We start from the raw sequence: 218,668 nt of genomic DNA, 5'->3' as shown, positions 1-218,668 counted from the left end.
CCTACGTCGCCATCAACGACCCCAAACAACGAACTCAACAAAACGTCAATCTCTCTCAAACAGGTTGACAGATACCGTATGTGAGCGGGCGTTGCTGGGAAAGGCCCCGGATGTGAGCGGGCGTCTAGAGGGGGTCTGGGTATTGGACTGGGGCGGTGAAGTCCCCGGAGGCCTGGCGGAAACGGGCCAGGATTTGGGTCATCTGCACAAGGTCGGCCTGCGGGATCCCGGGCTGGGTAAAAACCTCTGCATTCAGCGCCGCCGTGGCTTCCTCAACCCGCGTCCGCCCGGCGACTGTCAGGACCACCAAGGTTGCCCGGCCGTCGGTTGGATGGGCCTCGCGCCGCACCAGCAGGTCCTTTTCCAGCCTGTCCACAACGCTTGTCACGGAGGTTGGGTGGACCTGGAGCCGGGCGCTGGCACTTGCCATCGGCAGGGCGCCGTCGCGCGTGAAGGACAGCAGGCGCAGCAGCTCGAGCCGAGCGTAGGAAAGACCCAGCGGTTTCAGCACGGAATCAACCCGGCTGTACATGATCTGGTGGGCCCGCATCACGGAGGAAAAGGCCGCCATGGCGTCGGCCGCATCAGCCCAGCCGTGGGCAATCCACTGACGCTTAGCTTCGGCAATGGGATCCATGGGCAGCGGAGAGGCGGGGGACACTGGGTCCTTTCGGGCTGTCGGAACAAGTGGGGTGCGGCCACAATCAACCGTCACAACAATTTACTTGGGATACCTAGTAAATGCTAGTACTCCCTAGTACTCTGGGGATTGGCCGCACGTGGCTGGATCTACTGTTACAGCCAATAGCAACATCATTCCCTTCACCTGTTACAAATAGAGACTGTTGCAAACGCAGGATAGTGAAACCGCCCAAGAGGCGGTGGTCCCTTGGAAGTTCTTGAAAGAGGTTTTTTAGACCATGTCGACACCCATCAATAAGCAGGCCAACGGCATTTCGGCACGGTGGAAGGCCCTGGGTCTGTGGGCCAAGGCTGCCGTGGTGGCTGCCGTTTTGGTGCTGGCCCTGCTGGTGGTGGTCCTGGCTGCACGCTGGTTGACCGGCATGGATTCGGTGAAGTCGTTCATGACCACCTACCCGGGGCAATCGGTATTGCCTGAAACAGCACCCGTGGGTATCCCGGCATGGCTGGGCTGGCAGCACTTCTTGAACATGTTCTTCCTGCTGCTGATTATCCGCTCAGGCTGGCAGGTCCGCACCACCAAGCGCCCGGCCGCGCATTGGGTGCGCAACAACAAGGGCCTGATCAAAACCAAGAACGCCCCCACCAAAATCAGCCTCGATTTGTGGTTCCACCTGACACTTGATGCGCTGTGGGTGCTCAACGGCTTCATCTTCATTGTGGTGCTGTTTGCCACGGGCCAGTGGATGCGTATTGTGCCCACCAGCTGGGACATCTTCCCCAACGCCATCTCCGCAGCCTTGCAGTACATGTCCCTGGATTGGCCCACCGAGCACGGCTGGGTCAACTACAACGCCCTGCAGCTGCTCACGTACTTCGTCACGGTCTTCATCGCCGCCCCGCTCGCCATCGCCACCGGCATCCGCATGTCAGGGGCCTGGCCCAAGAATGCCCGCACGCTGAACAAGATCTACCCCATCCAGGCGGCACGGGCCATCCACTTCCCGGTCATGCTCTACTTTGTGGCCTTCATCATTGTTCACGTCACGCTGGTTTTGGCCACAGGCGCCTTGCGCAACCTGAACCACATGTACACCTCCAGCGACGTTGTGAACTGGTGGGGATTTGGCATCTTTGCCTTGTCCCTGCTCGTCATGGCGGGCGCCTGGTTTGCCGCACGCCCACTCTTCCTTCGCCCCATCGCATCCCTGATGGGCAAGGTCACCAAATAAGCCAAACCCCCACCGGGGCAACGCATCAGGAGGCACCATGTACCAGCTCACGTCCGATCAAGAGGCGGTGGTGGAAATGGTGCGCGATTTTGCCACCACGGCCCTGGCCCCGCACACGGCCGATTGGGATGAAAACAAACACTTCCCCGTGGACGTGCTGGCCGAGGCTGGTGCCTTGGGCATGGGCGGGATTTATGTGGGCGAGGAGCACGGGGGCTCGGCACTGAGCCGCGCCGACGCCGTGCTGATCTTTGAAGAGCTGGCAGCTGTGGACCCCACCATCGCCGCCTACATCTCCATCCACAACATGGTGGCCTGGATGATCGATGCCTTCGGCAATGACACCCAGCGGGCCACGTGGCTGCCGGGCATCACCGCCATGACGGAGCTGACCAGCTACTGCCTTTCCGAACCGGGGGTTGGCTCCGATGCCGCGGCCATCACCACCTCAGCCGTGCTCGACGGCGAAGATTACGTTCTCAACGGCACCAAACAGTTCATTTCCGGGGCCGGGGCTGCCGCGTGGTACCTGGTCATGGTTCGCACAGCAGATCGAGGCAGCCGCGGGATCACCGCCGTCGTTGTTCCCCATGACGCACCCGGTCTGTCCTTCGGGGCCAATGAAAAGAAGATGGGCTGGCGGGCGCAACCCACCCGTCAGGTGGTGTTTAAGGATGTGCGGATTCCCGTGGCGAACCGGCTGGGGGCCGAGGGCGACGGTTTCGGCATTGCCATGAAGGGCCTCAATGGAGGCCGGGTCAACATTGGGGCCTGCTCCCTGGGTGGTGGCCGGGCGGCGCTGGAAAAGTCCATCGCCTATTTGAAGGAACGGCAGGCATTTGGCGGTCCGCTCATCGAAAAGCAGCACCTGCTCTTTGAAATTGCCCAGATGGACACCGATCTGGAAGTCTCCCGCACCATGCTCATGCGGGCCGCAGACGCCCTGGACACCGGCGCACCGGACACCGTCAAACTGTGCGCCATGGCCAAATTGGTGGCCACCGATGCCGGCTTCCAGGTGGCCAACCAGGCCCTTCAACTCCACGGCGGGTACGGATACCTGAGCGAGTACGGGCTGGAGAAACTGGTCAGGGACTTGCGGGTCCACCAGATCCTTGAGGGCAGCAATGAAATCATGCGCTTGATCGTGGGTCGTCTGGCCGTGGAGCGCTAAGCAATGGAGGATAGGTACATGGAGCACAATGACGTTCTACACCAGCAAACTGGCCAGCTGGGGCACCTGATTCTCAACCGCCCCGACGCCATGAATGCGCTCAATCCGGCCATGATTTCCACCCTTGCCCAGTGCCTGGATGAGTGGGAGGCTGACGACGCCGTTTCAACAGTTCTCATTTCCGGTGCCGGTGAGCGGGGCTTGTGCGCCGGCGGGGACATCGTCTCCATCTATCACGACGCCCGTACCGGCGGGGACACCAGCGAAACGTTTTGGCGCGATGAATACCATCTCAATGCCCGCATCAAACGCTACCCAAAACCCATTGTGACGTTCATGGACGGGGTGGTGCTGGGCGGGGGTGTGGGTATTTCGGCCCACGCGTCCCACCGGATTGTCACCGAGCGCTCCCGAATTGGCATGCCGGAGACCGGGATCGGCTTCGTCCCCGATGTGGGCGGCACGTATCTGCTCTCCCGCGCCCCCGGCGAACTGGGCACCCACGCGGCCCTGACCGCTGCCATGGTCAACGGCGCCGACGCCATCGCGATGGGTCTGGCCAGCCACTTTGTGGAATCGGCGTCGCTGGCCACGCTGGTGGACGAGCTGGCCGAGCGTAACGCAAGCTCCGCCGTCGCACGCTGGGGCCAAGCCGCACCGGAGTCCGCTTTGGCGCAGCAGCGCTGGTGGATTGATGAGGCGTACGCCCCTGATCGCGTGGAGACCATCCTTGCGCGCTTGTCCCGCGTGGGCGATCCGGCGGCGGATGCAGCGGCTGCCGCGATTGCTGCGAAGTCGCCCACGGCCGTGAGTGTCGCCCTTGCGGCGCTGCGGCGGGCGCGGGCACTGGGGACTTTGGAGGAGGCGTTGAACCAGGAGTTCAGGGTCTCGTTGCGGGCACTGCGCTGGCCGGATTTTGCCGAGGGCATCCGGGCGCAGCTGGTGGACAAGGACAGGAACCCGGCCTGGTCCCCGGCAGCCCTGGCGGACGTGCCGGAAGACGTGGTGGCGGAGGCGTTTGCCAGCCTGGGTGAGCGGGAACTGGGCTTGCTGGCGCCCTAGCTGGTTTTGGCACTGAACTTTTGGCACTGATTTTTCGGCAGGGATGACAAGAAAGGAAACAACCATGAGCGAGGAATCGATGGCGGGACGTGATGCCAAGGTTGCCTTCATTGGGCTGGGGCACATGGGCGGGCCCATGGCGGCAAATTTGGTGGCTGCGGGCTATCCGGTGACCGGCTTTGATGTGGTGCCGGCAGCGCTTGCCGCGGCGCACACAGCCGGTGTCGTGGTGGCCTCATCCGCTTCCGGGGCGGCGCTCGGGGCCGATGTCATCATCACCATGCTGCCCGCCGGCAAGCATGTATTTGCCGCATTTGAGGGGGAGGGGCCCGGCGGTGGTTTGCTGGCGGCTGCCAAACCCGGGGCGTTGTTTTTGGAATGCTCCACCATCTCGGTGGAGGACGCCCGCACGGCCCACGAGATGGTGGTGGCCAGCGGGCACCGGGGCCTGGATGCGCCGGTTTCCGGCGGTGTTGTGGGGGCCGAGGCCGGGACACTGACGTTCATGGTGGGAGGTTCCGAGGAAGATTTCGCGGCCGCCGGCCCGATCCTCGAGGTCATGGGCAGGCGCATTGTGCTGTGCGGCGGGCCCGGCTCCGGCCAGGCTGCCAAGGTGTGCAACAACATGATCCTGGGCGTGTCCATGATCGCCGTGAGTGAAGCATTTGTGCTGGGCGAAAAGTTGGGCCTGAGCCACCAGGCGTTGTTCGATGTGGCGGCCAACGCCTCCGGCCAATGCTGGTCGCTGACCACCAACTGCCCCGTCCCCGGCCCCGTTCCAACAAGCCCCGCCAACCGCGACTATCAACCCGGGTTCGCCGGTGCCCTCATGGCTAAGGACCTGGGGCTGGCCGTTGAAGCGCTCAATGCCACGGGAGTGGACGCGGTGCTGGGCAGGGCTGCCGAGGAAATCTACCGTGAATTCGCCCTAGGTGGCGGGGCCGGAACCGACTTTTCCGGCATCATCAACACCATCAGGGACGCCACCGGCGGCGTTGACTGAGGTCCACGCCGGCCTGCTCTTTGCTTTTCAAACCATGTGAACTGAACGGAACCCCTCCACCATGACCCAGCACTCCTTGATCCTGACCGAACAACACGGCCGCGTGGGACTGATAATGCTCAACCGGCCCGAGGCCCTGAACGCCCTGAGCGATGCCATGGGCCATGAAATACTGGCCGCCGCCCGTGCGTTCGACGCCGATCCCGGCATTGGTGCCATGGTCATCACCGGCTCCTCCCGCGCCTTTGCTGCCGGGGCTGACATCAAGGAGATGGCAGAAAAGTCATCCGTGGAGATGTACCAGTCCAACTGGTTCTCCGTATGGGATGAGTTGGCACGGGTCCGCACCCCCATGATTGCCGCCGTGGCGGGCCACGCCCTGGGCGGCGGTTGTGAGCTCGCCATGATTGCTGATTTCATCATTGCCGCCGACAACGCCAAGTTTGGCCAACCCGAAATCAAGTTGGGCGTGATCCCCGGCATGGGCGGTTCGCAGCGGCTCACCCGCGCCATTGGCAAGGCCAAGGCTATGGAAATGGTGCTGACGGGCCGTGTCATGGGTGCTGTGGAGGCCGAACAGGCGGGCCTAGTGGCCCGGGTGGTGCCCGTGGACTCGCTGCTGGAGGATGCGCTGGCCACGGCCGCTGTCATCGCCGGCATGTCCAAGCCCGTAGCCATGATCGCCAAGGAAGCAGTCAATGCGGCTTTCGAGACCACCCTCGCCGAAGGCGTCGTGCGCGAGCGGCGGGGCATTTACGCCTGCTTCGCCACTGAGGACCAAAAGGAAGGCATGGCGGCGTTCACCGAGAAGCGCGCCGCCGAGTTCAAGCACCGCTAAGCCGGCGCCGGAACCGGCATTTTCCGGCGACTATCCGACGCGTCGGCCGCGGGCGGCCTTTGGCGTCTCCTTTACGTCGCCTACAAAAATACCGACTCCGGCGCCTCTCATGTGGGTCAGTAGCCTCTCGAGTTGGTGTTTGGGCCAAACACATGTACTGTTGAGGACGCAACGCGGGGTGGAGCAGTTCGGTAGCTCGCCGGGCTCATAACCCGGAGGTCACAGGTTCAAATCCTGTCCCCGCAACCAGATGAGGAAAACCCTCGGCCTAACGGCCGGGGGTTTTTCGTTTTCCCGCCGCAAAGAGGGCCAGCAAATCAGCAGCGGCCGGACACGCGCGGCCCGCGAGATGCCACATGAAATTCGCCATTGGTGGATGTCGAATCGACCATTTCCACAGGGGACAAAGCTATTTCGGATGCATTGACCACGAAGAAAACCTCCGAGCCTGTTCACGAGTTGAGTTCGGAGCCGGGCATGTCAAGGCCAAACGGCAGGCGCGTTCCCACACTGATCCCCTTGCGATTTCCGACGGTTCGCCGGCATTATTGAACAGTTGCTCCCACTTCGCCCTAGCGGTGCCAAGGACACGGACATCGGCGACCGTGGGAAAGCGCCTCGCTTTGCTGACTGTCCAGGGCCTGAGGAGTTTGTAATATTCGGCTGAAAGAGGCCCTGTCACTATCGGACTGTTCTATCAGCATTCCCACTGGCTACGGACGATTTGCTGTCTTTTTGCGAAGGGGCTATCGCGGCCCTGTCACACTATTCTCGAGGGAGAAACCACGACGCCGGTAAGCTTCAGCTACACAGGCTGAGGCAGGTGAATAGGAACTCGTACCAAGTAAGTGGGGATCCTATGGAAGTAGGCACCATGACAGAGCAGCTTCTTCCTGAACCTGGCGAGTTGTGGGCTTACCGAAAACGCGACGACGCGCCGTCTGAGCAAGTTCTTGTCCTCAGGGTCACGCAAGACAAACGCAAAGTCAGAATCGAGTTTGAGTTCGTTGACGGCGTTAATGCCGGTCAGACCCAGTCTGTGTCTGGAAGTCGACTGCCAACACTGTGACGTCGAAGCGTACGACCGCCTCATGGCCAACTGGCAGCGCCTCGATGCCGAGGGTATCGACGAGGTTGAGGAATACGCCTGCGATGTGGTCTATGAACACCTAGTCGCAAGCGACATCGCCGAGGTATTCACTGGAGGGCGCGCCAAGAACGGACTCGAGGTGAAAGTTATCCCGGCGCTTGGGCTGCTCCTAGGCCGCCCAATGTCCGACCTGTTGGAGCGCATCGCATGGTTCGAACTCAATGGCGTCCTCATTTTGTCTCCGACCGGTTGCCTTGACGTGGCAGCTGCCGTTAGTCAAGAGAATCCTGACCCGATCTTGGAATATGTCATGGCCGAGGAAACCAAGTTGCGGGAATATTGCAAAAATGGCCGCACATACGAAAGGAGCCGCGGCCAAGAAGACCGCTCGGCGTCACCTGAGTGGGAATACCACTACTATCTGAAACACATCAAGCCGGTCCATGAACTACTTCGCCAGTTGTGCGGGTATCGGGCGGTCTCGGCGCACGAACGCCTCGTTGCTGCCGAAGCTGAGGCGAGGCGGCTTGACCTTCTGCTGGCTCATGCCATCGACGTGTTGAGGGGGAGCGACAAGCGTGTTTTTGCTACTCACCTCGAGGAGGAACATGAGCGTAGACGTATTCTGCCGCACAGGGTCCGACCCGTTCCTGACCGGCCGCTGGAACCATGGGAAATACCAGTGATCGAAGTCCCTACCCGTCGACGATGGGGATGGTAGCTGGGGTAGTTTGGCTGACCCACGTAGGATGCTGCTAAACATAGATTCGCTGGAGGGACTCTCATGGCCGCTCAACCTGTCGCATTCGGAAGTTACAACTTTCCATCCGTCAACAAGGCAAAACTTGAATGCAATCGCATTCGCGACAAGTACATTCCCAACGGCCGAGTGCTCGGCTCGGACGACGATGCATTCTTTCGGGCTCTGGTCGAGGAGCATCGGCATCGCGACGAGAAGATCGGTAAGGGGATCGAGTATTTTCAGGTTGCCCCGACGAAGTCCTTGCGTGCCCGATCTGGCAACTTCGGCGTCTGGATTAAGCAAGTCGGTGTCGAGGAACTCGTTGACTTCGGCTACGGCGGTGTCATTGAGGGAATCCCTGACGCAGGTGGATCGCGACAGGAGATGAACCGCGTGGATCGGGCGCTTAGGGGCGCCATTAGGCCCGCGACCGACAGGTTCTTAGCTGAGCAGAAGGCGTCGGGCGCTCCGTTGCTGTCGTGTCTGAGCGGGGCTGTGCTCGATTCCAGTGGAAGCATCGACGTCGTGCACGACTCGCCGCGATGGGGTCAGTTAGTTCGGGACTTCACGGCACTGTCCGGTGGACTTTCGCAAATTGAGACCGATCGTCTGGACCGCTCCCTTGGTGAGGTTCTTGTCGACGAAAAAGTTCAAGAGTCTTGGACGAGCTTTCATGAAGAACATGCCGTTCTTGGATTGGCAACTCCTGAGGAGAACGCTGCGAGACCCCGCTTGGCTTAGCAGCACGGAAAAATAGTCGCGCGGGCACCTTTCGTACAGCACAGCCCCATTCGTCAGGGGTAGTTGATCGCGTCAGGGCAAACCATATGGACCTGCGCGAGCGGCTATCTCAGACACTTCATCCGCAGATCTAGACGGCGAATTGTTGGCCACAAATTAGGCAATGAACTGGGCCGAGATGGTCATCAGGAATCTTCAGCGGTTCCCACGGATGGCAGGGCGGCTGGACAATGAGCATGTCGTTTGGTTCGGTCAGGCTATCTGGTGTGGGCTCATCGTTCGGACCGGGCTTGTATGTCCAGCCTTTCATTCCTCGGAACGCATCCTTAAGGCCGTGTTCCACTTCTTCATGCAAGTGAGACATTATGAACTGCTCCTGAAATTCCACCTGTGTCTGTGTCCACCACTGATCGGGCAAGGCGGATTCCCCGCAAAGAGGGCAGAAATATACAGATGGATCAATCTCGCCCAGGGGACGGTCATCAGTTGGTCCGTCGTGCCATTTGAATTCATGTTCACAGTGCGGGCACTCGCGCCGTATGAATCCGTCATCGTCCAAGGGAACTTCTATCGAGTAGCTGCTCATCTCATCCCACCGTATCTACGAAGGCTTCCTCGCGGACTGCTTGGCCATCTGCTGTGCGACCGGTGATGACCACGTCGAATTGAGACTCAGACCCACCGAAAGTTCGGGCCACATACATGTGGAAACTCTTACCTGCTGGGAGGCGAGTTACCGGACCGTCCCCATGGACCATGAGACCTGGCATATCCGGCACCTCGACAGACACGTCAAATACCGGCTCCGTGCCACGGTTTATGATTTCAATTCGATCGCTGTCCCCGCTGCGTCGGTGATACCTAGCATCCAAACGGATCCCCGGCGTAGCGGTCGAGCTTGGCACACGTCGTCCGAGCGGCAGACCACCTCCGGCTGGAGGAGGCGGAGTGAAATCCCCAACCCGCAACCAATCTGCGCCCTCGAGATTCACTGCGCAGCCCGCCGTTTTGAGCCTTTGGGCCAGATCCTTACGCTTCGACGCGTCGTTGCTCATTCGAATTGCATGACGCCCGGCTACGTCGCTAAAAGGTCTTACAGAGCCCAGTTCCACCAGAACGGTGCGCTGAGCGTTTCGCCCGATAGCCATGCCAGCTTCAAAGAGGACGTTTGGTCGTGCCTGGGGCGCGGGCTGGGTTTCCGTATCTGTAGGGCCATGGCCGTATGCAGGCTGCAGGTATGCAACTTCGTCCGGCGTCATTAGGACGACAACGGCTTGGGCTTTGTTGAAGGCAACGTCGAGAACCTCGCCAATATAGGGCGAGGCATGCTCCGTCCATTGCAGGGCCTCTTCCCATTCGATGGGTTTGAGCCCTATCGAGCGGAGAAAATCAAACATTGCGTCACGTGCTTCGCTGTTTCGCCCGTGAACGACGAAAACGCGCTCAGCTTGCTGGCGGTCGCCGGGAGTGCCAGAACTTGGTGTGGTCAAAGGAATCTTCCTTATGGTCGGAGGCGGATGGAACCTGTATTGACCTGCAGGTAAGGATGCTCAGCCCTTTGGCGGGTTGGGATCGTTGCCATATGAATTCCGTTCACCAATCGTGCCATTGACCTTCTTTACGATGTGTTCCACCTTGCGATCTTGAGCCATCCGGCGACCCTCGGCTTGGGCCACTCGCTTGGTCTCGGCCGTGTTTGACGCGCGAGAATTGCCTTGCACACGGTTCTTCCACTGGCCGTTTTCGTAGTACGTTTCGACGTTTTCATTCGCCATGGTGTTGCCTCCTATGCCGTTGGCGGACGCGAGTCGTCCGTCAATCCACAAGCTAGCAGGAGCCACTGACAAACTGAGCCGGTAGTAGCGATATGGCGAGATTTGCCATTGAATGACAGGGTGTCTGGAAAATATGAACCCTTGAATCAGCAGCAACGTGAAGTCCTTCAATGGGTGGCCGACGGGTGCCCAGAGGATGCTTGGAGCGGCGATGCTCATAAGCTGGCAGCCCGTGCCCTGGCCAACCGCGACCTAATTGTCACCAAGCGTCAGCAGGGCCGTTGGTTCGCAGAGATGTTGCCAGGCGGCCTACATTACCTGGCCAATGGCACCTTCGATCCAGCCGTTGTCGCTCGCTATGAACAACTGTTCCCCGGGCGTAGTGGCCCCGAGCGGGCAAGAGGCTCGATAAATAGCGGGAAAGATTCAAAGGCCCGGCAGCCCGAGAGCCTGCCAAGACAGACTGCGTCCGCATCGTCACAAAGCACCATAAAGACTCGCCGAAAACCGTCGGCTGACACCGAGCGAGCATCACCTGAGATTGCACCAACGGATGCCGACGGCCCAGTTGGAAACGTCGTCGCATCGACTGCTACGCAGCAGGTGCGGCATCATATCCACAGTGCTGTCAGGCCGCTCCGCGATGCCAAGGTCTTGGCCCACATAACAAAAGACCACCAAGCCCGGGCGCTGACCTTACTGAGCGACCTTGCCCGAGGAGCGGAAGCCCGCGGCTTCACCGTCACCGGTCGCAAGACTCAAGTCACGACCGGATATGTACCGAGCTATCAACGGGAGAAGGTGCTCATCTATCTGGATGCTGGCGGCTGGCCAGTCGGCATCGATATCCTCCAACACCAAACCCGGACGAAGCACGTGCCGACCAAAGACGTGTGCCATACGCGATCCATTCGGATCCTCTTGCCGAAACCCATCGAATACTTCAGCGAGGCTTGGGTCGATGGGCTCTGCATTTGAATCCAAGGAAAAGGGCAACATGGCCTAACTCTATGTCCCAGATGGTAGCGGCCGGTAACTGTGCCCCAAATTTTTTTGCAACACTCTTTTCACGGGATACTGGTTCGAACGACGCTCTCGAAATCAAGGCAATTCAAGGGCATAGAGATGGCTAGTGACGGATTCATAACGTTTATTGTGCTGCCTGCGTTGCGTGACCGCAGTCGTCGATGGAAGCTGTAGATTTCGGATCATCGACGAGTTGATGAGCATGTTTCGATACCGCGACTCGGCTGATCGGGATGGCAAAAATCCTGGCATGGAGATGACTAGGTGAAAGATGGGGAAATGTCGGATGACACACCGGGCTCAGTTCTGAATGTAGTCGTGCACAACGTTGAGGATAAAATATCTCTACTAGGTGTATGCGCCGGGCATGAAGATAAAAAATGGCGATATGACGCTCTGTCACGAGACCTGATGGAATGGGCCGCCGATTGGGTACTAACCTATGAGGAAAAATCCAGTTTCACTTCGAGCAATGCTATGTCACTGATCTCCAAGACATTATCAAGAATCTACACTAGCGCCAAAAAAGATAGCCGAGGTGAAATTGGAGAACTTCTACTTCACATCATCCTGCGTAAGCATCTGAACAGCGAACAGGCTATTACGCGTATCTATTTCAAAGACGCTCCAAATATGACAGTCAACGGATTTGATGCAGTTCATATTGTTGAGCGAAAAGTAGTAGACGAAAATGAATCAGATCTTGAGCTGTGGCTCGGAGAATCAAAGTTTTACGTCGATAGCTATGATGCTGTAAGAGCTGTCATAGCTGAATTGAATGATCATTTAGATACGGACTACCTCCGCACCGAATTTGCCGCCATATCCGACAAGGTATCGCCGGCATGGAGTCATTCCACGCAGATCAAGGCACTCCTAGCAAGAGAAGTATCGCTCGATGCGGTTTTTGCAAGTGTTGTTATTCCAGTATTTATTACCTTTGATAGTGAAATTACGGCTGGTCACGATATCTCATCATCGGATTACATCGCAGAAATTAGAGATAATCTTGAAAGTGAGTGGAGTAAATTCAAGATTAAATTAGAAGGTCAAACACTTCCGCGAGAAGTCAGAATTTGCCTAATCTTGCTTCCGATGGCGACGAAGAGAGAACTTGTTTCCGCCTTCGATGAAAGGTTGAAAGCATGGCAGTTAGCATCGAAGTTCTGAAGACCGCCCTAGCCACCCCCAATCTAATGGGGAATGAATTTTCAATTTTGGCGGATATTGCTTCCCTAAAATCGATTCACGGCAATATTCCCGAAATTCAAGATCTTGTGATCCGGGCACTTGATAGGCATGTTGAATTCCATGCGGAGCTGCCACTTCTCATGTCATTAGCTCGAGACCAGGGCCTTTTCCCATACATCGACAGTATTGATTCAGACTTACTTTCTTTGCCAGATCTAATTGCCCTAGAGATGCATAGACCAGAAGGTCTGGAAAATGTCGTGTTTCACAGGGTTCAGGCGGAAGTCTATAGGAAGCTGATGAGCGGAGAGAATGTTATTCTTTCTGCGCCAACAAGTTTTGGTAAAACGCTCATCATTGATGCGCTAATAGCCTCCGGCAACTACAAGAATGTAGTGATTATAGTACCAACCATTGCTCTAATCGATGAGATTCGTCGCCGATTGTCTCAGAAATTCCATGACTTCAAAATCATCACCCATCCGGGTCAAGCACATGGGGAACGAAATCTCTTTGTTCTGACCCAGGAACGTTTTCTTGCATTGGAGGACGCGCCAAATCCCGATCTGTTCTTCGTCGATGAGTTTTATAAATCAAATGACCAGTCGGTTCGGGCTGACCTGCTCAATCAGGCGATATATCGCTTAATGAAGACAGGCGCTCAGTATTATTTTGCCGCTCCGACGATTCAAGAGCTTTCGGCCTTCTTGCCGCAAGACTTGAGGGCTGCTCTGATAGTAACCGACTACTCGACGGTTGCCGCGGACACGTATCGGATTAATCCTCGTTCCAATGAGGAGCGAAGGGCGGAAATTCAGCGAATTCTGAAGGAGATTGACGGCCCTACCCTCATTTACTGCAAGAGCCCCCACCGAGCTCGAGAGGTGTCTGAATGGCTTCGTGAAGACGCGCCTGACGGGGGTTACGGAGCCGGGATGCCTGATGCGGCAGATTGGCTTGAAGATAATTTTAGTGATCAATGGAGTCTGCCTAAGTCCCTCCGTCTAGGATTTGGACCTCATCATGGGAAACTACCGCGGTGGCTTGGACCATTGCTTGTGAGAGGTTTCGAAGAAGGTAGTTTGGGTGTATTGGTTTGCACGAGCACCCTTATCGAGGGTGTAAACACGCAGGCCAAGGGAATCATAATTCTGGACAAGAATATTGCGAAGAAGGCTTATGACTACTTCACATTTGCCAATATTCGCGGGCGAGGGGGGAGGATGTTGAAACATTTCATTGGAAAGATTTATCTTTTTAACGCTCCGCCATTATTCGAACTCCCAAGCATTGACATTCCGGGGCTCAGCCAAAGTGATTCTGCCTCTGACGGCCTGCTGCTATCTATAGATGACATTGATCGAACCGAGAGAGCGAAAGAAAGACTCCGTGAGGTACTGAGTCAGTCTTTTCTCAGCGAAAATACTATGAAGCTCAATCAGGGAGTAGACCCACATGCGCAGATTGAGCTGGCCAAGTATCTAGCTACTGCTTCGGTTACCAGCCTCGGGAAATTACTATGGAATAGTGCTGCTCCAAAATATCCTGAACTACTAGCAGTGGTCAATCTCGTCTGGGAATTCATTCCTCCCCTTGGACTGCAATCCCACGGTGTGACTTCGGCAAAGCAATTGACATTATTCACGCAGCGAATGGCTGGAGTGGACGGTGACACTAAAGATCTCATCGCCGTTCTGGCTGGTGAACCCGATGGTCAAAGGGCTTACGACAAGAAGATTGAGGAGACTTTTGATTTTATTCGTTTCTGGATCGAACATAACCTCCCGGCCCTGATTCGTGCTGTTGACAGGATCGCAAAAGAGGTCCTTACCTCGAGAGGAATCCAACCTGGCAGCTATGAGGCATTCGCTTCCAGAATGGGGCATGGTTTCCTGCCCCCGCTAGCTTTGACTGCTGAAGAATATGGAATTCCTTCCAAGGTAACGAAGAAGCTTGTGGCAGGATTACCTGCGTTTAAGAACCTTGATGGCCTGCTGCACTACTTCAAGAATCTGGATCAACGTAAAGTGGCCGTCCTAACGGATTTTGAGCGTCGGCTCATGGACAACGCCTTGTCAGACTTGTAACCAGTTTTAGCACACCCTTGTATGACCTCACAGGTATATTTTCCGAGGTGGAAACTACAATGGGGTCTGTTCAGCTGATCCTCGTAATGACGTATCGGTGTCACTGGTGCGAATACCCGTCAGTGCTCGAGTAGAAGTCGTTTGCTGCGATCCTCGGAGCTGATAGAGAGCAGATCTGGACGTTCTCTATAGAGCCTGCGCAGGCAGTCGATGGCAATGCTGATCGTTCGTTGACGGTATTCCCAGGATTTGCTAGCAGCGGGTTCCTTTGCGCCGTGGACGAGTCTGCTCCGGATGCCGTACAGATTCGCTAGTTCTTTCTGTAACTCGAGGCGCTTCTCCATGTCATCGGGCTCCAAGAGTTTAGCCAAGGCACCAGTTACTCTGAACGCTGTCTCAGTCGTGGTGCCGAAGGCATTTTCCCAGACAATGAGCGCATCGATGAAGGCGTCGTTGGAATCTGCACGTTGAGAGGCAGCGCTTAATAGCCGTTTCATTGCGATATTTAGCGAGTCAGGGTGTTTGGTACCAATTAGGCTATGCCATTCTTTGATCTCGTCGAACTTTGTTTGCGGGATAATGTAACTGGCCGGCTGGCGCTGGTCCATAGTCCACGTTGCAGATCCGCCCGGTTGTGTTGGATTAAAAATAAACCGGGACACTTCGACGGACCCAAGATACTCCTCCCCCTCAGAGCAGAGAAGGATAGCTAGTCGCACTTGATCGAGACTATGTTGAAAGGCTCGATGCGATTCTTCAAAGCGGGGTCCGTACTTTTGGTACGTCTTGTGCCACTTGTCATCGGTGGGGTCGAAGTTTGATATATCAAGGATCTGCAATGGAAATGTTGTCTCGAAGACGGTGGTAACTAAGTTGCTGCTGTTCAGTAGTAGATCACGCTCGAGATCGGAGATCTTGCGGATGATGCCTGAAGCGAGCTCGATTTGCTGGCCATCTTCAAGTTGAACACCGCTCAGACCAACGATCGCCGGAACGTGAACAGGCTTCTTGGTGGCTAGCTTGCGAAAGGCGTTGAGGGACACGGCCAGCTCACGCATCAAGCCATCATGGGTCAGTTCGCCGTCAGACAATCGAGTCCGGAGTACTGCATCGAGCAGGAGGCTGCCGAACACTCCCATCATCTGATGCGACCCGCCACTTCCAGCGTTGAGAGTCCATACAGCCTGGACGTCTATCCACTTTGTCCAGTCGGCTGCGTCTTCGGGCACGGTAAGGCTCGGGAAGAGCGGCCTTAGCGTTTCGTCGTTGGCAAAGTTACGGTGGAGGGTAGCCAATTCGGGATGTTGGTAGATGCCGACCGGTCCGCTTGACATCCAAAACGTCCTTGGCCCCTCGGCCGGTGGAGGGAGCAGGTACGTCGGCCACATGTCGTGAGCAATCGCGCGTAGTGACTGAAGGACCGGATCAGTGCTCGATGGCACATCGCCAAGGGAACCGCCGCATAGTGTGCGTATCTGATTCGCAAAGCCCATTTTCTGTTCCGGCAGATACTGCGAAAAGCGAGTCGCGGTATTGAATGATGCTTGGATATGGTTGCCATCGCCGCCCTCGTTAGGTCCAGGAGTTCCGATATCCGTCAGAAGGACCTGTAACTCCGGAGCGGTGGCGTTAAGGCCATCTGAGAGACTCACATTTTCTGAAATGGCAAGAACGTACCGCAGAAACGGTTCACCGTATGAAGAGACTAGGGTTTGGTGGCTTGGTTGCATAAAATTCCTCATCACTCGCTGCCGAATGCTGTCCGTAGTATGGCACACTGCGATTATTCTGTTAACTGCTGACGGTATCTGGTGGACGTGTTCATGCTCGTAAGATTCAATCGTTGGTGTCATGCTACGGCCAGAAAGCCGAGTACCAATGCATGCCACGCGACGCCGTCGATACATACTGCTCCCGCCACCATCAGCTGTATGAAATTTGGACTGAGAAGAAGTTACTGCTCTCCTGCATCAGCGCCATCAAGCAATGGGAGATTCACAACTACTGCCTCAGCGCTGACAATCTGTCGGATCTGGAATTGCGCCAACAATTCCAGGCCGTCCCGATCTACGACTTGTCCCAACCCAATCGGGCAGGCAAGGCGTACGCCGAGCTCCTGGAACAGATCGATATCCAGCAACGCCTTGCTGCTATGGCTCCAGTAGAGGTGACTCGCGCACAAAGGCGCCGGGGTGATGCCTCCAACGTGCGCACCAGGGTCGTAGCCAATCCCCACATCGACTGCGACAAGTTCAGCCGGATTTACTTCGAAATGGCCGACCGGATCGTGAGGGAAAGAAACGAAGCCAAAGACAAGTCAGAGCAGTACTAGGGGCGGGCACTCGACTATTCACGGGTCCGATCTTTAGCCCGCATCTCGACGCTAGCCACGATGAGCTGCCGCCGGATGCTTTCGCGGGGGAGTGACAGTTCCTTGGCAACGGCCGCGATAGACATACCTGACGTATATGAGGTCGCAGCCTTTTCAACTTCTCGTTCCGTCAATGGTTCACGTCCAACCCGGCCGCCAGCCCGTCGCGCCGCCCGGCTGACAGTCAGTCTGTGGACACCAAATTTTGCCGCCACATCCTTGGCGGTGACGCCGGCCAGGTACATGGCGACAACCTGTGTTTCCTCGTCAGCGTTCAGTAGATGCTGCCGAGGTGACGCTGTAGCGCCATCTTCCGCTAGATCTAGGGATAGTTCGTCAGCCGTCACTTTACAGAGGTCAGCCGACAGGCGCTGCATAGTTTTTAAGTCAGCACTCGAAAGGGCAACCAGATGAGGAAAACCCTCGGCCTAACGGCCGGGGGTTTTTCGTTTTCCCGGCCCAGAAACCCGCCCGCAAATCAGCAGCGGCCGGACACACGGATCCCGCGAGATGCCACACGAAACCGCCACGGACGTACCCTTGGAGTGAGTGATCCGCCACCCCATGAGGAGTTGCCATGTCCCGCCCGCTGACTTTCCGCCATCTGTTCGGCCCCGGCCCCAGCAATTGTTACCCGGAGGCCATTGAGGCGCTGGGCCATCCTGTGCTGGGGCACCTGGATCCGTTGTTCCTTGAGGTGCTGGACAACACCTGCGCCGGGCTGCGCCAAGTCTGGGGCACGAACAACGCCCGCACCCTGCCGCTGAGCGGGACCGGTTCGGCCGGCATGGAGGCGGCATTCGTGAACACAGTGGGTGCCGGGGATGTTGCCGTGGTGGCTGTCAACGGGCTCTTTGGCGAGCGCATGTGCGAGGTGGCGCGGCGCACCGGGGCCGAGGTGGTTCGGGTGGACCACGAATGGGGCCAGCCCATCGACCCCGAGCGTGTGGCCGCCGCTCACCCAAACCCCAAAGTCATTGCCGCAGTCCATGCCGAAACATCCACGGGCGTGCGCTCCGACATTGCCGCGCTGGGCCGTCTCAAGGGCGACGCCCTGCTCGTCACCGACGCCGTCACCTCCATCGGGGGCCTGGAACTGCTCGCCGACGACTGGGGCATCGACGTGGGCTACGCCGGCACGCAAAAATGCCTAGGCGTGGCGCCGGGCCTGTCCCCGTTCACCATTTCCGACGCCGCATTTGAGCGACGCGTCAAGGACCCGCAGTCCTGGTACCTGGATCTGGGCCTGCTCGGCGGCTACGTGGGGACTGCCGGCGGCAGCCAGCGAACGTACCACCACACGGCCCCGGTGCCCATGATTGCCAGCTTGCAGGCCGGCCTTGCCAGGGTGCTGGGGGAGGGGCTCGACGCCGTCCGGGCCCGGCACGCCACAGCAGGCCTGGCGCTCCAGGACGGTCTGGAGGAAATGGGCCTGGATCTGTTCGCTGCCGAGGGTTTCCGGCTGCCGTCGCTGACCACTGTCCGCGTGCCCGAGGGGGTTGATTCCGCCGCCGTGCGCGCCTACCTGCTGAAGAACTTCAGCATGGAAATCGGTGCCGGCGTGGGCCAATTCGCCTCTTCGGTGTGGCGCATTGGCATGATGGGCCCCAACGCCAACAACGCTTCAGTGGTGTTCGTCCTCGCGGCGCTCAAGGAAGCCATCGCGAAGGTGTAGCGGCTAAGAGCTAGGCCGGGTACAGGACTACTTCTGCGGCCTTGACCACGAAGAACACCTCGGAGCCCGGCTCGAGGGCCAGCTCGGCCGTGGCCGCGGCTGAAATGTCGGCGGACAAGCGAGCTGCCCTGACCCGGATGTGATCCCCGTGCGGCTCCAGCTCGGTCACACGGACCTTAAAAACATTACGCGGGCTCCCGTGGGGCGGGGTCAGGAACACTGACACGGACGACGGCGGGAACGCGGCCATGCCGTCCTGCCCGCCCACCGATGGGGGTACCGGGGGCACGGAGCTGGGGCGTCCGGTGACCAGCACGCCGTCGTCCATGAGGAGCGAGGGACCGTTGAGGGTTCCCTGCAGCACGTTCAGGCCGGCCAGGGACGCGGCAAAGGCGCTGCGGGGGTGGGCCAGGACCGTAGAGGTGGTGCCGGATTCAACGATGCGCCCGCCATCCATCACCACTATCCGGTCCGCGAGCAGAAGGGCATCCAGCACACTGTGGGTCACGATGATCGCGCGGCGGCCGGCCAGTACGCGCTTGAGCAGGCTGCGCAGGAACGGTGCGTGGTTGACATCCAGGGCCGCCATGGGCTCATCGAGCAGCAGCAGCTCGGGGTCGGTGGCCAGTGCCCTGGCCAGGGCCACCCGTTGCGCCTGCCCGCCGGAGAGCTGGGCGGGCAGCCGGGAGGACAGCTCCATGGCGCCCACTTCGCCAAGCCAATGCCGGGCGGCTTCCCGGCTTGCCACCTTGCCCAGGCCTTGGCTGCGCGGGCCAAAGGCGACGTTGTCCAAGACGCTTAGGTGTGGAAACAGCAGGGGATCCTGGGCCAGAACGCCCAGCCCGCGTGCATGCGGTGGCAGCCAGGTGGTGCCGGGGGAGAGCTCGAACAAGGACCGCCCGTCCAGTGTGGCGTGGCCGGAATCGGGCTTGAGCAGCCCCGCCAGAACCTGAAGCACGGAGGATTTCCCCGCACCATTGGGACCCATCACGGCAACGGTTTCCGTGGGCCCCACCGTGAGGGACACGTCCATGGTCCGGGCGGCGAGGGCGGCCCTGAACTCCAGCGTCATGACGCCGGCCCGGCCAGCAGCGCGCGAAGCGGTGATTTCGGCACGCGGTAGGTCACAGTCACCACAACGGCGGCCACGGCGATGAGCAGGAAGGACAGGGCCACAGCAGCCTCCGGATCCGTTTCTCGCTGCAGGTATATCTCCAAGGGAAGCGTGCGGGTGACGCCCTGCAAACTCCCCGCAAAGGTCAAGGTCGCACCAAATTCACCCAGGCTGCGGGCAAACGCCAACACCGCACCGGAGACCAGACCAGGCAGCACCAGGGGCAGTGTGATGCGGCGCAGGACAGTGCTGGGCCGTGCACCGAGGGTGGCGGCAACCGCCTCATACTTTTGCCCTGCCGTGCGCAGCGTGCCTTCCAGACTCAGCACCAGAAAGGGCAGGGCCACGAACGTCTGAGCCATGACAACGGCGGCCGTGGAAAACGCAATCTCAATGCCCAAAACCTGCAGGGACTGCCCCAGCAAGCCCTGCCGACCAAAGGTGTAGAGCAGCGCCAGTCCACCCACCACGGGCGGCACCACCAGGGGAAGCAAAATCAAGGCCCGCAAAACACGCTGCCCAACAAACTGCGCCCGCGCCAACACCAGAGCCAGGGGAACACCAAAAATAATGCACAGGGAAGTGCTGGCGGTGGCCGTCTTCAAGCTCAGAAGCAGCGCAGCCAGTGACGACTCCGAGCTGATAAGCGCCAGAAACTGGCCCCACTTGACTTGGGACACCATGCCCATCAGCGGCAGCAGAATGAACAAGGCACCGACTGCCGCCACCGCGTAGATCCAGCGCGGGACTGCCGTGTAGCCCCACGAACGCCGCCGCTGAGCGGCCGGCCTAGGGGGCGCCAAAGCCGGCATCCTGGAGCACCTTTTGCCCCTGCGCACCCGTCACCAGGGCGATAAATCCCTGTGCCAGCTGCCCTGCCTTGGAAGATTCGACGGCGGCAATGGGGTAATGGTTGACGGTGGGCTTGGGCAGGTCCAAGGGAATGCTCAGGACTTTTGCTCCGGCAGCCTTGGCGTCCGTGACATAGACCAGTCCGGCGTCGGCCTCCCCGGAGGTGACCTTGCCCAGGACACCTGTCACGGAAAGCTCCTCGCTGACAGGCTTGAGCATCAATCCGGCACTGGCGGCATCAGAGGTGCTGGCGGCGCCGCAGGGAACCTTGGGTGCGCAAACCACCAGTTTCACGCCCGGCTTGGCAACGTCGGCAAAGCTGTTGATGTTGGCCGGATTGCCCGGCGGCACCACAAGGGTCAGGACGTTGCTGGCAAAGTCCACAGGGGAGCCCTGGGCCAGTCCGGCATCGCTGAGCTTGGTCATGGTCGCCGTATCCGCCGAGGCGAAAACATCCGCCGGTGCGCCCTGGCTGATTTGCGTGACAAGGGTGGAGGAGCCGTCAAAGCTCAAAGAAACCTCGACCTTGGGATGCTGGGCCTGGAACTGGGCAGCCAATTCCGTGAAGGTTTCCTTCAAGGAAGCAGCGGCATAGACGTTCAGGGTGCCGGAAAGTTCCGAGACGACCGGAGTGCTGCCGGCCCCCGAGGTTGTGTCTGTCCCGGGCGGTCCTGCCGGGGCGCAGCCGGCCAGGCCCAGGGCCAGTGGGACAAGGGCCAGCAGGGCAGCCGCTGCCCCAAGGCGCAGCCTCATGCGCAGGCGGTTCGCACCCAGAACGTTCGGGCCAGCGGATTCCATGGCGAAAAGCTTCATGATTCGCTCCCTGGGTGAGGCACTTCAAGGATGACATTGGTGGATTTCACCACGGCCGTCGCCACTGAACCAGGCTCAAGTTTCAAGTCCCTGACAGCTTCGCTGCTCATGAGGGAGACCACCCGGAACGGGCCGCATTGAAGTTCCACCTGGGCCATGACCTTGTCCATGACAATGTTGGTCACCAGCCCCACAAAGCGGTTGCGGGCTGAGCTGCCGATCCCCGTGGGGTCCTGCGGCAGCTGGGACTGCTTCTTCGCCAGAGCCGCCAGCTCGACGCCGTCAATCACCATTTTGCCCTGCTGGTCCTGGCTGCCGTGCAGCGTGCCGTTCTCGAGCCAGCGGCGCACGGTGTCGTCACTGACGCCCAGGAACCGGGCTGCCTCGGAAACGCGTATGAGAGTCATGACCGCAGTCTATATCCTCATTTGCGGATTGAAAGGGGTAATGGCTCCGCAAATTCGTCTCATGCGTGGCCCGGATCCTGCTACAACCCTGCCAGCCTGTCCGAGAGCGCCATGAATTCCTGGCTAACCACACGGGCTTCAGGGTGCGCGTCATGCCATGCCAGGGTCGCCCGGACGGCATCGGCGAAGCGGGTCCGGGTGGTGAAAGACGGTACAAGGGACTTGATCCTGGCGTTGTCGAAGATGGCCGGATGGGACTTGTCGCCCAGCAGCCCCGGCCCCAGCTCCGGTGCGAGGCCGGCAATGCGGTCGCTGGCCACATGCACCAGCTGGGGTTCAGGCGCGCCGGCGGCCGCCGCCACACTGCGGTACACGGCGTCCCACAGCAGCACGTCGTCGGAGGTGATGGTGAATGCTTCGCCGGCCACGGGGAGGCCGAACAGCCCCACAAAGCCCACAGCGAAGTCCGCAGCATGCGTCAGGGTCCACGGAGTGGTGCCGTCACCGTGCACCACCACCGGCAAGCCTTCGCGCATGCGGTGCACATCCGTCCAGCCAAAAAGCAGCGGCAGCCTGGTGTGGTCGTAGGTGGAGGACGGCCGCACCATGGTGACCGGGAATCCGTCCTCCCGGTACGCCGCCGTGAAAACGTCCTCGCAGGCAATCTTGTCCCGTGAATACTGCCAGTAGGAGTTTCGCAGCGGCGTCGATTCGGTGATGGGAAGGCGGGCCGGCGGTTTCTGGTAGGCCGATGCGGTGCTGATGAACAAGTACTGCCCGGTCCGGCCACGGAACATTTCCACGGCAGCCCGTGCCTGCTCCGGCAGGTACGTAATGAAGTCGGCAACAACGTCGAAAGTCCGGGTGCCCAAGGCTGCGGCAACGGCCGCGGTGTCCCGGGCATCAGCCACCAGCAGCTCGACGCCGGCCGGCACCGGACGCACGGAACTCGCCGCCCGGTTGAGCACCGTCACCGTGAATCCCTGTGCCACGGCGAGGGCCACGGCGTGCGAGCTGATGATTCCCGTGCCGCCCATGAACAAGACACGGGGACCGGGCACTGCAGGGCCGCCGGCCAGGGTCACCACGCGTAGTCCTCCGGCGCCGTCTTGGGGCCGGGGAAGATTTCATCGAGCCGGGCCAGGGCTGCCGCGTCCAGGGAAACCTCCAGGGCCCGCAGGCCGGCATCCAGCTGGGCGGAGGTGCGTGGCCCAATGATGGGTGCCGTCACGGCCGGTTGGTGCAGCAGCCACGCGAGCGCCACGTCTCCTGGGGCATGGCCCAGTTCCGCCGCAAACGATTCAAAGGCGGCAATGGCGTCACGTGACTTCTCCAATGCCTCGGCGGCGCGGCCCGCTAACCTGCGTACGCCGTCGGACTCCTTTTGCAACACCCCGCCCAGCAATCCGCCGTGCAGGGGCGACCACGGGAGCAGGCCCAGCCCGTAGTGCTCGGCGGCCGGAATGACCTCCCGTTCCACGCTGCGCTGCAACAAGTTGTAGATGGACTGCTCGCTGACCAGGCCCGTGATGGGGCGGCGCGCCGCAGCCTCCTGCGCCGCGGCCAGGTGCCAGCCGGCAAAGTTGGAACTGCCCGCGTACAGGACTTTGCCCTGTTGGATGGCAACATCCATGGCCTGCCAAATCTCATCCCACGGTGTGTCCCTGTCCACGTGGTGAAATTGGTACAGGTCAATGTGGTCGGTTTGCATCCGCTTGAGACTTGCATCCAGGGCTCGGCGGATGTTCAGCGCGGACAGTTTTCCCTCATTGGGCCAATCGCCCATGTCGCCGTACAGTTTGGTGGCCAGCACCGTCCGTTCACGCCGCCCGCCGCCCTGGGCAAACCAGCGGCCAAGGATCTCCTCGGTCCAGCCGCGGCGCCCGGAGCCGCCGTAGGCGTTGGCCGTGTCAAAGAAGTTCAGCCCGGCCCCGTGCGCCTGATCCATGATGGCGTGGGCGTCGGCTTCCTCGGTGTGCGGACCAAAATTCATGGTGCCCAGGCACAGCTTGGATACTGACAGGCCGCTGCGGCCCAAATGTGAGTACAACATGCTCAGGTGGTTCCTTCGCTGGAGTTGGAAAGCGGATGGCTCAAGGGTGTGGAACTCTCGCCCCACGAGGAGAGCAGTTTGAGTGCGTCCAGGGTGGGGGAGCCGTTCTTGGCCGTGTAGATGCGCAGGCTCTGGTCGGGATCGTCGGGTAATAACAGGTGCTCAAAGTCAATGTCCACGTCCCCCACCACGCCGTGGTGCAGGCCCAGGGTGCCGGAGGATTTGCGGGTCACCGTGTGCCGCGCCCACCACTGGCGGAATTCCTCACTGTTGACGGCAAGTTCGCCCACGAGCGCCGTGGCCGCGGGGTCTCCCGGGTGCCGGCCAATGTCGGCACGCAACGTGGCCACGGCATCCGAGGCTGCCGCGTGCCAGTCCCGGAACAGGACCCGTGCGGCCGGGTCAAGCATGATCCACCGCGTGTAGTTGCGCTGCTCCCGCGCCATGGCGGGGAAGTCGGCAAAGAGCAGGCGGGCCATGCGGTTGCTCGCCAGCACGTCAGTTCGCCGTCCCAGCACGACGGCGGGCACGTCACCCACCGCGTCCAACAGCTGGCGCATCGAGGCGCGCACCCGCTGGGCCGGGGGCGGGTTGGTGGCCTGCCCTCCACAGTTCTCCAGGAGGTCGAACATGTGGGCGGATTCGGCGTCGTTCAATTGCAGGGCGCGGGCCACCGACGTCAGCACGGAGCGGGACGGGTGGATGTTGCGGCCCTGCTCAAGCCGCGTGTAGTAGTCGGTGGACACGTCCGCCAGCCGGGCCACCTCCTCGCGGCGCAACCCCGGAACACGGCGGCTTGTGAGGTTGGCCCCCGGCTCCGGCTGCAGCCGGGACCGCATGGCGGAGAGGAACCTGCCGAATTCAATGCTTTGACCCATGCACCCATTCTGCCCCGGCCAGCAGGCGCAATCTAGCACCAGGGTAGGCCTGCTGGTCCTAGGATGGTTTCACACACCCCCGGCGCCGCCTGCGCCGGGCATGCGGGCATAGGCTGTTAAAAACCGCACGGTTGAAGAAATGTGAAGGAAAGGAACCACTCTCGTGACTGAATATAAAAACATCGCCGCCATTCCGGAGCTGACCCTGAACAACGGGGTGACCATCCCGCAGCTCGGCTTCGGTGTCTTCCAAATACCGCCGGAAGAAACCCGGGTGGCCGTCACGCAAGCCCTGGACGCGGGCTACCGGCACATTGACACGGCCGCGGCGTACCGCAACGAGTCCGGTGTTGGTGCGGCCATTGCCCATTCAGGACTGGCCCGTGAAGATCTGTTCATCACCACCAAGCTGCGCAACGGGGAACAGGGCAGTCCGCGCGCAGCCTTCGAGGCCAGCCGGAAGGCGCTCGGCGTGGACTGGGTTGACCTGTACCTGATCCACTGGCCAGTGCCCTCGCAGGGTCTGTTCACCCAGGCTTGGAAGGAGCTTGAATCTCTCTATGCTCAGGGCCTCATCCGCGCGATTGGGGTTTCCAATTTCCTGCCGGAGCATCTTGATGAGCTGTTGTCCAAGTCAACGGTGATCCCGGCCGTGAACCAGATCGAGGCGCACCCCACCTTTCAACAGGCCGGGCTGGCGCAGAAGAGCCGCAGCCATGGCATGGCCGTTGAGGCTTACAGCCCGCTGGGCCAGGGTCGCGACCTTGAGAACCAGGTTGTTGCCGAGCTGGCGGCCCAGTACGGCGCTACGCCCGCTCAAGTGGTGCTGGCCTGGCACCTGGGTCTGGGCAATATTGTGATCCCCAAAACTGTCTCGCCGGAGCGCATGCGTGAAAACCTGGCTGCTGCACAGATCAAGCTCAGTGGCCCGGATTTGGCCCGGATCTCGGCGCTGGAGTCCGGCACGCGCATTGGCGCGGACCCGGCCCTGGCAGCATTCACCCAGCTCTAACAACAAAAAAGGGGGCCACATCGCCTAGCGATGCGGCCCCCTTCGCGCTGCCTAGAGGTTGTCGAACTCCGACTCGTCCAGTTTTGTGGGGGCCGCAATCGCGGCCGCCGTCGGTGTGCCGCCAGCCTTCAGGGCTGCCAGACGGGCTTCCACCTCTGTCTGCTCACCCAAGTCCTCCAGGGAGTTGAACTGGGCGTCCAGGCTGGAAGCGGCAAGCTCATTCTGTCCGCGGACTTTAGATTCTTCCCGACGAATCTTCTCTTCGAAGCGGCTGACTTCGCTGGTGGGATCCATGATGTCGATGCTCTTGAGCGCATCGTTGACCTGGGTCTGAGCGGCGGCAGTCTTGGACCGGGCAATGAGCTCGTTGCGCTTGTTGGCCAGCTCGTTGAGCTTGCCCTCCATTTGGGTCAGGCCGGTCTTGAGCTTGTCCACAACCTCGTTCTGGGCGGCGATGGTGGGCTCTGCGGAGCGGGCCTCGTTCTCGGCGGTGATTTGGCGCTGCAGGGCAACCTTTGCCAGATTGTCGAACTTCTGCGCGTCGGTTGCATTGCCGGCGCCACGGAATTCGTCGGCCTTTCGGCTGGCGGCGAGTGCCTTCGAGCCCCAGTCCTGGGAAGCCTTGACGTCCTCGTTGTAGTCGTCTTCGAGCATGCGCAGGTTGCCAATGGTCTGGGCAACAGCGCCTTGAGCTTCGGTGATGTTGGCCTTGTAGTCGCGCACCATCTGGTCAAGCATCTTCTGCGGATCTTCAGCCGAATCCAGCAACGCATTAATGTTGGCCTTGGCCAGCTGTGCGATCCGACCAAAAATTGACTGCTTTGCCATTCTTTTCCCCTTATTGTGCTGTTGTACATCCAATAAAACGTGAACAGGTCGTGCCAGAAGTGCCCGGTAAAGATTCGAGCCTATGGTGCCTTCCCTCATTCTTGCCACAAGTTACTCTCCAGTGCAATGCCATCATGGCACGACGCCGGATTCCCCAGCCGGTGCCGCCCGTAGTGTTGCGCGGTGGGCAAACCCTGCAAGGGGCGGGGGCAGGCTAGAAGTTGCCGCCGCTTCCACCGAAGCCGCCACCGCCGCCTCCACCGCCTCCACCGAACCCGCCGCCGCCTCCACCACCGAACCCGCCACCGCCAAAACCGCCGCCGCCTCCGCCGGAGAGCAAGCCACCAATGATGCCGCCAAGAATTGCCCCGCCCATGCCGCCGCCCATGGAACCACCGCCACCTCCACGACCGCCGCCACTAAAACTGTCAACGTCATTTTGGGCGTATTGGATGGCTTGTTTGGCCAGTTCCTGGGCCTGTTGTGCGTAGGTCAAGGCGTTGCTGGGGTCCGATTCAGAAATGGAGAGTGCGTAGTCAAAGTTTCGCTCAGCCTCGGACAATCGTGTCCGGGCAGCGGATCCAACACCTCCACGGCGGGCTGCAATAAAGTCCTTGGCTGTGGCGATCGTGGCTTGTGCGCCAGCCAGGGTTTGTTGCAGGGCTGCCTGGGCCCGCAAGGATTGCTGCTGTTGGTCGCGGATGCCAGTCAGCAACTCATCGAGCTGGCCGTGGGCAGATTCTACGGCAGTCATCATGGCGAGCGGATCGGGCTTCCCGCTTGCCTTTTGCCTGCGCACATCGTTGAGAACTCCCTCCGCCGCTTGGACGGTGGGGGCGTAGCGGGCAAATTCCTGGGTTCCCACCATGGCCCTGGCTTGCTCCAGGTCGCTTAGGGCTGCCGGAAGGGCCGTTTCCAGCGTCTTTGCGGCGTCCCTTATGGCTGCCTCAGTTTTGGTGATTGCCTCAAGCAAAACACCTGACTGCAACAGACTTTCCTCCGCAGCTTTCACGGAAACGGCTGCAGCAGCGCTCTGCCCGGCCGCAAGCTTGGCGTCAGCGTCGGTGGCCGCCGTGTCCACAAAATCAAGGCGCTCCTTGGCCTGTGCCACATTGTCCCGCACCGGGGCCACAGCCGAATCGGAATATTGCGCGGTCAGGGCGGCCAATTTTTGTTCAGCCGATGCCACAGCTGTTCTGGCCTCCCCGGCTTGGGTGCGGATGCTGCTCAGCACCGCTGGTGCAGTTCGCTCCAGCTCACGTAATTCGTCAAAGGCGGCCTTTTCGGCGTTCAAGGCCGCATTGGCATCTTCGCTGCGCCTGATGATTTCACCCAACCACTGCCGCTGCTGCTCTATGGTGTCGGGAATTTCATCATCGAGTTGCTGCTGGAGCTTGAAGGACTCGGAGAGGTGCGCCTTGGCGCTGTCCAAGGCAGCCTGGAAGGGTTTGACGGCCTCATCGCCGTACGATGCCTGGGCGAAACCAATTTCGTGCTCACTGGTGTTGATGGCGTCGTCGGCGGCAATCAACAGCGATCCGGCCTTTGACCTCAGCTCGGCAATGGACATGCCGGCATGGGGATCCAGGGGTTTCCCGTCGGGCCCGAAGCCTTGGGCAGTGGCCTCAGCGGCCGCCTTCTTGCGTTTGTTGCGAATGTACAGGGCCGTGCCCGCGCCGCCAACCACCACGACGCCGCCAATGCCCAGGGCCACCAGGCCGCCAGTGGGGTCCGGGACGTTGCCCTTGCCGCCGCCGGCGGCGTCGCCCAAGGCGCCCGCTGCATCAATGGCTGCCTGCGCCCAATTGCTGGCTGCCAGCTGGGGCTTGATGGCGCTGGCTTGAATGTTTTGGTTCTTGTCGTCAGGAATCACTGATTTGTCAGCCAGGAGTGCATATTTCCTGTCCTTGACGGCCACCACCAGCAGGGCGTCGTTGGCGCCCATCTGCTTGGTGTTGGCCACCTCGGTGCCCCAGGCCTCGCCGCTGAGGCTGTCAAAGGAGTCCACGTACACAACAAAGAACGTCAGTCCGTGGTCTTGGGCCAGCTTGTCAATGGCGGATTGGACCTTTGCCTTGTCATTGCCCAGCACATTGGCGTTGTCAACGATGAACGTGCCCGCCGGAATGCTCACAGGGGGTTCAGCCTGGGCAATCCCGGCGGGGACCAGCAGGAAAGCCAGCAATGCCAATGCTGCTAGAAATGGAGAAAATACCTTCAACCGTGAAAACATCGCTCACCTTTTGACGTTGGGCCTTGGTGTGGTTCGGCCTTAATACTTCACACGATACTATGGGGCCGTTTTGTTTGGCGTCCACGATCTTTCGCTCAACGGAAAACTCTGTGAGTCAAGGAGATTGAGCCATAATGGTGCTAGACGAACCTTCACAGCTACCTTCCAGCGAACGCTCGTCAAGACACCAGCCGCGGGCGAGATGATGAAACTCAAGCAAGGAATTAGTCATATGAGATTTCAACGAAGGGACAGCTGATGAACGAGAACAACGGCGAGACCACCAGCCACAACGACGGCCAGCACGAGGGATCGCCCCAGGGTTCACAGCAGTTTCCGGCCGCTGGCCAGCCGCAGGACGCCCACAGCGGGCAGAGTGAAACACCTGCATCTGCGCCCGATGCCGTAGCAGGCGATGCCCCGGCAGCTGCCACCGTGGAAACTTCGCAGCCGACAACCCCACAGCCACCAGCAGCGCAGCCGACTCAGCCCATCGCTGCCCAGCAAAGGGATGCTCAGCAAAGCGCTGCCGCGCCTGCGCAGCCGTACGGAGAATCTGCCGAGAACACGCTGTCTGCCGGAGCGCCGAACCACGACTACCCCGCATACAACGCCCCTGCACAGGGAGCCCACGCTGCAACCCCTGCAACCCCGGAAGCGCCGGCAACGCAGGGAGCCCAGGCCCCCTACAGAGCCCCGTCTGCGAGCGTCCATGCCAGCGCGTCGGCAGCGGAAAATCCCACGGAGCGCATTCCCGCTCCCACAGGCCAGCAGGGCACCGGCAACTGGGGAACGCCCAACGCCACTGAGCCCATCCCGATGAACTTTGCGGCAGCGGGAACCGGAACCCCCGGCGGCCATGAGCAGGGCAACAACAGCCACGGTGCGGGGCACGCGGGACCGGGGTACCCGGCGTCGAACGCGTACCCGCACACCTTGGCGCCGGCCGTCACCGCCACCCCCAAGGAACGCAAAAAGGTGGGCATGGGGTTGTTTGCCTCCAGCGTCTTGGCCGCAGCCTTGGTGGGCGGCCTGGTGGCAGGCGGCACCATGTTCCTGGTCGACCAGAGCGGCAACAACACGGTTGCCGGGTCCAACCAGCAGAGCTCCCCGCTAGTGATCAACAACCCCAACTCGGTCAATGAGGTCAGCGCTGCGGCCGCCAAGGCTATGCCCTCGGTGGTCACAATCTCCGCCACGAGCGGCACCTCCGGCGGAACGGGTTCTGGCATCATCTTGAGCACGGACGGGTACATTCTCACGAACACCCACGTGGTGACCCTTGACGGTGCCGCAGCCCATGCAGCCATTGAGGTTCAGACCAGCGACAACAAGGTTTACAAGGGCACCATTGTGGGCACCGACCCGCTCTCCGACCTGGCTGTCATCAAGATTGACGCCCCCAACCTGGTCCCGGCCGCTTTGGGCGATTCCAGCAAGATCAATGTTGGCGACTCAGTGATAGCCATCGGTTCCCCGCTGGGCCTGAACGGCACTGTCACGGACGGCATTGTGTCCACCCTCAACAGGACCATCCAGGTGGCTTCCTCGGCGGTTCCGGAAACGCCCAGTGACTCTTCCGAGGACCCGTCCGACGGCGGCAACGGCTTCCGTTTCTCCCCTCCGGGCGGCGAGCAGAGCAATACCGCAGCCCAGGGCACCGTGAACTTGAATGTCATCCAGACCGATGCTGCCATCAACCCCGGTAACTCCGGTGGTGCCCTGGTGAACACCGAGGGGCAGATCATCGGCGTCAACGTGGCTATCGCCTCAACAGGCAGCGCAGACAGCTCTAGCAGCCAGAGCGGCAACATCGGCGTGGGCTTCTCCATCCCGATCGATCACGCCAAGCGGGTGGCCGAGGAGATCATCAAATCGGGCAAGGCCTCACACGGCCAGTTGGGCGTCTCGGTGGCTGGTACATCCTCCACGGGCAGCAACAGTTCCTTCTCCACCGGGGCCACGGTGGCCGACGTGACTGCCGGCACCGCAGCAGCCAAGGCCGGATTGCAAAAGGGCGATGTCATTACAAAACTGGGAGAGCGCACCATCAGCGACCCAGCGGATCTGACAGCTGCCGTGCGTGAGCAGGCAGGCGGAGCAACCGTGAAGGTTGACTTCACCCGTGGCGGCAAGTCCCAGTCCGTGGACGTCACCTTGGACACCATGACTGCCAGCTAAGTCACGAGCACAGCAAAAAGTCCCCATCCGGACGCCTGAAGTTCCGGGCAGCACCGGGTGGGGACTTTTTGTTTGCACTGTTCTGCGTTGAATCCGCGGTTGGGTTTGCCGCAGAACAGGACGTTGACGCCGTCGTCCATGGTGCAGCCACAGTGGTTGTTCGCCACGAGTAAAGAATCGACCCAGGAAATTCCGGCTCCGGGCTGGCACGAACTATGCTGAGGGAGTAGGCCAAGGGCGAACTCGCGGCACCCACCCCACTGGGAAAGGGTGGCGCGCAACCATCCGTCCATGACACAAAGGACAGCAGTGGAAAACTCAGCACTGAACATTGTGGTACTGGTGAAGTATGTGCCAGATGCGCAATTTGACCGCCACCTCACAGGCGACTCACACACGATTGACCGCAACGAGAGCATCCTTTCCGAACTGGATGAATACGCCCTGGAAGCTGCGCTGGCATTGACCGATGCCCGCGGCGGCGCCAAGGGCGGCAATGTTGTCACGGCGCTGACACTGGGCCCGGCATCGGCCGCGGCAGCAGTGAAAAAGTCGCTGCAGATCGGCGCCACACAAGGGCTGCACGTCAGCGACGAGGCACTTGCCGGTTCCGATGCTTCAGCCACTTCATTGGCCCTGGCAGCAGCCATCAACAGCCTTGGCCCGGTGGATTTGGTCATCACCGGCATGGCCTCCACCGATGGTGAAACCTCCATTGTTCCGGCCCAGCTGGCTGCCCGCCTGGGCCTGGCCCAAATCACCTTCGCCTCTGCGCTGGAGGTTGACGGCAACACTGTCACCGCCCGCCGCGACGGCGATGACTTCTCCGAAGAGATTCAGGCCACACTGCCTGCACTGGTCTCGGTCACGGACCAGGCCAATGAACCGCGCTACCCCAACTTCAAGGGCATTATTGCCGCGAAGAAGAAGAAGGTGACAACCGTGTCCCTGGCGGATCTGGGCCTGGCTCCCTCCGCCGTCGGCCATGCCGGTTCGCTGACGCAGGTCACGGCCGCAGCCGAGCGCCCCGCGCGCACAGCTGGCACCATCATCACCGATTCAGGCGATGCCGGCATCCAATTAGTTGACTTCCTGGCCGCGCAGAAACTGATCTAAGGACCTCTTCATGACTGCAATTGTTGTTTATATTGATCAGCTCGCCGCCCCCGGCAAGCTCTCCAACACGGTGCACCAGCTGCTGACCTTGGCCCGTGGCGCAGGCGAGCCAGTGGCCGTTGTGGCCGGGCCGGTGAGTGCCGAGGTGCTGGCCGAGCTGGGTGCCTACGGCGTGGGCCGCGTGCTGCATTCGGAGCAGGCCGAGCTGGGGGACTATCTCGTGGCTCCCCAGGCCGACCTGGTGGCCCAGGCCGCTGCTGCCGTTTCCGCCAGCGCAGTTCTGGTGGACAACGGTGCCGCTGGCAAGGAAATCGCAGCCCGTGCAGGTGTCGCCCTGAACGCCGGCGTCATCACCGATGCCGTCTCCGTGACGTACGACGGCGGCGCTCTCGTTGCGCACAAATCCGTCCTCGCGGGGTCCTACACTGTGGAGGCACGGGCCACCTCGGCCGTTGCCGTCATCAGCGTCAAGGCCCACAGCGTGGAAGCCGCCGTGGCAGCGGCTCCCAGCGCTCCCGCGCTCGAGCTGGTGGACGTGGCCTTTGCGCCGGCAAGCCTGGCAGCCCGCGTGATCTCACGCACACCGCGTGCAGCATCCGGGCGGCCGGATCTGGAAGACGCCCGCATTGTTGTTGCAGGCGGCCGCGGCGTTGACGGCGACTTCACCCCCATTGAGGAGCTTGCCGACGTTTTGGGTGCGGCCGTGGGCGCATCACGCGCAGCAACCGATGCCGGCTGGATCTCGCACGCCTCGCAGGTGGGACAGACGGGCAAGAAGGTTTCCCCGCAGCTGTACATCTCGGTGGGCATTTCCGGTGCCATCCAGCAGAAGGCCGGCATGCAGACCTCAAAGCTCATTGTGGCTGTTAACAAGGACGCGGAATCGCCCATCTTTGAGATTGCCGACTTTGGCATTGTGGGAGACCTGTTCAAGGTACTGCCGCAGGCTGTGGAAGAAATCAAGAAGCGCCGAGGCTAGTCCCCACCGGCTCTCCGTAAAAAATGCCGCCGTTCCCGCATTTTGCCACCGCTATACCGGCGGCAAAATGAGGGAGCGACGGCATTTTTGGCGCAGCGGTCCGCGATGTTCGGTCGTCGGTTACCGGGGGACGGACGCGGTGGCGATCAGCGCATCAGAGTTCATCTCGATGCGCGGGCCCACTGATTGGATGAAGTCCCGGCGAACCCTGGCAATCGCCTCGGGGTCGCGGGGGAGCAGGGTGCGCCAGCCGCTGCCCATGACCAGGTTCCAGGCCATGGCGTCATCAACCGTCAGCGTCAGCGGATGTGTGGTGACGGAGACGTCTTCCAGACCGCGTTCACCCAACCAGGTGGTCAGTGATTCCACCGAGGCCACGCGTGCCATGTTCACGTTGGCTTCCGGAACCACGCCCGCCAGGCGGGGCCGTTCCTTGATGGCCGCCTCAAGGATGCGTCCGGCGAAGGGCTCCAAGGCGCCCTCAACCCAGGTGCTGGTCACGAGCCTGCCGCCGGGGCGGAGCATGGAGGCAAGGTGCTCAATGCCGGCCTCCATGTCGGCAAAGAAGAACATGCTGTAGGAGCAAAGCACCGCGTCGAAGGTGCGGTGTCCGCGCCAGGCGGTGACGTCGGCCTCTGTCAGCGTGGTGTTGAGAATGCCCCGCTCGGCCAGATTTGCTGCGGCCATGCGCAAGAGTCCGGTGGAAAGATCCACACCGTCAACAGTTCCGGTGGGGCCCACCGCGAGGGCAGCCGGGATGGTGGCAGCACCGGTTCCGCAGCAAGCATCCAGCACTTTTTCCCCTGGTTTCAAAACGGCTGCCGCAACAACGTCGCGACCCATGGGGTCCCAGAGTTTGTCCGACCACGCCTCGAATTGCAGCGCTCCGTCAGTGAACGCCAAGCCAGGATCGCGAGCGGACATGCATACCTCCAGTTGATGAAATAAGTCAGCCAGGAATCTGGCGGTGAGTCTCAGGCTTGGATTTGTGCCCCGGCAAAATCGTTCTGGCGCCACGCCTCGAAAATGGCAATGGAGGCGGCATTGGCCAGGTTCAAGGACCGCAGCGAGGGCATCATGGGCAAACGGACCCGCGAGGTCACCAGCGGATCGTGCTTCACGTCCTCGGGCAGCCCGTCAGATTCGCGGCCAAACATCAGCACATCCCCGGGCTGGTAGGCGATGTCTGTGTAGTTCACTTCGCCATCGGAGGTGAAAGCGTAGACCCGCTCCGGCGCCAGGGCCAGCCACGCGGCCTCCAAGGTTTTGTGCACCGTCACCACTGCCAGGTCATGATAATCCAGACCGGCCCGGCGCAACTTCGCGTCAGAGAAGTCAAAACCCAAGGGTTCAACAAGGTGCAGTTCGGCGCCGGTAATGGCCGCCAATCGGATGGCATTGCCAGTATTGCCGGGGATCTCTGGCGTCAGGAAAAGGATGCGAAACACGCTGTTCATCCTACAGCCAAACACTTGGACGGCCAGCTCGCCGTTGAACCCTTCAGGGTAGTGTTGCGTTGCCAGTGGGTCAGTACATGCCGCCCAGGAGCCTGGCCAGGACCTGCAGGTCAACCACATTGGGGTTTGGCCCAGATGCCAGGAACTGCTTCACTTCACGGACAAAACGGGCTGCGTTGGCAATGTTGAGGATGTTTGAGCCGTCTGGGTCGGTGCCTCGGGCATAGTCGATGACGGGTTCAAAGAGGCTTCCCGTGCTGCTGTGCACGCACACCCAGGCGGTGACGTTGCATTCCGGGAACAACTCCTGGAATTGGCGAGTGGCAGGAATCAGCTGCGGCGGTGCCGCCACCTTGTTGCCGTGCACCAGCGCCCCGCCATCCCAACGGAAGGCGCCGTCGGGCACCAGCATGGATCCTACAATGGCAATCCTGTAGCCGGAGATCAGCACATGGTCCAAGTAGCCGTTGCTAAAAGGCGCATTGAGACCATGGATCAGGCGCGCTGCAGGAATACCCGGCATTACCTGCTGCATGATCAGCTGCGCCGTGCGGGCTTCGCGGGCCAGCCGTGAAGCAGCGCCAAACACTCCGCGCTTTCGCGGCGCACCGTGGACGGGCTGCGCCGCCGTGGTGCGGGGCAGTAAGGGCATTTCACCGTCGGCGAGGCTTTCATAGGCGGGCACATACATGGCCGGATCTCCGGCTGTGCGGCGTTCGGCAGGTTTGCGCCGCGTATGGAAGCCGGGAGTTTCGCCGTCGGAAGCGGAAGCGGTGGGGCGGGCAGAGGATCCGCCGGGGTAGGTGGCGCCGGTGCCCCTGCGCCCCGGAGTACCTTGGCTTGCATAGGACCTGTCGTACGTTTGGCGGCGTACCGGATCCACCAGGACCTCGTAGGCTTCGGTGACTTGGCGGAACAACGCCGGATCCCCGCCCCTGTCGGGGTGCGAAATCCTGGCAGCCTTGCGGTAGGCGATTTTGATGTCGCGTTCGGTAGCTGTGGGCGCAAGTCCCAGGACTTGATAGTGCGTGAGGAATTTTGCGCTCACTTCTGGCCTTTCCCTTGCCTGGCTGTGCCGGAAGATCAGTCTATCCGCCAGCCAAGAAGCCAATTCCGTGCATCGGTGCGCGCACTGTCATAATTGCTCTTGCCATGAAGACTTCTCTCACGCCCCCGCAGCCCAGCGCCCCCGCAGCGCTGTCCATAGCCGTGGCCATCAATCCGCGCGCTGCCTTTGGCGGCCGGGGCAGGAATACCCCCGGCCAGGCGGGGGACATGGTGGTGGCGCGCCTGCGCAGCGCCGGCCATGTGGTGAGTGTGTTGCGCCGCCGCGACTACAAAGCATTGCAGGAAGCTGTCGACGCCGAGATCGCCACAGGTGCCCAGGCCCTGGTGGTGGTGGGTGGTGACGGCATGGTCCACCTCGGCGTGAACGCCCTGGCTGGCAAGACAATACCCCTGGGCATTGTCCCTGCAGGGACCGGCAACGATGCTGCCCGCGGACTGGGCCTTGACCCGAACGATCCCGAAGCCGCCGTCGAACGTTTCCTGAAAGCCTGCCAGAGTGCGCCCCGGAGTGTGGACCTGGGCCGGATTGAGCGTGCCGGCCAGGGGCCTGTCTGGTTCATGTGCGCCCTCTCGGCAGGCTTTGATGCGCTGGTCAATGAGCGCGCCAATGGCTGGCGGTGGCCGCGCGGGCCCATGCGCTACAACCTGGCGATCCTGCGCGAGCTGGCCACCTTGAAACCCCTGCACTATTCGCTGGTGGTGGACGGTGCGGTGCGCCAGCAAAAGGCTGTGCTGATCTCCGTTTCCAACGGTATTTCCATTGGCGGGGGCATGAAGATCACCCCCGATGCCAAGTACGACGACGGACTGCTGGATTTGTTTGTTGTCTCGCCGGTGTCGCGGCTGACGTTCCTGCGCATCTACCCGCTGGTCTTCTCCGGCCAGCACACGTCCCACCCCCTGGTGAGCATTGAGCGGGTCAAGGAGGTCAGCATGGCATCTGTGGGTTTGGTGGCGTATGCCGACGGTGAGCGGATTGGGCCGCTGCCGGCAACCATCAAGGTGGACGCCGGTGCCTTGCAACTCTGGGTTTAGCCGGGCCGCAGCCGGCACATAGGTACAGTTAAAGGTGTGAATCGAAGGAGCAGAAGTGTGAAGCAAGTGGTGGCTGCCGTGGGTGTTGCCGCAATGGCGCTCGCAGCGTTGAGCGGCTGCACCATTGCTGTGCCATCGCCAACTGCTCCCACCGTTGCCCAAAGCCCCGCTCCGCCCAGCTTCGCCCCGCCCACCATTGTTGCCGGACACGATGCCGCCGCAGTGGCAGCGGCGCCCATGACTTTTGCCGCCGGCACTGCACTCCGGGCGAGTGTGCCGGTTGAATTTAGTGACATTCTGGGCCAGCCGCCGCAGGACTATGCAGAGACGCCGGGTCCACCACAATGGAAACTGCTTCAGAAGAACATGGCAGGGCAGACGCAGTACAGCAACGCCGCCGGCTGCAAAGCCGCCTATTGGGTGACCACACATCAAGGCCCGCTCATCACCATGGGCGATGATAAAGGCTCCACATTTGAGCTGATGAAGTACCTGATTCCCTCGGTCCTGCCCGACTCGCTGACGGAGACCACGCTCCCTTGGGTTGCCGAAGCAGGCACCAAGGGACCCGGCATCACCTTCCTGCGGCACAACACCAAGGGCGCCGAAGGCGTCATGGCCAGCAGTGTGTGGGCGCGCATGCTGGGCACGGCCGATACTGCCCTCATGGTGACGCTGGCTTGCCCCAATGATGAGTTGCTGGCGTCCACCACACCGGAACTTATGGCGAAGTTGTCGGTGGCTCCGCCGTCGAACTAGCGCTGCGGATGTAGCGCAGGAACAGCATGGAATCGGCCTTGAGGATGCTGTCCAAGGTCATGCTCCGGGGAAGATGGCCGCCGATCCCGTGGGCAATGCGACCGGCCGGTCCGCCCACCAGCAGCGGTGACACCGTCAGGCGCAGCTCATCCACCTTGTCGGCGGCGGCAAAGGTGCCCAGCAGGGTTGGCCCGCCCTCGGAGTGGATTCGGTGGAGGCCGTGCGCGCCCAGTTCAGCAATCAAGAGCTCAACGTCCAGTGAGTCTTTGCCCACCGTGATGATGTCAGCCACCTGGGCAAGCGCCTGGCGTGGACCGTCCGGGGCGGACTCCAGGGTCAAAATCAGCGGCCTGACAGGAGCGTTGGTGAACACCTCCAACGCCGGATCCAGATTCAGGGTGCCGGAGACAATGGCCAGCGGCGGGTGGGCCGGTAGCCCGTTCATGGTGCGCCATTGCTGGGCTTGGGGGCTGAGCAACTCCCCGCCGTAGCCTTCAGCCCTGACGGTTTGCGCACCCACCAGGATTACGTGCGCGTTGTGGCGCAGCTGAGTGAAAATACGTTGGTCCACGCTATTGCCCAGCTGCCCCGAGAGTCCGTCCACCGTGGCTGCCCCGTCAAGGCTGGAAACAAAATTAAAGCTCACCCACGGGGTGGACCCGGCGCCGGCAGGAACGGCAAGAAGTTCAGCGTCCAAATCGTTCTCGGAGAGGACCGCAGCATCGGGAAAGATCCGCTCAATCATGGTGTTTTCCTCCTGGGACAGGCGTGGTCAGGACGTTGCCGGCGTGGAGGGGTGGGCCGGCACATTGACCTCGCCCATGTTGTGAACAAGGTAGGCAGGTTCCCGCCAGCCCAGCACCGCCTCCGTCATGCGGATGGCTGAATTGGCTGCAGCCACATTGTGCATGCGCAGGATCCGGGCGCCACCGAGTATGCAGATGACTCCCGTGGCCAGGGAGCCTTCCAGTCGTTCTGTTTTGCTTTGGTCAAGTGTCTCGCCAATGAAGTCCTTGTTGGACACCGCAGCCAGTGCCGGGAAGCCCAATGCGGCAATTTCGTTGAAACGCTTGGTGATTTCCAGCGTGTGCAGCGTGTTCTTGTTTAGGTCGTGCCCGGGGTCAATGATGATCTTCTCGGCGGGGACACCGAGTGAGATGGCCAACTCCACTTTCTGCGCCAGGAACGCCGCCACCTCGGCCACCACGTCGTCATAGTGCGGGCGCGGATAAGTGGTGCGTGGCTTGGCCAGTGAATGAGTGATGACCAGGTGGGCCCCGGACTCGGCAACCACGGAGGCGATTTCGGGGTTGGCCAGGCCTGTGGTGTCGTTGATGACTGTTGCTCCGGCGGCAATGCTGCGCGCAGCGACTTCAGGCAAAAACGTGTCAACGGAAATGATGACATCACTGGCCGCGGCAACGGCGGCTATCACCGGGACCACGCGGTCGCTTTCTTCTTCCACGCTCAGGGGCGGGCCGGGCGCAAAGGGCACGCCGCCAATGTCCACCCAGTCAGCACCCTGGGCCACGGCTGCCAGGGAAGCGGCCACCGCAGCGTCCAAGGCAAAGGTGGCTCCGCCGTCGTAAAAGGAATCAGGGGTGCGGTTGATGATGGCCATGAGCGCCACCTGCCGGCTGAAATCCAGCCTTCGCGTGCCAAAGTGGTGAACCGGGTGCAGGAGCGGGGGCGTGTAAAACGGGGTTGCTGTGGTCCGGTCCGAAGTCATCATACTCATCATCAAATATCCTCCAGCGGGGTTTGCGGGTCAGCCAGGGCCCGCGTGTCGATAATGCGCCGTGAGGCTATCAACGCCTTGATGGCATCTTGGACATCCCACACGTTGACGTTCATGCCCGCCACCACGCGTCCCTCAAGGACCCAGAAGGCAATGAATGCGCGCTTTTCCAGGCTTCCGCGGACCACCAGCTCGGCGTCCTTGGTGAGTGCGCCGAAGCCGGAGTACTCCATGCCCAGGTCAAATTGGTCGGTGTAAAAGTACGGGATGTCATCGAGCACAGCATCTTGGCCCAGCATGGACTGGGCCGCGACCTTGCCGCTGGCAATGGCGTTGGCCCAGTGCTCGGAGCGGGCATGGGCGCCCGTGAACGGGTGCAGGGAATTGGCCACGTCCCCTGCGGCGAACACATCGGGGTCGGAAGTTTGCAGGGCGGCGGAAACCTCAACGCCGTTGTTGATGGTGAGCCCGGCAGCCTGGGCCAGCTCAGTGTTGGGGACAACACCCACGGCCACAATCACCACATCCGCCGGCAGCGTCACACCTGTCGTGGTCAGCACCGAGCTGACGTGGCCGTGCGTGCCCTGAATCTCGGCGGCGCTGGCGGGCAGCAAAAACTGCACGCCGGCTTCCTGATGCCTGTCGGCGAACACAGTCCCCAGCTCATTGCCAATGGCCACCGAGAGTGGAACATCCTCCAGTCCGAGCAAGGCCACATGGTTGCCCAATTCGGTGGCCGTGGCGGCAATCTCCATGCCAATCCAGCCCGAGCCGACCATGACAACGTTTTTGCCGCCGCCGGTCAACAGGTCCTTGAGCGCCAGGCTGTCAGCCTTGGTCCGGAAGGTATGCACGCCCTTAAGGTCGACGCCGGGAAAGGAGATGTGGCGCGGCTCGGCACCTGTGGCGATGAGCGCCTTGGCATACGCCACAGTGGTGCCATTGCTCAAGGTGACCGTGTGGGCCTGCGGGTCCAGTGCCGTTGCGGTGGTGCCGGTGAGCAGTGTGATGTTGTGGTCCGGGTACCAGCTGGCGGGCAGGGGGAGCAAGGCGTCTCCTCCCTCCTTCCCGGCCAGGAATCCTTTGGACAAGGGAGGGCGCTGGTAGGGGATTTCCGTCTCCTGCGCCACGAGGGTGATTGTCCCGGCGTAGCCTTCCTTGCGCAGGGTTTCCGCGGCCGTGGCTCCCGCCAAACCACCCCCGATGATGACCATTCCGGGGACTCTGGGCGTGCCCGTCGTTTCAGTGCCTGCTGTGCTGTTTAGCTCACTCATGATCGAAACTCTTTCCAGTGGAAATCAATTCAATGGTTCGGGAACTGCCCACGCAAGGGACCGGCGTCGGCCAGGAGACCGGTAAAAACGGAGGTGCGGGTCATGGTTCCGGCCGTGTGCACGCCGCGCAGCGACATGCACAGGTGCTCGGCCTCCATGACAACTCCCACACCGCGCGGCGCCAGCGTGGCCTCAAGCCAGTTGGCCACTTGCTGCGTGAGTCGCTCCTGAACCTGAAGATCGCGGGAAAAAAGCTCCACGCCGCGCGCCAACTTGGAGAGCCCAAAGAGCCGCTCCCCGGGCAAATAGCCCACATGGGCCACGCCGCGGAAAGGCAGCAGGTGGTGCTGGCACAGCGAATGGAACGGGATGTCCTTGACCAGAACAAGGCCTTGGTAGCCGTCGTCGTTGGGGAAGGTGGTCCATGACGTCTCGCGAGGGGTCAGCATTTCCGCATACGCTGCAGCCACCCGCCGTGGAGTGTCCAGCAAATGCGGATCACTGTCATCACGGCCCAGCGCTCGCAGGAAGTCGGTAATGGCTGCCTGTGCCCGTGGCAGGTCCACGCCGGAGCCGGGTGTCAACGGTTCGGGGTCCTCAAAGGCGAGGATATCGGGAAGTGGCGCGTTGGAGATGGACATTTCCAACCCTTTCTAAAGCTTGTATTATTGACTTTAGAAGTGCAGACTCAAGGCGTCAAGTAGTGGCGAAACAATCCATAACGTACCTATTCATGGGAAGTCAGCAAGTCATGAATGAACCCGTGCGGAACCAGCCAAGGCAGCCCAGCTGTGTTGCCGCAAGCCCAACTGAGCTAAAACCGTCGAATCTCAACGCAGACCAGAGCTTGCGCGCCGTTGCCTCGTTGGGGGACCCCGTGCGCAAACGGTTGTTTCAGCTGGTGCGCGATTCTGCCCATGCCCTGAGCCGCGATGACTGTGCCGCCACCCTTGGACTGCCCAGGAGCACCATCAGGGCCCACCTTGACCGTCTGGTGGAAGAAAAGTTGCTCGTGGTGCAATTCCGAAAAATAGGTGAAAGGACGGGGCCCGGCTCCGGCCGCCCCACCAAGCTGTATACAGCTGACCAAAGGGAGGTTAGCGCGTCAGTCCCGCCGCGGCACTACGACCTCGCCGCGGGTCTCTTGGCGTCAGCGGTGCAGCGCTCCATCGACAACGGCTCTGACATTGCCCAGTCCCTGGCACAGGTGGCGTTCGAGGAAGGACATCGCCGGGGCGCAGCTGCCGGGAACATTCACCGGCTGCTCGCTGAGACCGGTTACAGTCCCGAACCCGACGGCGTGGGCGGCACCATCATGCGCAATTGTCCCTTCGACCGCCTGGCAAAAGACCACAACCAGGTGGTGTGCTCACTCAACGGTGCACTCCTTGGCGGCGCCCTGGCCGGTTGTGCCGACGCCGACCATGACCTGGCACCCGACGCCGAAGTCTCACATTGCTGCGCCCGGCTGGTTCCGAAGGGAAAGCGCTAAGGCGATCCGTTGAGGTGGGAGAGCCACGCCGTAGTGCGTGGAAATGGAGCAAACAAGCGGCGGTGAAGGGCAACGGATTGCCGATGCGCTGGAGCGATATCACACGCGGGACCTTTGGGATCAATGGTTCGGCACGGTGGCTACTACAGTGCCGGACCATTTTGAGTCTTATGTGAGGATCCTGCACCGGCTGGGCGGTCGTGGTGAGCCGGAGCGCCGCTGGGCTGATATTGCCCGGGCCAGGGGCACCACCGTTCACCCGGGAGTTCAATTCTGTCGTCTGGCACGCACCGGACTGAACCAAAACGTGGATCTCGACGGTTACTGGCAGGGGCCGCCTGCGGCCGGGGAGCTGGATGCGGGGCAACTGTCAGTGCTCGCCGGGCTGCTGACTATCCACACGGCCACCCCAGAAGACATTTTCCATGCAGTGTGGGTCGGTTGGGGAGGCTTCGAGCCCGGGGTTGGCTACGGAGTTCCCGTCTCAGGTGATGGGAATCTCGCAGTTGCAGGTGGGTTCCGCGAATACTTTGTGTTCCACGGGAACGGTGCCAATCTGGCCCAGCCACCTTGGTTTGGCGATGCAGGGCGGCTGAATGCCCAAAGCCCCAACTTGGCGTGGCCCCAAGACAAGTCATGGTGCATGGCTACCGAGATCGACTTTGATTCCACGGTGGTGGGCGGGAGCGCGGAACTCATTGCCGCCGTCGTCCATTCTCTGGAATTGGAGGCCGTTGAGGTGACCCCCGCTACCGATCTCAGCTCGGAAGGGGACACCGTTAATATGTCGTTTTGCTGATCCGGGCAGGGCCGAAGAACTGCGCTGGCCATGGGTGCCGGCGGCACGTGGCGGTTAAACAATTCCGGCGGCCACCGTGGAAGGTGGCCGCCGGAAGAGCAGGAGCTGAGGGCTTAGAGGACTGCCTGGAGGGCGTCCACAATCCCTTCACCGTAGTAACTGTTGTTGCGCACGTTGCCGGTGCACGTGGCACCGGTTGGTGTGGCAGATGGCATGCACACATGATCCTCGGCTTGCTTGCGCAATTCCGAAATCAACTGATTGGGCTTCCATCCGGGGTGCGCGGACTTCATCAGGGCCAGAACTCCGGCAACCTGCGGGGAAGCCATCGACGTGCCGCTGAGCAGTCCGTACGTGTTGTTCGGCAAGGTGGACAGGATGCGGGATCCCGGCGCGGCCACATCAATAACGTTCAGGCCGCGGTTGGAGAAGGATGACAACTTGCCGGCCTGATCAGTGGAGGCCACAGTCACTACCCCATCCAGCTCCGTGGGGATGTCCTTGCAGCCATTGTTGATTTGGCGCTCTATTCCGGCCACGTCATTGGGGCTGACGTTGTCGGTGGTCTTGTTGGCCAAGTCATAGGAGGCATTTCCTGCGGCAGCCGCATGAACCACGCCCTGCTTGGTGGACCATTTCACTGCGCGCTCAACGGCGTCGAGGACTGCTTTCTGATCGGTCTGATCGCCACACCAGAACTGCATGGGGTCAATGTAGTAGCTGTTGTTGGTGACATCCATACCCTTCATGCCAGCCCACATGAAACCGCAGATCGCGTATTCCGGGTAGATCGAACCGGCGTCGTTGACCACCTTGACCGAGGCCATGCGTGCATTTGGCGCCACCCCCACAATGCCAACACCGTTGCGGGCCGCGCCGATGATGCCGGCCACGTGGGTCCCGTGGGAAGAGTTGGTGGCAAACCAGCCTGTGGGGGACGTGTCGGGGCGTCCGGCATTAGTGCAATTGACCGAGTTGGCCACATCGATGTTGGCTGCCAGGTCCGGGTGGTTCGGGTCGATGCCGCTGTCCAAAACGCCGACCAGCACATCGGGTGAACCATCGGTGACCTGGTGTGCCTGGTCCGACTTGATCTGGACTTGGCTCCACTGCTCGGCTTCGCGGGGATCTGCCGCAACGCCGTCGAATGTGGCGTCACCGTAAAGTACTTCGGCGTCGGCCTGTTGCTTGTTGCGCAACTGGGGTGCCGTCTTCCATGGGGTCGCAATACCATCCGGAGTGCCCTCGGCAACCGTGATGGTGCGGGTGGCGCCCACCGATTCAACGGCGGACTTGCCGAGTTTGAGGATCTCGGAGCGGAAGTTGGCTCGATCGGATTGGACAATGACGACGCCGATCTCCGGCCACTGCTGGACAGCGACGCCGCCGGCGGACTCAATGGCCTGCACGGCATCGCGGGTCTTGTTGGCGTTGGCGGCCTTTGCGTTGACCACGTAGCTCATGAGTTGGCCGTCGGCTGCGGGAAAGTCAACAGGTGTGGACTGGTTGGTGGCCGGCGCAGCCATGGCGCTGCCGCCGAGCATTGTGGTTGCTGCCATGGCGACTGCGCATAGGGCGGCCGCCGTTGTACGGCGGAAGAGTGCTTTCTGCATGGATTTAATCCCCCCGGGATCATTATGTGATGTGGGACACGCCGATCCTGCCACCTGTTCCGTAGTCTTGACAAGGTTTGACAAGGTCCGCGCCGCAGGTCTGGCCAAAAGGCCAATGCGCCTCCCGGTGCAGCTGGGCTAAGCCCCGGGGATGGATGGCGCCAGTGGTCCAGAGGGCCCATTGATCGCCGTCGTGCATTCTCCCCAGCGTGGCGTTCGAGGTGACCCTGGCCAGGCACCCGAGGCCCGAGGGTGATGTTCTCAACAGCCCGCGGCAGTGAATCATCCCATGCCGTAGAATTGTCTGGTGCCCGTGTACCTTGATCACGCGGCGACCACGCCAATTTCGGCCCCGGCCCTCGCCGCACTCACCTCCGTTATTACCCGTAGCGGCAATCCGTCCTCACTCCACGGATCGGGCCGTCGTGCCCGCGCCACCGTGGAAGCGGCCCGTGAAACCGTTGCCCTGGCTGCCGGCGCCCACCCCACCGAAGTCATTTTCACCTCCGGCGGCACCGAGGCGGACAACCTTGCCGTCAAGGGCCTGTTCTGGGCCCGCCGCGACGCCGAACCTGGGCGTACCCGCATCCTCGTCTCCAGCGTGGAGCACGCGGCCGTGCAAGACACCGTCGAATGGCTGGAAAAGCACGAGGGCGCCGAAGCCGTGTGGCTGCCTGTCGACGAGCACGGCACCGTGAGCCTTGACGCCTTGAAAAAGGAATTGGACGACGGCGGCGCCAACACAGTTGCTCTGGTCACCTGCATGTGGGCGAACAATGAAGTGGGCACCGTGCAGCCCATCGCTGAGATCGTGGCGCTGGTTGAGCCGTACGGAATTCCCGTGCATTCGGATGCCGTCCAGGCCTTCGGGTCGATCCCGGTGAACTTCAAGGAATCCGGGCTTGCAGCCATGTCCATCAGCGCCCACAAAATTGGCGGCACCGTGGGTGTCGGGGCGCTCCTGCTGGGCCGGGCCGTGAAGTTGACCCCCGTGCAGCACGGTGGCGGCCAGGAACGCACAGTTCGCTCAGGAACCCTTGACACCGCAGGGCTTGCAGCTTTTGCCGCAGCGGCCACGGACGTCACCCAGAACCTTGCTAAAGAGAACCTGCGCATTGCCGGACTGCGTGATGCGATCATTGCAGCGGTCCGCCACGCTGTCCCCGAGGCCGTACTGCGCGGCGTGGATCCCGCGGAATACCCGGAAAAAAGGCTGCCCGGCAACGCCCACTTCACCTTCCCCGGCTGCGAGGGTGATTCCCTGTTGTTCCTGCTGGACATGGCAGGGGTGGAATCCTCCACCGGATCGGCCTGCACTGCCGGAGTGCCCCGCCCCTCCCATGTGCTTCTGGCCATGGGATTGGACGAGGACACCGCGCGTGGCGCACAACGCTTTAGTTTGGGGCATACATCCAGCCTGGCGGACGTTGAAGCCTTTGTGGCCGCACTGCCGCAAGCACACGCACGCGCAAAATTGGCAGGAATGGCCGCTCATCAATCGTCCATTCAAACCGCGAGTACGCAGTAGTTTCGGTCCGGAGGCGGCAGAGCCTCCGCCTGACAGGGGTCCCCGCCCGCTTCGCGGACGCCCGAAGCCGCTCCCGGGACCCTGTCAGGCCTCCGGCTCTGGCGCCCAGCGGACCGGCGTCGCCTGTCGCGGTTGGCAACGCACGACTTGATTTTTTGCACCAACTGAAAGGTACGTAATGCGAGTATTGGCCGCCATGAGTGGTGGAGTTGACTCCGCTGTTGCAGCAGCACGCGCAGTGGATGCCGGGCACGACGTCGTCGGCGTCCACCTGGCACTCTCCCGCATGCCCGGAACCCTGCGCACCGGCAGCCGCGGTTGCTGCACCGTGGAGGACTCCAATGATGCGTGGCGGGCCTGCGACAAGCTCGGCATTCCGTACTACGTGTGGGACTTCTCCGAACGGTTCAAGGAGGATGTGGTCCAAGACTTCATCGACGAATACGCGGCCGGGCGCACGCCCAACCCGTGCATGCGCTGCAATGAGCGCATCAAGTTCGCCGCCCTCCTGGAGAAGGCCATCGCCCTGGGCTTCGACGCCGTGTGCACCGGTCACTACGCCAAGGTCATCACGGACGCCGATGGCAACCCGGAATTGCACCGAGCCGCTGATTGGGCCAAGGACCAGAGCTACGTGCTGGGCGTGCTGACCCATGAGCAGCTCAAGCACTCCATGTTCCCGCTGGCGGACACCCCGTCCAAGGCTGAGGTCCGTGCCGAGGCGGAGGCCCGCGGCCTGTCCGTGGCCAAGAAGCCGGACAGCCACGACATCTGCTTCATCTCCGACGGCGACACCGCCGGCTGGTTGGCCGAGAAGATTGAGATGACCGACGGCGACATCGTGGATGAGACCGGCAGCAAGGTGGGCGGGCACACGGGCGCCAACCAGTTCACTGTGGGCCAGCGCCGCGGCCTGAAGCTTGGCACGCCGGCCGCCGACGGCAAGCCGCGCTTTGTGCTGGAAATCCGGCCCAAGGAAAACAAGGTGGTGGTTGGCCCGCACGCGTTGCTGGCCATCGACGAGCTCAAAGGCATCAAGGTTTCCTGGGCCGGGCTGCCCATCGCCGAGGTTGCTACGGGCGCCGAGTTCGATTGTTACGCTCAGGTCCGCGCCCACGGTGACCCCGTTCCGGCCCGTGCTTTTGTCACCGAAGTCATGGACGACGGCGTCTCCCGCCAAAGCCTGAATGTCACCTTGGAAGAGCCGCTGCGCGGCGTGGCGCCGGGCCAGACAGTGGTCTTGTACCAAGGCTCACGCGTGTTGGGGCAGGCAACCATCGATTCGGCACGGTCCTTGGCGCGGCCCGAAATTCCCTAACAAACACACGACGGTCAAAACGGCTCCTTCATGCGCAGCTTGGGTGGCGCCACGTGACCCCTTGCGGGGCTGGCGTAAACTTCCACTAAAGGTGACTTGGCTCACGGAAGGATTACATAATGCCCCCGCATACAATTCCCAACCCGCTCCAGCATTTAGAAGGCTCGCTGAACCAGTGCGCGGAAGTCATAGGCGCCATTTCGGCAAATCAGGCGGAGTGGCCAACGCCGTGCGGGGAGTGGACGGTCCAGGACCTGCTGCACCACTTGGTGGTGCATGACCTGCACAAGTACACGGTCATGGCCCGTGGCAACAATATTGACCCGCTGGGCTCCCACGCAACGGTGGGGGCCGACTGGTCCACGCGGTTTACCGACGGGGCAACGTTGCTGATGAGAACGTGGCACGCAGCCGACTTAAACGCCCAGGTGGCCCTGCCCGGCGGTGGTGAGGCGCCCCTGCGCAGTCGGATTGGTCTGCAGATCACCGAATTCACGGTCCATGCCTGGGACCTGGTCAAGGCCACGGGCGTGCCCATCATCTTGGACCCCGTCCTGGCGGAGCAATCCTTGGCCTGGGCGCAGCGGATGCTAAAACCTGAACATCGCGGGGCTGAACGCGGCATTGGCCCCGAGGTGCGAGTTTCCCTGACGGCAGATTCCTACACAAGGCTGGCGGGCTGGTTTGGGCGCAGTTCCCATTTCACGGCCGGCCCCCGGGTGGACGCCTTGCCGTAACCACCTGTCGCCGCCTTTTTCTTTGGCGACTCATTCCTTGGCAACTTCCTGTGAAGCACGAGAGAGAGTTTGCTGATGACCAGGAAAAAGTGGGGTTTGCGGTCGGTCATCGCCGTGGCTGGAGTATCCGTTGTGGCACTCACCGCTTGCACGGGCCCTCGCGGAGCGGGAACAGCCACAGAGGCAGGCCCAGCCGGCAGCCCGGTGGCTCTGGGAACCACGGACAAGGTCACCTTCCTTGACCCCGCGTTTTCTTATGACAGTGGATCGTTCTTGGTCATGAACCAGATTTACCCCTTCCTGCTGAACTCGGCGCCCGGCAGTGCAAACCCAAAACCCGACATTGCCGAATCGGCGTCGTTCACTGCCCCTACTGAGTACACGGTCAAACTCAAACCTGGGCTGAAGTGGGCCAACGGCACCGACCTTGACTCGAAGGATGTGAAGTTCACTTTTGACCGCCAAATGACTATCAACGATGCCAACGGTCCGGCCACTCTGCTGGCAAACCTGGGCAGCGTCAGCGCCCCCGATGCCACCACAGTGGTGTTCAAGCTCAAGTCGGCCAATGACCAGACCTTCGCCCGGGTGCTGACAAGCCCTGTTGGTCCCATCGTCGATGATTCGGTGTTCAGCCCCGACAAGGCGAGTGACGATGCTGCGATCATTGCCGGCAAGTCATTCGCCGGCCAGTTCACCATCGAGTTGTACAAAAAGAACGAGCTCATCGCGTTCAAGAAGAACCCTGACTACAAGGGCCTGCTGGGTCCGGCAAAGTCTGACTCGGTGACAGTGAAGTACTACACCGATTCCAACAGCCTCAAGCTGGACGTGCAGCAGGGCAACATCGATGTGGCGTGGCGCAGCATGACCGCCACAGACATTGACAGCCTGAAAAGGGATGACAACGTCCAGGTGGACATCGGCCCCCACGGAGAACTGCGCCACCTTGCTTTTAATCTCAACACCATGCCCTTTGGCGCCGCATCATCGGCCCCGGATGCCGCCAAGTCCTTGGCTGTGCGGCAGGCAGCTGCTGACCTGATCGACAGGGGAGCCCTTGCCAATCAGGTGTACAAGGGCATGTACTTGCCCGCCTTCTCGTGGGTGCCGCAGGGATTCGCCGGTGCCATCGAACCCCTCAAGGAATCCTCCGGCGACGGCAAGGGCGGTCCCGATGCGGAGAAGGCCAAGAAGACCCTGGCCGATGCCGTCATCCAGACACCTGTCACCCTTGACCTGGCGTACAACCCCGACCACTACGGGCCTTCATCTGCGGATGAATACGCGTTGGTCAAGTCGCAACTGGAAGAGGGTGGGCTGTTCAAGGTCAACCTGCAGTCCACCGACTGGGTGACTTACCAGAAGGAACGTGTCAAGGACACCTACCCGCTGTACCAGCTGGGCTGGTTCCCGGACTACTCCGACGCCGACAACTACCTGTCACCGCTATTTGGGGCCAACAACTTCCTGAAGAACCACTATGACAACAAGGATGTCCAGGTCATGATCGAGGAGCAGCGCACCACCACCGACGCGGCGGCACGGACCAAGCTGATCGAAGATATTCAGCGGGCCGTTGCGCAAGATGTGCCAACACTGCCGTTGCTCCAGGGCGCCCAGGTGGTCGTCTCCGGCAAGGGCGTCAAGGGTGTCAAAGACACACTCGATGCGTCCTTCAAGTTCCGTCTGGGAGTGCTGTCCAAGTAGCACGTGAAACGTGGCTAGATGTACTCGACGCAGTGCAGACGGGGCATAGCAAGGGTTTCGTCCCTTCACTGCTGACCAGCAACTTTGGCCGCACCATCTCCGAGGACCGCTTGGTAACGGGCGCAGGTGGTGTGCTGGGTGGACAGCGGTTTTGTCCCCGTTGCACACCACCTAAACTGTTTTTATGACCGAACCGATTCACGCCTCTGCGAACCTGTCCGTTGAAGCATTCGATCCCGGCGCCAGTTCCCTGACAGGCGCCGTTGACCCGGCCGTCATGGCCGAGCTGCTGTCCATCCGCTCCAGCATTGACAACTTCGATGCCACCTTGGTGTACCTGCTGGCCGAGCGGTTCAAAGCCACGCAGCGTGTTGGCGTGCTCAAGGCCAAGCACCAGCTGCCCGCTGGGGATCCCAACCGTGAGCTCGCCCAGATTCAGCGTCTGCGCGCCTTGGCCGAGTCTGCCCATCTGGACCCCGCCTTCGCCGAAAAGTTCCTGAACTTCATCATCAGCGAGGTCATTCACCACCACCAGGCCATCTCCGAGAGCCACTCAGCCGTGGCCGCCACGGGTGTCGTTCCGGTGGTCAGCGTTGACGGCCAGAGCTTTGTGGCTGCTCCCGCCGAGCCCACCAAGATTTCCCAGCCCAAGTCCGACGGCGGCACCCAGAGCCAGTGAGTCCCTCAGCTGAGCGTTTTGAACTTCCCGGAGGAGCGGCGCGCCAGAATCTGCCCGCCGCGGTAACAGCCACGGCCCTGGGACCTTGGCCCGGAACAGATCCGGTGGAGGCTGCCAAGGTGTCCCTGGGATTGTTCACCAGCCCCCATTTGCCGGTGCTTGTTGATCTGCCCGCGCGAGGTGTTGGTTCGGATCCGGTGGGCCGAACGGCCGCTTTGCTGGTGGAGCTCCCCGTTGACGTCCAGCCCTATGGTTGGCGGTTCGTTGACAGGCCCGGCCAGGACCTGCGCCGGGCCACGTCTGCCCTGTCCACGGATATCAACGTATTGGCTGATGTTGCCGGTGCCGGCGAGATCCACCCCGAGGATCTGAAAATCCACGTGATGGGTCCAGTTTCACTTGCTGCCTCCATCCACCTGCACTACGGCGAGAGGGCCTTGCGAGACTATGGTGCCCGGCGCGATATTGTCCAGTCGCTGGCCGCCGGGCTGGCCCTGCATGCGGAGAAACTCAAAGCCGCCGTGCCAGGCGCTGCCCTGACACTGCAGATCGATGAGCCGGAGATTGCCTCCGCCCTTGCCGGTACCATCCCCACGGCCTCCGGCTACAGGACGCTGCGGTCCATCCCCGCCACTGAGTTGCGCAACACGTGGACTGCCTTTGTGATGGCTGCGCGCGAGGCAGGTTTTTCCCAGGTAGCCATCAACCTGGCCCCGGCAGCCTCATCGCTTCCCGGCAACGGTGATCCCGAATCCCAAGCTGCTGAAACGGCATCGTGGCGCAAGGCTTTGGAGATTGCGCTTGAGTGCGGCGTGGACGCAGTGGCCTTGCCCTTGTCGGATTTGGATACCGGCCACTGGGAGCAGCTGGCCGGGGCCATTGAATCAGGCATGCGGGTGTGGGCTGGGACTGTCCCCGCCAGCTCAGGCCAGCTGCCGCCGTCGTACTCTGCTTTGATGGAGCGGATTACCCGGCCGTGGCAGGGACTGGGATTGGCCGTCAGCTCGCTTAATCAGCTGCGCATCACACCTGTTGGCGGCCTGGCGCAACTCACCCCGCCGGAAGCCCGGGCCGTGTTGAATCGGACGATGGAAGTGGCCGACGCGCTGAGCGAGATCCGCAACAGCTAGCTGCCGGACAACCCCAAGGTGAGGGAGCGGACAGCACCGAGACACTCGTTACCGTAGTGAGACCCCGCAAACAGCAGAAAAGGCAGTTCCGTTGGTTATGCTTGCCATTGTATTGGCAGATTCTTGGGGGTTTTTATACATGGTTCGAGGCTATTTGTCGAGGGGTGGGGTCGCCGTGCTGATCGCTGGCATGGCTGTGGCAGGCATTGGCCTGAGCGCCGCCACGGTGCAGCCCGCAACGGGTTCCCATCAGCTGGCCGGAGGCATGTCCAAGCCCACAGGCCCCGACCCTTCGGCTTCTGGGACGCCCGCCCCGTTGACGATATCTGAGGTGAACTCTGTTCCGGATGGCATCCGGGCCAAGGACCAGAGATCCGGGGAGGAAGTAGCGACACCCTGGGACCTGCCCGCCGGATCAATGATCTTCAATCCTGCCTCGGGCAGGGAAGAGGTTACCGACCCTGCCATTGCCCGATTGGCGGTTCTCTTTGGCGATTCGCAGGCAGCTGGTGCGGCAGGAGTCAATGAAGCTGACACCTGGGTTCAACTGGGGCTGGCAGAACGCGGCTACAAGGTGAAATTCCTTGGTGGTGGCGGTATTGGTTTTGCGGCAAAGACGCCCTCGACCTCGAACTATGCTGATTCTCTGGACACCGGCAGGAAGGTTCTTCCCTATGGCAATCCAGCCCTGGTGGTGGTCCAAGGTGGTGGCAACGATGCTTCACAGGGAATTGCCGACGCCAGAATCCTGTCCAACGCAGACCGGCTGTTGCATGACTTGAAGGCCAGCTACCCCAACTCCGAATTTCTGTTCATCGGCACACTCGCCAAGGGGCAGGGGTATGGTGGCGGCCGGCGCTCCCAGGTCGATGCGCTTTTGGCCGGGTTCGCCCAACGGAACGGAATTCGTTTCATCAGCGCCGGGGACTGGGTGACTCGCTATGGCGTAGGTGACAAGTTGGTCGACGGCGTGCACCTCAACAGAGGCGGGCACCAGGCTCTGGCCAAGGTTCTTGCCACCGACCTCAAAGCCATGGGCATTCGCGGTCCGGGCGCCAAATAACTCCGAGGCAATGCGCCTGGCCCTTCCCCCGTGCCAAAGCCTGACGTGGGGGCTGGGTTGGCAGCCTAGAGCCGCCCTGCGGCCTTGAGCCTGATGTACATGTCCGCCAGTTGTGGGGGCAGCTCTTGCGGCGGCGCATCCACCACCGAAGCCCCGGCCTGCTTCAACACGGCAGTGATGGCTGCACGGCGGTTCAACGCATGCTCGGCGGCTGCTGCACGATAGGTCAACGTGGTGGTACGCCGGTCTCGGCGGGCCGCATCGACGGCCGGGTCACGCACCGAAGCCACCACCACAACGTGCTTTTGGGACAGCGACGCAACCAGCGGGATGAGCCCTTCCTCGGCTGCCCCGGCGTCCAGGGACGTCACCAGTACTACCAGCGAGCGGTGGGACGTGACAGCGCGAACCGCTCCCGGGATGGCCTGGTTGTTCAGCTCAATCAGCTCCGGTTCAAGGGGAGCCAGGCCCTGCACCATGGCGTTGAGCATGTTGCCTTTGCCGGTGGAGGAAACTTGGGTGCGGACGCGGCGGTCGTACGCTATCAGGCTGACCCTGTCCCCGCCGCGTTCTGCCAAAACAGCCAGCAGCAGCGACGCCTCAATGCCGGTGTCCAGGGCCGTTTCATCCTCAATGCGGGCTGCCGAGGTGCGTGAGGTGTCCAAAACAATCACCACCCGGCGGTCGCGTTCAGGCCGCCACGTCCGGACCACCACATCACGACGCCGGGCCGTGGCGCGCCAATCGATGGAGCGGACATCGTCACCACGGACGTAGTCGCGCAGGGAATCAAACTCGGTTCCCGCGCCACGGATCTGCACTGCCGCCTTGCCATCCAACTCACGCAATTTGCGCAGCTTGGAGGGCAAGTGGCGCTTGGAATGGAAAGCCGGCAATACCCGCAAGGTCCCTGGCGCTTCGATGGTCTGTTGCCGTGCGGCCATGCCCAGAGGGCCAAAGGAGCGGATGGTCACGTGCCGGGTGAGGAGGTCACCACGGCGGGCCGGCAACAGGGCAACGCCCAGGGCCGCTCTCTCCCCGGGGCGAACCCGCACGGTTTGTAGGGCGTTGCTTGCCCCCGCTGACGGCTGCCAGCCGTCCTTGACTACAGCATTCAGCGGCCGGGTGGATTCGTTGGCAAGGCGCAGCACCGCAGTGGTCTGCTCGCCCAGGCGCACCCCTGACGGGATCACCCGCCGCACCACCACGTGGCGCGGAGATGCCGCAAGGGACAGATCAAGCACCACAATGAAGAGCAGAACGCCCAAAGCCAGGAGCCAGGTCGCGGGGCCGGGCACGGCAATGATCGGCACCACGGCTGCCAGTGCCACCAAGAAAAACCTGCCCGAAATCGCCATTTTCGCCAGCTCGGATCAGCGGGGTACAGGCACTGTGGCCAGAATGGAAAGCAGAATATCATCCACGGCAACGCCATCCATTTCGGCCTCGGGACGGAGGGCAACACGATGCCGCAAGGTGGGCAGCGCCAACGCCTTGACATCATCCGGGGTGACAAATCCGCGACCCGACAACCACGCGTAGGCGCGGGCAGACTTCAGAATGGCTGTTGCCCCGCGCGGCGAGACACCCAGCTGGAACGACGGAGCGGTGCGGGTTGCCCGGACCAGGTCCACCACATAGGACAAGACTTCCGCTGCCACGCTGACCTGGGACACCTCATCGCGGGCCTGCTTCAGCTCGGCGGCACCGGCCACGGCACGGACACCAGCGCCGTGCAGATCCTGCGGGTCAAAGCCCAAGCTGTGACGGCGGATGACTTCAATTTCATCGTCCCTGCTGGGCAGATCCATGGTGAGTTTGAGCAGGAACCTGTCCAACTGTGCTTCGGGCAGGGGATAGGTCCCCTCATACTCCACCGGGTTCTGGGTGGCGGCCACCATGAACGGTGCCGGCAGCTTGCGGGACACGCCATCCACGGAGACTTGGTGTTCCTCCATGGCTTCCAGGAGTGAGGCCTGGGTCTTAGGCGGTGTCCTGTTGATCTCGTCAGCCAGCAGAATGTTGGTGAAAACAGGGCCTTCGCGGAAAGTGAAAGCGGAGGTGCTGGCGTCGTAAATGAGTGAACCGGTCACATCGCCTGGCATGAGGTCGGGGGTGAACTGGACCCTTTTGGTGTCCAGGCTTAAGGCAGCGGAGAGTGCCCGCACCAGCAGCGTCTTTGCCACGCCCGGCACGCCTTCGAGCAACACATGGCCACCTGCCAGCAAGGCTATGAGCAGGCCCGTGACTGTGGATTCCTGGCCCACAACCGCCTTGGCCACTTCGCCGCGCACGGCCAACAGCGCCGCGGCTGCCGGGCTCATGGCCGGCTGCGCCGGCGCCCCCGGATACGCAGCGGCTTGCTGCTGTGGCTGATAAGGCTGTGGCTGATAAGGCTGCTGGCCGGCGTAGCCATGCTCCGTGTATTTTTGCTCTGGGTAGGGCATGCTCATCGCTGTGCCACTTCTTCCTCTAGTGCCGCCAGTTCTGCGGCCATGGACAACATGTCTTTTTCGGATGTGGGTGCAGCGCCCAGCAACAAGGCGTGCACGTCTAACTGCTTTCGGCCGGTGGCCGCTGCCGCGGCCTCCGCTACGGCGGCCGGAGGCGCGGCGTTTCCCAACCGCAGGGTGCGCGCCAAACGGGTTAGGGCGGCCTGGCGCAACGTTTGGATGGCCGTTTCAACAGCCCGGGCGTCCTGGTACAAGCGGGCCCGTCCCGTCAGCGTCTCGGATGATTTCACAATGACGGGCAGCGGTTCGGCCACCAAAGGCCCGTTACGGCGCCCCTTCCACAACATGCCAAGGACCGCCACCAGCAAAAGCCAGGCCGACGCCGGGAAGATCCACTCGGGCGTGAACTCGGCCAAGGTGGGTGGCTGGTCCGCGACTGGAATGTCCTTCACAGAGGCCGTGTACCAGATGAGGTTGGGTGAGTCACCCAAAAGCCTGAACGCCAGGGCTGCATTGCCGCGGTTGGCCAGATTCTGGTTGCTGATGATGCCAGCATTGCCGAGCACCACAACACTGCCTGTGCCGTTGCCGGCCAAGTATCCACCAGCCGTCCCTGCTGTTCCAGACGGCATGAAGCACGTTTGCACGCCCTTGTACAAGTGAAGTGGACCCTTGCCGTTGTTCCCTGCACTGCCGTCGATCATTCCCGCAGCCACCGCATCCGGCTGCGTGCATTGGGGCGCAACAGTGGGGGTGCCCGCGGTGGTTCCGCTGCTGGAAATTTCGGCGCTAAGGCCTTTCACTGCCAAGGGGGCCGGGGTGATGGCCACGATGGCGGCCCCGGCTTTCTCGGCCCGCAGTGACAAGGAAGCCACCTGGGCGGAAGACAGCAGATTCTTGGGGTCGTAAAACAACACCGTGCTGGTGCCGGGTCCATTGGCGTCCAAGGCAGCAGTGGCGGCTGCCAGCGAATCTGCTGCCGTGACAGTGACCCCTTGAGTGCGCAGCACCGATGCTGCGGCCTGGGCGCCTGCCGGGGCCGGGTTGGTGATGGAAAGGGCCCCTGCAGTTTGTCCAGAGCCGGTTCCCAGGAAGTATCCCAGCAGCGAAAGCGTGATGAAAGCGCCACTACAGATCAGCCAGAACCTGTACTTACCCCACCACCGTTTCATGGTGTGGGCTGGGCTTGCTGATTCGGCCCGGAATGCCTGCTCAGTGTTGCTCATAGGGAGATCGAATCCTGCGCATAGACGGGTTTTGCGCCTGCAACACTGCGGCAGGTGGCAACCAATTCCTCGTACATGGCAGCCGTGGGCGGAACATGTCCGTAGCGCACGGCATTGAACAAGTCAGCGGCGCTGCTCAGCTCGGACACCTGCCCGGGGAAGGCAAGCTGCAGTTCGGCGGCCACCTCCACCGCTGTCCGGCCGGGAGCCATGACGCTGATGTCTCTTTCTTCACCGGAGCGAACCAAAGCGCGGAATTGTTCACTGATGGCGGTGCCAAAATCCCCCACCGCTGCAGCGGCCGAGGCCAGTGTGCTGTGTTGCTCGCTGGTCAACACATGGTCGTTCTCAAACACCGCCGCGGCAACCGCTTTCTTGCGGTTCAATTGGGGTCTGACGATGAAGACAATGACAAGAATGGCTATGACGGCCAGCCCAATCACAATGCTCAAACCAAGGCCACCGTCGGCCACCTTCAAACCGTTGAGCAGATCGTCGAAGGCTTGCCTGAGAAAATCCACAACGCGCTCCGGCAAGCCTGGTTTGGCATCTTGATACGCCTTTTGGGCAAGTTCTTCCTGGGCCCAACGGCGTGCCTCCTCGGCATCCGGGACCACTGGGACGCTCACTGCGCGCAGGGCTGCTTGCATCAGCTGCAGTGCCATGGGGCGAACTACCTACTGTCCGTAGTTTCCCGGCGGCAAGTACGCTCCGCCGTCCTGGGGGCTTGCACCGGTGGCGCCCGTTGCGGAGGGTCCCGGGACCATGGTGGCGGGAACGGGAGCGCCGGGGATACCGCCGTCGTCCTTGCCTGACTCGGATTCCTTGAGCAGCGTAATGTCGAAACCGTCCCGGCGCATCCGCAAGTCAACGTAGATCAAGGCCATGACACCTGTTTGGAACGCCAGCGTCACGGCCCCTACCAGCGCACCAATGACACCGGAGATCGCCTGGGCTATGAGTGTTTGGGTCAACAATTGATCAGGGGTGGGATCCATGGTCATCAACGGCATCACCATGGAAGTAATCAGGCTTACCGGAGTGGTGATGACCCCGCTGATCACGGCTGCTATGACACCGGCCAGCAGCGAGGTGCCAAAGGTCCGCCACCAGTTCCCGTTGGTCAACACCCACGAACGTTTGATGCCCTGCAACACACCCACGTTCTCGACCACAATCGCGGCCGGGGCCAGCAACATTTTGGTGCCGATCCATACAGCGACTGCCACGAACGGCAGGATCGCCAACAAGGAGAAGCCCACCGCGGCGCCCGGGCTGTTGGCGCCGAACGCCATGACCAATCCCACAGCTATGGCCGTGTACAGCACAATGGCCACCAGAATGGCGGCGGCATACAGCAACGCCAGCAGCACCAGGGCGCCGATGCGTGGCTTGGCCAGGCGCCACATCTGCCCGAACGAGGTCCTGCGATTAAGCACGGCGCGGATCACCGGGATCACCAGGGCACCTTGCAAAATCATTTGAATCACGGTGGAGAGGAACGCCGTCAACAAGATGGAGACGGAGAAGGTGATCAGCGGACCCGTCATCGACTCGAACTCTGGCGGATTGTTTTCATCAAAGGTGAAGTTGCTGTCCGTGAACAATGTCATGAACTGGCCCAGGGCCAAGAACATGACCGCCAGCGTTACTCCCACTGTCACCAGTTGGAAGATCAGGGCAGAGCCAAACATGGCCTTGCCATTGCGGCGGGCAGCCTGAAAAGCGCCGTCGAGAATCTCGCCAACACCCAGGGGGCGCAGCGGAATAACGCCCGGCTTGGGAGGGGCCATGTAGTTGTTGTAGCCGCCGGGCTGCTGCGCGGGTTGGCCATATTGGCCCCACTGGGGCTGCTGCGGGCCGGGCTGTCCCGGATAGTAAGCCTGCTGTGGGCCGGGCTGTCCCGGATAGTGGGGTGGGCCGGGCTGCTGAGCGGGCTGGCCGTATTGGCCCCACTGGGGTTGCTGGCCGTAGGGGGGCTGCTGTGGGCCGGGCTGGCCGTACTGTCCCCACTGCGGCGGCTGGCTTTGCGGGTACTGTCCCTGAGGCTGAACAGGCTGAACAGGCTGAACAGGCTGAACAGGCTGCTGCCAAGGCTGGGCGGCGGGCTGCGAAGGAGCGACCGGGGGAGCCGGCTCGTGGCCGGGACCGGCATGTGGCCCGTCACCCTGTGGCTCCACGGGTGGCTGCTGCGGTTCGTGCGTCATTGTGCTCCCTGAAAGTTTCCCCAGTAAAAATCATCCACTGCTCCGGTGGCGGCTGTGCACCCGCTGGCAACGAGTGGTGCAGCCCAGGCACTTCAATGCTTCAGTGGCTATCTTCAAACCCTATCGGGAAGATAACCAATTACCGTGTGAATGGTGTGTGCAATGCCCAAAGAGTTGTTGCAATCTGCGCTTTCCCGCCCGGCACCTCACGGGCAATTGTGGGTGCACCGGCCCACAAATGGCCCGCAAACAGCCTGTCCGCAGCAAATTGGACCGAAAAACCACAGCTGGGGCACGTGCTGTGGAGCGTCGATAGGGACAATATGGAGGTAATAGGCAAATATAGAACTATGAAGGCACGCATTTTAGTTGTTGACGATGACGAGGCACTGGCCGAGATGATCGGCATCGTGCTGCGCAACGACGGTTTTGACCCCGTTTTTTGCGCTGATGGCGCCAAGGCACTTGAGGTATTCCAGTCCAACAAACCGGATTTGGTCCTCTTGGACTTGATGCTGCCCGGAATTGACGGGATTGAGATTTGCCGGCTGATCCGCGCCGAGTCGGATGTTCCCATTGTCATGCTCACGGCCAAGTCGGACACCTCGGATGTGGTCCGCGGGCTCGAATCGGGCGCTGATGACTACGTGGCCAAGCCGTTCAAGCCGGCGGAGCTGGTGGCCCGGGTTCGGGCCCGTCTGCGGCCTGGCGATGTCAAGGCTCCCGAGACGCTCTTTATTGGTGAGATCACCATTGACGTGGCCGGACATGCCGTCCGCCGCGCCGGTGAGCGGATACTGCTCACGCCACTGGAGTTTGACTTGCTGGTGGCGTTGGCCCGGAAGCCGTGGCAGGTATTTTCCCGCGAGCTCCTGCTGGAGCAGGTGTGGGGCTACCGCCATGCCGCTGACACCCGCCTGGTCAATGTGCACGTCCAGCGCCTGCGTTCGAAGATCGAACGCGACCCCGAAGCCCCCGAGGTTGTCTTGACTGTCCGCGGTGTTGGCTACAAGGCCGGGCAGTAAGCGCTGAATAGCGTACAACGCCGGTGAGAACGCAATGAGCCACCACAGCCACCACCACAACGGCGTCGGCAGCAGTTCAGTCGAGAGCGCCATGGATAACGCCAATTCCATGCCCGACGACGGAACTCAGCCCGCCGCTTCCACCCCGGCTTCCACCCCGGCCGACGCTGCGGTGGCGGCGGGTGAGAACACGGACACGGAGTCGTTGCCTGCCCGTGCCATGACCGCCGTCGTTCTGCACAAAGTGGGACAGGGCCTGCGTAGGGTCGTGACTCGGATCATTCGTGGTGCGGGAAACGTCCGGCGGTCCTTGGTCAGGCGATGGCGCACCTCGTTGCAGTTCCGCACGGTGGTGACGACCCTGTTGATTGCTTCTGTGGCAGTGGTGGGTGTGGGTGGCTATTTGGCCGGCCAGATTTCCAACGGCTTGTTCAAGGAACGCCTGATTCAGGCCCAACAGGAATCGGCCAGGGGCGCAACCCAGATCCAGGAAGATTTTTCCAACGCGAGCCTGAGTGATCAGCCGCGAGTGTCCACCTATGTGCGGGACACGTTGAAGTTGTTGGAAGTGGGCGGTGCAGACGACAACCGCAGGTACCTCATGGTCAAGATTCCGGGCCAAAGCAGCAAGCTTGCAGTCAGTTCCGCGGATTCCGGCGGCGTCACCACAGCCATCATTCCCAGTGAGCTGCGCAAAGCCGTCCAAGCGGATTCCGACGGCCAGTTTTGGCAGTCCATAGCCCTGCCCACAGGCAGTGCTGACGTTCATCCGGCGGTGGTGATTGGCAGCCAGGTTCAGTTGCTCAACACCAACTACGAGCTGTACATGATCTATGACCTCAACAGTGCGCAAGTAACACTGAACTATATTCAATCGGTGCTGTGGATTGCCGGCGGCATCTTGCTGCTGCTCATTGGTGCCATCGTTTGGTACGTCACCCGGACAGTGGTGAACCCCGTCAGCCAGGCGGCAGCCGTTTCCGAGAAATTGGCCGCCGGTGAGCTTGAGGAACGCATGCAGGTCACTGGCGAGGATGAGATGGCCAGGCTGGCTACCTCCTTCAACAAGATGGCAACCTCGCTCCAGGACCAGATCACGGCCCTGGCCGCCCTCTCGGACATGCAGCAGCGCTTCGTCTCGGATGTTTCCCACGAGCTTCGCACCCCACTGACCACTGTGCGCATGGCCGCCGAGGTCCTCTATGACGCCCGCGACGACTTTGACCCCATCAACAAGCGGTCCTCGGAGTTGCTCTTCCATCAGGTGGAGCGCTTTGAGCTTTTGCTGGCGGACTTGCTGGAAATCTCCCGTTTTGATGCAGGCGTGGCCGATCTGGACGCGGAATCGCTGGACATTTTCTCCGTGATCCATTCCGTGATCGACGGCGCAACTCCCGTGGCGCAGGCCAACTCAACCGAGTTGTCGGTGGTGACCCGGCTGCGCAACCACAAATGTGTTGTTGAGATGGATTCACGGCGGATCGATCGGATCTTGCGCAACCTGGTCCTCAACGCGGTGGAACACAGCGAAGGCAACCCCGTGAAGATCTTTGTATCAGCCGATGAAACTGCTGTGGCGGTGGCGGTGCGAGACTACGGCATTGGCATGTCGCCCTCGGCTTTGGGGCACGTCTTTGACAGATTCTGGCGGGCCGACTCTGCCCGGGCCCGTACAACAGGCGGCAGCGGGCTGGGTCTTTCCATTGCCATGGAAGACGCCCGATTGCATGACGGCTGGCTCGAAGCGTGGGGGGTCCCCGGCGAAGGATCCTGCTTCCGTCTGACCCTGCCACGTAAACGCGGTGGGGTGCTCACGCATTCACCCGTCCCGCTTCCGCCCGACGGCGGTGGGCAGGCAGGCACTTCGCCCTCGCTTTCCACGGGCCCCATCATGACGCACACCGGATCCATCGGCGTCGTGGGCGCCCTGGGCAGCTTCAAGTCGGTCCCCGGGCAGGATTCCGGCAATGCATCGGAGAGGGCGGAACAGTGAGCAGAACATCGACGGGCACAAAACGTCACCTGGCACGGGCACAGCGGCAGCGGGCGATGACCGTGTGGGCCATGGCCGTCGTCGTCCTACTCCTTGCCGTGGCAGGGTGCGCCACCATTCCCACCGATGGCCCCGTGGGAAAGAGCGATCCCTTGTCGCCGCGGGACAATTCGGTCAACATCGATTTTCAGCAGTTTGGACCTGTTGACGGGGCGGCACAGGAAAGCATCATTCGTGGATTCATTGAATCTGGCACAGGAATTTCAGACGATTTTCAGGTGGCCAGACAGTATTTGACGCCAGGATTGGCGCAGTCGTGGGCCCCTGACAAGCGAACAGTGATTTACAAGGACACGTTTTCCGCCAAGCCCGGAACGGAGAAGGACAGTTTCGTCTTGACCTTGGATGTGCTCTCAACCGTGGATGCCGACGGAGTTCGCACCCCTGCGGCAGAGGGCGCCACCACCAGCGTCGAGGTCAAAATGGTTCTGGTTGCCGGACAATGGCGCATTTCCGAAACACCCGACGGCCTGTTGCTGACTGAAGCGACGTTCCAAACACTCTTTAGCCCCGTCTCGCTGTACTTCTACGACCCCACCTTCACCTACGGTGTGCCGGATGTGCGGTGGTTGGCTTCGCGCACATCGCGAACGGCAACAGCCATTGTAAGGACCATGCTCAACGGGCCGGCCCCCTATTTGCAAGGGGCTGTTGTGAGTGCCTTCCCCAGCGGCATTGCCCTGGAACGGGACTCGGTGCCTGTCAACAACGGCGTTGCCAAGGTCGGTTTGACGGCGCAGCCCTTGCTGGAAACAAGTGTGGCGCAGCGCCAACAAATGCACACCCAACTGCTCATGACTTTTCAAAAGAGTTTGAACACCATCACCGAGCTGCAGCTGTTGGCTGACGACCGTGAAGTGGACATGGGCGGAGCAGATCAGGCTGTGTTGCCGATGATCATCGACAGGCCCGTTTCAGCGACCCAAATTGCGCTGGCCAAGAACGAGCTGGTTACCTACGACGGCACCAAAATTGCCCCCATTGCCAATATGCCCTCCGTGGCCGGTTTGCTGCCCTCGGCGCCTGCCATGTCCTACTCGGGAAACAACTTCGCTTTCCTCTCGGGAGCCGGCAACCAGATTTACAGTGTCAGTCCCGGCAAGCAGCCCACCGTGGCGGTGGCCGGGAATTCCCTCACCGCGCCGTCGTTTGCACCCAACGGGTGGGTTTGGACTGCCGCCGGTGACGGCTCGGGAGAGGTGGTCGCCATCAACCCGGACGACGGCGGAACCATGGGAAAGCCTGTGATTCTCACCGTGCCGTGGTTGGTGGGGCAGACTGTCACCACGCTGCGGATCTCGCGGGACGGTGCACGGGCTTTGGTGATTTCCCAGGCCAACGGTGTGAGTACCGTGAACATTACTGGCATCTTCAAATCCGGTGATGTGCCCAAGGAACTCACCGACCCCATCGCCATCGCCCACAGCGGAACAGCAACACTGGGCGTGTGGGCGGGGGAGTCAACCCTTGCTGTGATGGCACCCTCGGCCGCCGATTTGGTCACCGTGGAGTTTTTGGACCTGGTGCGCAGTCCCCTTCAATTGGATCCGCTCAAGGGGGTCCAATGGCTCAGCGCCGGATCCGGCGTGCGGAATGTGCATGCCCAAACAGCCACCGAGATTTTCAGCAACGTGGGCAATCATTGGGAAGTTGCGGCTAAAGAGCTTCGCCAAGCTTCCTTTTCCGGCTAGGGGAGTGTGCTGGCCGGGGCATCCAAGATTGGATCCGGCGCCGGCACATCAGTAATCCACAGCCACTGCCACGGCCGTGCGTGTCCACAAGCGGCCCCCTATCGGGGCGCGTGGCCGCCGCAAGGGTCCATGCTGGGTGCATGGAGAATCCGGGTGCGCCGATCGCCAGGGCGGGATTGCACAGGGCGCCAGCTGGCCGGCTGTGGATGCGGCTGTGGTTGTGGGGCGAATCTGCCTGGCGGGATTTCCTGTACCTGATCCTGCCGGCTGAATGCGTGGTGTGTGGTAGGGAGGATCAAGCGCTCTGCCCGGCGTGTTCCGCCGTGCTGCGCCAGCACACGGCTGAACCTTTTCGGGCAGAGCAACGCGCAGATGCGCTGGTGGGAGTAATGGGGCGTTCGCTTTTGCCCGTCGTGGCGGCGGGCGTGTACCGGGACGCCCTGGCTGAGACCATCCTTGCGTTCAAGAACCATGGGCGCACCGAGCTGGCGGCACCCTTGAGCCGCGCCATGTCCCGTGCCATGAGTGCCCTGCTCGACTCGGTGGATCCGCCCACCACCAGAATGCTCGTCGTGGTGCCCGTGCCCAGCACCGGCAGCGGATGGCGGCGCCGCGGATATGACCCTGTGGCGATGATTCTGCGGGCCATGGAGCACGAGGGCAGGTTGCCTGCCCAGACGGCAATAATGCCTCTTTTGGGCATCAAGGCAAAGCCGCCCTGGCGAAGGCGCCACCAGAAGGGTTTGGGCCGGGCGGAACGGCGGCGCAACGTACGTAACACTATGAAAATACGGCGCAGGAAGCTGCGCCATGTTTGGCTCAGAGCGAACCCTGACGAAGCTCTGGTGGTGGTGGTTGACGACGTGCTGACCACAGGCTCAACGTTGCAAGAAGCCGTCAAAACACTGGAGAATACGGGCCTGAGCGTGTATGCAGGGGTGGTGCTGGCGGCAGCACGGGCACCCGAGGGTGGGCACGAATTAGTCCCCCGAGAACGACTCGAATGAAAATTTACTTGAACAAAAGATGAATAAAGCCATGCAGTGAACTAACGTGAGTGAACGGGTACCTCTTCCGAGAGGAAACCGCCCGTCGGCGGTCTGGAATGTAGCGCCAAATGCTAGCCGGCCGCCGTGTCACCGAAGATATTTGGAGGGCACCATGGAGTTCATGATCACCGGTCGCAACTTGAGCGTTTCGGACCGATTCCGCGAATACGCTGGCGAGAAGCTCACAAAGATCGAACAGCTGGCCAACAAGGTCCAGCGGGTCGACGTGAAGGTTTCCAAGGAGAGCAAGGCCCGCACAGCAGACACTCCTCTAACAGTTGAGTTGACGGTTCTGGGCCGAGGCCCCGTGATCCGCGCCGAAGCCGCCGCATCCGACAAGTTCGCAGCTTTTGATCTGGCTTACGGGAAGCTGCTGGAACGACTCCGCCGCGCCAAGGACAAGAAGAAGGTCCACCACGGCCGGCACGCTCCCGTTGCAGTCAACGAGGCCACAGGTTCACTGACTCCCGTGAGCAGTACCGAGCCAATCTACGCACAGAGCGTCCCTGTTGCGGTTCCGGAAAAGCTGCCGTACGAGATCGAAAACGACATCCCCGCGGGTGATTCGCCCGTGCTGATCCGTCGCAAGGTTTTCCCCGCCACAGCATTGTCCCTCGATGATGCCGTGGACAACATGGAAATGGTGGGTCACGACTTCTACCTCTTCATCGATTCCGCAACCGGCATCCCCTCGGTGGTCTACCGCCGCAAGGGGTGGACCTACGGTGTCATCTCCCTCGATGACAACGCCGATGTTCTGGAAGAGATCTCGGCCTACCGGTCACCGGATGAGCCAGCCCGCGTCTAGGCAATTCCACCGGACTCATAGTGAGCCGAAGTCGGCACTGTAGTCCGCACAAAGTCAAGGAGCAGAATTTATGGGTGCAAGGCTGAGCCTCTCGCAGGCCAGGCGCATTGCACTCAAGGCTCAGGGACTTGCAAGCGTCCGGTCCGCCCAACCCGTCACAGCACGGGAGGTGGGCCGGACTTTTGCGCAACTCCAGCTGGTTCAAATTGACTCCGTCAACGTTCTCTCCCGCAGCCACTACCTGCCCTTCTTTTCGCGGCTGGGGCCCTACGACACCGCCGTGCTCAATTCTTTGGCGGGGAGGTCCCCAAGGAAGCTGATGGAGTACTGGGCCCATGAGGCAAGCTTCATCCGCCCGGAGCATTTTCATGATTTGCGGCCCTGGCAAAACCGGCGCTGGGTGGGCTCTGCCGCCATGGAGACAGGGCTTCGGGAAACTCTCGAAGCAAGCATCCTGCAGGTTCTGGCGCACAGCAACCCCCTGACGGCCCGGGAGATCAAGGCCAGAATTGGCCATGAAGAAACAGTGAGCAAGGATCACTGGGGCTGGAACTGGAGCGCGGTAAAACGAGCCCTTGAAGGACTCTTTGAGCGCGGCGTAGTGGGCGTTGCCTCGCGCAATGAACAATTCGAACGCCGGTACTCACTCATTGAAAAGATTTTGCCGCCGGCCCGGCGGGGCCAGTGGGCTCCGGGGGAGGCCGTGGACTCTGCAATCAAGGAGGAATCCCTCACACGCCTCATATCCGCAGCAGCCCAAGCCCACGGCATCGGCACCACCAGATGCTTTGCCGACTACTTCCGGCTCCCACCCAAGGCAGCCGAACACGCAGTGAAACAACTTGTGGCTGCGTCGGAGTTGACACCTGTCACGGTGGTTGGCTGGCCCGAGCCCACCTATGTGCATGCCACAGTCAGAACGCCGCGCAAGGCAACAGGCCAGGCCTTATTGAGTCCTTTTGATTCGCTGGTCTTTGAGCGCAGGCGGCTGGAGCGGCTCTTCAACTTTCACTACCGGCTGGAAATCTACACCCCCGAACACAAGCGAAAGTATGGATATTACGTCTTGCCGTTTCTGCTGGGCGAGAACATCGTGGCCCGGGTGGATCTCAAAGCAGACCGGCAAGCGGGTGTTCTCATGGTTCGTGGCGCCTTTGCCGAAGCCGATGCGCCCGCAGATACCGCCCATCACTTGGCCACCGAGCTGGAACTGATGGCCCAATGGCTGGGACTTGGCGCCGTCGTCGTCCTTGACCATGGGGACTTGGCCGCGACACTGAGGGCGGCCTTGCAATAACTGGCAGTGCGCTCTGCGTCTTCTCACGTAGACTGAACACGCCACTTTTAGGTGCAACAGATTGGGAGCAATTTCGTGCCATCACTTCTTGAACGGGTTCTTCGTACAGGCGATCGCAAAACGCTTAAACGACTCAATGTGCTTGCTGACGCCATTGATTCGCTGGAGGAGCCCTTCCAGACCTTCACCGACGCTGAGCTGCGCGAGGAAACAGACAAGCTCAAGCAACGCCACGAAGATGGTGAGACTCTCGATGACCTGCTGCCGGAGGCTTTTGCCGCCGTGCGCGAAGCATCCTCCCGCACCCTGGGCCTGCGCCACTTCCGTGTTCAGCTCATGGGTGGAGCAGCACTGCACCTGGGCAACATTGCCGAGATGAAAACTGGTGAAGGTAAAACCCTGGTGGCTACAGCCCCGGCCTACCTGAACTCGCTCACCGGCAAGGGCGTCCACGTGGTCACGGTCAACGACTACCTGGCGGAGTACCAGTCCGATCTTATGGGCCGCGTGTTTAGGTTCCTGGGTCAGAGCAGCGGTTGCATCATTTCCAACCAGGATCCCGCAGTACGCCGCGCCCAGTACGCCGCGGACATCACCTACGGCACCAACAACGAATTTGGCTTTGACTACCTGCGCGACAACATGGCGTGGAGCAAGGATGAGCTGGTCCAGCGCGGCCACAACTTCGCCATTGTGGATGAAGTTGACTCCATCCTCATCGATGAGGCCCGTACGCCGTTGATCATTTCCGGTCCGGCCTCCGGCGATGCCAACCGCTGGTATGGCGAGTTCGCCAAGGTGGTGCTGCGCCTGAACATCGACGAGGACTACGAAGTTGATGAGAAGAAGCGCACCGTGGGCGTCCTTGAGGAAGGCATCGAAAAGGTTGAGGACTACCTGGGCATTACCAACCTCTACGAATCTGCCAACACGCCGCTGATCGGTTTCCTGAACAACGCCATCAAGGCCAAGGAACTGTTCAAGCGCGACAAGGACTACGTCATCATGGACGGCGAAGTTCTCATTGTTGATGAGCACACCGGTCGTATTCTTGCTGGCCGCCGCTACAACGAGGGCATGCACCAGGCCATTGAAGCCAAGGAAGGTGTGGAGATCAAGGCTGAAAACCAGACCTTGGCCACAGTGACCTTGCAGAACTACTTCCGCTTGTACGAGAAGCTCTCCGGCATGACTGGTACTGCCGAGACTGAGGCGTCCGAGTTCATGGGAACCTACTCTCTGGGTGTTGTTCCCATCCCCACCAATAAGTCCATGCAGCGTGTTGACCAGCCCGACTTGGTTTACAAGAACGAGGTAGTGAAGTTCGACGCCGTTGTGGCTGACATTGTGGAACGCCACGAAACGGGCCAGCCGGTCCTGGTCGGCACCACAAGCGTTGAAAAGAGCGAGTACCTCTCCAAGAAACTGGCAAAAGCCGGCGTCAAGCACGAGGTCCTGAACGCTAAGAACCACGCCCGTGAAGCCGCCATTGTGGCTCAGGCTGGCCGCCGTGGAGCCGTCACCGTTGCCACCAACATGGCAGGCCGCGGAACTGACATCATGCTCGGTGGAAACGCCGAGTTCAACGCCGTTGCCGAATTGGCCGCGCGCGGACTTGACCCGGAGGAGACTCCGGAAGAGTACGAGGCAGCCTGGCACGACGCGTTCGAGGAAGCCAAGCTGGCCGTCAAGGACGAGCACGAGGCAGTGTTGGAAGCTGGTGGCCTGTACGTTTTGGGCACCGAGCGTCACGAATCACGCCGCATCGACAACCAGCTCCGAGGCCGGTCGGGCCGTCAGGGCGACCCGGGTGAGTCCCGTTTCTACCTGTCGCTGACAGATGACTTGATGCGTTTGTTCAACTCTGGTGCCGCCGAGCGTCTCATGTCGCGTTCCTCGATGCCCGATGATGTGGCATTGGAGTCCAAGCTGGTGTCCAAGGCGATTGCCTCGGCCCAGGGCCAGGTTGAGGGCCGCAACGCTGAGCAGCGCAAGAACGTGCTCAAGTACGACGACGTCCTGAACCGCCAGCGCGAAGCCATTTACAGCGACCGCCGCCGGATTTTGGAAGGTGGCGACCTGCACGAAAAGGTCCAGCACTTCCTTGAGGACACCGTCAACGAGATCATCGACGCGTCGTTGGGACAGGCCCAGGCAGGCGAATTGGACTTCCACGCACTGTGGACCAACCTGCGCACCATCTACCCCGTCACTGTGACCGTCGATGAGATCGGTGAAGAAGCCGGCGGAATAGGCCGCATCACCGCCGAGACGCTCAAGACCGAGCTGCTCTCGGATGCCCGCGTTGCCTACCAGGAACGTGAAGCTGCCCTGGGTGCGGAGACCATGCGTGAGCTGGAACGCCGCGTGGTGCTCTCCGTGGTGGGACGCAAGTGGCAAGAACACCTGTACGAGATGGATTACCTCAAGGAGGGCATTGGCTTGCGCGCCATGGCCCAGCGTGACCCCTTGGTGGAGTACCAGCGTGAGGGCTATGAGATGTTCCAGTCCATGATGGCTGCCATCCGTGAGGAAAGCGTTGGCTTCCTGTTCAACCTGGAAGTTCAGGTGGAGAACGCTCCGGCAACTGCTGTCGGCGTGGTCGCCGACCAGCCTTCGGCCTTGATGGACCGTGTTGCTGGCGCAGGATCCGAGGGTGCCGGCGGCGCTGTGGCTCCGCGCATCACCGCTCCCGGTTTGGAAGCCCCCGCAAAGCCTGCCCAGCTGCGATTCACGGCCCCTGACGAACAAGGTGGCGTGGAAACGCACGTTGAGCGCCGCAGCGCCGGTGGCTTGCCGCCGTCGGCCAAGCGTGCTGGCAACAAAAACAAGGGCAAGAAAAAGCGCTAACCGCATGAACTAGGTGTCTGCTTTCACTGCTTTAGATACAATGGCGGCTCGCGTGCGGGCCGCCATTGTTGTACCCAGACGTTGTCCCCAAACGCGGCGGCGCTTACCCGATGCGAAGTGCTGTGACCTTCCAGAGGCCGTGGCTGAGTTCGAAGCGCATTGCCATGGCACGGAATCGTGTCCTGTCGGCAATCACCACAGCTGTTTCAAAGATCCCGGGGGAGATGCAACTGCAGTGGACTGAATGAACCACGGGCTGGGGGTGCAGCAGGTGGACGTTGTTTTCCAGTGCTTCATGGCTGCCACGCCGTGCCACGGCCTTGCAGGCCTCCGCATGAAGCCGGGCCCGGGTTGTCAATGAACTCATGCAGCGTGCATCGAGCCATCGGGACAACTGGTGGACGCTTCTGACACCGTTGAGCACTTCCACAGCGGACTGGGCGATCCGCCCGGACATGGCCGCCACGGTGGCGCGCTCCGCAGCCTCCGGGTCCAGTGCCTGCACCTTTGTGGCTGGCACTGTTCCAGCCGGGGAGAGCTGGGCCGTTCCTTGCCGGATTCGGCTCGGCATCTTCACAACAGTCCCGCCCGGCTCGTCCAGGGGCTCCAACAACGGAACCGGTTTGACCACCAGGACTGTGGACTCGGCTGTGGTGCGGGGGATGGCTGCTGTACTCATGGGGTGCTCCTCTACTTGTGAACCCAACGTGCCGCGCCCTGCGTGGTTGGCAGGGTTGTGATGCCAAGTGCTAGTAACTGGACGGTGCATGCAGTACTTGTCCGGGAAGAATGTAATTGGGGTCGGATCCGATGGTGTCTCGATTGGCGCTGTACCAGCGCGGCCAGGCCTGGGCCACCTCCATGTCGGTCGAAAAAGGCCCCAGCGCAGCGGCCACTATGGACCACAGGCTGTCACCGCTCTTGACTACCACGTCCAAGTCACTGTTGTTGTGCGGTGCCTGGGCCGAGGGGGAGTTTTGCGTCGGGTCCTCGGCATCGATCCCTGCGCCAGCTGGTTCTGTGGCCGGCCGGGTTGACGGACGGATCAAAAGGTCGGGGGCGGTTTCCGGTGTGCGCGGGATCCATTGCGGTTCTATGGGTGGCGCCGAAACCGTCGGGAGAATGTCTGCACCGGGCCCGGCCGGGCTGGGGGTTGGAGCATCCGCCACCGTTTCGGTGCGCCAGAGCGGGTCAACCCCGGGCGCTTCTGCGGCCGCAAGTAATGGTGTGGCCAGAAGATTCAGTCCCACTACGGCGGTGACCACCCGTCGCATGAATGCCGGCGAGCAGCTTGCCGTAAAAGCTGCCACTTTAGTTTCTCCCCGGACGTGGGCCACGGCGGACACGCACGCGCACGTCATGGCAAGGAGCCACCAACACAGCAGCGCGATGCCCGCACCGGCTCCAGCCACGCCCAACAGTTCCGCCAGATCCAGCGGCTGCGTCCACCCGCCGTTCCTGTCGCGAAGCCGCACCAGTGAGACTCCACTAAACACCAGTGATGCGCCGAGAAACAGAATTGCCGCTGTCATGGCCAGGTCGGCTCGTGTCTGTCGTTTCAACGAAGCTCTCCTTTGAACTTGTTTGACCCTGTTTGACTACATATAAACACCTTGAACTCATTTTGAACTCATTAATGCCGCGTGTCCAGAGGTGGCGGGAAAATTGTGAACAACTCAACAACTGCCGCGACTGCACACGTCCCGTGGTGCGTCATCTCAAGTTGCTCGCGAATTCATTGCTGTGTGGCTTGTCGTGGCCGCTGCCCGGGCCTTCATCTGCGCATGATGCGCAGCGCCAGCACCGCGGCGTGCGCATGACCAAAGTTAACTTCGGCTATGCGTGGGCGGGGGTGCTGGCACTGCGCCAGTGTCATTCCTGCGCAAGCGAAGCAGCTGGCAACGCGCAGGCGCAAAGCCACCTGGGGCATGCACCCCAATTCGCGAGCACTTTAGATGAGTCGCGTCGACAACTTGACGGCATGGCGGCCCTGCGCCTAGCGTGACGCCATGCGGTGGGAACTACTTTTTGGCGACTTGGAAGCTCAGTGGCATGAGGCCAACCAGCTGGATCTGGAGCGGCACGTCAACGAGTTGGCCCGGGTGGAGGCGTCACAGCTGACGTTGGCCGAGGCATTGAGGGGTTCGGTGGGACAACAGATTTCGCTCGCCATGTGCAATGGGACTGCATTTCACGGCGAAGTGCAAAGAGTTGAGCCGCAATGGATATTGCTGAGTGAGGACAATCGCTCGGTTGTGCTCCCGCTGGCCAAGGTGTCGCGGGTTCAGGGGCTGGGAACCCAGCGTGCGCGGGCCGCAAGCAAAATCCAGTACTCGCTCGCTGCCGCGCTGCGGATGTTGGCAAGAAATCGCTCGGCAGTGGTTCTTGACCTGGATACGGCGCATCCCGCCAGTATTCGCGGGGTGCTTGATCAAGTGGGTGCCGACTATGTGCAGCTCATGCAATTGGCCGACGGCGTCAGCCGGGACCGTGGGAATCGGCAAGGCAATGTTGTGGTTCCCTTGGGCAGCCTAGTGTCCATCGTCTCGGCCGCCGACAACGAGTTTTAGCCGTGACCGAGGAACTAGCGGGAGCTTGACGCGGGGTTCTCCGAGGCGAGCATCGCCCGGGCTGCTGCGTGACGGTCGTCGATGAACTGTTCAAATTTTGCTTCGTCCACGCGCCATTGCCCACGGCCACCAATTTGAAATGCCGGCAGCTCGCCACTGTGGACCAGCGCGTAGCATGCGGCGGCGGAAATCTGCAGCTGTTCGGCAACATCAGCCAAAGTGAGGAATCGAGGCATGCACTCATTATCCATCCTTTGGTCTTGTTTGACGAGGTTTATTAAGGTTTTCCCATGGTTTCCAAGGTGTTGGTGCCATCCGCTGCCCAGTTGTCCACAGATTAGGGGCATTTTCGCGTAAGGGGGTTTCACCACGCGCCCATCGGTTGTAGAAATAGGTACACAACGCTCCCTACAGGGCATGGGTTCGCGCATCTTTTGAGGCGTACCTGGACTTTCCTGGTGGAACGTTCCGTTACGGGGAGGAACCATGGCTTTGGAAGCGCAGGGGCAGGCCGCACGGTTGAGCAAGCCCTCATGGAAGGATCCCCGGCTCTTGATAGGCATCCTCCTGGTTTTGGCCTCAGTGGCCGGTGTTGTGGCACTTGTTGGCAACGCCGGCAAAACGGTGCCAGTGTATGCCGCAAAGGACGCCCTGGTGGTGGGGCAGAAGATCACGCCCGAATCGTTCAACATTGTTCACGTTCAACTCGGTGATGTGGGCGGGAAGTACCTGAACCCGGAGGTGGTTCTGGGCGAAAATAGTGTGGCCGTGCGGATGGTGCCCAAGGGTGAACTTGTTGCCCGGTCCAGCATTGGGCAAACGGATGCCCTGGACCGCAAACCCGCACCCGTGACAGTCAGCGAACCCCTGCCCAAGGAGGTGGTGGTGGGCTCCTACGTTGATGTTTGGGTTGCTCTCCCGGATGAGCGCAACGGCTTTCAGGCCCCCGTCCTGATGTTGCCAGGGGCCGAAGTTGCCGCGCTCAATGTTGCCTCCGGGTCACTGGGTTCGGGCAAGTACATGCAGATCATGGTGTTGGTAAGCGATGCTCAAATGCCAAAATTCCTCAGTGCCGTGGCCAACAAAGCCAAAGTCTCCGTGGTGTGGAATCCCGGGGCCGCGCAATGAACGTTGTGAGCGTCGTATCAGTGGGCGACACCGCAACGGGCGTCATAGACCAGCTTGCAGCGCGCCGGGGATTGCTGAACATTGTCCGGCGATGCCCAGAACTGGCGCAGCTGCTGGCCGCCTGCCAGAGCGGGCTGGCCCAGGTGGCTGTGGTGGCCCAGTGCGCAGGCGACTTGACTGCGACGCTGGTGGACAGGCTCGCGGCAGTGGGCGTCAGTGTGGTGGCCGTTGCGGAAACGCCCGAAGACGCCCGCCGCCTGCACAGCATGGGAGCAGCCGTTGTGCCTGGAAACGTCACCGTAGAGTCATTGAGTGCGGCGGTGCTGGCGACCGTCGAGAGCACGCGTCACCACCTCTCCACGGGCTATGCTGTCCCGGCCACCCCTGACCTTGACGGTGGGCTCCTGGAGCTGCAGCCCACGTTCGACATCGGACCCCTTGCCACGGGCGGTACTGGGCCTGTTTTCGCCGGGGAAGCTCTGGAAGGGGCAGGAGAGCCCGCGGCCCCAACCGTTCCAAGATCAGAAATGACGGAGTCGGCACCAGGCGGCGATGCTGCGATGGGCCCGGATCAAAGGCCCCCACAGCAGAACCGGCCACTTTCCTCGCCCGAGCGCACAGCTCGGCCGCACCAGGCGGCGCCTCACGACGTGCCTTCACGCCTGGACGCGGAAAGCCTAGATGGGCAAGCCACACCGGCTGGCGGACCCCGACAGCTGCCAGCGGGACTGGCGGCCAAAGTTCGGGCCCGGCTGCACAGGGATGGAATCCCGTGGCAAAGCAGTCGGAGCCAAGCAAAAGTAGGCCCACTGGCAGTAAACGCCGGAGCTTCGCTTCCGCATGGCAGCGGCACGCTGGTGGCCGTGTGGGGCCCCATCGGATCGCCAGGACGCACCACTGTGGCCATCAACGTTGCCGCGGAGCAGGCAGCCGCCGGTCGCTCGGTCATGCTGATAGATGCTGACAGTTTTGGGGCAAGCGTTGCTGCGGCGCTGGGACTGCTGGATGAGTCTGCCTCCTTTGCCCAAGCCTGCAGGGCAGCAGATCAAGGTCAGCTAAGCAGTGCACAGTTGTCCAAAATTTCCACCCAGGTCGTCTTTTCTTCAGGAACCTTTTCACTCCTGACGGGGCTTACCCGCCCAGACAGGTGGCCGGAATTGCGGGCTGCTGCTGTGCAGCGTGTACTTCTGCGTGCCAAGGAGATGGCTGATCTTGTCGTTGTGGATTGTGGTTTTTCGCTGGAGAGCGATGAAGAACTGAGCTACGACACCGTGGCGCCGCGGCGCAATGCTGCGACCTTGATGGTCTTGAGCCAGGCGGACATCATCTACGCACTGGGCAATGCTGACCCGGTGGGGATTCCACGCCTCATTCGGGGCTTGGCCGAGCTGGCCCACCAATGCCCCGCGACAGATGTTCGCGTGGTGGTCAACAAGGTCCGCCGCAGGGCTGTGGGCGGAGCGCCGGAGAGGGCCCTTGCCCAGGCATGGGAACGCTTTGGGCCAACCCTGGCCATCAAGCATTTCCTGCCATGGGAGCCCGAACTGACGGACAAGGCCCTGTTGGAGGGGAGGCTGCTGCAAGAGATTGCTCCCGACGCGCCATTGCGCAAGGCCATTCTCGGCCTCAGTTGTGCAGCTGTCCAGCGAAACCCGGAAAGTGCTGTAAGAAACGCCACAGCGAAGCTTGAAGTTCAGGGCTAGGCTCAGGTGTACGGTCGCAAAGAAGCGATCTTTTCTCTTTGACGGAGGCGTTATTTTATGTCATCGCACTCATCCAACCCCGAGCCTTTCAAGGATTCACACCGGGTTGGCGGCCAGTCATTTATCGATGACTACTTTGTGCAACTTTCTGCCGAGGACGCTGCTCTCTATGAGCCGGCAGTCTTGGAGGCAAGGGCGCTCGCGCACCAGGCCTTGGCGGCTAAGCGGACCCCCAGCCAAGCCAATGTGGAAATTCTTGATGAGCATGATGCCAGCGTGGTGTATATCGTCACCGATGACATGCCGTTCCTTGTGGACTCCGTCACCGCAGAGCTGGTGCGGCAGAAGCTAGCCATCCATCTGGTCACCCACCCCGTATTTGTGGTGTCGCGCGATAAGAACAGCAACGCCATGACCTCCGTGACAAAGGTGCCCACCCATACCGGCATTGCCAGCGGCGACACCTCGGCCATGCCCAATATTTCCCATCTGCTCGGCGACGGGGACAATGCCTCATTCCTTGAGTCCTGGATAACCGTTGAAATTCCCAAGACGGACGACGCCGCCAAACAGGAATTGCTGGCTGGCCTGAACAAGGTCCTTGCCAATGTGCGCTCGGCTGTTGAGGACTGGCCAGCCATGCGGGAGAAGGCGCTGAGCCGCGCCGAAATCCTGGCAACTGTGCTGGCCGGGGAGTCCTTGGTGGACCTGCGCGAGGCCGAAGATCTTCTCCACTGGATGGAAGCCGACAACTTCACTTTCCTGGGCTACCGCGAATACGATCTGTCCAAGCAAGACGGCGAAGATGTCCTGGTCAACCGTGAAGGCAGCGGCTTGGGCTTGTTGCGGGAAGATGCCAACCACGTCTCCGTGCAACACCTGACCATCACCGGCCAGCGCAAGGCCCGCGAAAAGCGTGTCCTGGTCATCACCAAGGCCAACTCGCGCTCAACGGTGCACCGCGGCGCGTATCTGGACTACATCGGCATCAAGTCCTTTGATGCCCAGGGAAACGTCAACGGTGAGCAACGCTTCATCGGCCTGTTCTCCTCCGCTGTTTACACGGGTTCTGTGCGCAACATTCCCGTGGTCCGTGAAAAAGTCGATGCCGTTCTGCGCCATTTCGGCTTCCCTCCCAACTCGCACTCCGGCAAGGACCTCTTTGCCGTTCTGGAAACCTACCCGCGTGATGAACTGTTCCAGATCGAGATTCCTGACCTGATCGAGATCGCCAACGGCATCCTGCGTCTGGCCGAACGCCGTCGAACACGGCTGTTCCTGCGCCCCGACATCTACGGCAGATTCATGTCTGCATTGGTGTACATCCCGCGTGATCGGTACACCACGGCGGTGCGCCATCGCATCGAGCAGGAGCTCACGAGCACCTTTGGTGCCGTTGCCATTGACTTTGAGGCGCGGATGAGTGAATCGGCGCTGGCCCGCTTGTTCTTCCGCATCCGGCTGCCCAAGGAATACCTGGTGCCCGAGGATTTGCAGGTTGCCGAACTGGAACAGCGCCTGGTGCGCGCGGCCCGATCATGGCCCGAAGGTATTGCCCAGATACTGCGCGAAACGCAGCCACTGGAAGTTGCAGACCGTTTGGTGCCCAAGTGGTCGGAGGCGTTCCCGCCCAGCTACCGCATTGATTTCGAGGTCGAGGACGCCCTCGCCGATATTGCCAGCTTTGAGGAATTCGACGCCAGCTACAAGGAAGTCATTGCCGCTGGCTTGAGCCCCGCCCAATGCGCACCCGGCATGCAGGTCTACCTGCCGGCGGGGACCTCGGAAACGTTGGAGGAAGACGCCCGTGTCAAGCTCTTCATGGCCCATCCCCAGAGCCTCACCAAGATTCTGCCGTTCTTCCACAACCTTGGCCTGGAAGTTCTTGACGAGCGGCCCTTCGAGATTGAAACCGCCGACAAGCGTGACTTTTTCCTGTACGACCTTGGCCTGAAGTACCCGGCAGGTGTGGACCCGCTGGCAACGGCGGAACTGCTCACGGCGGCTTTTGGGGCAGCCATCACGGGCCAAAGCGAATCCGATCCCTTTGACCGTTTGGTGCTCAGCGAAGGCATGCAATGGCGGCAGATCGTGATTTTGCGCGCCTACGCCAAGTACATGCGCCAGATGGGCAATGCCAACTCCTACGGTTTCATTGCCGCCACCCTCCTGCAAAACGTTGACGTGACCCGCGGCCTGGTTGAGTTGTTTGAGGCCCGTTTCAACCCAGCCATCGAGGACGCGGCCCGCCCAGAGATGCTGGGCGAGATTCATGTCCGGCTCAATACGGCGCTGGAGAATGTGCCCACCTTGGATGCGGACCGTGTTCTGCGCACCTTCACCAACCTGCTGGATTCCACCCTGCGCACCAACTACTACCGGAACCGCGACTTCCTGAGCATGAAGCTCAACCCGGCAACCATTGAGGGTCTGCCAGCGCCGCGGCCCATGTTTGAAATCTGGGTTTACTCCCCACGCGTTGAAGGCACGCACCTGCGCTTTGGCAAGGTGGCTCGTGGCGGCCTGCGCTGGTCCGATCGCCGTGAGGACTTCCGCACGGAGGTGCTGGGCTTGGTCAAGGCTCAGACAGTTAAGAACGCGGTGATTGTGCCCACCGGAGCCAAGGGCGGGTTCTTCGCCAAGCAGCTGCCCAACCCTGCGGTTGACCGCGGCGCCTGGATCACTGAAGGCCAGGAGAGCTACAAAACGTTCATTCGCGGCTTGCTGGATGTCACGGACAACCTGGTGACATCCGACGCCGGTGAAGTTGTGGTCCCGCCGGTAAACGTTGTCCGCCACGACGGCGATGACACGTACCTGGTGGTGGCCGCGGACAAGGGCACCGCGTCCTTCTCCGACACGGCTAATGCGATCTCGGCTGAGTACAATTTCTGGCTGGGTGACGCCTTCGCCTCCGGCGGTTCGGTCGGTTACGACCACAAGGCCATGGGTATCACCGCCCGCGGTGCCTGGGAGTCGGTCAAGCGGCACTTTAGCGAGTTCGGCGTCGACACCCAAACCCAGGAGTTCACGGCAGTTGGGGTGGGCGATATGTCAGGTGACGTGTTCGGCAACGGACTGTTGCGCACCCGCCACGTGCGGCTGGTGGCGGCCTTTGACCACAGGGATATTTTCCTTGACCCCAACCCTGCTGCCGGCATTTCCTTTGATGAGCGCCAGCGGCTCTACGATCTGCCCCGTTCGTCATGGCAGGACTACAACCCGGAACTGATCAGCAAGGGCGGCGGAGTGTACTCACGCTTGCTGAAGTCCATCCCCGTCTCTGAAGAAGTTTGCTCAGCGCTCGGCCTGCCCGAGGGCACGGTCAAGCTCAGTCCGCCGGAATTGCTGCGCGCCATCTTGCTGGCGCCCACTGACCTGCTGTACAACGGCGGCATTGGCACCTACATCAAGGCCAGCACCGAAACCCATGCCGAAGTGGGGGACAAGGCCAACGATTCCATCCGTGTTGACGGCGCTGGCCTGCGAGTCAAGGTGATCGGTGAGGGTGGCAACCTGGGCATGACCCAGCGCGGTCGTGTGGAGGCTGCCTTGCACGGGGTCATCCTCAATTCCGATGCCATTGACAACTCCGCCGGTGTTGATTGCTCTGATCATGAGGTCAACATCAAAATCTTCGTTGACCGCATGGTGGCGGCAGGGAAATTGGATCCTGCCGAACGCACCGATTTCCTCATGTCCATGACGGATGAAATTGGGCACCTGGTGCTGGAAGACAATATTGAGCAAAACATTCTCCTGCTCAATGACCGCCAGCGTGTGGTGGAGTGGAGCCCCAGCTTTGAACGCTTCATGGATTGGCTTGACGAGCATGCAGAGCTGGACCGGGAACTGGAAGCATTGCCCAGCAACGCACAATTGCGCGAACGCCTGGCAACAGGGCAGGGCCTGACATCGCCTGAGCTCGCAGTTTTGCTGGCCTACGCCAAGATGGAATTGGCCAAGGCGCTGAGCAACAGCGACCTGGCCGAGGACCCCTGGTTCAAGAAGACGTTGCGCAGCTACTTCCCGGCCGAAGTGGCGGCACGCTTTGACGCTGAGCTGGACACCCACCCGCTGCGCAAGGAAATCATTGCCACAGTGGTGGCCAACGACATGGTTAATTTGGGTGGCATCACCTTTGCCTTCCGCGCCATGGAAGAATCCTCAGCCACTGAAGTAGTCATCGCCAAGGCGTTCGTTGCCTTGCATGAGATCTTTGATTTTGCTGCCATGAGCAGTGCGCTGCGCGAGTTGCCGCCAAGCTTCTCCACGGAGCAGTGGTCAGCGGTGCATCTGGACATGCGACGGCTCTTGGACCGTGCCGTCCGTTGGCTCGTCAATGAAGGCATCACCGCGCACAACATCGACGACGTGGTCAACCGCTTCAAGCCTGTGGTCAGCACCTTGGGCACCCACATGGAGGACTTCTTCCAAGGCGTTGATGTGGAGCGCGTCCAGACGTGGCGCAACAGAGCCGAAGCGTTTGACATGCCGGCAGACCTGGGCCGGCGCTGGGCTGAACTCTTTGAGACGTTCCCGCTCCTGGATGTGGCAAAGGTGAGCGAATTCCTGGCTGAACCAGAAGACGCCGTGGCCAGCGTGTACTACGCGCTGTACAACCGGTACGCCGTGGACGCCTTGCTCGAACGCATCACAGCGTTGCCGCGCAACGACAGGTGGCAGGCCTTGGCCCGTGCCGCGTTGCGCGATGACCTGTACGCCACAACGGCGGACATGACCAGCAACGTCATGGCCAGCACCGAGAGCGGCACCCCGTACATGGAGCGGATCCAGACCTGGGAGGCGCAAAACCAGGAACAGTTGGCCCGGGCCGTGCGCATGTTTGAAGAGGTCAATGAACTCGAACAAGACGATATGGCGTCATTGTCGGTAGCATTGAGGCTCTTGCGTTCGATCGTGCGGCGTTAGCAGCTGCGCAGATCCAACGGTCAGTGCTGTGCCCGCTGCATGAGCAGCGGGCACAGCCACCCATCTATAAGGAGCCCACATGGCAGTCTTTGCCGACATGATTAGGGACAGTTCAAAACTGGGCCCGGGCGACGCCGAATGGTTGCACCTGCTGGTGGGCGACTGGCAGATGATCGCCGATTTGTCCTTTGCCGACCTGGTCCTGTGGTTCCCGTCCGAGAACCAGGAGTACGTGGCCCTTGCCCATGTGCGCCCGTCTACCTCCCACACCATGTTTCATGCAGACTTTGTGGGTGATCCGATTCAGCCCGAGCTTGACCCCCTGGTGCGGGCAGCGTCGGCTAGTCAAAACATTGAGCGCTCCCATGAGACCAAAATTTGGAACTCTGACATGGCGATGCGTGTTGAAGCCATTCCCATGGTGCGCAATGGCCGGACACTTGCCGTCATTACCACCCACATGGATCTTTCCAGTTCGCGGATGCCGTCACGGCTGGAGCTGACCTACCGCCAGTGCGCCTATGACCTCTTGAAGATGGGAACCTTAGGCCTCTGGCCTGACTTTGCCTCACCCACGGGTTCACGCCGTGGTGCCCCGCGTGTGGGCGATGGGCTGCTGCGGCTGGATGTGGACGGTATTGTCCAGTACGCCAGCCCCAACGGCGTTTCGGCTTTCCGCAGGCTGGGAGATGGGGAGTCACTGGAGGGCCGTTCCCTGGCCGAAGTCACCACAGGGCTGCTCAAGGACCGCCGGATGGTCGATGAGTCCCTGCCGCTGGTTGTGACAGGGCGCATGCCGTGGCGGACGGAGATAGAATCCCGCGGGGTGAGCTTGTCCCTGCGCGCCATTCCCCTGCGCGACGGGACGGAACGTTTTGGGGCATTGGTGTTGTGCCGCGATGTTTCTGAACTTCGACGCCGGGAGCAGGAACTCGTCACCAAGGACGCCACCATTCGCGAGATCCACCATCGGGTGAAGAACAATCTGCAGACGGTGGCGGCGCTTTTGCGGATGCAGTCCAGGCGCATGCACAGCGAGGAAGGCAAGCAGGGCCTGGAGCAGGCCATGCGCCGGGTGGCAACCATTGCCCTGGTGCACGAAACCTTGTCCCAAGGGCTGGCACAGAATGTTGACTTTGACGAGCTGATCGACAGGCAGTTCAGACTTTCTGCCGAGGTGGCCTCGCCGTCGCAAAGGGTCCGCACCGAACGCGAAGGCGCCTTTGGTGAGTTGCCCAGCGATTTCGCCACCCCCCTGGCGTTGGTGATCAATGAACTCGTCACCAACGCTGTTGAACATGGCCTGCAGGACCGCGGGGGAACGGTGTGGCTGACAGCCCACCGCTACAAGAATGACTCAGATGACGACGCGCTGACAGTGGGCATAGCAGACGATGGCGTGGGTCTGCCGCAGGGCCACATCGCCGAAGGACTGGGGCTGCAGATTGTGCGGACCCTGGTGACCAGCGAACTCGGTGGCACCATCGAATGGTCACCGCGGGAGGGCGGCGGTACAGTGGTGACGCTGCAAATGGCCCTCTTCAGCCGCCATTAAACAACTGACCCGCAGAAAACGGCGAAAAAACACGTTTTCAACGTGATTTTCGCCGTTTTCTGCGGGTCAGTTGGAAAAAGCTGGGGCTAGCTGGCGCGACGGGCGCGAGCTGCGCGGCGCTTCATGGCGCGGCGCTCGTCCTCGCTCAAGCCACCCCAAACACCTGCATCTTGTCCAGATTCAATGGCCCACTTCAAGCAAGTGTCGACCACTGGACAGCGACGACATACGCTTTTTGCTTCCTCGATTTGCAACAAGGCAGGGCCCGTGTTTCCGACCGGGAAAAACAATTCCGGATCTTTGTCGAGGCAGGCTGCGCGACTACGCCAGTCCATGCTGATCACTCACTCCTTTTAGAACGGGAGGCATTTTGTGAAAGAATTCACGTAGGGCCACATAAGAAAGGGCCCGCTATGGGCCCTCTAGGTCATTGACTTAAGCCTGTCATGTTAACTCTGTGTAAACAAGGGGTAAGAGATGATTTATTAGCTCATATCTGTGAGCGATACGTCACAATGAATCATCGACACTGGGCCAGCTCTCGGCAAACTCCGATAGGGTGCTCTTGTGCAAAACGATCCTGCGACTCCCGCTGACCAGCCCCACCCCGAGTCCTCCGAGCCCCGCGCCAGCGGACTCCATGGCGACGGGCACTCCCGCCCTGCAGGAGTTGTTGTGGTTGCCGCCGTTGTTGCGCTCGAGGCCTTGGTTCTGGGTGTCCTTGGCGCTTGGTCCATCGTCCTGGCGGCGACGGCGCCAACACATTCCCTGGCCAGCGGTGTTTTTCTGATCGTCTTGCTTTTGGCGTTGTCCGCAGGTTTGGCCCTGGTGGCCGTGAACGTCTACAGGGGATTCAGGTGGACACGCTCCGCTGCCTTTGTGTGGCAGTTGTTGATGGTGGCCTTAGCCGTCTCAACATTGCTCGAGGGAAACATTCTGCTGGGGTTGGCCATGCTCCTGCCTCCCGTGGCCGCAGCATATTTCCTGTTTACCCCGAAAGTGGTGGCATTCTCATTACGCTCCGGGGCAGAAAACAACGTCTTGTAAATCCCTGCAACTGATTTTTGCCGGAGTGGCGGTCCCTATTTGTTGGCCTCTTTTGCCGGTCGTTCCGTAAACGGGAATTGAAACCACCGGCAAACGCCGCCATCAACCAAGACGCCGCGCCCCAGCGGCTCCGAGCCCGCCGTATCCAAGCGGACACCCAGCAGCTCGGCATCGGATGGGCGGTGGGGCGTCAGTACGATTCCTTGCTGCAGCGAACGGAGTCCCCACTCCGAGGGCAGCCGGGTCAATACCTGGCTGGACTGGGGGAGGGCAGCCACAATGGTTGCCCCTGCCGCGAGCAATGAACTGATCCGCAGCTGCTCCAAGGGTGCCAATCTGACTGCGTTGTCCACCAAGAAAATCCCGGCCGGATCATCCGCCGGCAATGCGCCAGGGGACAGTGTTTGGAGCAGCTGCGCGCCATTGAGCTGGCACAGTGCGCGCAGAAAAGTGGTCTTTCCGCTCCGGTTTCCGCCCAGGACTGGGATCAGCGCACCCGGACCGGGGATCACCGATAGCAGGTCATGGCCGTCGCCGCCCAGGCCCAAAAACAAGTGTCTTTGAGGCGGCTCCCCGCGTGCGGTGGTGCCGGGGAGCTCCGGGATGACGGTCTGCAGTTCTTCCATGGTGAGAGTGCGAGGCAGGGCAGCCACTGTAAGGGTTCGGGCCGCATGGCTCACACAGTGACGTTCGCGCACGCGAACCCCTTGCTCCGGCGCACCTGCCACGGTGCCAAGCTGTGCAATGTGCATGGTCTCGGGTTCAGACTGCGCCGCGGCGGCATTGATGGGACCGGAAATCCCGGCGCGTCCGGGCATGGCCGTGAAGCGTGGCAGGCGCGGCCACAGCATGGTGGATTCGACGCTGCTGCCGCAACTGAGGAAAATCCTATTGGGTATGGCGGCCAGACAGTGTGACGTCAGGAGTTCTCGACCGCCGCCCACTGCCACCACAAGGTGGCCATTGTTGAAACGGATCAGCTCAACCATGGTTTCCTCGGCCCACGGCCACACGCTGGAGCGAAACGCGCTCACCCAGCGTCCCCAGTCGGAGATACACAGGATCAGTGTTTGGGTGCTGGTCTTGGCAACGTCCAACAGCCGCTGCACCAAGCGGGCCGCCGTCCTGAGCTCGTCGGTGCCCAAGCAGCTTCCCACCCAAGGATTGCTCGCATGGGCAGCCAGCGACCCGTCGCCGTCGAGCAGGTACAACAAACGCCCCTCGGCGGTGGCGCCGGAGTCCAGCCGCGCGTTGGCAGCCAGAAGCTGGCTAACTGCCAGTGACACGGCCAGGGAGGATTCCGCCGTTGTGCCAAAGCAGGCCAGATGGGAGTGGTCTTCGGGGTGCCACAACAAGTGTTCCAGACACTGGCGATGGGGCACGTCCACCATCCCCAGCAGCACAGCGCCGGGGAGGCCCTCACTGTCACTGTGCCTGCCCCCAATGGCACCGGCCAGCGGAAAAGCTGCCGGCAATTCCGGGGCGATAACTGCCGGCGCACCACAAAGTTCCGGATCCGCAGCCTGCCCGTCCCGCCACGCATTCTTGAAAAGCTGCGTGACGGCATCAATGTCGCTCGCCGAAGAGAATGCCGCGTGGTCGACGGCGGAGCCGCTGAGCAGCCGCTCGGCAAAAAATTCCACGAGTGGCAATTGTCCACGGCTCAGATGAGGGAACCGCAAAGTCGCGCTTTGAAATTCTTCAGCTGGCGCCCCCGCCCTGCTGATGAAACCGCGGCCAGGCGTTGAAACGCTGATGGTGGCCGCAGCACCCGTACCGATCACATCGCTCGAGTCAAAAGTTGATTGCACGCGCAGGCAGATGGAGCTGGTGACATTGGCCCGGATATCGGCGTTCAACGCGCCCTGCGGCCGCTGGGTGGCCATGACCAAATGGATGCCCAGAGACCGGCCCACGGCGGCGATGCGCATCAACTCGGCCATGGCATCCGGATATTGGTCCACCAGAATGCGGAACTCGTCTATGACCACCACAAGATGGGCCATGGCATGACTGCCGGGTGCAAACTTCCTAGCGTGGGGACCTGCGGTGCCAGCGTGCCAGGAACCCACCCTCCCGCCATCACCCCGGGAAGTTTGGGCAAGGGCCGCTGCACGGTACTGGTCACTGTCAGTTGCCTCGGCCTCAGCCAGCGCTGCCTCACGGTGGTGGAGCTCGGCCCGCAAGGATGCAAGCGTGCGTTCCACCCCGTTCCCGCTCAAGTCCGTCAGCAGTGAGGTGGTGTGCGGAAGCTTGGTCAAGGAACCCAACCCGGCCCCGCCTTTGAAATCAATGAAGATGAACTGCAGATCTGCAGGGGAGTGGGCAGCAGCAAGGCTCCCCACCAAGGCCCTAAGGAACTCGGACTTCCCAGAGCCCGTGGTGCCTGCCACCAGCAGGTGCGGGCCATCGTGGCCGAAATCAAACATGGCCGGGCCGGCGCTGGACTGCCCCAAGGCCACGGGCTGCAGGGGGCCGCCGGCGGAGGAACGCCAAGAGTCCAGAAGGGTGTTGGTGCTGAGCTGCCCTGGCAGCGGAACAGAGTTGGCCGCCAAGGATGCAACTGGCGCGGAACCGGGTCCGGCGCCCGTGCTGGCCCGAGAACGTGCATAAGCGTCGAAGACCTTCGGCGAGACGCCGTCTGGCACAAATTCTGCACCCGCAAAATTGCCCACGACTCGGTTGCCGGCAGCCTTCAACTCTATGACGCCACTCCCGGCGTTCGGCTGGCGGCCCGACTCGGGGACAGGTGCGGCGCTCCCAGATTCGGGAGACGGTGCGGGGCCCGGTGTTGGGGCATCAGCGGGAGGATCAGCGGTACTGCTGAGTCGTGTCGGGCTGCTGGGTGGGCCTCCACTGCCATCGGGCACAAGATACAGGACACGCAGACCGGGCGGCATCTGCGGCGCGCGGAAAGCCGCTGCGGCCATGACCACGAGCACGCCAACTGGTCCACCCGCAGCATTCATGGCGCCCGGACCCATGCCGTTCAGTGCCTGCTGCGCCACCGTCACAGTCCCGGCCAACACAGTGTGCGCAAGAAACCTCGCAGTCAGGGGCAGTTGCCCCGCAGGACCCAGCAGCACCACCGGAACAGCCGCAGCGTCGAGCTGCATGAGGATAAAGTTCAGCATCGAGGTCACAGCGTGGGGTGGACCGAGCACCGTGAGCGGCCTCGGGCCCCAGCGAACGCAAAAGGGCTGGCGTTGCAGCAGGGGTGGCGAAAACGCGGGATCCATGGGTGCCAGCACCAGCCTGGCGGCTTGGGTGGCAGTGCCCAGGCGCAACGCCAACTCGCCAGTGGGCGAACAGGACGGAGTTGGGTCAACGCCCGAGTGTGCGGAGAGCATCAACGTTCCGGCATCGGGGAACGCCACGTTGACCTGCTCGGCGCCGTGCCGCGCGGCGTGATCCACGGCAGCCAGGAATGAACGACGGCGTTTACCACCGCCGAACGCTGGCACGAGAACCGCCACAGCTCCCATGGCAGCGAAAGCCAGAAACATCCACGAACCCGTGGCCAGCGCCAAGACGACGCCCATCAGCAAGGGCAGGCAGCCGGCAACAATCATGGCCCGCTGCCGCCGCGGGGAGCCGGCGTTGTGCTGGAGAATCTGGGGTTCCAGCGTGGCGGCATCAAGCAGGTGAGGCTCAGAATCGTTGGGAGCAAGAGTCTGGGACCCGGATCGTAGCCGTGGCCTGCCGGAAGTGCGGGTGCCCCGTGGCTCAGCACCACATCCCTGCGGGACGGTGGGATCCAGGAAACGGAGCTCGAGAACGCTGCTCCCGCAGCCAAGGGTGTCTCCCACTTCCAGGGCAATCCTTCCCTTGGCGGAAAGGGCATTTTCGGTGGGGCCGCACCCGGCGCGGTATAGGGTGAAGCCGCTTGACCGGCGCGTGGCCACCACTGTGATGCCGCGGGTATCCACAACAATTGTCCCGTGGTGCCTGGACAGTGCGGGGTCGGCCACAGCTATGCGGCATTGCCCGCGCCCCACGCTAAAGCTGCCCCGGCGCAAGGCAAAAAGGGCTCCGGCATCCGGCCCGGAGCGCACTGCGAGGACGGCAGCCACGCCCTCAACGCCGGAAACTGCGGCGGCGCTTGCCAGGATACCGGGGGGCTGCTCCAGGTGGCCTGGCCAGGCCACCACTACCGCCCCATTGACCAACGGCGACTGGCCGGCTTGCAGTGCTCCGAGCGGACGGCCGCCAACACTAAAGCAGCAGCCTGTCCACCGGCGGGCCAGGGCCTGCGCCAGAGACTGCCCCGAACACGACTCGGGTGCGGCGCCGGAGGGCCACGTGACACTGAGCTCCGTGGCCGCAAACGGTGCGCCAGCTTCGCCACCAACGGCTGTGCCCATGCCGGACACCAGCGTGACTTCCAGCAACATGGCACCTCCTCACCCAACACGCCCGCCCCGTCCCGCTGATCCCGAGCCTAGGCGAGGTCGAAGGCCGCGCGGGCACCGGCGTCGAACATTGTGCTTAAGTGCCAAGCCGGTGTGGGCTGTGGGGGAATGAATCAAGGCCGTCAAGGAGCCGGTGGCCTGTGAGTCGCGCCACGGAGAAGTTTGTCAAGGAAAAGGGTCAGGTAACCTAGGTAGGTAGATCGTGGCACTGCTGTGCCCATATATCGCTACCAAGCTACACAGGAGAGTTTGTGAACGCTGACCTAGTCGTCGTCGGTTCGGGTTTCTTTGGCCTAACCATTGCAGAACGTGCCGCCACCGAGTTGGGGCTGAAGGTAGCGGTCATCGACCGGCGCCACCACATTGGCGGCAATGCTTACAGCGAGAACGAGGCGCAGACAGGCATCGAGGTGCACCGTTACGGAGCGCACCTTTTCCACACCTCCAACGAGCGTGTGTGGGAGTACGTGAACCGCTTCACCGCGTTCACCAACTATCAGCACAAGGTGTACACCGCCCACAAGGGTGAGGTGTACCAGATGCCCATCAACCTGGGCACCATCAATCAATTCTTCCGCTCAGCCATGGGCCCGAGTGAGGCGCGTGCGCTGATCCAGGAGCAGGCTGGCGAGTTGGCCGGCACTGATCCGAGCAATCTGAACGACAAGGGCATCCAGCTCATTGGCCGCCCGCTCTACGAGGCGTTCATCAAGCACTACACCGGCAAGCAGTGGCAGACGGATCCCAAGGACCTGCCGGCGTCGATCATTTCCCGGCTGCCTGTACGTTACAACTATGACAACCGCTACTTCAACGACACTCATGAGGGCCTGCCGGTTGACGGCTACACCGCGTGGATCGAGCGGATGGCTGACCACCCGAACATTGAAGTGGTGCTGAACACTGACTTCTTCGACGACGGCGAATACTCCCGCAAGGCCGTCACCGGCCAGGTCCCGGTCATCTACACCGGAGCCGTTGACCGTTACTTTGACTACGCCGAAGGTGATCTGTCCTGGCGCACCATCGATCTGGAGCAGGAAGTGCTTCCGATCGAGGATTATCAGGGCTGTGCTGTCATGAACTACCCGGATGAGGAGCAGAAGTTTACTCGTATCCACGAGTTCCGCCACTTCCACCCGGAACGCGAGTACACCAAGGACGCCACGGTGATCATGCGCGAATTCTCGCGTTTCGCTGAAAAGGGTGATGAGCCGTATTACCCGGTCAACACCAGTGATGACCGCAGCAAGCTGTTGGCCTACCGCGATCTGGCCCGCGGCGAGAACAACGTGCTGTTTGGTGGCCGTTTGGGCACCTACAAGTACTTGGACATGCACATGGCCATCGGTTCAGCCTTGAACATGTATGACAACAAAATCAAGCCGCATTTCACCGGCGGAGCGAAGCTGCAAAGCGGAGGAGTTGACGCGTGAGTGTAGTTGAAGCGCAAACAAAGTTGGCAGTCCTGCAACGGGTCATTCTGCCCACAGAGGCACAGGTGGATACTCTTCCGCTGTACGTGGACGCCGGCTCAGCCAGCGGCATTCGCTTGCGGGAAAACGATGAGCTGGCCCGAAGCCCGAAACTCCCTGAAGACAAGCTGCAACTCTTCAGCTCCGGTGGCGCAGGCGTGCACTTTGATGACATCAATTCGCGCCGCTCCATGAACGTGCGTGCCGGTGAGCAGGTCTCCTTCGGTACCTACTTCAACGCTTTCCCCGCCAGCTACTGGCGGCGCTGGACTGATGTGCGCACCGTCCGCTTGGAGGTCACCACCACCGGCAGCGGTGCCATTGCCGTCAGCAAATCCAACGCCCGTGGTTCAATCCAGCACGTGGAAACCGTCAGCGTCAATGGCGCCGAGACCACCACATTTGACCTCACCTTGGTGCCCTTTGGCGACGGCGGATGGTACTGGTTTGACCTGGCAGCAGGCCATGAAGGGCTGACCCTGGTTGATGCCCAGTGGACTCTGCAGGAGGCCCCGCGAAGCTCCGGCCAGGTGACGCTGGAAATCACCACCATGAACAAGCCGGATTTTTGCCTCAATAACGCCCGCATTTTGGCGGCAAACCCGGATGCCTTGGAGAACGTTAAGGAAATCCTGATTGTCGACCAAGGCTCCAAGAAAGTGCGTGACGAGGAAGGCTTTGCCGAGGTCAGCGCCGCATTGGGCGGAAAACTTCGCATCATCGACCAGGGAAACCTGGGCGGTTCCGGCGGCTTTGCCCGCGGCATGTACGAAGCAGTGGAAAACGGCAGTGACTACGCGTTGCTGCTGGACGACGATGTCGTCGTAGAACCCGAAAGCATCTTGCGGATGCTGGCCTTTGCCGATCGTTGCAAGAAGCCCACCATTGTGGGCGGTCACATGTTTGACCTGCATAACCGCAGCGTTCTGCACACTTTTGGTGAAGTCGTGGATCCGCACCGCATAGTTCCAGCTGCCCCGCACGCTGACATGGAGATGCGCCATGACTTCAGTGTTGCCAACCTGCGTCAGACCTCTTGGCTGCACCGGCGGGTTGACGTGGATTACAACGGATGGTGGATGTGCATGATCCCCACAGCCGTCATCCGCGAGATTGGCTTGTCCCTTCCCCTGTTCATCAAGTGGGACGACGCCGAGTATGGCTTGCGTGCCCGTGCAGCCGGTTTTGCCACCGTCAGCCTGCCCGGCGCAGCCGTGTGGCATGTGTCCTGGCTGGACAAGGACGACATGGTGGGCTGGCAATCCTACTTCCACGAACGCAACCGCCTCATCACCACCTTGATCTATAGCCCCTATCCCAAGGGTGGCCGCGTCCTGCGCGAGTCCGTGCAGGCTGACGTGAAGCACCTGGTATCCATGCAGTACTTCACCGAGCACGGCAGGCTGGAAGCCCTCAAGGATATTTTCAAGGGTCCGGAGCAGCTGCATGCCACCTTGGCAACCAAGCTGCCGGAAATCAACGCCCTGCGGGCACAGTACGACGACGCCCAGCTGAAGGAAAACGTCGACGATTTCCCGGCACCAGTGCTCGGACGCGGCCCCATGGGTGGCACGCCCATGGGCCTGCCGCACAAGAAAGACCTGGTTTCCTGGGGGATCAAGACAGTGGCCCGCCAGCTCGTCAAAACGCCGGACCCGGATGCTGCGATCCGCCCTCAGGGTGTGCTGGCGCACCGGGACAGCCGCTGGTTCCGGCTTGCCCACTACGATTCCGTGGTGGTCACAAATGCCGAAGGCACAGGCATGTCCTGGTACCGCCGTGATCCCAAATTGCTGCGCTCCATGTTGGCAGAGTCGGCCCGCCTCCACCTTCGGCTGGCCAAGGAGTGGGACGAATTGGCCGAACGCTACCGCGGTGCCGTGGCGGAAATAACGTCAATGGAATCCTGGAAAAAGACCTTCGACGAGCATTCCGTGGATGGTCAGTAGATGCCGGCTGTCAAGAGTGAACTGACCACACCGGGTGCCGGGCGTGGGCTGTTGGATGTGTATTCGAACAGGTTCCTGCTCAAGTTGTTGGTGCGCAAGGAAATCAAGGTTCGCTACAGGGGCTCCGTGTTGGGCCTGCTGTGGTCCTATGTGAAGCCACTCATGCAGTTCATGATCTACTTCGTTGCCCTCGGCATTTTCCTGAACCTGCAAAAGGCGACGCCGAACTACGCCATCTACCTGTTCTCGGGCATTGTCTTGGTCAACTTCTTCACCGAGACCCTTGGAAACGCCACCCGTTCAATCGTGGACAACAGGGACTTGATTCGCAAGATCTACCTGCCACGGGAGCTCTTTCCCGTCTCCACAGTTTGGGTTTCGGCCGCACACTTCTTGCCACAGGTGGTGATTTTGGTAGGTGCCAGCCTGATTGTGGGTTGGCAGCCTTCGATCTACCAACTGCTCGCAGCCGTTGCCGCCTTCATCATTGTGGCGATTCTTGGTATGGGTCTAGGACTGCTATTCGGGGCCGTCAACGTGTACTTCCGTGACTCAGAAAACATTGTGGACATGATCCTCATGGTGGTCACCTGGGCATCCCCGGTGCTGTACCTGTGGACCATGGCCAGGGACGCACTGGGTTCCTGGTTCTTCCTCTACCAAGCCAACCCGATGACAGTGGCCGTGGAGATCTTCCACTGGGCTTTCTGGTACCCCACCTTGGGTGCGGATCAGATTGGATTGGTGGAGCTTCCGCCCAATCTGATTGCACTCTGGCTCCCTGTTTCCCTGCTGGTCTCACTGGCCGTACTCTTCGCGGGCCAGCTCGTCTTCCGGCGTCTTGCCGTTCACTTTGCCCAGGAGCTCTAGCATGCCGGTAGCTGAAACTGTCGCTGACAATGTCGCCATTACGTGCCGGAACCTGCGCAAGGTGTTTGTGCTGCGCAACACCCGGTCCATGAAGGAATCCATCGTGTGGCTTGCCAAGGGCCGCAAAGGTGATTTGTCCAAGCGCTTCGACGCCTTGAAGGACATCTCCTTGGATGTGGCCCAGGGTGAAACAGTTGCCTTGCTGGGCTTGAATGGGTCGGGCAAGTCGACCTTGCTGAAGTTGATTTCAGGTGTTCTCCAGCCCGACGCCGGAACGGTCCGGACCCGCGGAAGGGTGGCCGGGCTTATCGAGGTTGGTGCCGGATTCCACCATGACCTCAGCGGTCGCGATAACGTCTATCTCAACGGCGCCATTCTGGGCATGACCGAGAAGCAGATCGACACCATGTTCGATTCGATCGTGGAGTTCTCCGAAATTGGCGAGTTCATTGATACCGAAGTCAAGTTTTATTCTTCCGGCATGTACTTGAAGCTGGCGTTTTCCATTGCCGTCCACACTGATCCAGAAGTTTTTTTGATCGATGAGATCTTAGCTGTTGGGGACGAGCCGTTTCAGCGCAAGTGCATCAAGAAGATCAAGGAACTGGCGGCAGCGGGGAAAACACTTTTTGTTGTCAGCCATGACCTGGACCTGGTTTCCACCGTTTGTGAACGAGGCGTGCTGCTGGAGCATGGCAAAGTGGTCATGGATGGTGAAGTTCATGCCGTTGTGAAGGAACTGCGCAGGCGGTCTGAGCCCGCCTAGCCGCAGGCTTGGACTGGCCCCGTGTCCGACCCCTCAGCTGGGCCAACGCGCCGACGTGACCCAGCTGAACCTATGACTTCGCTCGTCTCAGCTGCAAGCGGTGATGCGGAACAGCCTGGCTTCGCCGACCTGGGCAACAAGTTCCGCCGCGGGTGAGTCCTGCAATTTATCCAATCCTGGGAAGTCGTGGCGTCCTCCATGAACTTCCTTGCTGCCAAAGTCAAGGGCGTACTTGACGCCTGCAGCCTCGACTGCCGGGCACACAGTCGGATCTGTCAGTGCATTGCGCAGGGAATTGTTGATGATCTCGATATCGGCTGGGTAGGTGCTCAGGACGTGGCGAGAGGTGGTGTCTCGGTTCGCCAAGGCAAAGGCAAGCGCCGCTCCCGTCCACGGATTCACGGCAATCGTGGCCCCGGCCGGCACCAAATCATCCAGCTGTTCAATCAAGGCCAGCTCATCTGAAGAGACAACCTCGGAATTGGGCGTTTCTGCATAGTTGCGTGCTGCTGAGGCAACGGCGAAATTGATGGGTGCACCTTGCATTCCGACTGCCAGCAGCGCGACCACCAGGAAGCCTGAAAGCACTCCCACGCGTGCACGCGCGTCCGGCGCCGGCAGCACCCGCCCCGGACGGTTCCAGAACCGGTCCAAGGCGCTTTGTCCGCAACGTAGAAGCCAGCCAAAACCAAGGGCTGCAAGCGGGAGTGCTGTGATGGGCAGGATGGCTGCCAGCCGGTAACTGTCGTTGTACCAAACACCGGTAATGACGCTGCGAAGATAGCTTGTGCCAACGCCTGCAATGACGACAAACAGGAATGACGTCAGCACGTAGCATCCCAGCAGCCACCATTGGTGCCGGTCGCGTACAGCAACGAACAGCCCCATGAGAACCAGTGCGGACACCACCCAGGCTTCGGGCCGGTTCATGGCGGAGTTGGTTGCAATTTCCCACGCAGCGCCTGCGGGGGAGTGGTACCGGTCCCAGAAGGCTGCGTCAGCCGGCGGTCGGATATACTTCCACAGCGTGGCTAGGAACACGAGCCCGAGGGCAAGCAGCGCACCCACCAGGAACTTCTCCCGTCGTTGTGTCTGGACATGGCCAGCCAAGATGTACCGCTGCATGTAGGCATACAAAACTACAGGGACGCTGATGGCCAGGAGAGTCATTGCACCATTTGGGTGGGCAATTGCTATGCCGGGCGAAATCATGGGAGCCAAGGCAAAACGGGCCAAGGGATTGCTTGGAGGTTGGCTGCCAACATTGAAAAAAGCTGCAACGGCTGCTAATCCCAGCGGGATCAAACAGATGGAGAGAAAGTTTGGATACAAGACCCCGAAGTCCAGCAAGAGCAAGGGGAAGGAGGAGAAGCTGGCAGCCAATACGGCGCCAAAAGCCACGACCCATGGCCTTGGGCCAGCAACAGTCCTGACCAGGAACATGCAGCCCAGCGTCCACACCAGGGCGGCCAAGACGAGGTTGAGCATATTAACGGCCACGGAAATGGGTGCGCCCGTGATCTGGACCAGAAGGGCGACGAGCCCATGCCACGCAGCTGGGTAGAAGTATGGGGGATTGTCTCCGTTGGTCATTGCTGACAATGTGAGAGACGAGGCGTTGCCAGTGTTGAGAACGTACCGGACAGCGTTGAGATGGAAGATGCCGTCGAAGGTTTGTGAAATGTTTCCCGGGCTTCCGAAGACTCGAACCAGCTGCCATATGAGCAGCCCGGCCCCAGCCGCAAATCCGAGGCATTGGACAACTATCGCCTCGATGGAAGGCCGGGCTGCCGTGGCGTGTGCGAATTTTCCGCGGCGTTCACACCAGCGGCGCAGAAGCCAGACGGCGCCTGCCACGGCAACGGCCGCCAGCACCATGGCGAAAGGGGACCAGTCGATGCCGAGTTTGCCAAAGGCAATGGCCGCGAGTGCGGAGATCGTTACAGTCAAAGCCGGCGCTGAGGCTGCGGCGGGGAGGCCACGCAGGCCCAAGGAAACGGCCACCAGGCCGCCGGGGACAAAGACTAGTGCCACACACGTCAGTACGACAGGGATCACGGCTGCCCAGCTCATTGAAGATTCCATTCAGGGTGTCTAGCCGTGCCTGACATGGGAATTTCAGGAATTTTGCAAACGGCGGTCGGAAGTTCTGGAGATTAACTGACGCCTAATCTTATCGCGTGGAGTCTTGGAATTGGCCCAGCTCCGGGCCCTAGGGAGCTGGCACCATCAGTGAACACGGAACTTTAACACCCCCGGCAAGCCAATGGGCGGGGGCAATAAATACGGGTTGAAAGGGTATGGACGGTTCAATAATGCACGCTGTTCGAGCCACGGCCACACCGTCGCTCCAGTCGGGGCCATGGTTTCGCAGGGAGCTTGCCGGGAAGAAGTACACGCATTGAAGGACCACAAAAGCGGACAAGATCGCAACAGAAATGGTTCGCCGTTTACTGGTGTCGCACAGCGCCGCCAACGGGATCAAGGCAAGCAGGAACATGGATGGAACAGTTGAATAGCGGGTGAGGAGGAATGATTTCCACTGCTCTGCGTCATAGGATGCATAGTCAAAGAATTTATAGAAGTTAAGGACCAGCGTCGCACCCCAAACGGCAGTCGAACCGAGCAGTAAAACGAGGGCCACGAGTCGTTTCTGTCGATTCCCCTTTAACAAGATGTAGGCCAATGCCGCAGCAAACGGGATGGCCGCCAAGAGCGGCGGCCAGAACCCGTAGTTGCCAATATTTGCTGAGATCTGGCTGGAACTTCCATAAATCAGGGCCGATGAACTATTCAGGAACCAGCCCATGGTGATGGAGGCAAAGTCCAGTGGATACGTGCTCGATGGTGCCCGCGGATGCGACATGGTCGTAAGGATTTGGGCGGCGAGCCCTACCAACAAGCCAATCCGCGCTGGCCACAGTCGGCGATCCTTGAAGCTGATGGCAAACATGGGGACAAAAAGAACCGCCACGATTTCCGTCAGTGACAGAAGGGTCGCTGTGAAGAAGAACAGCACGCCCTCCAGCTTTGACTTGGCGGGCTTGAGCAGCAACCAGGGGGTCAGCCATAGAAGGTAGGAATGGATGTTGGCAAAATTCCCCAAGGTCTCCCAAGGGGCTGGCGCCACCAGGATGGTGATGGATGCCCAGCCAAGCCTGGCATATACATTGGAAGTAATTGCCTTGGAGCAATGGAAAACCAGGTAGGCGACGACACCAACGACCACACAGCTTAGAAAGTTCAAAGCCAATGCGTAGTCGTCCACGGCGAAGAAGCGAACCACGGACTTCGCAGCGAACCTGGGCAGGACATGGAGATACCCCGCGTAGGGGGAAAAGATGTCCAAGATTCCCTTGCGGGCCATAGCATCCTGGAGGAAGATGGCGCCATCTTCGGCCCAGATGACGTCGCGCGAAGTGGGTGGCATTCGCCAGAAAGCCATGAGAGCAGCCAACAGCACGGCCGCCACTGTCGCTGTGGATCGTACTGGCCAGGACATTAGCGAGAACTTCGCAAACTTCGTGTTGACATCCGTCTGGACCAAATTCCTGCTGGTTAGAGACATCTTCGTTGGACTTTCTAGCTGGAATCGGGTTGCAATACTCGTGGCCGTCAGGCCGTGGGAAAGGTATTATTCGAACCCCAGCCCGGCGTAATATTGCCTCGGATTGCTGGGCGCCCTGCAGGACCTTCGATGCCAAGTCAGAGCCGAACAAACGATAGGCTAGGAGAGTCTATCGGTCGATTCGATTTGCGCCCAATTAGTTTTCGAAGGGAAATCTCTGTGAACCGTCAGTGGTCCGGACAATTAAAAGTCGCGGTGGCGCTGTGTTGCGTGGCCTTGCTGGGTGCTTGTTCCAGCCCTCCTCCGGCGGATCCGATCCGGGGTGCCTTGATTATTGTCGGCAGCGGCACGCAACAAAGCGCCATCAATGTCTGGCGTGACTCGTGGGTAAAAGAGAACAGGGGAGTATCCACCAATTTTTCCCCGGATGGACAAGATGTTGGTCTTCAGGCGCTTGTCTCAGGTAATACCTACGTTGCCACCAGTGATACACCATTGGATGAAACGAACAAGGCGGCGTCGATCGGTTCGTGCGGACCGGACGGTGCCTTTGCCGTGCCGACGACGATTTCCCCGGTTGGAGTTGCCTACAACCTCAGTGGTGTCCGCGGGCTGAAACTGGACGCGTCAACGCTCTTGGCGATCTTCAATGGCGCCGTAGTCTCGTGGAACGATCCCAAAATCCAGGCCCTGAATCCCGCCGTTGAATTGCCCAGTGCACCGATAGTGCCCGTGACCTCCAAAGCCAGCTCTTCGCTGTCCCTGGCTGGCAGCACATATTTCTCCCGGAATGCGCCTGCTTCGTGGACCGCCAAGCCTTCGAGTAGATGGCCTGACACAGTTGCCGGAACAAGGCTTGAACTGGACAAGGACATTCCCAACGAAGTTGACGACAATTTCGGCACCATAGCCTTTCTGAATCTGGCGGACATTGGGAATCGATTCAATACGGCTGCCTTGAAGTTCAACGCTGACTTCGTTGCGCCCAGCAATGATCAAATTGACGCTGCCATAGGCAGCAGTCAGGTGACCCTGAATTCTCGCGGTGTTGCCATTGACTTGGGTTCGAGTGAGGGAACGGGATACCAATTAGGTTCGGTCAGATATCAAGTTTTTTGTTCACAATATAGGCACGAAGCCATCGCCACGCTTGTCAGATCCTGGGCCAGCTATGTGGTCAGCGAGCCTGGCCAAACCAAAGTATGGATTGCCCTTGGCAGCTATGCCCCGAGCCAAAAAGCGCTGCAGGCCGCACAAGACCTTGTTGCAAACATTGACTACAGCCGATAACTGGCAGGATTAAATGTCTGTGAAAACTTTATTGAATCAAAAAACCATACGGAGAAGCATGTCCGAGAGCAATTACCAGGAGACTATTCCCCAGGGGGAAGGTTGGTTGGCGAGCCCCGTCCGCAGCAACGGGTTGTTTCTGCGGCTTTTTCTGGTCTTTGCTGTTCTCGGCACTCTGTGGGCCATTGCGACACCGCTGATGGCTTACCCGGATGAACCCTCACACACCATCAGGGCAGCCGCCGTCGTCAGGGGGCAGATAGCAGCAGAGCCGGGTCAGTCCTTTGGGAATGGGGTCCACTTCCAGATTCCGTCCTATATTGCGAACTTAGACGCCCAGACGTGCTTTACCTTTTCCAGAAACAGGACTGCCGACTGCGCACCTTCCATTCCCGCTGGAGACAATTTTGACGTTATCGGCGTCACATCGGCTGGCAGCTACAACCCCATGTACTACTGGGTGGTGGGTCTGCCAAGTCTGATCATGACCGGCGCACCGGCGATTTACGCCATGCGCATCGTCAGCGTCCTGTTTTCTGCTGTGTTCTACGGGGCGGCTTTTATGGCATTGAGCAAGCTTCGCAAGCCCAAATGGCCCTTGGTCACGGCGTCCATGGCAGTCACTCCGATGGTCTTGTTCTTGTCATCTGGAATCAACCCAAATTCCATCGAGATTGCAGCAACAATGGCTGCTTTCTGTGCGCTGCTGGCGGTCCTGGATCGTGCGCATTCGATCAGAAGCACGCTTCCTGCCATTGCTACAGTCGCCGCGGCCACGATGGTTCTGGCAAATACCCGCTCCGTGTCCCTGGTATGGCTCCTATGTGCAGTTGTCATTGCCTTCCTGCTTTTCAAGTGGGACGCTGTGAAGCGGGTTCTGGGCAATCGGCTTGTCTTGATCGGTGTTGGGCTTGCCGCCATAGGCGTTGTCTTAGGCCTCCTCTGGATGGTGGTGAGCATGAACGCGCCAGCGTCCAGTGGAACGGCACCGGAAGGGATCATCAATCCTGCGCCAGGGGTCGCTCCATACCAGGCATTTGTGACCATGTTGGACAGGACTTTCGACTTCATACCGCAGTACATCGGAGTTGTGGGGTGGCTCGACACCCCTGTTCCCCAGGGAGTAATTGCCTTCTGGAGCATGCTGTTCGTGGCAACCCTGCTCATGGCGCTGTTGGCCCGTCCCCGCAAGATTCTGTTCGCCCTTGTGCTGGCACTGCTGGCAGTCGCCGTGGTACCGGCTTTTCTGCAAGCGTCGCTGGTGACCACGGTCGGTTTCTTCTGGCAGGGCCGCTACAGCATGCCATTGGTCCTGGTCGCCTTCGTTTCAGCCGGCGTCACTTTGCGCTCCTTGGGCTTCTCCACCAGGAGGCGCAACCAGTCCATTGCCCGAATCCTGATTTTGACGGCACTATTTTCACATGTGATCGCCTTCCTCTACGTTTTGAGGCGCTACGTAGTCGGCATTACGGATATCAGTACCTGGCAGACCATGATCAGCCACCCATCGTGGCAGCCGCCTCTCGGCTGGCTGGTCCTCACCCTGATTTACGGGGTGGTCCTGCTGCTTGCAGGGCAGCGTTTCTACTTCTACCTCTTTCCAGGGAAGAAGCTGATCAATATTCCTGCCTTGGCTGCCATCCGCCGGCCCAAGCTTTAGCAGCCGCTGCCGCGCAGGAGGGACGAGGCGGAGTTCATAGGCGCTCTGGCTCCGTGCACGGGGCCAGAGCGGCGGATTGCGACCATCGGCGGGTCCATGCTCTTGGCGCGCTTGGGGTGGTGGCTCAGCGGCTTCACCCACATCGTGCCGCGCTGCTGGCTCTGTTCCTCGCTTGAGTGCGGAGGAAGGAACATTGTTGTGTGAGAGTCCACTGTCAAGCTGGCACGGGCAGGTATCAGTTCAAATCACGTTACTGAATGTGTACATCCTGTTACAGCCCACAGCCCACAGCCCACAGCCCACAGCCCACAGCCTGAAACCGAGCATGCATGCGCCACTCACGACTTAGGCCGGGCAGTTACCCACCATAGGACAGATCAGGTCCCAAAGAGCAGCAGGGATCGCGTTGAATTCATGAATGCGGCGTTGGAGGAAGCAGCGTTGCAGACCCGGTGATCTTACTTCCCGGGTGTGATGGGAGCCTCTACGCCGCCCTGCTGCGGGACGGCGTCCGGATCATTCTCCGTGCCCGCTTGGGTCGGCTGTCGATCGCTGCGAAAAATCCAGTACTTGTAGAGGTAGAAGTTCCACACCATCGTTAGCGCGGTGGCAACTACTTTTCCAGCGGTGTAGGTGAGTTCCAAATTGGCAAACGTATTTACAATAAGATCCGTGGCCAAAGTGTTGAAGGCCACCAGTATCGCGTAGCGAATAAAACTGGCATGACTGCGGTTTGTTGCCTTGAAAGTGAAGATGCGCTGGAGCAGGAAGTTGAAGATCAGGCTCGTCAGGAAGGCTACGGGCGTGGCAAGCCAAAGACCTACACCAAAGACTTCATGCAGCACCACCAAGAGAGCAAGATCGATGGCAAATGACAAGCCACCCACCAACAGGAATTTCAGCAGGTAGCTGTTGTCCAGTATGGCAACCAACGACCTGCGGCCGGTTGTGGGGGATTGCTGCGGCATATATCTTGGTCTCCAAAAGCGTTATTCCATCGCCAAAAGCGGCTGGATCGGCTGCGGTATGGATTTTTGACACCAACCGACGGTTCAAGTCTATCCTGTCGAATAACCGAGGCGATGCTGTGCCATTGCGTCCATGACCTTGAGATTGCTCGACGACCGCCCGCTTGGGCCGGCTTCACAACAGAAGCCCCGGGGCGACTCCGGGGATGACTGTGGAGATGCTTCGGTGGATGCCTGTCAGCCACAGGGCTGTGCTCAGAAGCCAAACGCCAATAGTCATGGACCTTTCGAGTCCATTGCCGCAATTCCGGCGAGTGACGTCAAAAAGAAACACCCCTATCCGCAGATAGGGGTGTAACTATTTTGCTCAAGTCAGTTGGAACTTTGTCTAGGACTCAGGGAACCTATCACCTAGAATCACAGTGTCGCTGGGCTAACCCTGGCCGGACTGCAGCAGGCCTAGCAAGTAAGCGCCGTAGCCACTCTTGACCAGTGGTTCTGCCCGTTGGCGGAGCTCGTCGTCGCTGAGGAATCCTTGGCGCCAGGCGACTTCTTCCGGAGCACCGATCTTGAGGTCTTGCCTATTTTCGACGGTGCGAACGAAGTTGGACGCGTCGTTGAGGTCGCTGAATGTTCCGGTGTCCAACCACGCCGTCCCGCGGGGGAGAATTTCTACCTGCAGCTTTCCGCGCTCCAGGTAGTTTTTGTTCACATCGGTGATCTCCAACTCACCGCGTGGTGACGGCTTGAGGTTCCTTGCTATCTCAATGACATCGTTGTCGTAGAAGTACAGTCCGGGAACTGCGTAGTGGCTTCTAGGTTTCTCCGGCTTTTCCTCCAAGGAAAGGGCCTTGCCGGCTGCGTCGAATTCGACCACGCCATAGGACTTCGGATCCCTTACCCAGTACCCAAATACGGCGCCGCCGTCGATGTTCGCGTGACGGCGAAGCTGTGAGCCCATACCCGGACCGTAGAAGATGTTGTCGCCGAGCACCAGCGCAACGGTGTCGTTGCCGATGTGGTCCGCGCCGAGGACGAACGCCTGTGCCAGGCCGTCCGGTGAAGGCTGCTGGACATAAGTCAGGTTGACGCCGAATTGTGACCCGTCACCCAAGAGCCGCTGGAACTGATCGGCGTCGTGCGGGGTAGTGACAATCAGGATGTCGCGGATGCCAGCCAGGATCAGGGTCGACAAAGGATAGTAGATCATGGGCTTGTCGTAGACAGGGACCAGCTGCTTGCTGATGCCCAAGGTGATTGGATGAAGCCGTGAACCGGTACCGCCGGCCAAGATTATTCCTCGCATGTCATAAATCATGACTCAGAAGACATACGACAGCAAACTGATTGGCCATAGGTGCTGGTTGTGATAGCACTTGACGCCTGTTATAGAATTGCACAATGCTCAATCGTGAAACCAGCGGGATAACCTTGCCCGGTACCGCCCAAGGTGCGAGGACTGATCCTGCCACGCGATTCGGCGCACCCCTTGATCCACGGAACAACAGCCTGAATTTCATCAGGCTAATACTCGCACTGATGGTTCTTTTTGCGCACAGTTTCTTCATCGTGGGAGCCGGGACCGGCCCAGGGTTCAAGGGTGAGAACCTTGGCGGCTGGGCTGTTGCGGGGTTCTTTGGTATCAGTGGCTACCTGATCACGGGAAGCCGCTTCAACAACCGGCTTGGCACCTTTCTGGTCCACCGCATAGCCCGAATTGTGCCGGCGTTCCTGGTCTGCCTGGTGGCGATGGCTGCAATCTTTGCTCCCATCGCGTACTACATACAACATTCCTCTTTGCATGGGTTCTTCCAGACGCCAACCACGCCTGCGAACTCGATTTTTGCGAACATGTTTTTAAAGATTTCCACCTATGACATTGCTGGTACACCGGCTGGGGTGCCCTACCCCGGTGCTTGGAACGGGTCGTTGTGGACGCTGTACTTTGAATTCCTTTGCTACCTGCTGGTCGCGTTTTTGGGTACGTTTGCCATCGTCAAGAAGACCCCTTGGCCCATGGTGGCCGCGTTCATCTTGAGTGTTCTGGTCTGGGCCAATCTGCAAAAGATTGATCCCTACATTCAAAATAACCTTGATTTCAATTTGTTGGCCCGTCTGGTCCCATTCTTCCTCGGGGGTGCGGTGGTCAAAGTGTTTTCGAAGCGGATTGGCTTGAGCTGGCAGGGTGCGGCGGTCGCGGCAGTTCTCGCAGCGGCGTCGATTCTTGGTCTTGAGGGCTTCGGTAACCAACTTGCGGCACCATTCCTGGCGTACGTGCTGTTGTGGATTTCAACCTGGCTCCCCAGTCCCAAGCTGGTGCTGAAGAATGATGTTTCCTACGGGGCCTACATCTACGCTTTCCCGGTTCAACAGCTACTCGCGGTCTTCGGTGCTTACCATTGGGGCGTTTGGTGGTTCACCCTAGCCGCCCTCCTGGCCACCATGCCACTGGCCATTGCCAGCTGGCTGTTGGTGGAGCAACCAATCATGCGCTCGGTAAGGCGTAGGTCTTGAGGATTCGTTAAACAATTGCAAAGAAAGACTTGCCGCTTTACTTTGGCGGTTTTCATTGCAATGAAGCGATAATACACACAATATTATTGCGAATAATGTCTACTTTTATCCCTGACCCAAGCGGGTCCATGTCCAAGTCAGGGGCGTCAGACTTGATGTAAGTTCCGGACGAACCTGCGCACACGATCGAGGCCGTTGCAGTGGCAAACGGACAGATTCGCGGCACCAGAGGCAACAACGAAGGCAAGCTGACGCTGGTTCAGGTGCCCCACTACGTTGCAGCTATTGGCCAACAAACATGCATGGCATAAAAGCGACTGTGACGGCTGACTGCGCACCGCCCATCGACGGGAATACATGGGACTTGGTCGACGCAGCCACGGGCGCTGGCAACTACAACCCCGTTTATTAGGCGCTGGCTGGATTGCCGTCCCGATTCATGACCGGTGAGTCGGCCGAGTACGCAGTACGGGCTGTGAGCGCCTTGATGGGTGCCACTTTTCTCGCTCTGGCAATTGGCACTGCATCCTGCATGCGTCGATCGTTTTGCCCGACTACAGCTGCGCTCGTGGCGGTAACGCCCATGGTGCTGTATCTCAACGGTTCCATCAATCCCAATGCACTTGAGATGGTCACCATGGCATCTCATTTTTCTAAGTGCATGTCTGGTGTTTCCGGCGCTGTTTTGGCCAACACGCGCGCCTTGTCGCTGATTTGGCTGACCGCAGCAGTTGTCGCGGCAGTCGTTCTGTACGGGTTCAAGCCCATGGTCGCAGTGGCTAGGAACCGTCTGGGCAGTCGATGATGGCAATAGAGGCACTAGGGTGTGCAGCTATTTTGGCGTGGCTTGCCGTCGCGAACAGTTTTAGGAGTCTGGGAGGGGTTCCCATTGACGTGAAACCGGGACAGGTGTTCGCGGCCATGCTTGATCAAACGTTTCTCTATTCGTCTGGCTACATTTGAATCATGGACTGGCTGGATGCCCCGGCCCTTGGCGCGGTCATGATTTTCTGGAACTGCGCATTTGCAGCCATCATTCTTGGAGGGCTTGCCGCAAGGCGCCTGCACAGCCGGATCGCCGTGTGGCTTGTCATGGTTGCAGTCATTGTCTTGCCACCGACTCTTCAGGGCCAGGTTGTTAGTGAACTCGGACACTTTTGGCAAGGCAGATACTAGCTTGCACTGTTTGCTCTGGTTTGCTCTGGTTTGCGTCGTGAGTTTGCAAGTTCGACCAGCTCCCAGTGGGGAGTGGGCCAAGTCCGTTGCTCGTTGGCTGGTCGCTGGCGTGCTGGTCTACAAGTTACTTTTCAAGCGGAGCCAAAGGCTGCAGTGACCCCAGCATCGCCGGGAAACGACACGGTAGTCGTTTAGCCAGGAATCGCCTGTAGCCCGTTTGGGCGGCGGCTGCCAGCCTTGATGCCCGCCGGCAAGAAGTGCATGGGTTGGGACAGTCTTGCGGGTTGCGGCGACTGTTTCCGCTGGCCGCCATGAGCTGACTGATGTGCTGGCCCGGCCGTCAATGGTGGGGCCACGGCACGTGCCAATGACCTTGGCCCTTTCGGCTTTGGGGCAGAAATTCCGGGACAAGGTGCACCAGTAAATCCCGATTCGAGCAGCGGTCCGCGGGCATGATGAGCTGAACCACCAACACGGCTGCCCCGTCCCATACGGTAATATTGTTGACAATGTCTACTTTGATTCCTGCCCCTAGCCAGTCCCGAGCCAGGTCAGGGGCGGCAGCTTTTCTGCGTCGATCCCTTGGTGTTTTCCCGATTGTTGCCGCGCTGTCCATGTTGTGGGTATTTGCCTCTCCACTTATGTCAGTTCCGGACGAGCCAGCACACACCATCAAGGCTGTTTCCGTTGCGCATGGGCAATTGAATGGCGTCTCCGGAGGCCAGCAGAGTGACCTCACGATCGTTCGGGTGCCTGGCTACATCGCCAATCTCGGCGGCCAGGCTTGCATGGCGTGGCGTGCCACCGTGACTGCGGATTGTGCGCCCCCGATTCAGGCGTCGGCACAGGAACTTGTCGACGCGGGAACCAGTGCAGGTAACTACAATCCGATGTACTACGCGGTTGTAGGACTTCCTTCCCAGTTTCTCAGCGGCGCCAAGGCACTCTACGCCATGCGGGGTGTCAGCGCCCTGATATGTGCAGTGTTCTTATCATTCGCGATTGGCGCGGCAGCCAGTTTGCGGAGACCGTTCTGGCCGAAGTCTGTGACGCTGGTTGCAGTGACACCCATGGTGCTGTATCTGAGCGGATCCATCAACCCCAACGCCCTGGAAATCGTGACGACGGCGGCACTGTTCATGAGTGCATGCTTGGTGTTTGAGAATTACAGAAACTTGGCGAATGTCCGATTGGCCATGGTTGTCGTCGGTGTATCCGGTGCAGTGCTGGCAAATACGCGAGCCATGTCTCTGTTGTGGCTGGCATGTGCCGTGGGTGCGGCTGTCCTGCTCTATGGATGGAAGCCACTGCTCGCGGTGTTTAAGAACCGGTTGGGGCTGGCCATGATGGCCCTGATTGTCCTTGGCTGTGCGCTGAGCTTGGCCTGGCTGGTGATGGCAAACAGCTTCCAAAGTCTCTTGGGCACCCCCACGGACATCCCACCAGCACAGGCATTTGCCAGGATGCTTGATGAAACGTTCAAGTACTCCGCTGGATATGTTGGTGTCATGGGGTGGCTTGACACGCCGCTGCCGGGTGCCATCATGGCATTTTGGAACTTTGCCTTCGCTGCTGTGATCCTCGGCGGACTGTCCGTGCGGAGGTTGAGAAGCCGAATTACGGTGTGGGCCGGCCTGGCCGCGGTGCTGCTGGTACCGGCGGTTGTCCAGGCGCAGGCAGTTCAGGAGATCGGGTACATCTGGCAGGGACGCTATTTGTTGGCATTGTTCGTCCTCTTCCTCTTGGCCTGTGGCGTTGCCCTGCGCACTGCCCCAGCGCCGCAGGGTGCAAGGGCAAAGGCTGTTGCCCGCTGGCTAATCGCCGGGGCAGTGGGGGTTCACATCTACGCTTTCCTCTATGTTCTCCGCCGTTACGTGGTTGGTTTGCAGGAGCACACAAACTGGACTGAAATGTTCAACCCGCTGTGGCAGCCACCATTTTCCTGGCAGGGCTTGTCATTGGCCTACTTGGCGGTTCTGACTATTGCGGCAGTCGTGGCCTACAAGTCACTTTTCCCTGCTGGACTAAAGCACACACCGAAGCGAAACTCGCCGAAAGAAGACATGCTCAGCGTCTAGGCGAGCATCTGGTGACGCCCGGTGGGCTCCCACTGCGGGGCCTGCCAATCGCGGACAGGCAGGGCAGTCCTTAAAGGATTTGGGGCCTTGTTCAGTTATCCGGTCAATCTGACCGGATAACTGAACAAGGCCCCATCCGATTTTGGATCAGCTTGTTGATGTGGCCAAGGCTATGTAGCCCTGCAAAATAAGGCGGACCATGCCTGCGGCATCAACGGGGTGTGCGTTGCCCCGAAATTCCGGCAAATCCGTCCCGGACACCGGCCAGCGCCGAGGCCAGTCTTTTGCCCCGACCAGGAGCCAGAGCTGTGACAATCGCCAAGTGCCGGTAGTCCGCCAAAACGCCCTTGAGTGCCCAAGCGGGTTGCGTGCGCCAATATTTACGCAGCAGCAGGAGACGGTTCCTGAAAATGTAGTAATACCTGTAACTGGCCGCTGTGCGAATGCGCAGTGGACGGCCACCAGGGGCGATCTTGATGCCGAAGAGCGAGGCAGCAACCATTGAACCCAGCGCATGCTCCAGACGGGCTTCTGGGGCCAGTACGGACTCCATGCCGGCGTCTCGTGCCCGTAGGTAAAACTCAGTGTCAACCCCGTCGATGAACAGTTCTTCCATCAGCAGGCCAATGGAGTCCAATGCCTCACACGGGATCAACAGGCCTGATTGGATCGGCTCGCCTCCAAGGAGAGTATCCTTGTGCGCCCCGCGCCTTCGGGTCGGCAGGCCACTGATCGATCCGGGAGCCACCATGCCAACAGTGACGCCGTTAGCCCGGGCAACCTCGTGGGCGGCAAGTAATTTGGCGGTGTACCCGGGATCAAGCAGTGAATCCTGGTCCATGGTGAGAATGAACACCGGGTTGCTGGCGTGTTCCCGAGCCGCCCGAATGCCAGCGTTGAGGGCACCGGCGATACCGCTGTTGCGCCGTAGACGTACAACCTGGGCTCCCATGGACTCCAGTTGGGCCAGGATTCCCTGACAGTCGTTGGGGCTTCCGTCATCGACGGCAACCACATGGCCCACCTGCTCCATCAGCGCCGCGCAATGTGCCACAACGCCAGCATCCGGGTTGTACAACGAAACTACTGCGGCGATGTTGTCCTCTGGAACCTTGCCCATTCGGCGCGACTAGGCTGGCTGGACGTCAGGCTGGGCGTCAATCCAGTTGGCCAACAGGTCGATGCCCTGGGCCAGATTGTATTGAGGTGTCCAGCCCAGTACCCGCTCGGCATCGGAGACGTCGGCCCACGCGTGACGCACATCGCCTTGGCGGTACTGTCCGGTGACATGAGGAGCTGGGGCGTTGTAATGCTTGGCGATCAATTCCGCAGCCGTTCCGATCGTTTGAAACTCACCGGAACCAACGTCCATGGGCTCATCCTGGACTGTAGCGGACAAGGCCCCGGCAACAATTGCTGAGGCAACGTCGTCAATCAGGATGAAGTCGCGACGGACGTCACCGTCTTCATAGAGCGGGATGGACTTTCCGCCCATGGCCATGCGGCAAAACAGGCTCATGATGCCGGTGTAGGGGTTGATGAGGGACTGACCGGGGCCGTATACGTTCTGCAGCCGCAGGATAACCGTCTCTATGCCGAAGGACTTCGCCCACGCCTGGATGATGTGTTCCTGTGCCAGCTTGGTGCCACCGTAGACGCTGACAGGTGCCGGGAAAGTTGTGGCGGCCTTCATCGCTACTGGGCTGGCGTCGGGGAAGTCCCACTGACCTTCATCCAAGGTTGTGCTGGTTCGTTGACCGGGATAGAACGTGCTGCCGTCCGCCCTTGTCCAAGCGCCTTCACCGTAAACAGCACGGCTGGATGAGAGCACAATGCGACGGGGGAGTTTTTGGTGTCTTGTGAGTCCGTCGAGCAGTTGCGTGGTGCCGACGACGTTCACATGCGCGTGGCGGGTCGACTCGTTCAGCGACTGGGCAGTTCCAGTCTCGGCCGCCAGGTGGATGACGACGTCGGGTGTCACAGTGGCCAAGACCGTGTCCCAAGTCTGGGCTTCCGTTACATCTCCGACGATGAGCTCAACTGCCTCAGCGAGTTCTGCCGGCCGCTCCCCGCTGGCATGAATTTGGGGGTGGAGGTTGTCCACCACCACGACGCGGTCGAATGCTTCCACGAGGGTGGCTGATATTGCGCAGCCGATGAAGCCGGCGCCGCCTGTGACCAGTACGGTCCCGCCGGAGTGGATCGTTGAAGAAGGATTAGTCACGAAAGACCTTTCGAAGATTTGAGTCAGCTGCCGAAGGCATGCCGGGCAAGTGCCTTCATGGCCACTGTATGACGGGTCATTGCTGCACGTGGAAGTAGAGCCAGGGCGTGGGCGCGCGATGTTAGCCGAAGCTTGGCGGCCCGTTTGGTTCTGGTCCAGCCAAGCTCCTCAGCTTGGCTGGCGGCAAAAGCGAAGTATTCACGCTCGCCAGCGAACCTGGATCCGTCAACGAGCTTGGCCGATGAGGCACTTGCCGAATGGCGGCGGTAGGAGAAACAGACTGTGGGTTCGACCAATATCTGTGCACCCTGGTAAATCATGTCCATGGTCAGGGCGACATCCTGAATGATGGGATAACCCTCGCGGAAGTCAACCTCACGGATCTTCTCCGTGCGGAAGGCCAACGACGGCCAGTATAGCCACACACCGTGCATGAGATTTGTAGCCAAGGATTCGCCGGAGAGCAGTTGACGGCTGTTGCTGCGAGGTTTTACACAACGCTGCTTGACAGTATCAACAAGCGTATTGACTGTCCGGCCATCCTCATCGATCACTATGACGCCCGGCTGGATGATCGAAGCTTCAGGGAAGCGTTCGTGACCGGCAAGAATCGTAGAAACGTAGTTCGGATGAATGATGTCATCGCACCCGAGGATCACTATCATTTCTTGTTTTGCCAGGGCAACACAGCTTCGGTAGTTCGCGGTGATCCCTTCGTTATGCTCTTTGCGGATGTAAGTAATCCGCGGATGAGCCAACTCAGCAACAAATCTTTCGATGGCACGGTCAGGATAGGCGTCGTCGATGATCGTCAACTCCCAATCATCGCAATCCTGGGCAACGACGCTGCGCACCGTTGCTTCCATGTATCCGGGATCTCCCCAATAGGGGATGAAGATATCCAATGGCATTTAGTCGCCGTCTCTTTTCTGAGTTTCGGTGGGGGAAATTCTTCCCGCGACTTCTTCGATTTGTGTACGAAGAATCGCCACTTCTTCGGCAAGTGTTCGGGTCTCGTCCTCCAGTACGGATAATTCCCAGGACAAATGCAGGCAAACACCCAAGAGCAGCAAAATACTCAAGATGAATAGGAGGTTGGATGGAAGCTGTACGCCCAAAAGCTCCGCGGCAATGTTTAGCAGCTGAGGGAATGCTGCCAGAACCACAGTGAGTGCGCCCACAACAAGCCACAAAGTTGCGTACTTTTCACGGAACTTCTTCCGTCGAAGCATTTCCAAGACAAGGCCCACGATGGCAAGGGCCAGCAGCAGTGCTGCAAGATTACTCATGGACTACTCTCCCGCCGGCACAGTGAGGCTCGGCTGGTTGGAGGGGACAACAGAACGCTTACGGGTAAATGCAAATAATAGGGCAAAGACCGACCTTCCCAGGTAGATGGCGGCCTTCATAGGATTATGGCTAGGGGTCCCACCCTGCCGTGGGCGCATCTCCACTGGCACCTGTGTCACGGTGCAGCCTGAGCGAAGAGCCACAACGAGGGAATCGATCGTGTCTCCCAAGTACTCGGCAGGGTAATGGTCAAGGTACTGGCTGATAGCACGGTCGTTGGCAGCACGAAATCCACTGGTCACATCCGTAAGCTTTGTTTTGGCCACGGCTGAAATCACCTTTGCCAGCACGAGCATGGCCCACTTGCGCGGGCCTCGGACAGTGTAGTCTCCCCGGTCGGCGAAACGCGCGCCAATGGAGATGTCAGCTACTTCGAGACCGGCCAGAACTTCAGCGATATTTCGCGGATCATGCTGGCCATCTGCATCAACCTGTATGACACGGGAATAGCCCATCCGGCGTGCATATTTGAAACCGGCACGCATGGCCCCGCCGACCCCAAGGTTGAACGGGAGGTTCAAGACGGTTGCACCCGCAGCTGCGGCAACAGCCGCCGTCGAGTCAGTCGAGCCGTCATTGACTACGAGGACATCGTAGCTTTCACTGGCGGCCAGAACTTCCGCTACCGTGGCGGCAACGGCTTCTTCTTCGTTCCAGGCAGGCATGATGATCAGCACGCGCTGGGTGGGTAAGGAATTCATATCATCCAAACTATATCAAGTAGTCAAAGTGTAATTATGTGCATCCGGCCGGCGGAGCGTCCTGCGCTAGAGCCGTGTTTCCAAGTCGGCGGGGATTCTGCCCATCCTTGACCGCAGAGCGTCTCGGAAACCGGCAGCTGCTGCGGTGAGCAGTTTCACTCTATTTGGGCTGAAAAGGAAACGGAGCAAGTGTGCCTTTGACTCCTCGATCAGACGGCGTGCCACCCACTTCGGATAGCGGCGCGCGTAGCGTTTGGTAAGCACAGTTCCATTGCGGCAAATGTAGTAGATGCGGCTGGGGGAGTGATAGTTGAAGGAAATTTCCCGGCCAAAAAGGCCAACGCTACGTCCAAGGACCACAGCTTTGCCGCGCTCACCCAAATCATGTTCGATGGCGCAGTCAGGACCAATGATTGTGGCCAGACCTGCTTCCCTGCACCGCATGGTGAAGTCGGAATCAACGCCGTCGATGAAGAAATCCGAAGCAAAAGGACCCACGGATTCAATGGTCTTCCGGGGGATGACGAATCCGGACTGCATGGGATCGAATGCCTGCCGGAATCCCTGAATCTCCCCCATCGCGGGGCTCGGATGGCCACTGTAGCTTGCGGCACACACAAAGCCAACGCCGACGCCGGCTGCTTGTGCCCGTGCCACGGTTTCCAAAGCGGTGGCAACGTAGTCTTCGGACAACACTGAATCTTGATCCAATGTGATGAAGTAGTCAGGCAGCCACTGTTCACGGGCATGGTTGACTCCGGTATTGAGGGCCACGGCGATGCCTTGGTTGGTGGGCAGCCGCAGCACAGTTGCCCCGGTGCCCTCCAATTCCGCTAAGACTCCGGCGGATCCTTCGGGCGAGCCGTCGTCAACAATGACGATGTGGTCTACTTGCATCGCCAAAGCACGGACCGTGCTGACCAGGGTGGGCGACGGCCGGTAGGCGGCAATGACAGCGGCAGTGGTCTGGTGGCCTTGACTATTCGCCATTTTCGGGGGAATTCCTTCCAAGGTTGAGAACCCTCAGCGAGGGGAAAAGGAGTGTGACGAAAAGCAGGGCTTCACTGAGGGCCATGCCCATGGCAATCCCGACGGCGTTGCCGGCAAAGCCGGAGACCAGCATGACGGCCACACCAAACACAGCCGACACAAGAGTCCAGCGAAGAATGAGGGCTCTTTCTCCGGCTGGAATGAGGAGGTTGCGGATGAACGGTGTGCTCGCCGACAGGAAAGCAAACGACACACCATAGTAGAAGCAGAGTTCGGTGCTGGCCTGAATCTGGCCGGCAAAGAGGATGGCGCTAGCCGTGGGTCCGGCTACTGTCAGTATCGCGGCGCCGATGACACCCAATATGACATGGGACCAGATGGCCATGACATGCCGCTGGCGTGTGTTGGAGATCCCTGATTCGATGGTCCAGCTTTGGAACGCGTTTCCCAAGGCCACAATGGTGAACAGGCCAAAACGATAGAGAGTGTCCGCTGTGGCGAGCGCCCCGGAGGCAGCCGCGGATGTGGTTGCCGTGGCAATCGGGGTTGGTGTCGAGGCGTAGGCGTTACCGGCTAGGTTTATGCTCGCAGTGTGTCCCTGCGCCTTGATTTCTCCGAGGGTGGCCCGCACATCTGTTGGAAGCCAAACACCGGTTGGTGCCAGTCTCCGGTGGAAAAGGACCAAGGCCAGCACAGTCGCCACAGCGAGAATGGCTGTGTAGTTCCAGAGCTGATGCGTCAGCATCAGCAATGGTGCCGATATGGCAGTGGCCAGGAACCGCGGGACTGTGTCAAAAATGGCCAGTAGCTTGGGCTGACCCATGCCAATGCAGAACCAGGCCGGGGACATGCCCGTCAGGACCGAAGCAAGAGCCATGTTGACCGCCTCGGCTCTGAACCCAGGAGCGGCAATCATGGCGGAGAGGACCACCACAACGGGAACGATCAGCAGCATCAGTAGGATGCGGGTCCTTATGCTGGCCAGATAGATGGCGCCTCGATCATGGCTGCCTGCAGCCCGGGCAATGGCGACCGGACCGTCAATGTTCCAACCCCATAGCAGGACAGTTGCGCCAAAAATTCCAATGGCCTGCCCCGAAATGACGCTTGATATTCCTTCGGCGCCGACAAATCCGGAAATGATAGGCAGCAGCAGCAGTGGTGTGACCAACGACAAGAGCGGCAGAAAGGTAAAACCTGAAAGTCGCAGCAGAACGGTCTTCATGTCGGGAATGGGATCCTTGGGCAGTCGATTGGTCTCTTCACTCTACTGGAGTTGGGCGTGCCCCGAGATCATCTAGAATGTCCGGGGGCGGTCTAGATTCGATTCCGGCGGCCTTGGCAGTGCAGCATCGAGCGAAGAGTGAGTCCAATGACCGAGAACCCATACGAAGAGCCTGGAACTGTGCGTGTAAGCGTCTGCATGGCTACATATCGTGGTGCCCGCTACGTGGGGGAGCAACTGGAATCCATCTTGGCGCAATTGGGTGCCAACGATGAAGTCGTCGTGGTGGACGATGCTTCGCCCGATGAAACCGTCGCTGTCATCAAGGGGCTGCAGGATCCCCGAATCCGGATTTTTGAAGTCGCAAAGAACCAAGGATATGTACGCTCCTTTGAGCAGGCAGTTCTTGCCAGTCACGGTGATTTCATCTTCCTGGCCGACCAGGACGATGTGTGGATGCCCGGCAGGCTGGAGGCGATGCTCAGTGCGCTGGAGGACACCGACGTCGTGGCGTCGAACTTCGCCGTCCTGGGTGGCGGTTCACGGAATGGTGTTCCTGAATTGGCATCGGCTGATTCCTCCCGCTATCTGAGAAACATCCTCGGGGTAGTCATTGGATACCGGCCCTACTACGGCTGTGCCATGGCGATGACCAGGCGGCAGGCGGAGATATTCACACCCATCCCGCACTATCTGGTGGAGTCTCATGATCTATGGATGGCCCTGTGCGGAAATATTGGCAAATCCATGACACACCTGCAAGAACCCACTCTCTGGCGCCGCTTGCACGCGGACAACGTCACACCTCGCGGGTGGCGCTCGCTTGGTGTCATTCTGCGGGCTCGGATCATGATCCTGCGGGCATTGGTGGAAGCCGCAAGGCGTACCAAGGCAGCCCGCACATAGGAACAGTCCGGGTTCCCCTGTCTCCAGCGGCCCTTTCCGGAACATCCCACAATTCTCGAGCTAAATGATCCGCAATTGGACGGCCCGGAATCCCCGGGAGATGGCACACTAGGACGAAGGCCAAATTCAATCCACGGATTCGACAGCATTCCTCGACCAGGCCTGCGCAGTCCCGTGGCTGCGGCCAGGGGTAACCCTGAATGCTAATCTGTTCTGGCCAACTGCCGTGATTGCGGTTGAAATCTGGTCTGCTAGTACTCCCGCACGACAAGAGGCAGTGTCCCAGACGTTCGGGGACGGAAACCGTGAAAGGTGCTATGTCAACGTATAAGCCCGCCCGAACAGCTGCTTGCTGGCATCCCAGTCGCAAAGTTGGATTGGGATCCATTGCCAGTGTTATCGCCTTGACGTCAGTGATCCTTGCCGGTGGAGCCGGACTTTGGCCATTGTCGGCACAGGCAGCACCGCAGGGTCCTGAGACCACATCACCGGAAAGCAGCGCTTCGCCTGCAGCGCCTTCCGCATCCGCCCAGCCCCTCCTCGAGACGCCCTCACCGGACGTCGCAGCCAGTCCAGACGCGGCTGAGCCGGGGATTTCCAATGGATACGCAAAACCAGAGGGTCCGGGGGCGGAGATGGGCTCTGCCGGCAAGTCGGCCGCCAATGGCGCACCCGGCCAAACGCGAAGTCTCCCAAGAGCCCAGGCGCTGGGTCTGGATGGCAGCAGTGCCCGGGCCATCCAGCCGGATGGAACGGAAGGCCTGCCCCTGGGCATGGATGTCAGCGGATGGCAGCCAACCGTCGACTGGGCTGGGGCATGGGCCAATGGTGCGCGGTTCGCCTACATCAAGGCCTCTGAAGGTCCTTGGACGATGAACGACTACTTCGCCCAGCAGTACAACGGTGCGGCGGCCGTGGGCATGGTGCGCGGCGCCTACCATTTTGCCCGCCCCCATATTTCCGGTGGGAAAAACCAGGCAGAAGTCTTCATTCAAAGTGGTGGGGGCTGGTCTGCTGACGGAAAAACCTTGCCCGGAGTTCTGGACCTGGAGGCGCATGTTCCCGTGAGTGCCGCGGATAAGGTCGGGTCATGCTACAACATGACGCCCGCCCAACTGGTGGCCTGGACACGGGATTTCACCTCGACATATAAGAACCTCACATCCCGCGACGCGGTCATATATTCCTCCTACAGTTTTTGGCAGAGTTGCATGGGCAACACCACGGCATTTTCTGCAATAAACCCGCTGTGGATTGCCGCCTACGGCCCGCCTTTGAGCGGAGTTCTCATGCCCGGAGGATGGCCGGCATTCACCTTTTGGCAGTATGCAGATGCTGGTACATTCCCCGGAGATCAAAACGTTTTCAACGGTTCCTACGATCAGCTCAAGACCTTTGTCGGCGGTCGGGAGGCGCCCATTGCCGTGACAGTTAGAGATGTGGTTGCGGGCAAGGATTTTGATGGTGATGGGGTTCCTGATGTTATTGCCACGAAGTCGGATGGGACGTTGTGGTTTTATCCGGGAAGTGGCACCGGGGCTGTTGGGGCTGCTCGGAAGATTGGTTCCGGGTGGAATATTTATGATGTCGTTGCCGGTGTTGGGGATTTCAACAAGGATGGCAAGAATGATCTTGTGGCACGGAAAACTGACGGTTCGCTGTGGTTTTATGCCGGTACTGGGGTTGTTAACAACACCAGCGAGGGTTACCGTGGCGGGGTCAAGGTGGGCGAGTTTGGCTGGGGTGCCTTCACCCAAATTCTTGGTGTTGGCGACTTCGACACCGATGGAAACGCCGACCTGCTAACTACTCGTGCGGACGGCACTTTGTGGTTCTATCCTGGCAGTGGCACGGGCACGCCCGGTGCTGGGCGCCAGATCGGGAGCGGCTGGAACATGTATGACCAGTTGGTTGCTCCGGGTGATTTCGATCTCGACGGCAAGGCGGACATTATTGCCCGCAAACCTGATGGCAGCCTCTGGCACTACGCCGGCACCGGTACTGTCAGCGGGTCCAGTGAAGGCTACAGGGGGGCCACCAAGATTGGTGATTTTGGCTGGAGTGCATTCAGCCAGATCGTCGGAGCCGGCGATGCGAACAAGGACGGCAAGAATGACCTGATGACCCGGACTCCTGACGGCGCCCTCTCCTTCTACCCCGGCACCGGTATGAAGAATTACGGGGTGCGCGGCGGCAGCAAAATAGGGCTCTTCGGTTGGGACGCCTTCAACAATGTGGTTGCGGGCAAGGATTTTGATGGTGATGGGGTTCCTGATGTTATTGCCACGAAGTCGGATGGGACGTTGTGGTTTTATCCGGGAAGTGGCACCGGGGCTGTTGGGGCTGCTCGGAAGATTGGTTCCGGGTGGAATATTTATGATGTCGTTGCCGGTGTTGGGGATTTCAACAAGGATGGCAAGAATGATCTTGTGGCACGGAAAACTGACGGTTCGCTGTGGTTTTATGCCGGTACTGGGGTTGTTAACAACACCAGCGAGGGTTACCGTGGCGGGGTCAAGGTGGGCGAGTTTGGCTGGGGTGCCTTCACCCAAATTCTTGGTGTTGGCGACTTCGACACCGATGGAAACGCCGACCTGCTAACTACTCGTGCGGACGGCACTTTGTGGTTCTATCCTGGCAGTGGCACGGGCACGCCCGGTGCTGGGCGCCAGATCGGGAGCGGCTGGAACATGTATGACCAGTTGGTTGCTCCGGGTGATTTCGATCTCGACGGCAAGGCGGACATTATTGCCCGCAAACCTGATGGCAGCCTCTGGCACTACGCCGGCACCGGCGTCGCCAACGGGGCCAGTGAGAGTTTTCGGGGGGCCACCAAGATTGGTGATTTTGGCTGGAATGCATTCAGCCAGATCGTCGGAGCCGGCGATGCGAACAAGGACGGCAAGAATGACCTGATGACCCGGACGCCTGACGGCGCCCTCTCCTTCTACCCCGGCTTTGTGGAGCGAAACAACGGATATGCCTCCGCAACAAAGGTGGGAACACTGTAACCTGCCCGAGCGGCAGTGCATCCCAGGATTGGGTGGCCTGGTTGTTGTCGCTGATCACAACAGCCAGGGCGTGACGCGGGCCTCGAGGATGTGTCGGACGTGCCCCAAGGCCCGCCAGCCGTGTCGGCCGGGATTAAACGAATGCGCCGCCCCGTGTATCGGAGCCGAAATGAATCATGGAGTCCGGCTAAGCTGGAACAATGCGAAATCTCATTGTGACCGGCGGCGCCGGCTTCATCGGCTCGAACTTTGTCCACTACGTCCTTGAAAACACTGACATGAACGTGACTGTTTTGGACAAGCTCACCTACGCGGGCAACCTGGCCTCACTGGACGGGCTGGACGCGGATCGTTTCACGTTCGTGCAGGGCGACATTTGTGATGCGGAACTGGTCGATGGTCTGGTGGCAGCCGCTGACGCAGTGGTTCACTACGCGGCTGAATCTCACAACGATAATTCGCTCCACGATCCCCGCCCGTTCCTGGACACCAACATCATCGGCACCTACACGTTGATTGAGGCGGCCCGCAAGCACAACAAGCGCTTCCACCACATCTCCACCGACGAGGTCTACGGTGATCTTGAGCTCGACGATCCCCAGCGTTTCACGGAATCCACGCCATACGCCCCCTCGAGCCCGTACTCCTCCACCAAAGCAGGTTCGGATCTGTTGGTTCGAGCCTGGGTGCGTTCCTTCGGCTTGCAGGCCACCATCAGCAACTGCTCCAACAACTATGGCCCCTACCAGCACGTGGAAAAGTTCATTCCCCGCCAAATCACGAATGTGATCGATGGAATCCGCCCCAAGCTCTACGGCAAGGGAGAGAACGTGCGTGACTGGATCCACGCCAATGACCACTCCTCGGCCGTCCTGGCAATACTGGAAAAGGGACGTATCGGCGAGACGTACTTGATCGGTGCCGACGGCGAGAAGAACAACAAGGAAGTTGTCGAACTGATCCTCACCCACATGGGCTTGCCTGCCGATGCCTACGACCACGTGATCGACCGCCCGGGGCACGACCTGCGGTACGCGATCGAATCCGAGAAGCTGCGCACCGAGCTGGGCTGGACGCCGTCGTTCGCCAACTTTGATGCCGGCATCGAGGACACCATCAAGTGGTACCGGGACAACGAGTCATGGTGGCGCCCCCAGAAGGCCGCCACTGAAGCCAAGTACAAGGAACAGGGCCAGTAAGAATGACTTTTGAGTTCTCCAAGACGCTGACCGCCACCGCCACCACCATTCCCGGGGTTGTCCTCTACGATCTCCCCGTCCATGGGGACAACAGGGGATGGTTCAAGGAAAACTGGCAGCGCGAGAAAATGATGGCGCTGGGCTTGCCGGACTTTTCCCCGGTCCAGAACAACATTTCCTTCAATGAGAAAGCTGGAACCACTCGCGGGATCCATGCCGAACCGTGGGACAAGTTCATTTCCGTGGCCACCGGCAAGATCTTCGGTGCCTGGGTTGACCTGCGTGAAGGCGACTCCTTCGGTGCTGTGTTCACTGCGGAGCTGGACCCCTCACAAGCTATCTTCATTCCCCGCGGCGTGGGCAATGCCTTCCAAACCCTGGAAGACAACACGGCCTACACGTACCTGGTCAATGACCACTGGTCAGCCGACGCCCAAGGCCAGTACACCTTCTTGAATCTGGCGGATGAGACAGCCGCCATTGAATGGCCCATTCCTTTGGCTGAGGCTGAGCTCTCCGACAAAGACAAGGCGCATCCGCGCCTCGCCGATGTGGCGCCCATGCCGCCGAAGAAGACACTTGTTGTGGGTGCCGATGGACAACTGGGCAAGGCATTGCGTGCTGCCTACGACGGCGACAACAATGTGGAGTTTGCCGCCCGGGCTGACTTTGACCTCGCCTCCGAGGCGTCCTACAGCGCCCGGAACTGGAAGAACTACTCCACCATCATCAACGCCGCCGCCTACACGGCAGTGGACACCGCCGAAGCACCCGAGGGACGCCAAGCGGCCTGGGCTATCAACGTCACCGCTGTGGCGAACCTGGCCAAGGTGGCCACAAGCCACGGCATCACCTTGGTGCATGTTTCCAGTGACTATGTCTTTGATGGCACAGCCCAAACCCACGGCGAAGACGAGGCTCTCTCACCATTGGGTGTCTATGGCCAAAGCAAGGCTGCCGGCGATGCCGTCGTCTCGGTCGTCCCGCGGCACTACATTGTGCGCACCAGCTGGGTCATCGGCGAAGGAAATAACTTTGTTCGCACCATGGCATCCCTGGCCGCCCGCGGCATCGATCCCGGCGTCGTCAATGACCAGATTGGCCGGTTGAGCTTCACCGAAGACATCGCCGCCGGCATCATCCACCTGCTCGAATCCGGTGCGGACTACGGCGTCTACAATCTCAGCAACGACGGCGAACCCCAGTCATGGGCCGACATCGCCGCCGACGTGTATGAACTCACCGGGCACAGCCGCAACGCTGTCTCGGGAGTCAGCACGGAAGACTACTTCAAGGGCAAACCGGCAGCACCCCGGCCCCTGAACAGCACGCTGGACCTGAATAAAATCAAAGCCACAGGGTTCGCCCCGGCAGCCGCGAAGCAACGCCTCACCGAGTATTTGGCCAAGTAGAAATGGAAACCATGAAAGTTTTGGTCACAGGTGGTGCCGGCTACATTGGTTCACACATGGTCCTGTGCCTGCTGGAAGCCGGCCATGACGTGGTTGTCCTGGACAATCTGGCGAATTCATCGGCTGAGTCGCTGCGCAGGGTGGAAGAGCTGACAGGCAAGCACCCGGAATTCATTGAGCTGGACCTGCTCGACGCGCTCGGGGTGGACAATTTGTTTGCCTCAGGCGCCTTTGATTCAGTCATCCACTTTGCCGGGTTTAAAGCTGTGGGGGAATCTGTTGCCCAGCCGCTGAAGTACTACCACAACAATATTGTGGGAACCCTGAACCTGTTGGCCTCCATGGACAAGCACGGCGTGCGCTCACTGGTGTTCAGCTCCTCCGCCACTGTCTACGGCGCCAGCGAAGAAGTCCCCCTCATCGAAAAGATGCCGTTGGATGCCACCAATCCTTATGGGCGCACGAAGGAACAGATCGAGGATATTCTCAGCGATTTGGGTGCCTCAGATCCCACCTGGCGGGTAGCGCTGCTGCGCTACTTCAACCCTGTGGGCGCGCACGAATCCGGGCGGATTGGTGAAGATCCCTCGGGTATTCCCAACAACCTCCTGCCGTTTGTTGCACAGGTTGCCGTGGGCCGCCGCGAAAAAGTCATGGTTTTCGGTAATGACTATCCCACTCCGGACGGCACAGGTGTGCGCGACTACATCCACGTCATGGACCTTGCTGCCGGCCACCTGGCCGCCCTTGGATACTTGGGCAGCCACGCAGGAGTTTTCACCTGGAATTTGGGTACGGGGAACGGTTCCTCGGTGCTGGAAGTTATCCAGGCATTCGGTGATGCCGCAGGCAAACCGATCCCGTTTGAATTCGCTCCTCGCCGTCCCGGTGATGCCGCTGTCAGCTACGCGGATCCGTCGGCGGCACTGGCAGATCTGGGCTGGTCGGCACACCGCAGCCTGGCCCAGATGTGCGCAGATCACTGGCGCTGGCAAGAAAGCAATCCAAACGGGTACGCCGCTTCCTAGCGGAGCCGGTGATCGAAAGTGGACCGGGACCGCAATGGACGAGCAGCCCCGGTTCACCAGCTATCTTGCAAATTCAAAAGAAAAGGCTACATCAACGTGAAGATTGCTGTCATTGCACTGGGAAAGATTGGTCTGCCCTTGGCTGTACAGTTCGCCTCCAAGGGGCACGAGGTTGTTGGCGTCGACGTCAACCAAGCCGTGGTTGACTTGGTCAACGAGGCCAAAGAACCGTTCCCCGGTGAAGCGCACTTGCAGGAAATGCTCTCGGCGCTGGTACCTGCAGGAAAGTTGCGTGCGACGACGAACTACGCCGACGCTGTTCCCGGGGCTGACGCCGTGGTTTTAGTGGTCCCATTGTTTGTTGACAAGGATGCCAACCCAGACTTTGGCTGGATGGACACGGCAACCGCCGAGCTGGCTTCGCACCTGACACCGAACACCTTGGTTGCCTACGAAACCACCTTGCCCGTGGGCACCACCCGAACGCGCTGGAAGCCGGCCCTGGAAGCCGGCTCGGGCCTGGTTGAGGGCAAGGATTTTCACCTCGTGTTCTCGCCCGAGCGTGTGTTGACAGGCCGCGTCTTTGAAGACCTGCGCAAGTACCCCAAGCTGGTGGGTGGCCTCTCCGATGCCGGCGCCGCCAAAGCGGTGGAGTTCTACGAGGCAGTGCTTGACTTTGACGAGCGCCCGGATCTGGTGCGCGGCAACGGCGTGTGGGACCTTGGCTCGGCCGAGGCGTCCGAGCTCGCCAAGCTCGCGGAAACCACCTACCGGGACGTCAACATTGGCTTGGCCAACCAGTTTGCCCGCTTCGCAGCCACAACCGGCATTGACATTTACCAGGTCATCGCCGCCTCCAACTCACAGCCATACAGCCACATCCACCAGCCCGGCATTGCCGTGGGCGGGCACTGCATCCCCGTCTACCCACGCCTCTACCTGTGGAATGACCCGGAAGCAACAGTGGTTCGCGCAGCACGCGCGGCCAACGCTGACATGCCGGAATACACTATTGGCCTGCTGGAAGGTGCGTTTGGTGACCTGACCGGGGCACGCGTCGTCGTCCTCGGGGCCGCCTACCGCGGAGGGGTCAAGGAAACGGCATTCTCGGGTGTCTTTGACGCGGTCGAGTCGATCACACGCCGTGGCGGCACGGCATTGGTGCACGATCCCCTGTACACGGACGCGGAACTGGAAAAGCTCGGGTTCCTGCCCTACCATTTCGGCGAAGCCGTGGATGCAGCCGTGGTCCAGGCAGACCACAGCGAATACCGTGAGCTGACACCGGCAGATTTGCCCGGGGTGAAGGCGTTCATCGATGGCCGGCGCGTCAGCACGGCAGAGAAGTGGGACGGCGTTACCTACCGTGTCATTGGCAAGGCGTAACTAAAAACGTGCGTGTTCTTGTCTTCACCACCTGGTTTCCGGACTCCGAGAACCAGGCCACGGCGCCCTTCAATCTCAAACACGTTCAAGCCATTGCGGCCCAGCACGATGTGCGGGTTATTCACGTCCGCCTGGGCGGTTCAGGCGATGTGATTTCGGAGAACTACGGCGCGGTGCCCGTCACCCGGATTCCGCTGTCCCCGCGCAGGCCGCTGGGATATCTGGCGATGGCGCGGCAGTTGTGGGCTGCGCTGTGGCAGACGGACGTGCTGCACACCATGGCTTTCAGCTCCGCCGTGATTGCGGCCCCTGTTCAGGCGTTCAAGCGGACCCGCTGGGTGCACACCGAACACTGGAGTGGAATGGCCAATCCAGCCAGCGTTTCCAAGCTGTGGGTGGTTTTTTCGCCACTGAGGTATGTCTTGAAACTACCCGATGCGGTGACAGCCGTGAGCGCCGCCCAGGCCGATCAACTGAGCCGTTTTGCACGCGGCGGGAGGGTGGAAGTTGTCCCCAATGTGGTCCAGGGTCCGGATGCGCTGGCCACCCGCCAAGGAATGCCCGACGGCGCCCCTCGCCTCGTCGGAGTCGGTGGGCTTATCGCGCGCAAACGCCCCATGCTGGCGTTGGAAGCGCTGCGACTTGTGCGAGCAGGCGGATTGGATGCCACACTGACCTTGGTGGGTGATGGGCCGTTGCGAGCGGAACTTGAGTCAGCTGCGGCAGCTGCCAATCTGGGCGGAAAATTCACCATTACCGGTCTCGTGGCACCCGACCAGGTCAGTGCGGCGCTGCGGGCCGCGGATCTATTTATTTTGCCCAGCAGCCACGAAACGTTTTGTGTCTCGGCTGCCGAGGCCGTCGCTGCCGGACTGCCCGCGATCGTCACGGATCTGCCAGCCGTGCGTGATTTTCTCACTGTACGCAACAGCGTCCTGGTCGCAGGGGATTCGGCAGAAGACTTTGCTGCAGGCATCCACGACGCGCTGGCAAAGTTCTCGCAGGTTTCTCCGGCGACCATCTCGGGCACCATTGCGAGCCGATATGCGCCACGGGTGATCGCGGACAAGTTCTCTGCCGTGTATGCCCGTGTCCGGGGTGCGGGCGGTTAGCTGGGATAATGGCAAACAAGCCACTTCAGAGGGATCTAGTGCGCAGCGAGAGGAAACAACGGCATGACATACGTAGCAGCTAGCGCCGACGTGGCGGAACAGGCCGGCCTGGGTGACGGAACCAAGGTTTGGCATCTGGCCCAGGTCCGTGAGGGTGCCGTGCTGGGGGCGAACTGCATTGTTGGCAGGGGTGCGTATGTGGGACCCGGCGTGCACATAGGCGAAAATTCGAAGATCCAAAATTATGCCTTGGTTTATGAGCCAGCGGTTTTGGGCAAGGGTGTTTTCATTGGCCCCGCGGTAGTCCTCACCAACGACACCTACCCGCGGGCCGTCACCCCCGAAGGAGCGCCGAAGGGTGCCGACGATTGGACAGCTGTTGGGGTCACCATTGAGGACGGTGCATCCATCGGTGCCCGGGCAGTCTGTGTTGCCCCGCTGACCATTGGCCGTTGGGCCACCATCGCAGCTGGTTCCGTGGTGACTCGTGACGTCCCGGCATTTGCCTTGATGGTTGGCGTTCCGGCACGGCGGCTGGGCTGGGTGGGCAAGGCCGGCTTCCCGCTGAATGCCGAAGGCGGTTTCTGGGTGTGCCCGGAAACCGGAGCCAAGTATGTTGAAGATTCAAACTCCCTGAAAGAGGCTGAGGACAGCGCATGAGCCAGGACTTTATTCCGGCAGCAAAACCCATTATTGGTGACCAGGAGCGGGCAGCGGTTGATGCTGTCATGGCCTCAGGCATGTTGGCTCAGGGCCAGCAGGTGGCCAGCTTTGAGAGTGAATTCTCCGAGGTCCTCCTCGACGGCCGCGCCAGCGTCGCCGTCAACTCCGGCACCTCCGGCCTGCACCTGGGTTTGCTGGCTTGTGGGGTTGGTCCAGGGGATGAGGTCATTGTGCCGTCATTCACCTTTGCCGCAACAGGCAATTCGGTTGCGCTCACGGGGGCCACCCCGGTGTTTGCCGACATTGAGTTGGATTACTACGCACTGGACGTGGCCCATGTGGAATCGCTGATAACTGAGAAGACCAAGGGCATCATGCCGGTCCACCTATACGGGCACCCTTTCGCAGCCGAGGCTTTTGCGGCATTGGCGGACAAGCACGGAATCGACCTGTACGAGGACGCTGCCCAGGCCCATGGTGCCGCCGTCAACGGCAAAAAGGTTGGAACGTTCGGCAAATTCGGCATGTTCAGCCTGTACCCCACCAAGAACATGACCTCTGGCGAAGGTGGCATGGTTTCGACGTCGGACGCCCTGGTGGAGCGAAACCTTCGCCTGCTGCGCAACCAAGGCATGGAAACGCAGTACGAAAACGAGCTGGTTGGTTTCAACAACCGCATGACTGACCTGCATGCCTCCATCGGCAGGGTCCAGTTGACCAAGGTCATGGGCTGGACCAAGCAACGCCAGGACAACGCCGCGTTCCTGACGGCCAACCTTGAGGGTGTAGGTACACCCAAAGTTGCCCAGGGTGCCGAGCACGTCTACCACCAGTACACCATTCGCGTGGCTGAGGGCCGGGATGAGATGCACGCCCGTCTGCGGTCGGAGTTCAACATTGGTTCCGGTGTGTACTATCCGGTACCCAACCACCGGCTGCCCTCGTTCAACCGCACCGAGGACCTGCCCAACACGGAGATCGCCGCCAAGGAAGTACTTTCCTTGCCAGTTCATCCGTCATTGACCCGCAATGACCTTGAACGAATTGTCACAGCAGTGAACACCATCACCAAGGCGGGTGCCTGAGCATGGCCAATCTTAGGGTAGGACTCATCGGCCTGGGCATGATGGGCCGCCACCACGGGCGCGTCATTCGTGAAGTGGAAGGCTTGGACTTGGTCGCCGTGGCTGACGCGCATGGTGATCCCCACGGCGTGGCCAGGGACCTGACCGTCTTGGGCGGCGTCGAGGAGCTCATCGCAGCCGGCATAGACATGGCGGTTGCGGCCGTTCCCACGGGCATGCATGAGGAAGTTGGCCTGGCCTTGGCCGAGGCCGGCATACATACTCTGGTGGAGAAGCCCATCGCTGCCAGTGCACCGGCCGGCCGGCGCCTCGTTGAAGCGTTTGCCGCCAAGGGACTCGTGGGCGCAGTGGGACATATTGAACGGTTCAACCCCGCCTTGCAGTCGTTGCGTCAGCGAATTGCCGACGGCGATCTCGGGGAGGTCTACCAGATCGCCACCCGCAGGCAGGGCCCCTTCCCGGCCCGGATTGCCGACGTCGGAGTGGTCAAGGACCTTGGCACACACGACATCGACCTGACGGCCTGGCTGGCCCAAAGCCGCTATGAATCAGTATTTGCCCAGACCTCAACCCGGAGCGGGCGGCCGGATGAAGACATGGTGTCCGTAACGGGCAAATTGGCCAATGGTGTCATCACCAACCACCTGGTCAACTGGCTGTCCCCGATGAAAGAACGCCTGACAATAGTCACCGGTGAAAAGGGCGCCTTCGTGGCCAATACACTCACGGCAGACCTCACCTTCTATGAGAACGGCACCGTAGCCACCGAATGGGACTCCATTGGGGCGTTCCGGGGCGTTTCGGAAGGCAATGTCACCAGATTGGCCATCGCCAAACCCGAACCTCTGCGCACCGAACACGAGGCCTTCCGTGATGCAGTCCTGGGGTTGCGCAATGACATCGTGACCATGGCGCAGGGGCAGGACACGCTGATCGTGGCCGAGGCTGTGCTGAAGTCTGCCCGCACCGGACAAGCCGAAAGGATCCAGAGCTAGTGGCACAAGCAAAACCGCTTCGAGTTATTGTCACCACACGGCTCTTTGTGCCCGAAGTGGGGGCGGCGGCGTTCCGGTTGAGGGCCCTCGTGGACGGCCTCGTGGAGCAAGGCGCCGAGGTCACAGTGCTGACCACCAGGCTTCCGGCCGGGGGCCCCATCTTCAAACCCTCCTATAAGCTCAGCCGATGGCCTGTGCTACGTGATCCGGGCGGGTATGTGCGTGGCTATGTGCAGTATCTGAGCTTCGACATCCCCGTTTTCTTCCGCTTGCTCCTGGCCCGCGCCGACGTGATTGTCTCCGAGCCGCCTCCCACCACCGGGGTGGCTGTAGCGGTGTCCGCGGCGTTGCGCCGTCGACCGTTCGTTTACTATGCAGCAGACGTCTGGAGCGAGGCGATGTCCGCCATGGACGTGCCAAACGCCGTCAAAAAAGCCATGGGCATGGTGGAAGGATCCGTGCTCCGAAGGGCCGCCACTGTCCTGGCCGTCTCAGACCCCGTGGCTGTGCAGGTAGCCAAGTTCAAAGTGCCCGCGCAGCGCATCAAGGTGGTGGGCAACGGCGTGGACACCTCTGTCTTTGGTCCGCAGGGCAGCCGCGCCACGGCGAGCAATCCTTATTTTGTCTACACAGGAACCATGAGCGAGTGGCAGGGGGCAGGCATTTTCATCGAGGCCCTCCGCGAAATTCGCAGCACGCACCCGAATGCTCAGATCCGCTTCTTTGGGCAGGGCACCGACGAAGAGAACCTCAAGGGGCTGGCCGAGCGACTGGTCCCGGGAGCCGTCCATTTTGGTGGGGTGGTGCCACCGACGGAAGCCGCCGCGTGGATTCGCGGGGCTGCGGGCGCGCTGGTCAGCATCAAACCCGGCCAAGGCTATGACTTTGCCAAGCCCACCAAAATCTACGCGGCTGCCGGGTGTGGCACCCCGGTGATCTTTGCAGGCCAGGGCGACGGGGCCGCCCTGGTGGCGGAGCAGCGGCTTGGCATTGCCGCGCCCTACACGGTGGCAGACGTTGCCGAGGCCATGAATGCACTCCTGCAGACCCCCGATGCTGATAGCGGGCATCGAAGCAACTGGGTCCTGGACAATGCATCATTGCAGGCCTCCGGACGACTGGCAGCCACCGAAGTGTTGCGCGTTGCTGCGGTGTCGACGTCCACGTGAGCGGCATTGATGGGGGCAGGGTTGCTCGATGGCGCAGAAGCGAATTTCTGCGCCACATACTCACGCTCCTAAGCGGAACAGCCGCAGCGCAGCTTCTGATGCTCGCGCTGACTCCGGTGCTGTCAAGGCTCTACTCGCCGGAGGCCTACGGGCTGTTCTCCCTGTACTCGTCCCTGGTGGCCACCGTCACGGTTGTTGCGGCCCTCCGCTACGACATGGCCATCATGCTGCCCAAGCACGACGCCGATGCCAAGGTCCTCAAGAGGGGAGTCACCCGGCTGATCGTTGCCGTCAGCATTGGGGCAACCCTGGTATGTGGGATTGCTTCACCCCTGATAGCGGACTCCATGGGCAAGCCTGAGCTGGCACCGTGGTTGTGGCTTGTGGGATTGAGTATTTTTACCCTCGCCGAGATCTCAGCCTTGACGTACTGGCTCAACCGCCGCAGCGACTACAAGGCCATCGGCATCAACAGGGTCTTGCAAAGTGGCGGGACCGCCCTGGCTCAGCTGGCGTTTGCCCTGGGCAAGTTCGGAGGAGTCGGCGGTCTCATTGGCGGCACCCTGGTAGGTCAGGGCGCTGCCCTGTTGACGCTGCGGCACAAGGGCCGAGACGTTCGCAGCGGATTGGACGAATCCCAGGAGAGCATTGCTTCACTCTTCAGCCGCTACCGCAAGATGCCCCTGCTCAACGGCCCCAATGCCCTGGTGGACGCCCTTCGAACCAACGGCATCAACCTGATTATTGGCGTCGTGTATTCACAGTCCCTGTTGGGACAGTTTTACATGGCCTGGAAACTTTTGGAAGTGCCGCTGGGACTGATCAACGGTGCACTTGCCCAGGTATTCTTTCAAAGACTGGCAGTCATGGAACGCGGATCAATGTTTGCATTCGCCAAATCCTCCGTGTTCCGTTCTGCCATCCTGGGGGTAGTTCCGTTCGCACTGATTTACTGGCTGTCCCCGTGGGCGTTCCCCGTTGTGCTGGGGGAGCAGTGGACTGATGCGGGACTCATCGCCCAGGCACTGGTGCCATGGCTTTTCATGAGCCTCATTACCTCCCCGATCTCCACAATATTTGTTGTTACCGAAACGCAGCACCTGATGCTTGCCCATGCCCTGGTCTACACTGCCGTGCCGTTGTCGCTGCTGTTTTTCCTCAAGGGCGACATCGTCACCAATCTTTCGATTGTTTCTTTGGCCATGGCCGCAATTTTGGTGGTCTTCACAGCAATGGCGCTTTGGGTGGGACACCGCTTTGACCATCAAGCCGATTCGAAGCAAACAGCCGTGGGTGGCTGACCCTGCAATTCCCCGACTCTCACACCGTGGTGGAGCCCCGCCACCACCATCAGTTTCAGAAAGTTCAATCCATGGCCAGCATGATCTATCACGTACCGTACCCGTTGAATCCCCACGCCAAGACAGGAAGCGGGCTGCGCCCTGTGCGCATGCTTGAGGCGTTCAAGGCTGTTGGCTACAACGTGGAGCTGGTCTCCGGTGAATCGGGGGAGAGGCGTGCACTGATCAGGGCACTGAAGCGGCGCATTGCCGCGGGGGAGCGTTTTGACTTCCTGTACTCGGAGAGCCACACCATGCCCACAGCGCTGACGGATGCCGACCATTTGCCGCGCCGCCCGCTCATGGATGTTGGATTCTTACGGTACGCTCGCAAGCACGGCATCAAAGTTGGTTTGTTTTACCGGGATGTTTACTGGCGCTTCCCCGAGTACAAGGAACGGCTTAACCCGCTGGTTCACACTGCCACCCGTGCCCTCTACAATCTGGACCTTTTGGCCTATAAGTTCGCCGTTGACAAGCTTTATCTGCCGTCGCTGGACATGGGCAAATTTGTTCCGCACGTCCCGGCAGGGCGGCACGCCGCCCTGCCGCCAGGCGGGGAGATTGTTGACGTGCCGGCGACACCCAAGGATGGCATCCACTTGTTTTACGTGGGAGGGGTTGGCAATTACTACAACATGCACGACTGCGTGCGTGCCGTCGCGGCGTCCAAGAATGCCTGCCTGACCATTTGTACCAGGGAAGAGGAATGGGAAGAAAACGCGGCGGGCTACCGGGAATTGCTCAATGATCGGATCCAGGTGGTCCACAAGAACGGCGAAGACCTCATACCGTATTACCAGCAGGCGGATATCTGCATGCTCTTCATTGAACCCAGCATTTACCGTTCCTTTGCCGCACCGATCAAGTTTGCTGAGTACATTGGATTCGGCAAACCCGTCATCGTCAACCAAGGAACCAATGTGGCCCAGTTCGTGGCCAGTCATGGCAACGGTTGGGCCGTCCCGTTCGATGCGCCGTCGCTGACGCGGCTCCTTGATGATCTCGCCGAGCACCCGGAGAAAATTGCCACCGTGACACAGACAGCCATGGGCCTTCGTGCGGACAACACGTGGCAGGCCCGCGCCCGCCAAGTGGCGGCCGAGCTCACCACCCACCCCTAAACGGAGTCTCGCCAGCGCTGACGCAGAAGGAACAAAGTGGCCATTTACCGTTTCAACGCCCGGTTCGTGCCGGGACTGCTCATTGGCGCCCTGGGTGTTGTGGCGTTTCTCACCCGGCTGCTGCCGCTGCTTGAATCGGGCACCTTGGGTGGGTTCAGGGGTTACGACGACGGCGTTCACTATGCTGCTGGTGTGCACCTGCTGGCAGGATCCCTGCCATATCGGGACTACGTCTTGGTACACCCTCCGGGCATTGCGGTGCTCATGCTGCCCTTCGCGCTGATAGGCCAGTTGGCCACAGACCCGGCTGGCGTTGCCGCAGCCAGGGTGTTCTTTGCCTTGCTAGGAACCTTGAACACCCTGATGCTGGGTATCCTCTTGCGACGATGGGGGTACCCGGCAGTCATAGCCGGGGCGGGCATATATGCCGTGAGTTCGATTGCCACGATTGCCGAGCGTTCCATCATGCTTTCGCCGGTTCTTGGTGCGTGTGTTTTGGCGGCGTTGCTTGCCCTGCGAGATTATCGCCAAGCGCCTCGCCGGGCCGTCACGGTTGCCGCAATATTTCTGGGCCTGGCCTTGTGCTTCAAGCTGTGGGCGATCCTGCCCATCCTCGTCGTGGCCGTCATGGTGGCTGTACGTTGCGGACCACGGCTGTTGCAGCGCTTCCTGGTGGCGGGAGCTGCGACGTGCCTTGTTGTCATGGGGCCGTTCTTCATTCTGGCCCCTGGTGCAATGTTCACCGATGTGATTCTGGCGCAAGTGGCACGAACGGATGGCACGGCCAAGGGCCTGGTGCATCGGCTCGGCGACTTTGCCGGCAATCACGGCGCACCATGGGTGCTGTTCCTGTTGGGCGCTGTGGCTGTTCTGTGCATAGTTGCCGCGGCTGCTGTGGGACTCTCCGGGGGCCGCAAGCCCCGAGAATGGGGGGAGGAATTCTGGTGGGCCATGCTGGCTTCGGTAGTTGTTTGTGCTCTGCTTGCTTCAGCCAGCTTCTTTGACCACTACCCTAATTTTGCTGCCCCGTACCTGGCACTCTGCCTCGGTGTGTCGGTGGGTGCCTGTGCCGAGGCCCTGTCGCGGCGGCAAGCGTCACAGGGCCGCAGGTCCGGGTGGAAGGCCCGCGCGCCCGGTGCCGTGATGGCGGCACTCGGGTTGGCCGTGCTGGTTCCGGTGGGAGTGCGCGGTTTCGTGTTGGAACCGCAACCCCTGCCGGGGGTTGTTGGGGCAGACTTGGTGGCAGCCGCGGCGCCCTACGACTGCGTGTTCTCCACCTATGCGTACATGGGTATTGTGAGCGATTCATTGTCCCGGTCGATGCGCCATGGTTGTGGTTCCATTGTGGATGTTTTCGGCACCAGGATGGTCGAAGAACTCTCCACGAATGGGGCGCGACCCGCCATGGGCGCCGGCGTCTCAGCCCAAGAGCTGCAGGAAAGTCAACTCAACAACGCCCAGGCGGCGGTGGTCGGCGCACCCCAGGCCGACTACGGGCTCTCGGAGAAGGCCATTGAGACGCTGCGAACCAAGTTTGTGCTGGCAGCTGGCTCGGGGAACTATCAGGTGTGGATCAGGCGGTAGGTGCTGCGCCAGTCTGGACGCCGGTTACGATTCGTCCTGTTTGCTCAGCCACGGCTTCTCGGCTTCTTCGAGAGCCACATGGCGGGAAAGCCTGGTGATTGATTTTTCCGCCTGCCGGAACCGGTGGTTGTTGGTGGCCACGAACACCAGAAAACTCACAATCAGGGCATAGAGAACTAAGTCTGTTCCACGCCCGATGCCCAGGAATTGTGCAAGTCTGGTGAGGGCCACCGGAAAGAAGACGGAAAACGCCGCGACGCAGGCAAACAGGACCAGCATCATCCGCCGGATGGCCAGATTGCGGGCATTGGAACCGCCGCGCATCAGGGCCACGGAAACGATGATGACAGCCAGAACGAGCGCTATCTGAACGATGATCTGCATGGTGTTACCTAAAAAGAAGGTCCGCGAGGATGTTGACCGAATTGAGCAGTGACTGGCCCTTGGCCTTGGAATAGTCGGTGTAGATAATCTTCACAGGATGTTCCACCCAGCGTGGCTTGATGTCGGACAACTGGTGAATGAGTTCGGAAGCATGCGCCATGCGGTTTTGGGTTAGGTTGATCTTTGCTGCGGTCCCGGCGTCAAACGCGCGCAAACCATTGTGAGCGTCGGTGAGCGCCATGCCCGTGGCCATCCGTGATTGCAGTGCGGCCACTCGCAGCACCAATCTCTTCAGGGCGGAGACCTGGGTGCGGTCATCCAAGAATCGAGAGCCCAAGACAACTTGTGCTTCGCCGGACCGAATTCTGGAAACCATGTCCTTCGCATCCGACACCTGATGCTGTCCATCGGCGTCGAAGGTGACAATCTCGGTGGTCCCCGGATCGAGCAGGGCATAGTGCAAGCCTGTTTGCAGGGCGGCCCCCTGTCCCAGGTTCACGGGATGCTCCACCACCACAGCCCCGGCAGCACGGGCAACAGCTGGCGATCCGTCAGTGCTGCCGTCGTCGATGCAGACTATGTGGCTGAATTCGGAATGAAGACCCTTGATGACGTCGGCGACCACAGTTGCCTCGTTGTACATCGGGATAACAATCCAAGTTCGACTCACCCAACCAGTATCCCACGGATAAATTTAGCAATAGACGTGGATCAGGCGTCCGGCTGCTGTGATGTCAGCCGCCAAAGGCGGTCAGGATTGCGGCCACAGAACGACCGGCCGCCTGACCATCGCCATAGGGTGAGGCATCGCTTGGGGCAGGAGCAGGCCGCCGAACAGTGCTGGCCAAGCGTGTCAGATCGTCGCTGACCAGGGCATTCCAGCCGAGTTCAACGGTTTCAACCCATTCGGTCTCCGGGCGGATGGTGGTGCACGGCACACGCAGCAGGAACGCTTCTTTTTGCAGGCCTCCCGAGTCGGTGACCACTCCGGCGGAGTTCCTTGCCGCATTGATGAGGTGGGGATAGGACAGCGGGGGGCTCGGAATTATGCTCCCGCGGCCCAAGGTGATGCCATGCTGTTCGGCCAGGCTGCGCAGCCGTGGATGCGCCAAAAGGAGCACGGGTTTGTCCAGGGAAGCCAATTCATCAATGATCGCAGCCAGCCTGGCAGGGGAATCAGTGTTGTCCGGGCGGTGGATGGTGGCGACATAGTATTCTCCCGGGACCAGGCCCGCTGGGAGCGGCGCAGCGGAATCGCCCAGGGAGTCCCGCACCGCGAAAAGCACATCCGTCATGACGTCGCCAACAAGCACGGATCGGGCGGCGAGGCCCTCGTGGGCCAGATGGTCCATGGCCACTTGGGTGGGAGCCAGTAACAGGTCTGCACTGTGGTCTGTCAGGACACGGTTGTGTTCCTCCGGCATCCGGCGGTTAAAGGAACGCAAGCCTGCCTCCAAATGTGCCACGGGCACATGAAGCTTGGTTGCCGCAATGGCCGCAGCCAGAGTGGAATTGGTATCACCGTAGACCAAGACGCAATCCGGTGCGGATCCTTCGATAATCTCTTCCAATCCGGCCAACATGGCACCTGTCTGAGCTCCATGTTTGCCCGAACCCACACCAAGGTTGAAATCCGGGGCTGGAATGCCCAGGTCCTGAAAGAAGACATCGCTCATGAGCTCGTCATAGTGCTGTCCGGTGTGCGCGATCAGGTGTTCCGCCCGGCCCCGCATGGCGGTGGCGATGGGGGCTAGTTTGATGAATTGGGGACGCGCGCCAACAACACTGAGAATTCGCATGATTCCAGCTTAGTGAAAAGTATCTTCCGGAGTGAAAAGCCGGCTATGACTGTTCCAGGTGTCTGTTAGAAATTCATCGGCGTAAGCGCCCAGCAGATTTCCGCCGCTGCGTGTGTATGCGAAGAGTTCGGCGGGGCTCATGCCCTGAACAAACCAATTGAATCCCATGGGGTGATTCTGCACGGCCCGTGCCGTGATAAACCCTTCGACGACCCGGAGCAGCCCAACGCGACCCAAGATGCGCTTAACGGCATCCCGACGGCTTTTCGGGACGTCGGTGGGGGCAAAAGTTCCCAAGTCCTGACCGGTTGTGGCCCCGTACCGCCGGTTGACATAGCCTTCATACCAGTCCCGGTTGCGCGTGATGTTGGGGTGCAAGTCCCCCCATGCCAGGTAGACTTCCCTGTCCAACATGGGCAGGGCCCAGTCATAGCCAAAGAACTCGTAGTTTCGCACGGAGTTATTGATGTACTTGGTTTGGCGCTCACGGACATTCCAGTACTCCAACGCTGTCAGCCGTGACACTGCTGAGCCGTCGTAGCCAATCTGGTCCAAAAAGGCGTCAATGGTTCTTGTCAGGCGCACGTTCCTGTGGGCTGCGCCATTGTCCGGCTGCAGTGTGTAGTGGTGCTTCAGTATCAGTTCCTTGATGTCGTCCCTGGATGTGCTTTCAGCCTCAAGGATGGCGTCGTCATGCATATTGCCCACAATGGTGTGCCCCGGCAAGAAAATGGCGTCGTCGTCAATCATGCCCTCCTCCTTGAGCCAACGAACTGCGTACCAGTCTTGAATATGGGGCAGTGAGGCTCCGGCATGGGTGAACTCAATGAAGTCGGCGGTTTCCGGGGTATCCCAGGCATCGCGGATTGTTGCCTCGTCGTAGCGGCAGAAAAGCCATTTTTGGTCCAGGGCAGCGGCCACTTGCTCGCTGATCAGCACCTCGCGTGTTTTGCCGGTGCCGTAGGTGAAATTCACAACATTGGTGTAGCCGGCGTCCTTGAGATAGACACTCAACAGCCGTGAATCCAGGCCGCCGCTGAGGGGCACCACCAGCTGGCGCCCCTTGGCGTGGGCCAGGAGCCTGGACATGGAGGCATCCAGGGCGGCGGTGAAGTGTGCGTCAACGGCGGCCGCTTCTTCCAGACGCAAAGCAGAATACTGGATTTGACGGTAAAAATTCTGTGAAATGTCGCCTGTGGCGCTGATGGTCACGAGTTCACCGGCTTGAACTTGACGCACGTCTGCATGGACAGTGTTGCTTCCCGCTACGTAGGCCCCATGACGGAATTCGATCCGTGAGTCGTAGTCAGCCACATAGTCGGAGCCCGAGCCGGCCAAGGCTGAAACGCCGTCGGAAACTCGGGCAACATTGCCCGCCACGGTGTAAAAGATCGGGAAACTGCGAATGGGGTCCTCAATGAGGAGAATCCTTTCCGGGCCAACAACCACTGCCGCAAAATGCCCGGCAACCGTTCGGAGGCCTTCGGTGAGGGAGTCGACGTCGTCCATCAGCCGGCACAGCTGGGCGTCACAGGATGCATCACCCATGACCCAGAGGGTTGTTGTAGCGGAAATGGTGTGGGTTCGCCATTGACTGCGGGCAAGGATGGGAGACTCGAGAGGCATTCCGCTATTCTCTCACCGCCCATGTGGGCACCCGTGCAGTGGAGGCCTCCGCGCCCACACGTAGAATGTCACAGACCGCCACCAAAAAATTTAGGGGACCACAGGAAATGCACGTTCTGTTTTTACCGTCTTGGTACCCAGCAGACGAGACTGACTTTTCCGGCAGTTTCTTCATCGAACAGGCTCAAGCGGTGGCGCTTGCCGGTCACGATGTTGGTGTTGTCAGTGTCAAGGGCATCCCCATCTATTCGCCGGCGCAACTGCGTGGCCGGGCGCCCGGTATTCGCCGCAGCGTTGAATCAGGGATCTCCACGTACCGGCTGGACAAGGTGCTGCCCTTTCCCAAAGTTCCTGGCGGAAACGAACGGGTCCTCCTGCACGCATGGCGTGTGCTGCTCACCCGGTACATCAGCGAAAATGGGTTGCCGGATGTCCTGCATGCCCACGCCATGTTCCCGGCGGGAATCGTGGCGCACGCGCTGTCTGACGAATTTGGGATTCCCTTCATTGTCACTGAGCACAGGCCTTCATCCGTGGGGCGGCTCCAAGAAAAATGGAGTGGTGTGCATGGGCGCCGGGCGGCGTATGCCGCCTCGGCGCTTGTCGCCGTTGCCCGGGGGTTTGTGCCAGTGCTCAATGAGGCTTACGGAATTGCTCCGGACAAGTGGCAATACATACCGGGCCTTCTCAGCCCTCAATTTCAGGATATTGCCACTCGTGATGTTCCCCCAGGCCCTTTCGTCTTTGGCCACGTTTCACATCTGGATCCGGGCAAGCGCGTGGACCTGCTCATTGAGGCTTTTGCAGAGCAATTCAGCAATGTTGACAACGTCCGGCTGAGGATCGCCGGGGATTCGGTTCACAAGGCGGCCTTGGAAGCCCTTGCTGGCAGGCTGGGAATCGAAAAAAAAGTGGACTTCATCGGGCCAGTTCCACGGAATGGGATTGTGGCGGAGTTCAGCTCTGCCCATGTTTTTGTGCTGCCCAGTGCTGCCGAAGCCTTTGGTACCGTCCTCTGGGAAGCCATGGCTTGTGGGCTGCCGTTGGTCTCAACAGCTACGTGGGCCGGCACGAACGCGGTTGTTGAAAGCAACGGCTTATTGGCTGGCATTGACAGCCTGGCAGAACTTGGCGAGGCCATGGTGCGGATCCGGAAGGACTTTGATTCCTATGATCCGGCGACGATCCGAACTATTTGCGTGGACCATTGTGGACGTGCTGCCTTTGTCTCTCAATATGAGGCTACCTATGCCAAGGCGATTGCCGGGTAGCAGGCCACAGGAGTGAGGTGCGTTGCACTTGTTTGTTGCGCATGGATCCGAGGGCGGGGTGGATGCTCACAACCTTGTGGCTGTCGGCCAGGGGCAAAAACCCGAGTGCGCTGAATGTGGTTCGGCTGAGAGAGGCCGAAGCCAAAACACATTTCGGCAACGGCCAGCAAGTGCCACGCTGACGCCTGATCAGGCCGTCAGGCATGGCCAAACAAGGGATTCCAGGGGCTGGGGCGGCGCCTGTGAGTAGCATGTGAACTTGATCCCTTTATGTGAACGGTTGGTAACGAATTGGTATACTAGACGGGGGGATCGATGCTGCAGGTTTGGCAGCAAAATCATCTAGGGGTATCAATTTATGACGCAGGGCACCATCCAGAAGCTGGGAGCCAAGGGGAGAAGAGCAGCATCTAAGCGTGCTCCAATGTCGGAGACGACGGGCCGGAAGTTTCTTCCAGAAGTCCAAGGCTTGCGAGCCTTGGCAGTGCTTATGGTGGTTGCCTACCATGTCTGGTTTGGCCGTATTTCCGGCGGAGTCGATATCTTTCTTCTGGTGTCAGCATTCTTGTTGACAGGCCAGTTCACGCGAAAGCTTGAATCAGGCAACGCGTTGGAACTACTCAAATACTGGGTTCACCTATTCAAACGCCTCCTGCCAATGATCGCCGTGACGTTGTTGGCCACCCTCGGCGCCACCTACTTGTTTCTGCCCGAATCCAGGTGGAGCAGTATTTTTGGCCAAACGTGGGCGTCCTTGTTCTACTATCAAAACTGGTTTCTCGCCTCTGAAGCTGTGGATTACTACGCAGCTGACCACAGTGTAGCCAGCCCCCTGCAACACTTCTGGTCCCTGTCGATCCAGGGACAAATTTTCATCCTTTGGCCGCTCATTTTTGCTGGCGCAGCAATCCTTGCACGTGTTTTCCGCTTGCGAGTACGGGTGCTATTGCTCTACATGTTCGGCGCGGTCTTCGCCAGCTCCCTCATATTCTCGATCATCACGACAAATACCAACCAGACATTTGCCTACTTTGATACCAGGGCCCGGCTCTGGGAATTCGCTTTGGGTTCCCTTCTCGCCTTGGTTTTGCCGTATCTTCAATTCAGCCGAGGAACACGAGTAGTCCTGGGCTGGCTGGGTGTCGTCGCGATGTTGGCTTGCGGACTTGTCCTGCAGGTGGGTCAACAGTTCCCAGGCTATATGGCCCTGTGGCCCACGTTGGCGGCAGCATGCATCATTGTTGCCGGATTTACTGATAGTAAATTTGGCGCCGACAGATTCCTCAGCATGAAACCCCTCGTCAAACTTGGCGACAGTTCCTACGCCCTGTACCTTTTCCATTGGCCCATTCTTGTCGTCTTCCTCGTTGCGTCAGGACGAGACCAGGCCGGACCCAAGGCAGGACTGGCCATCATTGTGGCCTCAATCCTTGCGGCATGGGCAATGACAAAGTGGGTTGACACGCCCTTGCGCCGCAATAAATGGATTGAACAAAAACGCCGCCGTGCACTCACTGTGATTGTTGTGTGTGTCTCTATTGTGGCTCTGCCTCTGACCGCTTGGCAGGTGCACGTCACCAATGTCAACAATTCACTGTTGGCTGGGTCCAGTAAGAATAATCCCGGTGCAGCATCTCTCTGGTCTGGATACGTGGATCAGTCTGAACCGGGTTCGCCCCTCCTTCCGACATTTACGGCTGTCGCGGGTGATTGGCCCACATTCTCAGGGTCGTGCGAGTCCGACGCTGAAGAACTCATCAACCGTTGCACGAATGAGGTGACTAACGGGTCAAAGAGCGTCTTTGTGATTGGAAGTTCACACGCGCACGTGCTCAATACGCCCATTCTGGCCATGGCGGAGAAGAATAATTGGAGCGTCACTTCCATAACCAAGGGGTATTGCCCCCTTGGAACGGACACTACAGCAGGAATCTCAGATAGCTGCGTGGATTTCAATAAGGAAACCATGGCAGAAGTTCTTGCTGCCAAGCCCGATTTGGTGGTGACGACCAGCACTCGAACCGACACTGCCGTAGGGGTTGCAGAACGCCTTGATCCAACGTGGGTTGATGAAGTATCGGCACTCAATGCGGCTGGCATTAAGGTTGTTGCCTTGCGGGACACGCCGCGCTTTGCGCAAAGCGTCCCTGCTTGCCTAGAGCAAAACCCCAACGACTTCACGGCATGCGACGCGCCAAGAGCCGAGCTATACCAGCCCGCTTCGCCTACCGATGCTGTGGCAGGGTCGCTGCCAAATACGACGTTCCTGGATTTGACTGAGAACTTCTGCAATAGCACCATGTGTCCGGCGGTCATTGGAAACGTCATCGTCTACAAGGACGACAACCATGTCACGGCAACCTATATGAAAACGCTTGACCCAGTGTTCGACCGCGATTTTCGGGCTGCCACCGGCTGGTCCATGAATTAACTTTCCAAGACGAGATCCATGGTGGTGCGGCTTGAAGCGGTTGTGACGGCCGGTGATTGTTTCCGTCGTAAGAGTCAAAACAGGCACCAGCACGACACAGTCAGGCAAGAGTTGTCCACAGATTGCTTTTTGCCACTGGTGCTACCCATATCCGGGGGCTAGGCTCCTGAACACAGGGTAGGGGAGCGCCGCGAAGGGGCGGGAGTGGTTTGAGTGGATGCACTGGCACTGGTTGAGGATGAAGTCCGTGAACTCATCCGCCGCAAAGGCCTTGATCCGCTCCGGCAGGGCCCCGAGGTGCGCGAGCTGGTGGATGCAGCCGTCAACGACTATGGTGAACGGTCACTGCTGGGCGCTGTCCCAGCCCTCGCCCAGGGCGAGGATGCCAGACGGCACGTGTTTAACGCCGTCGCCGGTTTCGGTGCACTCCAGCCCTTCCTCGATGATCCTGACATAGAAGAAATATGGATTAACGCCCCGAACCAGGTATTTGTGGCACGGCACGGGGAGTCGGAACTGACAGGCGTCACCTTCACCGCACAGCAAGTGCGGGACCTGGTGGAACGGATGTTGAAAAGTTCCGGCCGGCGGCTGGATCTCAGCTCGCCGTTTGTGGATGCCGCCCTCCCGGATGGCAGCCGTTTGCATGTGGTGATTCCCGACATCACCCAGAACCACTGGGCCGTGAACATCCGCAAATTTACGGCCCGGGCCAGCCGGCTTGACCACCTGGTTGAGCTGGGTTCCCTGACCCCGCAGGCCGCCCGGTTTCTGGGTGCCGCCGTCAGCAGTGGATTGAACATTCTGGTCTCCGGCGCCACCCAAGCCGGCAAAACCACCATGCTGAACTGCCTTGCCGCAGGGATTGGTTCACGCGAGCGGGTGGTCACCGTGGAGGAAATCTTTGAGCTGAGACTGCCCCTGCGGGATGTGGTGGGGCTGCAATGCCGCCAGCCCAATTTAGAGGGTGCCGGTGAAATCCCGCTGCGGCGTCTGGTCAAGGAGGCGTTGCGCATGCGCCCGGACAGGCTCATTGTGGGTGAGGTGCGTGAGGCGGAGAGCCTGGACATGTTAATTGCCCTGAATAGTGGCCTTCCCGGGATGGCTAGCGTTCATGCCAATTCGGCCCACGATGCCGTTGTGAAAATTTGCACCCTGCCACTGTTGGCCGGCGAGAACATTACAGCAGCCTTTGTGGTGCCAACTGTGGCCGCTTGCATCGATCTGGTGGTGCACTGTGTCAGGGCGCCCAATGGCAAACGCAGCGTGGGCCAAATTCTGGCCTTGGGCCGCCGGGTGGAGAACGGCATTATCGAGTCGGCGATGGTGTTTAGCACCGTCAACGGCATCCTGAGCGCCTCAGAGACTGCCATGCCGGCACCGGAGAAATTCGCCGCCGCCGGCTACAGCGTGGCCACGCTCATGGGGGATTCCTAGTGTCAGCCCTGGTGGGGCTGCTGGCCGGGATGGGGTTGTTCCTGATCTGGAGCGCCTGTTGGAGTGCGCCGGCGCGGCAGATGTCTCCGGGGCATGCCAGCAAAGTGGCGCAACTGCTGGCGCAGGCAGGGCTGCCCCAAGTCACCCCGGCTTCCCTGGTGGCCAGTGCGGCCGGGCTCGCTGCGCTGGTGGCGCTGCTGGTCCTTGTGCTCACGGGGGCGCCCGCCATCGCCGCGTGTTTGGCGCTGCTGAGCGGCTATGTGCCCTTCGCCCTGTTGCGTGCCAGGGCACGACGCCGGAGCGCAGTCATGCGCGAACTCTGGCCCGAGGTTGTGGACCACCTGCGCTCAGCCATCAGGGCGGGCCTGTCCTTGCCCGAGGCTTTGGTCCAGCTGGGTGCCAAGGGCCCCGAGCAGTTGCGTGCAGAATTTCAGTCCTTTGGGGCGGACTACCGGGCGACGGGTCAATTTGAGGGTGCCCTGCAAAAACTCAAGGCCAGGCTGTCAGACCCCGTGGCAGACAGAATCATTGAGGCTCTGCGGCTGACCCGGGATGTTGGCGGATCGGATCTGGGCAAGCTGTTGGGGACGCTCTCTGAATTTCTGCGTGACCACGCCAGGACACGGAGCGAACTCGAAGCCAGGCAATCCTGGACGGTCAATGCCGCCCGGTTGGCCGTGGCAGCACCGTGGCTGGTCCTGATGCTGATGGCCACCAGACCCGAGGCCATCGCCGCGTACAACTCCCCAGCAGGGTGGGCTGTGCTGGGTGGCGGACTGCTGATCTCGGTGATCTGTTACCGGGTCATGCTGCGCATCGGTGCACTGCCGCAAGAACAGCGGGTGTTGCAATGAACGGTCATTTGCTGGTTGTCATCGCCGCCGGGCTGAGCCTGGGCGTGGGCTTGTGGCTGACCCTTGTCAGGCTCCCTGCCATGCGCAAACCCAGCTTTGCCCAGCGCGTCGAACCACAACTTCGCTCGGTGGCCAGCCGGTCCAAACTCCTGGACAACGACGATGACCGCACGCTGTTTGGCCCGCTTGAGCGGATCCTTCGGCTGCTCCTCTCCGATGCCGCGCACAGGCTGGGGCGCTTCAACGTCAGCGTCCACGGGCTCAGCGCCCGGCTGGACCAGGCCGGACGCAGCGAGACCGCCTTGGAATTCCGGGCCAAGCAACTCCTATTTGCCGGAGTGTGGCTCATCGCCGGAATTCTCCTCTCGCTTGTGCTTTTGTGGCAGGGCAACATCAACGCCATGGGAGCAGTGACGTTGACCATCGGCCCCATGGTGGGCGGTTACCTGCTCTACGACTACCTGCTCGGCTCCGCGATCCGACGCCGGCAAACACGAATGCTGGCCGAATTCCCGGCACTGGCAGAACTCCTGGCCTTGGCTGTGGGGGCGGGGGAAAGCGCAGCCAGTGCACTGGAGCGGGTGGCGCGCACCTCCAACGGGGTCCTCGCTGGCGAGTTTGGCAAGGTCCTAGCCCAAACACGCACCGGCATGCCGTTGGTGGAAGCCCTGAACCAGTTTTCCGAGCGCGTGAATGTTGGGGCCCTGGCGCGCTTTGTCGACGGGATCACTGTGGCCGTCAACAGGGGTACGCCACTGGCAGAGGTACTTCGCGCCCAAGCCCAGGACGTCCGTGATGTGGCCAAGCGGGAGCTGATGGAATCGGCGGGGCGCAAAGAGATTGCCATGATGGTTCCACTCATTTTTGGCGTGCTCCCGCTGACGGTGGTTTTTGCCGTTTTCCCGGGCCTGGCACTCTTGCAACTTGGCTTCTAATGAACATGCCCACAAACCTAGCTAGACCAGCACCACAGGAACTCACGCAGCACTATTCGGAGAGGAATCATCATGAACAAAATACTGGGGCTGGGGGTGGCGGCGCTCATCGTGGGAAAACACTTGCTCAAGACGTTGACACGGCGCCTGAGCCAGCAATTTCCCCAATTTTCCTTGCGTCCGGCAGTGCAGCGAACACGTGGCGATGTGCCAGGTTGGGTGCTCATCACCTTGATGAGCGCGGTGCTGGTGGCCGGGCTGCTGGCCATCGCGGGACCGGCACTGGAAAGACTCTTCAACCAGGCCATGGACCAGGTCCAGCCCTAAGAGCATCGACGGTCCGCTCTGGCCTGCGGGAGACGGGTGCGGCAGTGGTGGACTTTGTTCTGGTGGGCGCACTGGTCACAGTGATATTCGTGGCCCTGCTCCAACTGGCATTGGCCCTGCACGTTCGCAACACCGTGGCCGACGCCGCATCCTCGGCTGCCAGATATGGTGCGTTGGGGGATAGGACGGCAGCTGACGCCCAGGAACGGGCCGCCCATCTGGTGGGTACCGCGCTGGGACCGAACTTTGTTCAGGACGTCTCGGTCAGCGTGGAAACCCAGAACGGGCTGGACGTTTTGCGGGTGTCCATTACCGCCCCGCTGCCGTTGATAGGGCTCTTTGGTCCGGCCCGTTCCCTGGAGATGAGCGGCCATGCAGTCATTGCGAAGTAGCACCCTGCCAGCTTCGAGGGCAGAAGAGGGCAGTGCCATTGTCGAGTTCATCTTTTTGGCAGTGCTTCTGATGGTGCCAGTGGCGTACCTGATCTTGACCGTGGGCCAGATCCAGGGCGGGGCCTACGCCGTGGTGGGTGCGGCAGATCAAGCAGCCAAAGTGTTTGTCATGGAGCCCGACCTCCCCGCCGCGCAGCTGGCTGCGGAACAAGCAGTCCGGCTGGCCGTCCAAGACATGGGCTTTGACGCGGGCGCTGCCGAACTGACCATTAGCTGCAGTGCCGGCTGCCTCACGCCGGGCACAACCGTCAGTGCGCATGTGCAGTTGCGGGTGGAACTGCCCGTGGTGGGGGCAGTGCCCGGCGTTAACGCCAACGCCGCCACAGTGGACTCGACTGCCACCCAGAAAGTAGGCCGGTTTAGATGACGGCGCCAAACAAAACGCCCACACCGGCCAGCACGCCCGCGGCACCCGCGGCGGACAGGGCGGCGGCGCAAGCCGGCAACACGGAAGGCCAGGTCATGGTGCTCCTGATTGGCTACGTCCTGCTGGCGCTGCTGATAGTCACGGTGGTGTCCGCCGCCGGCAGCCTGTACCTCGGCCAGAAAAAATTGCTCTCCATGGCTGACAGTGCCGCGCTCGCAGCCGCTGACACCTTTGAGCTCAACGGCGGCAGCGCCAGCAGCGACCCGGGCACGCTGCTCACCAACCAGGGTGTGCTTGCCGCGGCCCAAAACTACCTGGGCAGCATCCCGGAGCCGGAGCAGATCAGCAACGTTGTCCTTGAATCGGCCACGGGGGCCGATGACGGGCGAACCGCGCAGGTGAGCATCACCGGCGTCGTGCATCCCCTGTTCATCAACTTTCTGGTGCCTGAGGGCATCTCCATCACGGTGACAAGCACGGCCCGCGCCAATCTGTTGCTGTGACACCGGCACAGGGGATCGCCGCCCAGACCGCCGCGTATGCCGTAGGCTTGAATACCATGGCAGAGATCGATTTTCCCGCAGAGATCCGCGCGTTACGCGCAACCTATACCTCCATCGAGCAAGTCTCCGAGGTGGAGAAGCTCCTGGAGGATATTGAGGATCTGTCCGACCAGGCTGGCTCACCCAATCTGTGGGATGACCCCGCCGCGGCGCAGAAGGTCACCTCCAAGCTCAGCCATGCCCAGTCAAAACTTGAAAAGTTGCGCACCCTGGAAGCCCGGATCGATGACCTTGAGGTCTTGGTTGAGCTGGCCCAGGACGAGGGCGACGCCGATTCTCTCGCCGAAGCGGCCAAAGACCTCCCGGGGCTACAAAAGTCCCTGCAGGATTTGGAAATTGTCACCCTGTTGGCGGGGGAGTACGACGAGCGCGAAGCCGTTATCACCATCCGCTCCGGCGCCGGTGGCGTGGACGCCGCAGACTTTGCCCAAATGTTGCTGCGCATGTACCTGCGCTGGGCCGAACGCCACGGCTACCCCACGGCCGTTCTGGACACCTCCTATGCCGAAGAGGCCGGGCTCAAATCCGCCACCTTTGAAGTCAAGGCGCCCTACGCCTTTGGCACCTTGAGCGTTGAAGCCGGCACGCACCGTCTGGTCCGGATCAGCCCCTTCGACAACCAGGGCCGGCGCCAAACCTCCTTTGCCGCCGTTGAAGTTATTCCGCTCATTGAGACGACGGACAGCATCGAGATTCCCGACAACGACATTCGCGTAGACGTGTTCCGGTCCTCGGGCCCCGGCGGGCAGTCCGTGAACACCACCGACTCTGCCGTGCGCCTGACTCACCTCCCCACGGGCACTGTGGTGTCCATGCAGAATGAGAAGTCGCAGATCCAAAACCGTGCCGCCGCCATGCGTGTGCTGCAATCGCGCCTGCTGCTGCTGAAAAAGGCTGAGGAAGACGCCACGAAGAAGGCCATGGCCGGGGATGTGAAGGCGTCGTGGGGGGACCAGATGCGCTCCTACGTGCTCAACCCCTACCAAATGGTCAAGGACCTGCGCACGGAACACGAAGTTGGCAACGCTGCCGCCGTGCTCGACGGCGAGATCGACGACTTCATCGACGCCGGCATCCGCTGGCGTGCCGACAACCGCAACGCCGAGAAGGCATAGGTGCTTCAGGATGGGCCCTGCACCGCAGGGCCAGGCGGGTAACAGTAACGATCCAGTCTCGACACACCGGCTAGGAAACAGCAATCATCGGACATGGAGCCTATAGTCGTTATGCTGGCGGTTTCTTCCCCCAAACCTCTGCCCGGCCGTCAGCATGCCAGCGATTCGTCGCTGGGCGGGCAACGAAAAAGTCATGATTCGTTTTGAAAATGTGAGCATTGCTTACGATCGCAAGTCCAAGCCTGCGCTCGACGACGTCTCCTTGGATGTGGATCGCGGCGAGTTTGTGTTCCTCGTTGGCTCCTCGGGATCCGGCAAGTCAACGCTGCTGCGCCTGGTGCTCCGCGAGTACAAGACTCCGCACGGGCAGGTCTATGTGGCCGGCCAGAACGTGGCGAACGTGCCCAGCTGGCGTGTACCCAAGTTCCGGCGCGGCATTGGCGTGGTGTTCCAGGACTTCCGCCTCATTCAAACCAAGACAGTCTTCGCCAACGTGGCCTACGCCATGCAGGTGCTTGGCAAGTCCCGCGCCGCCATCCGCACCGAAGTGCCACGTGTGCTTGAACTGGTGGGTCTGGCGGACAAGGGCCACCGCAAGCCCACGGAGCTCTCCGGTGGTGAGCAGCAGCGCGTGGCCATTGCCCGCGCCATTGTGAACCAGCCCGGCATTCTGTTGGCCGATGAGCCCACAGGCAACCTGGACCCCATCACCAGCGCCGGCATCATGGACATCCTGGACAAGATCAACCAAAACGGCACCACCGTCGTCATGGCCACCCACGATGATGACATCGTGAACTCCATGCGCAAGCGCGTCATCGAGCTGCGGCACGGCAAAGTGGTTCGAGATGAACATGCAGCCTTGTACACCTCCATGATCCCGGTTGTCCCGGTGGCAGGTGCGGCTCCGGCCCCGGAGCCCGTGAAGAAGGACGACGCCGAACCCCAGACCCGCCGCCAGCGCGCAGTCAGTGCGGCGGCCGCAGGTGACGGGGCCTCCGCCGCGGACTCCATGCCGCCGCGGCTGGAACGCAGGCGTGAGCGGGAATTCCCGCTGGGGGATGAGCCGAAGACAAGCACTGCAAACATTATGATTGAGGACCAACTGTGAGACTTGCTTTCATCATGAGCGAGTTGGGCAGCGGCCTGCGCCGCAACCTGACAATGGTCATTTCGGTGATCCTGGTGACATTTGTGTCGCTGACCTTTGTGGGCGCCGCCGGGCTGTTGCAAATGCAGATCGGCCAGCTCAAGGGCTTCTGGTATGACAAGGTTCAGGTCACCATCTACCTCTGCACTGACATACCGGCCAACTCCAACTGCGTGTCCGGGCCAGTCACACCGGATCAAAAAGCCACCATCGAGGGCATGCTCGAATCACCGGCTGTGAAGCCGTACATCGAGAACTGGACCTTTGAAACTCAGGAGGAGGCACTGGCCCACTTCCGTGAGCAGTTTGCCAACTCGCCCATGGTGGATTCGGTGGAAGCAGGAAACCTGCCCTCCTCGTTCCGCATCAAGTTGGACGATCCGGAAAAGTACCAGATCATCAACGAGACCTTCTCGGCCACGCCGGGAGTGGATTCGGTGGTGGATCAGCGCAAGGTCCTGGAGAAACTTTTCTCATGGATGAACATTGCCACCTATGTGGCCATGGGCGTGGCAGGGCTGATGATCATCTGTGCCGCCTTGCTGATTGCCACCACGATTCGGCTTTCGGCCCAGTCGCGCATGCGAGAGATCGACATCATGCGCCTGGTGGGGGCATCCAAGACGGTGATCCAGCTGCCCTTTGTGCTTGAAGGCGTCATCGCCGCCACGATTGGTGCCTTGTTGGCATCCGGGGCTGTGTGGTCCATTGTGGTGTTCTTTATGGGCGGCTACCTTGCCGACGCCAACACCGGGACCCCGTTCATTTCCGCCCGTGAGGCGTTGGTGATCTACCCGGTCCTGATCCTGCTGGGTGTGGTGTTGGCCGGCGTAGCCTCGGCTGTTTCCCTGCGGAAGAACCTGAAAGTGTAGGGTGGGTGGGGGCCTTGTTACTCAAGGTGCTCGTGTGACTGGTGTTTCTAGTGGCAAAATTCGAGGAGCTATACGGCATGAATTCGAAATCAAGCGGGGGAATTGGATCAGTGGAATCCTCCCCACTTGGGTCTAAACTCCCCCGCTCACGCCCTCTTTTCCGCCGTGTCAGCGGTGCAGTCGCAGTCCTGCTGGCTGTGGGACTGCTCGGACTGGTGCCGCCGGCACAGGCCGAGGATCTCAACGACAAGGCTGCCGCCCTGGAGCAGCAAGCCCAGGATGTGCAGTCATCCTTGGAGTTTGTTGATTCGGGCATTGCCCAGTCGGCTGCCGACCTGGTCACGTACCAGGGCCAACTGCCGGGTGCCCAAGCAGCACTGACGGAAGCACAGAATCGTGTCAGCGCTGCTGCTGCCGAGTCCAGTTCCTTGGCGGCCCGCATTGACCTGGCCCAGCAAAGCAAGGACAAGATCACGGCACAAATTGCTGCCGATGCCGAAAAGGCCACCGCCACCAAGGCATTGATCGGGCAAATTGCCGCCCAGTCCTACAAGGCTGGCGGCCTCCCGGCCAACCTCACCCTGATTCTGGGTGCCGGATCCACCACTGACCTTGCCAACTCGATTGACCTAGCGGAGCAGGCCCTGCGCAGCCAGACGGCTGCCCTGGAGCAGCTGAGCGCACAAAAGGCCACCAATCAAAACGCCCAGGCGCGCTTGGTTGCCGTTGAAGCTGAGATCAAGGACCTGAAGCAGAAGGCTGACGCTGCGTTGGCCGCGGAGCAGGTGGCACGAGATGCCGCCGCCGCCCAAAAGGCAACAGTGGATAAGCTGATCGCCGATTCTGCCGTGTTGAATGCCAAGTTGGCCGCCGAAAAGCCGCGCATCCAGGCCAAGCTCAAGGCTGTTGAATCTGAGAAATACGCCGTGGCTGCCCAAATTGCCGAGATGCAGCGCAAGGAACTTGAGGCCGCGCAAGCAGCCGCCAAGGCCGAAGCCGAACGCCTAGCCCGCGAACAGGCAGCCAACCAGGGCAACGGCGGTGGCGGCTATGTGCCCCCGCCCTACGTTCCCCCGGCACCCGGGAACCCATCAGCTTTTGGGCTCCGCCACCCATTTGCCGGCAACATCCCCATCACCTCACCCTTTGCCAGAAATCGCCCGGTTCCCCCGGGATCCGCTGACTTCAATGGCACCGGGTACTACGATCACACGGGTGTTGATTTTGGTGCCCAGTGTGGCACTCCGGTTTATGCCCCAGCCGACGGAACAGTTAAGATTGCCGGACAAACAACTGTTGTTTACGGTGGCGGAAATGTTTTGTACATCAGCCACGGCGTGGTCCAGGGCAATGCCTTGATGACTGTTTTCTACCACAACGCTTCGGTGGTTGTTTCAGCCGGACAGCGGGTCAGTGCGGGTCAGCTGGTGGCTTACTCCGGAAACACCGGAAACTCCACCGGCTGCCACGCCCACTTCGAAACATGGCTCAACGGAGTTCCCGTTGATCCCATGGGGCTGCTCTAAACGCTGTTGCCCGCACTGCCCCGGCAGGTAGTTGCTACACTGGGGTTTCGCGCCAGCAAGAAGTTGCCGGCGACAGAGCACGAACCATTCGTTTTAACCTAAGTCTGAGGAGTCAGCTGTGCCCAAAGAAAGTGGCCGTAAGGTTGTGGCCACCAACCGCAAGGCCCAGCACGATTACCACATCATGGACACCTACGAGGCCGGCCTGGTCTTGATGGGCACCGAGGTGAAGTCGTTGCGCGAGGGCAGGGCATCGCTGGTTGACGGATTTGGCACCTTCTACAATGACGAATTGTGGATTGAGGCCGTCTACATCCCTGAGTACCTCAACGGGAGCTGGACCAACCACACGGCCCGGCGACGGCGCAAGCTGCTGTTGCATCGTGAGGAGCTGGATAAGATTGCCTCCAAAACTCGCGAATCCGGCTACACCATCGTGCCGTTGCAGCTGTACTTTTTGGACGGCCGCGCCAAGATTGAAATTGCCATTGCCCGCGGTAAGAAAGAGTACGACAAACGCCACGCGCTCCGCGAAAAGCAGGACAACCGTGAAGCCCAGCGGGTCATGCGGGAGAAGAACCGCAGCTAGTTCCCGCGCCACTTACTTGCCCGGGCCGGGCCCCAGATCAGGGCAGCTGCACTAGGGTAAAGGCAACATCCTCTGTTACGAAAGGCAGATTGTGATGGCGCTGCGAGGAAAACGCTGGTGGATACTCGGAACCAGCCTGGTGGTGGTGGCCCTAGTGGCGACCTTTGCCCTGCTGTATGGCGGCACACAAAACCGCGGACCCACAGGGAACCCCGGCGCAACGGATACGGCCGTTGCCTCGCCCACCGCAAGCACTGCCGAAACCCCAACGCAGCGCCCAAGCCAGGCTCCGGCGTCGAACACTCCATCCGGCGCAGCGGCCAGTGCCACGTTGGCGGCCATGAGCCTGGAACAAAAAGTGGGCCAAGTTCTGATGGTGTCCTCGCCCGTGACAGGAGCCGACGCCGATTCGCGCTACGCCGTGGAAACCTTGTATGTGGGCAATGTGTTCATGAAGGGGCGCAGCACGGCCGGACAAGCCGGGATTGCTGCCCAAGTGGCTGACATTGCGGGCCATATTTCCGGGGAGCGCACGGCAGGGGCCAGACCATTCGTGGCCACTGACCAAGAGGGCGGCCTGGTGCAGATCATGCGCGGCCCCGGTTTTGCGGACATGCCCCAAGCCATTGAGCAGGGGCAGTTGCCTGCGGCGGACTTGCTGGCCGAGGCGACCACGTGGGGGCAGCAACTGGCCGCTGTGGGTGTCAACGTGAACTTGGCTCCAGTCATGGACACAGTGCCCAGCGCTGCATTTGCCCCTCAGAACGCCCCCATCGGCGCGTTTGGGCGCGAATTTGGCTACACCCCGGACCTCGTGGCGAGCCATGGCGTGGCCTTCGCCCAGGGCATGGCTGCGGCGGGGGTTCAAGCAACCGTCAAGCATTTCCCCGGGCTGGGCCGGGTCACCCTGAACACCGACGTTTCTGCCGGCGTGAGCGATGACATCACGGTGCGCAACGACGCCTACATTGAGCCGTTCCGTGCCGCTGTGAACGCCGGAGTGCCGTGGCTGATGGTATCCAACGCTCTCTATCCCAAGATTGATGCCGCAAATTTGGCGCCGTTCTCAAGCGTCATTGTCACCGACATGGTGCGCGGTGACTTGGGCTTTGCGGGGATCATCGTCAGCGATGACATTTGCGACGCCGTTCAGGTCTCCGCAGTGCCCGTGGCCCAACGCGGCGTTGACTTCCTTGCAGCAGGGGGCACCATGGCGTTGTGCACCAATCAGTCCCTGCTGCCGCAGATGTACGCCGGGCTGCTCACGGCGGCACAGGGCGATCCCGCCTTTGCCGCCAAGGTGGACGCAGCGGCGCTGGTGGTCCTGACGGCGAAAGCGGACAAGGGGCTTCTTAACTAGCACGGTTTAACTAGCACTGTGGGAATAAAACCCCCGGGCAATGCGCTAGCATGGATAGACCACGGTGAATTTCGCAAGGATGCAACCGCGGGTTGAAAAAACAATAGGGGATGATCGGTTTCGACGGTGTTAGTCGAGACAGGTGAAGCGGGTCGAGGATACAGGGTTAACTCGTAAACGATCTCTGTAAAACATAAGTGCTGAATCAAATCGCACTGACTTCGCTCTTGCTGCCTAAGCAGTAAGACAGTCCGTCAGCCCGGGAATGCTCTCGTCCCGGATCCTGGCGTCATTTAGAGGGCCACTGCTCTAAGTTCTTGTTGTAGGCACTTAGGGGACTCTTATACAACTGGGCCTGGCAGCTACTTGTTTGCGAGATAGCTGGGGCCGAGAAAAACCGATGCAAACTGCACCCGGAGAAGCCCTGACAAAGCAACATCGGACGGGAGTTCAATTCTCCCCATCTCCACATCCCTATTGGGACCTGTTCCCCGCCCTCGTGGCGGGGGCGGGTCCTTTTTTGTGCCCGACGCCGGTTGCCGCGGGTTTGTGAACTTATGCGTTGGACTCGTGTTGGGTTTGGCGCATGCGTGTTTATGCGTTGGACTCGTGCTGGGTTTGGCGCATATGTTCATGGTTTCGCCGTGTTGGGATACCAGCGTCCATCAGTTCCTGCACAAAGGGTGCCGCTGGCAAGCCCTTCCATAGACCGCTGCACCCATCAAATGCCATGGGAGGGCCTACCTGCTCCATGGGGTCGGGATCCCGGCCTAGTCGATGTTGGTGGCCGTGGTGGGGGCCAGGGGGGCCTACAGACTGCCGCCAGTGGAGTGATCAACAGCGTCCGCGGGATTGTTTGCAATCGCAATCTCCGATGCCCGTACGTCCTTAAATACTAAGTGGTGGCCCGGTAACTAAACCGAACCACCACCTACCCCCAAAGATTTGGTGAGCTAGACATTGGCATGCTTTGTTCACACATTCATTAGTATGCCAGAAACTAATGGAAAAGTGCACATTTATCATTTCGAGTGGCAAACCCCAGCAGGCTAGGCCCGCGGTCCGCCGCGGACCCGCCGTCGGCCGAAGGAGATCCACACCAGCACCAGGCCGACGGCGACAAACAAGATGGCGGCAAAGGTCATGATGTCAACGGCCGGCCAGTTTTTCCACAGTGGAAGTCGCAGCGGCACGGTGGCACAGACAAGGGCGAAGCCGACGAGCATGGAAAAAGCCGCGGTCCGGTCTATGGCGGGTCTGCGGGAGAAGGCAGCCTTGGCTGTCGCCACCACCACGCAGGCAGAGGCGTAGGTGGTGTACGCAACGCCGAACCACATGTACGCAGCTATCTCAGGCTGGCTGGTGAAGGCAACCAGACCCGTACTTGAGCCGTCCACATCGGCGAGGAAGTAAGCGACACAAATGCCCAGCGAACACACCGCTAAAACAGCGACGCCCAGGGGACCCCGGATGAGTGCCCGAGCCAAGGGGGAATTATAGGCGGCGGCTACCCGGGACGTCAGGAGAAAGAAAACCCCAAAAATACTCAACCGCAACAGGACATTTGCCAGGTTTATGCCCCCAAGCAAGGCATCAACTGGCAGGTAAATTGCTGGCAGGCTCAGGGCAACGCTGACAGTGGCCAAGGCGAAGGCCCATGAGAGCCCACGGTTGCGCCCCCCGAACAGGGAGGGGGAACGCCAGATGGTGCAGGCCAAGCAGACGGCCAGGGCAGTCCACTGCAGAATTACTGTCATCCCAAGTACTCCCAAACGTTGCGTGCGGCAGCCGTGTCATCTTCCGAGCGGCGCAAGACTCGGCTCAGTGCTTCCAATCGTTCCGCTGCCAATGAAGCCAGGACACTGTTGGCTGTTCCCCTTAGCGCGGAGGCGCAGGCGCCAGCAGCCCAGCCGGCCTCGGCTGGGGACAAGAAGCCGGTGGCCACCAGGCCGTTGGTCAGGCCCACACCGGCTATCCGGGCGCTGTCGATGGCCAACTCGGCGCTCAACCTGTTGGCGCTGATCTGAGCTGACAAATTCTGCGGTGCCATGGCTGCGTTCCTAGCAACTTTTTGCCTCAAGTCTGTTGGATCGATGGCGTCCAGCCATGCCCGCACCGAAGATCGATGGGGGATGGGGGAAAGCTCCACCGGTATGGGATCGTTCCCTGTCTCAGCCGCTACATTGCGATTGAGAATTTCCTGCAGTAGGTCGGCGTCGGAAATCTGGCTGAGCAGTTCCGCAGTAGTAGGCGCCTTGATACCGGAGACCAAGTCTTCGAGGTCCGGGAAGACGGACAACGAGGCCACCACCGGCAGGTCCAGGGAGCGGCTGACAGCTGCAATGGTGGCCAGTGAGACTCGCCCGCGAACCAGCTGCTGTGCCAGCGTGGAGCGCTTTATGCCAGCTGCGCGGCACACAGCCGCCTGACTTGTGGAGCCGGCAACATGGCTGAGCCACATTTGGAAATTCTTTGCTGCAACAGTCATTTTTTCATTCCCCCTGGCCCCAATCTAGAGCCAGTTTCACATGAGGACCAAGTTATTGCGGGTCTTGCGTGTCCACGATGCCACGGAAGCGGCTGCCCACGCCGTCGTATTCGCTGCGGCGCATGCCGGCACCTGGTGCGGGCAGCTCGGAGTCGTCGTGAAAATCGCAGATGACGTAGGTGAAATCTGGCCACCACTTTTTGGGCCGCGCCACCTCAAGGAAGTCGCAGAGATAACACCGCAAATCAACCCAAACGGGGCGTTTGCCCGTGGCATTGGCCCGGGATTGTGCGAGCCACGCCGGAGGGTTTGTATCCATCGAGGCTACGTCGGCCGCGCTCATTCGTGAAGGAATGCCGTTCCGTGCAGCCATTTCCGGCGGAATGTTCAATGCCTGGGCCACCTGGCGGCGATTCAGGGAAGAGTGTGAGGAATAGTTGTTTGCCATGTTCTCTTAAGGATAAGGCGCAGCCGGGCTGCTGGCGATTCAACCCCGCCTGCAGCCCGGCTGGCTCGGCGTTGTGGGCTTGTTCGCAGGCTCCAGTCCGGTCGTCAAAACCGCCGCCTTCGTTGGTGAGAATGCTCACAGGACGCCACTGTTGCCCGTCAAAGAGTGCGTAGTTTCGGCTTGAAGAGAGCAAAATTGCCTCCCGTACTCTATGCTGTGGGAAAACAGTGGGCAATTAAGGGCGCAATTCCAGCTTTCAGGGGCTATGATGAGGCGCTGAAACACCCAGCCGAAACCACGAACACCTCAGGAGTTTGAAAACCGCATGGCAACGGATTACGACGCACCCCGCAACAAGGACGAAGACCACGAGACAGAGTCGCTTCAGGCGCTCCAGGTTCAGCGTGGCGGTGCTCAGACGGCTCATATTGACGTCGAAGATTCAGACACGGCCGAGGGCATGGATCTGCCCGGAGCTGACCTCTCCAACGAGGAATTGGTAGTTCAGGTCATTCCGGCACAGGACGACGAATTCACATGCTCCTCCTGCTTCCTGGTCCGCCACCGCAGCCAGGTAGCGCGTGAAAAGAATGGCCTGCTGTTCTGCAAGGACTGCGAAGGCTAAACAGCCCCGCCGAAACACAGCGCGCAACAGCGTTGTGTGCAACAAGGGTTGGGAGCAACAAGGGTTGCGCGCAACACGACTCAGGAGCGGATCATGCAGGCACGTGTGCAGGAACTGTTGGACACCTTCGCCGTGCCCGGGGCATGTGCAGCTGAGCTGTTGTGCGATCGGCACCCCGCCAGCGCCACGGCCTTTACGGTCATTGCCGCCGACCAAAGTTTTGTTGATATTAGTTACGGCGAGCTGCGGGAGAAGTCCACGCAGTTCGCCGCTGCTTTAAGCTCTTTGGGAGTGCACCGTGGCGATCACGTGGCCACCTTGATGGCAAAATCGGCAGAACTTGTCATAGCCCTGCTGGGCATTTGGCGTCTGGGCGCCGTGGACGTTCCCTTGTTCACGGCCTTCGCCTACGATGCCATTGACTTCCGGCTGCAAGCCAGTGGTGCCCGCATAGTCATCTGCGACGCGGATCAGCGCAGCAAGCTGGTACCCCCGGGCGACGTTCCCACTGACGCCTCCCGCCTGGTTATTGTGGCCCGTGGTGAGGCCTATGGCTACGATGTCTCCCTGGCCGAAATGGTTGCCGGCAAAGGCGCCTTCGCCCAGCTTGAGAATTCTGCGGAGTACGACGGCGGGGCGGTTGCCGTTGGCGGCGACGGCCAGCTGGTGCAGCTGTTCACCTCAGGCACCACCGGCTCACCCAAAGGCGTGCCCATCCCACTGCGGGCCGTAGCCTCCTTTGTGGGCTACCAGGAATTTGGCCTGGATGTCCGTGTCGAGGACGTCTTTTGGAACATGGCTGACCCCGGTTGGGCGTATGGACTGTACTTTGCGTTGCTGGCGCCGCTGGCCACAGGAACCCGGTCGCTGCTGCTGACTGCCGGCTTCAACCCTGCGTTAACGTGGACTGTTATGGAGAAGTTCGGCGTTACCAACTTTGCTGCTGCACCCACCATCTACAGGTCGCTGCGCGCCGGCTCCACCCCCGGGCAACAACACTCCTTGCGCCGCGCATCCAGTGCCGGCGAGCCGCTGACCCCCGACGTCATCGCCTGGGGCCGCGACGTTTTTGGCTTGGAAGTCCGGGACCACTATGGCCAAACTGAACTGGGAATGGTGGCGGGAAATGCTTGGGCCGACGGCCTCCTGGCACCCCTGCGGTCAGGCTCCATGGGTGTTTCCCTGCCCGGCTGGAGGGTGAATGTGCTGGCTGAGCTCAAGGACGAACTGGCCGCCGACGGCGAACCCGGCCGGGTTGCCGTCAACGTGCAGGAAAGTCCCTTCATGTGGTTTGCCGGCTACGTCGATGCCGCCGGGAAAACTGCGCTGAGGTACAGTCCCGACGGTGCGTGGTACCTGACGGGCGACTCCGGACGGCGCGACAGCGACGGGTTCATTTACTTCTCCTCGCGCGACGACGACGTGATCATCATGGCCGGCTACCGCATTGGCCCCTTCGAGGTGGAATCTGTTTTGGTCAACCACCCCGGCGTCTCGGAAGCCGCGGTGGTTGGCACCCCGGATGAGATCCGCGGCGAAGTACTGGAAGCATTTGTGGTGCTGCGCGATCCGTCCGCCGCTGGCGACGCCATGGTGGCTGAACTGCAACAGTTGGTGAAAGACCGCTTTGCCGCCCACGCCTATCCGCGGCGCATTCACTTTGTGCCCGAACTTCCCAAAACTCCCAGCGGCAAGGTTCAGCGCTATGTGCTGCGCAAAGCCCGTGCAGCCATGAGGGACCTGCCCTAGGACCTTGGTGGGCAGGTCAGTAGACGCTAGCTGTTTGTTGCGCCGGAGTGCGGATTCATGAGGGAACCGCCGGTGAGGTCCTGTACTGAGCAGTCGGAGTGCGTCCCCGACGATGTCAGCCACAGCGAAATCGCAACCTCGTGTGCAAGAGCCAAGGGTCCGGCGTCGTGCGGGGCACTGAGCCTTTGCACCTCAATGCCGGCACCGAAGGGCAGCAGCCGCAACACCATCAAGGCCGTATCCAGACCAATGCCGTGCTTCTCCAGGTACCGCAACAATTCCGGATCATGATCGCTGATGCGGCTGACACGCCCGCTGTGGCCGGCGTCGAGCTCGTCGAGCCGGTGCGAGGGGGCCATGATGATCCGGCCTTCCGGGTCCGGGATGGGATCACCGTGCGGGTCACGGGTGGGATGGCCCAACTTGGCACTCATGCGCTCAATGAAGTGCTCGGACACGGCATGCTCCAGCTGTTCGGCCTCGTCGTGCACCTCATCCCAGGTGTAGCCAAGCTCGCTGACAAGGTAGGTTTCCAGCAGCCGATGCCTGCGCACCATGGACAGCGCCAGAGTTAGACCTCGCGCGGTCAGGTGGATGGGGCTGTACGGCTGGTGGTCCACCAAGCCCTGGTCCTTGAGTTTGCGGACCATTTCCGAAACCGAGGAATTGGCAACCCCAAGGCGGGTGGCTAAGGCGGTGGAGGTGATGGGTTTGTCCTGCCACTCCGTGTAGGCATAGATGACCTTGACATAGTCCTCGATGCTGGAGGAGGTGGCAGTTTGTTTCACAGAATCCAGCCTACCGCTAGGCTCAGAGTTTGTGCGTGCGCCAGGTCTGGGCCACGTAAGGCAGCTGGAGCTCTTCATCAGGAGAGTGACCCAGATGGTCAAGCAGGTACCACTGAAGATTTGCCATGACCTTGGCGCGGATGGGGTCCGAGGCCTTGAGGTAGTAGCTGCGGGATTTGGCCAGTTCCATGATGGCCTCTGGCGTCAAGGACTGGCTCCAGCGGGTGTTGTGCACGTGCGGAGCGGCGAATTCCTTACCAATGGTGGGGTGGAAGTCTGCCTTGTGGACGTCACCGGCATGCATGATGCGTGCCAGCCGGTGAACCCAAGGGATGCCGACGTCGAGCTGGTTCCAGATCAAGCCCAAGGTGCCGCCGGGGCGAAGTACGCGGGCAATCTCGGTACTGGCGGCGAGGGGATCGCACCAGTGCCACGCCTGCGCCACCACTGCCAGATCCATGGAGTTCACTGGCAGCTCAAGGTGTTCGGCCGTGCCCACAATGGTTGTGGTCCGGGGCAGCTCTGCGGCCAACTGGGTGAGCATGTCTGCCGAAGGGTCCACCGCCGTCAGATTCCAGCCGTGCCGGGCCAAGAGTTGAGTGTACTTTCCCGTTCCCGCACCCACATCAAGGGCGTCCTTGATGGGGTGCGGGGAACCAGCGATTAGCCAGTCCAGGGAATCGCGGGGGTAGCTGGGACGGACCTGATGATAGTGCTCCCCGCCTTCCAGAAATGCCGCAGCCATGTGCTTGCGCCGTTCCCCGTCGAAGACCGGTCCGCCTACCCCTGCCATAGTGCTCCCCTAAAGTTGTGCCGTTTTGCCCGTTCAACTTTACCGCGGGGGAGAGGGTGTGTTGTTTAAGTGTTGCAGGGGGCTGCGCCAGCGGTTCCGGGCGTGTTCGGGGCCCAGTGCGGGTACGCACGGTTGTCATCGGCGGGCACCCAGCGGCCGGCGTCAACCACGTAATCCCAGCCCAGCCCGTCACGCAACAGGGCACTGACACCCTCGATCAGGCGCTGTGCGTCCTCAAGCCGGGAACCCACACCAAAGCTGGCACGCAATGAACCCGACGGCAGGCCCAAACGGTTCAGCAGCGGGTGGGCGCAGAACTTGCCATCACGCACGCCCACGCCATGCTCGGCCGACAAGTAGGCGGCAACCAATCCGGCGTCGTACCCGGTGATGGAGAAGTTCACCACGCCGATGCTGCCGCACTCGGGGTAGTCTGCGGAGTCGGAGAACAGCGAATGGACGTTGACGCCCTCAATCGCGGCGAAGCCCGCCACCAGATACTCACGCAGCTGCTGTTCGTGGCTGTGCCAGTCCTGCGCGTCGAGTGCTGCCAGGGTGGCGGCGGCCTTGGCGAGAGTGGCGGCGCCCAAAACGTTGGGGGAGCCGGCTTCGTGGCGTGCGGGGCCGTCACTCCAGCGGGTTGATTCCAGTCGCACTTCTGTCACGGCGCCACCGCCGGCCAAATGCGGCTTGCCCGTGTCCAGCCAATCAGAGCGGCCCACCAAAACGCCCGCACCAAAGGGCGCGTACAGCTTGTGGCCGGAGAACGCCAGGTAGTCGATTCCGCTGGCGCTCAAGTCGATACGGCGGTGCGGGGCCAGTTGGGCCGCGTCAACCACAATGCGGGCGCCGTAGCGGTGGGCCAAGGCGGCCAGTTCATTGACGGGCAGCACCTCGCCCGTCACATTGGAGGCACCAGTGACGGCCAACAGGAGCACGTTGCCGGCCCGCAGCTGTGTTTCAACGCGGGCCAGGGTCGCTGCGATGGAATCCGCAGCCACCACTGAGCGGTGCGGCAGCGCCTGCCACGGAAGCAGATTGGCGTGGTGCTCAATATCCAGATACAGCACTTCGCCGTGAACGTTGGAGCGGCCCTCGGTGAACCCCTTTTGGGTCAGGATGCTTTGCACGCACCCGGCCAAGAGGTTCAAGGAATCTGTTGTGTGGCGCGTGAAGATGACGGTGTCATCGGGGCGGGCGCCCACAAAGTTGGCCACAATCTTGCGGGCATTCTCATACACGGACGTGCTGACCTGGGAGGCAAACCCTGCACCGCGGTGCACACTGGCGTAGTACGGCAAAACCTCGTTCAGGTGGGCGGCCACGTCCTCAAGTGCCGGGGCCGACGCCGCATAGTCAAGGTTGGCGTACCGCACCTGTCCGCCGTGGATCAAGGGGGCGTTTAAATCCTGGCCCACCACCGGCAACAAGGGAGATTTGGATAGGGATGTTTTTTCCAAAAGGGCGTAGCTCATGGGTAAATCCTTCGACACAAAGGACCCTTGGAAGGAGCCAAGAAGTCCGCGCTTGCCATGACCGCTCCGGCCTGACCTGGTCGTCACCCGGGGCACCCCGCCGCGAAAGGAGGGTTGCCGGCCAGCAAACCGGGGTTTAGCGCTGGCACTCGTGACCTATGCCAAAAAGATTAGCCCAAGAATAGAGTTCTCGCATTTGTTACGTCATGAAACGCACGCCGCCGTTGGGCCGGGGGCAGGCGGGCAAAAAGAACGACGGCGGAAGCCGCCGTCGTTCTTAATACGATTGAGCTAAATGCCGTGGATTAGCCCAGCAGATCGTCCCAGTTGGGGTTCAAACGCTGCAGGACTTCCGTGTGCAGGATGGAGTTGGTGGCCAAGGCGTTGCCGCCGAAGGGGCCGTCTGCTCCCTCCAGAGATGTGAATCGGCCGCCAGCCTCGGTCACGATCGGCACCAGCGCGGCCATGTCGTAGAGGTTTAGTTCGGGCTCGCAGGCGATGTCCACGCTGCCCTCGGCAACCATGCAGTAGGACCAGAAATCGCCGTACGCACGGGTGCGCCAGACGTCGTCGGTGAGGGCAATGAACTCATCACGGTTGCCCCGTTCAGCCCAGCCGCTCAGGGACGAGTAGGACAGTGAGGCGTCCTTGAGCTCTGCAACATTGGAGACGCGAATGCGGGTGGCGGCGGCCAGAGACTTGCCCATGTATGCGCCGGTGCCCTCGGCAGCCCACCACCGCTTGCCCAGGGCTGGGGCGCTGACCAAACCAACCACGGGGCGGCCCTCATCCACCAGGGCAATCAGGGTGGCCCAGACAGGAACTCCGCGCACAAAGTTCTTGGTGCCGTCAATGGGATCGATGATCCAGCGGCGTGTTCCGTGACCAGTGCTGCCAAACTCCTCGCCCAACACCGCATCGCGGGGACGTACCCGGGACAGCTGGCTGCGGATTGACTCCTCGGCGGCCTTGTCAGCATCCGTCACCGGAGTCAGATCCGGCTTGGTCTCAACCTCCAGATCAAGGGCCTTGAAACGGGCCATGGTCAGCGAATCCACGCTGTCCGCCAATACATGGGCCAAGCGGAGGTCGTCGTTGTACGTCTGGGGTTCAATCGTCATGTACATCACGCTATCGCGATTTGTCCCAAACGCCCGTTACGACGCCCTCCGGCGCCTGAATGCCAAATAAACCCGTGGCAGTTGGGGTTGGCGGCGCTATTAGTGAACTTATGCGCTGAACCGGAGCCGGGTAGTGCGCATATCTAAATTCTTGTGAAGTTATGCGCAGAACCCGCCGCGAGTCCAGCGCATAAGTGTTTATGCACAGGACTCGCCATGGGTTCAGCGCATAAGTTCACTGCGCCCCGAGCCCGGCCAGCACAGCTACTCGATGATGCCCAGTTCCTTTTCCGCGGCGCGGCCCTCTGTCCTGTCGCTGGTGCCCAGCAGGCGGCGCAGCGAGGCAAGGCGGGCCGGTCCGGCGTCGCCGGCGAGCCCTGCAGCCACATAGGGGTCCAGGCCGCAGTTCACCGCGACACTGTCATGCTTGCAACCGCGTTCACAGTCGTCCGTGCCGGGCTGCAGATCGGGGAAGGCTTGGAGGATCCTGTCCGGGTTCACATGGGCCAGTCCGAAGGAGCGGATGCCCGGGGTGTCAATGATCCAGGAGCCGGGTTTGCCGTCTTCGATTCGCAGGGCAAGCGCCGATGAGGAGGTGTGGCGCCCGCGGCCCGTGACGGCATTGACGCCGCCGGTTGCCCGCCGCGAACCCGTCAAGGCGTTGACCATGGTGGACTTGCCCACGCCGGAGTGGCCCACCATGACGCTGACCTTGCCGTCGAGGTAGCTGTGCAATTGCTCCACGGCACCGCCTGCCAAGAGGGCCGAATCGCCGTCGTCGCTGCGGGCGTCGATGCCTGATGCGCCGTCGGCAGCGGTCCGGCTGATGATGACAGTCATGTCGAGGTGTTCGTAATTGGCAAGAAGCTCCGAAGGGTCCTTGATGTCCGTTTTGGTGATCAACAGCAGCGGTGCAATGCCGGCGTCGTATGCGGCCACCAGGGCCCTGTCGATGAAGCCGGTACGGGGCTCGGGGTTGGCAGCGGCCACCACGATGACCAGTTGGTCGGCATTGGCCACCACCGCCCGCTCCACGGGATCGGTGTCGTCGGCACTGCGGCGCAGCAGCGTTCGGCGTTCCTCGATGCGAACCAGCCGGGCCAAGGTATCCGGCTTGCCCGTGACATCACCCACCAGTGCCACAAAGTCACCAGCGACCACTGGATTGCGCCGCAGTTCCCTGGCCCTGGCGGCGATCAGGGTGCGTTCGGTGGACTGATTCTCATCGATAATGGCTGTGTAGCGTCCGCGGTCAACCGTAACAATGCGGCCAATGATGGCTTCCTCGTAAGCGGGCCTGTCCTTGGTGCGCGGCCGGCTGCCCTTCTTGTTGGCCCTGACCCGGACGTCGGATTCGTCCCAGTTGCTGTAGTCCTTTGCCATGCCCTTACGCTCTGGCCGCTGTTGTGTCGGCCGCTGCAGTCTGTGACACCATGGCCGCCCACATGGCCGGGAAATCGGGCATTGTTTTGGCGGTGGTGCCAATATTTTCAACCTCGACGCCGGGCACGGCCAAGCCGATGATGGCGCCAGCCGTGGCCATGCGGTGGTCGTGGTAGCTGTGAAAAACGCCGCCGCGAAGGGGGGCCGGGGTGATGATGAGCCCATCCTCGGTTTCTTCGGCATTGCCGCCTAGGGCGTTGATTTCAGCAACCAAGGCCGCCAAGCGGTCAGTTTCGTGCCCGCGCAAGTGGGAAATGCCGCGCAGGCGCGACGGGGTTGAGGCCAGAGCGCAGATGGCTGCCGTTGACGGTGCCAGCTCACTGGTGTCGGCAATGTCCACGCCGTGGATCTCAGGGCCGCCGGTCACTGTCAAAACACCGTCTTCGAGGGTCACCGTGGCGCCGAACTGGGGCAGGATTTCACGCCATTTGTCACCCACCTGGGTGGTGTTGGCGGGCCAGTTGGGGATACGCACGGTGCCACGGGTGGCCAGTGCGGCAGCCAGGAACGGGCCGGCGTTGGAGAGGTCTTGTTCCAGCACCACGTCAAAGGCGGCGACGGGGCCGGGCGCGACGATCCAGTGGTTCGGGGTGGAATCGTCAACAACAACACCCACGGACCGCAGGATTTCCACTGTCATGGAAATGTGGTCAACGCTAGGTACGGAATCGCCGGTGTGCTCCAGGTGCAGGCCCTGGACAAAACGCGAGGCGACCAGCAACATGGCAGAAATAAACTGCGAAGACCCGCCGGCGTCAATACGCACGTGGCCGCCCTCAACAGCTCCGGTGCCGTGCACGGTGAAGGGCAGGAAACCGTCCCCGCCGTCTTCGACCAGCACTCCAAGTCCCTCCAACGCAGCCACAAGGGGAGCCATGGGGCGAACAAGGGCCGCGGGATCGCCGTCGAACCTTACCGGGCCGTTGACTAGGGCAGCCAGCGGGGGGACAAAGCGCATCACCGTGCCGGCCAGGCCGCAGTCCACCAGGATGCCGCCGTCGGGTGCTGCAAAACCGGCAGGAATGGGTGTGACCACAAGATCAGGGACGCCGCCGCTGCCGGGAACTTCGGCAATGCCCGCACCCATGGCACGCAGGGCGCCGATCATCAGATCAGAGTCGCGGGACTGCAGGGGTGCGCGCAAGCGCGATTGGCCGTCGGCAATGGCGGCGAGGACAAGATACCTGTTGGTCAGCGACTTGGAGGCCGGAATGGTGACTGTGGCATCCAAGGGTTTTGTGGAGAAGGGTGCGGGCCAATGGGCTGCGGTCATGGGTAATTACTGTCCTGTCACATCGTGAGCTAGCGCGCGAACTGTCTTGTCCGCATTCTTCAATTGCTTGTGGGTGGTCTTCTTGCCGGATGCGATCAGCTTTTCCGCACGCCAAGCCAAGCCGGGGCGTCCAGCCGTGTCCACGCTTGCCAGCAGTGCCCCGCCGATCAGGCCAATGTTCTTGGCCAGCTGGTTGCGGCGGTGGGAACGATTTTCCTTGCTGGTGGGCTCGGCGTTGCGATATTCCACCACAGTGGTCAGGCCAGCCGTCACGGCGAGCACCACAGCTGCTGCGCGGGAGGATTTCCCCGTGGCCAGCAAAATGCCTGCACCTACCTGGGTCCCGGCCAGCACGCGTGCCAGGGTCTTCTCGCTCGCCTCCATGGGCAAAGCGGCGCTGAGCGGTCGCAGAACGGGGCTCAATTGCGCAGCCGTCTGGTCTGCATGGCGCAACCGGTCAAGGCCGGCGAGGATGAACGATGATGCCAACATGGGGCGGGCAAGTGCGCGAACAATGGACAAGTAGGCCTCCTTGGATGTGCTCTAATCTTCCCGCTGACTTTTCTACTGGCCAAACGGAAAGCTGGTGCTGTATCTAAGTCTCCCACGTCTCTTTCGCTGATGCCGTGTTTGCGGAATATCCGACGTCGTTCCCGGGTTTAGTAGGTATGTGACAGTTCCCGTGGGGGTTGGCTGCACGGACAAATCATTCGAAGGAAAGGCGGCAATGCAGACACTGAGCCATCCGGCACCCCTGAAGCTGAGTCTGAGCATAGACTCAACAGTGATGAACATTTCCGAGCCTGAGCAAACCATCGAGTCAGCCGTTGCGAGCCCCGACGCCGAGCAACCCACTGCGAAGGAGCCAGCCGTCGTGCGGGCCACTGACGTGGAGGGGGTGGACGTTGTCACCGAAACCACCGATCAGAGGCGTGCGCGCTTTGAACGTGATGCCATGGTCTATGTTGATCAGCTGTATTCTGCAGCCATGCGTATGGCACGCAATCCCAGTGATGCCGAAGATCTGGTGCAGGAGGCCTACACCAAGGCGTTCTCGGCTTTCCACCAGTACAAGCCTGGCACCAATCTAAAGGCGTGGCTGTACAGGATTCTGACCAACACGTACATCAACCTGTACCGCAAGCGCCAGCGTGAGCCGCTGCAGTCGAATTCCGACAGCGTTGAGGACTGGCAGCTGGCCCGGGCAGAATCGCACACCTCGCGCGGCCTGCGCTCGGCCGAGGCAGACGCCCTGGACCACTTGCCGGATTCAGATGTGAAGAACGCTTTGCAGGCCATTCCGGAAGAGTTCCGGCTCGCGGTGTATTTTGCCGACGTGGAAGGTTTTGCGTACAAAGAAATTTCAGAGATCATGAACACCCCCATTGGCACCGTGATGTCGCGGTTGCACAGGGGACGGAAGCTTTTACGAGATATGTTGGCCGACTACGCCGTGGATCGCGGCTATGTCAAGGACGCCACTCAAATGACGGAAACGGAGAAATAATCATGGGCGACTGCCAAAGCCTCGGAGATTGCGACGACGAACGGGTCGGACGGATCTACGAGTACCTCGACGGGGCGCTGTCCCTCGATGACCTTGCCGAGATCAAGGCCCACCTGGACGGCTGCGAGGACTGCGCGCACCAGTATGACCTGGAATGCGTGATTCGCACGGTTGTTAAGCGTTCCTGCAAGGAAGCGGCTCCGGAAACACTCAAGGCAGCTATTTTGGCCCGCCTGCACGAGAGCAAGCCTGCGGCAGTCTAGGCCAGCTCAGCCGCCGCGTGGCTCACTGCCTGCCCCGGCAGCACCGGAACCGGGTTCCGGCCGCAGGGTGATGGTGCTGTAGGCGCTGGCCGGACGGCCGCTCACGCGGCGGTGCATGGAGCCTGCGATCACATGGGCTTGGGCTTTTGCCAGTTCGGCTTTTTCGCCGGCAAAGAGACTGTCCACGGTGCGGCTCCACAGCCGCAACCACCTGTTGAAGTGCTCCAGGGTCAGCGGTTCCTTGGCAGATATATCAAAGTGGATCTTCAGCGCATTGCGTTGGTAGAGCCCGGCCTTGAACAGTACAGTTTGCCAGAAGTCGGCCATGATGGGCAGATGTTCTGCCAGGTCCATCTGCACCACCTCGGTGAAGATGGGCCCAATGAGATCATCGGCAAAAGCCTCACTATAGAAGGCCTCCACCAATCGCAGGATGTCCGCGCGGTTGTCAATGTCAGCCAGCTGCGACTCCGGCTCAGGTGCCCCTGCAGGGGCGTAGGCGAGAAGGTGCGACGCCGTTCTTCCGGACTTGGTCGGTGAGATGTCCATGACTCCAGCCTAACCTTGGCCTGATCTTCTCGTGTCTTGGCAAAAGTACAAAAGCCCGCCCCGCCACATGGCGGAGCGGGCTTTTGCTTTTTACGTCAAGATTTACGTGTTGGGACGCTTACCGTGGTTAGCGCCGCCCTTTTTACGATCCCGACGCTTACGTGAACGCTTCGACATAGCTGTCTCCAATCATCTAGAAAGACCTTTAAAAACGATCCTTACCCATTTTGGCATAAATGACTCTTGCGTGCCTAACCGAGGGCCCCGGTCACTTCCTCAACGAGGCGCGGATGGCAATGGCCGACTGATTCAGAACTGTTCGCATCGTCTCAAGCGCCAACTCGTCCATTCCGTTCCGGGCGGCGTGCAGGCGCAAATCCAAACGAAGGTCGTCGCGGAATTTTTGCAGCAGAAACTCGGCCTCCTTGAGTTGCCTGCCGGTGACTGCCGTTTCGCTGTGCGGGGTTCGTGCTGCCTGGCGGGCTTGGGTTTTGGCGTTTTCGGCGGTGGCTGCCAGATCTGCCCGCAGGCTGCGCATGTTCTCCTGGAGATCCACACGGATATCGTCGGCGAGCCTGCGCACGGAGGCGGAAATGCTTGCCTGCACTTCCGTCAGCTCATGGCGGCGCTGTTCAAGCTCGACCCGTCCGGCTGGCGTCAGGGAGTAGACGGTGCGCCGCCCCTCCATTGTGGTTGCCAGCAGCCCCTCCTCCTGAAGTTTGGCCAGCCTCGGGTACACGGTGCCGGCGCTGGGGGAGTAGGTGCCGCCGAAGCGGTCTGTCAAGGCCCGGATGATCTCATAACCGTGTTGGGGCCCCTCCTCGAGAACGGCGAGCAGGTACAGGCGCAGGGCGCCGTGGGCGAAGACGGGAGGCATTAGTTCTCCTCCTTGGTCAAGGAGATGTCCAGATGCGGTTCTTCCGGGGCGTACACCATTGAGACAGCTCCGGACACTGTCGAGGTGTGGGCAATGAGCAGTGGGGTGGCCGGGCCCGTGGAGACCGTGGTGCTCTGGCCCAGGTTGCTGTGCCGCTCCCCGTCCACTAGCAGGGTCCCCGAGGCGCTGGTTGATGTCACGTGGACGCCAACGGTCCTGGGCAGCCGGACCGTGACGTCACCAGAGACAGATTTGGCCTTCAAGGTTAGGGGTGTGCCGTGCAGGTCGAAGCTGACGTTGCCGGAAACTGTGCTGGCCCGGACGTTGTTCAGTTCCCCCGAGGCCATGACGTCCCCTGAGACGCTTTTGGCCACCAAGTCGCCGCGGTGGTCACGGGCAATGATTTCCCCGCTCACGGTGTCCAGGGTGAGAAGCCCCTCGGTGGCGTCGGCCATCAAGGAACCAGTGACTGTGCGCAGGGTCGTCTTCGCGCTGCCGCTGACCATGCCATCGGCGTTGACGGTGCTTGCAGAGACAAATGTTCCTGGCGGAACCGCAATGCTGATGACGGCACTTGCGCCCTGTTGAAAGTTGATCAGCCGCTGCAACCAGTTGGAGGCATTGAAATGTTCCACTTTCAACGTTCCGTTGCTGAAGCGCACCTCCAGGGGTTGGCCCTCCACTTCGGAGATTTCCAGCGTTGCTTTTGGCCCTTCCGTCACCACAATGTCAAAGCGCCCCTTGACCAGGGCCACCTTAACTTCGGCAACTCCGGCAAATTCAAGTGTTTGCGGGTCGCTAATGGACCACAAATCCTGATTCATTGCTACTCCTTCATTCGCGTTATATCGCGTCCATGTGAAACACGATATAACGCGTTGCGCCACAAAACAAGATATATCGCGAAATAAAAAATGCCGAACGGGCAGTAGTTGTTGATGTTCCGGGGAAACATCAACAACTACTGCCCGTTCGGCGGAGAGGGGGGCGGGCTAGGCGGACTCGGGCAGGTCCAGCCACTGGTACCAGCCGCGGTGCAGCACCAGCCACGCCATGAGGCCGTAGCCGGCCTGGCCGGGGGTGCCCGCGTTGGCCGCCACGTCATTGCGCCACTGCTCGTGGTTCTGCAGCGGTGCAAAGGTGTCAACGTAGTGGTGCTTGCGCCGCGTGGTGACATCGGCAAAGGCTGCGTTGAGCTCGGCCAGTTTCCGGTTCAGCGCAGGATCCAACGACGGCGGCGGGCCCACCACAAACACGGGAATGTTCAGCTGGGTGGCGCCATCTAAGATGTTGGCAAGATTCAGCCGGCTTCGGGCGGTGGAGAGACCGTACTCGATGTCTCGGCCGGAGAGACCTATGACCAGCCGGTTCTCGTGGAAATCATCAAATCGGCGCCCGGCCTCGTGCAGCCAGCGTCCCGCCAGCGCCTCGGTGCCCTCGCGCGGGCACGCCAGGACAAACGGCTCAACCGTGATGGTGTCCTGTGGAGTCCTTGCCAAAACCCTGCCCAGCCAGCCCAGTGCGCGGGGATCGCCCACACCTGCAACCAACTCGTCCCCCACAGCCACAATGCGCAGTTCCCGCTTGTCCACGGCGCCCCTTTCATTCCTACAAATTTTGAAGTCCAAAGAAAAGATGCCCGACCTGATAATGCAGACCGGGCATCCATGGTGTTCTAGCTACGCTCGAACGCCTGCTTGATCAGCAAGGTCTGTTCGACGGCGTGGTTCTTTGCAGAACCTGTTGCTGTTGCCGCTGACGCCGGGCGTGAAACCCGGCTCAGCTTCTGATCCAGCTCGGGTGCCAGGTTCAGGCCCATGAACGGCCACGGCCCCTGGTTGGCAGGTTCGTCCTGAGCCCAGACCAGCTCGGCATTGGGGTACTTTGCCAGCTCAGCCTTGATCTCCTCCAGCGGCAGCGGGTACAGCTGCTCCACACGGATGATGGCAGCCTTGTTGTCCCCGGCCTTCTCGCGTGCCGCGAGCAGGTCGTAGTACAAGCGGCCGGAGACCAGAATGACGCGGTCCACAGCGTTGTTCTCCAACGCAGCATGCTCGCCGATGACCGGGCGGAAGCCGCCGGTGGTGAAGTCCTCCACCGAGGAAGCAGCAGCCTTCAGGCGCAGCAACTGCTTCGGGGTGAAAATGATCAACGGCTTGCGCGGGCGGCGGTAAGCCTGGCGGCGCAGCAGGTGGAAGTGCGACGCCGGTGTGGTCGGGTTGGCCACGATCATGTTCTCTTCGGCACACATCTGCATGAAGCGCTCGATGCGTGCTGAGGAGTGGTCGGGGCCCTGGCCTTCGTAGCCGTGCGGAAGCATCAGCACCAGTGAGGAACGCTGGCCCCACTTCTGCTCGGCGGAGGAGATGAACTCATCGATGATGGTTTGCGCACCATTGACGAAGTCACCAAACTGGGCCTCCCACACCACCAAGGCGTCGGGACGTTCCACGGAGTAGCCGTACTCGAAGCCCATGGCAGCGTATTCGCTGAGCAGGGAGTCATAGATCCACAGTTTGGCCTGGTCTTCGCTCAGGTCGCGCAGCGGGGTCCAGTTCTTGCCGTTGGCACGGTCGTGGAATACTGCGTGGCGCTGCACGAAGGTGCCGCGGCGTGAGTCCTGGCCGGCCATGCGGACCGGGACGCCTTCAAGCAGCAAGGAGCCAAAGGCGCTCAGTTCGCCAAAGCCCCAGTCAATGTTGCCCTCGCGGGACATGGCCTCACGCTTTTCCAGCAAGGGCTTGAGCTTCTGGTGAACCTCAAAGCCTTCCGGGATCGCCATGTGGACGGAGCCGATCTTGGCCAGCATTTCGGCGCTGATGGCCGTCACCTGGGGATCGTTCACGCCGGAATCGCTTTGCTGCGCAATGGGGCGTTCCAGATCGGAAACCGCCGCAGCATCCTTGGTGACGATCGGGATGGGGGAGGTCTGGGCTGCGTGCGTTTCAGCAAACACGCGTTCCAGGCGTTCCTGGTAGTCACGCAGCAGCTGCGTGGCTTCCTCTTCGGTGATGTCGCCGCGACCAATCAAGGCCTCGGTGTACAGGCGGCGCACTGAACGCTTGGCCTCGATCAGGTTGTACATCAGCGGCTGGGTCATCGAGGGGTCATCACCCTCGTTGTGACCGCGACGGCGGTAGCAGACCATGTCGATGACAACGTCCTTGCGGAAGCGCTGCTGGAACTGGTAAGCCAGCTGGGCCGTGCGCACCACAGCTTCGGGGTCGTCACCGTTCACATGGAACACGGGGGCCTGGATCATCTTGGCCACGTCGGTGGAGTACACCGAGGAACGCGAGGACGACGGCGCCGTGGTGAAGCCAACCTGGTTGTTGACAACGATGTGAATGGTTCCACCTGTGCGGTAGCCGCGCAGCTGGGAAAGGTTCAGGGTCTCTGCAACAACACCCTGGCCGGCAAAGGCGGCGTCACCGTGAACCATGATGGGCAGCACGGGGAAGTTCTCGCCCTGGTCCAGGCGGTCCTGCTTGGCGCGGACAATGCCCTCAAGGACGCCGTCAACGGCTTCTAGGTGGGACGGGTTTGCGGCGAGGTAGACCTTGGTCTCGTTGCCGGCGTCGGAAGTGAAAGTGCCCTCAGTACCCAAGTGGTACTTCACATCGCCGGAGCCCTGCACGCTGCGAACGTCCTGGGTGCCCTCAAATTCGCGGAACACCTGTGCGTAGGTCTTGCCAGCAATGTTGGTGAGCACGTTCAGGCGGCCACGGTGCGCCATGCCAATGGCAACCTCGTCCAGGCCGTCGTCGGCTGCGTCGGAGATGATGGAGTCCAGCAGCGGAATCAAGGATTCGCCGCCCTCCAGGGAGAAACGCTTCTGGCCAACAAACTTGGTCTGCAGGAACGTCTCAAACGCTTCGGCAGAGTTGAGCTTGGAGACAATGCGCAGCTGCTCTTCGCGGCTCGGCTTGGAGTAGGGGTGCTCCAGCTCATTCTGGAACCATTCACGCTGCTCGGGTTCCTGAATGTGCATGTACTCCACACCCGTGGTGCGGCAGTACGCGTCACGCAGTACGCCCAGGATGTCGCGCAGCAGCAGTTTCGCTTTGCCGCCGAAGCCGCCCGTGGGCCACTCGCGGTCAAGATCCCACAATGTCAGGCCGTAGGTGAGCACGTCCAGGTCGGGGTGCTTGCGCTGGACATACTCCAGCGGATCGGTGTCAGCCATCAGGTGGCCGCGCACTCGGTAGGAGTGGATCATCTGCTGGATGCGGGCAACCTTGTTGATCTCATCTGCCGGGTCAACCTGCAGGTCAAGGCTCCACCGCACGGGCTCGTACGGGATGCGCAGGGACTCAAAGATGTCATCGTAGAAGTTTTCCGCACCAAGCAACAGCTGGTGAACCTTCTTCAAGAATTCGCCCGAGCCAGCACCCTGGATGACGCGGTGGTCATAGGTGGAGGTCAGCGTCAGGATCTTGGAGACTGCGTTGTGGGCGATGATCTTGGGGCTGGCGCCCTGGTATTCGGCCGGGTAGTCAAGTGCGCCAACACCAATGATGGCGGCCTGGCCCTTGGACAGGCGCGGAACAGAGTGAACCGTGCCGATGCCGCCGGGGTTGGTCAGTGAAACGGTGGTCCCGGAGTGGTCATCCGCCGTGAGCTTGCCGGCGCGGGCGCGCTTGATCAGGTCCTCGTAGGTGCGCCAGAACTCGGCGAAATTCAGTGTTTCGGCGCGCTTGATGTTCGGCACCATGAGCAGGCGCGTGCCATCAGGCTTGGGCATGTCAATGGCAATGCCGAAGTTCACGTGCGGCGGCTGGACGGCAACGGGCTTGCCGTCGATCTCGTCGTAGTACACGTTCATGGAGGGGAACTGCCCCAGCGCCTTGATGACGGCGTAGCCGATCAGGTGCGTAAAGGAGACCTTGCCGCCGCGTGCACGGGCAAGGTTGGAGTTGATGACAACACGGTTGTCAATGAGCAGCTTGGCCGGGATGGCCCGGACGCTGGTGGCCGTAGGGACTTCCAGGCTGCTGATCATGTTCACGGCGATGGCCTTGGCCGGGCCGCGCAGCACAGTCTGGACAGCCTCTTCAGGAACGGCATTGTTCTTGGCAGACTTGGGCAGCTGGGCCGGGATGGGGGTGGTGCCGGTGCGGGCCGCATCCTTGGCGGGTGCCGGCGGCCGCGGGGCTGCCGGTGCCTTCGCCGCGGCAGGAGCAGCAGCGACCGGCTGGGCCGTCTCGGCAGGAACCTCAGCGGCAGGTGCCCGAACAGCGGCGGCGGGTGCCGGCGTCGTACTGGCAACTGGTGTTGCGGCTTGAACTACCGGGATCTGGGCCGTGATGGGCGTGGCGTGACTAGCCGTGTGGCGTCCGTTGCCCGCTGCGTCATCGGCAGCGAAACCCTCAAAGAGTGGCCACCATTTGGCATCTACGGAACTTTTGTCGCCCTTGTAGCGCTCATACAGTTCATCGACGAGCCACTCGTTGCCGCCAAATTCTTCGGGTAGACGGTGGATGGATTGCTCTGGCACGTGTATTACGCCTCTTCCATGAGATCTTGTTGCCCGCTGTGCAACCTTGCGCATGGAGACGGCACCCGAATCTGGCGGATGCTGACGGCGCAAACTTGCGTAGCCTATTCGAAAGTTGGTTGGGGTCCAACAAACCCGTTCCGCAGTAAGTCTAGTAAGCAATTTAGCTTGTAGGCCAATCTGTGATGTGGCGCGCCCTGATCAACGCTCAAAAGTGCGTCATTTTTGCGGTGAATGGACGGATTAGCTGGTTAGACTCAAACCCGGGCGGCCCTTGGATCCGACTGGCGGCCGCCGACTGTCCAACAGTTGCAAGGAGTGCCATGCGTTTTCTTAACCAACCAGCCACCGATCTGACATATTCAGATGTATTCCTTGTCCCGTCGCGTTCCACCGTGACCTCACGGCTGGACGTTGACCTGTCCAGCGGTGACGGCACCGGCACCACCATTCCCCTGGTGGTTTCGAACATGACCGCCGTTTCGGGCAAACGCATGGCCGAAACCGTTGCCAGGCGTGGCGGCATGGCCATACTGCCGCAGGACATTCCCCTGGACGTGCTAAAAACCGTCACAGAGTGGGTCAAACAGCGCGACTCCCTCTATGAGACACCGTTGTTGATGGGGGCCGGGGACATTGTCATTGATGCCGTGCACTTGATGAGCAAGCGTTCACACAACGCCGTGGTGGTGGTTGATGGCAACGACTTTGTGGGGGTGGTGCGGGGGGCCGACTGCGAAGGCGTGGACAGGTTTTCCTCCCTTGCCTCGGTGATGCGTTCCAATGTGGTGACACTTGATGCGGCACCCTTTGATGGGATTCGCGCCCAGGCCGATGCCGGCGTGCTGGACTACGCCGCGGCCAAGACGCTCACGGATGAGGCCCTGCGCCACGCCTTTGCCGTGCTGGATGCCGCCGGAACCGACTACGCGCCTGTTTTGCGCGGGGGTGAGGTGGTGGGTGTGCTGACCCGCACCGGCGCCCTGCGCTCCACCATCTACCAGCCTGCCCTGGACGATTCCGGCCGGCTCCGCGTGGGTGTTGCCGTGGGCATCAACGGCGATGTGGCGGCCAAGGCGGCTGCCCTGCTGGACTACGGGGTTGACGCCCTGGTGGTGGACACCGCCCACGGCCACCAGGCAAAGATGCTCGATGCCCTGCGCGCCGTGCGTGCCTTGGCCCCCGCGGTGCCGGTGGCCGCCGGCAACGTTGTCAGTGCCGCCGGCGTGCAGGATCTGGTGGAGGCCGGTGCAGACATTCTCAAAGTGGGGGTCGGCCCCGGCGCCATGTGCACCACCCGCATGATGACGGCTGTTGGCAGGCCACAATTTTCAGCCGTTTTGGAATGTTCGACGGCGGCTGCGCCGTTGGGTGCGCACGTCTGGGCCGACGGTGGCGTGCGCTACCCGCGCGATGTGGCCCTGGCCCTGGCCGCCGGCGCCAGCCAGGTCATGATTGGTTCCTGGTTTGCCGGCACCTACGAAAGTCCCGGAGACTTGCAGACCGATGCCGGCGGGCGCCTGTACAAGGAGAGCTTTGGCATGGCCTCGGCCCGGGCAGTGCAAAACCGGACCTCGGGGGACCAGGCGTTTGAGCGTGCCCGCAAGGGACTCTTCGAGGAGGGTATTTCCACCTCCAAGATGTACCTTGATCCGGCCCGGCCGGGGGTTGAGGATCTCCTGGACATGATCACGGCCGGGCTGCGCAGTTCCTTCACGTACGCGGGTGCCGCGTCGCTGGCACAGTTCCGTGACCGGGCCATTGTGGGGGTGCAGTCGGCCGCCGGCTATGAGGAAGGCCGGCCGCTGCCGCAAAGCTGGTAACCACGCTGCCTCTTTGCCTGCCGAACGGGCAGTAGTTGTTGATGTTTTGGTAAAACATCAACAACTACTGCCCGTTCGGCAGGCACGGCAGGGGTGGGAGGCTAGGTCCGGACAGGGCCTGTGGACCCCCGGATGGTGAGGTGGGTTGGCAGGACGGACAGGCTGCGCGGGAGCAGCCCCCGGCCCGGCTCAATCTGGCTCAGAAGCATGGTGACCGCCACCCGTCCGGCCTGTTCCACCGGAGCAGTGACGGTGGTCAGCGGTGGGCTGCAGAAGTCGGCGCCGAAGATGTCATCGCACCCAACAATGCTGATGTCCTCGGGCACCTTGACACCACGGGCCTGGAGCCGTTGGAGCATGCCGATGGCCAGCAGGTCGTTGAAGGCTATGCCAGCGGTGGCACCGGAGTGGACCAAGGCGTCCGCCGCGGCAGCACCGGCGTAGGTCCGCGGGGCGAAGGGGCCCAGCCGGACAACATCCACGCTGCGTACCTTCGCGGCCGCGGTCAGCGCCTCCCAGCGGCGAATATTGGAACTTGAGGTTTCCGGACCCCCCAGATAGGCGATGTGCGAATGGCCCAGGGAGATCAGGTGGTCAAGTGCCTGGTTGGTTGCCGTGGGCGTGTCTAGAACAACTGATGGAACGCCGGGGACGCTCCGGTTGATGGTGACCAGCGGCATCTTTGCGGCAACCTGCGCCAGGGCATCGTCGGAGAGCCGGGATGCTGTCAGGATGACGCCGTCAGCCGTGTTCTGCAGCTGCTCAATCGTATTCACCTCAACCTCGTCGGACTCTTCCGTGTCCACCAGCAACTGGGTGTAGCCGGCGGCCTTGAGCTGGAGTTGGGTGCCGCGGATGATGTCAAAGTAGAACGGGTTGGTGATGTCGGCAACCAGCACGGCAACGGCCTTGGTTCGGCCCGAGCTCAGCGCCTTGGCTTGGGCATTGGGAACGTAGTTCAGCTGCGCGGCGGCTGCCTCGATGCGGGCGCGGGTGCGGAAGTTGACCCGGGCAGGGGTGGACAAGGCCCGCGAGACGGTTGAGGCTGCGACTCCGGAAAGCGCTGCGACATCGTGAATCGTTGCAGGCTTCCGGGGCAGGGCTCCTGAGCTGGCATCCGGGGTAGTGCTGGGGGGAGCACTCATGGGGCACGTCCTTGTGGGGGAGGGTCGTGGCGCTGCGTTGCACCAACGGTCAAAATGTGATGGACAGCACTGTCCTAATCGCAAGAATACGGATAATGGCCAGAAATGGCAATCGGTTGTCATTGAGTTGTATCGGCGCTAAACTTCACAGCATAAGGGCGGCGTGTGAAATGAGTCACCGGCACCATCAAGGAGAATGCGGCATCTGCCGCAGGTCAGCCCGGATGGTGCGGCGCACACCGCACGGCAACAAGTGACACACCCACCCAACCTGGAGGCACCCTTGACCAGCACCTCAAATCCCACCTGGGCTCTTTCCGGCTTCGGCGACGAAATTGACCCCGATCCCAAGATTCAGGCGGCAGTCATGCTCGCCTTGGGCGCATCGCACATTGAGGTGCGCAGCGCCTGGGGCGTCAACGTTGTTGAACTATCTGAGGCCCAAGTGGCGGAACTGAAAGCGATCCTGGACGAGTCGGGACTGAAGGTTTCCGCCGTGGCCAGCCCCATCGGCAAGGTCGATGCCAGCCTTCCGGCAGCCCACGAGGTGGAGCGCCTGCGCCGCATCATTGACGTTGCCAAGGCCCTGGACACCCGCTACATCCGCATGTTCTCCTTCTTCCGGGCCGAGGACAAGAGCCCCGAGGACATTCGCGACGCCGTCATGGAACGCCTCACGCTGCTGGCCGCCGAAGCCGAGAAGGCCGGCGTGGTGCTCATCCACGAAAACGAAAAGGACATCTACGGTGACACTCCCGAGCGCGTCCTGGACCTCCTTCAGACTGTGAATTCCCCGGCGCTGCGCGCCGCCTGGGACAACGCCAACTTTGTCCAGGTCGGCGTCAAGCCCTACACGGACGCCTACGCCATGCTCCGCCCGTACCTGGAATACCTTCAGGTCAAGGACGCCATCGCAGGCAGCGGCGAAGTGGTCCCCACGGGCCGTGGCGACGGCCAGCTGGTGGAGACGCTGACCGCCCTGAGCCAGGACGGCTACAGCGGATTTGCCTCGCTCGAACCGCACCTTGCAGCTCAGCACGAATTGGGCGGATTCTCCGGCCCCGCAGCATTCGGCGAGGCAGCTCGGGCCTTCCGCACCGCCACGGACGCGATCGGCGTAACGCTCGCCTAAACGGCCCGCCATCCCCTGCTGCGCCCCATCAGTTTGCCGCACCCACCACCAGACAAAGGAGTCACCATGCCCAGAATTGCCGTCATCGGAGCCGGAGACGTTGCCACAGTTCACTTCGAGGCGATTTCCGCCATCGACGGCGTCGCGCTGGTGGCGGTGTGTGACACCGATCCGGGCCGTTTGGCCACTGCCGCAGCGACCTATGGCGTGCCGGGGTATAGCGATCTGGCGGCCATGCTGGATCAGGTGCGCCCCGACGTGGTCCATGTCTGCACGCCCCACAACCAGCACGCCGACCCGGCCATCGCGGCGCTGGAGCGCGGCATCAACGTGATCAGCGAGAAGCCGTTGGCCAGCACCCTGGCCGACGGCGAACGGCTGGCTGCCGCTGCCGCCGCCAGTACGGCACGGATCGGCATCTGCTTTCAAAACCGCTACAACCAGGCGGTGCAGGCCATGGCGGAGCGGCTCGCCAGCGGCGAATTTGGTGCCCTCCAGGGTGGTTCGGGAACCGTGATGTGGTTCCGGGACGCCGCCTATTACCAGAACCGGCCATGGCGCGGGAGCTGGTCCGGTGGTGGCGGGGGCCTGCTCATGAACCAGGCCATCCACACCCTGGACCTGCTCCAGTGGATGATGGGAGGGGTCACGGCGGTGTCGGGCCACGCAGCCACGCATGCGCTGGGCGAGACCATTGATGTCGAAGACACCGCGGAACTGGTGCTCTCGCACGGCAACGGGGTCCGCAGCGTCTTTTACGCAACCCTTGCCAACTCTGTCAATGCGCCCGTCACGGTGGACATAGTCGCGGAGAAAGCCACCCTGCACCTGCGCGGGGACCTGACCATCACCCACGACGACGGCCGGGTGGAAGTGGTTGAAGAGCGGCGTGCCGCGTCCGGCGGGCGCGACTACTGGGGTGTCTCACACCAGCTGTTGATTGCCGACTTCTATGCCCAGCTTGGCCAGGACGGACCTTTTTGGATCGACCCCGCCGAAGCCCTCAAGACTCTGCGCATCATCAAGAACGTCTACGCCCAAAGCTACCCGGACAAGCTGGCAGAGGTCTCCTAGCAATGACCGCCAGGACGGCATTTGACGCACCTGGAATTGTCATGGATAACAACCGATTGCCGTTATATGGTGCCCAAAAATACCTAGAATCCTGAACTTTCGATTCGTGCATGTAACAATTTTCGCCATTTCATGACAATCGGTTGCCAAAATGTTGCATCGGCAGTAGCGTGTTCCCTACAACATCAAATGTGGCGCAAGACACATTGAGTTTAGACAGACCCCCAACCCTTTTGAACAAGATCTTTATGAACAAGGAGCCAACAATGAAGTTTGGTCCAAAATCCACAGTCGTGGCAGTTCTTACTGCTTCTGCGCTTGCCCTGACCGCCTGCGGCGGCGGCAGCAATAACGGCGGCGGCGCCGACGCAGCTGCCACGGCACTCACCCTCGGCACGCTTAATGATGTCCGTTCCTGGGATCCTGCCCAGGCACACGTGGGACACCTGCTTCAGCCCTATCAGGCCGTCTACGACTCCTTGCTGCTGCGTGAACCTGACGGCAAGCTGAGCCCCATGCTGGCTACGGCGTGGAAGTATAACGACACCAACACTGTGCTGACAGTGGACCTGCGTACGGACGTCACGTTCAGCGACGGCGCCAAGTTCGACGCAGCGGCGGCCAAGGCCAATCTTGATCACTTCAAGAAAGCCAACGGCCCGCAGATGCCCCAGCTCACGGCCGTTTCGGAGGTGAAGGTCGTTGACGCTGACACCGTCGAACTCAACCTCGCTTCCCCGGATCCGTCTTTGGAGTACTACCTCAGCCAGGCGGCCGGCCTGATGGGAAGCCCCAAGGCGCTGGAAACTGAAGGCATCAAGACGGAGCCCGTTGGCAGCGGTCCGTACGTCATGGACAAAGCATCTTCCGTCAAGGATTCGCAGACCGTTTTCAATGCCCGCGAAGGCTACTGGAACAAGGACCTGCAGAAGTACACCAAACTGACTTTCAAGATCCTCGCCGACCTGACGGCCCGTACGAACGCCCTGGTCTCCGGGCAGGTGGATGCCACCCTCCTGGACCCCAAGACGGGAAAGCAGGCTGAGGGTGCCAAAATGATCTTGGCCTCGAACGAGGTTGACTGGCAGGGGTTCCTGCTCCTGGACCGCGATGGCACCAAGAATCCGGCCTTGAAGGATGTTCGTGTCCGCCAAGCCATCAACTACGCGTTTGACCGCAAGACCATTCTTGACCAGGTGCTTTTGGGCCAGGGTACGCCCACCTCGCAGCCCTTCGGCAAGGCAAGTGGAGCATGGGTTGAGGATCTTGAGAACAAGTACCCTTACGACCCGGCTAAGGCCAAGGCTTTGCTGAAAGAAGCCGGATTCGAATCCGGAGTGACACTGGATGTGCCGACGTACTCGGGCATCGAGTCACTTCTGGCGGTACTGAAGCAACAGCTGGCTGATGTTGGCATTACTTTGAACATTGGTGCGGCCCTGGCGAATACCTTCACCAGCGATGTCGCCTCACAGAAGTACACCAGCCTCTACTTCCAGTTGTTCCAAGGTGAGCCGTGGGTTGCCATTAACCAGATGGTTTCCACTAAGGCGCTGTACAACCCGTTCAAGAACACCACCCCTGAGCTGCAGGCCAAGATCGATGCCGTCCAAACAGCTGGGACGGAGGCCGGAAAGGCCGCGCAGGAAGTCAACAAGTACGTCGTCGACCAGGCTTGGTTCGCCCCGCTGTTCAGGATCAATCAGATGTACTACCACAACGACAAGGTCAATGTTGAGCCCCAGGTTCAGCAAGCAGTCCCGTCGATCTACAACTACTCCCCGGCCAAGTAATCCCAGCCAAGTAGCCTTCCAGTTCCGGCGCCCCGCCCTGTTAGGGGGAGAGGCGCCGGAACGAGGTAGCCAAACATGCCAGTTCAACGGAGCCAGCAATGATCACATTCATCCTCAAGCGCCTCGGTAGCGGACTTGTAGTCCTGCTCACTGTCTCGGTCCTTACCTTCGTCCTACTTTATGCTTCCAGCGGCAGCATTGCCCGCAACATTCTCGGAGACCAGGCAACGCCGGAGCAGCTGTTGGTCAAGGAAGCTGAACTTGGGCTAGACCAGCCACTCTTCGTCCGCTACTTTAGTTGGCTGACCCACGCACTGCGCGGTGATCTTGGTGCTTCCTGGTTTAGTTCAGAACCGGTCACCAACTCACTTGCCACCCGCATTCCGGTCACGATGACCATGGTGATCACCGCCATGATCCTGATTGCCGTCATAGCCACCCTCATTGGCGTCGCTGCTGCCGTCAAACGTGGCTGGGTGGACCGGGTGGTTCAAGTCGGTGCGATCATTGGTGACTCCATTCCCGGGTTCGTCATCGGCGTTATCCTGGTGACGGTATTGGCCATTCAGGCGGGGCTATTCCCCGCCACCAGCACCATTTCGCCAGGGGCTCCGCTCAACGCATGGGTGATGTCCATGACGCTTCCGGTGATCGCGTTGTTGATCAATGGTGTGACAGGCGGTGCACAGCAAATCCGCAGCGCCGTCATCAAACAGCTCGAACGCGATTACGTCCGCACGCTCCGAAGCCGCGGCATTGGCGAACGCGAGATCCTCTTCAAGCACGTACTGCGCAGTGCCGCGCCGGCCGGGCTAACAGTGCTCAGCCTCCAACTGATCGGCATGCTTGGCGGTGTGGTCATTCTCGAATCGATCTTTGCCTTGCCAGGCATGGGCCCGCTCGCCGTCACCGCAACAGCTCAGAGTGACCTGCCCGTGGTGATGGGCATCGTTATGTACACCGTCGTCGTTGTGATTGTGGTCAACCTGCTGGTGGACCTGCTCAACGGCTGGCTCAACCCGAAGGTGCGTGTCTCGTGACCGAGTCCGTCAATACCTCAGCCCTGACTCCTGCCCCCGGAACGCCAGGCCAGTCGGGGACCGTCGTTCGTTCAACGGTTCTCAAGCGACTGTTCAAGAATCCTCTCGGCATCGTTGCCATCGTCATTTTGTTGGGGATTGCTCTGCTAGCCGCTTTCGCCGACGTCCTGGCGCCCTTCGAGGAGAACTACGCCAATATCGCCAAGACCCTCGCGAGTCCGGATAGCGTCAATATTCTGGGCACCGACAGCGCCGGACGGGATATCTGGTCCCGGCTGCTCTTTGGTGCGCGGCTGACTTTGCTGTCCGCACTGCTTTGTGCAGGCGTGGCCGTGGCCATTGGCCTGCCTGCGGGCCTGATAGCGGGCTACTATGCCGGAAGATTTGAAGCAGTCTCCAACTGGGTGGTAAGCATCCTCATGAGCCTGCCTGGACTGATCGTCCTGCTCACGATCCGAGCTGCTTTCGGACCGTCGGTGTGGGTTTCCATGATCGCCTTCGGCGTTCTGATCAGCCCGGCCTATTTTCGCCTCACCAGGACGGCTGTCCAATCGGTGCGCAACGAACTTTACGTGGACGCTGCCCGAGTTTCGGGGCTTTCGGACCGCAGCATCATCGTCCGGCACATCTTCTCCGTGGTTCGAGCGCCTGTCATCATCCAGACGGCCGCCATTGCCGGGGTGGCCATCGCCATCCAGTCCGGACTCGAATTTCTTGGCCTGGGCGATCCCAGCAAGGCAACCTGGGGCGTCATGCTGAGCGAAGGCTTCAAGAATGTTTATCTCAAGCCCGAGTTGCTGTTCTGGCCATCCTTTGCAATGTCGCTCACCATTGGGGCGCTGGTCCTGCTCGGCAATGCCATCCGCGATGCCATGGAAGACGGCGAGAAGATCAAGCACCGCAAGAAGCCGGCCGACAAGGCCGCGACAGCGACATCCGGCCCAAGCCCCACTGTTACGCGGGCATCCCGCAAGGCTGTTGCCGCCGTCGAATCTGGAACAGAGCACCATCTGGTCAAGGTCACCAATCTCGGCGTTGGCTACCCTCAAGCTGATGGATCCATTAAGAAGGTGGTGGATGACGTTTCCTTCCACGTTGACCGTGGAGAAATTCTCGGGATCGTGGGGGAGTCCGGCTCCGGGAAGTCGCAGACTGCCTTCTCCATCCTGGGTTTGCTGCCGGACACTGCACGCATTGTGGGTGGGGCCATTCAATTTGATGGCGACTACACCGTGGCTCCGGGCGACGATACCGTTAATCAGGATCGGCTCTCCAAGCTGCGCGGCAAGCGGATCTCTTACATTCCGCAGGAACCCATGAGCAACCTGGACCCGGCCTTCACCATCGGCTACCAGCTGGTCACGCCCATGGTGCGCGTGCTGGGCATTTCCAAGGCTGAAGCAACCAATCGGGCGATGAAGTTGCTCTCCGATGTGGGAATCACCTACCCGGACCGGACCTTCAAGGCGTACCCCCATGAGGTGTCCGGTGGTATGGCCCAGAGGGTGCTTATCGCCGGTGCCATCAGTTGTGAGCCCGATTTGATCATCGCCGATGAGCCGACCACAGCACTTGACGTGACGGTGCAGGCGGACGTGTTGGATTTGATCCGGGACCTACAAAAGCGCCTGGGCGTCGGTGTCATCCTGGTTACCCACAACTTCGGCGTGGTGGCCGACCTGTGCGACCGCGTTGTGGTCATGCAGAACGGCCGACTGGTTGAAGAAGGCCCTGTGCGGGAGATCCTGCGCAATCCGGCCGACCCCTATACCCAGAAACTCCTGGGGTCCATGCTTGAAGGCAAGGAACCCATGACTATGCTCGTCGCGGCGGGCACGGAGGCAGCACAGTGAGCACTTTCCAGAACAGCGGCACGCTGGCAACGCCGGGGCAGAACCTGGACGGCAATCTGCTGAGCGTTGACTCACTGGTGGTCGAGTACCCCACCAAGCATTTCCGGGCCAAACCCTTCCGCGCCCTGACGGACATCAACATTTCCATCAAGGCGGGAGAGACCTTGGGCCTGGTGGGGGAGTCCGGTTCCGGCAAGACCACCTTGGGTCGAGCCGTGCTGGGGTTGGCGCCTGTTACCCAGGGCACCATCACGTTTGAGGGAAAAGACATCAGCCACGCCAGCCGCAAGGACCGCCGGGCCCTCAGCAGGGACCTGCAGGTTGTTTTCCAGGACCCCTACACGTCCCTGAACCCGGCCTTGGAAATCGGCGACATCCTCGCAGAACCGCTGAGCGTGCAGGGGAAATCGCCCACCGAGGCCAAACGTCGAGTTCGTGAACTGCTGGATCAGGTGGGCCTGCCGTCGGACGCCATCCACAGGCTTCCCCGGGAATTCAGTGGCGGCCAGCGCCAGCGCGTGGCGATCGCCCGTGCGCTGGCGCTGTCTCCGAAACTCATTGTGTGTGATGAGCCGGTCAGTGCCTTGGATCTTTCCACCCAGGCGGTGGTCCTTGACCTGTTCCTGCAGATCCAGCGGGACACGGGCGTCTCCTACCTGTTCGTCTCCCATGATCTGGACGTTGTGCGGCACATCAGCCACCGCGTTGCTGTCATGTACCGCGGGGAGATCGTTGAACAGGGAACTGCCGAGGTGGTCACCCGAACACCGGAACACCCCTACACGCAGCGACTTCTCCTGGCCTCACCCGTGCCGGATCCTGACCGGCAGGAAAAACGCCGGAAAGACAGGCACGAGCTGCTGAAAGCACAGCGGATCGAAGCCGCCGCCTCTGTGCCGGCCTAGCCGTCACGCAAGATTTTAAACGTCAAGTAAGTGCCGGACGGGGCATTCATGCCCCGTCCAACGAAAGGAATATCGTGGCAAAAATCGGTGTACAGGCAATGATGCTCAAGGACAGCTTTGCGGAAGCGGGCGCCTTTGAGACGCTCCGCAAAGTTAGCGAACTGGGCTACAACGCCGTCGAGATTTCCCAGATCCCCATGGACGAAAAAAACGTCGGCGAACTGGAAAAGGCGCAGACGGAGCTGGGCATGGATGTGGCTTCGCTGTCGGTCATGATGGAAAAGCCCGTGGGCCGCCCAGGGGAATCCCTCCAAGAAGACTTCGAGAAGATCGTCAACGATGCCAAGCGTCTTGACACAAACCTCGTACGGATCGGCATGTTGCCATTCGGAGCAATGACGTCGATCGACGCAGTCATTGAATTTGCCAAGGAAACCAACGGCTACGCCGAACGCCTGGCAGAGCACGGCATCAGCCTGTACTACCACAATCACCACATTGAGTTCGCGAAGTTTGATGGCAAGTACATGCTGGACATCATTAATGAAAACTCGCCCGCCATGGGCTTGGAAATCGATGTCCACTGGGTGCAGCGCGGCGGACTTGACCCCGTGCGGACACTTCAGAAGTATTCCGGCCGCACCGCCATGGTTCACCTGAAGGACTACCGGATTGGGCAAATGCCGGAGTCGGCCCTTGGCTACTTGGAAAGCGGTGACTTCGTGAACTTCATGACTGAGTTCAAGAACGTGGTCCAGTTCGCCGAGGTGGGCGAGGGCAACCTCGATTTCCCGTCCATCATTCCCGCAGCAGAAGCTGCTGGCGCCCAGTATCTGCTCGTTGAACAGGACGAACTGTACGGGCGCACCGTGTGGGAAGCCCTGGAAACCTCGCACCGCAACCTCACCACCATGGGCTTTGGCGATCTCTTCTGACGCTTAAGTCTCGATCAAGAAATTCACCCTGAATTACTGCAACGAAATGGAGCAACACCAGTGAGTAACAAAGTACGCCTGGGCATTATTGGCCTCGGCCAGCAGGGCGGCGCCTACGCCAAGTTCATCACCTCCGGGCTGGTCCCGAACATGGTTATTGGTGCCATCACGGACATCGACCCGGCCAAGCGTGAACTTGCCACGGAGACCTACCCCGACGTCAAGGTTTACGACGATTACTTGACCATGCTGGACAGTGGCGACGTGGACGCCGTCGTCACCTGTGTCCCGCACTACCTCCACCCCGAGATGGGCATGGAAACGCTCAAGCGCAACATCCACGCGCTCGTCGAAAAGCCTGCAGGCGTCTACACCAAACAGGTTGCCGAACTCAACGCATTTGCCGCGAGTAAGCCGGAACTGTCCTTTGCCATCATGTTCAACCAGCGCAACAACCCGCTGTACCAGCGCTTGAAGGAGATCGTCGACAACGGCGAGATCGGGAACATCTTGCGCACCAACTGGATCATCACCAACTGGTGGCGTCCCCAGGGCTACTACAACTCCAGCGAATGGCGTGCAACCTGGGGCGGCGAGGGCGGCGGCGTTCTGGTCAACCAGGCTCCGCACCAGTTGGACCTGTGGCAGTGGATCTGCGGCGTGCCGAAGTCTGTCTTTGCCAAGGTCTCGTACGGCTTCCGCCGCGACATTGCGGTTGAGGATGAGGTCACCGCGTTGGTTGATTACGGCAACGGCGCCACGGGCACGTTTGTCACGGCAACGCACGACATGATCGGCACCGACCGCTTCGAAATCTTGGGAGACCAGGGAAAGATCGTCGTGGAAGGCAGCAAGACCGCCACCGTGACGCGCCTGAAGAAGAAGGAACGCGAGATCAGCGAAAGCATGGGCCTGGACGATGTCCGCAAGTTGTTCATGGGCCAGCTGGACATGGACGAATACCGATCCACCGAGATCGTAGAGTTTGAGTCCGTCTGGGGCGCCCAGCACGCAGGGGTTCTGGAAAATTTCGCCGCCAACATCCTCGATGGAACACCGCTGCTGGCACCGGGTTCCGACGGTATCAAAGGCGTGCGCTTGGCCAACGCCATCCATCTCTCCAGTTGGAAGGGCGAAGAAGTGGGTCTCGACTTTGACGAAGACGAGTTCTTGAGGCTGCTCAATGACCGCATTCGTGAAGAAGGCAAGTACGCCGAACGCGCATAAGCGCCTTCACGGCGTCTAGCTTTCTCAACTGGCCAGTTCCGTCCCCTTCGACGGTGCTGGCCAGTTGTGCGTTAAGCTGGCAAGTGGCAACCAATTGCGGAGGAATGACTTGACTGACATAGACCAGACCGGCAACACGCCTCGGAGCGCTGTTCCCACCCTACGAGCAGGCAAGTCCTCGCCCACGATCTATGACATTGCTGAGCTTGCCGGCGTCAACCCGTCAACGGTGTCACGTGCCCTCAGCAAACCCGGCCGTGTCAGTGCCAAGACCGCGCAAAAGATCATGGATGCCGCTGAGCAACTGAACTATCAAGTCAACGTCTTTGCCCGCGCCTTGCCCACCGGGCGCACGCAAACCATAGGCCTGATCGTCTCCGACATCACCAACCCCGCGTTCTTTGACGTCATCCGCGGCGCTGAATCTGCCGCTTCCGCCAGGGACTACACCCTGATGCTGGCCGAGTCCGCGGAGTCTGCTGACTTGGAGCTGACAGCTGCCCGGCGCATGCTGGCCACTGTGGACGGTCTTATCCTTGCGAGCCCGCGTCTCTCCGATGAGGAAATTGCTTCATTGGCTGCAAAAAAGCCGGTGGTGGTCATCAACCGCAATGTTGACGGCGTACCCAGCGTCATTGCAGATGCCGATGCCGGGGTGAGTGACGCTGTTCGGCACTTGGCTGACATGGGTCACACAGAAATCTCATACGTAGCTGGGCCGGAACGGTCGTGGATGTCGGCTCGACGCTGGGAGAGCATCAAGGCGCGGTGTGACTGGCATGGCATAATGGCCGCAGTGGTGGCTTCCAGCCAGCCAACGGTCGACGGCGGCCGCCGCGCCGCTGCTACGGTGCGGGCTGGCACGGCCACGGCCGTCATTTGCTACAACGATCTGATGGCCATTGGTCTCATGCGGGAGCTTCAGGCTGCCGGCCTGGAGATTCCCAATGACTTGAGCATCATGGGCTTCGACAATATTTTTGGTTCTGATTTCACGACCCCGCCACTATCCACCATTAAATCGCCCCTCGGTGAGCTGGGTGCGGCGGCCCTCCAGCACGTCTTGGCTGCACTTGATCACGCAGACGCGGCCCCAACGCTTCCGGCCCTGCCAACCGAGCTGGTTTTGCGTGGCTCCACGGGACGTGTCAAGGGCTCCTGAACGTCCAGGGAACTGTTGTGGCAATATTTGGCAACCGGTTGACAAAGTGGGTAAATTACATGGACGATTGACCTATGTCACATTTCCCTTCATCAACAGAGACCACTTCCGAGGCGCCTGCCGCGACATCGTTGTCACCGGCCGCCGATCCCGACCGGCTGCTGCCCGCCGATCCCGGCACCCGCGCCATCGCCCGGGAGCTGCTGGCCCGCGTTGAAGACCTCCCCATCATTTCCCCGCATGGCCACGTTGACGCCGCCATGCTGGAACTGGACACCCCATTCCCTGATCCGGCAACGTTGCTGGTTAGCCCGGACCACTACGTCACCAGGCTCATTCACGCCAGCGGGGTCCCCCTGGAAAACTTGCGTGTGGGCGGCACTTCGGCCGTGGAACCCAGGGAGACCTGGCGCGAGTTCGCCAAGGCCTGGCCGCTCTTTGACGGTACGGCCTCAGGCTACTGGATGCGCGATTCCTTTGAGCACGTCTTTGGCCTGAGCCGCGAGGTCAATGCCGAGAATGCCGACGCGCTCTTTGATGAGCTCGATGCCAAGCTCAAGAGCCCGGCATTCCGGCCCCGCCAGCTGTTCAAGGACTTCAATATTGAGGTACTGGCCACCACCGATGACCCGCTGGATGACTTGGCTGCCCACGCCGCGATCGCCAAGGACCCCAGTTTCACGGGCAGGGTTCTGCCCACGTTCCGTCCCGACGCCTACATCAAGTTTGCCGCCGCCGGCTGGGCCGAGCGCGTGGAGAAGCTCATCAGTGTCGCCGGCGACGGCCTCACCGGCTATGCCGGCTACATCCGCGCCCTGGAAAACCGCCGACAATATTTTGTGGAGCACGGTGCCGTCTCCGCAGACCATGGGGTTCGCACGGCACGGACCTTGCGCCTGGACACCACCACCGCTGAGGCCTTGTTTGAAAAGGCCCGCCGCGGCGAAGCAACGGCCGTTGACGCCGACGTTTTCGAAGCCCACATGACCTACCAGATGGCCCGCATGTCAGTGGCCGACGGCCTGGTCATGACCATCCACCCCGGTGTCTTCCGCAACCACCACACCGAATCGTTCAACAAGTTCGGCGCCGACACCGGCCATGACATCCCCTTTGCCGTCAGCTACACCGAGGCGCTGCGCCCCATGCTGGAGGACTTCGGCACGGCGCCGGGGTTCCACTTCATCCCCTTCACGATCGATGAGACTGCCTTCTCCCGTGAAATCGCCCCGCTGGCAGGGTTCTACCCGTCGGTCTTCATAGGCGCCCCGTGGTGGTTCCTTGATGCACCCGACGCCATGCTGCGCTTCCGCGGCGCCGTCACCGAGACCGCAGGTTTCTCGCGTTCTTCGGGGTTCATTGACGACACCCGCGCCTTCTGCTCCATCCCGGCCCGCCACAACACCTCACGCCGCATTGAGGCTGCCTTCCTGGCCCGCCTGGTGGCTGAAAGCCGGGTTGGCGAAGCCCGCGCCCATCAGATCATCGTCGACATTGTTGACGCCGCCCCCCGCCGCGCGTTCAAGCTGTGAGCACCTCAATGACCACCAGCCAGGAAACGGAAACCAGTCCCGCCATGACAGCAGTCAAGCCCCTGAACCGCAGCAACGCCGCCGCGGCACCGCCCGCCCCCGTGCGTATTGTCCATTTGGGTCTCGGTGCCTTCCATCGCGCCCACCAGGCGTGGTACACCCAGCATGCAAGCGACGGTGCGCAATGGGGAATTGCGGCGTTCACCGGCCGCCGCCCCGACGCGGCCACTGCACTGTCCGCCCAGGACGGTCTCTACACCTTGATCGAACGCGGTGGCAGTGGCGACAAGTTTGAGCTCATGACCTCCATCGTGGAAGCTCACGACGGCGCCGATGTAGCAGCGCTTTCCCGTCTGGTTGCAGCTCAGGCCACGGCCTTGGTCACCCTGACCATCACCGAGGCAGCCTACAACTTGGCGGCCGACGGCTCCTTGGACCTGTCAAACCCGGCAGTCCAGGACGACATTGATGTCCTGCGCACACTCACGGCCGGTGGCCAGGGCGACGCCGCCACCGTGACAGCTGCCGGCCGTCTCGTCCAGGCCCTGGCAGCGCGCCGCAGCGCCGGCACGGGCCCCATCGCCGTGGTCTCGTGCGACAACCTGGCCAACAATGCGATTGCCGCGCGCGCCGCCATTGGTGGCCTGGCCGACGTCGTAGATCCCGGCTTGGGTGCATGGATTGCCGAAAATGTCAGTTTTGTGGGCACCTCGATTGACAGGATCACCCCGCGCACCACCGACGCCGAAATCGCGTTGGTTGCGGCGGAGTGTGGCTACGTGGACTCCTCGCCCGTGGTGACCGAACCCTTCAGCGACTGGGTTCTCAGCGGTGATTTCCCCGCCGGGCGCCCGGATTGGGCCAGCGCAGGAGCTGTGTTTGTGGACGAGATTGAGCACTTTGAGAACCGCAAGCTGTGGTTGCTCAATGGCTCACACTCCCTCATGGCCTACGCCGGTCAGCTCAAGGGACACACCACCGTGGCGGAAGCCTTGGCTGACCCTGTGTGCGCTGCCTGGATCACCGAATTCTGGGACGAGGCCCAGGCGAACCTGCCAGCCGAGGGCCTGGCCATTCCTGCCTACCGTGCTGCACTGTTGGAGCGGTTCGGCAATGCCCGGATAGCCCACCACCTGGCCCAGATCGCCATGGACGGATCCAGCAAGCTGCGCATGCGTGCCGTGCCGGTGTTGAAGGCCGAGCTGGCTGCCGGGCATTCCGGCACCGGTGCTGCCAGGATGATCGCCGCATGGGTGGCTTTCCTGCGACGAGCTCACCAAAGTGCAGCGACCATTGCGGATTCTGCCGCAACCGAGCTGGTGGCGGCGTTGAAGCTGGACTCCGGGGCGGATCTCGTGGCCCTGATGGCCATTCTGGATGCGCAGCTGGCAGGCGATGCAGCGGCTGTTGCTGCCGTGACGGTCCTGGCGGATGGCTTTGCCGCTGAGGATGGCGCGGCGCAGGGATAGCTTCCAGCAAGCCGCTTCAAGCCACCGTGAACGGGCAGTAGTTGTTGATGTTCTCGCCCAACATCAACAACTACTGCCCGTTCGGCTTAAGGGGATGGGGTGGTGGCGGCGCGGAGGGGATATGAGAAATTAAAGAAAATGTTGGCAAGCGGTTGCCATTTGTTGTCTTAGCTGGTTAACTGGTGGGTAATACAGCTCACACGCCGGCGTACAAGCTGCGGCAGGCACCCCCGCGGGGATGGCCCCGCAGCGGTCCACCGAAGGGCCATCTGGGACCGGCGAAATGGGAATTGTCCGGCGCAGCACACCTGCGCAGGATTTGGGTAAAGGAGCCCGCATTGACCATGACACAAAAGCAATCCAGCCAGAGCGCGGAAGCGCCGGCCACGGGCGTGCTGTCCAAGATCAGCGTTTTGGGGTACGGCGCCGGTGACGCCGCCAACAACCTCGCCTTCACCACGGCCACCATGTTCTTGTTGCTCTACTACACAGACGTAGCAGGCATCAGCGCAGCCGCAGCCGGCACCCTGCTGCTCGTGGTGCGAATCTTTGACGCCTTCGCGGACATCTTCGCCGGACGCATGGTGGACAAGACTTATCACAAGAAGCTCGGCAAGTTCCGCCCCTACATCATGTTCGGGTCCGTGCCGCTGCTGCTGCTCAGCGTTGCCACCTTCTCCATCCCCCAGATCGGGGAATCGGGCATGTTGCTGTGGGCCTACCTCAGCTACGCACTGCTTGGCCTGGCTTACAGCTTCGTCAACATCCCCTACGGATCTCTCGCCGGGGCCATGACCCAAAATTCCGGTGAACGCGCCAAGTTGGCCAGCGCCCGCACCATCGGCGCCGTCGCGGTCGGCTCCTTCCTGGGCATCTTCATCGCCCCGCTGATGAAGGGCGGGGAGAACTTGCAGCCGCTGTTCACCACCTTGACCATCATCTTCGCCGTCGTGGGCACCGGGCTGTACATGTTCACTGTTTTCACCACCAAGGAACGCGTGGTCCGAGAGGTCTCCAAGGTTTCGATGAAGCAGAGCATCGCCACGCTCAAGGGCAACAAGCCCCTGTTGCTGCTGTGCATCAGCTCCTTCCTGTTCCTGACCGGCCAGCTGGCTCTTGGTACTGTCCAGATCTACTACTTCCGCGACGTTCTGCACAATCTGGGCCTCTATGCTGTGATGTCCATCATCAACATCTTCCTCACCTTTGGCATGGCAGCCATCCTGCCGCGACTGGTGCGGGCCGCCGGCAAGAAGAACATCTACATGGGTGGCGCACTGTTCATGGCCATCGGTGGAATCACCGTGTTCCTCGCACCCAGCTCCATGGTCTGGCTTGCCTTCACCGGCGTCATCATCACGCAGGTGGGCCTGCTGCTGGTCAGCATGCTGGTATGGGCCCTCGAAGCTGACACCGTTGAATACGGCGAGTGGAAGACAGGCATCCGCACCGAAGGAATCACGTATGCGTTGTTCTCCTTCACCCGCAAGACCGGCCAGGCCGTTGGTGGCGCGCTAGCCGCCTTCGCTCTCGCCTGGGGTGGTTACACCGCCGGTGCCGCCCAGCAAACAGAGCAGGCAATCCTGGGCATCCGCGCCGGTGCCGGCCTGCTGCCGATGGTATTCGCGCTCCTGGCGCTGCTCGTCATGGTTATCTACCCCCTGACGGATGCCAAGCACAAGGAAATCGTCGCCGACATTTCAGCTCGCAGGGCTGCGCGCCTCGCAGCCGCCCTTGATCAGCGGGATACCGACGAAAACTCGTAGCGACAAAGAAATTCTCCTCCTGCAACACCCGCAATTCGCCCTTATCAATCCATTTTGGAAGGACTCCTTTCGTGAAAATCATCTCCGCAGAAGTATTTGTCACCAGCCCCAGCCGCAACTTTGTCACCTTGAAGGTCACCACCGATGAGGGTGTTGTGGGCATTGGTGATGCCACCCTCAACGGCCGCGAACTGGCCGTTGCAGCATACCTGAAGGAGCACGTTGCCCAGCTGCTGATTGGCAAGGACCCGCACCGGATTGAGGACACCTGGCAGTTCCTGTACCGCAGCTCCTACTGGCGCCGCGGCCCGGTCACCATGGCCGCGATTGCCGCCGTGGACATGGCACTGTGGGACATCAAGGGCAAGCTTGCCGGCATGCCGGTCTACCAGCTGCTCGGCGGTGCTTCACGCAACGGCCTGCGTGCCTACGGCCACGCCTCCGGTGCCGACATTCCCCAGCTCTTCGACTCCGTGCGTGAGCACCTGGAACTGGGCTACAAGTCCATCCGCATCCAGACAGCCATCCCCGGCATCAAGGCCGTGTACGGCGTTGCGGCTCAGGCGCAGGCTTCCGGTGAACGCTACGACTACGAGCCCGCCGGCCGCGGCGCCCACCCGCAGGAAGAGGACTGGGACACCCGCGCCTACCTGCGCCACCTGCCCACAGTCTTTGAGGCGGTCCGCAACGAGTTTGGCCCGGAAATCCCGCTGCTGCATGACGGACACCACCGCATGACCCCCATCCAGGCAGCCAAGCTGGGCAAGTCCCTGGAACCGTATGACCTGTACTGGTTGGAGGACTGCACCCCGGCGGAAAACCAGGAGGCACTGCGCCTGGTGCGCCAGCACACCACCACCCCGCTGGCCATTGGTGAAATCTTCAACACGGTCTATGACTACCAGACCATCATCAAGGAACAGCTCATTGACTACGTGCGCGCCGCCTCCACCCACTTCGGCGGTATCTCGCCGTTGAAGAAGGTCATGGACTTCGCCGCCCAGTACCAGATCAAGTCCGGCTTCCACGGTCCCACCGACATTTCCCCGATCGGTTTCGCCGCCCAGCTGCACGTGGGCCTGGCCATCCACAACTACGGCATCCAGGAGTACATGCAGCACTCGGATGCGACCAACGAAGTCTTCTCGCAGTCCATGACCTTCAAGGACGGCTACCTGCACCCCGGCGACGCCCCCGGCATCGGCGTCGAATTCAACGAGGAAGCCGCTGCGGCGTTCCCGTACCAGCAGGCCTACTTGCCGTACAACCGCCTGGTTGACGGAACGGTCCACGACTGGTGACCGACGCCTCAACAACAGCAGCACCGCAGCACATCGTGGTGATGGGAGTCTCCGGCTGCGGCAAGACGACGATCGGCGCCCTGGTGGCGCACGAGCTCGGCCTGCCGTTCATGGACGGGGACTCCCTGCACCCGGTGGAGAACATCGCCAAGATGGCTGCCGGCACACCCCTGAACGACGGCGACCGCGCACCCTGGTTGGAGATCGTCGGTGCGGAGCTGGCTGGCTCCGCCAACGGACTGGTGGTGGCCTGCTCGGCACTGAAGCGCAGTTACCGGGACACGATCAGGAGCCAGGCGCCCGGGGCGGTGTTTCTGCATCTGGACGGCACTCGGGAGGTGCTGGGTTCCCGCCTTGAGGGCCGTTCGGGCCATTTCATGCCGGCGGCGCTGCTGGAATCGCAGCTGGCTACGCTGGAACCGCTGGAAGCAGACGAGCGTGCCGTGGTGATTGACATTTCGGCGCCGGTCCCGGCCTTGGTGAGTGACGCCGTCGTACGTCTGCAACAAACTACCTAAAGACACAGAATTCAAAGCACGACGTCAGGAGAAGCAATGACCTACGCAGTGGATATGCGCAGCGCCCCGTTCAATTTGGACGACGCCGGCGTGGCATGGGTGGAGTCGACGATTGGGTCGATGACGCTCGAGGAAAAGATCGGCCAGCTGTTCATCAACCACAACAACAGTTACGCCCCCGAGTACCTCGATGAGGTGCTGGAGAACTTCCACGTGGGCGGCATGCGCTACCGGCCGGGGCCCTCCGGTGCTGTGCAGGAACATATCCGCCACGCACAGTCGAAGTCGAAAATCCCGCTGCTGATCGCCTCCAACCCGGAAATGGGCGGCGCCGGCAGCTGCGATGACGGCACCTTCGTGTCCACCCACCTGCAGGCAGGCTCGCACCCGGACAAGACCATTGCCCGCCAGATGGGCCAGGTGGCCGGTGTTGAAACGGCCGCCTTGGGCTGCAACTGGGCGTTCGCGCCGATCGTGGACATCCACTACAACTGGCGCAACACAGTTATCTCAACCCGCTCCTTCGGCAACACGCCCGAGGTGGTGGTTGAGCGGGCCAAGGAGTACTTCGACGGCATCAGCGAGTCAGCCACCGCGTGCGCCATGAAGCACTTCCCGGGCGACGGCATCGACGAGCGCGACCAGCATGTGGTCACCTCCTACAACACCCTCGGCTATGAGGAGTGGAACAAAACGTACGGGCACGTGTACCGCGAGATGATCGGGCACGGCGTGCAGTCGATCATGATCGGTCACATTGGTGCGCCGGAACTCTCCCGGCGCTTCCTGCCCGGCCTGGCCGACGCGGACATCCTGCCCGCCACGCTGGCCCCGGAATTGCTCGGTGGCCTGCTGCGCGGCGAGCTGGGCTTCAACGGCCTGATCCTCACCGACGCCTCCCAGATGATCGGCATGACGCAGGCCATGAAGCGCCGCGATCAGGTGCCTGCGGCCATCGCCGCAGGTTGCGACATGTTCTTGTTCTTCCGCAACCCGGAAGAAGACTTTGGCTTCATGCTCGATGGCTACCGCAACGGCGTCATCACCGAGGAACGGCTGACGGACGCGCTGCGCCGCATCCTGGCCCTGAAGGCGTCCCTGGGTTTGCATGTCAAGGACCGTGGATCCCTGGTCCCGCCGGTGGAGGCGCTGTCCGTGATCGGTTCCGCCGAGCACCGGGCCATAGCCGCCGAGATCGCCGACAAGACAGTCACCTTGGTCAAGGACACTCAAAGCAACCTGCCGCTGACCCCGGACACGCACAAGAAGATCCGCCTGTACGGGATTTCCGGCGGTTCGGACTTCACCATGGCGGACCCGCTGGGCTACCTGGATGTGGTGGCCGAGGAACTGGAGCGGGTGGGTTTTGAAGTTCACATCTTCAAGACCGCCGACCAGCGCAAGGCGGCCGGGGAGGAGGGCGTGAACTTCATGTCAGTCATCTCCGAGGAGGGCACTGCGGATTACCCGGAGAAGTACGACGCCGCCTTCGTGTTCGCCAATGTGAAGGGATTTGCCCAGGAAGCGGCCATTCGGATCAAGTGGTCCACCCCGATGGCCGCGGAGATCCCGTGGTACGTCACCGAGGTGCCCACCGTGTTTGTCTCGCTCAACCAGCCCAACCACCTGATCGACGTGCCGATGGTCAAGACCGCCATCCACGCCCACGCCGACACCCGCGAAGCCATCCGGGTGACAGTGGAGAAGATCCAGGGCCTCTCCGAGTTCCAGGGCACGTTCAACGAGAACGTGTTCTGCAATTCCTTCGACACCCGGCTCTAGAACCCTGCACGACGGCGCCGGCCCACCGCCGTCGTGCAGGCTCGCCCAGGCGTGAGAAAAAGCAGGCCGCCTGCCATCCGGTTTCCCGAGTGGCAGGCGGCCTGCTTTTTTGCCTGTTACCAGTCGTGGACTGTTCCGTCCAGCAAACGGTTGACGGGCAAGTACGCCGGTGTGTAATCGAACGTGTTGGCCAATTCGTCGTTGTAGTCAACGCCGAGTCCCGGGTTGTTGCCAGGGTGCAGCAGGCCGTCGGTGAAGGTGTAGCTGGTCTGGAACACTTCCAGGGTTTCGGCGGAGTGCTTCATGTACTCCTGGATGCCAAAGTTGTGGATGGCCATGCCCAAGTGGAGCTGGGCAGCCTGGCCCACAGGGGAAATGTCGGTGGGGCCGTGGAAGCCTGACTTGATCTGGTAGATCGCGGCGAAGTCCATGATCTTGCGCAGTGCGCTGATCCCGCCGGTGTGGGTCACCGCCGAGCGAACGTAGTCGATGAGCTGTTCGGTGATCAGCGTCTGGTAGTCGTGGACGGTGTTGAAGACCTCGCCAATGGCCAGCGGCGTTGTGGTTTGGGAGCGAACCCGGCGCAACCCCTCCTGGTTCTCGCCGGGTGTGCAGTCCTCCAGCCAGAACAAGTCATACGGTTCCAACGACTTGCCCAATGAGGCCGCCTGGTTGGGGGTCATGCGGTGGTGTCCGTCATGGAGCAGGATTAGTTCCGGCCCAAACTCTTTACGCACTGCAGCGAACACCGTGGGGACGTGGCGCAGGTACGCGCGGGTGTCCCAGGTTTCCTCCGCCGGCAGCGGAAGGCGTTTGGCCGGTTCGTAGTCATAGCGTTCCCCCGGACGCTGGTCGCCGGCGACGCCATAGATCTGGCCCAGGCCCGGGACGCCGGTCTGGACGCGAATGGCCTTGAATCCCTGGTCCAGGTGGTTGCGGATGGAGGTGAACAAGGACTCGGTGTCTGAGCCGGAGGCATGGCCATAAGCCAGGGCCCCGATGCGGGACGCGCCGCCGAGGAGCTGGTAGAGGGGGAGGCTGGCGATCTTGGCCTTGATGTCCCACAATGCCACGTCGACGGCGGCAATCGCGGCCATGGTGATGGGGCCGCGGCGCCAGTACGCGCCGCGGTAGAGGAACTGCCACATGTCCTCGATGTTGTGTTCGTCCTTGCCAATGAGCAGCGGCACAACGTGCTCCTTGAGATAGGCCACGGTGGCGAGTTCGCGCCCGTTCACTGTGGCATCGCCAAGTCCCACCACACCGTCGTCGGTGGTGATGCGCAAGGTGACAAAGTTGCGTCCGGGACTGGTAACCAGCACCTCGGCTGTACGAATGGTCAAAACAAACTCCTTTGGGTTAAGAGTGGCGAGGAGCCGGCCAAAAGGCTGACCCCTCGCCGTGGGATTGCTGGAACTAGCCCTTGAAGGCGCCCTCTGCTGCGCCCTGAACAACCCAGCGCTGGGAAATGTAGTAGACAACCAACACGGGGATGGCCGAAAGTACGGCTCCGGCCATGATGGGCCCGTATTGCTGGACGTCGCCGGTGCTCATATGCTGCAGTGCAACCGGGGCCGTCATGACGCCCTGGCCTTTGACAAATGTCAGCGCCAGGAAGAGCTCGCCCCACGCCATCATGAAGGCCAACGATGCTGCCGTGGCCAGGGCCGGTGCGGAGACAGGCAGCAGGATGCTGACAAGTGTGCGCATTTTGGATGCCCCGTCCAGCGACGCGGCTTCCTCCAGGTCCTGCGGGAAGTCCCTGAAGTGGCCCAGAATCAGCCACGTGCACAGTGGAACGGCAAACGTCAGGTAAACCAGCACCAAACCGGACAAGGTGTCGGCCAGACCCAAGTTGCCCACCACCACGCTGAGCGGGATGAACAGCAGAACCATGGGGGTCAGGTAGCTCATCAAGATCAGCTGGCTGGCCGCATTTCGGCCCGGAAACTTGAACCGGGCAATGGCATAGGCAGCCAGCACACCGAGAATCATGGCCAGCAAAGTGGTGGCCAGGGCAACGATGAGGCTGTTGCCAATGTTCACCAGGAACTTGTCGTTGACCAGCACCTTGACGTAGTTGTCCAGGCTCGTGCGATCGGGCAGCCACGACGGCGTCCGGTAGATCGCCGAGCGCGGCTTCAGCGAGACGATGATCATGTAGTAGACAGGCGGCACCACCAGGAGGGCAAGAAACGCCATGCCAAGAATGGTTGTCAGTCGGCCCTGCTTTTGCATCAGATCTCCTTCTTTCGGCGGCTGAGCAACATGATGAACAACGCCATGACCGGGAGTATCACCACGGCGTAGGCTGCGGCTTGTCCCAGTTGGCGGCTCTGCAGGCTCAGGAATGACAGGACCGGGAAGGTCATGGTGGTGGTGGACGGTCCGCCCTGGGTCATGAGCCAAATGTTTTCAAAGCCGTTGGCAGTCCAGATGGCGGAGATGACCGCCACCACGGCAACTGTGGAGCGAATTTGCGGGACCGTGATGTGGACGAACTGCTGCCAGGCTGAGGCGCCATCCATGCGGGCTGCTTCATACAGTTCCTTGGGAATGGTTTGCAGGGCGGCCAGGATGGAGATGGCCCAGAACGGGAAGCCGCGCCATACCGTTGCCAGTACCACTGAAACACGTGCCCATTCGGGGTCGCTGAGGAACGGGATGGGGCTGGTAAAGGTTTCCAGGGCCACGTTGATGGCACCGTACGGTGATTCAAACATCAGGCGCAGGCCCATGAAGGCGACGAATCCGGGCATCGCCCACGGCAGCATGACCAGCAGGCGCCACAGATTGCGCCCCGGCATGGGCCGGTTCAGGATCACTGCCACCACTGTGCCCAAGACCAGCTTGAGAATCAGTGACACGCCAACAATGAGGACAAGGTTTGCCGCTGCTGAGAGGAATCCGGAGTCGGTGACGAGCCGGGTGTAGTTGGCCAGCCCGATGAAAGTGCCGGGGGAGCCAACCATTCGGTCGGTGAAGCTGTACCAGATCGAAGAAATGGTGGGGTATCCGATGAGGATGACGATGACGGCTACTGCAGGCAGGACCAGCAGCAAACCCAGCCGGGCTTCCTTGCCAATAGCTGACGGCCGCCGGCCCTTGCTCCGTCGTGACGCGCCCGCAGGCCCTGCCGGAGCGTGTGCTCCGGCAGCGGCCGCTGCTTGTTCTATCTTAGCTTGCATGCTGGTTGTAAATTGTCTGGCAGGAAGCCTGCGCTTCGGCCATGGCTTTGTCGATGGAGATCTTATCCACCACTACCCGCTGGACCATCCTCGGGGTGGAGAAGGCGTTCTGGTAGTCGGAGTAGGAGGCGTTGGCGGTGTCCGGGAATGCCGGTGCGGTGCCCTTTTCTGCCTGTTCGAGCAAGCCAGCGTGGACAGGACTGTCGGTGAAAACGGGGTATTCCAGCTGCGATTTCAGCACGGGACCGTAGGTGGCATTTTCCATGAATCCGGCCATGTAGGTGTCATCGGCCAGGGTCGTGAACAGGTCTTGGGCGAGGGTCTTGCCGGCGTCGGAGGTGCTGGTGGGAACTACCCGGTAGCGCGGATCAACCGGGGCAACCTGGCCCTTGGGCCCGGCGGGAAGGGCTGAATAGGCGCTGGACTCGGCGAGGTCGGGATCGTCCTTCTTCATCGACTGGTAGACGCTGCCGGTGTTGACAATGAACAGCGATTCCCCGGAGGTGAAGGAGTTGTTGTCCCCTGCGCCATCCCAGGTGACGGACGACGGCGGGAACTGCCCGTCGTCGAAGGCGCCCTTGATCCAGCCCAGGAAGTTTGCCGTCTCGGGGCTGTTGATGGTGCACTGCTTGCCGGCGTCATCGGCGACGCGGCCGCCGAAGGACTGCATCATGGAGGTGGTCAGGTTTCCGTCAAGGACATTGGAGAGGGCAAAACCCATGCCGAAGGTCTTGGGCGGGTCCTGGGCGGCCTTTGACTGGGAGAGCAGCTCGTCCCAGGTCTTGGGCGGGGCGTCAAAGCCCTTTTCCTTGAGCACGTCGGCGCGGCTGAAGAGCACATTGCCGAAGAATCCGAAGGGAACGCCATAAATCTTATCGCCAAAGCTCGTGGCCTTGGTGGCGGCATCTATCGAGTCCAGCCAGCCGCCGTGGGCGTCGCCCACAGCTGTGTAGGCGTCCGGGACGGGTGAGAGCTGACCGCCCGTGGACATGGTTGACATCAAGTCATAGGGGACAGTCATGGCGCTGGGCAGTGACTTGGCTTCGATGGCTCCGGACGTCTGTTGGACAACCTCGTTTTGGTTGACCTTGACGATCTCGGTCTCGATGCCCAGGTTGTCACCCCAGGCCTTGATGCGGGCTGCTTCGAGGTCGTTGCTGGATTCCGGAAAGGTCAAGCCTATCCAGTAGGTAAACGGTCCCTTGAAGTCCTTCGCGGCCTGGGCCAGTTCGGGCGACGGTGTGCCGAGGCCCTCAGCGGCAACTGCGTCGTTGCCGCCCGTCTCGGCGGAACAACCCGTGGCCAACATTGCTAATACGGCGAGGACGCCGAGTCCTTTGATTTTCATGGAGTGACGCATCATTGTGTCCTTTTGCTCGTTGTGATCTAAAGAATGTTTTGCTTGGTGAAGTGAATGTGGACTTTCAGGGGCGGTCCGCCTTGGGTGGGCGGCTCAAACACCTCCCGGATCCGGTGGAAGGGAACGCGCTGTTCCACCAGCCAGGAGATGTCCGTTTTGTTCTCGCGCAGAAAGTCAAGGGCCGGCTTCAGTCCGCCGGCAAAACGCATCGTGGAGGTGACCCACGACTCCGCCTGGGAAATGTACTTGTAGGGAATTCCGGCTCCGGCGGGAAGATTGCCCACCAGCACCACCCGTCCCGTGCCGGGGCGGGCGGCCCGAAGCGCCAGTTCCACTCCGGCCGGGTGGCCGGAGGCATCGAAGACCACGTCGTAGTGGCTGCCGCCGTTGATGCCGGATTCTGCTTCTTCGATGGTGAGGGCAAGGTCCGCACCGTGTTCGACGGCGGCGCCGGCGCGGCGCTCGCTGACATCTGTGACAGTGACGGATGCGGCGCCCAGGCTCTTGGCCGCCAGGGCCGTCAATTGCCCAATGGCCCCTCCGCCAACAATGAGCACTGTTGCCCCCGCAACGGGGGTCTTCCTGACTGCGTGCAAGGCAACGGCCAGGGGTTCAAGCAGCGCCCCCTCCTCCAGGCTGACTCCATCAGGGAGGGGCAGCACATGTGTGGCCGGAACAGCGAGGTATTCCTGCAGGGCGCCGTCGCGGTGCGGGGTGACTGCTGCCGAGCCAAGGTATCGGGTGTGCGGGCACAGGTTGTCGAAGCCGCTGCGGCATTGCTCGCATGCTCCGCAGGCCAGGCTCGGGACCACTGCCACGGCTGTTCCCAGCGGGAGCCCGGCGACGCCGTCGCCCAATTCGGCAATGGTGCCGCTTGCCTCGTGACCCATGATGAAGGGCGCCTTGATGGTGTACGCCGCCGTGCCCTGAAAGTAGGCGGTGTCGGATCCACAAATGCCCACGGTGTGGATTTTCACCAGGACTTCGCCGGGCTCGGGGACGGGGCGGGGGTGGATCTTCAGGTGCAGCTCGCCGGGTGCGGTGAGCACTGCTGCGGTCTGGGTTTCGGTGGAGATGATAAGTGGCATGTGTCACAAGCTATACGACACCTATCTGCCTGTCAACCTATGTGACAGGTTGGATTTGCGTGGCTATGATTGGGTAGTGGAAGCAGTCCACACTCAATCAGCGCCGTTGCCACGGTGAGAAAATCCTAGGGGGATGCGTGCATACGCCATTGACTCGCACCAAGCTCAGCCTGCAGATTTTCGACGCCATGATTGCGCACATTGTGGACAATGACTTGCAGCCGGGCAGTGCCCTGCCGTCCACGGCGGCCCTGTGCGAGCAATTTGCCACGAGCCGACCAGTGGTTCGCGAAGCCCTCAGTGCCCTGGAGGCAGTGGGGCTGGTTGAGGTCCACAACGGGCGCAATGCCGTGGTCAAGGAACTTGACGGGCATTTGATCAAGCTTTTCCTCTCACGTGTACTCCACAACAACAAGCGCCCCCTGACGGACATGATGGATGTGCGGGTGCCGCTGGAGGTTCAGGCGGCACGGTTGGCGGCCGAACGCGCCACGGTTGAGGACTGCAGGATTCTGGAGGATCTGCTGCTGCAAATGGACGCGGCGCTTCTTGATACGGCAAACTACCCGGTCCTTGACATTGCCTTCCACCTTGCGATCGCACGGTCCACCGGAAACGGCGCACTGGAATGGTTCAGCGATGCCTTGCGGCATGAGCTGACAACCGTGATGGTGGAGGTGCGCCGCTACCGTGAAGTCAACGATTTGGTGGGCGACGAGCAGCAGCAGCACCGCAGGATCGCCGCGGCGATCCGCGCCGGTGATGTTGAGGGGGCGGAACTGGCCATGCGTGAACACATGAAATCATCCGAAGGCTACGTCCGCATGATCGAGGAATCCCTGCTTGAAGTGGGGGACGGGACCTTGCGGGACATTCTCGCGGCCCGGGCATCCGGGGCAAAGGGCCGCTAGTCAGGTGCCCCGGCCGCCAAAGCTATTTTCCGGGCACGACGGCTTTGGCTATGCGTCGCGCCAGGAGCCAGTGCGGCGCAGCTGTGACACTGGCGCCATGCCCGGTATCAGTAGCGCGCATGCCCAAAGTGGCCCAACTCCCAGGCTGGCGCATAAGGTGCCCAACCCACCCTATTCACGTATCAACGGGCCGCCGGCGCCTGAGCCTCACAAGGCGTCAAACCGACCGGCAGGTGAAGATGTGGTGGCATTATTGACCATGCTGGGTCAGCCCTGGCCGATGACTCAAGGATGGTTGCCAGCTTGAGGCGTGCATCGCCAGCCTGCAAGGCCAGCCACAAGTCACCTTTTAGGCAATGCCCTTGATGGGTGAAACGCCTCCGGGAACCGATAAATGCGGTATCAGGCCCGCCCTTCACAATTCCCGTCGTTGCCCGCTACGACAGAGCTTTTGGGACTATCCGCACACATGTTTGATATACAGGAAACTATGACTACATTCGATTCCGCGTCCGAATCTACCCCGTTGAACGCCGCTGCCCCGCAAGTGGTGGTTATGGGTGTGTCCGGCTCCGGCAAGAGCACCATTGGGGCCTTGGTGGCCGACGCCATGAATATCCCGTTCCTCGATGGTGATTCCCTGCACCCCCTGGCCAACATTCACAAGATGGCCGAGGGCACCCCGCTGACAGATGAGGACAGGTGGCCGTGGCTGGGGATTGTTGGTGATGAATTGGCCAGCGCCTCCGCCAAGGGCATGGTGATTGCGTGTTCGGCCCTTAAGCGCCGATACCGCGACGTCATCAGGGCCAAGGCGCCGGGGACGATTTTCCTGCATTTGGACGGTTCGATCGAGGTTCTCAGCGCGCGTTTGGAAGGGCGGTCGGGCCACTTCATGCCGCCGTCGCTGCTCGCGTCCCAGCTGGCTTCCTTGGAGCCGCTTGATACTGACGAGCGGGCAGTGGTCATTGATGTTGCCGCGGGCATTACGGCCATCCTGGTGGAGGCTGAGGCCGGCATCTTGCATGTCCTGGCCAGCTGATCCGGTCGCTTCTGTGCCCGTTGGCCCACTGACGGACGACGCCGGCCACCCCCTCGGTGCCGACGAAGAGCTAAGCGTTGGCCAGGTCGCCCAACGAGCCGGAGTCAACGTCTCGGCCCTGCATTTCTATGAGCGGCAAGGGCTGATCTTTTGCACCCGCACCGCGGGCAACCAGCGCCGCTACCAACGCTCGGTGCTGCGCCGGGTGGCAGTCATCAGGGCTGCCCAGCGGGCAGGGATTCCACTGGCGTTGATCGGCCAGGCCTTTGCTGAACTGCCGCGCAACGGTGTTCCCACTAGAACCGACTGGCAGCGGCTCTCCGCAGCTTGGCAGCACGAACTGGACGCCCGCATACTGGCTCTCGAGAAGCTGCGGGGCAGCCTAGGAGGCTGCATTGGGTGCGGTTGCTTGTCCTTGGCTGAATGCAGCTTCGTCAACCCGGGAGACCAAGTGGGCGGAGAAGGTCCCGGTGCCCGCGCTTTCGATGGCTAAACGGTCCGGCCACCGGGCAGCCAGGCGGCCACACGCCGTTGTCCACTCACAGCAGGCCCCTCACAACACGATGGTGCATGTGAGTGGGATCATGGCGGCCTGACTTGACCTCAACTAAGGTTGAGGTTTTAGAGTCAATGGTGGTTGGCCGAGGTGGCCGAACCGTTGCGAGAGGAATTCCTTGACAATGACTGTGCGTCCGGAAACGGTTCCGGCCCGTAATATGACGAGCGACTTTAAGAGTGCTTTTGGCGGACACCCCGCGGGCGTTGCCATTATTACCGCCGACTCCGGCACGGGACCCGTTGGCATCACAGCCTCGTCGGTGGCATCGGTGTCTGCTGAACCGGCCATTTTTGCCTTCTCGCTGGCCGCACAAACCGGATCCGCGGCCGCCATCGCCGTGGCGGATTCTGTCATGGTTCACCTGCTGAGCGCTGACGATCTGCACTTGGCCAAGATATTCGCCAGCCCCGTCACCGAGCGGTTCACCAACACCATGGACTGGACTGCCCTGGAAACCGGTGAACCCCTGCTGCGTCATGGCGGTTACGCTTTGAGAGCAAAAATCCTGACCCGCACCCAGGCCGGCAACTCCTTGTTGCTGGCTGCGCAAGTGCTCGAAGTTATTGCCCCCGCCAGCCCGGGCGCGCCGTTGGTGTACCACCAACGCAACTATCACGGCCTGGCCGGGCACACCATTTTGCCCAGTCAGTAGACGGCTGCCTGTAGGTACAACCCACAGGGCTGTCCGGGAGCGCTCATGTACACTGAAGAGCCTATGGAAAGTAAATCTAGGGGCCGGCGCAACGGCTTGATGGGCGCTTCATTACGCTCACGCAAGCCGCTTGGCAATGCCGGCAAATCCCTCACACGTGACCACAGTTCCTCTTCCTCGACAGCCCCTTGCGGAGCCACATTCTCCTGCGGAGCCACAGACTCCGGCGGAGCAACAGCGGCCGGCCCCGGCGCCGACCACCCTCCGCCGGCGAGCAACCCCCGCCTCAGCGCAGCTTTTGCGCTTGATGCCTTGGAACGGGGGATTCGCTAAATGGAATGGATTCTCCTGGCAGCAGGATTACTGCTGATCTTAGGTACCGGCTTCTTCGTAGCCGTTGAATTTTCCCTCGTTGCCCTTGACCAGTCTTCGGTCCAGCGGGCAGTGGACAATGGCGATAAAGCCGCCCAACCCTTGTTGCGCTGCTTGAAATCGCTCTCCACCCAACTCTCCAGTTGCCAGCTCGGCATCACCTTGACCACCCTGCTGACGGGTTTCTTGATGGAACCCTCGCTCGGTGCGTTGTTGACCGGGCCCTTGGGTGCTGTGGGAGTGCCGGAAGCTGCCGCGTCAGGCATTGCGCTGGCCCTGGCCATGCTGATCGCCACCCTCTTGTCGATGCTGATTGGCGAGCTGGTGCCCAAGAACATGGCAATCGCCAAGTCCTTTGAAATTGGCAAGGTAGTGGCCCGCCCCCAGTTGGTGTTCACGGCCATTTTCAAGCCAGCCATTGTGGTGTTGAACGGCTTCTCCAACAAGGTGTTGAACCTCTTCGGCATGGAGGCCAAGGAAGAGATTTCCGGCGCCCGTTCGCCGGCGGAACTTGCCTCCCTGGTGCGCCGTTCGGCAGCCATGGGCACACTGGATCTAGGCACCGCCACGTTTGTGGCGCGTACCCTGAGCTTCTCCAAGCGCACTGCCGCCGATGTCATGACGCCGCGCATGCAGGTGGAAACTGTGGAAAGCACCCAGTCGGTGGCGGCAGTGGTTGACCTTGCCCGGCGCACCGGTTTCTCCCGTTTTCCCGTCATTGGTGAGTCGCCGGACCATATCTTGGGTGTTGTCCACCTGAAGAAGGCCGTGGCCGTCCCCTTTCACAAGCGTCCCTCGATTGAGGTTGGCGCCATCATGACTGATGTGCTGTTTGTGCCCGAGACGGTACATCTGGACGCCTTGATCCTGGAACTGCGAGAAGGCAATCTGCAGATGGCAGTTGTCCAGGACGAATACGGCGGCACGGCCGGGGTCACCACCTTGGAAGACCTGGTGGAGGAGATTGTTGGCGAGGTTTCCGATGAGCACGACAGGGTCAAACCCGGCCTTTTGCTGGCAGCGGATGGCACCTGGTTCTTCCCGGGCCTGATGCGCCCTGACGAGGTCAGCGAACGCATTGGCCCGCTCAACGTTCCCGATGAGGCCGGCTATGAGACAGTGGGCGGATTCATGATGGCCGAGCTTGGCCGCATTGCAGTAGTGGGGGACACGGTGGCCGTTGAAGGCGGATTGTTGGTTGTGGACAGACTTGAACGACGCCGGATAGACCGGATCCGCTTCATCCCGGCGCCTTCGCCCGATGGTGCGGCAACAGACGCCACCACTGCAGCCGGTGATTCCCGATGAGCCCCTGGGCCGGAATTGCCTGGTTGGTGGTGCTGCTTGCCGGCAACGCCTTCTTTGTTGCCGCCGAGTTTGCCATCATGACTGCCCGCCGCAGCCAGATAGAACCCTTGGCCGACGCGGGCTCCAAGCGCGCCAAGATCACTCTTGGTGCCATGGAAAACGTGTCTCTCATGCTTGCCTGCGCGCAGCTGGGCATCACGGTATGTTCCTTGTTGATCTTGAATGTTTCCGAACCTGCCATCCACCACCTTTTGGCCGAACCCCTGCACGCGCTGGGTGTCCAGGACAATGTGGCGTCTCCGCTCGCCTTTGTGGTGACCTTGGCCCTGGTGACCTTCCTGCATGTGACCTTTGGCGAAATGGTGCCCAAGAACATGAGCGTGTCAGCCGCTGACAAGGCTGCCTTGTTGCTGGCCCCGCCGCTGGTGCTGGTCAGCAAGGTGGTGCGCCCGCTCATTGTGGCGCTCAACTGGGCCGCCAACCACATGGTGCGCCTCTTTGGCATTGAACCGGCGGACGAGGTCGTCTCCAGCTTCACCTTGGAACAGGTGCAGTCCATTGTTGCCGAATCCACCCGCAGTGGCTTGGTGAATGACCAAACAGGCCTCATTACGGGCGCCCTGGAATTCTCCTCGCAAACGGCGCAGGGAATCATGGTTCCCCTGGGGCAACTTATCACCCTGCCCGCCCACGCCACTCCCGTGGACTTTGAACACGCGGTGGGCAAGACGGGGTTCTCCCGGTTTGTGGTGGCCGACGGAACAGGAACGCTGCTGGGCTATCTGCACCTCAAGGACGTTCTGCGTATTCCCCTGGAACGCTACCAAAAGCCCATTGGCGAGGGGCGCGTGCGCTCCATGGTGAACCTGGCCGCCACTGAGGAAATCGAGGACGTGCTCTCCACCATGCAGCGCACGGGCTCACACATGGCACGAGTCATCGATGCGAGTGGCCAAACCATGGGTGTTTTGTTCCTCGAGGATGTGATTGAGCAGCTGGTGGGCGAGATCCGCGACGCCACTCAAACGCACATCCAGGAGCGCAGAAGGAGCTAGTCGCACGGCTTGATGCGAACGATTCCTAATATGGGCTATGCTGGACTTATTGGTAATTGTTCTCATTAGCACTCTCAAAGGACCAGCATGTCTTTTCGCCGCCGCTCACTTCTGTTCATGGGTGCAACCCTGGGCGCCACTCTCACGTTGGCTGCCTGCGGTGGCGGGGGAGAGCCGAGCCAGGTCCCGGAAGGCACAGTGTCGGTGGTTGCCTCCACCAATGTCTATGCAGATATTGCACAAGCCGTTGGTGGAGAGCAGGTCACCGTACACTCCATCATCAGCAAGGCCGGTGCCGATCCGCACGGCTATGAGGCCAACGCCCAAGACAAGCTGGCAGTGTCCAAAGCCCAGATTGGCATTGAAAACGGCGGCGGCTATGACGATTTCTTCGACCAGCTGGCCAAGGGGCAGCTGGAGACCGGGCAGATCATCAACGTGAGCGAGCTGTCCGGCCTGGACATGGGCCCTGGCTTCAACGAGCATCTCTGGTACTCCCTGCCAGTCATGTCCAAGGTGGTGGATGAGATGGCCGCCCGCTTCGGCGCCGCCTTGCCCGAGCAGGCCTCGACCTTCACCGCCCGGGCCGCCGACTACAAGGCAAAATTGCAGGACTTGGACGCTAGGCTGGCGCAGCTGAAGAAGACCCATGACGGCACGCCCGTTGCCATCACGGAACCGGTGCCCCTGTACCTGCTTGAGCAGGCCGGCCTGGTCAATGAAACGCCCGAAAAATTTAGCGAAGCCGTTGAAAATGGTACTGACGCCGCTGCGTCGACCGTGACGGAGATGAAGACCCTGCTGACCGGCGGAACCCTGGCCTTCCTGGCCTACAACGAACAAACCCAGAGCCCGCAAACAGAGCAGCTCAAGGCGGACGCCCAGACCGCCGGACTGCCTGTAGTTGATTTTTCTGAGACACTTCCGGCAGAAACCAGCTACTTGGACTGGATGGTTGGTAATGTTTCTTCCTTGGAACAAGCACTAGCATCCGGCGCGGCCAAGTGAGCCCATCAGCTCCGGCAATCATCAGCCTCAGCGCCGCCACCTTAAAATACGGCCAGCGCACCCTCTGGAAAGACCTGAATCTCCAGGTAGCGCCAGGAGAGTTTCTGGCTGTCCTGGGTGCCAATGGCAGCGGCAAAACCAGCTTCCTCAAGATTCTTCTGGGCCTTTCCCCGCTCAGTTCCGGGCAGCTCACCATCAACGGCGCCCCAGCCAAACGCGGCAACCGTGGCATTGGCTACATTCCCCAGCAAAAGAACTTTGCCCCCGACACGCCCCTGCGGGCCCGCGACGTGGTGGGGCTGGGCGTTGATGGTGACAAGTGGGGATTCCGCCTGCGCGGCAAGTCCTATCACCAGCGCGTGGATGAACTGTTGGCCCAGGTGGGTGCCACCAGCTATGGCAAGATTCCGGTGGGAATGCTCTCCGGCGGTGAGCAGCAAAGACTGCGTGTAGCCCAGGCCCTGGCCGCCAATCCCCAGGTCCTGCTTTGCGATGAACCGCTGCTGTCCCTTGACTTGAACCACCAAAAAGCTGTCAGCGCCCTGGTGGGCCAGCAAGCCAAACAGCACGGGACCGCCGTCGTCTTCGTCACACACGAGATCAACCCAATCCTGGAACACGTGGACCGTGTCCTGTACCTGGCCGGGGGACGCTTCACGCTTGGCACCCCCGCGGAAGTCATGACCACCGAGGTTCTGTCGAAGCTTTACGGCACGCGCGTTGAGGTGCTGCACATTGACGGCCGGCTGGTTGTTGTTGGCAGGCCGGATTCTGTCCTTGACGGACACCTGCCAGAGGACGAACAAAGCCACAGCCACGACTCCACACACGGTCAGGAGATTCGATGAGCTGGGCAGATTTCACCGCCGCGGTCTTTAACTTCTCCAACTATGCCGAACTGCTGCCGCTGTTCCGCGACACCTTGCTGGCCGGGGCCATTCTGGGTGTGGTGGGCGGGCTCATTGGCACTTTCGTCATGATGCGCGATCTTGCGTTTGCCGTCCACGGCATTGCCGAACTGTCCTTTGCCGGGGCCGCCTTTGCCTTGCTGATTGGTGCCGATGTGATCTTTGGGTCGCTGGTTGGTTCCGTGTTTGCGGCCCTGCTGCTGGGTGTCATGGGGGTGCGCGCGCGGGAGAAAAACTCCGTCATTGGCGTCATCATGCCCTTTGGCCTGGGTTTGGGCATCTTGTTTCTCTCCCTCTATGAGGGCCGGTCCGCCAATAAGTTTGGTCTGCTGACCGGGCAGATTGTCTCGGTGGATTCCACCCAGCTTTCCGTGCTGGCCGGAACCGCCCTGGTGGTTGTGGTGGGACTGGCCAGCATTTGGCGCCCCCTGACGTTCGCCAGCGCCGATCCGGACATTGCCACAGCCCGCGGTGTTCCCGTGCGGACGCTCTCGCTGGCGTTCATGTTCCTGTTGGGCATCGCCGTGGCACTGTCCATCCAGGTGGTGGGCGCGTTGTTGGTGCTGGCCCTGCTCATCACACCCGCCGCTGCAGCCCTGCAGGTCACGGCGGCGCCGCGCATGGTGGTGCTGCTCAGCGTGGGCTTTGCCATGACTGCCACAGTCGGCGGCATTATGCTGGCGCTGGGTGGCAGCATCCCCATCAGCCCCTACGTGACAACGCTTTCCTTTGTGATTTATCTGCTGTGCCGGATTGCCGGAGCGTGGCGCCGGCGGCGGGGTTGGTCCGCACGGCCAAACGCCCTGGCCGTCTAGCCCCACTTTGTGAACTTATACGCAGGACTGGCGCTGGGTTCCGCGCATAAGTAACTATGCGCAGGACTCGAGCTGAGTCTGACGCATAACTTTTCTGCCGGGTGGTTCGGCGTATCATTTGCCGCTAACCACGCGCAGGGCTATGGGCTTAGCGTTTAACCATGGACTGGTTGAACACAGACTGGTTGAATGCAGCCTGGTGGGGCACCGCCGACCACGACGTGGCACGCTTTGTACTCCAGCGCGGGATTGCTGCCGTGTATGTGATTGCGTTTGTCTCCGGCGCCCTGCAGTTCCCCGCCCTGTTGGGGGAGCGCGGGCTGCTGCCGGTGCCTCGCTACCTAGCCCGCGCAGCCAGGACGCCCGGGCCCACCTTGTTTCGCTGGCGGTACTCTGACGCGCTCCTACGCACGGTGGCTTGGTCGGGGGCTGCCCTGGCCGCCACAGTGGTGCTGGGCCTGCCCCAGCAAGGTCCCGCGTGGCTGCCCATGCTGGTGTTCCTGGCCCTGTGGCTGCTGTACATGTCCATGGTGAACGTGGGCCAGGTCTTCTATGGCTTTGGCTGGGAAATACTGCTGCTTGAGGCTGGTTTTCTGGCCGCGTTTCTAGGCTCGGATCAAACCACGACGCCGGTCATCACCTTGTGGTTGTTCCGCTGGCTGCTGTTCCGGCTGGAGTTTGGCGCCGGCATGATCAAGATGCGCGGTGACAGGGTGTGGCGCGATCTCACAGCCCTGTACTACCACCACGAAACCCAGCCCATGCCCAATCCGCTGAGCTGGTGGTTCCATCACCTGCCCAAACCCCTGCATAAGGTGGAGGTGCTGGGCAACCACGTGGCCCAGCTTTTCATGCCGTTCCTGCTCTTTGCCCCTCAACCGGTGGCAACGTGGGCCGCGGTGGTGGTGATTGCAACACAGTTGTGGCTGGTTTTCTCCGGCAACTTTGCCTGGCTCAACGCGCTCACTCTGGTGATTGCGTTCTCGGCTGTGGGTGATTCAGTGCTGGCCGGACTGCTCCCCGGCGTCCCGGTGTCAGCGGACACCCACGCGGCGCTGGGCACCCCGGCCTGGTTTGCCGCCGTCGTACTGGCTATGGGACTGCTGATGCTGGTGCTGAGCTGGTGGCCGCTGAAGAACCTCATCTCGCGGGAGCAGGCCATGAACGCCAGCTTCAACCGCTGGCGGCTGGCCAACGCGTACGGGGCGTTTGGCAGCATCACCCGCGAACGTTACGAGGTGGTGGTGGAGGGTTGGGACGGGCACCGCTGGCTCGAGTACGGCTTTCGCGGCAAACCCGGGGATCCAGCGCGCATGCCGCGACAGTTTGCGCCGTACCACTTGCGGCTGGATTGGCTCATGTGGTTCCTGGCGCTGGGACAGCCCGGCATGCACTGGTTCATTCCGTTCCTGAACAAGCTGCTGGTGGCAGACCGTGCCACGCTCAAGCTGCTGCGCCATGACCCGTTCGGCGGCAGGCCCCCGGAGCAGGTGCGGGCCCGCGTGTTCGCCTATAGGTACACCTCGTGGCGGGAATGGCGGCACAGCGGGGATTGGTGGGTGCGCGAACCCATGGGTGATCTGGTGCCGCCCATGAGCCGAGCCAGTTAGGCGCCCTTTTGTTGGGCTGCCGAGCACTCCGGGCAGAGGCCGTAGATTTCCACAGTGTGCTGAACCTGGGTGAAACCGTTGGCCTTGGCGATGGATGCTGCCCAGCTTTCAACGGCAGGGGCTTCAACCTCCACTGTTTTGCCACAGTTGCGGCACAGCAGGTGGTGGTGGTGGCTTGTGGCGGAGCAGCGCCGGTAGAGGGTTTCGCCCTCACCATTGCGCAGCGTGTCCACCACACCCTCATCAGCCATGGAGGCCAGGATGCGGTACGTGGTGGCGAGGGAAACCCGGATGTCCTGCTCGTGCAGCAAACGGTGCAACACCTGCGTGCTGACAAAGTCGTCCAGCGTGTCCAAGGCAGCGTTGATGGCCACGCGTTGTTTGGTGACGCGCTGCTCCTTCACCGGTGCATCGTTCATGGGTGGACTCACTTTCTCAGGGGCCTGTATCCAATGAACCAGCCTAGCGCACCTAACCGTGAAACCGCTCTTGCCCAGTTCCCTGCCCAGATCCGTGTGCAGTTCCTTGGCGGGGCCGGGTGCGCGGCATAGGCTGACACCATGTTGCTGACAAAATTCACTCACGCCTGTGTCCGCCTGGAGCAGGATGGCCGTGTGCTGGTGCTGGATCCGGGGATCTTTTCCGAGTCCGCCGAGGCTCTTGCCGGGGCCGACGTCGTCTTAGTCACCCATGAACACCCGGACCACTACGACGCCGCAGCCCTGCGCCAAGCCCTGTCTGATGCCCCGCGGCTGAGCATATATGCCCCTGCCGGCGTGGCGCAGGACTTGCAAAACCGGGCACCAGAGCATGCGGCCCGGATTTTTGTCTCGGCGGCGGGGGAGTCTTTTGGCGTGGCCGGCTTTGCCGTGCAATGTTTTGGCGGCCAGCATGCCGTGATCCACCCGTCCATGCCCATGGTGGCCAATGTTGGCTACCTGATTGACGACGACGTCTACCACCCAGGCGACTCACTCATAGTTCCGCACGGGGTCAGCGTGGGCACACTGCTGGTTCCCATCCATGCGCCCTGGTCAAAAGTGTCGGAAGTGGTGGATTTTGTGGTCTCCGTGCGATCCCCGAGGGCATTCCAAATCCATGACGCGCTGCTCAGCGAGAAAGGGTTGGCGTTCACGGAGTCGCATGTGGCCAGGATCGGCGCGCTTCACGGCGTGGCATTCCGCCACCTGGCGCCGGGGCAGTCGGTGGAAATTTAGGGGGTCCTCGCTGACTCTCCCCACTGACGGCGTGCCAAACCGGCGGGGGAGCATGAAATTTCACCCGCCCCCATTTCAGGGCCCACGGCCACGAGGGCCCCGGGGCGAGCTTGCGAGTCTTGGGAGTGGCTGGGGATCGCCCTCGGCGCCGCGGCCCTGCGGGTCTAGCCGTTCCAGCGTCCGCTGGCGAAGAAATCCTCGATGACACGAAGATGCGGGGCCGGATCCAGCTCCTTCTCAGCCAGCCACGCAGGGTTGTTGTAGCTGCCCGCATACCGTTCGCCGCCGTCGCACATTAGCGTGACAATGCTGCCGGTTTCGCCGTCGGCAACCATCCGGGCCACCAACTGCCACACGCCCCAGAGATTGGTGCCCGTGGACGGCCCGGCGTGCAGGCCCGTGAGCTGGGCAAAGTGCTTCATGGCGGCCACGGATGCGGCGTCCGGGATCTCCAGCATGGAGTCGATGACGCCGGGAACAAAGCTTGGCTCCACGCGGGGCCGGCCGATGCCTTCGATCCGGGAAGATTTGCCCGTGATGGTGCCCAGATCCCCGCTCTTCCAGGCCGGGTAGAAAGCCGAACCCTCGGGGTCCACCACCGCCAACTGTGTGGCGTGGCCGTGGTAGCGGATGTACCGGCCAATGGTGGCCGAGGTACCGCCCGTGCCGGCGCCCACCACCACCCAGGCGGGTTCGGGGAACCGCTCATGGGCCAGCTGGCTGAAAATGGATTCGGCAATGTTATTGTTGCCGCGCCAGTCCGTGGCCCGTTCGGCATAGGTGAACTGGTCCATGTAGTGGCCGTTGCATTCGGCGGCAATGGTGGCTGCCGCTGAGTAGACCTCGTCGGCCTGGTCCACCAGGTGGCAGCGGCCGCCAAATTGTTCAATGAGCGCAATTTTCTCGGGGCTGGTGGTGCGGGTCATGACGGCCACAAAGTCCAGGCCCAACAGCTGGGCAAAATACGCCTCGGACACTGCCGTGCTGCCCGAGCTGGCCTCCACAATGGTGGTGCCTTCATGGATCCAGCCGTTGACCAGGCCAAAGAGGAACAGTGAGCGGGCCAGCCGGTGCTTCAAGCTGCCCGTCCGGTGGCAGGATTCATCCTTCACATACAGGTCTACGCCCCACTGCGCCGGCAACTCAATCTTGTATAGGTGGGTGTCTGCCGAGCGGTTGTTTTCGGCCTGGACCTTGCCAATGGCGTTGCGCGTCCAGGACCAGGAGGCTTGTGCAGTGTTCATGCAATTGAGCGTATCGCAGTACATTTGGTGGTGTATCACCCACTGCCGTGAAGGAGCCGCCATGTCCGTCTTGATGAATGCCGCCACTCTCAATGAGCGCCTGAAGGCCGGGATGCGCACAGTGCTGCTGGATGTGCGCTGGGCGCTGGGTGATCCCCACGGCCGCGAGCACTACGTGGCGGCTCATATTCCCGGCGCCGTGTACGTCGACATGGATTCCGAGCTGGCCTCCCACGGTGCGCCGCAGGACGGCCGCCACCCGCTGCCTGCCGAGGCGGACTTTGCCCAAACGGTCCGCCGCTGGGGGATCAACACCGGGGACACCGTGGTGATTTACGACGACGCCGGCTCGGCCGCCGCTGCCCGCGCCTGGTGGCTGCTGGGTTACGCAGGCCTGGCGAACATTTACCTGCTCGACGGCGGATTGGCCGCCTGGCGCTCGGCCCAACTGCCGCTCGCGCACGGTGCGGAGACCGCGCTGGTCGGAGACGCCGTCGTACAGTTTGGGGCAAAGCAGACCATCGACGGCGATGGTGCCGCCGGGTGGGAGGGGATTTTGCTGGATTCGCGGGCCGGGGAGCGCTACCGGGGCGAGGTGGAGCCCATGGATCCGCGGGCGGGTCACATCCCCGGGGCAGTCAGTGCACCCACCCTGGAGAACTTGGCGGCGGATAAGACATTTTTGCCGGCGGATCAGTTGCGGGCACGGTTTGCCGGACTGGGTGTGGCTGACGGTGCGGCAGTGGCCGTGTACTGCGGATCCGGGGTGACGGCGGCGCACCAGATTGCGGCGTTGGAAATTGCCGGGTTCACCGCGGCGTTGTATCCGGGATCATGGTCGGCCTGGTCAAATCAGGCCGGTCGCCCGGTTGAGACGGGCCATAACGGCGATAGGGTTGAAACATGACCCACGTAAAGGCTTACGCAGCCGTCTCCGCCACATCCGGACTCAAACCCAGCACCATTGAACGCCGCGAACCGGGCGCCCACGATGTTGAAATTGCCATTGAATTCTGCGGATTGTGCCACTCAGATGTGCACACCATCCGTTCCGAGTGGGGACCGGCCAAATACCCCCTGGTCCCCGGCCACGAAATTGTGGGCATTGTCAGCAGCGTTGGCGACTCCGTGGAGGGCTTCACCGTGGGCCAGCGCGTGGGGGTTGGCTGCATGGTTGACTCCTGCCGCGAGTGCGACTCATGCCTTGAGGGCTTTGAGCAGTACTGCGAAGCGGGCAATGTGGGCACCTACGGTGTGGCGGATCCCCGCAATGGCGGCGGCATCACCCAGGGCGGGTACGCCCAGGCCATTGTGGTGGATGAAAATTACGTGGTGCACATCCCAGAGGGCATGGACCCGGCTGCGGCCGCTCCCTTGCTGTGCGCGGGCGTCACCACGTACTCACCGTTGAGCTACCTGGACGTGCAGGAGGGCGACACAGTGGGTGTGATCGGCCTGGGCGGGCTGGGCCACATGGGCGTCAAGATCGCCAAAGCGCTCGGGGCAACCGTCACTGTTTTCACCACCTCGCCGGCAAAGGCTGCTGCCGCAAAGGATTTGGGTGCCGATTTCGTAGTTGTTTCCAGCGATCCGGAGCAGATGGCCGCGGCGAAGCAGAGCCTAAACGCCATCTTGGACACGGTGGCCGCCGTGCATGACATCAACCCGTATCTGCGCACCCTGGCGCGCGACGGCGCCTTGATCCAGTTGGGCCTGCCGTCGGAGAAGATGCCTCCCGTTGACCCGGGACTGCTGATTCGCAAGCGCCTGGCCTACGGCGGCTCACTCATTGGTGGCATTGCCGAGACCCAGGAAATGCTTGATTTCTGTGCCGAGCATGGCATTGCCTCCGACATTGAAATCGTGTCCGCACAGGATCTTGATGCGGCCTATGACCGCATGGTGGTGGGCGACGTCAAGTACCGTTTTGTGCTGGACGTCTCCACACTCTAACCACGTTCGTTTTCGTTTTCGTTGAGGGAGAAATTCTTGAGCACCTTGTTTAGTAAAATCATCAACGGCGACATTCCGGGCCGGTTCATCTGGCAGGATGCCGATTGCGTGTCTTTCTTGACCATTGGGCCGCTGACCGACGGGCACGCCCTGGTGGTGCCGCGCCTTGAGGTGGACAAGTGGACCGACGCGTCGCCGGAGCTCGTGGCGAAGCTGATGGGCGTTGCCCAAACTATTGGCCAGTCCCAGGTGGCTGCCTTTGGCGCGCCGCGGGCGGGTGTCATCATTGCCGGGTTTGAGGTGGAACACCTGCACATCCACGTGTTCCCGGCCTACGGGCTGGACAACTTCAGTTTTGCAGCCGTGGACAACAACCCGGATCCCTTGGCTATGGACGCCAGCGCCGAAAAGCTCCGCGCAGCCCTGCGCAGCGCCGGCCACGGGGCGTTTGTGCCGGGGGCCTAGCTCCCTCCCGGATCTGTGACGCACTTGATGCGCTGGATAGCGCTTTCCTAGGTGATTTTCGTGCAACAACTGCGTCACAGATTTCTTGAGGGCCGACGGCGGCAGGCACCTTCCGCTGTCGGCCTACTTCTTAGGCGGATGGGGAGGCTGGACTGGCTGGACAGGCACAAAAGCTGCCCGGAAAATGGCGCGCGCCCGTGTGGCTGCCTCGGTCCGTTCGCCGTCAGGTGTTCGGGCCAGCAGCATCGCCAGCATCGAAATGGCCAGCATGATGTCCGCCGGCTCCACGTGAAGCGCTAGGCGCCCCTGGTCCTGATCACGTGCCAGTAAGGCCGCGGCAACAGCCGTCATGCGCGTGGCCAGGTGCTCGGCCCGCTGGTCATTGCGCTCTGAAAGGATCATGTCGATGAGCGCCGTTGAGGCTATGACTTGTTCGGCCACGCTGTCAAAGAGATCCACGAGGGTTGAGTCCGTGCGTGCCCCCAGTTCCTCAAGAGCCGTGATGTTGTCATCAAAAACCGCCACCGCCAAGGCGATCCTGTCGGGGAAGTGCCGGTAGAGGCTGCCTTGACCAACGCTGGCACGCCGCGCCACGGAACTCAGTGGCGCCATGAACCCGGCTTCGGCAAAAACGTCCCGGGCGGCTGCTATTAAGGCAGCCCTGTTGGCTGGTCCCGCGCTGGGTCCAAGATTTACTTTTGCTTTTGTGGGCACACGGCTAGTCTATAACCGGACAGTGTTGTCCGGTAGTCTTGGCGGCACCATCCGATCCAGCAGTACTGGACCCATGAAACGGAGAACGTTCTTCCATGAGCAACAACCCCAACAATCTCAGCGGCCAATCATCCATCAACACCTGGCTGGCAGATCCGGCAGGCGGTCCGGTGCTGCGCGCACTTCTCGCGCAGGGGGGTCAAGATGCCGAGTCCCTGCGACCCGTGTCCAAAATGGCGCTGAACCGGCTGGTGCAGGTGAGCCAGGGTGCGTTCACCCAGGACATGGTGGCTGGCTTGCTCCAGCGCGTGGAATCCGGCGACATTCCGGCGGAGGCCGAAGCGGTGGCGGCCCCGGCGGCGGCAGCTCCGGCCGCGGAAATTCCGGCCTGGGTGGAGCAGGTCACTGTGGGCCGCTTCTTTGGGAAAACCATCATCATCACCGGTGCAGGATCCGGGATTGGCCGGGCCACCGCATCGAGGGTTGCCCGCGAGGGTGGCCGGGTCATCGCCGTCGACATCTCCGAGGAGCGTCTGGCCGACTTCGCCGCCTCGCTGCCTGCCGGCGACATTGTCACAGTGGCCGGGGATATCACCGACGACGCCGCCGTGGCAGCCATTGTTGGGGCCGCGGGCGAGCGCATTGACGGGCTGGCCAACATCGCCGGGATCATGGACAACATGACCCCTGTGCACGAGGTCTCCGATGACATTTGGAACCGCGTGTTCAACATTAACGTCAACGGCACCATGAAGCTGATGCGCGCCGTTGTGCCCGCGATGCTCGCCCAGGCGCAGGGATCCATTGTCAATGTGGCCTCCGAAGCAGCGCTGCGCGGGTCCGCCGCCGGTGCCGCCTACACAGCCTCCAAGCACGCCGTCGCCGGTCTGACCAAGAGCAGCGCGTTCATGTACGGCCCCAGCGGCATCCGGGTCAACGCCGTGGCGCCCGGACCGGTCATCACCAACATCGAGGCACGCTTCGACTCCCCGCTGGGTGCCTCCCGCGTCCGCCGGGCCATGGCAATCCTGCCCGACGCCGTCGAAGGGGATGCGCTCGCCGCCTCCATTACATTCCTGCTTAGCGATGACGGCGTGAACGTCAACGGCGTGATTCTGCCTTCCGATGGCGGCTGGTCCGCAGCCTAACCCGCCCGCCCCAACTAGGACGCACTTGTTGCTAAAAATCGCCATGTTTCTAGCAACAAGTGCGCCACAGTTGGGGGGCGCTAGGCCATGGCCTTCGCGAGAGCCACGCGGATGCGCTTTTCCGACACTGAATACGCCGTCCCCAGCTCCACCGCGAACAGGCTGACCCGAAGTTCCTCGATCATCCACCGCACGTGCTCCAGCCCCGCCGTTGAGCGCTGCCCGGGCACCAGTGCCGCCACGGCGTCGTCGTACTCGTCCTCAAGCCGCTGCACGGCGGCCATGGACTGGGCGTCGCGGGCCACGTTGGCGGGCAGCTTTTCCAAGCGCTTCTCAATGGCCGCCAAATAGCGCGGCAGCTGGCTGAGTTGGGCAAAACCAGTCTTCGCCACGAAGCCCGGATAGACCAAGAGCTCCAGCTGCTGCTTGACGTCATTCAGGGCGCTGATCAGCGGCAAGCTGGTGGTCTCCCGCAGCTTCTTTTGGATGCGCATAGTGGAGGCCAGTACCCGCTCCACGATGGCCGTGACGCTGAAGACCGTGTCAATCAGTTCTGCCCGCACCACTTCATAGAGGGCGTCAAAGGCCTTCTGGTTCCACGGCAGCTCCGCGGGGGTGAGCTTGTCGATCGTGGCCAGAGTGCAGTCGGCAATCAACTCGGTGACGCTGCCGTGCGGGTTCTGGCTGAAGGTCAGCTTCTCCGTGTTGCTCAGGTGGTCCAGCACATACCTGTCGGGGGAGGGCACCCGCAGCGCCAGCAGCCGGATGACGCCGCGGCGCATGGCAGCTTCCTGCACATCCTGGCGCTGGAACACCCGGATTCCGGCGGTGCTGCCCTCATCCACCAACGCGGGGTAACCGGTCACGGTATGGCCGGCCACCAGGCGCTTGACCTCACGGGGCAGCGTGCCCACGTCCCATTCAGTCAGGCCGGAACGTTCCTGGATGCCTGAGTGGTCCGACGCAGGACGTGACGCTCCTGCTGCAGGTGCCGCACCTGATGCCGGAGCGCCCTTCGTAGCAACGCCAATGCCACTCTTTCCGGCTGGGGAGCCAATCGGCGCCCGTCCCGCTTGATTGGTCTTCGGAGTTGCACCGAGGGACTCGGCAATGGCGCGGCGGGTGGCGCCAGCGAGCTGCTCTTGAAGTTTGGCCAGGTCCTGACCCTCCTCCAAAATGCGGCCATTTTTGTCCACCACGGAAAATGTCATGCGAAGATGCGTGGGCACGGCGTCCCAGTTCCAGGAGCCCGGCGGGATCACATGGCCCTTGATCCGGCGCAGCGCCAGTTCCAGCGAGGGCTCCAAAGCATCCACAGACGGGTCAAAGTCCTCCGCCAGCGCCGCGGCAGCCTGGCGGGCCACATCGGGGGCCGGAATGAAGTTCTTCCGGATGGCCTTGGGCAGCGACTTGATCAGGGCCGTCACCAGTTCCGCGCGCAGTCCAGGAATCTGCCACCTGAACGGGGCCCCCTGCAACTGGTTCAGGAACAGCAGCGGCACCTGAACGCTCACGCCGTCGGACGGGTTCGGGGCAGCGCCGGGCGCCGTGGGATGGAACTCATACGACAGCGGCAGCTCAAACTCGCCCTGCGTCCAGATCTTCGGGAACGCCGCCTCATCGAGGGAGGGCTCCTCCGCCATGACCACGTTGGCGTCAAAGTCCAGCAGCGCCGGGTTCTCGTGGCGGGCATCCTTCCACCACTTGTCGAAGTGCCGCTCCGACACAACATCGCCGCCAACCCGCTCGTCGTAAAACTCAAACAGCGTCTCATCATCGACGCGCAGGTCGCGGCGGCGCATGCGGGTTTCCATTTCCTCAACCTCGGCCAGCAGGGCCTGGTTGCGGTGGAAGAACTTGTGGTTGGTGTGCCAGTCGCCCTCCACCAGGGCATGCCTGATGAACATCTCGCGGCTGAGCTCGGGATCAATGGGCCCATAATGAACCCGGCGGTCCGGCACAATGGGCACCCCATACAGGGTGACTTTCTCGTGCGCCATCACCGAGCCCATTTTCTTGGACCAGTGCGGCTCACTGTACGTGCGCTTGACCAGATCCGGCGCCACCTGCTCGGCCCACAACGGGTCAAACTTGGCAGCCACGCGGGCCCACAGGCGTGAAGTCTCCACGAGTTCAGCGGCCATGACCCAGTCGGGCGACTTCTTGAACAACGCCGAGCCCGGGAACACCATGAACTTGGTGCCGCGGGCGCCCGCATATTCGCGCTTGCGCTGGTCATAGAGGCCAATGTGGCTCAGCAGGCCCGTCAGCAGGCTCATGTGGATGGCGTTGTGGTTGCCCACAGGGTCAATGGCGCCGCCGGAAACCTTGATGTCCAGCGACTTGCCCATCTGCTTGAGCTGGGCAAACAAGTCCTGCCACTCACGCACCCGCAGGTAGTTGATGAACTCTGCCTTGCACAGGCGCCGGAACGCACTGGAGGACAGCTCCTCCTGTTTGTCCTTGATGTACCGCCACAAGTTCAGGAACCCGGTGAAGTCGGAGTGCTCATCGGCGAAACGCTTGTGCTTTTCCGCGGCAAGCTGCTGCTTGTCGGTGGGGCGTTCCCGCGGGTCCTGGATGGTGAGCGCGGCAGCAAGCACCATGACCTCGGCAGCCACGCCGCGCTTGGCGGCTTCCACGATCATGCGGCCCAGCCGCGGATCCACCGGCAGCTGGGAGAGCTGGCGTCCGACGCCGGTAATCCCGCCTTGGGCGGTTACCGCGCCAAGCTCACGCAGCAGCGTCACGCCGTCGGTGATGGCCCGGGAGTCCGGTGGTTGGACGAACGGGAACTTCTCCACATCCCTGGGGCCCTTGGCAACACCCATGGCCGTCATTTGCAAAATGACGGCGGCCAGGTTGGTGCGCAGGATTTCCGGGTCGGTGAACTCGCTCCGGGCGTTGAAGTCCTCCTCGGAGTAGAGGCGGATGCAGATGCCGTCGGAGACACGGCCACAACGTCCTGAGCGCTGGTTGGCCGACGCCTGGGACACCCGCTCGATGGGCAGACGCTGGACTTTGGTTCGGTGCGAGTAGCGCGAGATGCGGGCCGTGCCGGGATCAATGACGTACTTGATGCCGGGGACCGTCAGCGAGGTCTCGGCAACGTTGGTGGCCAGCACAATGCGCTTGCGGTTGCCCGGCGTGAACACGGCGTGCTGTTCGGCCAGGGAGAGCCGGGCATACAGGGGGAGGATTTGAACGTCGCGCAGGCGCGGGTTCGTCTTCGCCCGGCCCGCCAAGGCGTCCGCGGCGTCGCGAATTTCGCGCTCGCCGGAGAAGAAAATCAGAATGTCCCCGGGTGCTTCCTTGGACAGTTCATCCACGGCGTCGCACACGGCATCCAGCGGATCCCGGTCTTCTTCACTGTTGCCCCCGTCAAGGCGACGGTCGGTCGACGAGCCGAGTTCGTCGTCGTCCTCGCCCGTGGCTGAGCCGCTCAGCGGGCGGTAGCGGATCTCTACGGGGAAGGTGCGCCCGGAAACCTCCACGATGGGGGCCGGGCCCTCGGGGGAGGCGAAGTGGTTGGCGAAGCGCCCCGGATCGATGGTGGCCGAGGTGATGATGACCTTCAGATCCGGGCGCTTGGGCAGGATTTGGCGCAGGTAGCCCAGGATGAAGTCGATGTTCAGGGAGCGCTCGTGGGCCTCGTCGATGATGATGACCGAGTACTTGCGCAGGAGGCGGTCGCGCTGGATTTCCGCCAGCAGAATGCCGTCGGTCATGAGCTTGATCTTGGTCTGCGGACCCACGTGGCCGGTGAAGCGGACCTGGAAGCCCACCTCCTGGCCGATTTCGACGCCAAGTTCGCTGGCGATGCGCTCGGCCACGGTGCGCGCAGCAAGACGGCGCGGCTGCGTGTGGCCAATCAGGCCCTTCTCGGCCAAGCCCAGTTCCACACACATTTTGGGGATCTGGGTGGTCTTTCCGGAACCTGTTTCGCCGGCAATGATGGTGACCTGGTTGGCGGCGATGGCTGCCATGAGGTCCTCGCGGCGCTCCGACACGGGAAGCGCGGGCGGGTAGGTGATAGTGAAAGTCATGGTGTCACCCAGTTTATGCGGTTATTGGCGTCGGAGCGCTTTTGCTGGTCGCGGCACGGATTGTGAGCGCGCCCCTTGCTGCCAGTGCCAGAAGCACGACGCCGGCCAGGGCCAGTGCCGCTCCACCGGCCGTCCCGGCGACTCCCCAGTGGGGGAACGCAGCTTCCGCTTCAGCGGTGGCCAGGGCCAGGCCCGTCAAGATGACTGCTGTGCCGAAGTAGGTAAGGAGTGCGCCGTTGGTGAAGGTGAGCAGAT

The 218,668-nt window shown here is 61.0% G+C and carries 188 protein-coding genes, 1 tRNA gene, 1 other RNA gene, 2 pseudogenes and 1 riboswitch (1 of these 193 running past the window's edge); of the genes and pseudogenes, 117 read left to right on the top strand and 75 right to left on the bottom strand.

Features of this window, described 5'->3' with window-relative positions; genetic code table 11:
• Positions 1-124: 124 nt before the first annotated feature.
• Complete coding sequence (locus CVS27_RS05605; RefSeq protein ID WP_243399848.1) at positions 125-661, bottom strand: MarR family winged helix-turn-helix transcriptional regulator; 537 nt, start codon at positions 659-661, stop codon at positions 125-127.
• Positions 662-920: 259 nt separating this feature from the next.
• Here CVS27_RS05605 and CVS27_RS05600 point away from each other — a divergent pair, with 259 nt between their 5' ends.
• From CVS27_RS05600 to CVS27_RS05565, 8 genes are all read left to right on the top strand, one after another.
• Entirely contained in the window at positions 921-1,874 is a 954-nt protein-coding gene (locus tag CVS27_RS05600; RefSeq protein ID WP_103464726.1) for a cytochrome b/b6 domain-containing protein, read from the top strand.
• 37 nt (positions 1,875-1,911) lie between these two features.
• Complete coding sequence (locus tag CVS27_RS05595) at positions 1,912-3,048, top strand: acyl-CoA dehydrogenase family protein (protein WP_103464725.1); 1,137 nt, start codon at positions 1,912-1,914, stop codon at positions 3,046-3,048.
• An 18-nt stretch (positions 3,049-3,066) separates the two neighbouring features.
• Positions 3,067-4,110 (top strand): enoyl-CoA hydratase/isomerase family protein, encoded by a 1,044-nt coding sequence (locus CVS27_RS05590; protein ID WP_243400067.1) that lies wholly within the window; start codon positions 3,067-3,069, stop codon positions 4,108-4,110.
• Between the two features lie 64 nt (positions 4,111-4,174).
• A complete protein-coding gene (gene mmsB, locus CVS27_RS05585; RefSeq protein WP_207767449.1) occupies positions 4,175-5,113 on the top strand; it encodes a 3-hydroxyisobutyrate dehydrogenase in 939 nt (312 codons plus the stop codon).
• Between the two features lie 61 nt (positions 5,114-5,174).
• A complete protein-coding gene (locus CVS27_RS05580; RefSeq protein ID WP_103464723.1) occupies positions 5,175-5,951 on the top strand; it encodes an enoyl-CoA hydratase in 777 nt (258 codons plus the stop codon).
• Positions 5,952-6,123: 172 nt separating this feature from the next.
• Positions 6,124-6,200 (top strand) — tRNA-Met (locus tag CVS27_RS05575).
• 842 nt (positions 6,201-7,042) lie between these two features.
• Positions 7,043-7,762 (top strand): hypothetical protein, encoded by a 720-nt coding sequence (locus CVS27_RS05570; protein WP_133162886.1) that lies wholly within the window; start codon positions 7,043-7,045, stop codon positions 7,760-7,762.
• A 63-nt stretch (positions 7,763-7,825) separates the two neighbouring features.
• Complete coding sequence (locus CVS27_RS05565; protein WP_103464721.1) at positions 7,826-8,524, top strand: DCL family protein; 699 nt, start codon at positions 7,826-7,828, stop codon at positions 8,522-8,524.
• Between the two features lie 130 nt (positions 8,525-8,654).
• Here CVS27_RS05565 and CVS27_RS05560 read toward each other — a convergent pair whose 3' ends face one another.
• Genes CVS27_RS05560 through CVS27_RS05550 form a run of 3 tightly spaced genes read right to left on the bottom strand, consistent with a single transcriptional unit; the run spans position 8,655 to position 10,299 of the window.
• Positions 8,655-9,110, bottom strand: a complete 456-nt coding sequence (locus tag CVS27_RS05560; protein WP_103464720.1) for a hypothetical protein — start codon at positions 9,108-9,110, stop codon at positions 8,655-8,657.
• Between the two features lies 1 nt (position 9,111).
• Positions 9,112-10,014, bottom strand: a complete 903-nt coding sequence (locus tag CVS27_RS05555; protein WP_207767448.1) for a TIR domain-containing protein — start codon at positions 10,012-10,014, stop codon at positions 9,112-9,114.
• Between the two features lie 60 nt (positions 10,015-10,074).
• Complete coding sequence (locus tag CVS27_RS05550) at positions 10,075-10,299, bottom strand: DUF2188 domain-containing protein (RefSeq protein WP_103464719.1); 225 nt, start codon at positions 10,297-10,299, stop codon at positions 10,075-10,077.
• A gap of 141 nt (positions 10,300-10,440) precedes the next feature.
• Here CVS27_RS05550 and CVS27_RS05545 point away from each other — a divergent pair, with 141 nt between their 5' ends.
• From CVS27_RS05545 to CVS27_RS05535, 3 genes are all read left to right on the top strand, one after another.
• Positions 10,441-11,277 (top strand): hypothetical protein, encoded by an 837-nt coding sequence (locus CVS27_RS05545; RefSeq protein ID WP_133162885.1) that lies wholly within the window; start codon positions 10,441-10,443, stop codon positions 11,275-11,277.
• Positions 11,278-11,589: 312 nt separating this feature from the next.
• On the top strand, positions 11,590-12,495 hold the full coding sequence (locus CVS27_RS05540) for a HamA C-terminal domain-containing protein (RefSeq protein ID WP_103464717.1): 906 nt from the start codon (positions 11,590-11,592) through the stop codon (positions 12,493-12,495).
• Positions 12,471-14,603, top strand: coding sequence for a DEAD/DEAH box helicase (locus CVS27_RS05535; protein WP_103464716.1), 2,133 nt, complete (start codon positions 12,471-12,473; stop codon positions 14,601-14,603). Before CVS27_RS05540 ends, CVS27_RS05535 begins: the two co-directional genes overlap by 25 nt.
• Before the next feature lie 119 nt (positions 14,604-14,722).
• On the opposite strand, the gene CVS27_RS20725 is transcribed toward CVS27_RS05535, so the two are convergent.
• A complete protein-coding gene (locus CVS27_RS20725) occupies positions 14,723-16,255 on the bottom strand; it encodes a HEPN domain-containing protein (RefSeq protein ID WP_165788258.1) in 1,533 nt (510 codons plus the stop codon).
• Between the two features lie 230 nt (positions 16,256-16,485).
• Here CVS27_RS20725 and CVS27_RS05525 point away from each other — a divergent pair, with 230 nt between their 5' ends.
• Entirely contained in the window at positions 16,486-16,935 is a 450-nt protein-coding gene (locus CVS27_RS05525) for a hypothetical protein (protein WP_133162883.1), read from the top strand.
• Positions 16,936-16,949: 14 nt separating this feature from the next.
• Here the strand turns inward: CVS27_RS05525 and CVS27_RS05520 are convergent, their stop codons facing one another.
• Complete coding sequence (locus CVS27_RS05520; RefSeq protein WP_133162882.1) at positions 16,950-17,321, bottom strand: helix-turn-helix domain-containing protein; 372 nt, start codon at positions 17,319-17,321, stop codon at positions 16,950-16,952.
• A gap of 230 nt (positions 17,322-17,551) precedes the next feature.
• On the opposite strand from CVS27_RS05520, the gene CVS27_RS05515 reads away from it, so the two are divergent.
• Positions 17,552-18,649, top strand: coding sequence for a pyridoxal-phosphate-dependent aminotransferase family protein (locus tag CVS27_RS05515; RefSeq protein ID WP_103464712.1), 1,098 nt, complete (start codon positions 17,552-17,554; stop codon positions 18,647-18,649).
• Between the two features lie 10 nt (positions 18,650-18,659).
• Here the strand turns inward: CVS27_RS05515 and CVS27_RS05510 are convergent, their stop codons facing one another.
• The 7 genes from CVS27_RS05510 to CVS27_RS05480 all read right to left on the bottom strand — a co-directional run bounded on the left by CVS27_RS05510 (position 18,660) and on the right by CVS27_RS05480 (position 24,766).
• Complete coding sequence (locus CVS27_RS05510; protein WP_103464711.1) at positions 18,660-19,721, bottom strand: sulfate/molybdate ABC transporter ATP-binding protein; 1,062 nt, start codon at positions 19,719-19,721, stop codon at positions 18,660-18,662.
• On the bottom strand, positions 19,718-20,575 hold the full coding sequence (locus CVS27_RS05505; protein WP_103464710.1) for an ABC transporter permease: 858 nt from the start codon (positions 20,573-20,575) through the stop codon (positions 19,718-19,720). The genes CVS27_RS05510 and CVS27_RS05505 overlap by 4 nt, the downstream gene beginning before the upstream one ends.
• Positions 20,553-21,368 carry a molybdate ABC transporter substrate-binding protein gene (gene modA / locus CVS27_RS05500; protein WP_103464771.1) on the bottom strand — a complete coding sequence of 272 codons (816 nt, stop codon included), beginning with the start codon at positions 21,366-21,368 and terminating at the stop codon, positions 20,553-20,555. The genes CVS27_RS05505 and modA overlap by 23 nt, the downstream gene beginning before the upstream one ends.
• A gap of 56 nt (positions 21,369-21,424) precedes the next feature.
• Positions 21,425-21,835: a TOBE domain-containing protein gene (locus tag CVS27_RS05495; RefSeq protein ID WP_103464709.1), complete on the bottom strand. Its 411-nt coding sequence runs from the start codon at positions 21,833-21,835 to the stop codon at positions 21,425-21,427.
• Positions 21,836-21,915: 80 nt separating this feature from the next.
• The gene (locus tag CVS27_RS05490; RefSeq protein ID WP_370739470.1) at positions 21,916-22,923 is read right to left on the bottom strand and encodes an NAD-dependent epimerase/dehydratase family protein; all 1,008 of its coding nucleotides are present in this window, start codon (positions 22,921-22,923) and stop codon (positions 21,916-21,918) included.
• Positions 22,917-23,888: an aldo/keto reductase gene (locus tag CVS27_RS05485; protein ID WP_103464708.1), complete on the bottom strand. Its 972-nt coding sequence runs from the start codon at positions 23,886-23,888 to the stop codon at positions 22,917-22,919. The genes CVS27_RS05490 and CVS27_RS05485 overlap by 7 nt, the downstream gene beginning before the upstream one ends.
• 2 nt (positions 23,889-23,890) lie before the next feature.
• Positions 23,891-24,766: a helix-turn-helix transcriptional regulator gene (locus CVS27_RS05480; protein WP_103464707.1), complete on the bottom strand. Its 876-nt coding sequence runs from the start codon at positions 24,764-24,766 to the stop codon at positions 23,891-23,893.
• Between the two features lie 190 nt (positions 24,767-24,956).
• Here CVS27_RS05480 and CVS27_RS05475 point away from each other — a divergent pair, with 190 nt between their 5' ends.
• Complete coding sequence (locus tag CVS27_RS05475; RefSeq protein WP_103464769.1) at positions 24,957-25,778, top strand: aldo/keto reductase; 822 nt, start codon at positions 24,957-24,959, stop codon at positions 25,776-25,778.
• 51 nt (positions 25,779-25,829) lie between these two features.
• Here CVS27_RS05475 and CVS27_RS05470 read toward each other — a convergent pair whose 3' ends face one another.
• Entirely contained in the window at positions 25,830-26,606 is a 777-nt protein-coding gene (locus CVS27_RS05470; RefSeq protein WP_103464706.1) for a PspA/IM30 family protein, read from the bottom strand.
• A gap of 214 nt (positions 26,607-26,820) precedes the next feature.
• Positions 26,821-28,839: a TPM domain-containing protein gene (locus tag CVS27_RS05465; RefSeq protein WP_103464705.1), complete on the bottom strand. Its 2,019-nt coding sequence runs from the start codon at positions 28,837-28,839 to the stop codon at positions 26,821-26,823.
• Between the two features lie 258 nt (positions 28,840-29,097).
• On the opposite strand from CVS27_RS05465, the gene CVS27_RS05460 reads away from it, so the two are divergent.
• The 3 genes from CVS27_RS05460 to CVS27_RS05450 all read left to right on the top strand — a co-directional run bounded on the left by CVS27_RS05460 (position 29,098) and on the right by CVS27_RS05450 (position 33,115).
• Positions 29,098-31,020, top strand: a complete 1,923-nt coding sequence (locus CVS27_RS05460; RefSeq protein ID WP_243400065.1) for a S1C family serine protease — start codon at positions 29,098-29,100, stop codon at positions 31,018-31,020.
• Between the two features lie 291 nt (positions 31,021-31,311).
• The gene (locus CVS27_RS05455) at positions 31,312-32,136 is read left to right on the top strand and encodes an electron transfer flavoprotein subunit beta/FixA family protein (RefSeq protein WP_243400064.1); all 825 of its coding nucleotides are present in this window, start codon (positions 31,312-31,314) and stop codon (positions 32,134-32,136) included.
• Between the two features lie 10 nt (positions 32,137-32,146).
• Positions 32,147-33,115, top strand: coding sequence for an electron transfer flavoprotein subunit alpha/FixB family protein (locus CVS27_RS05450; RefSeq protein ID WP_103464704.1), 969 nt, complete (start codon positions 32,147-32,149; stop codon positions 33,113-33,115).
• Between the two features lie 120 nt (positions 33,116-33,235).
• Here CVS27_RS05450 and CVS27_RS05445 read toward each other — a convergent pair whose 3' ends face one another.
• From CVS27_RS05445 to CVS27_RS05435, 3 genes are all read right to left on the bottom strand, one after another.
• Positions 33,236-34,039, bottom strand: a complete 804-nt coding sequence (locus CVS27_RS05445; RefSeq protein ID WP_103464703.1) for a class I SAM-dependent methyltransferase — start codon at positions 34,037-34,039, stop codon at positions 33,236-33,238.
• Positions 34,040-34,089: 50 nt separating this feature from the next.
• A complete protein-coding gene (locus CVS27_RS05440) occupies positions 34,090-34,563 on the bottom strand; it encodes a tRNA (cytidine(34)-2'-O)-methyltransferase (protein WP_103464702.1) in 474 nt (157 codons plus the stop codon).
• 79 nt (positions 34,564-34,642) lie between these two features.
• Positions 34,643-35,620 (bottom strand): J domain-containing protein, encoded by a 978-nt coding sequence (locus CVS27_RS05435; protein WP_103464701.1) that lies wholly within the window; start codon positions 35,618-35,620, stop codon positions 34,643-34,645.
• Positions 35,621-35,724: 104 nt separating this feature from the next.
• On the opposite strand from CVS27_RS05435, the gene CVS27_RS05430 reads away from it, so the two are divergent.
• Together CVS27_RS05430 and CVS27_RS05425 are read left to right on the top strand one after the other, a co-directional pair.
• Positions 35,725-36,675 (top strand): diacylglycerol/lipid kinase family protein, encoded by a 951-nt coding sequence (locus CVS27_RS05430; RefSeq protein ID WP_103464766.1) that lies wholly within the window; start codon positions 35,725-35,727, stop codon positions 36,673-36,675.
• A gap of 57 nt (positions 36,676-36,732) precedes the next feature.
• Positions 36,733-37,434, top strand: coding sequence for a hypothetical protein (locus CVS27_RS05425; protein ID WP_103464700.1), 702 nt, complete (start codon positions 36,733-36,735; stop codon positions 37,432-37,434).
• On the opposite strand, the gene CVS27_RS05420 is transcribed toward CVS27_RS05425, so the two are convergent.
• The 4 genes from CVS27_RS05420 to folE are packed head-to-tail and all read right to left on the bottom strand — an operon-like array spanning position 37,397 to position 41,087.
• Positions 37,397-38,179, bottom strand: coding sequence for a pyrimidine reductase family protein (locus tag CVS27_RS05420; protein WP_103464699.1), 783 nt, complete (start codon positions 38,177-38,179; stop codon positions 37,397-37,399). The two genes, CVS27_RS05425 and CVS27_RS05420, sit on opposite strands and share 38 nt — an antisense overlap.
• Positions 38,180-38,206: 27 nt before the next feature.
• Positions 38,207-39,172 (bottom strand): dihydropteroate synthase, encoded by a 966-nt coding sequence (gene folP, locus CVS27_RS05415; RefSeq protein WP_243400063.1) that lies wholly within the window; start codon positions 39,170-39,172, stop codon positions 38,207-38,209.
• A 2-nt stretch (positions 39,173-39,174) separates the two neighbouring features.
• Positions 39,175-40,446, bottom strand: coding sequence for an NAD(P)/FAD-dependent oxidoreductase (locus CVS27_RS05410; protein WP_243400062.1), 1,272 nt, complete (start codon positions 40,444-40,446; stop codon positions 39,175-39,177).
• Between the two features lie 29 nt (positions 40,447-40,475).
• Positions 40,476-41,087, bottom strand: a complete 612-nt coding sequence (gene folE / locus CVS27_RS05405; protein ID WP_103464696.1) for a GTP cyclohydrolase I — start codon at positions 41,085-41,087, stop codon at positions 40,476-40,478.
• A 92-nt stretch (positions 41,088-41,179) separates the two neighbouring features.
• On the opposite strand from folE, the gene CVS27_RS05400 reads away from it, so the two are divergent.
• A complete protein-coding gene (locus CVS27_RS05400; protein ID WP_133159112.1) occupies positions 41,180-41,938 on the top strand; it encodes a helix-turn-helix transcriptional regulator in 759 nt (252 codons plus the stop codon).
• A 43-nt stretch (positions 41,939-41,981) separates the two neighbouring features.
• Positions 41,982-42,737: a hypothetical protein gene (locus CVS27_RS05395; RefSeq protein ID WP_103464694.1), complete on the top strand. Its 756-nt coding sequence runs from the start codon at positions 41,982-41,984 to the stop codon at positions 42,735-42,737.
• Positions 42,738-42,850: 113 nt separating this feature from the next.
• Here CVS27_RS05395 and CVS27_RS05390 read toward each other — a convergent pair whose 3' ends face one another.
• The gene (locus tag CVS27_RS05390) at positions 42,851-44,296 is read right to left on the bottom strand and encodes a S8 family serine peptidase (protein ID WP_243400061.1); all 1,446 of its coding nucleotides are present in this window, start codon (positions 44,294-44,296) and stop codon (positions 42,851-42,853) included.
• Between the two features lie 361 nt (positions 44,297-44,657).
• Between CVS27_RS05390 and CVS27_RS05385 the strand changes: the two genes are divergently transcribed.
• From CVS27_RS05385 to CVS27_RS05355, 7 genes are all read left to right on the top strand, one after another.
• On the top strand, positions 44,658-45,878 hold the full coding sequence (locus CVS27_RS05385) for a cysteine desulfurase family protein (protein ID WP_103464692.1): 1,221 nt from the start codon (positions 44,658-44,660) through the stop codon (positions 45,876-45,878).
• 178 nt (positions 45,879-46,056) lie between these two features.
• A complete protein-coding gene (gene mnmA, locus CVS27_RS05380) occupies positions 46,057-47,196 on the top strand; it encodes a tRNA 2-thiouridine(34) synthase MnmA (protein ID WP_103464691.1) in 1,140 nt (379 codons plus the stop codon).
• Positions 47,197-47,315: 119 nt separating this feature from the next.
• Positions 47,316-47,933, top strand: a complete 618-nt coding sequence (locus tag CVS27_RS05375; protein ID WP_103464690.1) for a TIGR03086 family metal-binding protein — start codon at positions 47,316-47,318, stop codon at positions 47,931-47,933.
• A gap of 75 nt (positions 47,934-48,008) precedes the next feature.
• Positions 48,009-49,643, top strand: coding sequence for an ABC transporter substrate-binding protein (locus CVS27_RS05370; protein ID WP_103464689.1), 1,635 nt, complete (start codon positions 48,009-48,011; stop codon positions 49,641-49,643).
• Between the two features lie 184 nt (positions 49,644-49,827).
• A complete protein-coding gene (locus CVS27_RS05365; RefSeq protein ID WP_103464688.1) occupies positions 49,828-50,322 on the top strand; it encodes a chorismate mutase in 495 nt (164 codons plus the stop codon).
• On the top strand, positions 50,319-51,452 hold the full coding sequence (locus tag CVS27_RS05360) for a uroporphyrinogen decarboxylase/cobalamine-independent methonine synthase family protein (protein ID WP_243399856.1): 1,134 nt from the start codon (positions 50,319-50,321) through the stop codon (positions 51,450-51,452). Before CVS27_RS05365 ends, CVS27_RS05360 begins: the two co-directional genes overlap by 4 nt.
• Positions 51,453-51,627: 175 nt before the next feature.
• On the top strand, positions 51,628-52,515 hold the full coding sequence (locus tag CVS27_RS05355; protein WP_165788134.1) for an SGNH/GDSL hydrolase family protein: 888 nt from the start codon (positions 51,628-51,630) through the stop codon (positions 52,513-52,515).
• A gap of 65 nt (positions 52,516-52,580) precedes the next feature.
• Here CVS27_RS05355 and CVS27_RS05350 read toward each other — a convergent pair whose 3' ends face one another.
• From CVS27_RS05350 to CVS27_RS05330, 5 genes are all read right to left on the bottom strand, one after another.
• Positions 52,581-53,873: a DUF58 domain-containing protein gene (locus CVS27_RS05350; protein ID WP_103464686.1), complete on the bottom strand. Its 1,293-nt coding sequence runs from the start codon at positions 53,871-53,873 to the stop codon at positions 52,581-52,583.
• A gap of 15 nt (positions 53,874-53,888) precedes the next feature.
• A complete protein-coding gene (locus CVS27_RS05345; protein WP_103481637.1) occupies positions 53,889-54,839 on the bottom strand; it encodes an AAA family ATPase in 951 nt (316 codons plus the stop codon).
• 125 nt (positions 54,840-54,964) lie between these two features.
• A complete protein-coding gene (locus CVS27_RS05340; protein WP_103464685.1) occupies positions 54,965-56,194 on the bottom strand; it encodes a DUF4350 domain-containing protein in 1,230 nt (409 codons plus the stop codon).
• The gene (locus CVS27_RS05335; RefSeq protein WP_103464684.1) at positions 56,191-56,859 is read right to left on the bottom strand and encodes a DUF4129 domain-containing protein; all 669 of its coding nucleotides are present in this window, start codon (positions 56,857-56,859) and stop codon (positions 56,191-56,193) included. The genes CVS27_RS05340 and CVS27_RS05335 overlap by 4 nt, the downstream gene beginning before the upstream one ends.
• A gap of 12 nt (positions 56,860-56,871) precedes the next feature.
• Positions 56,872-57,987: a DUF7847 domain-containing protein gene (locus tag CVS27_RS05330; protein WP_103464683.1), complete on the bottom strand. Its 1,116-nt coding sequence runs from the start codon at positions 57,985-57,987 to the stop codon at positions 56,872-56,874.
• Positions 57,988-58,020: 33 nt separating this feature from the next.
• On the opposite strand from CVS27_RS05330, the gene CVS27_RS05325 reads away from it, so the two are divergent.
• From CVS27_RS05325 to secA, 8 genes are all read left to right on the top strand, one after another.
• A complete protein-coding gene (locus tag CVS27_RS05325) occupies positions 58,021-58,413 on the top strand; it encodes a hypothetical protein (protein ID WP_103464682.1) in 393 nt (130 codons plus the stop codon).
• Positions 58,414-58,751: 338 nt separating this feature from the next.
• Complete coding sequence (mtrA, locus tag CVS27_RS05320; RefSeq protein WP_103464681.1) at positions 58,752-59,426, top strand: MtrAB system response regulator MtrA; 675 nt, start codon at positions 58,752-58,754, stop codon at positions 59,424-59,426.
• 34 nt (positions 59,427-59,460) lie between these two features.
• Positions 59,461-61,419: an MtrAB system histidine kinase MtrB gene (gene mtrB / locus CVS27_RS05315; RefSeq protein ID WP_243399857.1), complete on the top strand. Its 1,959-nt coding sequence runs from the start codon at positions 59,461-59,463 to the stop codon at positions 61,417-61,419.
• On the top strand, positions 61,416-63,170 hold the full coding sequence (locus CVS27_RS05310; RefSeq protein WP_133162881.1) for an LpqB family beta-propeller domain-containing protein: 1,755 nt from the start codon (positions 61,416-61,418) through the stop codon (positions 63,168-63,170). Before mtrB ends, CVS27_RS05310 begins: the two co-directional genes overlap by 4 nt.
• 140 nt (positions 63,171-63,310) lie before the next feature.
• Positions 63,311-64,177, top strand: a complete 867-nt coding sequence (locus tag CVS27_RS05305) for a ComF family protein (protein WP_103464679.1) — start codon at positions 63,311-63,313, stop codon at positions 64,175-64,177.
• Positions 64,178-64,331: 154 nt separating this feature from the next.
• Complete coding sequence (gene hpf / locus CVS27_RS05300) at positions 64,332-65,027, top strand: ribosome hibernation-promoting factor, HPF/YfiA family (protein WP_103464678.1); 696 nt, start codon at positions 64,332-64,334, stop codon at positions 65,025-65,027.
• Between the two features lie 70 nt (positions 65,028-65,097).
• Positions 65,098-66,324, top strand: a complete 1,227-nt coding sequence (locus CVS27_RS05295) for a winged helix-turn-helix domain-containing protein (protein ID WP_103464677.1) — start codon at positions 65,098-65,100, stop codon at positions 66,322-66,324.
• A gap of 75 nt (positions 66,325-66,399) precedes the next feature.
• Complete coding sequence (gene secA, locus CVS27_RS05290; protein ID WP_103464762.1) at positions 66,400-69,174, top strand: preprotein translocase subunit SecA; 2,775 nt, start codon at positions 66,400-66,402, stop codon at positions 69,172-69,174.
• Between the two features lie 103 nt (positions 69,175-69,277).
• Here secA and CVS27_RS05285 read toward each other — a convergent pair whose 3' ends face one another.
• Together CVS27_RS05285 and CVS27_RS05280 are read right to left on the bottom strand one after the other, a co-directional pair.
• The gene (locus CVS27_RS05285) at positions 69,278-69,853 is read right to left on the bottom strand and encodes an Rv3235 family protein (protein WP_103464676.1); all 576 of its coding nucleotides are present in this window, start codon (positions 69,851-69,853) and stop codon (positions 69,278-69,280) included.
• 70 nt (positions 69,854-69,923) lie between these two features.
• Complete coding sequence (locus tag CVS27_RS05280; protein WP_103464675.1) at positions 69,924-70,736, bottom strand: LysM peptidoglycan-binding domain-containing protein; 813 nt, start codon at positions 70,734-70,736, stop codon at positions 69,924-69,926.
• A gap of 254 nt (positions 70,737-70,990) precedes the next feature.
• Here CVS27_RS05280 and CVS27_RS20485 point away from each other — a divergent pair, with 254 nt between their 5' ends.
• Together CVS27_RS20485 and CVS27_RS05275 are read left to right on the top strand one after the other, a co-directional pair.
• Positions 70,991-71,179, top strand: coding sequence for a hypothetical protein (locus CVS27_RS20485; protein ID WP_133162880.1), 189 nt, complete (start codon positions 70,991-70,993; stop codon positions 71,177-71,179).
• A gap of 4 nt (positions 71,180-71,183) precedes the next feature.
• A complete protein-coding gene (locus CVS27_RS05275) occupies positions 71,184-71,744 on the top strand; it encodes a hypothetical protein (RefSeq protein WP_103464674.1) in 561 nt (186 codons plus the stop codon).
• A 14-nt stretch (positions 71,745-71,758) separates the two neighbouring features.
• On the opposite strand, the gene CVS27_RS05270 is transcribed toward CVS27_RS05275, so the two are convergent.
• Positions 71,759-71,980: a helix-turn-helix domain-containing protein gene (locus CVS27_RS05270; RefSeq protein WP_103464673.1), complete on the bottom strand. Its 222-nt coding sequence runs from the start codon at positions 71,978-71,980 to the stop codon at positions 71,759-71,761.
• 250 nt (positions 71,981-72,230) lie between these two features.
• Between CVS27_RS05270 and CVS27_RS05265 the strand changes: the two genes are divergently transcribed.
• The 4 genes from CVS27_RS05265 to CVS27_RS05250 all read left to right on the top strand — a co-directional run bounded on the left by CVS27_RS05265 (position 72,231) and on the right by CVS27_RS05250 (position 81,062).
• The gene (locus tag CVS27_RS05265; protein WP_103464672.1) at positions 72,231-72,872 is read left to right on the top strand and encodes a hypothetical protein; all 642 of its coding nucleotides are present in this window, start codon (positions 72,231-72,233) and stop codon (positions 72,870-72,872) included.
• Positions 72,873-72,877: 5 nt separating this feature from the next.
• Positions 72,878-74,575, top strand: coding sequence for a CpaE/TadZ family protein (locus CVS27_RS05260; RefSeq protein WP_133162879.1), 1,698 nt, complete (start codon positions 72,878-72,880; stop codon positions 74,573-74,575).
• Between the two features lie 57 nt (positions 74,576-74,632).
• The gene (locus tag CVS27_RS05255) at positions 74,633-79,507 is read left to right on the top strand and encodes an NAD-glutamate dehydrogenase (RefSeq protein ID WP_103464670.1); all 4,875 of its coding nucleotides are present in this window, start codon (positions 74,633-74,635) and stop codon (positions 79,505-79,507) included.
• A 79-nt stretch (positions 79,508-79,586) separates the two neighbouring features.
• Positions 79,587-81,062, top strand: a complete 1,476-nt coding sequence (locus CVS27_RS05250) for a sensor histidine kinase (protein WP_103464669.1) — start codon at positions 79,587-79,589, stop codon at positions 81,060-81,062.
• A gap of 86 nt (positions 81,063-81,148) precedes the next feature.
• Here the strand turns inward: CVS27_RS05250 and CVS27_RS05245 are convergent, their stop codons facing one another.
• On the bottom strand, positions 81,149-81,397 hold the full coding sequence (locus tag CVS27_RS05245) for a WhiB family transcriptional regulator (RefSeq protein WP_103464761.1): 249 nt from the start codon (positions 81,395-81,397) through the stop codon (positions 81,149-81,151).
• A 232-nt stretch (positions 81,398-81,629) separates the two neighbouring features.
• Between CVS27_RS05245 and CVS27_RS05240 the strand changes: the two genes are divergently transcribed.
• A complete protein-coding gene (locus CVS27_RS05240; RefSeq protein ID WP_133159116.1) occupies positions 81,630-82,109 on the top strand; it encodes a hypothetical protein in 480 nt (159 codons plus the stop codon).
• A gap of 35 nt (positions 82,110-82,144) precedes the next feature.
• Here the strand turns inward: CVS27_RS05240 and CVS27_RS05235 are convergent, their stop codons facing one another.
• Entirely contained in the window at positions 82,145-86,503 is a 4,359-nt protein-coding gene (locus CVS27_RS05235) for an FtsK/SpoIIIE domain-containing protein (protein ID WP_103464667.1), read from the bottom strand.
• Between the two features lie 269 nt (positions 86,504-86,772).
• Here CVS27_RS05235 and glf point away from each other — a divergent pair, with 269 nt between their 5' ends.
• Genes glf through CVS27_RS05215 form a run of 4 tightly spaced genes read left to right on the top strand, consistent with a single transcriptional unit; the run spans position 86,773 to position 91,581 of the window.
• Complete coding sequence (glf, locus tag CVS27_RS05230) at positions 86,773-87,957, top strand: UDP-galactopyranose mutase (protein ID WP_103464666.1); 1,185 nt, start codon at positions 86,773-86,775, stop codon at positions 87,955-87,957.
• Complete coding sequence (locus tag CVS27_RS05225; RefSeq protein WP_103464665.1) at positions 87,954-89,945, top strand: glycosyltransferase; 1,992 nt, start codon at positions 87,954-87,956, stop codon at positions 89,943-89,945. The genes glf and CVS27_RS05225 overlap by 4 nt, the downstream gene beginning before the upstream one ends.
• Positions 89,946-90,815 (top strand): ABC transporter permease, encoded by an 870-nt coding sequence (locus CVS27_RS05220; RefSeq protein WP_103464664.1) that lies wholly within the window; start codon positions 89,946-89,948, stop codon positions 90,813-90,815. It abuts the gene before it with no gap.
• A gap of 1 nt (position 90,816) precedes the next feature.
• Positions 90,817-91,581 (top strand): ABC transporter ATP-binding protein, encoded by a 765-nt coding sequence (locus CVS27_RS05215; RefSeq protein ID WP_103464663.1) that lies wholly within the window; start codon positions 90,817-90,819, stop codon positions 91,579-91,581.
• 87 nt (positions 91,582-91,668) lie between these two features.
• Here CVS27_RS05215 and CVS27_RS05210 read toward each other — a convergent pair whose 3' ends face one another.
• Positions 91,669-93,666, bottom strand: coding sequence for a DUF6541 family protein (locus CVS27_RS05210; RefSeq protein WP_243400060.1), 1,998 nt, complete (start codon positions 93,664-93,666; stop codon positions 91,669-91,671).
• Positions 93,667-93,793: 127 nt separating this feature from the next.
• Positions 93,794-95,083 carry a hypothetical protein gene (locus tag CVS27_RS05205; RefSeq protein WP_133162878.1) on the bottom strand — a complete coding sequence of 430 codons (1,290 nt, stop codon included), beginning with the start codon at positions 95,081-95,083 and terminating at the stop codon, positions 93,794-93,796.
• A 195-nt stretch (positions 95,084-95,278) separates the two neighbouring features.
• On the opposite strand from CVS27_RS05205, the gene CVS27_RS05200 reads away from it, so the two are divergent.
• Together CVS27_RS05200 and CVS27_RS05195 are read left to right on the top strand one after the other, a co-directional pair.
• Positions 95,279-96,439: a substrate-binding domain-containing protein gene (locus CVS27_RS05200; RefSeq protein ID WP_103464660.1), complete on the top strand. Its 1,161-nt coding sequence runs from the start codon at positions 95,279-95,281 to the stop codon at positions 96,437-96,439.
• A gap of 58 nt (positions 96,440-96,497) precedes the next feature.
• The gene (locus CVS27_RS05195) at positions 96,498-98,099 is read left to right on the top strand and encodes a DUF2142 domain-containing protein (RefSeq protein WP_165788257.1); all 1,602 of its coding nucleotides are present in this window, start codon (positions 96,498-96,500) and stop codon (positions 98,097-98,099) included.
• Between the two features lie 458 nt (positions 98,100-98,557).
• On the opposite strand, the gene CVS27_RS05190 is transcribed toward CVS27_RS05195, so the two are convergent.
• Positions 98,558-99,067 (bottom strand): GtrA family protein, encoded by a 510-nt coding sequence (locus CVS27_RS05190; protein WP_103464658.1) that lies wholly within the window; start codon positions 99,065-99,067, stop codon positions 98,558-98,560.
• A 433-nt stretch (positions 99,068-99,500) separates the two neighbouring features.
• A complete protein-coding gene (rfbA, locus tag CVS27_RS05185; RefSeq protein ID WP_103464760.1) occupies positions 99,501-100,373 on the bottom strand; it encodes a glucose-1-phosphate thymidylyltransferase RfbA in 873 nt (290 codons plus the stop codon).
• Positions 100,374-100,468: 95 nt separating this feature from the next.
• Here rfbA and CVS27_RS05180 point away from each other — a divergent pair, with 95 nt between their 5' ends.
• From CVS27_RS05180 to CVS27_RS05165, 4 genes are all read left to right on the top strand, one after another.
• On the top strand, positions 100,469-101,581 hold the full coding sequence (locus CVS27_RS05180; RefSeq protein WP_103464657.1) for an acyltransferase family protein: 1,113 nt from the start codon (positions 100,469-100,471) through the stop codon (positions 101,579-101,581).
• 439 nt (positions 101,582-102,020) lie between these two features.
• A complete protein-coding gene (locus tag CVS27_RS20480; protein ID WP_133162877.1) occupies positions 102,021-102,386 on the top strand; it encodes a DUF2142 domain-containing protein in 366 nt (121 codons plus the stop codon).
• A 161-nt stretch (positions 102,387-102,547) separates the two neighbouring features.
• A complete protein-coding gene (locus CVS27_RS05170; protein WP_103464655.1) occupies positions 102,548-102,757 on the top strand; it encodes a hypothetical protein in 210 nt (69 codons plus the stop codon).
• Positions 102,758-103,266: 509 nt separating this feature from the next.
• Complete coding sequence (locus CVS27_RS05165) at positions 103,267-104,835, top strand: DUF2142 domain-containing protein (protein WP_103464654.1); 1,569 nt, start codon at positions 103,267-103,269, stop codon at positions 104,833-104,835.
• Between the two features lie 211 nt (positions 104,836-105,046).
• Here CVS27_RS05165 and CVS27_RS05160 read toward each other — a convergent pair whose 3' ends face one another.
• The 7 genes from CVS27_RS05160 to CVS27_RS05130 all read right to left on the bottom strand — a co-directional run bounded on the left by CVS27_RS05160 (position 105,047) and on the right by CVS27_RS05130 (position 111,325).
• Complete coding sequence (locus CVS27_RS05160; RefSeq protein ID WP_103464653.1) at positions 105,047-105,955, bottom strand: glycosyltransferase; 909 nt, start codon at positions 105,953-105,955, stop codon at positions 105,047-105,049.
• A 9-nt stretch (positions 105,956-105,964) separates the two neighbouring features.
• Entirely contained in the window at positions 105,965-107,059 is a 1,095-nt protein-coding gene (locus CVS27_RS05155) for an NAD-dependent epimerase/dehydratase family protein (RefSeq protein WP_103464652.1), read from the bottom strand.
• 23 nt (positions 107,060-107,082) lie between these two features.
• Entirely contained in the window at positions 107,083-107,970 is an 888-nt protein-coding gene (locus CVS27_RS05150) for a glycosyltransferase (RefSeq protein WP_103464651.1), read from the bottom strand.
• Positions 107,971-108,348: a DUF2304 domain-containing protein gene (locus CVS27_RS05145; protein ID WP_103464650.1), complete on the bottom strand. Its 378-nt coding sequence runs from the start codon at positions 108,346-108,348 to the stop codon at positions 107,971-107,973. It abuts the gene before it with no gap.
• Positions 108,349-108,351: 3 nt separating this feature from the next.
• Positions 108,352-109,110, bottom strand: coding sequence for a glycosyltransferase family 2 protein (locus tag CVS27_RS05140; RefSeq protein ID WP_103464649.1), 759 nt, complete (start codon positions 109,108-109,110; stop codon positions 108,352-108,354).
• Between the two features lie 66 nt (positions 109,111-109,176).
• On the bottom strand, positions 109,177-110,100 hold the full coding sequence (locus CVS27_RS05135; RefSeq protein WP_103464648.1) for a glycosyltransferase: 924 nt from the start codon (positions 110,098-110,100) through the stop codon (positions 109,177-109,179).
• A complete protein-coding gene (locus tag CVS27_RS05130) occupies positions 110,090-111,325 on the bottom strand; it encodes a polysaccharide biosynthesis protein (protein ID WP_103464647.1) in 1,236 nt (411 codons plus the stop codon). Before CVS27_RS05130 ends, CVS27_RS05135 begins: the two co-directional genes overlap by 11 nt.
• A 147-nt stretch (positions 111,326-111,472) precedes the next feature.
• On the opposite strand from CVS27_RS05130, the gene CVS27_RS05125 reads away from it, so the two are divergent.
• The 14 genes from CVS27_RS05125 (at position 111,473) to CVS27_RS05060 (ending at position 129,339) form a co-directional block, all read left to right on the top strand.
• On the top strand, positions 111,473-112,231 hold the full coding sequence (locus tag CVS27_RS05125) for a glycosyltransferase (protein ID WP_103464646.1): 759 nt from the start codon (positions 111,473-111,475) through the stop codon (positions 112,229-112,231).
• Positions 112,232-112,548: 317 nt separating this feature from the next.
• Positions 112,549-115,242, top strand: a complete 2,694-nt coding sequence (locus CVS27_RS05120) for a GH25 family lysozyme (RefSeq protein WP_103464645.1) — start codon at positions 112,549-112,551, stop codon at positions 115,240-115,242.
• Between the two features lie 200 nt (positions 115,243-115,442).
• Positions 115,443-116,441, top strand: coding sequence for a dTDP-glucose 4,6-dehydratase (gene rfbB, locus CVS27_RS05115; protein WP_103464644.1), 999 nt, complete (start codon positions 115,443-115,445; stop codon positions 116,439-116,441).
• 2 nt (positions 116,442-116,443) lie between these two features.
• A complete protein-coding gene (locus CVS27_RS05110) occupies positions 116,444-117,853 on the top strand; it encodes a sugar nucleotide-binding protein (RefSeq protein WP_103464643.1) in 1,410 nt (469 codons plus the stop codon).
• An 11-nt stretch (positions 117,854-117,864) separates the two neighbouring features.
• The gene (galE, locus tag CVS27_RS05105) at positions 117,865-118,881 is read left to right on the top strand and encodes a UDP-glucose 4-epimerase GalE (RefSeq protein ID WP_103464642.1); all 1,017 of its coding nucleotides are present in this window, start codon (positions 117,865-117,867) and stop codon (positions 118,879-118,881) included.
• A 96-nt stretch (positions 118,882-118,977) separates the two neighbouring features.
• On the top strand, positions 118,978-120,267 hold the full coding sequence (locus CVS27_RS05100; protein ID WP_103464641.1) for a nucleotide sugar dehydrogenase: 1,290 nt from the start codon (positions 118,978-118,980) through the stop codon (positions 120,265-120,267).
• Positions 120,268-120,275: 8 nt separating this feature from the next.
• Positions 120,276-121,379, top strand: coding sequence for a glycosyltransferase (locus CVS27_RS05095; RefSeq protein WP_165788255.1), 1,104 nt, complete (start codon positions 120,276-120,278; stop codon positions 121,377-121,379).
• 63 nt (positions 121,380-121,442) lie between these two features.
• The gene (locus tag CVS27_RS05090; RefSeq protein WP_103464639.1) at positions 121,443-122,039 is read left to right on the top strand and encodes an acyltransferase; all 597 of its coding nucleotides are present in this window, start codon (positions 121,443-121,445) and stop codon (positions 122,037-122,039) included.
• Positions 122,036-123,127, top strand: coding sequence for a DegT/DnrJ/EryC1/StrS family aminotransferase (locus CVS27_RS05085; protein WP_103464638.1), 1,092 nt, complete (start codon positions 122,036-122,038; stop codon positions 123,125-123,127). The genes CVS27_RS05090 and CVS27_RS05085 overlap by 4 nt, the downstream gene beginning before the upstream one ends.
• A 2-nt stretch (positions 123,128-123,129) precedes the next feature.
• Positions 123,130-124,122: a Gfo/Idh/MocA family protein gene (locus CVS27_RS05080; protein ID WP_103464637.1), complete on the top strand. Its 993-nt coding sequence runs from the start codon at positions 123,130-123,132 to the stop codon at positions 124,120-124,122.
• A complete protein-coding gene (locus CVS27_RS05075; RefSeq protein ID WP_103464636.1) occupies positions 124,122-125,291 on the top strand; it encodes a glycosyltransferase family 4 protein in 1,170 nt (389 codons plus the stop codon). Before CVS27_RS05080 ends, CVS27_RS05075 begins: the two co-directional genes overlap by 1 nt.
• A complete protein-coding gene (locus tag CVS27_RS05070; protein WP_165788254.1) occupies positions 125,288-126,592 on the top strand; it encodes a lipopolysaccharide biosynthesis protein in 1,305 nt (434 codons plus the stop codon). Before CVS27_RS05075 ends, CVS27_RS05070 begins: the two co-directional genes overlap by 4 nt.
• A gap of 71 nt (positions 126,593-126,663) precedes the next feature.
• Positions 126,664-127,755, top strand: coding sequence for a glycosyltransferase family 4 protein (locus tag CVS27_RS05065; RefSeq protein WP_103464634.1), 1,092 nt, complete (start codon positions 126,664-126,666; stop codon positions 127,753-127,755).
• A gap of 36 nt (positions 127,756-127,791) precedes the next feature.
• Positions 127,792-129,339, top strand: a complete 1,548-nt coding sequence (locus CVS27_RS05060; protein WP_103464633.1) for a glycosyltransferase family protein — start codon at positions 127,792-127,794, stop codon at positions 129,337-129,339.
• A 24-nt stretch (positions 129,340-129,363) separates the two neighbouring features.
• Here CVS27_RS05060 and CVS27_RS05055 read toward each other — a convergent pair whose 3' ends face one another.
• From CVS27_RS05055 to CVS27_RS05040, 4 genes are all read right to left on the bottom strand, one after another.
• On the bottom strand, positions 129,364-129,723 hold the full coding sequence (locus CVS27_RS05055) for a DUF2304 domain-containing protein (protein ID WP_103464632.1): 360 nt from the start codon (positions 129,721-129,723) through the stop codon (positions 129,364-129,366).
• A gap of 4 nt (positions 129,724-129,727) precedes the next feature.
• Positions 129,728-130,393 (bottom strand): glycosyltransferase family 2 protein, encoded by a 666-nt coding sequence (locus CVS27_RS05050; RefSeq protein WP_243399737.1) that lies wholly within the window; start codon positions 130,391-130,393, stop codon positions 129,728-129,730.
• A 64-nt stretch (positions 130,394-130,457) separates the two neighbouring features.
• Positions 130,458-131,522: a non-hydrolyzing UDP-N-acetylglucosamine 2-epimerase gene (gene wecB, locus CVS27_RS05045; RefSeq protein WP_103464630.1), complete on the bottom strand. Its 1,065-nt coding sequence runs from the start codon at positions 131,520-131,522 to the stop codon at positions 130,458-130,460.
• A 9-nt stretch (positions 131,523-131,531) separates the two neighbouring features.
• Positions 131,532-133,148, bottom strand: coding sequence for a hypothetical protein (locus CVS27_RS05040; protein WP_103464629.1), 1,617 nt, complete (start codon positions 133,146-133,148; stop codon positions 131,532-131,534).
• A gap of 65 nt (positions 133,149-133,213) precedes the next feature.
• Here CVS27_RS05040 and CVS27_RS05035 point away from each other — a divergent pair, with 65 nt between their 5' ends.
• The 16 genes and pseudogenes from CVS27_RS05035 to ssrA all read left to right on the top strand — a co-directional run bounded on the left by CVS27_RS05035 (position 133,214) and on the right by ssrA (position 148,869).
• Positions 133,214-134,419 (top strand): glycosyltransferase, encoded by a 1,206-nt coding sequence (locus CVS27_RS05035; protein ID WP_103464628.1) that lies wholly within the window; start codon positions 133,214-133,216, stop codon positions 134,417-134,419.
• 424 nt (positions 134,420-134,843) lie between these two features.
• Entirely contained in the window at positions 134,844-136,850 is a 2,007-nt protein-coding gene (locus CVS27_RS05030) for an acyltransferase family protein (RefSeq protein WP_165788252.1), read from the top strand.
• Between the two features lie 213 nt (positions 136,851-137,063).
• Positions 137,064-138,287, top strand: a complete 1,224-nt coding sequence (locus tag CVS27_RS05025; RefSeq protein WP_103464626.1) for a TadA family conjugal transfer-associated ATPase — start codon at positions 137,064-137,066, stop codon at positions 138,285-138,287.
• On the top strand, positions 138,287-139,141 hold the full coding sequence (locus tag CVS27_RS05020) for a type II secretion system F family protein (protein ID WP_103464625.1): 855 nt from the start codon (positions 138,287-138,289) through the stop codon (positions 139,139-139,141). Before CVS27_RS05025 ends, CVS27_RS05020 begins: the two co-directional genes overlap by 1 nt.
• On the top strand, positions 139,138-140,076 hold the full coding sequence (locus CVS27_RS05015; protein ID WP_103464624.1) for a type II secretion system F family protein: 939 nt from the start codon (positions 139,138-139,140) through the stop codon (positions 140,074-140,076). Before CVS27_RS05020 ends, CVS27_RS05015 begins: the two co-directional genes overlap by 4 nt.
• A 72-nt stretch (positions 140,077-140,148) precedes the next feature.
• A complete protein-coding gene (locus tag CVS27_RS05010; RefSeq protein WP_243399736.1) occupies positions 140,149-140,403 on the top strand; it encodes a hypothetical protein in 255 nt (84 codons plus the stop codon).
• A gap of 44 nt (positions 140,404-140,447) precedes the next feature.
• A complete protein-coding gene (locus CVS27_RS05005; RefSeq protein WP_103464623.1) occupies positions 140,448-140,795 on the top strand; it encodes a TadE/TadG family type IV pilus assembly protein in 348 nt (115 codons plus the stop codon).
• The gene (locus tag CVS27_RS05000; RefSeq protein ID WP_165788088.1) at positions 140,776-141,222 is read left to right on the top strand and encodes a hypothetical protein; all 447 of its coding nucleotides are present in this window, start codon (positions 140,776-140,778) and stop codon (positions 141,220-141,222) included. Before CVS27_RS05005 ends, CVS27_RS05000 begins: the two co-directional genes overlap by 20 nt.
• Positions 141,223-141,317: 95 nt before the next feature.
• Positions 141,318-141,725 carry a pilus assembly protein TadG-related protein gene (locus CVS27_RS04995; protein ID WP_243400059.1) on the top strand — a complete coding sequence of 136 codons (408 nt, stop codon included), beginning with the start codon at positions 141,318-141,320 and terminating at the stop codon, positions 141,723-141,725.
• 56 nt (positions 141,726-141,781) lie between these two features.
• Entirely contained in the window at positions 141,782-142,900 is a 1,119-nt protein-coding gene (gene prfB, locus CVS27_RS04990) for a peptide chain release factor 2 (protein ID WP_103464622.1), read from the top strand.
• 193 nt (positions 142,901-143,093) lie between these two features.
• A pseudogene (gene ftsE, locus CVS27_RS04985) lies at positions 143,094-143,789 on the top strand (cell division ATP-binding protein FtsE); the annotation flags it as partial.
• Between the two features lie 218 nt (positions 143,790-144,007).
• Complete coding sequence (gene ftsX / locus CVS27_RS04980; protein WP_103464620.1) at positions 144,008-144,922, top strand: permease-like cell division protein FtsX; 915 nt, start codon at positions 144,008-144,010, stop codon at positions 144,920-144,922.
• A gap of 77 nt (positions 144,923-144,999) precedes the next feature.
• Positions 145,000-146,448, top strand: coding sequence for a M23 family metallopeptidase (locus CVS27_RS04975; RefSeq protein WP_103464619.1), 1,449 nt, complete (start codon positions 145,000-145,002; stop codon positions 146,446-146,448).
• Between the two features lie 118 nt (positions 146,449-146,566).
• Positions 146,567-147,037, top strand: a complete 471-nt coding sequence (gene smpB / locus CVS27_RS04970) for an SsrA-binding protein SmpB (protein WP_103464618.1) — start codon at positions 146,567-146,569, stop codon at positions 147,035-147,037.
• A gap of 94 nt (positions 147,038-147,131) precedes the next feature.
• Positions 147,132-148,397, top strand: a complete 1,266-nt coding sequence (locus CVS27_RS04965; protein ID WP_103464617.1) for a glycoside hydrolase family 3 N-terminal domain-containing protein — start codon at positions 147,132-147,134, stop codon at positions 148,395-148,397.
• Positions 148,398-148,503: 106 nt separating this feature from the next.
• Positions 148,504-148,869: a transfer-messenger RNA gene (gene ssrA / locus CVS27_RS04960) on the top strand.
• 577 nt (positions 148,870-149,446) lie between these two features.
• Here ssrA and CVS27_RS04955 read toward each other — a convergent pair.
• From CVS27_RS04955 to CVS27_RS04945, 3 genes are read right to left on the bottom strand one after another with little or no spacing between them, the layout of a single operon-like run.
• Positions 149,447-150,154 (bottom strand): hypothetical protein, encoded by a 708-nt coding sequence (locus CVS27_RS04955; protein WP_103464616.1) that lies wholly within the window; start codon positions 150,152-150,154, stop codon positions 149,447-149,449.
• Positions 150,151-150,885: a hypothetical protein gene (locus tag CVS27_RS04950; protein ID WP_103464615.1), complete on the bottom strand. Its 735-nt coding sequence runs from the start codon at positions 150,883-150,885 to the stop codon at positions 150,151-150,153. Before CVS27_RS04950 ends, CVS27_RS04955 begins: the two co-directional genes overlap by 4 nt.
• A 52-nt stretch (positions 150,886-150,937) precedes the next feature.
• Complete coding sequence (locus tag CVS27_RS04945) at positions 150,938-151,333, bottom strand: hypothetical protein (protein WP_103464614.1); 396 nt, start codon at positions 151,331-151,333, stop codon at positions 150,938-150,940.
• Positions 151,334-151,658: 325 nt separating this feature from the next.
• Between CVS27_RS04945 and CVS27_RS04940 the strand changes: the two genes are divergently transcribed.
• Together CVS27_RS04940 and CVS27_RS04935 are read left to right on the top strand one after the other, a co-directional pair.
• Complete coding sequence (locus tag CVS27_RS04940; RefSeq protein WP_103464613.1) at positions 151,659-151,958, top strand: DUF4193 domain-containing protein; 300 nt, start codon at positions 151,659-151,661, stop codon at positions 151,956-151,958.
• Positions 151,959-152,051: 93 nt separating this feature from the next.
• Positions 152,052-153,707: an AMP-binding protein gene (locus CVS27_RS04935; protein ID WP_103464612.1), complete on the top strand. Its 1,656-nt coding sequence runs from the start codon at positions 152,052-152,054 to the stop codon at positions 153,705-153,707.
• 26 nt (positions 153,708-153,733) lie between these two features.
• On the opposite strand, the gene CVS27_RS04930 is transcribed toward CVS27_RS04935, so the two are convergent.
• From CVS27_RS04930 to CVS27_RS04900, 7 genes are all read right to left on the bottom strand, one after another.
• Positions 153,734-154,495 (bottom strand): metal-dependent transcriptional regulator, encoded by a 762-nt coding sequence (locus tag CVS27_RS04930; RefSeq protein WP_103464611.1) that lies wholly within the window; start codon positions 154,493-154,495, stop codon positions 153,734-153,736.
• A 22-nt stretch (positions 154,496-154,517) separates the two neighbouring features.
• The gene (locus CVS27_RS04925) at positions 154,518-155,288 is read right to left on the bottom strand and encodes a class I SAM-dependent methyltransferase (protein WP_103464610.1); all 771 of its coding nucleotides are present in this window, start codon (positions 155,286-155,288) and stop codon (positions 154,518-154,520) included.
• 65 nt (positions 155,289-155,353) lie between these two features.
• Positions 155,354-156,763: an aminotransferase class V-fold PLP-dependent enzyme gene (locus CVS27_RS04920; protein WP_103464609.1), complete on the bottom strand. Its 1,410-nt coding sequence runs from the start codon at positions 156,761-156,763 to the stop codon at positions 155,354-155,356.
• 43 nt (positions 156,764-156,806) lie between these two features.
• Positions 156,807-156,920: riboswitch (SAM riboswitch) on the bottom strand.
• Positions 156,921-157,068: 148 nt separating this feature from the next.
• Positions 157,069-157,884, bottom strand: coding sequence for a histidinol-phosphatase (hisN, locus tag CVS27_RS04915; protein ID WP_103464757.1), 816 nt, complete (start codon positions 157,882-157,884; stop codon positions 157,069-157,071).
• Between the two features lie 264 nt (positions 157,885-158,148).
• Positions 158,149-159,267 (bottom strand): ribosome small subunit-dependent GTPase A, encoded by a 1,119-nt coding sequence (gene rsgA, locus CVS27_RS04910; RefSeq protein ID WP_103464608.1) that lies wholly within the window; start codon positions 159,265-159,267, stop codon positions 158,149-158,151.
• Between the two features lie 4 nt (positions 159,268-159,271).
• Entirely contained in the window at positions 159,272-160,600 is a 1,329-nt protein-coding gene (gene aroA, locus CVS27_RS04905; RefSeq protein WP_103464607.1) for a 3-phosphoshikimate 1-carboxyvinyltransferase, read from the bottom strand.
• A 6-nt stretch (positions 160,601-160,606) separates the two neighbouring features.
• Positions 160,607-161,122, bottom strand: a complete 516-nt coding sequence (locus CVS27_RS04900; protein WP_103464606.1) for a DoxX family protein — start codon at positions 161,120-161,122, stop codon at positions 160,607-160,609.
• 205 nt (positions 161,123-161,327) lie between these two features.
• On the opposite strand from CVS27_RS04900, the gene CVS27_RS04895 reads away from it, so the two are divergent.
• Both CVS27_RS04895 and rsrA read left to right on the top strand, forming a co-directional pair.
• Positions 161,328-162,107: a sigma-70 family RNA polymerase sigma factor gene (locus CVS27_RS04895; RefSeq protein ID WP_243400058.1), complete on the top strand. Its 780-nt coding sequence runs from the start codon at positions 161,328-161,330 to the stop codon at positions 162,105-162,107.
• 2 nt (positions 162,108-162,109) lie between these two features.
• Complete coding sequence (gene rsrA / locus CVS27_RS04890; protein ID WP_103464605.1) at positions 162,110-162,370, top strand: mycothiol system anti-sigma-R factor; 261 nt, start codon at positions 162,110-162,112, stop codon at positions 162,368-162,370.
• A 6-nt stretch (positions 162,371-162,376) separates the two neighbouring features.
• Here the strand turns inward: rsrA and CVS27_RS04885 are convergent, their stop codons facing one another.
• The 6 genes from CVS27_RS04885 to CVS27_RS04865 all read right to left on the bottom strand — a co-directional run bounded on the left by CVS27_RS04885 (position 162,377) and on the right by CVS27_RS04865 (position 169,293).
• Entirely contained in the window at positions 162,377-162,919 is a 543-nt protein-coding gene (locus tag CVS27_RS04885; RefSeq protein ID WP_207767447.1) for a group III truncated hemoglobin, read from the bottom strand.
• 102 nt (positions 162,920-163,021) lie between these two features.
• Complete coding sequence (locus CVS27_RS21605; protein WP_370739471.1) at positions 163,022-163,096, bottom strand: 50S ribosomal protein bL37; 75 nt, start codon at positions 163,094-163,096, stop codon at positions 163,022-163,024.
• Positions 163,097-163,187: 91 nt separating this feature from the next.
• Positions 163,188-163,796 carry a PadR family transcriptional regulator gene (locus CVS27_RS04880; protein ID WP_103464604.1) on the bottom strand — a complete coding sequence of 203 codons (609 nt, stop codon included), beginning with the start codon at positions 163,794-163,796 and terminating at the stop codon, positions 163,188-163,190.
• Positions 163,796-164,620: a DUF4097 family beta strand repeat-containing protein gene (locus tag CVS27_RS04875; protein ID WP_103464603.1), complete on the bottom strand. Its 825-nt coding sequence runs from the start codon at positions 164,618-164,620 to the stop codon at positions 163,796-163,798. Before CVS27_RS04875 ends, CVS27_RS04880 begins: the two co-directional genes overlap by 1 nt.
• Positions 164,621-164,788: 168 nt before the next feature.
• Positions 164,789-165,388, bottom strand: a complete 600-nt coding sequence (locus CVS27_RS04870) for a GDSL-type esterase/lipase family protein (protein WP_103464602.1) — start codon at positions 165,386-165,388, stop codon at positions 164,789-164,791.
• Positions 165,389-165,471: 83 nt separating this feature from the next.
• Positions 165,472-169,293 carry a multifunctional oxoglutarate decarboxylase/oxoglutarate dehydrogenase thiamine pyrophosphate-binding subunit/dihydrolipoyllysine-residue succinyltransferase subunit gene (locus tag CVS27_RS04865; protein ID WP_103464601.1) on the bottom strand — a complete coding sequence of 1,274 codons (3,822 nt, stop codon included), beginning with the start codon at positions 169,291-169,293 and terminating at the stop codon, positions 165,472-165,474.
• 323 nt (positions 169,294-169,616) lie between these two features.
• Here CVS27_RS04865 and guaB1 point away from each other — a divergent pair, with 323 nt between their 5' ends.
• Positions 169,617-171,116 (top strand): GMP reductase, encoded by a 1,500-nt coding sequence (guaB1, locus tag CVS27_RS04860; protein ID WP_103464600.1) that lies wholly within the window; start codon positions 169,617-169,619, stop codon positions 171,114-171,116.
• Between the two features lie 101 nt (positions 171,117-171,217).
• Here guaB1 and CVS27_RS04855 read toward each other — a convergent pair whose 3' ends face one another.
• Positions 171,218-172,261, bottom strand: a complete 1,044-nt coding sequence (locus CVS27_RS04855) for a LacI family DNA-binding transcriptional regulator (protein WP_103464599.1) — start codon at positions 172,259-172,261, stop codon at positions 171,218-171,220.
• Between the two features lie 283 nt (positions 172,262-172,544).
• On the opposite strand from CVS27_RS04855, the gene CVS27_RS04850 reads away from it, so the two are divergent.
• The 14 genes and pseudogenes from CVS27_RS04850 to CVS27_RS04785 all read left to right on the top strand — a co-directional run bounded on the left by CVS27_RS04850 (position 172,545) and on the right by CVS27_RS04785 (position 191,750).
• Positions 172,545-173,393: a sugar phosphate isomerase/epimerase family protein gene (locus CVS27_RS04850; RefSeq protein WP_243400071.1), complete on the top strand. Its 849-nt coding sequence runs from the start codon at positions 172,545-172,547 to the stop codon at positions 173,391-173,393.
• A gap of 66 nt (positions 173,394-173,459) precedes the next feature.
• A complete protein-coding gene (locus CVS27_RS04845) occupies positions 173,460-174,467 on the top strand; it encodes a Gfo/Idh/MocA family protein (RefSeq protein ID WP_103464597.1) in 1,008 nt (335 codons plus the stop codon).
• 266 nt (positions 174,468-174,733) lie between these two features.
• Complete coding sequence (locus CVS27_RS04840; RefSeq protein WP_103464596.1) at positions 174,734-176,260, top strand: ABC transporter substrate-binding protein; 1,527 nt, start codon at positions 174,734-174,736, stop codon at positions 176,258-176,260.
• A 98-nt stretch (positions 176,261-176,358) separates the two neighbouring features.
• Positions 176,359-177,300 carry an ABC transporter permease gene (locus tag CVS27_RS04835; RefSeq protein WP_103464595.1) on the top strand — a complete coding sequence of 314 codons (942 nt, stop codon included), beginning with the start codon at positions 176,359-176,361 and terminating at the stop codon, positions 177,298-177,300.
• On the top strand, positions 177,297-179,153 hold the full coding sequence (locus CVS27_RS04830; protein ID WP_103464594.1) for a dipeptide/oligopeptide/nickel ABC transporter permease/ATP-binding protein: 1,857 nt from the start codon (positions 177,297-177,299) through the stop codon (positions 179,151-179,153). Before CVS27_RS04835 ends, CVS27_RS04830 begins: the two co-directional genes overlap by 4 nt.
• Before the next feature lie 44 nt (positions 179,154-179,197).
• On the top strand, positions 179,198-180,058 hold the full coding sequence (locus tag CVS27_RS04825) for an ATP-binding cassette domain-containing protein (RefSeq protein ID WP_103464755.1): 861 nt from the start codon (positions 179,198-179,200) through the stop codon (positions 180,056-180,058).
• A 74-nt stretch (positions 180,059-180,132) separates the two neighbouring features.
• Positions 180,133-180,993, top strand: coding sequence for a sugar phosphate isomerase/epimerase family protein (locus CVS27_RS04820; RefSeq protein ID WP_243399733.1), 861 nt, complete (start codon positions 180,133-180,135; stop codon positions 180,991-180,993).
• Positions 180,994-181,053: 60 nt separating this feature from the next.
• Positions 181,054-182,220: a Gfo/Idh/MocA family protein gene (locus tag CVS27_RS04815; protein WP_103464592.1), complete on the top strand. Its 1,167-nt coding sequence runs from the start codon at positions 181,054-181,056 to the stop codon at positions 182,218-182,220.
• A gap of 109 nt (positions 182,221-182,329) precedes the next feature.
• Positions 182,330-183,382 (top strand): LacI family DNA-binding transcriptional regulator, encoded by a 1,053-nt coding sequence (locus CVS27_RS04810; protein WP_103464591.1) that lies wholly within the window; start codon positions 182,330-182,332, stop codon positions 183,380-183,382.
• Positions 183,383-183,456: 74 nt separating this feature from the next.
• Entirely contained in the window at positions 183,457-184,914 is a 1,458-nt protein-coding gene (gene uxaC / locus CVS27_RS04805; protein WP_103464590.1) for a glucuronate isomerase, read from the top strand.
• Positions 184,915-184,958: 44 nt separating this feature from the next.
• Positions 184,959-186,383: a mannitol dehydrogenase family protein gene (locus tag CVS27_RS04800; RefSeq protein ID WP_243400070.1), complete on the top strand. Its 1,425-nt coding sequence runs from the start codon at positions 184,959-184,961 to the stop codon at positions 186,381-186,383.
• A gap of 344 nt (positions 186,384-186,727) precedes the next feature.
• Positions 186,728-188,149 carry a glucuronide transporter gene (uidB, locus tag CVS27_RS04795; RefSeq protein WP_103464589.1) on the top strand — a complete coding sequence of 474 codons (1,422 nt, stop codon included), beginning with the start codon at positions 186,728-186,730 and terminating at the stop codon, positions 188,147-188,149.
• A gap of 71 nt (positions 188,150-188,220) precedes the next feature.
• Positions 188,221-189,450, top strand: a complete 1,230-nt coding sequence (manD, locus tag CVS27_RS04790) for a D-mannonate dehydratase ManD (protein ID WP_103464588.1) — start codon at positions 188,221-188,223, stop codon at positions 189,448-189,450.
• Between the two features lie 41 nt (positions 189,451-189,491).
• A pseudogene (locus CVS27_RS04785) lies at positions 189,492-191,750 on the top strand (gluconokinase, GntK/IdnK-type).
• A gap of 116 nt (positions 191,751-191,866) precedes the next feature.
• Here CVS27_RS04785 and manD (CVS27_RS04780) read toward each other — a convergent pair.
• The 5 genes from manD (CVS27_RS04780) to CVS27_RS04760 form a co-directional block, all read right to left on the bottom strand.
• The gene (gene manD / locus CVS27_RS04780) at positions 191,867-193,093 is read right to left on the bottom strand and encodes a D-mannonate dehydratase ManD (RefSeq protein WP_103464587.1); all 1,227 of its coding nucleotides are present in this window, start codon (positions 193,091-193,093) and stop codon (positions 191,867-191,869) included.
• A gap of 73 nt (positions 193,094-193,166) precedes the next feature.
• Positions 193,167-193,988 carry a carbohydrate ABC transporter permease gene (locus CVS27_RS04775; RefSeq protein WP_103464586.1) on the bottom strand — a complete coding sequence of 274 codons (822 nt, stop codon included), beginning with the start codon at positions 193,986-193,988 and terminating at the stop codon, positions 193,167-193,169.
• A complete protein-coding gene (locus CVS27_RS04770) occupies positions 193,988-194,938 on the bottom strand; it encodes a carbohydrate ABC transporter permease (RefSeq protein ID WP_103464585.1) in 951 nt (316 codons plus the stop codon). Before CVS27_RS04770 ends, CVS27_RS04775 begins: the two co-directional genes overlap by 1 nt.
• Positions 194,928-196,286 carry a sugar ABC transporter substrate-binding protein gene (locus tag CVS27_RS04765; RefSeq protein ID WP_165788087.1) on the bottom strand — a complete coding sequence of 453 codons (1,359 nt, stop codon included), beginning with the start codon at positions 196,284-196,286 and terminating at the stop codon, positions 194,928-194,930. The genes CVS27_RS04770 and CVS27_RS04765 overlap by 11 nt, the downstream gene beginning before the upstream one ends.
• Positions 196,287-196,324: 38 nt before the next feature.
• Positions 196,325-197,386 carry a zinc-dependent alcohol dehydrogenase gene (locus CVS27_RS04760; RefSeq protein WP_103464583.1) on the bottom strand — a complete coding sequence of 354 codons (1,062 nt, stop codon included), beginning with the start codon at positions 197,384-197,386 and terminating at the stop codon, positions 196,325-196,327.
• A gap of 137 nt (positions 197,387-197,523) precedes the next feature.
• Between CVS27_RS04760 and CVS27_RS04755 the strand changes: the two genes are divergently transcribed.
• The 10 genes from CVS27_RS04755 to CVS27_RS04705 all read left to right on the top strand — a co-directional run bounded on the left by CVS27_RS04755 (position 197,524) and on the right by CVS27_RS04705 (position 207,626).
• Entirely contained in the window at positions 197,524-198,297 is a 774-nt protein-coding gene (locus tag CVS27_RS04755) for a FadR/GntR family transcriptional regulator (RefSeq protein WP_133162875.1), read from the top strand.
• Positions 198,298-198,787: 490 nt separating this feature from the next.
• Positions 198,788-199,339: a gluconokinase gene (locus tag CVS27_RS04750; protein ID WP_103464581.1), complete on the top strand. Its 552-nt coding sequence runs from the start codon at positions 198,788-198,790 to the stop codon at positions 199,337-199,339.
• Positions 199,323-199,832, top strand: a complete 510-nt coding sequence (soxR, locus tag CVS27_RS04745; RefSeq protein ID WP_103464580.1) for a redox-sensitive transcriptional activator SoxR — start codon at positions 199,323-199,325, stop codon at positions 199,830-199,832. Before CVS27_RS04750 ends, soxR begins: the two co-directional genes overlap by 17 nt.
• Positions 199,833-200,019: 187 nt before the next feature.
• A complete protein-coding gene (locus tag CVS27_RS04740) occupies positions 200,020-200,550 on the top strand; it encodes a flavin reductase family protein (protein ID WP_243400055.1) in 531 nt (176 codons plus the stop codon).
• A 333-nt stretch (positions 200,551-200,883) separates the two neighbouring features.
• Positions 200,884-202,230: a hemolysin family protein gene (locus tag CVS27_RS04730; protein WP_103464578.1), complete on the top strand. Its 1,347-nt coding sequence runs from the start codon at positions 200,884-200,886 to the stop codon at positions 202,228-202,230.
• The gene (locus CVS27_RS04725) at positions 202,227-203,285 is read left to right on the top strand and encodes a hemolysin family protein (protein ID WP_103464577.1); all 1,059 of its coding nucleotides are present in this window, start codon (positions 202,227-202,229) and stop codon (positions 203,283-203,285) included. Before CVS27_RS04730 ends, CVS27_RS04725 begins: the two co-directional genes overlap by 4 nt.
• 87 nt (positions 203,286-203,372) lie before the next feature.
• Entirely contained in the window at positions 203,373-204,293 is a 921-nt protein-coding gene (locus CVS27_RS04720) for a metal ABC transporter solute-binding protein, Zn/Mn family (RefSeq protein ID WP_103464576.1), read from the top strand.
• The gene (locus CVS27_RS04715) at positions 204,290-205,141 is read left to right on the top strand and encodes a metal ABC transporter ATP-binding protein (protein WP_243400054.1); all 852 of its coding nucleotides are present in this window, start codon (positions 204,290-204,292) and stop codon (positions 205,139-205,141) included. Before CVS27_RS04720 ends, CVS27_RS04715 begins: the two co-directional genes overlap by 4 nt.
• The gene (locus tag CVS27_RS04710) at positions 205,138-206,016 is read left to right on the top strand and encodes a metal ABC transporter permease (protein WP_103464575.1); all 879 of its coding nucleotides are present in this window, start codon (positions 205,138-205,140) and stop codon (positions 206,014-206,016) included. The genes CVS27_RS04715 and CVS27_RS04710 overlap by 4 nt, the downstream gene beginning before the upstream one ends.
• A gap of 161 nt (positions 206,017-206,177) precedes the next feature.
• Positions 206,178-207,626: a lipase maturation factor family protein gene (locus CVS27_RS04705; RefSeq protein WP_103464574.1), complete on the top strand. Its 1,449-nt coding sequence runs from the start codon at positions 206,178-206,180 to the stop codon at positions 207,624-207,626.
• Here CVS27_RS04705 and CVS27_RS04700 read toward each other — a convergent pair.
• A complete protein-coding gene (locus CVS27_RS04700; protein WP_103464573.1) occupies positions 207,623-208,045 on the bottom strand; it encodes a Fur family transcriptional regulator in 423 nt (140 codons plus the stop codon). The genes CVS27_RS04705 and CVS27_RS04700 overlap by 4 nt on opposite strands.
• Before the next feature lie 141 nt (positions 208,046-208,186).
• On the opposite strand from CVS27_RS04700, the gene CVS27_RS04695 reads away from it, so the two are divergent.
• Positions 208,187-208,843: an MBL fold metallo-hydrolase gene (locus CVS27_RS04695; RefSeq protein ID WP_103464572.1), complete on the top strand. Its 657-nt coding sequence runs from the start codon at positions 208,187-208,189 to the stop codon at positions 208,841-208,843.
• Positions 208,844-209,007: 164 nt separating this feature from the next.
• On the opposite strand, the gene CVS27_RS04690 is transcribed toward CVS27_RS04695, so the two are convergent.
• Positions 209,008-210,087: a PLP-dependent cysteine synthase family protein gene (locus CVS27_RS04690; RefSeq protein WP_103464751.1), complete on the bottom strand. Its 1,080-nt coding sequence runs from the start codon at positions 210,085-210,087 to the stop codon at positions 209,008-209,010.
• A gap of 61 nt (positions 210,088-210,148) precedes the next feature.
• Here CVS27_RS04690 and CVS27_RS04685 point away from each other — a divergent pair, with 61 nt between their 5' ends.
• The 3 genes from CVS27_RS04685 to CVS27_RS04675 are packed head-to-tail and all read left to right on the top strand — an operon-like array spanning position 210,149 to position 212,505.
• Positions 210,149-210,994 (top strand): sulfurtransferase, encoded by an 846-nt coding sequence (locus tag CVS27_RS04685; RefSeq protein WP_103464571.1) that lies wholly within the window; start codon positions 210,149-210,151, stop codon positions 210,992-210,994.
• Positions 210,991-212,040: an NAD(P)-dependent alcohol dehydrogenase gene (locus tag CVS27_RS04680; protein WP_103464570.1), complete on the top strand. Its 1,050-nt coding sequence runs from the start codon at positions 210,991-210,993 to the stop codon at positions 212,038-212,040. Before CVS27_RS04685 ends, CVS27_RS04680 begins: the two co-directional genes overlap by 4 nt.
• A 36-nt stretch (positions 212,041-212,076) precedes the next feature.
• Positions 212,077-212,505 (top strand): HIT family protein, encoded by a 429-nt coding sequence (locus CVS27_RS04675; RefSeq protein ID WP_103464569.1) that lies wholly within the window; start codon positions 212,077-212,079, stop codon positions 212,503-212,505.
• A gap of 123 nt (positions 212,506-212,628) precedes the next feature.
• Here CVS27_RS04675 and CVS27_RS04670 read toward each other — a convergent pair whose 3' ends face one another.
• A complete protein-coding gene (locus CVS27_RS04670) occupies positions 212,629-213,219 on the bottom strand; it encodes a TetR family transcriptional regulator (RefSeq protein WP_103464568.1) in 591 nt (196 codons plus the stop codon).
• A gap of 95 nt (positions 213,220-213,314) precedes the next feature.
• On the opposite strand from CVS27_RS04670, the gene CVS27_RS04665 reads away from it, so the two are divergent.
• Positions 213,315-214,367 (top strand): SDR family NAD(P)-dependent oxidoreductase, encoded by a 1,053-nt coding sequence (locus tag CVS27_RS04665; protein WP_103464567.1) that lies wholly within the window; start codon positions 213,315-213,317, stop codon positions 214,365-214,367.
• 80 nt (positions 214,368-214,447) lie between these two features.
• On the opposite strand, the gene hrpA is transcribed toward CVS27_RS04665, so the two are convergent.
• On the bottom strand, positions 214,448-218,413 hold the full coding sequence (hrpA, locus tag CVS27_RS04660) for an ATP-dependent RNA helicase HrpA (RefSeq protein ID WP_103464566.1): 3,966 nt from the start codon (positions 218,411-218,413) through the stop codon (positions 214,448-214,450).
• Between the two features lie 13 nt (positions 218,414-218,426).
• Positions 218,427-218,668, bottom strand: the end of a protein-coding gene (locus CVS27_RS04655) for a hypothetical protein (RefSeq protein ID WP_103464565.1). 604 nt of this gene lie beyond the right edge of the window; only the last 242 of its 846 coding nucleotides appear in the window; the start codon falls outside the window, past its right edge; the stop codon is at positions 218,427-218,429.

Source organism: Arthrobacter glacialis (genome assembly GCF_002909445.1).
GTDB classification, from domain to species: domain Bacteria; phylum Actinomycetota; class Actinomycetes; order Actinomycetales; family Micrococcaceae; genus Specibacter; species Specibacter glacialis.
Note: the sequence above shows the minus strand (reverse complement) of the source record. Positions and strands in the feature narration are given on the sequence as shown.

Coding starts and splice junctions, on each gene's coding strand:
- CVS27_RS04995 (WP_243400059.1), top strand. CDS start 141,318: ATGGTGCTCCTGATTGGCTACGTCCTGCTGGCGCTGCTGATAGTCACG.
- CVS27_RS04750 (WP_103464581.1), top strand. CDS start 198,788: ATGACTACATTCGATTCCGCGTCCGAATCTACCCCGTTGAACGCCGCT.
- CVS27_RS05015 (WP_103464624.1), top strand. CDS start 139,138: ATGAACGGTCATTTGCTGGTTGTCATCGCCGCCGGGCTGAGCCTGGGC.
- CVS27_RS04705 (WP_103464574.1), top strand. CDS start 206,178: ATGGACTGGTTGAACACAGACTGGTTGAATGCAGCCTGGTGGGGCACC.
- mmsB (WP_207767449.1), top strand. CDS start 4,175: ATGAGCGAGGAATCGATGGCGGGACGTGATGCCAAGGTTGCCTTCATT.
- CVS27_RS05455 (WP_243400064.1), top strand. CDS start 31,312: ATGACACAAAGGACAGCAGTGGAAAACTCAGCACTGAACATTGTGGTA.
- CVS27_RS05485 (WP_103464708.1), bottom strand. CDS start 23,888: ATGTTGTACTCACATTTGGGCCGCAGCGGCCTGTCAGTATCCAAGCTG.
- CVS27_RS05195 (WP_165788257.1), top strand. CDS start 96,498: ATGTCCGAGAGCAATTACCAGGAGACTATTCCCCAGGGGGAAGGTTGG.
- CVS27_RS05370 (WP_103464689.1), top strand. CDS start 48,009: ATGACCAGGAAAAAGTGGGGTTTGCGGTCGGTCATCGCCGTGGCTGGA.
- CVS27_RS04725 (WP_103464577.1), top strand. CDS start 202,227: ATGAGCCCCTGGGCCGGAATTGCCTGGTTGGTGGTGCTGCTTGCCGGC.
- CVS27_RS05495 (WP_103464709.1), bottom strand. CDS start 21,835: ATGACTCTCATACGCGTTTCCGAGGCAGCCCGGTTCCTGGGCGTCAGT.
- uxaC (WP_103464590.1), top strand. CDS start 183,457: ATGTCACATTTCCCTTCATCAACAGAGACCACTTCCGAGGCGCCTGCC.
- CVS27_RS05160 (WP_103464653.1), bottom strand. CDS start 105,955: ATGGGCAAGGTTCCAGAGGACAACATCGCCGCAGTAGTTTCGTTGTAC.
- CVS27_RS05590 (WP_243400067.1), top strand. CDS start 3,067: ATGGAGCACAATGACGTTCTACACCAGCAAACTGGCCAGCTGGGGCAC.
- CVS27_RS05570 (WP_133162886.1), top strand. CDS start 7,043: ATGGCCAACTGGCAGCGCCTCGATGCCGAGGGTATCGACGAGGTTGAG.
- CVS27_RS05565 (WP_103464721.1), top strand. CDS start 7,826: ATGGCCGCTCAACCTGTCGCATTCGGAAGTTACAACTTTCCATCCGTC.
- CVS27_RS05505 (WP_103464710.1), bottom strand. CDS start 20,575: ATGCCGGCTTTGGCGCCCCCTAGGCCGGCCGCTCAGCGGCGGCGTTCG.
- CVS27_RS04965 (WP_103464617.1), top strand. CDS start 147,132: ATGGCGCTGCGAGGAAAACGCTGGTGGATACTCGGAACCAGCCTGGTG.
- CVS27_RS05220 (WP_103464664.1), top strand. CDS start 89,946: ATGCCGGCTGTCAAGAGTGAACTGACCACACCGGGTGCCGGGCGTGGG.
- CVS27_RS05120 (WP_103464645.1), top strand. CDS start 112,549: ATGTCAACGTATAAGCCCGCCCGAACAGCTGCTTGCTGGCATCCCAGT.
- CVS27_RS05030 (WP_165788252.1), top strand. CDS start 134,844: ATGTCGGAGACGACGGGCCGGAAGTTTCTTCCAGAAGTCCAAGGCTTG.
- CVS27_RS20485 (WP_133162880.1), top strand. CDS start 70,991: ATGACCAAAGTTAACTTCGGCTATGCGTGGGCGGGGGTGCTGGCACTG.
- CVS27_RS05400 (WP_133159112.1), top strand. CDS start 41,180: ATGGGAAGTCAGCAAGTCATGAATGAACCCGTGCGGAACCAGCCAAGG.
- CVS27_RS05135 (WP_103464648.1), bottom strand. CDS start 110,100: ATGGCGAATAGTCAAGGCCACCAGACCACTGCCGCTGTCATTGCCGCC.
- CVS27_RS04875 (WP_103464603.1), bottom strand. CDS start 164,620: ATGAATCAGGATTTGTGGTCCATTAGCGACCCGCAAACACTTGAATTT.
- CVS27_RS05350 (WP_103464686.1), bottom strand. CDS start 53,873: ATGGCGATTTCGGGCAGGTTTTTCTTGGTGGCACTGGCAGCCGTGGTG.
- mtrB (WP_243399857.1), top strand. CDS start 59,461: ATGAGCCACCACAGCCACCACCACAACGGCGTCGGCAGCAGTTCAGTC.
- CVS27_RS05140 (WP_103464649.1), bottom strand. CDS start 109,110: ATGAATTCCTTACCCACCCAGCGCGTGCTGATCATCATGCCTGCCTGG.
- CVS27_RS04730 (WP_103464578.1), top strand. CDS start 200,884: ATGGAATGGATTCTCCTGGCAGCAGGATTACTGCTGATCTTAGGTACC.
- CVS27_RS05110 (WP_103464643.1), top strand. CDS start 116,444: ATGACTTTTGAGTTCTCCAAGACGCTGACCGCCACCGCCACCACCATT.
- CVS27_RS04975 (WP_103464619.1), top strand. CDS start 145,000: ATGAATTCGAAATCAAGCGGGGGAATTGGATCAGTGGAATCCTCCCCA.
- CVS27_RS05550 (WP_103464719.1), bottom strand. CDS start 10,299: ATGGCGAATGAAAACGTCGAAACGTACTACGAAAACGGCCAGTGGAAG.
- uidB (WP_103464589.1), top strand. CDS start 186,728: ATGACACAAAAGCAATCCAGCCAGAGCGCGGAAGCGCCGGCCACGGGC.
- CVS27_RS04940 (WP_103464613.1), top strand. CDS start 151,659: ATGGCAACGGATTACGACGCACCCCGCAACAAGGACGAAGACCACGAG.
- CVS27_RS04800 (WP_243400070.1), top strand. CDS start 184,959: ATGACAGCAGTCAAGCCCCTGAACCGCAGCAACGCCGCCGCGGCACCG.
- CVS27_RS05430 (WP_103464766.1), top strand. CDS start 35,725: ATGAAGACTTCTCTCACGCCCCCGCAGCCCAGCGCCCCCGCAGCGCTG.
- CVS27_RS05235 (WP_103464667.1), bottom strand. CDS start 86,503: ATGTTGCTGGAAGTCACGCTGGTGTCCGGCATGGGCACAGCCGTTGGT.
- CVS27_RS05010 (WP_243399736.1), top strand. CDS start 140,149: ATGAACAAAATACTGGGGCTGGGGGTGGCGGCGCTCATCGTGGGAAAA.
- CVS27_RS05245 (WP_103464761.1), bottom strand. CDS start 81,397: ATGGACTGGCGTAGTCGCGCAGCCTGCCTCGACAAAGATCCGGAATTG.
- prfB (WP_103464622.1), top strand. CDS start 141,782: ATGGCAGAGATCGATTTTCCCGCAGAGATCCGCGCGTTACGCGCAACC.
- CVS27_RS04710 (WP_103464575.1), top strand. CDS start 205,138: ATGAGCTGGGCAGATTTCACCGCCGCGGTCTTTAACTTCTCCAACTAT.
- CVS27_RS05055 (WP_103464632.1), bottom strand. CDS start 129,723: ATGCAGATCATCGTTCAGATAGCGCTCGTTCTGGCTGTCATCATCGTT.
- CVS27_RS05470 (WP_103464706.1), bottom strand. CDS start 26,606: ATGGCAAAGCAGTCAATTTTTGGTCGGATCGCACAGCTGGCCAAGGCC.
- CVS27_RS05395 (WP_103464694.1), top strand. CDS start 41,982: ATGGAGCAAACAAGCGGCGGTGAAGGGCAACGGATTGCCGATGCGCTG.
- CVS27_RS05480 (WP_103464707.1), bottom strand. CDS start 24,766: ATGGGTCAAAGCATTGAATTCGGCAGGTTCCTCTCCGCCATGCGGTCC.
- CVS27_RS05255 (WP_103464670.1), top strand. CDS start 74,633: ATGTCATCGCACTCATCCAACCCCGAGCCTTTCAAGGATTCACACCGG.
- CVS27_RS05285 (WP_103464676.1), bottom strand. CDS start 69,853: ATGAGTACAGCAGCCATCCCCCGCACCACAGCCGAGTCCACAGTCCTG.
- mnmA (WP_103464691.1), top strand. CDS start 46,057: ATGCGAGTATTGGCCGCCATGAGTGGTGGAGTTGACTCCGCTGTTGCA.
- CVS27_RS05205 (WP_133162878.1), bottom strand. CDS start 95,083: ATGTCCTGGCCAGTACGATCCACAGCGACAGTGGCGGCCGTGCTGTTG.
- CVS27_RS05560 (WP_103464720.1), bottom strand. CDS start 9,110: ATGAGCAGCTACTCGATAGAAGTTCCCTTGGACGATGACGGATTCATA.
- CVS27_RS04680 (WP_103464570.1), top strand. CDS start 210,991: ATGACCCACGTAAAGGCTTACGCAGCCGTCTCCGCCACATCCGGACTC.
- CVS27_RS04925 (WP_103464610.1), bottom strand. CDS start 155,288: ATGGCAGGGGTAGGCGGACCGGTCTTCGACGGGGAACGGCGCAAGCAC.
- CVS27_RS05210 (WP_243400060.1), bottom strand. CDS start 93,666: ATGGAATCTTCAATGAGCTGGGCAGCCGTGATCCCTGTCGTACTGACG.
- CVS27_RS05250 (WP_103464669.1), top strand. CDS start 79,587: ATGGCAGTCTTTGCCGACATGATTAGGGACAGTTCAAAACTGGGCCCG.
- CVS27_RS04880 (WP_103464604.1), bottom strand. CDS start 163,796: ATGCCTCCCGTCTTCGCCCACGGCGCCCTGCGCCTGTACCTGCTCGCC.
- CVS27_RS05165 (WP_103464654.1), top strand. CDS start 103,267: ATGTCTACTTTGATTCCTGCCCCTAGCCAGTCCCGAGCCAGGTCAGGG.
- CVS27_RS04685 (WP_103464571.1), top strand. CDS start 210,149: ATGTCCGTCTTGATGAATGCCGCCACTCTCAATGAGCGCCTGAAGGCC.
- folP (WP_243400063.1), bottom strand. CDS start 39,172: ATGAGTATGATGACTTCGGACCGGACCACAGCAACCCCGTTTTACACG.
- CVS27_RS04740 (WP_243400055.1), top strand. CDS start 200,020: ATGACTGTGCGTCCGGAAACGGTTCCGGCCCGTAATATGACGAGCGAC.
- CVS27_RS04835 (WP_103464595.1), top strand. CDS start 176,359: ATGATCACATTCATCCTCAAGCGCCTCGGTAGCGGACTTGTAGTCCTG.
- CVS27_RS04950 (WP_103464615.1), bottom strand. CDS start 150,885: ATGACTGTTGCAGCAAAGAATTTCCAAATGTGGCTCAGCCATGTTGCC.
- CVS27_RS05085 (WP_103464638.1), top strand. CDS start 122,036: ATGAGCCAGGACTTTATTCCGGCAGCAAAACCCATTATTGGTGACCAG.
- CVS27_RS05130 (WP_103464647.1), bottom strand. CDS start 111,325: ATGAAGACCGTTCTGCTGCGACTTTCAGGTTTTACCTTTCTGCCGCTC.
- CVS27_RS05125 (WP_103464646.1), top strand. CDS start 111,473: ATGACCGAGAACCCATACGAAGAGCCTGGAACTGTGCGTGTAAGCGTC.
- soxR (WP_103464580.1), top strand. CDS start 199,323: ATGTCCTGGCCAGCTGATCCGGTCGCTTCTGTGCCCGTTGGCCCACTG.
- CVS27_RS04855 (WP_103464599.1), bottom strand. CDS start 172,261: ATGAGTGCTCCCCCCAGCACTACCCCGGATGCCAGCTCAGGAGCCCTG.
- rfbA (WP_103464760.1), bottom strand. CDS start 100,373: ATGCGAGGAATAATCTTGGCCGGCGGTACCGGTTCACGGCTTCATCCA.
- modA (WP_103464771.1), bottom strand. CDS start 21,368: ATGAGGCTGCGCCTTGGGGCAGCGGCTGCCCTGCTGGCCCTTGTCCCA.
- CVS27_RS05040 (WP_103464629.1), bottom strand. CDS start 133,148: ATGCCTCTCGAGTCTCCCATCCTTGCCCGCAGTCAATGGCGAACCCAC.
- CVS27_RS05595 (WP_103464725.1), top strand. CDS start 1,912: ATGTACCAGCTCACGTCCGATCAAGAGGCGGTGGTGGAAATGGTGCGC.
- CVS27_RS05375 (WP_103464690.1), top strand. CDS start 47,316: ATGCCCCCGCATACAATTCCCAACCCGCTCCAGCATTTAGAAGGCTCG.
- CVS27_RS20480 (WP_133162877.1), top strand. CDS start 102,021: ATGACCGGTGAGTCGGCCGAGTACGCAGTACGGGCTGTGAGCGCCTTG.
- CVS27_RS05145 (WP_103464650.1), bottom strand. CDS start 108,348: ATGAGTAATCTTGCAGCACTGCTGCTGGCCCTTGCCATCGTGGGCCTT.
- CVS27_RS04720 (WP_103464576.1), top strand. CDS start 203,373: ATGTCTTTTCGCCGCCGCTCACTTCTGTTCATGGGTGCAACCCTGGGC.
- CVS27_RS05345 (WP_103481637.1), bottom strand. CDS start 54,839: ATGAGCCCGGCAGCCGCGGCGCTGTTGGCCGTGCGCGGCGAAGTGGCC.
- CVS27_RS05000 (WP_165788088.1), top strand. CDS start 140,776: ATGCAGTCATTGCGAAGTAGCACCCTGCCAGCTTCGAGGGCAGAAGAG.
- CVS27_RS04895 (WP_243400058.1), top strand. CDS start 161,328: ATGCAGACACTGAGCCATCCGGCACCCCTGAAGCTGAGTCTGAGCATA.
- CVS27_RS04935 (WP_103464612.1), top strand. CDS start 152,052: ATGCAGGCACGTGTGCAGGAACTGTTGGACACCTTCGCCGTGCCCGGG.
- CVS27_RS04840 (WP_103464596.1), top strand. CDS start 174,734: ATGAAGTTTGGTCCAAAATCCACAGTCGTGGCAGTTCTTACTGCTTCT.
- CVS27_RS04665 (WP_103464567.1), top strand. CDS start 213,315: ATGAGCAACAACCCCAACAATCTCAGCGGCCAATCATCCATCAACACC.
- CVS27_RS05335 (WP_103464684.1), bottom strand. CDS start 56,859: ATGGCACTGCAGCTGATGCAAGCAGCCCTGCGCGCAGTGAGCGTCCCA.
- CVS27_RS05035 (WP_103464628.1), top strand. CDS start 133,214: ATGTCACAGACCGCCACCAAAAAATTTAGGGGACCACAGGAAATGCAC.
- hrpA (WP_103464566.1), bottom strand. CDS start 218,413: ATGACTTTCACTATCACCTACCCGCCCGCGCTTCCCGTGTCGGAGCGC.
- CVS27_RS05525 (WP_133162883.1), top strand. CDS start 16,486: ATGCCACGCGACGCCGTCGATACATACTGCTCCCGCCACCATCAGCTG.
- CVS27_RS04700 (WP_103464573.1), bottom strand. CDS start 208,045: ATGAACGATGCACCGGTGAAGGAGCAGCGCGTCACCAAACAACGCGTG.
- CVS27_RS05600 (WP_103464726.1), top strand. CDS start 921: ATGTCGACACCCATCAATAAGCAGGCCAACGGCATTTCGGCACGGTGG.
- CVS27_RS05410 (WP_243400062.1), bottom strand. CDS start 40,446: ATGAGTGAGCTAAACAGCACAGCAGGCACTGAAACGACGGGCACGCCC.
- CVS27_RS05580 (WP_103464723.1), top strand. CDS start 5,175: ATGACCCAGCACTCCTTGATCCTGACCGAACAACACGGCCGCGTGGGA.
- CVS27_RS04770 (WP_103464585.1), bottom strand. CDS start 194,938: ATGCAAGCTAAGATAGAACAAGCAGCGGCCGCTGCCGGAGCACACGCT.
- CVS27_RS04885 (WP_207767447.1), bottom strand. CDS start 162,919: ATGGACATCTCACCGACCAAGTCCGGAAGAACGGCGTCGCACCTTCTC.
- hpf (WP_103464678.1), top strand. CDS start 64,332: ATGGAGTTCATGATCACCGGTCGCAACTTGAGCGTTTCGGACCGATTC.
- CVS27_RS04845 (WP_103464597.1), top strand. CDS start 173,460: ATGCCCAGAATTGCCGTCATCGGAGCCGGAGACGTTGCCACAGTTCAC.
- CVS27_RS05090 (WP_103464639.1), top strand. CDS start 121,443: ATGACATACGTAGCAGCTAGCGCCGACGTGGCGGAACAGGCCGGCCTG.
- rsgA (WP_103464608.1), bottom strand. CDS start 159,267: ATGGCAAAGGACTACAGCAACTGGGACGAATCCGACGTCCGGGTCAGG.
- CVS27_RS05365 (WP_103464688.1), top strand. CDS start 49,828: ATGACCGAACCGATTCACGCCTCTGCGAACCTGTCCGTTGAAGCATTC.
- CVS27_RS04775 (WP_103464586.1), bottom strand. CDS start 193,988: ATGCAAAAGCAGGGCCGACTGACAACCATTCTTGGCATGGCGTTTCTT.
- CVS27_RS04920 (WP_103464609.1), bottom strand. CDS start 156,763: ATGAGCTACGCCCTTTTGGAAAAAACATCCCTATCCAAATCTCCCTTG.
- aroA (WP_103464607.1), bottom strand. CDS start 160,600: ATGACCGCAGCCCATTGGCCCGCACCCTTCTCCACAAAACCCTTGGAT.
- CVS27_RS05450 (WP_103464704.1), top strand. CDS start 32,147: ATGACTGCAATTGTTGTTTATATTGATCAGCTCGCCGCCCCCGGCAAG.
- CVS27_RS05270 (WP_103464673.1), bottom strand. CDS start 71,980: ATGCCTCGATTCCTCACTTTGGCTGATGTTGCCGAACAGCTGCAGATT.
- folE (WP_103464696.1), bottom strand. CDS start 41,087: ATGTCCATCTCCAACGCGCCACTTCCCGATATCCTCGCCTTTGAGGAC.
- rsrA (WP_103464605.1), top strand. CDS start 162,110: ATGGGCGACTGCCAAAGCCTCGGAGATTGCGACGACGAACGGGTCGGA.
- CVS27_RS05150 (WP_103464651.1), bottom strand. CDS start 107,970: ATGCCATTGGATATCTTCATCCCCTATTGGGGAGATCCCGGATACATG.
- galE (WP_103464642.1), top strand. CDS start 117,865: ATGAAAGTTTTGGTCACAGGTGGTGCCGGCTACATTGGTTCACACATG.
- CVS27_RS04765 (WP_165788087.1), bottom strand. CDS start 196,286: ATGAAAATCAAAGGACTCGGCGTCCTCGCCGTATTAGCAATGTTGGCC.
- CVS27_RS05215 (WP_103464663.1), top strand. CDS start 90,817: ATGCCGGTAGCTGAAACTGTCGCTGACAATGTCGCCATTACGTGCCGG.
- CVS27_RS05065 (WP_103464634.1), top strand. CDS start 126,664: ATGGCCAGCATGATCTATCACGTACCGTACCCGTTGAATCCCCACGCC.
- CVS27_RS05080 (WP_103464637.1), top strand. CDS start 123,130: ATGGCCAATCTTAGGGTAGGACTCATCGGCCTGGGCATGATGGGCCGC.
- hisN (WP_103464757.1), bottom strand. CDS start 157,884: ATGACGATTGAACCCCAGACGTACAACGACGACCTCCGCTTGGCCCAT.
- CVS27_RS05465 (WP_103464705.1), bottom strand. CDS start 28,839: ATGTTTTCACGGTTGAAGGTATTTTCTCCATTTCTAGCAGCATTGGCA.
- CVS27_RS05275 (WP_103464674.1), top strand. CDS start 71,184: ATGCGGTGGGAACTACTTTTTGGCGACTTGGAAGCTCAGTGGCATGAG.
- rfbB (WP_103464644.1), top strand. CDS start 115,443: ATGCGAAATCTCATTGTGACCGGCGGCGCCGGCTTCATCGGCTCGAAC.
- CVS27_RS05420 (WP_103464699.1), bottom strand. CDS start 38,179: ATGATTGAGCGGATCTTTCCCGATGCTGCGGTCCTCTCCGAGAACGAT.
- CVS27_RS05390 (WP_243400061.1), bottom strand. CDS start 44,296: ATGGCAGCAACCACAATGCTCGGCGGCAGCGCCATGGCTGCGCCGGCC.
- CVS27_RS05200 (WP_103464660.1), top strand. CDS start 95,279: ATGCCAAGTCAGAGCCGAACAAACGATAGGCTAGGAGAGTCTATCGGT.
- CVS27_RS05170 (WP_103464655.1), top strand. CDS start 102,548: ATGGACTGGCTGGATGCCCCGGCCCTTGGCGCGGTCATGATTTTCTGG.
- CVS27_RS05295 (WP_103464677.1), top strand. CDS start 65,098: ATGGGTGCAAGGCTGAGCCTCTCGCAGGCCAGGCGCATTGCACTCAAG.
- CVS27_RS04945 (WP_103464614.1), bottom strand. CDS start 151,333: ATGGCAAACAACTATTCCTCACACTCTTCCCTGAATCGCCGCCAGGTG.
- CVS27_RS05180 (WP_103464657.1), top strand. CDS start 100,469: ATGCTCAATCGTGAAACCAGCGGGATAACCTTGCCCGGTACCGCCCAA.
- CVS27_RS05460 (WP_243400065.1), top strand. CDS start 29,098: ATGAACGAGAACAACGGCGAGACCACCAGCCACAACGACGGCCAGCAC.
- CVS27_RS05445 (WP_103464703.1), bottom strand. CDS start 34,039: ATGTCCGCTCGCGATCCTGGCTTGGCGTTCACTGACGGAGCGCTGCAA.
- mtrA (WP_103464681.1), top strand. CDS start 58,752: ATGAAGGCACGCATTTTAGTTGTTGACGATGACGAGGCACTGGCCGAG.
- CVS27_RS04955 (WP_103464616.1), bottom strand. CDS start 150,154: ATGACAGTAATTCTGCAGTGGACTGCCCTGGCCGTCTGCTTGGCCTGC.
- CVS27_RS05515 (WP_103464712.1), top strand. CDS start 17,552: ATGTCCCGCCCGCTGACTTTCCGCCATCTGTTCGGCCCCGGCCCCAGC.
- CVS27_RS05265 (WP_103464672.1), top strand. CDS start 72,231: ATGGCTTTGGAAGCGCAGGGGCAGGCCGCACGGTTGAGCAAGCCCTCA.
- CVS27_RS05305 (WP_103464679.1), top strand. CDS start 63,311: ATGGAGAATCCGGGTGCGCCGATCGCCAGGGCGGGATTGCACAGGGCG.
- CVS27_RS04695 (WP_103464572.1), top strand. CDS start 208,187: ATGTTGCTGACAAAATTCACTCACGCCTGTGTCCGCCTGGAGCAGGAT.
- CVS27_RS04760 (WP_103464583.1), bottom strand. CDS start 197,386: ATGCCACTTATCATCTCCACCGAAACCCAGACCGCAGCAGTGCTCACC.
- CVS27_RS05190 (WP_103464658.1), bottom strand. CDS start 99,067: ATGCCGCAGCAATCCCCCACAACCGGCCGCAGGTCGTTGGTTGCCATA.
- CVS27_RS05510 (WP_103464711.1), bottom strand. CDS start 19,721: ATGACGCTGGAGTTCAGGGCCGCCCTCGCCGCCCGGACCATGGACGTG.
- guaB1 (WP_103464600.1), top strand. CDS start 169,617: ATGCGTTTTCTTAACCAACCAGCCACCGATCTGACATATTCAGATGTA.
- CVS27_RS05340 (WP_103464685.1), bottom strand. CDS start 56,194: ATGAGCAACACTGAGCAGGCATTCCGGGCCGAATCAGCAAGCCCAGCC.
- wecB (WP_103464630.1), bottom strand. CDS start 131,522: ATGCGAATTCTCAGTGTTGTTGGCGCGCGTCCCCAATTCATCAAACTA.
- CVS27_RS05330 (WP_103464683.1), bottom strand. CDS start 57,987: ATGGCCCCTCCCAAGCCGGGCGTTATTCCGCTGCGCCCCCTGGGTGTT.
- CVS27_RS04690 (WP_103464751.1), bottom strand. CDS start 210,087: ATGAACACTGCACAAGCCTCCTGGTCCTGGACGCGCAACGCCATTGGC.
- CVS27_RS05535 (WP_103464716.1), top strand. CDS start 12,471: ATGGCAGTTAGCATCGAAGTTCTGAAGACCGCCCTAGCCACCCCCAAT.